This is a genomic window from Streptomyces europaeiscabiei (assembly GCF_036346855.1).
Classification (GTDB): domain Bacteria; phylum Actinomycetota; class Actinomycetes; order Streptomycetales; family Streptomycetaceae; genus Streptomyces; species Streptomyces europaeiscabiei.
In genome coordinates, this window is record NZ_CP107841.1 from 5,625,650 (window position 1) to 5,856,335 (window position 230,686).

The 230,686-nt window shown below is 69.9% G+C and carries 206 protein-coding genes, 1 tRNA gene and 6 pseudogenes (1 of these 213 only partly in view); 137 read left to right on the top strand and 76 right to left on the bottom strand.

Annotated elements, in window-relative coordinates; translation table 11 throughout:
* The 4 genes from OG858_RS24600 to OG858_RS24615 all read right to left on the bottom strand — a co-directional run.
* A protein-coding gene (locus tag OG858_RS24600; protein WP_319260722.1) for an XdhC family protein crosses the window boundary here: on the bottom strand, nucleotides 1–54 show its start. 1,101 nt of this gene lie to the left of the window's left edge; only the first 54 of its 1,155 coding nucleotides appear in the window; it begins with the start codon at nucleotides 52–54; the stop codon falls past the left edge of the window.
* Nucleotides 55–190: 136 nt separating this feature from the next.
* Nucleotides 191–2,434: a xanthine dehydrogenase family protein molybdopterin-binding subunit gene (locus OG858_RS24605; protein WP_319068800.1), complete on the bottom strand. Its 2,244-nt coding sequence runs from the start codon at nucleotides 2,432–2,434 to the stop codon at nucleotides 191–193.
* Nucleotides 2,431–3,411 (bottom strand): FAD binding domain-containing protein, encoded by a 981-nt coding sequence (locus tag OG858_RS24610; RefSeq protein WP_086753145.1) that lies wholly within the window; start codon nucleotides 3,409–3,411, stop codon nucleotides 2,431–2,433. Before OG858_RS24610 ends, OG858_RS24605 begins: the two co-directional genes overlap by 4 nt.
* A gap of 12 nt (nucleotides 3,412–3,423) precedes the next feature.
* Entirely contained in the window at nucleotides 3,424–4,065 is a 642-nt protein-coding gene (locus OG858_RS24615) for a (2Fe-2S)-binding protein (RefSeq protein WP_319068802.1), read from the bottom strand.
* Nucleotides 4,066–4,394: 329 nt separating this feature from the next.
* Here OG858_RS24615 and OG858_RS24625 point away from each other — a divergent pair, with 329 nt between their 5' ends.
* Nucleotides 4,395–4,748: a hypothetical protein gene (locus OG858_RS24625; RefSeq protein WP_328544448.1), complete on the top strand. Its 354-nt coding sequence runs from the start codon at nucleotides 4,395–4,397 to the stop codon at nucleotides 4,746–4,748.
* Nucleotides 4,749–5,101: 353 nt separating this feature from the next.
* Here OG858_RS24625 and OG858_RS24630 read toward each other — a convergent pair whose 3' ends face one another.
* Nucleotides 5,102–5,620 (bottom strand): hypothetical protein, encoded by a 519-nt coding sequence (locus OG858_RS24630; RefSeq protein ID WP_086749458.1) that lies wholly within the window; start codon nucleotides 5,618–5,620, stop codon nucleotides 5,102–5,104.
* 120 nt (nucleotides 5,621–5,740) lie between these two features.
* On the opposite strand from OG858_RS24630, the gene OG858_RS24635 reads away from it, so the two are divergent.
* A complete protein-coding gene (locus tag OG858_RS24635) occupies nucleotides 5,741–6,415 on the top strand; it encodes a TetR/AcrR family transcriptional regulator C-terminal domain-containing protein (protein ID WP_319068805.1) in 675 nt (224 codons plus the stop codon).
* 262 nt (nucleotides 6,416–6,677) lie between these two features.
* On the opposite strand, the pseudogene OG858_RS24640 reads toward OG858_RS24635, so the two are convergent.
* Together OG858_RS24640 and OG858_RS24645 are read right to left on the bottom strand one after the other, a co-directional pair.
* Nucleotides 6,678–7,313: pseudogene (locus OG858_RS24640) on the bottom strand (response regulator transcription factor); the annotation flags it as partial.
* A 288-nt stretch (nucleotides 7,314–7,601) separates the two neighbouring features.
* Complete coding sequence (locus tag OG858_RS24645; RefSeq protein ID WP_328544447.1) at nucleotides 7,602–8,117, bottom strand: hypothetical protein; 516 nt, start codon at nucleotides 8,115–8,117, stop codon at nucleotides 7,602–7,604.
* A 143-nt stretch (nucleotides 8,118–8,260) separates the two neighbouring features.
* Here OG858_RS24645 and OG858_RS24650 point away from each other — a divergent pair, with 143 nt between their 5' ends.
* On the top strand, nucleotides 8,261–9,628 hold the full coding sequence (locus tag OG858_RS24650; protein ID WP_328544446.1) for a BTAD domain-containing putative transcriptional regulator: 1,368 nt from the start codon (nucleotides 8,261–8,263) through the stop codon (nucleotides 9,626–9,628).
* Between the two features lie 510 nt (nucleotides 9,629–10,138).
* Here OG858_RS24650 and OG858_RS24655 read toward each other — a convergent pair.
* Complete coding sequence (locus OG858_RS24655) at nucleotides 10,139–11,662, bottom strand: RICIN domain-containing protein (protein ID WP_319316420.1); 1,524 nt, start codon at nucleotides 11,660–11,662, stop codon at nucleotides 10,139–10,141.
* A 640-nt stretch (nucleotides 11,663–12,302) separates the two neighbouring features.
* Here OG858_RS24655 and OG858_RS24660 point away from each other — a divergent pair.
* The 8 genes and pseudogenes from OG858_RS24660 (at nucleotide 12,303) to OG858_RS24695 (ending at nucleotide 29,225) form a co-directional block, all read left to right on the top strand.
* Nucleotides 12,303–14,300 (top strand): glycoside hydrolase family 97 protein, encoded by a 1,998-nt coding sequence (locus tag OG858_RS24660; RefSeq protein ID WP_328544445.1) that lies wholly within the window; start codon nucleotides 12,303–12,305, stop codon nucleotides 14,298–14,300.
* A gap of 261 nt (nucleotides 14,301–14,561) precedes the next feature.
* Nucleotides 14,562–17,282, top strand: a complete 2,721-nt coding sequence (locus tag OG858_RS24665; RefSeq protein ID WP_328544444.1) for a DNRLRE domain-containing protein — start codon at nucleotides 14,562–14,564, stop codon at nucleotides 17,280–17,282.
* Nucleotides 17,216–17,650, top strand: a complete 435-nt coding sequence (locus OG858_RS24670) for an amidase domain-containing protein (protein WP_327744462.1) — start codon at nucleotides 17,216–17,218, stop codon at nucleotides 17,648–17,650. The genes OG858_RS24665 and OG858_RS24670 overlap by 67 nt, the downstream gene beginning before the upstream one ends.
* On the top strand, nucleotides 17,650–17,985 hold the full coding sequence (locus OG858_RS24675) for a hypothetical protein (protein ID WP_327724580.1): 336 nt from the start codon (nucleotides 17,650–17,652) through the stop codon (nucleotides 17,983–17,985). Before OG858_RS24670 ends, OG858_RS24675 begins: the two co-directional genes overlap by 1 nt.
* 398 nt (nucleotides 17,986–18,383) lie before the next feature.
* Nucleotides 18,384–18,533, top strand: a pseudogene (locus OG858_RS24680) (integrase); the annotation flags it as partial.
* Nucleotides 18,534–19,519: 986 nt separating this feature from the next.
* A complete protein-coding gene (locus tag OG858_RS24685; RefSeq protein WP_327724581.1) occupies nucleotides 19,520–23,302 on the top strand; it encodes an AAA domain-containing protein in 3,783 nt (1,260 codons plus the stop codon).
* The gene (locus OG858_RS24690; protein ID WP_328544443.1) at nucleotides 23,302–26,655 is read left to right on the top strand and encodes a hypothetical protein; all 3,354 of its coding nucleotides are present in this window, start codon (nucleotides 23,302–23,304) and stop codon (nucleotides 26,653–26,655) included. The genes OG858_RS24685 and OG858_RS24690 overlap by 1 nt, the downstream gene beginning before the upstream one ends.
* Nucleotides 26,655–29,225, top strand: coding sequence for an ATP-binding protein (locus tag OG858_RS24695; protein WP_327744464.1), 2,571 nt, complete (start codon nucleotides 26,655–26,657; stop codon nucleotides 29,223–29,225). Before OG858_RS24690 ends, OG858_RS24695 begins: the two co-directional genes overlap by 1 nt.
* Nucleotides 29,226–29,269: 44 nt before the next feature.
* Here the strand turns inward: OG858_RS24695 and OG858_RS24700 are convergent, their stop codons facing one another.
* On the bottom strand, nucleotides 29,270–30,319 hold the full coding sequence (locus OG858_RS24700; RefSeq protein WP_327724584.1) for a hypothetical protein: 1,050 nt from the start codon (nucleotides 30,317–30,319) through the stop codon (nucleotides 29,270–29,272).
* 364 nt (nucleotides 30,320–30,683) lie between these two features.
* Between OG858_RS24700 and OG858_RS24705 the strand changes: the two genes are divergently transcribed.
* A complete protein-coding gene (locus OG858_RS24705) occupies nucleotides 30,684–31,976 on the top strand; it encodes a S1 RNA-binding domain-containing protein (RefSeq protein WP_327344428.1) in 1,293 nt (430 codons plus the stop codon).
* A 404-nt stretch (nucleotides 31,977–32,380) separates the two neighbouring features.
* Here the strand turns inward: OG858_RS24705 and OG858_RS24710 are convergent, their stop codons facing one another.
* Both OG858_RS24710 and OG858_RS24715 read right to left on the bottom strand, forming a co-directional pair.
* Nucleotides 32,381–32,659: a hypothetical protein gene (locus tag OG858_RS24710; protein ID WP_327744466.1), complete on the bottom strand. Its 279-nt coding sequence runs from the start codon at nucleotides 32,657–32,659 to the stop codon at nucleotides 32,381–32,383.
* Between the two features lie 210 nt (nucleotides 32,660–32,869).
* Nucleotides 32,870–33,148: a hypothetical protein gene (locus OG858_RS24715; RefSeq protein WP_328544442.1), complete on the bottom strand. Its 279-nt coding sequence runs from the start codon at nucleotides 33,146–33,148 to the stop codon at nucleotides 32,870–32,872.
* Nucleotides 33,149–33,979: 831 nt separating this feature from the next.
* Here OG858_RS24715 and OG858_RS24720 point away from each other — a divergent pair.
* The 10 genes and pseudogenes from OG858_RS24720 to OG858_RS24770 all read left to right on the top strand — a co-directional run bounded on the left by OG858_RS24720 (nucleotide 33,980) and on the right by OG858_RS24770 (nucleotide 44,075).
* Entirely contained in the window at nucleotides 33,980–34,624 is a 645-nt protein-coding gene (locus tag OG858_RS24720) for an RNA polymerase sigma factor (protein WP_086746438.1), read from the top strand.
* Nucleotides 34,621–35,715, top strand: a complete 1,095-nt coding sequence (locus OG858_RS24725; RefSeq protein WP_327724585.1) for a CU044_5270 family protein — start codon at nucleotides 34,621–34,623, stop codon at nucleotides 35,713–35,715. Before OG858_RS24720 ends, OG858_RS24725 begins: the two co-directional genes overlap by 4 nt.
* A gap of 121 nt (nucleotides 35,716–35,836) precedes the next feature.
* A pseudogene (locus OG858_RS48540) lies at nucleotides 35,837–36,902 on the top strand (IS630 family transposase).
* Nucleotides 36,903–36,974: 72 nt separating this feature from the next.
* Nucleotides 36,975–37,175: an FCD domain-containing protein gene (locus tag OG858_RS24740; RefSeq protein ID WP_328544441.1), complete on the top strand. Its 201-nt coding sequence runs from the start codon at nucleotides 36,975–36,977 to the stop codon at nucleotides 37,173–37,175.
* Between the two features lie 202 nt (nucleotides 37,176–37,377).
* Nucleotides 37,378–37,599, top strand: a complete 222-nt coding sequence (locus OG858_RS24745) for a type II toxin-antitoxin system VapB family antitoxin (RefSeq protein WP_179200770.1) — start codon at nucleotides 37,378–37,380, stop codon at nucleotides 37,597–37,599.
* Entirely contained in the window at nucleotides 37,596–38,006 is a 411-nt protein-coding gene (locus OG858_RS24750) for a PIN domain-containing protein (protein WP_319172468.1), read from the top strand. Before OG858_RS24745 ends, OG858_RS24750 begins: the two co-directional genes overlap by 4 nt.
* A gap of 1,354 nt (nucleotides 38,007–39,360) precedes the next feature.
* On the top strand, nucleotides 39,361–39,498 hold the full coding sequence (locus OG858_RS24755) for a hypothetical protein (RefSeq protein ID WP_319065623.1): 138 nt from the start codon (nucleotides 39,361–39,363) through the stop codon (nucleotides 39,496–39,498).
* A 96-nt stretch (nucleotides 39,499–39,594) separates the two neighbouring features.
* Nucleotides 39,595–40,251, top strand: coding sequence for a PadR family transcriptional regulator (locus tag OG858_RS24760; protein WP_328544440.1), 657 nt, complete (start codon nucleotides 39,595–39,597; stop codon nucleotides 40,249–40,251).
* Nucleotides 40,252–40,473: 222 nt separating this feature from the next.
* Nucleotides 40,474–41,211 (top strand): ABC transporter ATP-binding protein, encoded by a 738-nt coding sequence (locus OG858_RS24765; protein ID WP_086748115.1) that lies wholly within the window; start codon nucleotides 40,474–40,476, stop codon nucleotides 41,209–41,211.
* Complete coding sequence (locus tag OG858_RS24770; RefSeq protein ID WP_086748116.1) at nucleotides 41,208–44,075, top strand: FtsX-like permease family protein; 2,868 nt, start codon at nucleotides 41,208–41,210, stop codon at nucleotides 44,073–44,075. The genes OG858_RS24765 and OG858_RS24770 overlap by 4 nt, the downstream gene beginning before the upstream one ends.
* Nucleotides 44,076–44,585: 510 nt before the next feature.
* On the opposite strand, the gene OG858_RS24775 is transcribed toward OG858_RS24770, so the two are convergent.
* Entirely contained in the window at nucleotides 44,586–44,867 is a 282-nt protein-coding gene (locus OG858_RS24775; protein ID WP_408059426.1) for an AbfB domain-containing protein, read from the bottom strand.
* Between OG858_RS24775 and OG858_RS24780 the strand changes: the two genes are divergently transcribed.
* The 15 genes from OG858_RS24780 to OG858_RS24850 all read left to right on the top strand — a co-directional run bounded on the left by OG858_RS24780 (nucleotide 44,860) and on the right by OG858_RS24850 (nucleotide 62,459).
* Nucleotides 44,860–45,522 carry a discoidin domain-containing protein gene (locus tag OG858_RS24780; RefSeq protein WP_327724588.1) on the top strand — a complete coding sequence of 221 codons (663 nt, stop codon included), beginning with the start codon at nucleotides 44,860–44,862 and terminating at the stop codon, nucleotides 45,520–45,522. The two genes, OG858_RS24775 and OG858_RS24780, sit on opposite strands and share 8 nt — an antisense overlap.
* Before the next feature lie 549 nt (nucleotides 45,523–46,071).
* Nucleotides 46,072–47,280 carry an IS110 family RNA-guided transposase gene (locus OG858_RS24785; RefSeq protein WP_319068843.1) on the top strand — a complete coding sequence of 403 codons (1,209 nt, stop codon included), beginning with the start codon at nucleotides 46,072–46,074 and terminating at the stop codon, nucleotides 47,278–47,280.
* Nucleotides 47,281–47,805: 525 nt separating this feature from the next.
* Nucleotides 47,806–49,014 (top strand): ABC transporter substrate-binding protein, encoded by a 1,209-nt coding sequence (locus OG858_RS24790; protein ID WP_086748118.1) that lies wholly within the window; start codon nucleotides 47,806–47,808, stop codon nucleotides 49,012–49,014.
* An 11-nt stretch (nucleotides 49,015–49,025) separates the two neighbouring features.
* A complete protein-coding gene (locus OG858_RS24795; protein WP_086748119.1) occupies nucleotides 49,026–49,898 on the top strand; it encodes a branched-chain amino acid ABC transporter permease in 873 nt (290 codons plus the stop codon).
* Nucleotides 49,895–50,977 (top strand): branched-chain amino acid ABC transporter permease, encoded by a 1,083-nt coding sequence (locus OG858_RS24800; protein WP_086748120.1) that lies wholly within the window; start codon nucleotides 49,895–49,897, stop codon nucleotides 50,975–50,977. Before OG858_RS24795 ends, OG858_RS24800 begins: the two co-directional genes overlap by 4 nt.
* Complete coding sequence (locus tag OG858_RS24805) at nucleotides 50,974–51,753, top strand: ABC transporter ATP-binding protein (RefSeq protein ID WP_086748121.1); 780 nt, start codon at nucleotides 50,974–50,976, stop codon at nucleotides 51,751–51,753. The genes OG858_RS24800 and OG858_RS24805 overlap by 4 nt, the downstream gene beginning before the upstream one ends.
* An 8-nt stretch (nucleotides 51,754–51,761) precedes the next feature.
* Nucleotides 51,762–52,466, top strand: coding sequence for an ABC transporter ATP-binding protein (locus tag OG858_RS24810; protein WP_408059487.1), 705 nt, complete (start codon nucleotides 51,762–51,764; stop codon nucleotides 52,464–52,466).
* Between the two features lie 75 nt (nucleotides 52,467–52,541).
* On the top strand, nucleotides 52,542–54,113 hold the full coding sequence (locus OG858_RS24815; RefSeq protein WP_328544439.1) for a tannase/feruloyl esterase family alpha/beta hydrolase: 1,572 nt from the start codon (nucleotides 52,542–52,544) through the stop codon (nucleotides 54,111–54,113).
* 94 nt (nucleotides 54,114–54,207) lie between these two features.
* Nucleotides 54,208–55,938: a 2,3-epoxybenzoyl-CoA dihydrolase gene (gene boxC / locus OG858_RS24820; protein ID WP_319267638.1), complete on the top strand. Its 1,731-nt coding sequence runs from the start codon at nucleotides 54,208–54,210 to the stop codon at nucleotides 55,936–55,938.
* Between the two features lie 4 nt (nucleotides 55,939–55,942).
* Nucleotides 55,943–57,364: a benzoyl-CoA 2,3-epoxidase subunit BoxB gene (gene boxB / locus OG858_RS24825; RefSeq protein WP_086748124.1), complete on the top strand. Its 1,422-nt coding sequence runs from the start codon at nucleotides 55,943–55,945 to the stop codon at nucleotides 57,362–57,364.
* Between the two features lie 15 nt (nucleotides 57,365–57,379).
* Nucleotides 57,380–58,969 (top strand): benzoate-CoA ligase family protein, encoded by a 1,590-nt coding sequence (locus OG858_RS24830; protein WP_328544438.1) that lies wholly within the window; start codon nucleotides 57,380–57,382, stop codon nucleotides 58,967–58,969.
* Nucleotides 58,970–59,306: 337 nt separating this feature from the next.
* Complete coding sequence (locus tag OG858_RS24835; RefSeq protein WP_327744474.1) at nucleotides 59,307–60,332, top strand: NAD(P)/FAD-dependent oxidoreductase; 1,026 nt, start codon at nucleotides 59,307–59,309, stop codon at nucleotides 60,330–60,332.
* A 22-nt stretch (nucleotides 60,333–60,354) separates the two neighbouring features.
* Entirely contained in the window at nucleotides 60,355–60,696 is a 342-nt protein-coding gene (gene fdxA / locus OG858_RS24840; RefSeq protein ID WP_086747328.1) for a ferredoxin, read from the top strand.
* A gap of 22 nt (nucleotides 60,697–60,718) precedes the next feature.
* Entirely contained in the window at nucleotides 60,719–61,576 is an 858-nt protein-coding gene (locus OG858_RS24845; protein ID WP_086747329.1) for an amidohydrolase family protein, read from the top strand.
* 34 nt (nucleotides 61,577–61,610) lie between these two features.
* Complete coding sequence (locus tag OG858_RS24850) at nucleotides 61,611–62,459, top strand: 3-hydroxyacyl-CoA dehydrogenase family protein (RefSeq protein WP_086747330.1); 849 nt, start codon at nucleotides 61,611–61,613, stop codon at nucleotides 62,457–62,459.
* Between the two features lie 144 nt (nucleotides 62,460–62,603).
* Here OG858_RS24850 and OG858_RS24855 read toward each other — a convergent pair whose 3' ends face one another.
* Nucleotides 62,604–63,437: a PaaX family transcriptional regulator gene (locus OG858_RS24855; RefSeq protein WP_319318681.1), complete on the bottom strand. Its 834-nt coding sequence runs from the start codon at nucleotides 63,435–63,437 to the stop codon at nucleotides 62,604–62,606.
* A 276-nt stretch (nucleotides 63,438–63,713) separates the two neighbouring features.
* Here OG858_RS24855 and OG858_RS24860 point away from each other — a divergent pair, with 276 nt between their 5' ends.
* The 3 genes from OG858_RS24860 (at nucleotide 63,714) to OG858_RS24870 (ending at nucleotide 66,388) form a co-directional block, all read left to right on the top strand.
* The gene (locus tag OG858_RS24860) at nucleotides 63,714–64,238 is read left to right on the top strand and encodes a gamma carbonic anhydrase family protein (RefSeq protein ID WP_086747332.1); all 525 of its coding nucleotides are present in this window, start codon (nucleotides 63,714–63,716) and stop codon (nucleotides 64,236–64,238) included.
* Nucleotides 64,239–64,276: 38 nt separating this feature from the next.
* On the top strand, nucleotides 64,277–65,860 hold the full coding sequence (gene paaZ / locus OG858_RS24865) for a phenylacetic acid degradation bifunctional protein PaaZ (protein WP_256960268.1): 1,584 nt from the start codon (nucleotides 64,277–64,279) through the stop codon (nucleotides 65,858–65,860).
* A gap of 93 nt (nucleotides 65,861–65,953) precedes the next feature.
* Nucleotides 65,954–66,388, top strand: a complete 435-nt coding sequence (locus OG858_RS24870) for a transposase (RefSeq protein WP_327744477.1) — start codon at nucleotides 65,954–65,956, stop codon at nucleotides 66,386–66,388.
* A 78-nt stretch (nucleotides 66,389–66,466) separates the two neighbouring features.
* On the opposite strand, the gene OG858_RS24875 is transcribed toward OG858_RS24870, so the two are convergent.
* Nucleotides 66,467–66,540 (bottom strand) — tRNA-Gly (locus tag OG858_RS24875).
* A 593-nt stretch (nucleotides 66,541–67,133) separates the two neighbouring features.
* On the opposite strand from OG858_RS24875, the gene dcd reads away from it, so the two are divergent.
* From dcd to OG858_RS24890, 3 genes are all read left to right on the top strand, one after another.
* Nucleotides 67,134–67,709, top strand: a complete 576-nt coding sequence (gene dcd, locus OG858_RS24880) for a dCTP deaminase (RefSeq protein WP_037702868.1) — start codon at nucleotides 67,134–67,136, stop codon at nucleotides 67,707–67,709.
* Nucleotides 67,706–68,239: a phosphoribosyltransferase gene (locus OG858_RS24885; RefSeq protein ID WP_373420784.1), complete on the top strand. Its 534-nt coding sequence runs from the start codon at nucleotides 67,706–67,708 to the stop codon at nucleotides 68,237–68,239. Before dcd ends, OG858_RS24885 begins: the two co-directional genes overlap by 4 nt.
* Nucleotides 68,240–68,574: 335 nt before the next feature.
* Entirely contained in the window at nucleotides 68,575–69,129 is a 555-nt protein-coding gene (locus OG858_RS24890) for a hypothetical protein (RefSeq protein ID WP_328544437.1), read from the top strand.
* Between the two features lie 182 nt (nucleotides 69,130–69,311).
* On the opposite strand, the gene OG858_RS24895 is transcribed toward OG858_RS24890, so the two are convergent.
* Nucleotides 69,312–69,626, bottom strand: coding sequence for a S1 domain-containing protein (locus OG858_RS24895; protein ID WP_218779579.1), 315 nt, complete (start codon nucleotides 69,624–69,626; stop codon nucleotides 69,312–69,314).
* 271 nt (nucleotides 69,627–69,897) lie between these two features.
* Nucleotides 69,898–70,449 carry a YcxB family protein gene (locus OG858_RS24900; protein ID WP_319065603.1) on the bottom strand — a complete coding sequence of 184 codons (552 nt, stop codon included), beginning with the start codon at nucleotides 70,447–70,449 and terminating at the stop codon, nucleotides 69,898–69,900.
* Between the two features lie 338 nt (nucleotides 70,450–70,787).
* Here OG858_RS24900 and OG858_RS24905 point away from each other — a divergent pair, with 338 nt between their 5' ends.
* A complete protein-coding gene (locus OG858_RS24905) occupies nucleotides 70,788–71,090 on the top strand; it encodes a hypothetical protein (protein ID WP_086747251.1) in 303 nt (100 codons plus the stop codon).
* Between the two features lie 83 nt (nucleotides 71,091–71,173).
* Here the strand turns inward: OG858_RS24905 and OG858_RS24910 are convergent, their stop codons facing one another.
* A complete protein-coding gene (locus OG858_RS24910; RefSeq protein WP_319065602.1) occupies nucleotides 71,174–71,563 on the bottom strand; it encodes a hypothetical protein in 390 nt (129 codons plus the stop codon).
* A gap of 166 nt (nucleotides 71,564–71,729) precedes the next feature.
* On the opposite strand from OG858_RS24910, the gene OG858_RS24915 reads away from it, so the two are divergent.
* Nucleotides 71,730–72,020, top strand: coding sequence for a DUF6417 family protein (locus OG858_RS24915; RefSeq protein WP_328544436.1), 291 nt, complete (start codon nucleotides 71,730–71,732; stop codon nucleotides 72,018–72,020).
* A gap of 367 nt (nucleotides 72,021–72,387) precedes the next feature.
* The gene (locus tag OG858_RS24920) at nucleotides 72,388–72,933 is read left to right on the top strand and encodes a lamin tail domain-containing protein (protein WP_328544435.1); all 546 of its coding nucleotides are present in this window, start codon (nucleotides 72,388–72,390) and stop codon (nucleotides 72,931–72,933) included.
* Between the two features lie 276 nt (nucleotides 72,934–73,209).
* On the opposite strand, the gene OG858_RS24925 is transcribed toward OG858_RS24920, so the two are convergent.
* Both OG858_RS24925 and OG858_RS24930 read right to left on the bottom strand, forming a co-directional pair.
* Entirely contained in the window at nucleotides 73,210–73,551 is a 342-nt protein-coding gene (locus OG858_RS24925; protein WP_319065600.1) for a hypothetical protein, read from the bottom strand.
* A 372-nt stretch (nucleotides 73,552–73,923) separates the two neighbouring features.
* Nucleotides 73,924–74,535: a hypothetical protein gene (locus tag OG858_RS24930; protein ID WP_328544434.1), complete on the bottom strand. Its 612-nt coding sequence runs from the start codon at nucleotides 74,533–74,535 to the stop codon at nucleotides 73,924–73,926.
* A gap of 144 nt (nucleotides 74,536–74,679) precedes the next feature.
* On the opposite strand from OG858_RS24930, the gene OG858_RS24935 reads away from it, so the two are divergent.
* Nucleotides 74,680–75,375 (top strand): DNA alkylation repair protein, encoded by a 696-nt coding sequence (locus OG858_RS24935; protein ID WP_327724595.1) that lies wholly within the window; start codon nucleotides 74,680–74,682, stop codon nucleotides 75,373–75,375.
* A 241-nt stretch (nucleotides 75,376–75,616) separates the two neighbouring features.
* Here the strand turns inward: OG858_RS24935 and OG858_RS24940 are convergent, their stop codons facing one another.
* The 4 genes from OG858_RS24940 to OG858_RS24955 form a co-directional block, all read right to left on the bottom strand.
* Complete coding sequence (locus OG858_RS24940; RefSeq protein WP_319320202.1) at nucleotides 75,617–76,648, bottom strand: Yip1 family protein; 1,032 nt, start codon at nucleotides 76,646–76,648, stop codon at nucleotides 75,617–75,619.
* Between the two features lie 89 nt (nucleotides 76,649–76,737).
* Nucleotides 76,738–78,264 (bottom strand): FG-GAP-like repeat-containing protein, encoded by a 1,527-nt coding sequence (locus tag OG858_RS24945; protein WP_319267668.1) that lies wholly within the window; start codon nucleotides 78,262–78,264, stop codon nucleotides 76,738–76,740.
* A gap of 116 nt (nucleotides 78,265–78,380) precedes the next feature.
* On the bottom strand, nucleotides 78,381–78,776 hold the full coding sequence (locus OG858_RS24950; RefSeq protein WP_086753304.1) for a nuclear transport factor 2 family protein: 396 nt from the start codon (nucleotides 78,774–78,776) through the stop codon (nucleotides 78,381–78,383).
* 136 nt (nucleotides 78,777–78,912) lie between these two features.
* On the bottom strand, nucleotides 78,913–79,254 hold the full coding sequence (locus OG858_RS24955) for a DUF5713 family protein (protein WP_086753302.1): 342 nt from the start codon (nucleotides 79,252–79,254) through the stop codon (nucleotides 78,913–78,915).
* Between the two features lie 315 nt (nucleotides 79,255–79,569).
* On the opposite strand from OG858_RS24955, the gene OG858_RS24960 reads away from it, so the two are divergent.
* Nucleotides 79,570–79,683: a DUF397 domain-containing protein gene (locus OG858_RS24960; protein WP_179200971.1), complete on the top strand. Its 114-nt coding sequence runs from the start codon at nucleotides 79,570–79,572 to the stop codon at nucleotides 79,681–79,683.
* Here OG858_RS24960 and OG858_RS24965 read toward each other — a convergent pair.
* The 4 genes from OG858_RS24965 to OG858_RS24980 form a co-directional block, all read right to left on the bottom strand.
* Nucleotides 79,677–81,068, bottom strand: a complete 1,392-nt coding sequence (locus tag OG858_RS24965) for an FG-GAP and VCBS repeat-containing protein (protein WP_328544433.1) — start codon at nucleotides 81,066–81,068, stop codon at nucleotides 79,677–79,679. The genes OG858_RS24960 and OG858_RS24965 overlap by 7 nt on opposite strands.
* Before the next feature lie 43 nt (nucleotides 81,069–81,111).
* Nucleotides 81,112–82,536 (bottom strand): FG-GAP-like repeat-containing protein, encoded by a 1,425-nt coding sequence (locus OG858_RS24970; RefSeq protein ID WP_319267673.1) that lies wholly within the window; start codon nucleotides 82,534–82,536, stop codon nucleotides 81,112–81,114.
* Between the two features lie 289 nt (nucleotides 82,537–82,825).
* A complete protein-coding gene (locus OG858_RS24975; protein ID WP_328544432.1) occupies nucleotides 82,826–84,256 on the bottom strand; it encodes an FG-GAP repeat protein in 1,431 nt (476 codons plus the stop codon).
* A 231-nt stretch (nucleotides 84,257–84,487) separates the two neighbouring features.
* Complete coding sequence (locus OG858_RS24980; RefSeq protein WP_086751798.1) at nucleotides 84,488–85,966, bottom strand: FG-GAP-like repeat-containing protein; 1,479 nt, start codon at nucleotides 85,964–85,966, stop codon at nucleotides 84,488–84,490.
* Nucleotides 85,967–86,291: 325 nt separating this feature from the next.
* Here OG858_RS24980 and OG858_RS24985 point away from each other — a divergent pair, with 325 nt between their 5' ends.
* Nucleotides 86,292–87,185 (top strand): DUF6281 family protein, encoded by an 894-nt coding sequence (locus tag OG858_RS24985; protein ID WP_328544431.1) that lies wholly within the window; start codon nucleotides 86,292–86,294, stop codon nucleotides 87,183–87,185.
* Between the two features lie 126 nt (nucleotides 87,186–87,311).
* Here OG858_RS24985 and OG858_RS24990 read toward each other — a convergent pair whose 3' ends face one another.
* On the bottom strand, nucleotides 87,312–89,591 hold the full coding sequence (locus tag OG858_RS24990) for a (Fe-S)-binding protein (protein WP_328544430.1): 2,280 nt from the start codon (nucleotides 89,589–89,591) through the stop codon (nucleotides 87,312–87,314).
* Between the two features lie 267 nt (nucleotides 89,592–89,858).
* Between OG858_RS24990 and OG858_RS24995 the strand changes: the two genes are divergently transcribed.
* The 5 genes from OG858_RS24995 to OG858_RS25015 all read left to right on the top strand — a co-directional run bounded on the left by OG858_RS24995 (nucleotide 89,859) and on the right by OG858_RS25015 (nucleotide 95,792).
* Nucleotides 89,859–91,061 carry an MraY family glycosyltransferase gene (locus OG858_RS24995; RefSeq protein WP_327744564.1) on the top strand — a complete coding sequence of 401 codons (1,203 nt, stop codon included), beginning with the start codon at nucleotides 89,859–89,861 and terminating at the stop codon, nucleotides 91,059–91,061.
* Nucleotides 91,062–91,555: 494 nt separating this feature from the next.
* Complete coding sequence (dnaK, locus tag OG858_RS25000; protein WP_328544429.1) at nucleotides 91,556–93,397, top strand: molecular chaperone DnaK; 1,842 nt, start codon at nucleotides 91,556–91,558, stop codon at nucleotides 93,395–93,397.
* Nucleotides 93,394–94,083 carry a nucleotide exchange factor GrpE gene (grpE, locus tag OG858_RS25005; protein ID WP_086753086.1) on the top strand — a complete coding sequence of 230 codons (690 nt, stop codon included), beginning with the start codon at nucleotides 93,394–93,396 and terminating at the stop codon, nucleotides 94,081–94,083. Before dnaK ends, grpE begins: the two co-directional genes overlap by 4 nt.
* 78 nt (nucleotides 94,084–94,161) lie before the next feature.
* Nucleotides 94,162–95,340, top strand: a complete 1,179-nt coding sequence (gene dnaJ, locus OG858_RS25010) for a molecular chaperone DnaJ (protein ID WP_086753088.1) — start codon at nucleotides 94,162–94,164, stop codon at nucleotides 95,338–95,340.
* A gap of 5 nt (nucleotides 95,341–95,345) precedes the next feature.
* The gene (locus OG858_RS25015; protein WP_086753090.1) at nucleotides 95,346–95,792 is read left to right on the top strand and encodes a heat shock protein transcriptional repressor HspR; all 447 of its coding nucleotides are present in this window, start codon (nucleotides 95,346–95,348) and stop codon (nucleotides 95,790–95,792) included.
* A gap of 65 nt (nucleotides 95,793–95,857) precedes the next feature.
* Here the strand turns inward: OG858_RS25015 and OG858_RS25020 are convergent, their stop codons facing one another.
* The 4 genes from OG858_RS25020 to OG858_RS25035 all read right to left on the bottom strand — a co-directional run bounded on the left by OG858_RS25020 (nucleotide 95,858) and on the right by OG858_RS25035 (nucleotide 98,074).
* Nucleotides 95,858–96,628 (bottom strand): transposase, encoded by a 771-nt coding sequence (locus OG858_RS25020; RefSeq protein ID WP_086752500.1) that lies wholly within the window; start codon nucleotides 96,626–96,628, stop codon nucleotides 95,858–95,860.
* A gap of 10 nt (nucleotides 96,629–96,638) precedes the next feature.
* Complete coding sequence (locus OG858_RS25025) at nucleotides 96,639–97,073, bottom strand: hypothetical protein (RefSeq protein ID WP_328544409.1); 435 nt, start codon at nucleotides 97,071–97,073, stop codon at nucleotides 96,639–96,641.
* 184 nt (nucleotides 97,074–97,257) lie between these two features.
* Nucleotides 97,258–97,749, bottom strand: a complete 492-nt coding sequence (locus tag OG858_RS25030) for a fibronectin type III domain-containing protein (protein WP_328544428.1) — start codon at nucleotides 97,747–97,749, stop codon at nucleotides 97,258–97,260.
* 43 nt (nucleotides 97,750–97,792) lie between these two features.
* Nucleotides 97,793–98,074: a GntR family transcriptional regulator gene (locus tag OG858_RS25035; protein ID WP_060905028.1), complete on the bottom strand. Its 282-nt coding sequence runs from the start codon at nucleotides 98,072–98,074 to the stop codon at nucleotides 97,793–97,795.
* A gap of 255 nt (nucleotides 98,075–98,329) precedes the next feature.
* Between OG858_RS25035 and OG858_RS25040 the strand changes: the two genes are divergently transcribed.
* On the top strand, nucleotides 98,330–98,536 hold the full coding sequence (locus OG858_RS25040; protein WP_086750875.1) for a hypothetical protein: 207 nt from the start codon (nucleotides 98,330–98,332) through the stop codon (nucleotides 98,534–98,536).
* Entirely contained in the window at nucleotides 98,533–98,796 is a 264-nt protein-coding gene (locus OG858_RS25045) for a hypothetical protein (protein ID WP_086750874.1), read from the top strand. Before OG858_RS25040 ends, OG858_RS25045 begins: the two co-directional genes overlap by 4 nt.
* A 109-nt stretch (nucleotides 98,797–98,905) precedes the next feature.
* On the opposite strand, the gene OG858_RS25050 is transcribed toward OG858_RS25045, so the two are convergent.
* Genes OG858_RS25050 through OG858_RS25060 form a run of 3 tightly spaced genes read right to left on the bottom strand, consistent with a single transcriptional unit; the run spans nucleotide 98,906 to nucleotide 105,414 of the window.
* Nucleotides 98,906–101,842, bottom strand: coding sequence for a hypothetical protein (locus OG858_RS25050; RefSeq protein ID WP_328544427.1), 2,937 nt, complete (start codon nucleotides 101,840–101,842; stop codon nucleotides 98,906–98,908).
* A complete protein-coding gene (locus tag OG858_RS25055; RefSeq protein ID WP_328544426.1) occupies nucleotides 101,839–103,974 on the bottom strand; it encodes a hypothetical protein in 2,136 nt (711 codons plus the stop codon). Before OG858_RS25055 ends, OG858_RS25050 begins: the two co-directional genes overlap by 4 nt.
* An 18-nt stretch (nucleotides 103,975–103,992) precedes the next feature.
* Nucleotides 103,993–105,414, bottom strand: a complete 1,422-nt coding sequence (locus OG858_RS25060; RefSeq protein WP_327724602.1) for a M48 family metalloprotease — start codon at nucleotides 105,412–105,414, stop codon at nucleotides 103,993–103,995.
* 574 nt (nucleotides 105,415–105,988) lie between these two features.
* On the opposite strand from OG858_RS25060, the gene OG858_RS25065 reads away from it, so the two are divergent.
* From OG858_RS25065 to OG858_RS25105, 9 genes are all read left to right on the top strand, one after another.
* Complete coding sequence (locus OG858_RS25065) at nucleotides 105,989–108,754, top strand: ATP-binding protein (protein WP_328544425.1); 2,766 nt, start codon at nucleotides 105,989–105,991, stop codon at nucleotides 108,752–108,754.
* A 43-nt stretch (nucleotides 108,755–108,797) separates the two neighbouring features.
* Nucleotides 108,798–110,462: a calpain family cysteine peptidase gene (locus tag OG858_RS25070; protein ID WP_328544424.1), complete on the top strand. Its 1,665-nt coding sequence runs from the start codon at nucleotides 108,798–108,800 to the stop codon at nucleotides 110,460–110,462.
* A gap of 58 nt (nucleotides 110,463–110,520) precedes the next feature.
* A complete protein-coding gene (locus OG858_RS25075) occupies nucleotides 110,521–110,841 on the top strand; it encodes a DUF6406 domain-containing protein (protein WP_327724605.1) in 321 nt (106 codons plus the stop codon).
* Nucleotides 110,842–111,073: 232 nt separating this feature from the next.
* Nucleotides 111,074–111,892: an IS5 family transposase gene (locus OG858_RS25080; RefSeq protein WP_319064969.1), complete on the top strand. Its 819-nt coding sequence runs from the start codon at nucleotides 111,074–111,076 to the stop codon at nucleotides 111,890–111,892.
* 135 nt (nucleotides 111,893–112,027) lie between these two features.
* Nucleotides 112,028–112,192 (top strand): hypothetical protein, encoded by a 165-nt coding sequence (locus tag OG858_RS25085; protein ID WP_319065581.1) that lies wholly within the window; start codon nucleotides 112,028–112,030, stop codon nucleotides 112,190–112,192.
* Nucleotides 112,193–112,256: 64 nt separating this feature from the next.
* Entirely contained in the window at nucleotides 112,257–112,763 is a 507-nt protein-coding gene (locus OG858_RS25090; RefSeq protein WP_319065580.1) for a hypothetical protein, read from the top strand.
* 122 nt (nucleotides 112,764–112,885) lie between these two features.
* Nucleotides 112,886–113,233: a hypothetical protein gene (locus OG858_RS25095; protein ID WP_086753219.1), complete on the top strand. Its 348-nt coding sequence runs from the start codon at nucleotides 112,886–112,888 to the stop codon at nucleotides 113,231–113,233.
* Complete coding sequence (locus tag OG858_RS25100; RefSeq protein ID WP_330346570.1) at nucleotides 113,230–114,693, top strand: zeta toxin family protein; 1,464 nt, start codon at nucleotides 113,230–113,232, stop codon at nucleotides 114,691–114,693. The genes OG858_RS25095 and OG858_RS25100 overlap by 4 nt, the downstream gene beginning before the upstream one ends.
* 544 nt (nucleotides 114,694–115,237) lie before the next feature.
* Nucleotides 115,238–116,395 carry a sugar ABC transporter substrate-binding protein gene (locus OG858_RS25105; RefSeq protein ID WP_086750958.1) on the top strand — a complete coding sequence of 386 codons (1,158 nt, stop codon included), beginning with the start codon at nucleotides 115,238–115,240 and terminating at the stop codon, nucleotides 116,393–116,395.
* A gap of 99 nt (nucleotides 116,396–116,494) precedes the next feature.
* Here OG858_RS25105 and OG858_RS25110 read toward each other — a convergent pair whose 3' ends face one another.
* Genes OG858_RS25110 through OG858_RS25120 form a run of 3 tightly spaced genes read right to left on the bottom strand, consistent with a single transcriptional unit; the run spans nucleotide 116,495 to nucleotide 119,874 of the window.
* A complete protein-coding gene (locus tag OG858_RS25110) occupies nucleotides 116,495–117,391 on the bottom strand; it encodes a transglutaminase family protein (RefSeq protein WP_328544422.1) in 897 nt (298 codons plus the stop codon).
* Between the two features lie 9 nt (nucleotides 117,392–117,400).
* Complete coding sequence (locus tag OG858_RS25115) at nucleotides 117,401–118,336, bottom strand: alpha-E domain-containing protein (RefSeq protein WP_037702793.1); 936 nt, start codon at nucleotides 118,334–118,336, stop codon at nucleotides 117,401–117,403.
* Complete coding sequence (locus tag OG858_RS25120) at nucleotides 118,333–119,874, bottom strand: circularly permuted type 2 ATP-grasp protein (protein ID WP_319321943.1); 1,542 nt, start codon at nucleotides 119,872–119,874, stop codon at nucleotides 118,333–118,335. Before OG858_RS25120 ends, OG858_RS25115 begins: the two co-directional genes overlap by 4 nt.
* Before the next feature lie 292 nt (nucleotides 119,875–120,166).
* Between OG858_RS25120 and OG858_RS25125 the strand changes: the two genes are divergently transcribed.
* The 3 genes from OG858_RS25125 to OG858_RS25135 all read left to right on the top strand — a co-directional run bounded on the left by OG858_RS25125 (nucleotide 120,167) and on the right by OG858_RS25135 (nucleotide 123,552).
* Complete coding sequence (locus OG858_RS25125; protein ID WP_086753724.1) at nucleotides 120,167–120,553, top strand: hypothetical protein; 387 nt, start codon at nucleotides 120,167–120,169, stop codon at nucleotides 120,551–120,553.
* 150 nt (nucleotides 120,554–120,703) lie between these two features.
* Nucleotides 120,704–121,390 carry an ABC transporter ATP-binding protein gene (locus tag OG858_RS25130; protein ID WP_319065575.1) on the top strand — a complete coding sequence of 229 codons (687 nt, stop codon included), beginning with the start codon at nucleotides 120,704–120,706 and terminating at the stop codon, nucleotides 121,388–121,390.
* Nucleotides 121,387–123,552, top strand: coding sequence for a hypothetical protein (locus tag OG858_RS25135; RefSeq protein ID WP_328544421.1), 2,166 nt, complete (start codon nucleotides 121,387–121,389; stop codon nucleotides 123,550–123,552). The genes OG858_RS25130 and OG858_RS25135 overlap by 4 nt, the downstream gene beginning before the upstream one ends.
* A 58-nt stretch (nucleotides 123,553–123,610) precedes the next feature.
* On the opposite strand, the gene OG858_RS25140 is transcribed toward OG858_RS25135, so the two are convergent.
* A complete protein-coding gene (locus OG858_RS25140; protein ID WP_327724609.1) occupies nucleotides 123,611–124,345 on the bottom strand; it encodes a response regulator transcription factor in 735 nt (244 codons plus the stop codon).
* A gap of 365 nt (nucleotides 124,346–124,710) precedes the next feature.
* On the opposite strand from OG858_RS25140, the gene OG858_RS25145 reads away from it, so the two are divergent.
* Entirely contained in the window at nucleotides 124,711–125,772 is a 1,062-nt protein-coding gene (locus tag OG858_RS25145; RefSeq protein ID WP_319267392.1) for a helix-turn-helix transcriptional regulator, read from the top strand.
* Here OG858_RS25145 and OG858_RS25150 read toward each other — a convergent pair.
* The 3 genes from OG858_RS25150 to OG858_RS25160 are packed head-to-tail and all read right to left on the bottom strand — an operon-like array spanning nucleotide 125,729 to nucleotide 128,717.
* On the bottom strand, nucleotides 125,729–126,730 hold the full coding sequence (locus OG858_RS25150; protein WP_408059427.1) for a helix-turn-helix transcriptional regulator: 1,002 nt from the start codon (nucleotides 126,728–126,730) through the stop codon (nucleotides 125,729–125,731). The two genes, OG858_RS25145 and OG858_RS25150, sit on opposite strands and share 44 nt — an antisense overlap.
* Nucleotides 126,727–127,731: a helix-turn-helix transcriptional regulator gene (locus tag OG858_RS25155; protein WP_319267390.1), complete on the bottom strand. Its 1,005-nt coding sequence runs from the start codon at nucleotides 127,729–127,731 to the stop codon at nucleotides 126,727–126,729. Before OG858_RS25155 ends, OG858_RS25150 begins: the two co-directional genes overlap by 4 nt.
* 5 nt (nucleotides 127,732–127,736) lie before the next feature.
* The gene (locus OG858_RS25160; RefSeq protein ID WP_319065571.1) at nucleotides 127,737–128,717 is read right to left on the bottom strand and encodes a helix-turn-helix transcriptional regulator; all 981 of its coding nucleotides are present in this window, start codon (nucleotides 128,715–128,717) and stop codon (nucleotides 127,737–127,739) included.
* Nucleotides 128,718–128,852: 135 nt separating this feature from the next.
* Here OG858_RS25160 and OG858_RS25165 point away from each other — a divergent pair, with 135 nt between their 5' ends.
* Together OG858_RS25165 and OG858_RS25170 are read left to right on the top strand one after the other, a co-directional pair.
* Entirely contained in the window at nucleotides 128,853–129,056 is a 204-nt protein-coding gene (locus OG858_RS25165; RefSeq protein ID WP_319065570.1) for a hypothetical protein, read from the top strand.
* A gap of 1 nt (nucleotide 129,057) precedes the next feature.
* Nucleotides 129,058–129,393, top strand: a complete 336-nt coding sequence (locus OG858_RS25170) for a Rieske (2Fe-2S) protein (protein WP_037702762.1) — start codon at nucleotides 129,058–129,060, stop codon at nucleotides 129,391–129,393.
* A 185-nt stretch (nucleotides 129,394–129,578) separates the two neighbouring features.
* Here the strand turns inward: OG858_RS25170 and OG858_RS25175 are convergent, their stop codons facing one another.
* Nucleotides 129,579–129,992 (bottom strand): pyridoxamine 5'-phosphate oxidase family protein, encoded by a 414-nt coding sequence (locus tag OG858_RS25175; protein WP_037702760.1) that lies wholly within the window; start codon nucleotides 129,990–129,992, stop codon nucleotides 129,579–129,581.
* Nucleotides 129,993–130,211: 219 nt separating this feature from the next.
* Here OG858_RS25175 and clpB point away from each other — a divergent pair.
* Together clpB and OG858_RS25185 are read left to right on the top strand one after the other, a co-directional pair.
* Nucleotides 130,212–132,806 (top strand): annotated as a pseudogene (gene clpB / locus OG858_RS25180) (ATP-dependent chaperone ClpB); the annotation flags it as partial.
* Between the two features lie 260 nt (nucleotides 132,807–133,066).
* On the top strand, nucleotides 133,067–133,615 hold the full coding sequence (locus OG858_RS25185; protein WP_319065569.1) for a YbjN domain-containing protein: 549 nt from the start codon (nucleotides 133,067–133,069) through the stop codon (nucleotides 133,613–133,615).
* Between the two features lie 138 nt (nucleotides 133,616–133,753).
* Here OG858_RS25185 and OG858_RS25190 read toward each other — a convergent pair whose 3' ends face one another.
* Nucleotides 133,754–134,983 (bottom strand): pyridoxal phosphate-dependent aminotransferase, encoded by a 1,230-nt coding sequence (locus OG858_RS25190; protein ID WP_328544420.1) that lies wholly within the window; start codon nucleotides 134,981–134,983, stop codon nucleotides 133,754–133,756.
* Between the two features lie 740 nt (nucleotides 134,984–135,723).
* Between OG858_RS25190 and OG858_RS25195 the strand changes: the two genes are divergently transcribed.
* From OG858_RS25195 to OG858_RS25290, 20 genes are all read left to right on the top strand, one after another.
* Nucleotides 135,724–136,044, top strand: coding sequence for a hypothetical protein (locus OG858_RS25195; protein WP_086753296.1), 321 nt, complete (start codon nucleotides 135,724–135,726; stop codon nucleotides 136,042–136,044).
* Nucleotides 136,045–136,183: 139 nt separating this feature from the next.
* Nucleotides 136,184–136,594 (top strand): hypothetical protein, encoded by a 411-nt coding sequence (locus OG858_RS25200; RefSeq protein ID WP_179201421.1) that lies wholly within the window; start codon nucleotides 136,184–136,186, stop codon nucleotides 136,592–136,594.
* 536 nt (nucleotides 136,595–137,130) lie between these two features.
* Nucleotides 137,131–137,652 (top strand): DUF2617 family protein, encoded by a 522-nt coding sequence (locus OG858_RS25205; RefSeq protein WP_319267385.1) that lies wholly within the window; start codon nucleotides 137,131–137,133, stop codon nucleotides 137,650–137,652.
* A 396-nt stretch (nucleotides 137,653–138,048) separates the two neighbouring features.
* Nucleotides 138,049–139,683 carry a polyamine aminopropyltransferase gene (locus OG858_RS25210; RefSeq protein ID WP_319267383.1) on the top strand — a complete coding sequence of 545 codons (1,635 nt, stop codon included), beginning with the start codon at nucleotides 138,049–138,051 and terminating at the stop codon, nucleotides 139,681–139,683.
* A gap of 215 nt (nucleotides 139,684–139,898) precedes the next feature.
* A complete protein-coding gene (locus tag OG858_RS25215; RefSeq protein ID WP_328544419.1) occupies nucleotides 139,899–140,861 on the top strand; it encodes an SRPBCC family protein in 963 nt (320 codons plus the stop codon).
* A 214-nt stretch (nucleotides 140,862–141,075) separates the two neighbouring features.
* A complete protein-coding gene (locus tag OG858_RS25220) occupies nucleotides 141,076–141,900 on the top strand; it encodes an aldose epimerase family protein (protein WP_319065565.1) in 825 nt (274 codons plus the stop codon).
* Between the two features lie 32 nt (nucleotides 141,901–141,932).
* Nucleotides 141,933–142,487: an orotate phosphoribosyltransferase gene (gene pyrE / locus OG858_RS25225; protein ID WP_037702743.1), complete on the top strand. Its 555-nt coding sequence runs from the start codon at nucleotides 141,933–141,935 to the stop codon at nucleotides 142,485–142,487.
* A 186-nt stretch (nucleotides 142,488–142,673) separates the two neighbouring features.
* On the top strand, nucleotides 142,674–143,696 hold the full coding sequence (gene fbaA, locus OG858_RS25230; protein WP_328544418.1) for a class II fructose-bisphosphate aldolase: 1,023 nt from the start codon (nucleotides 142,674–142,676) through the stop codon (nucleotides 143,694–143,696).
* Between the two features lie 913 nt (nucleotides 143,697–144,609).
* Nucleotides 144,610–146,082 (top strand): MFS transporter, encoded by a 1,473-nt coding sequence (locus OG858_RS25235; protein ID WP_328544417.1) that lies wholly within the window; start codon nucleotides 144,610–144,612, stop codon nucleotides 146,080–146,082.
* A 579-nt stretch (nucleotides 146,083–146,661) separates the two neighbouring features.
* A complete protein-coding gene (locus OG858_RS25240; RefSeq protein ID WP_086750798.1) occupies nucleotides 146,662–147,075 on the top strand; it encodes a DUF3151 domain-containing protein in 414 nt (137 codons plus the stop codon).
* A 304-nt stretch (nucleotides 147,076–147,379) separates the two neighbouring features.
* Nucleotides 147,380–148,225, top strand: coding sequence for a tryptophan 2,3-dioxygenase family protein (locus tag OG858_RS25245; RefSeq protein WP_086750799.1), 846 nt, complete (start codon nucleotides 147,380–147,382; stop codon nucleotides 148,223–148,225).
* Nucleotides 148,218–149,603 carry a kynureninase gene (locus OG858_RS25250; RefSeq protein WP_328544416.1) on the top strand — a complete coding sequence of 462 codons (1,386 nt, stop codon included), beginning with the start codon at nucleotides 148,218–148,220 and terminating at the stop codon, nucleotides 149,601–149,603. The genes OG858_RS25245 and OG858_RS25250 overlap by 8 nt, the downstream gene beginning before the upstream one ends.
* A 400-nt stretch (nucleotides 149,604–150,003) precedes the next feature.
* On the top strand, nucleotides 150,004–150,966 hold the full coding sequence (locus OG858_RS25255) for an alpha/beta hydrolase (RefSeq protein ID WP_328544415.1): 963 nt from the start codon (nucleotides 150,004–150,006) through the stop codon (nucleotides 150,964–150,966).
* Nucleotides 150,967–151,329: 363 nt separating this feature from the next.
* Nucleotides 151,330–152,232 (top strand): alpha/beta hydrolase, encoded by a 903-nt coding sequence (locus OG858_RS25260; protein WP_408059428.1) that lies wholly within the window; start codon nucleotides 151,330–151,332, stop codon nucleotides 152,230–152,232.
* Nucleotides 152,233–152,572: 340 nt separating this feature from the next.
* Nucleotides 152,573–153,829: an acyltransferase family protein gene (locus OG858_RS25265; protein ID WP_319065632.1), complete on the top strand. Its 1,257-nt coding sequence runs from the start codon at nucleotides 152,573–152,575 to the stop codon at nucleotides 153,827–153,829.
* Between the two features lie 10 nt (nucleotides 153,830–153,839).
* On the top strand, nucleotides 153,840–155,204 hold the full coding sequence (locus OG858_RS25270; protein ID WP_328544414.1) for a sensor histidine kinase: 1,365 nt from the start codon (nucleotides 153,840–153,842) through the stop codon (nucleotides 155,202–155,204).
* Nucleotides 155,201–155,875 (top strand): response regulator, encoded by a 675-nt coding sequence (locus OG858_RS25275; protein ID WP_086753861.1) that lies wholly within the window; start codon nucleotides 155,201–155,203, stop codon nucleotides 155,873–155,875. The genes OG858_RS25270 and OG858_RS25275 overlap by 4 nt, the downstream gene beginning before the upstream one ends.
* Before the next feature lie 148 nt (nucleotides 155,876–156,023).
* Nucleotides 156,024–157,376: a sensor histidine kinase gene (locus tag OG858_RS25280; RefSeq protein WP_319267374.1), complete on the top strand. Its 1,353-nt coding sequence runs from the start codon at nucleotides 156,024–156,026 to the stop codon at nucleotides 157,374–157,376.
* Nucleotides 157,373–158,038, top strand: coding sequence for a response regulator transcription factor (locus OG858_RS25285; RefSeq protein WP_327344333.1), 666 nt, complete (start codon nucleotides 157,373–157,375; stop codon nucleotides 158,036–158,038). The genes OG858_RS25280 and OG858_RS25285 overlap by 4 nt, the downstream gene beginning before the upstream one ends.
* 81 nt (nucleotides 158,039–158,119) lie before the next feature.
* Nucleotides 158,120–159,337, top strand: a complete 1,218-nt coding sequence (locus tag OG858_RS25290; protein ID WP_328544413.1) for a cytochrome P450 — start codon at nucleotides 158,120–158,122, stop codon at nucleotides 159,335–159,337.
* Here the strand turns inward: OG858_RS25290 and OG858_RS25295 are convergent.
* From OG858_RS25295 to OG858_RS25305, 3 genes are all read right to left on the bottom strand, one after another.
* On the bottom strand, nucleotides 159,320–159,604 hold the full coding sequence (locus tag OG858_RS25295) for a hypothetical protein (RefSeq protein WP_327745871.1): 285 nt from the start codon (nucleotides 159,602–159,604) through the stop codon (nucleotides 159,320–159,322). The genes OG858_RS25290 and OG858_RS25295 overlap by 18 nt on opposite strands.
* 186 nt (nucleotides 159,605–159,790) lie before the next feature.
* The gene (locus OG858_RS25300; RefSeq protein WP_319065562.1) at nucleotides 159,791–161,440 is read right to left on the bottom strand and encodes an ABC transporter permease; all 1,650 of its coding nucleotides are present in this window, start codon (nucleotides 161,438–161,440) and stop codon (nucleotides 159,791–159,793) included.
* Nucleotides 161,437–162,390, bottom strand: coding sequence for an ABC transporter ATP-binding protein (locus OG858_RS25305; protein ID WP_319065561.1), 954 nt, complete (start codon nucleotides 162,388–162,390; stop codon nucleotides 161,437–161,439). Before OG858_RS25305 ends, OG858_RS25300 begins: the two co-directional genes overlap by 4 nt.
* A gap of 142 nt (nucleotides 162,391–162,532) precedes the next feature.
* On the opposite strand from OG858_RS25305, the gene OG858_RS25310 reads away from it, so the two are divergent.
* Entirely contained in the window at nucleotides 162,533–163,081 is a 549-nt protein-coding gene (locus tag OG858_RS25310) for a GbsR/MarR family transcriptional regulator (RefSeq protein ID WP_086746593.1), read from the top strand.
* 21 nt (nucleotides 163,082–163,102) lie between these two features.
* On the opposite strand, the gene OG858_RS25315 is transcribed toward OG858_RS25310, so the two are convergent.
* The 3 genes from OG858_RS25315 to OG858_RS25325 all read right to left on the bottom strand — a co-directional run bounded on the left by OG858_RS25315 (nucleotide 163,103) and on the right by OG858_RS25325 (nucleotide 165,286).
* A complete protein-coding gene (locus tag OG858_RS25315; RefSeq protein WP_319267366.1) occupies nucleotides 163,103–163,639 on the bottom strand; it encodes a DNA-binding protein in 537 nt (178 codons plus the stop codon).
* A 791-nt stretch (nucleotides 163,640–164,430) separates the two neighbouring features.
* Nucleotides 164,431–164,640 carry a hypothetical protein gene (locus tag OG858_RS25320; RefSeq protein ID WP_319065558.1) on the bottom strand — a complete coding sequence of 70 codons (210 nt, stop codon included), beginning with the start codon at nucleotides 164,638–164,640 and terminating at the stop codon, nucleotides 164,431–164,433.
* Between the two features lie 229 nt (nucleotides 164,641–164,869).
* Complete coding sequence (locus tag OG858_RS25325) at nucleotides 164,870–165,286, bottom strand: ATP-binding protein (protein ID WP_319065557.1); 417 nt, start codon at nucleotides 165,284–165,286, stop codon at nucleotides 164,870–164,872.
* A gap of 183 nt (nucleotides 165,287–165,469) precedes the next feature.
* Here OG858_RS25325 and OG858_RS25330 point away from each other — a divergent pair, with 183 nt between their 5' ends.
* Nucleotides 165,470–166,336 (top strand): helix-turn-helix domain-containing protein, encoded by an 867-nt coding sequence (locus tag OG858_RS25330; protein ID WP_319065556.1) that lies wholly within the window; start codon nucleotides 165,470–165,472, stop codon nucleotides 166,334–166,336.
* Nucleotides 166,333–166,530: a DUF397 domain-containing protein gene (locus OG858_RS25335; protein ID WP_319065555.1), complete on the top strand. Its 198-nt coding sequence runs from the start codon at nucleotides 166,333–166,335 to the stop codon at nucleotides 166,528–166,530. The genes OG858_RS25330 and OG858_RS25335 overlap by 4 nt, the downstream gene beginning before the upstream one ends.
* Before the next feature lie 159 nt (nucleotides 166,531–166,689).
* Here OG858_RS25335 and OG858_RS25340 read toward each other — a convergent pair whose 3' ends face one another.
* A complete protein-coding gene (locus tag OG858_RS25340) occupies nucleotides 166,690–167,256 on the bottom strand; it encodes a hypothetical protein (protein WP_319065554.1) in 567 nt (188 codons plus the stop codon).
* Between the two features lie 600 nt (nucleotides 167,257–167,856).
* Between OG858_RS25340 and OG858_RS25345 the strand changes: the two genes are divergently transcribed.
* The 3 genes from OG858_RS25345 to OG858_RS25355 are packed head-to-tail and all read left to right on the top strand — an operon-like array spanning nucleotide 167,857 to nucleotide 169,193.
* Complete coding sequence (locus OG858_RS25345) at nucleotides 167,857–168,240, top strand: hypothetical protein (RefSeq protein ID WP_319267353.1); 384 nt, start codon at nucleotides 167,857–167,859, stop codon at nucleotides 168,238–168,240.
* A gap of 33 nt (nucleotides 168,241–168,273) precedes the next feature.
* Nucleotides 168,274–168,825 carry a hypothetical protein gene (locus OG858_RS25350; RefSeq protein WP_319267351.1) on the top strand — a complete coding sequence of 184 codons (552 nt, stop codon included), beginning with the start codon at nucleotides 168,274–168,276 and terminating at the stop codon, nucleotides 168,823–168,825.
* Nucleotides 168,822–169,193: a peptidase inhibitor family I36 protein gene (locus OG858_RS25355; RefSeq protein ID WP_037702706.1), complete on the top strand. Its 372-nt coding sequence runs from the start codon at nucleotides 168,822–168,824 to the stop codon at nucleotides 169,191–169,193. The genes OG858_RS25350 and OG858_RS25355 overlap by 4 nt, the downstream gene beginning before the upstream one ends.
* 56 nt (nucleotides 169,194–169,249) lie before the next feature.
* On the opposite strand, the gene OG858_RS25360 is transcribed toward OG858_RS25355, so the two are convergent.
* Nucleotides 169,250–170,254, bottom strand: a complete 1,005-nt coding sequence (locus OG858_RS25360) for a diacylglycerol kinase family protein (protein ID WP_327744592.1) — start codon at nucleotides 170,252–170,254, stop codon at nucleotides 169,250–169,252.
* A 197-nt stretch (nucleotides 170,255–170,451) separates the two neighbouring features.
* Here OG858_RS25360 and OG858_RS25365 point away from each other — a divergent pair, with 197 nt between their 5' ends.
* Together OG858_RS25365 and OG858_RS25370 are read left to right on the top strand one after the other, a co-directional pair.
* The gene (locus OG858_RS25365) at nucleotides 170,452–171,735 is read left to right on the top strand and encodes an adenylosuccinate synthase (RefSeq protein WP_086746833.1); all 1,284 of its coding nucleotides are present in this window, start codon (nucleotides 170,452–170,454) and stop codon (nucleotides 171,733–171,735) included.
* A 140-nt stretch (nucleotides 171,736–171,875) separates the two neighbouring features.
* Nucleotides 171,876–172,169, top strand: coding sequence for a DUF3303 family protein (locus OG858_RS25370; protein WP_086746832.1), 294 nt, complete (start codon nucleotides 171,876–171,878; stop codon nucleotides 172,167–172,169).
* 48 nt (nucleotides 172,170–172,217) lie between these two features.
* On the opposite strand, the gene OG858_RS25375 is transcribed toward OG858_RS25370, so the two are convergent.
* The 4 genes and pseudogenes from OG858_RS25375 to OG858_RS25390 form a co-directional block, all read right to left on the bottom strand.
* Nucleotides 172,218–172,868 (bottom strand): hypothetical protein, encoded by a 651-nt coding sequence (locus OG858_RS25375; protein WP_086746831.1) that lies wholly within the window; start codon nucleotides 172,866–172,868, stop codon nucleotides 172,218–172,220.
* Nucleotides 172,869–173,202: 334 nt separating this feature from the next.
* Nucleotides 173,203–174,173 (bottom strand): annotated as a pseudogene (locus OG858_RS25380) (dolichyl-phosphate beta-glucosyltransferase); the annotation flags it as partial.
* Complete coding sequence (locus tag OG858_RS25385) at nucleotides 174,170–174,964, bottom strand: GntR family transcriptional regulator (protein WP_086746830.1); 795 nt, start codon at nucleotides 174,962–174,964, stop codon at nucleotides 174,170–174,172. The gene OG858_RS25385 and the pseudogene OG858_RS25380, both read right to left, overlap by 4 nt.
* A 176-nt stretch (nucleotides 174,965–175,140) precedes the next feature.
* Nucleotides 175,141–176,496 (bottom strand): aspartate aminotransferase family protein, encoded by a 1,356-nt coding sequence (locus tag OG858_RS25390; RefSeq protein WP_086746829.1) that lies wholly within the window; start codon nucleotides 176,494–176,496, stop codon nucleotides 175,141–175,143.
* Nucleotides 176,497–176,876: 380 nt separating this feature from the next.
* Between OG858_RS25390 and OG858_RS25395 the strand changes: the two genes are divergently transcribed.
* The 3 genes from OG858_RS25395 (at nucleotide 176,877) to OG858_RS25405 (ending at nucleotide 180,317) form a co-directional block, all read left to right on the top strand.
* Entirely contained in the window at nucleotides 176,877–177,482 is a 606-nt protein-coding gene (locus OG858_RS25395; protein WP_086753827.1) for a DJ-1/PfpI family protein, read from the top strand.
* Entirely contained in the window at nucleotides 177,479–177,964 is a 486-nt protein-coding gene (locus OG858_RS25400) for a MarR family winged helix-turn-helix transcriptional regulator (protein WP_086753825.1), read from the top strand. The genes OG858_RS25395 and OG858_RS25400 overlap by 4 nt, the downstream gene beginning before the upstream one ends.
* 115 nt (nucleotides 177,965–178,079) lie before the next feature.
* The gene (locus tag OG858_RS25405; protein ID WP_319065631.1) at nucleotides 178,080–180,317 is read left to right on the top strand and encodes a serine/threonine-protein kinase; all 2,238 of its coding nucleotides are present in this window, start codon (nucleotides 178,080–178,082) and stop codon (nucleotides 180,315–180,317) included.
* Between the two features lie 239 nt (nucleotides 180,318–180,556).
* On the opposite strand, the gene OG858_RS25410 is transcribed toward OG858_RS25405, so the two are convergent.
* Nucleotides 180,557–181,324, bottom strand: coding sequence for an SLATT domain-containing protein (locus OG858_RS25410; protein WP_319065550.1), 768 nt, complete (start codon nucleotides 181,322–181,324; stop codon nucleotides 180,557–180,559).
* A gap of 312 nt (nucleotides 181,325–181,636) precedes the next feature.
* On the opposite strand from OG858_RS25410, the gene OG858_RS25415 reads away from it, so the two are divergent.
* The 4 genes from OG858_RS25415 to OG858_RS25430 all read left to right on the top strand — a co-directional run bounded on the left by OG858_RS25415 (nucleotide 181,637) and on the right by OG858_RS25430 (nucleotide 184,545).
* On the top strand, nucleotides 181,637–181,984 hold the full coding sequence (locus OG858_RS25415; RefSeq protein ID WP_037702683.1) for a YbaB/EbfC family nucleoid-associated protein: 348 nt from the start codon (nucleotides 181,637–181,639) through the stop codon (nucleotides 181,982–181,984).
* Nucleotides 181,985–182,093: 109 nt separating this feature from the next.
* Nucleotides 182,094–182,693 (top strand): recombination mediator RecR, encoded by a 600-nt coding sequence (gene recR / locus OG858_RS25420; protein WP_037702681.1) that lies wholly within the window; start codon nucleotides 182,094–182,096, stop codon nucleotides 182,691–182,693.
* Nucleotides 182,686–183,348 (top strand): DUF5063 domain-containing protein, encoded by a 663-nt coding sequence (locus tag OG858_RS25425; RefSeq protein ID WP_037702679.1) that lies wholly within the window; start codon nucleotides 182,686–182,688, stop codon nucleotides 183,346–183,348. The genes recR and OG858_RS25425 overlap by 8 nt, the downstream gene beginning before the upstream one ends.
* A 261-nt stretch (nucleotides 183,349–183,609) precedes the next feature.
* A complete protein-coding gene (locus OG858_RS25430; protein ID WP_086749652.1) occupies nucleotides 183,610–184,545 on the top strand; it encodes a M56 family metallopeptidase in 936 nt (311 codons plus the stop codon).
* A 28-nt stretch (nucleotides 184,546–184,573) separates the two neighbouring features.
* Here OG858_RS25430 and OG858_RS25435 read toward each other — a convergent pair whose 3' ends face one another.
* Both OG858_RS25435 and OG858_RS25440 read right to left on the bottom strand, forming a co-directional pair.
* Nucleotides 184,574–185,419 carry an alpha/beta fold hydrolase gene (locus tag OG858_RS25435; protein ID WP_179201130.1) on the bottom strand — a complete coding sequence of 282 codons (846 nt, stop codon included), beginning with the start codon at nucleotides 185,417–185,419 and terminating at the stop codon, nucleotides 184,574–184,576.
* Entirely contained in the window at nucleotides 185,412–185,846 is a 435-nt protein-coding gene (locus OG858_RS25440; protein WP_086749654.1) for a hypothetical protein, read from the bottom strand. The genes OG858_RS25435 and OG858_RS25440 overlap by 8 nt, the downstream gene beginning before the upstream one ends.
* Nucleotides 185,847–185,987: 141 nt before the next feature.
* Between OG858_RS25440 and OG858_RS25445 the strand changes: the two genes are divergently transcribed.
* The 5 genes from OG858_RS25445 to OG858_RS25465 all read left to right on the top strand — a co-directional run bounded on the left by OG858_RS25445 (nucleotide 185,988) and on the right by OG858_RS25465 (nucleotide 190,113).
* A complete protein-coding gene (locus OG858_RS25445) occupies nucleotides 185,988–186,743 on the top strand; it encodes a helix-turn-helix domain-containing protein (protein ID WP_046705281.1) in 756 nt (251 codons plus the stop codon).
* Nucleotides 186,736–186,927: a DUF397 domain-containing protein gene (locus tag OG858_RS25450; RefSeq protein ID WP_319267345.1), complete on the top strand. Its 192-nt coding sequence runs from the start codon at nucleotides 186,736–186,738 to the stop codon at nucleotides 186,925–186,927. Before OG858_RS25445 ends, OG858_RS25450 begins: the two co-directional genes overlap by 8 nt.
* Nucleotides 186,928–187,224: 297 nt before the next feature.
* The gene (locus tag OG858_RS25455) at nucleotides 187,225–188,241 is read left to right on the top strand and encodes a hypothetical protein (protein ID WP_086749650.1); all 1,017 of its coding nucleotides are present in this window, start codon (nucleotides 187,225–187,227) and stop codon (nucleotides 188,239–188,241) included.
* Nucleotides 188,242–188,505: 264 nt separating this feature from the next.
* Nucleotides 188,506–189,084: a Uma2 family endonuclease gene (locus OG858_RS25460; protein WP_327744596.1), complete on the top strand. Its 579-nt coding sequence runs from the start codon at nucleotides 188,506–188,508 to the stop codon at nucleotides 189,082–189,084.
* A 528-nt stretch (nucleotides 189,085–189,612) separates the two neighbouring features.
* Nucleotides 189,613–190,113 (top strand): SgcJ/EcaC family oxidoreductase, encoded by a 501-nt coding sequence (locus OG858_RS25465; RefSeq protein ID WP_319065548.1) that lies wholly within the window; start codon nucleotides 189,613–189,615, stop codon nucleotides 190,111–190,113.
* An 86-nt stretch (nucleotides 190,114–190,199) separates the two neighbouring features.
* On the opposite strand, the gene OG858_RS25470 is transcribed toward OG858_RS25465, so the two are convergent.
* A complete protein-coding gene (locus OG858_RS25470) occupies nucleotides 190,200–191,588 on the bottom strand; it encodes a HAMP domain-containing sensor histidine kinase (RefSeq protein ID WP_319065547.1) in 1,389 nt (462 codons plus the stop codon).
* Nucleotides 191,585–192,352, bottom strand: a complete 768-nt coding sequence (locus tag OG858_RS25475; RefSeq protein ID WP_319321565.1) for a response regulator transcription factor — start codon at nucleotides 192,350–192,352, stop codon at nucleotides 191,585–191,587. Before OG858_RS25475 ends, OG858_RS25470 begins: the two co-directional genes overlap by 4 nt.
* A 331-nt stretch (nucleotides 192,353–192,683) precedes the next feature.
* On the opposite strand from OG858_RS25475, the gene OG858_RS25480 reads away from it, so the two are divergent.
* From OG858_RS25480 to OG858_RS25495, 4 genes are all read left to right on the top strand, one after another.
* Nucleotides 192,684–193,964 carry an aspartate kinase gene (locus OG858_RS25480; RefSeq protein ID WP_086753207.1) on the top strand — a complete coding sequence of 427 codons (1,281 nt, stop codon included), beginning with the start codon at nucleotides 192,684–192,686 and terminating at the stop codon, nucleotides 193,962–193,964.
* A 79-nt stretch (nucleotides 193,965–194,043) separates the two neighbouring features.
* Nucleotides 194,044–195,132: an aspartate-semialdehyde dehydrogenase gene (locus OG858_RS25485; protein ID WP_086753209.1), complete on the top strand. Its 1,089-nt coding sequence runs from the start codon at nucleotides 194,044–194,046 to the stop codon at nucleotides 195,130–195,132.
* Nucleotides 195,133–195,792: 660 nt separating this feature from the next.
* Nucleotides 195,793–196,470, top strand: coding sequence for a SigE family RNA polymerase sigma factor (locus OG858_RS25490; protein ID WP_078935469.1), 678 nt, complete (start codon nucleotides 195,793–195,795; stop codon nucleotides 196,468–196,470).
* A 518-nt stretch (nucleotides 196,471–196,988) separates the two neighbouring features.
* A complete protein-coding gene (locus OG858_RS25495; RefSeq protein WP_328544412.1) occupies nucleotides 196,989–198,305 on the top strand; it encodes a hypothetical protein in 1,317 nt (438 codons plus the stop codon).
* Nucleotides 198,306–198,402: 97 nt separating this feature from the next.
* On the opposite strand, the gene OG858_RS25500 is transcribed toward OG858_RS25495, so the two are convergent.
* Nucleotides 198,403–199,242, bottom strand: a complete 840-nt coding sequence (locus OG858_RS25500) for an SURF1 family protein (RefSeq protein WP_086750098.1) — start codon at nucleotides 199,240–199,242, stop codon at nucleotides 198,403–198,405.
* Between the two features lie 74 nt (nucleotides 199,243–199,316).
* Nucleotides 199,317–199,790, bottom strand: coding sequence for a nuclear transport factor 2 family protein (locus tag OG858_RS25505; RefSeq protein ID WP_327748571.1), 474 nt, complete (start codon nucleotides 199,788–199,790; stop codon nucleotides 199,317–199,319).
* Between the two features lie 119 nt (nucleotides 199,791–199,909).
* Between OG858_RS25505 and OG858_RS25510 the strand changes: the two genes are divergently transcribed.
* A complete protein-coding gene (locus OG858_RS25510; protein WP_086750090.1) occupies nucleotides 199,910–201,739 on the top strand; it encodes a S9 family peptidase in 1,830 nt (609 codons plus the stop codon).
* A 180-nt stretch (nucleotides 201,740–201,919) separates the two neighbouring features.
* Here OG858_RS25510 and OG858_RS25515 read toward each other — a convergent pair whose 3' ends face one another.
* Nucleotides 201,920–202,549: a sigma-70 family RNA polymerase sigma factor gene (locus tag OG858_RS25515; RefSeq protein ID WP_086750091.1), complete on the bottom strand. Its 630-nt coding sequence runs from the start codon at nucleotides 202,547–202,549 to the stop codon at nucleotides 201,920–201,922.
* A 278-nt stretch (nucleotides 202,550–202,827) separates the two neighbouring features.
* Nucleotides 202,828–203,568 (bottom strand): hypothetical protein, encoded by a 741-nt coding sequence (locus OG858_RS25520; protein WP_179201189.1) that lies wholly within the window; start codon nucleotides 203,566–203,568, stop codon nucleotides 202,828–202,830.
* A 343-nt stretch (nucleotides 203,569–203,911) separates the two neighbouring features.
* Here OG858_RS25520 and OG858_RS25525 point away from each other — a divergent pair, with 343 nt between their 5' ends.
* On the top strand, nucleotides 203,912–205,879 hold the full coding sequence (locus tag OG858_RS25525; RefSeq protein WP_319267397.1) for an NAD-binding protein: 1,968 nt from the start codon (nucleotides 203,912–203,914) through the stop codon (nucleotides 205,877–205,879).
* Between the two features lie 147 nt (nucleotides 205,880–206,026).
* Here OG858_RS25525 and OG858_RS25530 read toward each other — a convergent pair whose 3' ends face one another.
* Entirely contained in the window at nucleotides 206,027–207,172 is a 1,146-nt protein-coding gene (locus tag OG858_RS25530) for a GTP-binding protein (protein ID WP_086750094.1), read from the bottom strand.
* A 10-nt stretch (nucleotides 207,173–207,182) separates the two neighbouring features.
* A complete protein-coding gene (rpmF, locus tag OG858_RS25535) occupies nucleotides 207,183–207,353 on the bottom strand; it encodes a 50S ribosomal protein L32 (protein ID WP_046708854.1) in 171 nt (56 codons plus the stop codon).
* Nucleotides 207,354–207,522: 169 nt separating this feature from the next.
* Between rpmF and OG858_RS25540 the strand changes: the two genes are divergently transcribed.
* Nucleotides 207,523–208,506 (top strand): permease, encoded by a 984-nt coding sequence (locus OG858_RS25540; RefSeq protein WP_319267330.1) that lies wholly within the window; start codon nucleotides 207,523–207,525, stop codon nucleotides 208,504–208,506.
* Complete coding sequence (locus tag OG858_RS25545) at nucleotides 208,503–209,219, top strand: TIGR03943 family putative permease subunit (protein WP_086750096.1); 717 nt, start codon at nucleotides 208,503–208,505, stop codon at nucleotides 209,217–209,219. The genes OG858_RS25540 and OG858_RS25545 overlap by 4 nt, the downstream gene beginning before the upstream one ends.
* A 974-nt stretch (nucleotides 209,220–210,193) precedes the next feature.
* Here the strand turns inward: OG858_RS25545 and OG858_RS25550 are convergent.
* Nucleotides 210,194–210,747: pseudogene (locus tag OG858_RS25550) on the bottom strand (IS607 family transposase); the annotation flags it as partial.
* 96 nt (nucleotides 210,748–210,843) lie between these two features.
* Here OG858_RS25550 and OG858_RS25555 point away from each other — a divergent pair.
* Nucleotides 210,844–212,022: a cytochrome P450 family protein gene (locus OG858_RS25555; RefSeq protein WP_319318962.1), complete on the top strand. Its 1,179-nt coding sequence runs from the start codon at nucleotides 210,844–210,846 to the stop codon at nucleotides 212,020–212,022.
* A gap of 79 nt (nucleotides 212,023–212,101) precedes the next feature.
* On the opposite strand, the gene OG858_RS25560 is transcribed toward OG858_RS25555, so the two are convergent.
* Together OG858_RS25560 and OG858_RS25565 are read right to left on the bottom strand one after the other, a co-directional pair.
* Nucleotides 212,102–212,335: a hypothetical protein gene (locus tag OG858_RS25560; RefSeq protein ID WP_218779621.1), complete on the bottom strand. Its 234-nt coding sequence runs from the start codon at nucleotides 212,333–212,335 to the stop codon at nucleotides 212,102–212,104.
* A gap of 457 nt (nucleotides 212,336–212,792) precedes the next feature.
* The gene (locus OG858_RS25565) at nucleotides 212,793–213,212 is read right to left on the bottom strand and encodes a hypothetical protein (RefSeq protein ID WP_319267327.1); all 420 of its coding nucleotides are present in this window, start codon (nucleotides 213,210–213,212) and stop codon (nucleotides 212,793–212,795) included.
* Between the two features lie 242 nt (nucleotides 213,213–213,454).
* Here OG858_RS25565 and OG858_RS25570 point away from each other — a divergent pair, with 242 nt between their 5' ends.
* Nucleotides 213,455–213,901 carry a DUF7144 family membrane protein gene (locus tag OG858_RS25570; protein WP_408059429.1) on the top strand — a complete coding sequence of 149 codons (447 nt, stop codon included), beginning with the start codon at nucleotides 213,455–213,457 and terminating at the stop codon, nucleotides 213,899–213,901.
* A gap of 717 nt (nucleotides 213,902–214,618) precedes the next feature.
* Here OG858_RS25570 and OG858_RS25575 read toward each other — a convergent pair.
* The 5 genes from OG858_RS25575 to OG858_RS25595 form a co-directional block, all read right to left on the bottom strand.
* Nucleotides 214,619–215,326, bottom strand: a complete 708-nt coding sequence (locus OG858_RS25575; RefSeq protein WP_143677189.1) for a hypothetical protein — start codon at nucleotides 215,324–215,326, stop codon at nucleotides 214,619–214,621.
* Between the two features lie 18 nt (nucleotides 215,327–215,344).
* On the bottom strand, nucleotides 215,345–216,010 hold the full coding sequence (locus tag OG858_RS25580) for a helix-turn-helix domain-containing protein (protein WP_143677190.1): 666 nt from the start codon (nucleotides 216,008–216,010) through the stop codon (nucleotides 215,345–215,347).
* Entirely contained in the window at nucleotides 216,007–216,810 is an 804-nt protein-coding gene (locus tag OG858_RS25585; RefSeq protein WP_179200976.1) for a TIGR04255 family protein, read from the bottom strand. The genes OG858_RS25580 and OG858_RS25585 overlap by 4 nt, the downstream gene beginning before the upstream one ends.
* 457 nt (nucleotides 216,811–217,267) lie before the next feature.
* Nucleotides 217,268–218,515 carry a hypothetical protein gene (locus tag OG858_RS25590; protein ID WP_086748401.1) on the bottom strand — a complete coding sequence of 416 codons (1,248 nt, stop codon included), beginning with the start codon at nucleotides 218,513–218,515 and terminating at the stop codon, nucleotides 217,268–217,270.
* Nucleotides 218,516–218,673: 158 nt separating this feature from the next.
* On the bottom strand, nucleotides 218,674–219,054 hold the full coding sequence (locus tag OG858_RS25595) for a GntR family transcriptional regulator (RefSeq protein ID WP_143677191.1): 381 nt from the start codon (nucleotides 219,052–219,054) through the stop codon (nucleotides 218,674–218,676).
* A 426-nt stretch (nucleotides 219,055–219,480) separates the two neighbouring features.
* Here OG858_RS25595 and OG858_RS25600 point away from each other — a divergent pair, with 426 nt between their 5' ends.
* The 14 genes from OG858_RS25600 to OG858_RS25665 all read left to right on the top strand — a co-directional run bounded on the left by OG858_RS25600 (nucleotide 219,481) and on the right by OG858_RS25665 (nucleotide 229,874).
* Entirely contained in the window at nucleotides 219,481–220,095 is a 615-nt protein-coding gene (locus tag OG858_RS25600) for a hypothetical protein (RefSeq protein ID WP_256960404.1), read from the top strand.
* Nucleotides 220,044–220,247: a DUF4097 domain-containing protein gene (locus OG858_RS25605; protein ID WP_256960405.1), complete on the top strand. Its 204-nt coding sequence runs from the start codon at nucleotides 220,044–220,046 to the stop codon at nucleotides 220,245–220,247. The genes OG858_RS25600 and OG858_RS25605 overlap by 52 nt, the downstream gene beginning before the upstream one ends.
* 158 nt (nucleotides 220,248–220,405) lie before the next feature.
* A complete protein-coding gene (locus OG858_RS25610) occupies nucleotides 220,406–220,696 on the top strand; it encodes a hypothetical protein (protein WP_086748403.1) in 291 nt (96 codons plus the stop codon).
* Nucleotides 220,693–221,682 (top strand): DUF2637 domain-containing protein, encoded by a 990-nt coding sequence (locus OG858_RS25615; RefSeq protein ID WP_256960406.1) that lies wholly within the window; start codon nucleotides 220,693–220,695, stop codon nucleotides 221,680–221,682. The genes OG858_RS25610 and OG858_RS25615 overlap by 4 nt, the downstream gene beginning before the upstream one ends.
* Nucleotides 221,682–222,053 (top strand): RRQRL motif-containing zinc-binding protein, encoded by a 372-nt coding sequence (locus OG858_RS25620; RefSeq protein ID WP_086748405.1) that lies wholly within the window; start codon nucleotides 221,682–221,684, stop codon nucleotides 222,051–222,053. The genes OG858_RS25615 and OG858_RS25620 overlap by 1 nt, the downstream gene beginning before the upstream one ends.
* Before the next feature lie 252 nt (nucleotides 222,054–222,305).
* Complete coding sequence (locus tag OG858_RS25625; protein ID WP_179200977.1) at nucleotides 222,306–224,534, top strand: cell division protein FtsK; 2,229 nt, start codon at nucleotides 222,306–222,308, stop codon at nucleotides 224,532–224,534.
* 141 nt (nucleotides 224,535–224,675) lie between these two features.
* The gene (locus tag OG858_RS25630; RefSeq protein WP_086748406.1) at nucleotides 224,676–224,951 is read left to right on the top strand and encodes a hypothetical protein; all 276 of its coding nucleotides are present in this window, start codon (nucleotides 224,676–224,678) and stop codon (nucleotides 224,949–224,951) included.
* A complete protein-coding gene (locus OG858_RS25635; RefSeq protein WP_086748407.1) occupies nucleotides 224,948–225,142 on the top strand; it encodes a hypothetical protein in 195 nt (64 codons plus the stop codon). Before OG858_RS25630 ends, OG858_RS25635 begins: the two co-directional genes overlap by 4 nt.
* Nucleotides 225,143–225,156: 14 nt before the next feature.
* Nucleotides 225,157–225,621 carry a hypothetical protein gene (locus tag OG858_RS25640; RefSeq protein ID WP_086748408.1) on the top strand — a complete coding sequence of 155 codons (465 nt, stop codon included), beginning with the start codon at nucleotides 225,157–225,159 and terminating at the stop codon, nucleotides 225,619–225,621.
* Nucleotides 225,622–225,782: 161 nt separating this feature from the next.
* Entirely contained in the window at nucleotides 225,783–226,673 is an 891-nt protein-coding gene (locus OG858_RS25645) for a bifunctional DNA primase/polymerase (protein ID WP_086748409.1), read from the top strand.
* On the top strand, nucleotides 226,670–227,026 hold the full coding sequence (locus tag OG858_RS25650) for a hypothetical protein (protein ID WP_143677192.1): 357 nt from the start codon (nucleotides 226,670–226,672) through the stop codon (nucleotides 227,024–227,026). The genes OG858_RS25645 and OG858_RS25650 overlap by 4 nt, the downstream gene beginning before the upstream one ends.
* On the top strand, nucleotides 227,023–228,189 hold the full coding sequence (locus tag OG858_RS25655) for a DUF3631 domain-containing protein (RefSeq protein WP_086748411.1): 1,167 nt from the start codon (nucleotides 227,023–227,025) through the stop codon (nucleotides 228,187–228,189). The genes OG858_RS25650 and OG858_RS25655 overlap by 4 nt, the downstream gene beginning before the upstream one ends.
* Before the next feature lie 225 nt (nucleotides 228,190–228,414).
* A complete protein-coding gene (locus OG858_RS25660) occupies nucleotides 228,415–228,624 on the top strand; it encodes a helix-turn-helix domain-containing protein (protein WP_086748412.1) in 210 nt (69 codons plus the stop codon).
* A gap of 74 nt (nucleotides 228,625–228,698) precedes the next feature.
* A complete protein-coding gene (locus OG858_RS25665) occupies nucleotides 228,699–229,874 on the top strand; it encodes a site-specific integrase (protein ID WP_086748413.1) in 1,176 nt (391 codons plus the stop codon).
* Between the two features lie 68 nt (nucleotides 229,875–229,942).
* Here OG858_RS25665 and OG858_RS25670 read toward each other — a convergent pair whose 3' ends face one another.
* The gene (locus tag OG858_RS25670; RefSeq protein WP_086748414.1) at nucleotides 229,943–230,425 is read right to left on the bottom strand and encodes a hypothetical protein; all 483 of its coding nucleotides are present in this window, start codon (nucleotides 230,423–230,425) and stop codon (nucleotides 229,943–229,945) included.
* Nucleotides 230,426–230,686 lie beyond the last annotated feature (261 nt).

Consider the following 230,686-nt stretch of genomic DNA (forward strand, 5'->3'; position numbering starts at 1 on the left):
GAAGGGGCGGTCCTCGCGGCACCAGCGGTACAGCGTGTCCGCGATGTTCAGCATGAGTGGCTCTCCTGGAGCGGTGGGGAAGCCCGCCGCCGCGCCGGCACGGGGGATGGGGGCGCGGCGGCGGGCCGGTCGGTGGGACGGCTCTCGGGACCCCGCCCGGATGGGGGAGGTACCCCTTGCCGACCGGGGTTCAGAGCAGGGCTTCGGCGGTGATGGGCAGTTCGCGGACGCGGCGTCCGGTGGCGTGGAAGACCGCGTTGGCGATGGCGGGTGCCACGCCGATCTGCACGAGCTCTCCGAGGCTCTTCACGCCGATGGGATCGGCCCTGTTGTCCTCTCCGTCCAGGTAGACGGCCTTGAGGTCGGGGACGTCGGCGTTGACCGGGACCAGGTAGTCCGCGAGGTTGGCGTTGACGATGCGGCCGTCGCGGTGGTCGGTGACCGTGTGCTCGAGCAGGGCCGCGCCGATGCCGCCCACCATGCCGCCGATGGCCTGACTGTCGGCGAGCTTGGGGCTGATGATGCGCCCCGCGTCGTACACGCCGAGCATCCGCCGCACCCGGACGAGACCGAGCCGGGCGTCGACGGCGACCTCGGCGAACATCGCGGCGTAGCCGTACATCGAGAACCGGTTGTTCTCCGCCGCGGCCCAGGACCCGCGCGCCTCCAGATGGGTGCGGTTGTTGCGGGCCAGGAGCTGCCGGTAGGTCTCCCCGCGCGTGGGGTCGCCCTCGACGTGCAGCCGGCCGCCGCGTACCACGACATCGGCGGCGGCGACGCCGTGCAGCGGCGAACGCTCGTCCTCCACCGCGAGGGTGATGGCCTGCTGCCGCAGCTTGTCGCAGGTGTCCTGGACGGCGGACCCGACGGTGGCCATGGTCTGCGAGGCGCCCTGGGGCGGGGCGGGAGGCATGGCGGAGTCGCCGAGCCGGAAGGTGACATTGCGTACGGCCAGGCCGAGGGCGTCGGCGGCGACCTGGGTCATGGAGGTGTACGTGCCCGTGCCCGTGTCGTGCGTGGCGGACTGGACCACCGCGGTGCCGTCGGCGTCGAGCCGGGCGTGGGCCTGGGCCTGTCCCAGGAAGACGTCGTAGCAGCCGGTGGCCACGCCGGTGCCGATGAGCCAGTCGCCGTCACGGGTGGAGCGGGGCTTCGGGTCGCGCCGGTGCCAGCCGAAGGTGCGGGCGCCGACGCGGAAGCACTCGGCGAGACGTCGGGTGGAGAAGGGCTGCTGCGTCGACGGGTCCTCCGCGGGTTCGTTGCGCAGCCGCAGCTCGATGGGGTCGATGCCGAGCTTGTGGGCGAGTTCGTCCATCGCGGTCTCGATGGCGAAGGCCGCGCTGCCGTAGCCGGGGCCGCGCATCCACATCGGGGTGCTGACGTCGAGCGGCACCGTCCGGACGCTCTGGCTGACGTTGGGCACGGCGTAGAGCATCTGCCCGAGCGCCTGGTTGGCCTCCCAGAACTGCTCGTAGCGGGAGGTCTCGTACTTCATCTCGTGGACCATCGCGGTCAGTCGCCCGCGCCGGGTGCTGCCCAGGCTCAGCTTGTACTCGTACGCGGGCCGGTAGCCCACCGTGAAGTACATCTGCCTGCGGGTCAGCGCGAGTTTCACCGGGCGTCCCACCTCGCGTGCGGCGAGTGCCGCGATGGCGACGTGCGGCCCGGTCCGCAGGGCGTTGCCGAACGCGCCGCCGACGAACGGCGAGAGGACACGCACGTTCTCCGGCGGAATGCCGAACACGGAGGCCGCCTCGTTCTGCGCGCCGATCACCCACTGCGTCTTGTCCCACAGGGTGAGCTTGTCGCCGTCCCAGCGGGCGACGGTGGCGTGCGTCTCCATCGGGTTGTGGTGGTTGCGCGAGAGCCGGAAGGCCAGGTCCATCCGGACGTCCGCCGAACCCAGCGCTTCCTGGGCATCGCCCCGCGCGTAGGGCTGCGCGAAGGGCCTGGGCCCGTCCACGCCGGGGCTGCGGGTCAGGTCGGTCGCGGGCTCCTCGGCGTCGTAGGAGACCTCGACCAGGTCGCCGGCGTGCTGCGCGGCCTCCAGCGTGGTCGCCACCACCACGGCCACCGGCTGGCCGAAGAACTGGACGGCATCGTCCTGGAGAGCGCGCAGCCGCCGGCCCGGGAAGGGGAAGCTGACCGGGTTGTCGCGGTACGCCAGCCTGGGCGCGTTGAGGTGGGTGATCACCTTCAGGACACCGTGCTGGGCTTCGGCGGCGCGGGTGTCGATGCCGGTGATGCGTCCGCGCGCGACGGTGCTGCTGACGATGACCGCGTGGACGACTTCGACGGGGATGGGGGTCCCCCCGCGCGAGGTTGTTCCAGCGTGGGGGAAGTCGGCGGCGTATTTTGCCTGCCCGGTGACCTTGAGTCGGCCGTCGACCCGGGACAGCGGCGCTCCGACGGCTGCCTGTGGCTGCGGGCTCACTTGGTACCTCCCACGACGCGCAGTTGGCGTTCGACGGTGCGTTTGAGCAACTCGGCCTTGAAACGGTTGTGTCGGAGGGGCCGGGCCCCGTCGTCGGCGTGTTCCGCGGCCTTGGCCCACAGGGCGTCGGACGGCCGCTCCCCGATGAGCTCCCGCTCGACGGCGGGCAGCTTCCACGGCACGGTGCCGACGCCTCCGGCGGCCACCTTCGCCTCCTGGATCACCCCGCCGCGGATGTGCAGGGCGACCGCGGCGGAGGTGAGCGCGAACTCGTAGGACTGCCGGTCACGGACCTTCAGATAGCCGGACTTCAGCGGGCGCGGAAGGGCCGGAACCTCCACTGCGGTAATCAACTCGCCTTTACGGAGGGCCTGTTCGCGGTTCGGGGTGTTGCCCGGTCGCAGCAGGAAGTCGGCGAAGGAGACGGTGCGCTCGCCGTCCGGGCCGAGCAGGTGCACGCGCGCCTCCAGCGCCGCGAAGGCGACGGCGACGTCCGAGGGGTGGGTGGCCACACAGGACTCGGAGGTGCCCAGGATGGCGTGGGTGCGGTTGACGCCCTCCCGCGCCGCGCAACCCGAGCCCGGCTCGCGCTTGTTGCAGGCGGCGCTCACATCACGGAAGTACGTGCACCGGGTGCGCTGCATGATGTTGCCGCCGATGGTGGCCATGTTGCGCAGTTGGGCGGACGCGCTCAGCTCCAGCGCCTGCGATATGACGGGGTAGGTGGTGCGGACCTTGGGGTGGGCGGCGGCCTCCGCCATCCGCACCAGGGCGCCGATGCGCAGGCCCCCGCGGCCCGTGACGGATATCTCGCGCAGCGGCAGGCCACTGATGTCGACCAGTGCGCCGGGGCGTTCGACGGTCTCGCGCATCAGGTCGACCAGCGTGGTGCCACCGGCGATGTAACGGCCGCCACGGCGGCCTGCGTCGACGGCCTCGCTGGTGTTGGAGGCCCTCGTGTAGGAGAAGGGATGCATGGGGGCCGGGCCTCATTTCCCGCGGGCGGTCTGCTGGACCGCCCGCACGATCTTCACGTAGCAGCCGCAGCGGCAGATGTTCCCGCTCATGAACTCCCGGATCTCCTCCGGTGAGCCGGTGTGGCCCTCATTGATGCAGCCGACGCCGGACATGATCTGGCCGGAGGTGCAGTAGCCGCACTGGAAGGCGTCCTGGTCGATGAAGGCCTGCTGCAGCGGGTGCAGCCGTTCGCCCTTCGACAGGCCCTCGATGGTGGTGACCTCGGCGCCGTTCAGCCGAACCGCCAGCGTCAGGCAGGAGTTGACCCGATGGCCGTCGACCAGGACGGTGCACGCGCCGCAGGCGCCGGCGTTGCAGCCCTTCTTCGAGCCGGTCAGCCCCAGGTGTTCACGCAACAGGTCGAGGAGCGAGGTGCGGTTGTCGACCGTGACGGTGTGCCGCTTGCCGTTGACCGTCAGCGAGACGCGGCTGCCGGGCGGCGCTTCGGCGGCGTACGCGGGCTCGGCGCCGAACACGGACGGGCTTGCTACGAGGCCGCCTGCGACGACCGCGCCGCCGACGGCGGTGGTGGTTGCGATGAACGTGCGCCGGGACGGATCGGGCGCGGATCCCTCGGGGGGAGCAACTGATGACTCGGGGGGTTCGGCGAACATGCCCACTCTCTCGGTCGGCGGAGGACGGGTGGCGGTACCGGCCACGTCAGGTGCGCGAATCGGCATGCGTACGAGACGTCACGGCCGTCTTCGGGAGGACGTGACAGCGCACATGCGGCTGACGGCGTGACGCCGCAAGGCGGTCAGGCGGCGGCCTGGCGCGCGGGCAACTCGGTGTTCCCGTTGCTGCGGTGGCTGCCGAGGACGAGGAGGAAGCGGCGGGACAATGGGGGGATCTCCTTGGTCGGCGCGTGGACGACTGCTGTGGTGAGCAGTCCCCGCCGGGTGGCGTCGTGGTCTGCAGAGCCCCGACGGCGCCGGTAGGGCCGGTGGGTCCGGCGTCAGGGAACACGGTTCGCGCCGCGGCGGAGGAGTCGGTCGTCGGCCCAGGACGAGCGCGGCGGCCGGGAGTCGAACACGACCGGCAGCCGCCTCACCAGGCCTTCGGTGCGGCACGACATCCACTGTGCGGCACGCGGCGCGACACAACGAGCGCAGGGTTTTGGGAGGACTCGGTTACGTACCACTGCCGTTGGTACGTCTGGCAGGAGCAGCAGGAGCAGCAGGAGCGGCAGGAGCGGCAGGAGCGGCAGGAGCGGCAGGAGCGGCAGGAGCGGCAGGAGCGGCAGGAGCGGCAGGAGCGGCAGGAGCGGCAGGAGCGGCAGGAGCGGCAGGAGCAGTAGGAGCAGTAGGAGCAGCAGGAGCAGCAGGAGCAGGAGCAGCCACAGAAGCCGGAGCAGCCACAGAAGCCGCTGGGCACGGTGCCGCGGAACGGAGGGAGGAATGTGTCTCTGCCCTCGCTTGAGGTTGACGGTCGCCGTGGAGAGTGGTTCTCGACCGTCAGGTACTCGGCCGCTCGGTGCTGCCGGTAGAGCAGCTGTTGGATGCAGTTGACGAGCCGGGCAGCGGACGAGTGGGGCCGGTGTGCGGCTCGTGGGCGGCGGGTCTCCTCGTCGGCCTGGGCGCATGCGGCGGGAGAACGGCACAGGCCTTCGCTGCGACCACATCGCCGCGAAGGCCCCCTCCGTACGTGTTGTCAGATCAGGGAGACGGCGACCAGCGCGGCGGCGGAGCCGCCGAAGACCACGGTGTTGCGCAGGTAGGTCTGGGCGCGCACCCAGTGGGGGAAGGCGCTCTCGGCGGCCTGGAGGAAAGGCTCGACTTCGACGCGGGCCAGCTCCGGGTCGTCCTTGCGGCGGAAGGCGGCCTTCACGGACTTCACCGCGGTGAGGTTGCTGTAGACGATCACCGCGTTCATCACCAGCACCAGCGAGGAGAATATCCAGGTCAGCAGCTGGGCCAGGTCGGCGCCCGCGAGGTTCACGGCGGCGGTGGCGGTCATCACGGCGGCCACGGCCACCGGGGCCGCGGTCTCGTGACCGCCGGCGTCGAACCGGAGCCTGTTCTCCTCCAGCACCTCCGGACGGATGTTCTGGCGGCGGAGCTCGGCCACTGCTGCGGCCTTCGCGGCGGGGCCGAAACGGTGGCGGACCAGCGGGATGCTGATGAAGGCGGCGGCAACGAGCAGCTGCATGACGGCGGCAAGGGTGTTCACGGGGCTCTCCTTGGACTTGCACTTAGTTCAACTGGCTGGCCGAGAAGACGGTAAGCCCGGACTTGAACAGTGTGCAAGTGCCTTCTTGAACTTTGTGCAAGTGCTGCGTACGGTGAGGCCATGGCACGCGACACCCTCACCCGGGACCAGATCGTCCGCACCGCCGTCGAGCTCCTGGACGCCGAGGGCCTCGAGGGGCTCAACATGCGCGCCTTGGGCAACCGGCTCAACTCCGCCGCCACGGCCATGTACTGGCACGTCAAGAACAAGGACAACCTCGTCCTGCTCACCACCGACCAGGTGTGGAGCGAGCTCACACTGCCCGACCTTGATGCGGTCGACTGGCGCACCGCGGCCACCGCCATGGCCACCGACCTGTACGCGATGTTCACCCGGCACCCATGGCTGGTGCAGGTCTTCACCGCACACGTCGTCTACGGCGAGGGCAAGGCCCGCCACGACGACCACAGCCTCGCCGTCTACGAATCCGCCGGCTTCACCGGCCCCCGGGCCGACCAGGCCGCGGCCGCCGTCTTCACCTACGTCCTCGGCAACGCGGCCGGCGCCGCCGCGACCGCGTCGCTCACCCGGAAACTCAACGAGGCCCACAGCACCGCCGAAGAGCAGTTCCAGCACACCATGACCAAGGCGCAGGAGATCGCCATGCGCTATCCGCGCCTGCGCGTACGGCTGGACACCCGGGCTGCGGCCGACTACGCCGCCGCTCCCGACAAGACCTTCGAGTTCGGCCTCCAAGCCCTCCTCGACGGCCTGGAGCAGGAACTCGCCGCATAGACCGACCCGAATGCCATCGGCCACGTCGGTCAGCAGCAGCCCGCAGGCCCTGCCCTCGGTGAAGAGGCGTCGTACGTCATCGCACGCGACGCCCTCCGAGCATCTCCCGCCCAGGCCTCGCGGAACCGGCTGCTTCGGCCACGGACTCGCCGGCTACCGTGCACTGCACCCGCCAACTGCGGTGCACAGAAGCGCCGTGACCAGCCAGGCGCACCTGTTCAACCGCCAGCAGGGCGCAGCCGTGGCTGAGCCCATCAGATCCACCTTGCTCACGGGCGATGTGGATGACTCCGTAGCGATTTTCGGCGCCCGGTTTGATGGAGGCGGAGGAGAGATGGTTGCGCACGGTGCCGGCGGAGAGCGCGGCGCGCTCGGCGACTTCGATGATGGAAGCTCCGTCGGAGGCGAGCGTGAGGATGTCTGCCTCGCGGGGGGACAGCGAGGATGTCTGCCTCGCGCGGGGACAGCGGGGATGTCTGCCTCGCGCGGGGACAGCGGGGAGTCGCCGACGCTGATGGCATCGGCTGCCAGGACAGGATCGATGTAACGGTCTCCGGCGCGGACCGTGCGCACTATCTGAGCAAGGTCCCGGGCGGAGACGTTCTTGGGCGCGAACCCACGAACTCCCTCTTCCAAGGCCCGTTTGAGGTGACCTGGTAGGCCGTGACTGGTCACGATGAGGGACCTGCAGTTCGGCAGGGCCTCACGCAGTGACGTGGCGACGGTGATGCCGTCCCTGTGCGGCATCTGCAAGTCGAGTATGGCGATGTCCGGGCGGGTGCTTGCGGGCCTCTGCCGCAGTCTCGACGCCAGTGGATGCCTCGGCGACGATGTCCAGATCTGCCTCAAGGTCCCACGAGGCGGCGAGTGCGCACGGATGGGGGCACGGATGGGGCACGGCCTCGGCTTGTGTCGTGCGGCGGCATCATCGGTCCTGCGGGGAGCTTTTCCGGAGGACAGGCGGCGGAAGCCGTACGGACGATCCGTCAGCCGCGGTCAGCGGCTTGAATCACCGCCGCATGTGTCTGTACGCGACGTCGGTATCTCGGGCTCTGCGCACCTGCGACGTCGGTATCTCGGGCTCTGCGCACCTGCGACGTCGGTATCTCGGGCTCTGCGCACCTGCGACGTCGGTATCTCGGGCTCTGCGCACCTGCGGCGCCGGTACCGCAGGTGCGCGCAGACGTCAGTCGATGCGGGCGCAGAGGTCGTCCGTCGTCCCGTGCACCGGGTTCACGGCCTTGTACCCGACGGAGCTGATGTCCATGGCGTACACCCCGTCGATGATGTACAGGCCGCGCGGCAGGTTGCCCCTGCCCTCACCGATGCCGACCAGCACCGGGCCGTGTACGGCCCAGAACTGAGAGCCGTCGGTTCGATGCTCGACGATGGCCGAGCCGCTCGCGTCGGCGTCGTGGAAGGCACCGGTCTCGGTGTTCGTGACCCGTACGACCAGATCGCCCTTGTACGCGACACGCTTCACGGTGCCGTCGGGGTAGGTGTCCAGTACGCGCTGCATCACCTCGTCGATGACGGGCTCGCCGTGAACAGGGAAGTCGCACCGCAGCCCGGCATCGACGTCCCATGGCGCGGAGGGTGCCGGCTCCCACCCGGTGCCGGCTCCGGCGGACGCGGCCGACGCGGGCTGCACTCCCAGAAGCACGGCGACAAGCACCAGCGGGGCGAGAACGGTTCGTCGCATGACTCTCCCTGGTCAGACGGGTGAAAGGAAGGTTCCGCCGAAGAGGCGGATGCCAGTGTCCCGTCGGCCTCTGACCAAACCCTCACCACTACTGCTACCGGCACGGACCGCGGACGCTCGGCCCCGCTAGGCTGCCGAGCGCCATGGAGTTCCAGTTGCTCGGTCCTTTCGCCGCCTGCCACGAGGGACGACAGGTGCTGGTGGGCAGCCGCCGCCAGGAGCGGTGCCTGCTGTCGGTCCTCCTGCTGCACGCGGGCCGGGCCGTGACGACCGAGCGCCTCATCGACCTGCTGTGGAACGGTGATGCGCCCGCCTCGGCCCGCGGCACCGTCCACACCTACGTAGGTCGATTGCGTGCCGCTCTCAAGCCGTACGGAGTGCCGGTCGAAACCCGGCATGACGGCTACGCCGTCGAGCAGGGCCCTCATACGATCGACGCGCTGGAGTTCACCTTCCTCGTCCGGCAGGCGGCCGATTCCGGTGACCCGGCGGAGCGAGTCCGTCTCTACGACCACGCCCTCGGGCTGTGGCGGGGCCCGCTGCTCGCCGACATGGCCGACGACCGGCTGCGTACCCGCCTCGGCGGTCCCCTCGACGAACTGCGCCTGACCGCCGTGGAGCGGCGAGCGGAGGCGCAGCTCACCATAGGTCTTCACGACCGCGTCGTGGCGGATCTGACCACGCCGGCCGAGGAGCATCCAGGGCGGGAACGGCTGGTCGCTGCCCAGATGACCGCTCTCTACCGCGGCGGTCGCCAGAGCGAGGCTTTGGAGCTGTACCGCAGCACGCGCAAGGCGCTGGTGACCGAGTTCGGCATCGAACCGGGCGCGGAACTGCAGACGCTGCACGACCGCATGTTGCACGGCGACCACCGGCTGGACCGGCCTCCCGGACCCGTATACGCCGTGCGGGTCGACGACCAATGGCTGCCATGGAGCACGAGCGGACACCCCGCCCTGGAGTTCTGCAACACCTACGCGGGCTGGGGCGGGGACCGGCTGCCGGGATCGGAGTGGCTGCGCGGCTACGCCACGCTGGCCGTTTGGGCCGGCCATATGGACCTGGTCGAGCAGAGGTTGGTCACTCGGCTGCGGGAACAGGCGCTGCGGCACCCCGACGAGGCTGCCGCCACGCTCGCCGAGGCTCGGCAGTTTCGTACGAACCTGTATGCCTGTCTGACCGATCCGGAGGACGCCCGTGCCTTCAAGGTGGTGGCCGGCGCGGTGGAGGACGCTGCCAGGCACTCGGTCTTCACCCGTGGCGAGGACGGCCTCGGACGCTGGCAGCCCTCCTCCTCCGCCGGTCTGCGCCTGCCCGTGTGCGCGGTTGCCCGTAGCGCGGGCGAACTGCTCGCGGATCCAAGGCGCTTCACGGTCCGCAGATGCCCCAGTGAGGACTGCGGCTGGCTGTTCCTCGACGCGAGCGGGCGGCGCAGATGGTGCAGCCTGGCGACCTGCGGCCGCAAACCGACGTCCAGCGCGGGCACTGACGCAGGCGTCGACCAGCCCTGACCCGTCACCGCAGGGGCCGTGGCACGGAGCAGTAAAGAAGGCCCTGGCGCCGCGTTCACGGTGCCGTCGTGGTGCACGCCGATCCACTGGTCCGGCCGACAACAACAAACCCCCGGGTCCATGACCTCGGGGGCTTCTACTGGAGCGGGTGACGAGAATCGAACTCGCGCTCTCAGCTTGGGAAGCGACGGCGCTTGCTCGTCGTATGCCGCGCTGACCTGCGGTAACGCGGGACCAGGGTTCCGTGGTCGGGTCGGGATCGCACCCTTGGCTACCGCTGTTGCCCGCTCTGAAGGGCACGGATGGGGCACGCGGTTGAAACGAGGTCGGTGCGGGCGACTTCAGAGAGGTGTCGACTGGCGTCCCGCTGAAGTCGAGTTGGGCGCTGGCTCAGCGCTTTGCTCGGGTGGCGTTTCAGCTGTCCGCCGGCTGAGCGCGGCCGGGGTCATGATGCCGGCCCGCTGTCGCGGTCAGCGACAGCGGGCCGGCACTCACCTCACCACGAGGGCGTCAGCCGACGGTCCACTTCTGGGTCGCCGCACCGGTGCCGGTCAGCTGGACGACCGCCGCTCCGGCCGTCGTCGCGTTGTTCAGCACCCCGAGGTTCAGCCCGCTGTGCACGGCCACCAGCATGTACTGGCTGCCGGTGAAACTGCCGACCAGGTCGAAGAAGAACTGCTGGTTGGCGCCGCCGTTGCAGGTCCACTGGATGAGCTGGATGTTCTGCGCGGTCGACTTGTTGGGGACGTCCAGGCACAGCCCGCTGTTGACGCTCTTCAGCGTGTAGATGTTGTCCGCGACCTTGGTGACGTTCCACTGCTGGTTCGCCCCGCCCGTGCCGTTCCACTGGATGACGTTGGCGTTTGTGGCGGTGGAGGAGCCGGTGACGTCGAGCAGCTTGGAGCTGCCCGAGTTCGTCAGGGTGTGGACCGCCGCACTCGGCACGCCGCTGTTCGGCGTCCAGGTGCCCGCCTCGACATCCAGTGACCAGGTCGGGTACTGGCCGAGGTTCACCGTCGTGCCCCTGATGGTCAGGGGCAGCCAGATGAGCTCGGACTCGCCGAGGTCGGAGGGGTTCCAGCGGTCACCGGCGTAGATGTACGTCGTACCGGAGGTGCCGGCCACGGTGATGATGTTGGAGGTCTGGCTGCCGTACGTCTTGGTGCCCGGGGCCGCGAAGGTCCTCATCGGCGCCCAGGTGCCGCCGATGGAGGTGGCGGTGGAATAGACGTTGTCGTTCAGGCTCCAGCCGGTCAGGCGCGAGGCCAGCAGGTAGTAGATCCCGTTGGCCTTGATCATCGCGGGTGACTCGAAGCTGTTGGCGCCGCCACCACTGCCCAGGATGGCGACCGTCCTCACCTGGGTGAGGTAGTCGCTGGAGAGCAGGTTGATGCGTAGGCCATTGTTGCGGTCCTCCGTCATCAGGTAGGCGGTGCCGTCGGTGTCCTGGAACAGGCCGATGTCACGGCTCAGCTGGCCCAGGGGGCGGGAGCTGCCCAGGTAGTCGTAGGAGCCGCAGGGTGTGCTGCTGGTCGCGACACCGACCTTGGCCTCGGCGTAGTTGAGGCTGTCGATGTGCACGTACATCACGAACTTCTGGGTGGTGGCGTTGAAGATCACCTTCGGCCGCTCGACCACCCGGGACGGGCCCAGGTCACCGCTGCTCTGCAGGGACAGCGCGTTGCCCCGGAACGTCCAGTTCGCCAGGTCGGTCGAGCTGTAGCAGGCGATGGCCTGGAAGGACGTGTTGGTCGAGTCCACGCCCGTCTTGTTCTCGCCGAAGCCGTACCAGGTGTCACCGACCTTGATGATGCCCATGCCGTGGAGCTGAAGGGTGTTGCCGCTGGTGTCGGTCCGTGCCGCCCCGGTCGTGAAGGTCACGGTGGTGGCGGCCTGGGCGGCCGAGGCGGGTATCAGGAACGCCACCAGAGCTGCCAGCAGCGTCAGCAACGAGAGGGCGGCGGTGTGCCATGGTCTGCGGCGGTGGCTGACGCCGTGTCCGCTGCCGCGGCCGGAAGGCGTTTCTTCGGACATGCTTCTTCACCTCTTCTTTGAGGTCCCGGGCCCGCTGCTGTCCGGAGGCAGGCATGGCGATGCCGCTTGCGTGTGCACAGGGGGAGAGGGCCGGGTACGGGGGAACCCGCTGGTACGGAGGGGGCCTGCTGTGGCGGTGCCTGGTTTGTGACCGGCCGGCGGGAGGGCGGTGTATATGTCCGCTGAATGACGCGCTAATAACAACTGTCGCCAGAAGTTCTGTCAAGACACTGACCCGTTGGTTTCTGTTTCTTTTTGCCCGTTCCAGTCGGATGGTGGGGCGAGAGGGCGTGCAGGTAACGGCGGTCGCCTGTCGGCCTCTTGGGTCTCGTGAAGGCCGGGGCGATTCCCCTCTCCTCGCTTCCTCGGGTGGACGGAACTCCGCGCTATGTGCTGGTTATGGATGCTTTCGGTCATCTCTGAGGCATCTCTGAGGCATCGCTGAGGCAAAACTTCCGCACGGACCCGTTGACCGTCGGAAGATCGACGCGTAGAACAACTCTGCGAGTCGGCCGTAGTTCGTTACTGATTGGTTTTGTTGAGAGCGATTGTCCTGCGTCACAGGGACACACAACGCCCGCGCGGTGCCAGTGCCCGGACCTCATCGGCTGCTGCGGGGCCCATGAGAGGGGTACATGCCATGGAAGCCTCCGCATCCGGGGACATGTCCGGCCGCCGGCCCACGACCGAGCGCCCGCAGGGGCTGTCCCGACGCGGGCTCCTCATGGCGGCGGCGGTCACCGCGGGAGGCGCGATCCTGGACGTCGGTGACGTGTCAGTCGCGGAGGCGGCGGACACGTCGACAACATCGACAACATCGATCACGGCGACCTCGCCGAACGGCACGAACCGGATCACGATGTCCCTGGCCGACGGGGTGCTCCGTTGGTCGGTGAAGCGCGGCGGTACGACCGTCCTCAACCCCTCGGCGCTGGGTCTGCTGCTGAGCGACGGCACCGAACTGGGCACACGCGACGTGTCGGTGACCAGCTATCAGCACTGGACCAAGGACAGCGCCTGGACCCCCGTCTTCGGACGCAACGCGACGATCCGGGACCACTACCAGGAGATGCGCTGGAACCTCCGGGACGGCACCAGCGGCGTCAACTTCTCCGTCCAGCTGCGCGCCTACGACACAGGTGTCGCACTGCGCTGTGTCCTGCTCGACAGAGGCAGTGCCACCATCTCCGACGAGCTGACGACCTGGGTCTTCCCCGACAACACGACGATCTACAGCGCCCGGGACGAGGGCGCCTACAGCCCGGTCGCGCCGGACGCCATCCCGCACACCGGCACCTCCAGCACCGACAACGGCAACCTCAGCGACCTGCCGCTGCTGGTCACCCTGGACAGCGGGCTGTTCGCCACCGTGTGCGAGTCCGCCCGGGTGAACTACCCACGCTCGATGGTCAGTTCCGTCCCCGGCGCCGGCGACACGCTCAAGACGTACCTGATGAAGAAGTCCGCCCGTTCCCCGGGCACCACGCAGAACACCACGACCGTCACCACGCCGTTCGCCACGCCGTGGCGTGTCCTGGTGCTCGGCGACGAGGCCGGTGACCTGATCGACAACGCCGAGCTCGTACTCAACCTCGCCCCGGCCTGCGCCCTGCCGGACACCTCCTGGATCAAGCCGGGCAAGGTCTTCCGCTGCGAGCTGACCACCGCCGCCGGGACCCAGGGCGTGGACTTCGCCGCCGCCCGCAACCTGGAGTACATCGAGTACGACGCCGGCTGGTACGGCCCGGAGTTCACCACCCCCGACGCCACCCGCGCGATATCCGCCATCGACCTGCCCGCGGTGATCGACTACGCCACCGGCAAGGGCATAGGGGTCTTCCTCTACGTCAACCGGATCGCCGCGAACGACCCGGACACCCTGTTCGCCCTGTACAAGAGCTGGGGCGTGGCCGGTGTCAAGCTCGGCTTCATCAACGACGGCACGCAGGCCATGACCAACCAGATCGTCGCCTGGGCCAAGACCGCCGCCAAGCACGAGTTGCTGATCGACATGCACGACAACGTTCGGTCGTGGGGCTACGAGCGCACCTACCCCAACTGGATCAGCCTGGAGGGCGTCCGGGGCAACGAACAGTTCCCGACCGCCAGCAACAACGTCCTCCTGCCCTTCGCCCGCAACGTCGGCGGCCCCATGGACTACACCATCTGTTACGGCCAGTCCCGCGACCGGACCACCAACACCCACCAGATGGCGATGGCCGCGGTCTACTACCAGCCGCTGAACTTCCTCTACTGGTACTCCAAGCCCTCCGCGTACGCCAACACCGCCAACTGGCCGGGCCTCGCCTGGTTCGACGCAGTCCCCACCACCTGGGACGAGAGCACCACGGTCGTGGCTTCCCTCGGCGAGTACGTCGCCGTGGCCCGCCGTAGCGGCAGTACATGGTTCCTCGGCGCGATGAACAACGAGGCCGCGCGCACCGTGCCGGTCCCGCTGCACTTCCTCGACAGCGGCACGTCCTACACGGCCACGATCTACGCCGACGGCCCGGCGGGCACCACTCCGCACGCGACCCCCACGGTCGTCAGCACCCGGACGGTCACCTCCACCACCACTCTCGACGTGACCATGACCAGCGCGGGCGGACAGGCGATGATCCTCACACCGGTGAGCTGACCCCGCGGCCGGCGTGCTCGGCGTGGACGTAGGCGGCGAGTCCGCGAGGGTGGTGACAGCGGTGGGCGCGGGGGCCTTGGCGTGGACTTCGGTGACGACGTTCCTCGGGCAGCGGGTGCCGAACCACTCACGGCGAACTGGCCGTGCCGGGCCCGCGCATGGAAGTCTCCGGCGCCGCCGGGACCCAGGAGTGCCCGCTCCAGTGCGTGCTCATGGAGACTTCTCACGGCCCTGGCGGGATCGGCCCAGCCCCGCGACGGCTTGGGTGAGAAGCTGGCCTCGGTCGCCGCAGGCGACACTTCGCTGGCGCTGGGCTGGGAGGACGTTCTGCCCACGCCCGAGGTCAAGGGCGACACCGCTGCCTATGGCCTGGGTGATGGCCAGACCCTGACCGTCACGGCCCTGAAGCAGGGCTTTTCCCAGAACGTTGTCCTGGACTCGGCTCCCACCGGCGAACTTACCTATCGCATCCCCGTCACCCTCAAGGGTCTCACACTGTCCGAGGCTGGCTCTGGGCACCTGCTTCTGAAGAACACCGCTGGAAATTTTGTCGCCGAGGCCCCTGCCCCCATGATGTGGGACTCCTCGATGGACAAGAAGTCTGGAGAGTCTCGTTACCTCGCCCCTGTGGACACGGAGATCGAAACGGCCACTGACGGCCGTCAGACCCTCGTCCTCAAGCCAGATCCGGAATACTTCGAGCAGGATCTGACCTATCCGGTCACCGTCGACCCCACCTCGACGCTTGCCGTCACCACCGATACCTGGGTTGCCACCAATTACCCCGACTCACAAGTCCCTTCCACCGAGCTGAAGTCGGGTACGTACAACGCCGGTGACACTGTGGCCCGCTCCTACCTGAAGTTCGACGTGTCGAACTTTGCCGGCACTCACATCACCGATACCAACCTGGCGCTCTACTCCGACTGGTCCTCTTCCTGCACGACTGGAACAGGTACTGTCGTCCGCCGGGTGACCGAGTCATGGTCGTCTTCCTCGGTGACGTGGAACACCCAGCCCGCCGCAACTACCTCGGGCCAGGTGATCAACACTGCGGCCAAGGGGTACTCCTCTGCTTGTCCTGCCGGGACGGTGAACTTCGACGTCGATACCATCGTCAGGGCTTGGGCGGACGGCACCACAAACCATGGGCTGATGATCCGTGGTGTTGACGAGGCCGACTCTCTGACCTGGCGCCGTTACCGCTCCGCCAACTACGTTTCCGGAGACGGCTCGACCGAACCCCACCTGACGGTGTCGTACAACTCTTATCCGGATGCCCCAGGCACCGCGTCCTTCTCGCCGAGCACGACGAGCGGCGGCGTGCCGACCGTCACCGCACTCACACCTGTGCTGTCGAGCCTCGTCAACGACGCCGACCCGGGGGCCAGGGCGCGCGTCCAGTTTGTCATCGAGCCTGACCCGGCCTACAACGACACCACTTACAAGCTCACCGCTGACAGTGCTTACGTGGATGCCGTCGAGGCGGCTGCTTTCGCCGTCCCGGAAGAAACTCCGCTCAAGAACGGCACCCACCTGCGGTTGCGGGCCCGAACGTACGACGGCACGGACTACTCCACCTCATGGAGTGCCTGGCAGAAGTTCACGGTCGACATCTCCAAGGCTGCCGCACCCGAGCAGCCCACCGACCTCGTGGCCGGTGCGACGCAAACCGCGACGCCACTGCTCACTGGTGTCGTTGTGGCTCCTGGCCAGGGAGCGGTGACCGCCGAGTACCTGGTGTACGACGCGTCGGGTAACGCTGTGGGTAGCACTTTCACTGCCGGGGTGGAGGACGGCGACCGCGCTGTTGTGAAGCTGCCAGCCGGCTTGCTCACCGACGGTGCCTCCTACAACTGGAAGATGCGTGCCTGCGCGGCTGATGTCTGCTCGGCCTACACCGACCTCCAAGAGTTCACCCTCGATGTGACGGAGGACTCCGGGGCCTCCAGCGGCACGGGTACCGCACCCTCCGCCGTCAGCGACCTGAAAGCCATAGGCGGTGAGGGCGGCGCTCTGGTGACCTGGACCGCAGCGGAGTTCGCCGGTGACGCGGACGACGTGGTCACTTACACCGTTACCGCCGTAGCCTCTGACGGCACGACCGCAGCCACGCGGACCACCACGGGCCGATCCGCCGTCTTCACAGACCTCGACGCGGATGCCGGAGACACCACCTACACCTTCAAGGTGACTGGGCGGAACGACTACGGCACGGGCCCGGCCGCCGCGTCGGAGGCCATCGTTCCCACAACCGTGCCGGGCGGGGCGAGTGCTTATGAGACGGCTCTTGAGGCGTATCACCACGCCAGGGGCGGTCTGATCGGCGGTGGTTACGTGGACGCGAAGGACGCCGCGTCCAACAGCGGGTACGGCGCCCAGTTCGAAGAACTCCTGTCCGACGATCAGGAGATCCTGCTGCGGGAGCGCATCGCCGCTTCCGAGGACGACACGGACAACACCGGTCCAGAAACCGAGTTCGGCGGCGTGCTGGCCATCCCGTCGGGCGATGGCAAGACAGTCACCCTGCGGGCCGCTGTGAGTACCTCGGACGTCATCGTGACGGACGTGAGCGCCGCCACCGCTGATCCGACCGACGAAACCGGCGCGGTCGAGATGCGCTACACCTTCACCGCCGGTACGAAGCCTGTTCTGCTCTCTGCAGTCACCGCGGCTGCCCACGAGGTGACCGTGCGGCCCGCTGGCGCCGCGTTGCTCGATTTCGCCAACAGCATCGAAAACGAACCGACGCCGACACCGAATCCTCGACGTTCGACGGCGACTCCACGGACAACGGAAGCGACACCACCACCACCGGCACGGTCACTCCGGTGTCCTTCAACGCTGTTCAAGCCGGCTCCTACGCCCGCACCGGTGCAGCAACCTGGGCCGTGTCCAACTGGGACAGCCCGGACATGTGCGACTCAGACTGTACAAACTTTGTCTCTCGCGCTGTCCACTACGGTGGCGGCGCAAGGATGAAGGGCACCGGGGACGAGAGTCACAAGAGCAAGAACTACTGGTGGTACAAGCCGGACAACTGGGTCCACGATGAGACCTGGACATGGGTCAACGCGTCCTATTTCAAGGCTTTCGTGTACAACCACATGCTCAGCTCCAAGCGCACCACGAGCAACGCGTTCACGGGCGATGTCGTCTTCTACGACTGGACAGGCAACGGGTCGGTCGACCACGCATCGATCATCAGCAAGATCAGCAAGATCAGCAACGGGAAGATCTACGTCACCCAGCATACGAAGTCCTACAAGTACCGCAGCCTGGCCGCGCAGAAGAAGGTCATGCCCAAGATGAAGATCTGGATCTACCGAATCAAGCCGGAGTGGTACTGATGCCGTCGTCGACCGCAATGCCGAGAGGCACGTTTCATCTTTCTCGCCCAGTGCTCTGGCTGGTTTCCGCCGAGGCGGTGCTTGCCCTGGTCGTCGCCAGAACGTTGTGGACTTGGCGTGATGATCCGTACGTCTTCCTGGCGGACGTCCCGTACATGACCGCTGCCAGCGTGGGACTGGCGGTTTCTGTGGTGGTCACCCTCGGTCTGCTGACGCGCGAGCAGAGGTGGATGCGACGGCTCGGCTGGACGCTCATGGCGCTGCGGCTGTGCTTGCTACCGCTGTTCGACCTGATGTGGGTTCCGGCGATGTCGCCGTACGTCTCACTGTGGTGACGACACCGGGGTAGGGGGAGAGGTAGAGGGATGGGCCCGGAGATTTTTCCGGGCCCATCCTCATGTGTGGGTTGGAGCGGGCACGGGGTCTAGCTGCGCGCGCAGGGTAGCCAGCCGGACACGGAGGTCCGGGTCTGCGAGAAGGCCGGCGATGCGGGGGAGGCTCGGGCGGAGCGGGCGAGGTCGGTGCTGTCGCGCATCGCGGTCTCTCGGTCGAGCAGCCCGGGGTCCTTCGAGGGCGGCGGTGACTTCCTTGCGTAGCCGCTCCAAGTACGTGGCCTGCTGTGCGGCGGTGTGGGCGGTTGATCCACCCTGAGCGGGAGTTCCAGGGGCGTCGCAAGGCTTCGGTATAGTCGGATGCTGTCCGGTTCGCGGCGATTTCCCACCCCTAGCGGTGCTCCGAGAAGGCCGCGCTGATCTATCAGCACTCCGACGACGAGCGGCAGCGCGACTTGGCGGCCGGCCTTGACGAGATGGTGCGCGCCGAGCGTGCGAAGAACCACACGGGCGCCTCCGCGCACCACAAGGAGGAGGCCACCGGTACCTAGCCGACTCCTTATGGTGCGGTTGTGGTGAGCCACCCGCGCACCGGTCTAGACAACAAAGAACCCCCGGGCCTCTGGCCTGGGGGTTTCACATGGAGCGGGTGACGAGAGTCGAACTCGCGCTCTCAGCTTGGGAAGCGACGGAGCCTGGGTCGGCGTTATGGCCGTGACCTGTGCAGATGCCTTCTTCCTGGGATGGTCGTCAGGGGTGGATCGCACCCCTGTGACCGTGATTGTCCTCCCTTACGGGCACGCCGTGGGCACGGCCTGCCCGAGTGGACGGTCTGGGAGTGGCTGACGGGCCTTCGGAGTGTCCGCGGACAAGTGCTTCGTGCCTGAGCGAGATGCGCGATTGCGGATGCGTACCTGCGTCCGCTTCCCGCCGTCGGCTCCTGCGGGTCTGTACAACGGGCGGAACCAGTGTCGAAAAAGCTGGGGGCAAAGTGTGGTAGAGGGCCCCGCTCCGCACGTCGGCAGCAGACCCTGGTCGTGAGGGTCGATGCTCGTGTCCCCCGCTGCCCGGCACTGTATCCACCCCTCTGAGACTGGACCCGGCGACACGGGGATGGTGGCTCATGGCCTGGGTCTTCCTCGACCAACTTGGGGCGCGCGCAATGGGGCTGTCCGGTTCTTTGGGTGGGGCGGCGGCGCTTGCGGCACGGTCGTGATCCACCAGTTGAGCCGGGTGGCCATGACGACCTCTGGCGCCTCTGATCACGAACAACCGCTATGCGGGATTGCGCTGTTACCTGTATGTAAATGCGGATAATGGTGCACACTGGCCTTCCGGTTCAAGGAAGGGTGCGCCCTTGTCGGACGGCGTCAGTGAACTTGTGGACAAGTTTGTCAGGTACTTCTGCTGCGACCCGAAAACGGCAGTTCACGGCCCGTACGAGCCACCCAGTGGGGCGGAACCTCTCCTGGGGCGTGAGGAGCTGGTTCCCGAGCAGCTTTTCCGCTACCGGCTTGTCGACACCGAGGGTCGACCGGTGGACGTCCAGATCTATGTGGGCATCACGGGCGTGGGTGGGCTGTTGTGGGAGCAGGAAGTGCGCGTCCTACTGCGGGTCGGCGCGACGGGGCAGCCCGGTCTGCCGCGGATCCTGGACGGCGGCTTCCGCTCTCCGGAAGAGACGAGCGAGGCGATCGGCAGCGGTGCTCTGCGCGGCGTGGCGGTGGCTGTCACCCGCGGTAGCAGCAACACACTGGCCGACCCTGAGGCGGTCGCCTACATGCACCGCAATCCCAAGCTGTCGTTACGTCAATTTCTGCGGCTGGCCGAGGCATTGGCCACCCTGCACGGGCTCGGTGCCTATCACCGCAACCTGTGGCCCGGCACCATCGGTGCTACGGACCAGGACCCACCGGACATGTGGCTGGCGCGCTTCGAAATGAGCGCGCTGATGGCGAATCTGGTTCAGAACTCGATGATCGACACACATGGTGAAGGGCAGAAGCTACGCGAGCTGTACCTGTCTCAGCCGTCCCGCGCGCTGGCCTTCGCCCCGAAGGAACGGCTGGACTTTCTCTTCCCGCACGACGGGCACTCGCCCGTCGCGGAGGACGAACGCGCCGACGTCTACGCCTTGGCGGTCGTGGTCTGGGAATGGTTCTTCGGCCCGATGCCTGCCGAACTGCTCCCAGGACAAGATGAGTTGTCGCACAGTACGCCGGAGCGGATGGCGCAGATCAACGCCCATCTCATCGCCGGCCTGAGGGCTGAGAGGGAGTTGCCGCCCCAACTCACCGGCCTGCTGGAGAGGATGCTGCGCTGGGACCACCCGCGTGAGCGTCCCACCGCTTACGAGGTTGTCGAGGAACTGCACCGGGAGTACGAACGGATCGTCGTCACCTGGGACGAGCGCGTCAGCAGCCGACCGTATCTGATCGGTTACATGCCGGAGGAGTCCCGGCTCACCGTATACGAGTGGGGCTGGTTGGGGCACAGCCCCGAGACCGACACCGGCCGACTGGAGCTGGCCGGGCTGATCCAGCGGGATCTGAAGGGTGCCAAGCTGCTGCGCTCCCCGCATGGCGCGGTCCCCTTCGTAGCGGGCAGCGAACGTGACCAGCGCGCTCGCGCCGATGCGAAGCATCTGCTGGTCGGCAGCAGTGCGCTGTGGTTCTGCACCTACTACCGCCCGCGCCTGGGGTGGGGCGGACTGGGCCCGGAACTGGACGAGGTGCTGCTGATCAAATACGTGGTGCGCCGCGATCAGCATTTCGTCCGCACGCGACTGCAGCCCTTGCTGGATCAGCCGCTGCGCCGGGAACTCCCCGAACTGGAGGCGATACCGACCGACATGGACACCGGCGAGTTCGACCGGGTGCGCGCGGACCGCCCCTCATGGCGGCCGCTCGTCGAGGCGGTGGGCTCGGCGCGCCAGGTCCGCGACCACGAGCAGCAGTACGAGGCGGCGTTCGACTGGCTGCTGGAGTATCAGGGCGCGGAACTGCTTGCCCGAACCTACGCCTGCGAAGGCCCGAAGGACTCGCCGCGCACGGTTACCGTCAGCCTGGACGAGGATCGCGACCAGTCGTGGGTCACCGAGTCGGCACTGCTGACCAAGTACGCGGACATGGGCTTCCGCCCCTCGCTGGGTGACTTCTTCGGTTCTCTGGAGGGCGACCACGGCATGCCGGCCGCCGTGGAGATCGTCCCCGACGAGCGGGGACGGCCCGGACCGTCCCGGTACGCCGCCCGCGCCCTGGTGAAGGACAGGGGCGGCCCGGACCGGGTGGTCCTGGAACTCACGGAGGACTCGCCACCGGTGCCCGAAACGGGCTGGATCAGGCCGCTCGACGACCGGGGCAGCCGTATCGCCCTGGAACGCCAGGTGGACGGCCGTCTGGAGATGATGAACAACCCGGCGCTCCTCGATCAGCTGCGTTCGCCGATGTCGCTCCGGCTGCTGCCCTACCGCTGGCGCCGGGCGGGGGAGCGGCTGAGCGGGGACGACGGCAAGAAGGCGGTGCAACAGCTCCTCACCCAGGAGCCCTTCTTCGCTCTCCAGGGCCCGCCCGGTACTGGCAAGACGACGGTCGCGGCCGAGGCCATCGCGCACTATCTACGGGTCTATCCCGGCCACCGCGTGTTGGTCTCGGCCCAGTCCAACTTCGCGCTGGACAACCTGGCCGAGCGGGTTCTGCGTCGGCTGGACGCCCTCGACGACCTTGGCCAGTCCACGCACCGCTGGGAGGGGGTGGCGCTCCGGGTGGCCTCCCCCAAGGCGCCCGTGGACCCGGTGCTGGAACCCTGGCGGGAGAACCGGCTGGCGGAGGAGCGTGCCGACTGGGTCCGGCGCAACCTGCCGCGTCGGTTGACAGGGGTGGGCGGCAATGCGCGGGGCGTACTGGAGGAGTGGCGGCGGATGCTGGAGGAGGACGCGACCGACAGCGTGCTGCCGGAGCTGGGCGACCGGCTCCGACGGACGGCCAACCTCGTCTTCGCCACCTGCGCGATGGCGACCGCGGAGAACGTCACACCCGTCGGGGTGCGCAGCACCATGGACTGGGTGGTCGTCGAAGAGGCGGCCAAGGCCTGGCCGACGGAGCTCGCCATGCCGCTGTGCCGCGGACGGCGCTGGACCCTGATCGGCGACCACAAACAGCTCCCGGCGCACCGCCGCGACGACGTCCTGCGCTTCCTGGAGAGCTGCGTCGACGACCCGGACGAGGAGTTCCAACGGATCGGCGCGAACCACGACACCTACGTCCGGGCCTTCGACCTGTTCCGTTCGCTGTTCGAGCCGCCCGCTGACCTGCCCGGGCAGGGAGGGGGCGCAGCGAGTGACGCGAACAGGGCGAGGAGCGCGATCAACAAGGACACACGAGACAGACCCCTGCTGACGCTGCAGACGCAGTACCGGATGCGGGACGAGATCAGCCAGGTCGTCAGTCGGGTCTTCTACCCGGCGCCCGGCGGCAGAGTGCTGCCCGACGGCCTGCCGCCAGGACGGTTGACCACCGGCAAGGAGGTGGCCCCGGTGAACCTGACCGCGCCCGAGGCACTGGCCGGGCGCTCACTGGTATGGCTGGACACCCATGGCGAACCGGACTGCCAGGGCGTGCCCCGCTGGTTCAACCACGGTGAGGCACGGGTCGTGCAGGAACTTGTCGAGGCCATGCGCCCGGCCCCCGTACCACTAAGCGCCGGCGAGCCCGGGACCACTCTGGCGGTGCTCAGTCCCTACCGGCAGCAGAACCGCCAGCTGGCCAAGCGCGGACTGGAGCGTTACCTGTCCACTGTGCACGCCTTCCAGGGCCGGGAGGCCGACATCGTCGTGGTGTCCCTCGTACGCGACAGGCGACCGCCTGGTACCGAAACCCAGCCGTGGCTGGGGCTGGGACATCTGACCGGGTCCGACCTGATCAATGTGATGCTCTCCCGTGCCCGTCAACTCCTCGTCCTGGTAGGGGATTTCGAGCATTTCGCGTCGTTCCGTCCCCGGTCGGCGGAGGACGAGCTGGAGACGGCGCCCCCACCCGTCCCGGAGACGGCGCCCCGACCTGTCCCGCCTCCGGTACCCAAGCCGGGCCCGATGCCTGCCCGTGGTGGGACCGGAGAGCACGACCATGACGAGGCCCAGGTTCAGGAGGGGCGTCGCAGGGCCCAGCGGCCGATTACCGACGTCGGTTTCTGGCACCAGGTCTGTCGCGCGGTGGAACTGTACGGCTCCCGGATTCCGGTCGCCGATCTCACCGGCCTCAGGCGCTCCAGCCCGGAAGTCGGGCCGGCAGTCGACTCCGCAGTCGGCCCGGTGGAGCCGTGATGAGGACGACCCTCGGCAGCAGAGCGATCATCTACGTCCCCTGCGACACCTTTCTGGTCCATGTCAGCGCCGGCCTCGGGGATGTCCTCTCGCCGATCGAGATGACGGCCTTGCGGCTCATCGACGCCCTGGAGCGGGACCGGGACGGCAGGCCCGGCATCACCTCGGTGGAGCAACTCGTGGAACTTCTCGGTCTCGGGCACCGGGTCACCCTGGAGCTTCTCCACGACGTGTGGCGCAAGGGCTATGTGCGGCTGGACTTCACCAGCGGCGGAGTCCTGGTCAGCGAGGAGGTCCGCACCAGGATCGTGGAGAAGACCCTGCACGAGCTGCCCGGCGCCGAGACGCTCGACTACGACTGCGAGGTGATGATCGACCGGCTGACCGGGCTGGTCCAGCCGCGCCGGGGTAACCTCGCCCCCCGTTCGGGCCGGCTGGCCGTGGAACCGGCGCTCGACGACACCACGCCGGCCCAGGTGCCTCGGGCCGAGCTGATCCCGGCACTGGAGCGTGACCTGCACCGGCGCTTCACCGAGCGGGACGCGGACGGCCCCGACGCGGGAGCCGGGGCGTTTCACGCGCGGCAGGGCAACGGGCGTCCGCCCCGGGTGCTCTCCTACCGGACCCCCACGGACGGCGCCCAGATCACCGAACGGCGCTGGATCGCGCTGGACGTCCTCGTCCACGAGGATTCCGACACGGGTCGGCTCCAGGTCGTCGTCGCCGACCGGGCCTACCCGGTCTCCCGGCACCAGCTTGCCGGGGAACGGCTCACCCAGCTCGCCGCCGACAACGCGACCACCCCGTTCGTCCGGGCGCTGCGCTCCGTGGCCGGACAGGACCTCATCGACCCGCCTCCGCTGGAGCGGCTGCTCGTCCGGCTGCACGAACGTGCCGACCGGGCGTTTTCCGTCCCCGCCGCCACCCGGTCCGCGCGTCACCTCGAACTCGGCGACGAGGCACGGACCGTGTGCGCGGCGCTCGACAACCGGACCGCCAGCGAGGTACGCGCCGCCACCGTCGCCGAGGAGGAGCACGAGGCCCGGATCGCCGAGCTGATAGGGCAGAGCCGGACCCAACTGGTGATCGCCGCGCCGAAGATCACGGTCACCGGCTGGCGGCGCTGGGAGCCGGCCCTGCGCCGGGCGCTCGACGCGCGGGTCACGGTGGCGCTGCTGTGGGGCGAGCAGCCGACCGCCAAGTTGCCGGGCCCGGTCCACAACGCCCTGGTCAGCCTGGTACGCCGATACGGCCCCGGTCGGCTGCTGTATCCGCAGGTGGCGCCCTGTCCCGAGACGAACGTCGTGATCCAGGACGACCAGGCCGCACTGATCAGTGACCGCGACATCATGGGGTACCCCACGCGCCACACCCTGGGGCTCCTGATGACCGCCCCGGACGAGGGCTGCCACTCCGTCGTCTTCGGCCGACTGCTCTCCTGGGCGGCTGGCATCGTCCCCACGGCGAGGATGAGCCGGCTGCTCAGGACGACGGGCGATGCCTTCGGTACCGGGCAGTCAACGCTCCCTGAGGCGCTCGGCTTTCCGGAAGCGCCCCCGGAAGAGGCCGACGCCCCCGAGAGGGCCGTACGGGCATGGTCCGACGGCTGGGTCGCGTACGCCCGGGCATTGGCAGAGACGGCGGCGAGCCGCGAACTCCCGGCCGCCCGTGTCGTGGACACCGACGCGCACGTCGATCTGCTGTGGCGGGCATTGCGTTCGGCCCGGCGCCGGCTCGTCATCAGCAGCGACCGGCCCGCGTCCGTCGACGACCGGTTCATGACGCTGCTGGCAGGCAGGCTCCAGGAGGGGGTGTGGGTGACCCTCGGGCTGGCGGTGCCGCCCGGCCAGGAGCCCGCCGAACTGGTGCGGCTGGCGGCCGAGTACCCGGGCCGACTGCGACTGGTGCCCGCGCGCGGCAGGGTCCTGGTCCACGACGACGAGGTCCTGGTCGGCGGCAAGGACCTGCTGGGTGAGGGCGGACGCGGAGCCCGGCGCGGCCGCGCCAGGCCCGCGCCGGGGATCGTGCTCACCGGTGCGCGGGCCGCCGCCGAACTGGCCGCAGCGGTCGGCGAACCGTCCGAGGTCGCCACGCTCGTCCGCCGGAAGGAGACGGCACCTGACGAGTCCGGTGGCGCCGTTCCTCGCGTCGTCTACGCCCGGCAGCGCATCGTCACGAACTGGCGGCCGGACGTGGAGGGCGCGGCGCTGTTGCGGACCGAGTTCGGCCGGTCGGAGGACCCCTGGGCCGTACTGGAGGACCTCGACCGGACTGCCGAACCGGACCTGGTCACTGCGGCGGCAGCCTGCTGTCTGCTGCACCACACGGCCGTCGCACCTTCCGCGACCAGCGCACACTGGCGGCTGAGGCTGGTCCGGCTTTGCTGGGGGCGGGGCGACTACACGCGCGCCGCGCTCCTGAGGCGGTCCGTCGCCGACCCGGCGGCCCGGCCGCGGCTGCCCCTGGCCGTCGTCGCCGCCGCACGCGGCGGACGGCGGCTGGGCACGCATCTGCTGGAGGTCGTGGTCGGCACCGAATCCGACTCCGACGAGCAGGCAGCACTGCTGCTGGTCGCCGTGGAAGAGGTGCTGCGCACTGGCGACGACCTCGCACGGGACGTCGTGGTGGACCTGGCCGCCGGGCTCGGGGCGCCCTGGGAGGAACTCGGCAGCGTGGTACGCCGCTGTCACCAGGAGCTCTACGGCCTTCCCGCGGGCCCGGAGATCCGCCGGGCACTCAGTGACGAACGGCACCAGGAAGCAAGGGACGCGCAGTGGCAGGCGCTGGAACAGGCGCTGCTGGTGGCCGACCGGCCGCCAGTGATCATCAAGCCGGCCATCCGCACCCACCATGTGCTCTTCCGTGACGACCGGCTCTTCGGCCGCATACGGGCCATGGTGTTCGACCGTGACACGGACGGCCTGGGCGCCCTGCTGGCGAAGGAGACCGGCGCCGGCACCCGCCATGGTGACGGCCGGACCGTGGCGGCAAACCTGGTGGACGACGTCTGGCAGGGGGTGAGCCACGTGCGTGACCAGCCGCTGACCGGCGCCCCCAGGGAGAACTACCTGTCCAAGCTCGGCGAGGTACTGGACCGCGCATGGCGGGTCGCCGCCGCCGACACCGGCCCGGAATTCGGTGATCAGCGGGCCCGTGGCCCCCACGACCCCTTGGACGTCGTACGGGAGCTGGGGCGCGCCATGGCGGATCTGCGCGGCCGGATCCAGGCGGCTGTAGCGGAACTGGCCGAGCCGGAGCGTGGGTTGTGCCATACCGTCCTGGACGGCCTGGCCGACCTGTACCGGCTGGGAGCGGCACAGGCGGCGGCGGCGGACGAGGTGGGGCGGCGCTGATGGAACCGACCGACGGAATCCTGCTGGACATTCTCGAGGACTGGTCCGACCGATGGAGCCACACCGCGCTCGTCTCGGCGCTCGCGGGGGGCCGCACGTTGTCCTCGGCCCTTGGCGCGGACGCTCTCGACGGGTTGGCCGAGGAGGTGCTCGACGGCCTGCTGGTCCCGCGTGGCGCGGCGACTGCGGCCCGGCAACTCCTTGCCGAGGGCCGCTTCGACCTGGTGGATCTGATGCTTGACGGAGGCCGATTGCCCCTGGAGGACGCCCGGCAGCTCAAGAGCGACCTCGCTGATGCCCGCCGCGGGGCCGCGGGCCGTGCCACCCGCGCCCTGCACCTGCTGACCCGCCGAGCCGAACAACTCGATCTGGCCCGCGGCTGGCACGAGGAGGACGGCATGGGCGACGAACTGGTGGAACTGGCCACCACCGACGAGTCCGCCTTCACCGAACTGCTCGCGGGCTGGGAGACACAGGCCCGCGAGGCGGAGGAGCGACGGGGCGGCGACCTGCGCACCGAGCTGGAGCGGTCGCGGGACGGCGAGCCGGTGGACCCGGCCGCCCGGAGCCTGCTGGAGGAGTGTCTGTCCGCAGGGGAGTTCCGGCTGGCCCGCGCATTGGTGCGCAGCGACCGGGCGCAGTTCCCTGCCGACTCCGGGCCCTCGGGACTCGCCCGGTTGCCCAGACCCGTACAGCTGCGCCGGTACGCGCTTCAGGACGTACTGGAGTGGTACCAGAACGGCGAACTGGGCTTCGCCGAACTGCACGGCTGGCTGCCGGTCTTCGAGGACACTGCGGGGCGGCGGCTGACGGACGCGCTCGCCGCGCTGGTCCTGGCTGGAGCGGATCGGCCGCCCGAGCCGTCGTCCGTGCGCGAGCTGGTGGAGGCGCTGCACGAGTGCGTGGGGACCGCCGAGCCGGTGGTGGAGTGCGAGGCCCTGGCGGGCGGGGTGGTGAGCCGACTGTACTGCACCGGTGATCACCGGTTGCCCCCGTTGGGCCTCTTCGGCAGAGCCGGCATCGCCCTGTGGGTGGCACCGAGCACAGCGGAACCGCCCGAGCAGCTGGCCTCGACACCCTTCATCTGGCTGGCGCCCGAGTGGGAGGGGGAGACCCCGTCGGCCGAGGGGTGCGGCCCGCTGTACGCCGACGACCTGCTGCGACTGGCTGCTCCGACGCCCCGAGGATCGGTGCCACCCGCTGCCGAACGCCAGTTGGCGCTGCTGCGGGCGGTGGCACCGGGGCTCGGGGTGAGCGGGCTGCTGGACGCGGGCCGCTCCGGGGCCGGACGGGGCCTCGAGCTTGCGGGCCGGGGCAAGGCCGCGCTCCAGCTCTCGTGGTTCTTCGACCTGCTCGGCCTGCAGCCCGACAGCGTCACGGTGGAGGCCGTGCTCTACGAGACGGGCGGGCACCCGTCGGCCCTGCGGGAACTGCTTCGGACCCTCTGCGACCATCCGGAGCCCCGTCTCTCCGGTCGGGATCTGAGCGCCCGGCTGGAGGCGATGCGGGAGGGCAGCGACTGGCGGCGAAGGGCCGCACGCCGGGTGCAGGAGCAGCTGCCCGACGTCAACGCCGGCTTGGCGCTGCACACCGCCCTGTGGCTGCACACCGGAGGCGGCCGTGGCGAGTTCGAGGTCGGCGAGCTGACCGATGTGCTCGCTGACCTCGCGGGCAGTGACGGGGTCCCTCCTCTGGTGGAGCTGGCAGACGGGGTGGGACCACTGGTGTCCCTGGGAATCATGGAGCGCCGGAACGGGCGGCTGACCCTGGCTCCGAACGGGCTGCCCGAACTTCTGGCCCGGGGGAGTGGACGCCAGGCCGAGGAGATGGTGGCGGACCTGCTGCGGCAGGCCCGTGAGCAGGCGGATGCGGTGCTTGCCCAGGTGGTCGTCTCACTGAACCAGATCACGGTGGACACGGTCGACCATTACAACACCAACCTCCAACGCAAGCTCTCGGAGATCAACACCCAGATGGTGGAGGAGGAGGACCGCGAGCGTCGGATGACGCTCAACGAGGAGTACCTGAAGGTCTCCGAGCAACTGCGCCAGGTCGGCTCCCTGATGAGCACGGCCAAGGAGGCACCCCGGCCGCTGTCGCTTGCCGAGATCATCGTCGAACAGACCCGCGGGGCTCATGTGAGCTCGGGGGGCCGCGACAGATACGACGTCACCGGCGCCGAGCACCTGTGGGTCAGGGCCAACCCCTGGCTGCTCGGCCAGGTCTTCTGGAACCTCTTCGACAACTCGCGCAAGGCGATCGACGCGACGGCCGCCCAGCACGGCTTCGTCGAGATGACGGTGACCGCGTGGACGGCCGTCGACGGCACGCCCTGGTGCGCGATCCTCGTCGCCGACTCCGGGGACGGCATGGCGCAGGGCGTGGCCTCCCGGCTCAACCAGGGCGAATGCCTGAGCACCCGGAACGGCTCAGGTCAGGGCATCCGTCTCGCACGCGCCCTGACGCAGTTGTACGAGGGCCGGCTGCGGGTACTGCCCGAGCCCTCCCCGGAACTGTTCGGCGCTCAGGTCCGGATCGAACTCCCGCTGGTCTCCGCCGCCGGGGACTGAGCAGGTCACCGGGCCACCGAACGATCGGCTGACCGGCGGCCCACTCAGCTCCAGTCGTTGTTGCAGAACTCGCTCACCAGACGGGACGCGTTGTGGACGTCTTCGAGGTCGATCGCCTGTTTGGCACGGCGTTGCTTGTGGTTCCAGGGGGTAGGCGACGTGCGTGCGGCCCGGTTGCGTGGGTGGGCCAGCTCCTCCTCCAGCAGGAAGACGGCGTGGGCGAGTTCCGCGTCCAGCCGTAGCAGCCGGTACCGGGGGGCGTCGTCGAGCAGCTCCTTCGCCACCTCTTCGAGACGGTCGTAGAGCTCGCGTCCGTCTTTGCCCTTCGGTACGACGCGCAGCAGCCGGTGCCGCTGGAGGAAGGTGCTGTTCCACTCGCCGATGGCGGCGGGTGGGAAGGCGGAGACGAGGGTGGCGGGAATCCGTGTGTGCGCGCAGAGATACTCGATGATCTCCATGCCGTTCGCCGTGGCACGGTCGTCCAGGTGCAGGTCGATCAGCGCGCCGTCCACCTCGTGCAGCCGGGGGTCGGTGCGGAAGTCCCACCAGTCCGGCAGGCCTTTCAACGGGATGATCTCGTAACGGCCCATCAGCCGCTCGCCCAGTTCCTCGGCGTCCGTGTCGTCCACGATGAGCAGGTGCTTCCGGGGTGGGGCGGGGCTCAGCGCGCGCAGCGCGCGATCCTCCGGGAAGAGGCGCGGCAGGGTATGGGCGGAGGCGGGGCGCTCTGCCTCCGGGAGCGCGCACAGTGCCTTGGCCAGCCGGGACAGCCCGCGCCGGGCGGGCTGCCAGATTTCCGTGGGCAGCCCTTCGTGCTCACGGGCCGGGTCACCCGCCCACATCCGGGCCAGCCTGTCCAGCTCGCTCACCGGGGTGCTTGGGGACAGGGCGTCGATCCCGGCCATGAACTCGTGCAGGTCGACGCTGTATCGCCCGGGGACGAGGCGGTAGCCGCCGGGTACGTTCTCCACGGCGTAGCCGTCTTTGCAGAGTCGGCTCTTGTGCGCGTGCAAGGTGCCCCGGTTCTGCTCCAGTGCCCTGCAGAGCCGCTCGACGGGTACAGGGCCGGAGGCGACCGCGAGCCTCAGCAGCAACTTCCGTCTCTCCTGCGGGGGTAACTTCCGTGGGGCTCCGTCCTCGTCAGTGACCTGGAGCTCTCCGAGGAGCCGGATACGCAGTCTGCCGGCGTGTGGGCCGGAAGCGTGTTCTGATGCTGCCACATAGCCAAATTTACAGCCCATAAGAGGAGTTGGTGCAGGTTGCGACAGATGTTCCCGCCGCCGGCTGACAGTTGACTGACACGGTGGCTGACACCGCGCCCGGAACGGCGCCAGATGTCAGCGAAGCGGCGGATGACCGTGTCAGGACCTCAGGGGCACGCTCAAGTCGTGGTCGAACCGACCCCCCCTCCACGGACCGCGGAGGGTCCAGCGTGCACCACCCGACAGGAGCAGCATCATGGTCAGCCACCGACTCACTCGCGACGAGCGTCCCATCCCCGGCAACGTCTTCGTCGCCACACCCTTCGGCGTCAAGACGGCGCCCGACGGCGATCTCTTCGACTACGACAACTTCTTCAAGTCGGAGCTCGTGCCGCTCATCTCCAGCCTGGGGATGACGGCGGTCCGCGCCGACTCCCTGTACGGCGGCGACTCCGTCCTCACGCCGGTGTGGAAGGGAATCCAGCAGGCCGAGATCGTCCTGGTCGTCTTCTCGGACGAGTCCGTGAATGTGTCGATCGAGTTCGCCTGGGCCTACCTCCTCGGCAAGAAGATGATCTATCTGACGCAGGACCTCAAGGAGATTCCCGCGGACGTGAAGGACCTGCGGACGATCACCTACTCCTCGCACTACGCCCACATGAACCGGATGCGTGAGGAACTGCGCCTGGCGCTGGAGGCCGTACGCGAGGAGACCGTGGTCGAGATGACGCTTCTGCCGATGATCGGCGGCGGTACGGTGCCGGTGCCCGCCCGTGTCGTCTCCGCGTCCCGGGAGTTCGTCGTGGTCGAGACGGACGACGGTCGGCACGGGGTGCTGTCCCACGCGGATGTGGACTACACCCGGCTGGTGACCGACATGACCGCCAAGTACGAGGTCGGTACCCGGCTCCAGGGCGCCTTCGACGTGGACGCCCGGGGGGACATGCGGTACACGCTGCTGGCCGGCAGCCTGAACCCCTGGCCGGCGTTGAGCACGGACTACCAGGTGGGCAGGGTCTTCACCGGCACCGTCCACAACGTCCACCCCACGCTCGGCGTCTTCGTCCATATCGCGCACGGCGTCAACGGGCTGCTCGCCAAGTCGGACGTGGTGTCCGCGGCCCGACTCGAGCCCGGGGACGACGTGGAGGTCGCGGTGGTCCGTATGGACACCGAGCGGCGGCGGATCTCGCTGCGGCTCGTCAAGCCGCTGCGCCCGAGTCGGCCTCTGGCCACGGTTCCGCGGATCTCCCCGGCCGCACGGGAGGAGACCCGGCTCTCGGCCGGCGACCGGTTCGACGGCGAGGTCGTCCGGACCAGGCCGGAGGGCCAGGGCGGCTACGCGCTGCTCAAGCTGCCCGGACGCAGTCGGCCGGTCATCCTTCACTGCACCGCCATGTCGGAGGAACTGCGCCACGACCTCAACGCCGGCGAGATCGAGCCCGGCGAGATGATCTGGGTCGAGATCCTGTCGGTTGACCCGCAGCGGGATCGGGTCCTGGTCAAGGAGATGCTGGAGCCCGTCGACGATCAGGAGGTCGCCGCCTGACCGGAGTCCTCCCGGTGCCCTGCCGCCGTAGCGGTTGGCAGGGCACCGCCTTCATGACTGGGCCCGCACGACCGTGCTTCAGGCGATCACCGCGGCGCAAACCCGGCGTACGACAACCGATCACTGCCCACACATACGGCTGACGCCCGGAACCCGTGCCCTCCGTGTGCCCGATCTTCGTGCGCCTCAAGGGCCGCAACTTACTGGACAACCCTCGGTAAAACGCAAACCCCAGGTCGCCCTGGGGTTTCATCATGGAGCGGGTGACGAGAATCGAACTCGCGCTCTCAGCTTGGGAAGCTGCGATCATTTGCGGCTGGTTCGGGCGCTGGCCTGGGCGAACATCCTGGGCGTGGCGGCGTCGGGCAGGGCGGCTTCACCCTGATTCCCCGCTACTCCCCGCCCTATCTGGTGCGCTTGTGGTGCGGCGGGTTTACACCGTGGTCTGGAGTCGGCTCGATGACGTCGGCCCAGAGCAGATCGCCCCACGGGTTTCCCTCTACGCCGAGGCGTTCCGCTACGACATCATCGAGGAACTTCGCGTGAGTCACCTCAACCGCTTCGCCCGGCCACCACAACGAGTCGCACTCGGTGCACAGCGAGAAGGGTGTCCCATCGGCCCTGAAGCGGTACGGGTGGACCCAGTCCTGCCCGCAGCGCGGACAGACTTGCTTGGTTGGCATGACTGGCACGGTATCCCGGCGGGGGCGCACTCTTTCCAACTGTGGTGTTGGGCTCGGGGGCCTCGGTCGGGGCCGTTCACCTGCGTTCATGCGCGGCCGGGCGTCTGGGTGGCTAACGTCCCAGGTCTCGTCTGAACGGTCGTGAACGGCGCTGAATGAGACGGAAACCGAGACGGGCGTTGCCGTCCAGCAGGTATAGGCGCTGTCGGACTAGAGGCCGCGGAGTGCTTCGTAAAGGTCGCTGTAGGCGCTCCAGCAGGTGACGCTGCCGTCGTCGTTCAGACTGCCCATGTACCAGTCGTCGTCGTTGACGGCTTTCACCAGACAGAGTCCGTGGAATCCCAAGACGATCTCGGAGTGGAGCCGCTCGTCTTGCGCCGGCCAGCCCGTCACTACGCGATCGGTGTCGAGAGGTACGGCCTTCCGGTCACCGGAGACCTTGCGGATCTCCTCCAGGGTCCAACCTGCCGGTAGCTGACTGTCTGCCATCCAATGATGATGACAGCCACCGCACGCACCGAGTGCGGCACGGCTTTTCGGAGCACCGCTTTAGGACTTCGATCCGACGCACACCCCTTGGGCTGTCGTCGGTAGGTCCGACGGTCGTCCGAAGATGTTGCTGTATGCCGCCGTCCGGCCCTGTTGATGTCAGAGTTGGATGTCAGAGGAACAGCTCCGATGCTGGGCAGACCTCCAACGGATCGCCTGGTCGGTCCGCCTACTGCCACTACATGTGCACTGCCACGAAGTCCGGCAGGTCCGTCGGCCGTCGTCGTCCTGCCCGGCGAGCACCAGGCCGCGCGACAACAGGGGCTGTTGCACTCGGGACAGGGCGGAGCATCGTCGGGCAAGGGAGATCTATTCCGGGCGCGCCTGGATGGCTTGTGCCCGGACCGGCGCGATCGTCAGCCCGAGGCCCGGGCCCCGTCGGTTCTCGGCCGCTCCGGGCCGTAAGTGTTGCGGCCCGTGGGCGAGCAGCTCTGCCGAAGCCCGGCCTGGTTTGCGTACGACGACAACGGCGCCGTTCACCGTCGGTGAGACCGGTGACCGCCCGTGCCGGTGGGCGTTGCCGGATCAGCCTGTTCCGCGCCCGCGTTCGGCCTCGACACCTCCAACAGCTACTCGACCAGCCTGCGCACCCCCGGACCGTGTCCCGCATCAGATCGGCCCCCTTGTTCTCGAGCCTCGCAGCCTGAGCGGTGCGCGGCTGAGCGGCTGCCCTGTCCACAGAGTCCTCGTGCGGTCACCGCCCCGGTGACCTGTACGACGGCTGTGACGTGTCTCACCGGAACTCGCCCGCACCGTACGTCAGCTCAAGACGTGACCACAGATATGCGAACCCGGGTGCGAAACGGAGATCCGGACGCCTTCGCGGAACTCTTCGACGCGTGCGCCCGCGCGGTGTACAACCACGCCTTCCGGCTGACGGCCGACTGGTCGCTGGCCGAGGACGTGATGTCGACGACCTTCATGGAGGCGTGGCGGCGCCGGGCCTCGGTCGAGGCCGAAGGCGGCTCGCTGCGGCCGTGGCTGCTGGGCATCGCCACCAACGTCGCCCGCTCCCACCACCGCAGCAACCGCCGCTACCGCAACGCGGCGAGCGCCGCGGCCGCCGCGCACGCCGCCGAGGAACGGGTCGAGGACCACGCCGAGGAGACCGCCGGACGCCTGGACGACCGGCGCCGTATCAACGCCACGCTCGCCGCCCTCAGCCTGCTCAAGCGCCCCGAGCGTGAGGTCCTGACGCTGTGCCTGTGGGAGGGGCTGGAGTACGCCGAGGCGGCCCGCGCCCTGGGTATCCCGGTCGGCACCGTCCGCTCCCGCCTCTCCCGCGCCCGCGCCAAGCTACGCAAGCTCGCCGATGCGCAACTGCTCGGAGAAAAAAGGGAACCCACTCGCACGAACCAGCAGATAACAGGTGATCGCGGATACGCGGTCCGGTCCGCACAGGAAGGAAACCGATGAACGCCAGCCCCTCCCACCGGCCCCACCCGGCCGAGTGGACGGAGACGCAGAGTCTGCTGCCCTCCGCCGAGCGGGATCTGCCTGCGGGCCGCCACCAGTTCCACAAGGAGCAGATGATGGCCCGGATCCACGAAGACCTCCGCACCCCCTCCCGTACGTCCGCCACCTCTCCGGTCGCGCCCGTGAAGCGCTCCAACCCGTTCCTGCGCCGTACGATCCTCCTGCCCGCCGCGGCCTTCGCCCTGGCCGGCGCGGTCGCGGGCGGCCTCGCCCTCACCGGCGGCGGGGCCGGTGGCCACGGCGGCACGACCGCCCTGGCCACCGGCCCCGCACTGACCACCAGGATCGGCGTCGCCGACGCCAAGGGCGCCCCCCAGCTCCTCGAACGCATCTCCCTGGCCGCCGCCGACACCTCCGAGCCCACCCCGCGCACGGGCCAGTACATCTACATCGCCTCGAAGGTGGCCGACACCTACATCGCGGTCGACGGCGACAACAAGAGCGAGGCGGTCAGCACCGAGCTGCACTCCCGCCAGGTCTGGAAATCCCTCGACGGCAGGGACGGCTGGCTGATCGAGGCCGGTGAGACCAGCGACAAGGGCATCACCCTGCAGAGCGACATCCCGGACAGCAGCGCCTACAACGCCCTGGCCGAGCTGCCGACCGACCCCGACACGCTGCTGCAGCGGATCTACCGCGCTTCGGACGCCGTCCGGGACCCCGCAGTCCCCCGCGACCAGGCGGCCTTCGTCGCGATCGGCGATCTGCTGTTCGAGAGCTACCCGCCCGCCGAGGTCGGCGCCGCCCTCTACAAGGCCGCGGCCAAGATCCCCGGCGTCGTCGCGGTGAACGACGCGGTCGACGCCACGGGCAGGCACGGGATCGCGATCGCGCGGGAGAACCCCGTAGCCGGCGAGCGCACCGAGTGGATCTTCGACAAGAAGACGCTGCGGTTCCTCGGCGAGCGCGTCGTGGTGGTCAAGGCCATGGCTGACAGTCCCCTCAAGGTCGGTACCGTCGCGCACACCAGCGCGATCACCGAGCGCGCGGTCGTCGACGCCACCAAGCAGGTCCCCGGGCAGGCAAGCTGAATGCGCGACAGAACCACAAGCGCCTCGCTGGCCGCTTTGCTGGTGGCGGGGCTAGAGATCTTTAAGGGTGCGGGTTACGTGGGGTCGTGACGGCTGTCGTGGGCTGCGATATGCCGGAGGGATGAGGTATCCCGATGGCGGAGGGCTGACCGCTGAGGAGCGGATTCGGCGTGAGCGGTCCGGTTGGCGGCCGCCGATCTGATCGAGGCAGGTGCCAGTGACCGGGAGGTGGCCCGGTGGTTCAGGGTGACCCGGATGTCGGCGAATCGCTGGCGGCGTGCGTTGGCTGCGGGCGGTCGGCAGGCACTGGTCTCCAAGGGGTCCGGCGGTGCCCGCTGCAAGCTCGATACGAGTCAACTGCGTGTGCTGGAAGCGGTGTTGGATGCCGGCCCTGCCGCTGCCGGCTGGAGCGACCAGTGCTGGACTTTGGCGAGGATCGCCGAGGTCGTGCGCCGCCGGTTCGGCGTCGAGTACACCCTGGCCGGGATGGACCTGCTGCTGCACCGCATCGGCTGGAGCGTGCAGGTCCCCTCCCGCAAGGCGACCGAGCGCGACGAGGAGAAGATCGCCGTCTGGAAGGACGAGCAGTGGCCCGTCATAAAAAGACGGCGGCGGACCTGGGCGCCTGGCTCTGCTTCGAGGACGAAGCCGGCCAGGGGCTGAGGCCGCCCAAAGGCCGTACCTGGGGCCGACGCGGGCACACACCCGTCGTGCGGGTCACCGCCGCAGGCACCAAACGTGTTTCCATGGCTGCACTGCTGCACCAAGTCCGGCCACCGGTCCCGGCTGATCTACCGCATCCACCTCGACCGCGGCCCCGCCAAAGGCCGGCGCAAGGGCTTCAACGAGACCGACTACGCCCGCCTGCTCGACGCCGCACACCAGCAGCTCGGCGGCCCGATCGTCCTGGTCTGGGACAATCTGAACACGCACGTCAGCCACACCATGCGGCAGCTGATCGACGCCCGATTATGGCTGACCGTCTACCAACTGCCGCCCTACGCACCCGAGTTCAACCCGGTCGAGGGCGTCTGGTCACACCTCAAACGGTCCCTGGCCAATCTGACCAAACACAGCCTCGATCAGCTCACCGCGCTGGTGAAGAACCGGCTCAAACGGATGCAGTACCGACCGGCCTCATCGACGGCCTCATCGCCAAGACCGGCCTCGACTTCCAACCGCCGTAACCTCAGCCATTGAAGATCTCTAGCGAACTCCGATAGAGAAGCCCGGGAATGGTACTTATTTCATTCGCGTATGTGGCCGGCTGGGCCTCGCAGTTATGGCGATTCCTGGAATCCAGATATCGCCATCAGCAGGCGGTGGTCGATTCACCTCTGCCCAATCCGGTCCGCCACCAGGCCGAGGAGCACACGGCGATCGTCGCCGCGATCGAAGTACGGGATGCCGATGCAGCCGTGCGCACCCCGGCGCATTGTCCAGAGGTTCCAATCTGCTGAGCTCGCGTGAGCCCGCGTATTCAACTGGCGAGGGCGTCCCAGACGCGTACGGACAGGTACGCGGTGAGCTGCGCGGCCGCCGTGCACGATCTGCATGACGATGCGGCCGCCGCGGGCGTTGCCGGCACTCAGGCTGTGGCCTCGCGAATGTTGGTGGCGTATTCTTCTTTGTACATCACCAACATCGCGTAGGAGGTGCCGCGTGTCTGTGACCCAGATCGACATCGACGACGACGCCCTGGAACGTGCCATGGCTTTGTCCAAGGTCAGGACCAAGAAGGAGGCAGTCAACCTCGCCCTGCGCTTCTATGCCGAGCAGCAGGAGCGTGCGGCGCGCATCAGCCGCCACTTCGAGCGTGCGCGTGGATGGGGTGCCGTCGAGGACGCGGAGCGTCTGCACCGGGCGGAGAAGGACAGCCGGTGATCTACCTGCTCGACACGTCTGGCTTGGTCCGGCTGCTCCGCGATCCGAAACTGCAGTCGGCTTGGTACGACGCGATCGACGCCGGGGCCGTCGCATCCTGCTATGTGCAGCGCGCCGAGTTCCTTCACAGTGCGCGGAACGGACGCGAGTACGACGAGATCACGGAGATGTTCACCGACCTGTACCCCGATGTAGCGGTGCCGAAGAACGCGGGGCGCTGGATCGGTGCGGTGCAGCACCGTATGGCCCAGGCCGGGGAGCACCGCAGCGCTTCGGCGGTGGACCTCGTCATCGCCGCGACCGCAGCCCATCACGGACTGGCTGTCCTGCACGACGATGCCGACTACCGCGCCGTTGCCCGGCACGCATCCGACTTCACCGAGCACAACATCCACGACATCGTCTGAGGGGTTCCACCATGCCTGCGTCAGGCGAGGGTGGCGGACCACGTCGTCATCCGGAGGACACGGGGCATCGCCTGGGTGCCGCCTGGTCCGTCGGTTTCAGCAGGGGCGTGCTCGTCGAAGTCCTGCCTGCTGGGCAAGAGTTGGGCAATCGGTAGTGCGGCGGCGTCCGTAAACGTCATCTGTCTCTCCGAGGGGACGGGCAAGCCGAAGGCTCACAGACGTGGCCGATGGGGCTGACACAGCGAAATCGCAGGTCGGTGGCACCTTTCGGGGTCCGAAGCAGTGAGCCTGCCATGGCCACCGAGAACTCGTGCCCTCCACGTGCCCAATCTTCGTGCGTCTACAGACAGGTCTCCGGCGGAGAACCCCCGCCAATACACAAACCCCAGGCCGCTGGCCTGGGGTTTCATCATGGAGCGGGTGACGAGAATCGAACTCGCGCTCTCAGCTTGGGAAGCGACGGTGCTTGCGCGGCCATAGGGCAGCTGAACTGGGCAGATTCGTTGTCAGGCGGCAGGTGTGAGGGACTGGTTGCACCGTTGTTGACCGTGATTGTCCGCTCTGAAGGGCACGCTATGGGCACGACGCAGGGATGGGGGAGATCAGGGCCTCCGGTCGGCTGCCGGAGACCGGGAGTGGCTCCGACTCGAACGGCAGCCGAGTGAGGCCGTCGCGACTGCACACATGGCGTCTTTCGATGCGGTGGCGCGCATCAAGCATCCTGCTGCGAGTTGAGGACTCCTTGGGCCTCGATGCGCACGAGGCCGATGCGCACGAGGCCGATGCGCACGAGGGCGATGCGCACGAGGGCGAGGGCGCGCCCCCCGCGCCGGTCGGAGCGCCGGCGCCTTCCGGCCGGAGGCCGCCGCCGTGAGGCACCCCTCCGGGCCGCCCACCATCCCGTCCGTCCCGCGCCCGCCGGCCCCCTCGCGCCCGGCCACGGCGACGGTCTCCCCCGCACCGCCCGCTCACGCTCCCGCTAAGAACGGTTCCGCGGCCACGAACGCCGCACCCACCCACCCATCCCGCCCGATCGTCCGTCCGCCCCGTCGGCGTCGCCTTTCTCCGGACCCGCCGGACCCGCCCGTCCGGCGGCCCCCGAGCCGTCGGGGCCGCCCGACGCGCCCGCGCCCAGCGACTCCGCCTCCCTCGGGGGGCGCCGGCGGGGGAGGGCCGGGAGCGGCCCGGCCGACCGGCCGACCCCTCCGGCTCGCCGTCCTCCACGAGCCCGGTGAAGCCCGCTCGTATTAGAACGGCAACAGAGGAGGAGCCCGCCGAGGAGTCGGACGAGGGGGTCGAGGCGGTACCCAAGACGGACGCCCCGGCCGCCGAGAGCTCGACTGCGGAGCTGTCGGTGGCCGCTCGCCGGACCGGCACCGAGGCCCCCCTCGACGTCTCCGACCGGCGGATTCCCGTGTTCACACTGGGCGTGGGGCTGGCTCTGGTGGGCCTCGGCATCGGCTTCCTCGGGGTGCGGATGCGCCGCCGCTGAGCGGCTCGCGACGGCCCGGGTCCCCCTTGAGTCGGACGTCCGGCGTCCGCCTCAGGACGCTTGTCCACGCGGACTTACTCGGTATACATACTCGGTATGTCCATCCGCCACGGGCTTCTCGCCCTCCTCGAACACGGCCCGCGCTACGGCTCACAGCTCCGTACGGAGTTCGAGTCCCGCACCGGCTCCACCTGGCCGCTCAACGTGGGGCAGGTCTACACGACGCTCAGCCGGCTTGAACGCGACGGCATGGTCGTGCAGGACGGCGAGGACGAGGCCGGCCACTCGCTCTACGCGATCACCGACAGCGGTCGCGCCGAACTTCGCAGCTGGTTCGAGAACCCCGTCGACCGCACCAGCCCGGCCCGTGACGAGCTGGCCATCAAGCTGGCCATGGCCGTCGGGGCGCCCGGGGTCGACATTCGTGACGTCATCCAGTCCCAGCGCCGGCACACCGTGAAGGCCATGCAGGACTACACCCGGCTGAAGGCGCAGGCCCTCACCGCCGTGGAGAAGAACGGGGACCGGGAGCGGGACGACATCGCCTGGCTCCTCGTCCTGGAGCAGCTGATCTTCCAGACCGAGGCCGAGGCGCGCTGGCTCGACCACTGCGAGTCCCGGCTGATCCGTCTCTCGTCGACCGCCCCGGCGGCGGGGCCGGAGCCAGCCTCGCCGGGGGCGGCAGCGGGAGCGGCGGGGATGGGGGCGCGGGCGGGGGCCGGGGCAGAGGGGGCCGCACGCCACCGCCCGTGATCTCCGCCCTTCACGACCGGCCTTGAGCACCCGAACCACCGGATCCACAGGGCCGACCGGACCCACAGGACCGACCGAGTCCACCGGCTCCACCCGACCCACCCGTGCCACCTGAAGACTCCGAACCACCCGACCAGACCCATACCGTACGCACTGCGCCGCCAACGACCGTCCGTCGCAACGACGTCCGGCCGTTCGCCGGCGTACGCCCGAGGGGGAACCATGTCCACACAGCAGCAGCCCGTGCTGCGTCTGCAGAACCTGACCCGCGTCCACGGCTCCGGCGCCACCGAGGTGCACGCCCTGCGCGGCATCGACCTCGACGTCCACCCCGGTGAACTCGTCGCCGTCATGGGCCCGTCGGGCTCCGGCAAGTCCACCCTGCTCACCATTGCCGGCGGCCTCGACACCCCCACCTCCGGGCAGGTCTTCGTCGAGGGCACCGACGTCACCGCCCTCGGCATCAAGGGGCTCGCGGCCCTGCGCCGCCGCAGCATCGGCTACGTCTTCCAGGACTACAACCTCATCCCGGCCCTCACCGCCGCCGAGAACGTGGCCCTGCCCCGCGAACTTGACGGCATATCGGCCCGCAAGGCCCGCACCGAGGCCCTCGCCGCCCTCGCCGAGATGGACCTCGGCCATCTCGCCGACCGGTTCCCCGACGAGATGTCCGGCGGCCAGCAGCAGCGCGTGGCCATCGCCCGCGCCCTCGTCGGCGACCGCCGGCTCGTCCTTGCCGACGAGCCCACCGGCGCCCTCGACTCCGAGACCGGCGAGTCCGTGCTGGCCCTGCTGCGCTCCCGCTGCGACGCCGGAGCCGCCGGCGTCATGGTCACCCACGAGCCGCGGTTCGCCGCCTGGGCCGACCGGGTCGTCTTCCTGCGGGACGGCGCCGTCGTCGACCAGACCGTACGCAGCGACGCCGAGTCGCTCCTGACCGGCCGGGCGGCCCAGCGGTGACGACCTGGTTCCACTCCTGGCGGGTCGCGGTCCGCATCGCCCGCCGTGACGCCTGGCGCTCCAAGGGCCGCAGCTTCCTCGTCCTCGCCATGATCGCGCTGCCGATCCTGGGCGTGAGCGCCCTGGACCTGACCGTGCGCAGCGCCGAACTCACCCCCGCGCAGCGGATGGAGCGCACCCTGGGTGCCGCCGACGCTCGCTTCTCCGACGCCGGGGCGGCCGGCGTGGCCATCCTGCAGGACCCCGACGGCGAGCAGCACACCCCGGCCGGGGACTACGACGCGCCGGGCAAGTCCTGGCCCGACGGCCCGACCGATGTCACCAAGAGCATCCCGGCCGGTTCGACGGTGCTGACCGACAGCGGGGGCAGCGCCAAGCTGACCACCAGGCACGGTCTGCTCCAGGCAGAGGTCCGTGAGCTGGCCGCCGCCGATCCCGTCGCCCGGGGCATCATGCGGCTGCAGGAGGGCCGCTTCCCCGAGCAGAACGACGAGATCGCCGCGACCACCCGGTTCCTGGAGAGCAGCGGGCTGTCCGTCGGCTCCACCCTCACCGCCCGCGGCTTCGACCGCACCTATGTGATCAGCGGCTCGTACGAGCTGCCCAGCGACCTCACGGCACAGCAGGTCAACGCCCTGCCGGGGGCCTTCCTCGCGCCGTACGCCAAGGCGGTCGAGAAGGCCGGACTGCCGAAGCCCGACGTCTCCACCACCTACCTGGTGAAGAAGTCCGGTGGTTTCACGTGGAACACGGTCCAGGCGATCAACGTCAAGGGTGTCGTGGTCACCTCGCGCGCCGTGGCCCTCGACCCGCCCGCCGACTCCGAGGTGCCGCTCTACCAGGAGGAAGGCTGGGCCAACTACGAGAGCAGCGGGGCCGCCGACGCCGCCGATCTCGCCGCCGTGGGCACGGTCGTCGGTCTGGCGATGCTGGAGATCTGCCTGCTCGCCGGTCCCGCCTTCGCCGTCGGTGCCCGTCGTTCCCGCCGCCAGCTGGGCCTCGTCGGCGCCAACGGCGGTGCCCGCAGCCACATCCGGGCCATCATGCTGAGCGGCGGCCTCGTCATCGGTGTCGCGGCGGCCCTGGTCGGCACGGTCCTCGCCCTGATCCTGACCTTCGCCCTCCGGCCGCTCCTCGAGGACTACATGGGGCAGCGGTTCGGCGGCTTCACCGTCAAGCCGCTGGAACTGCTCGCCATCGCCGCGCTCGCCGTCCTCACCGGCCTGCTCTCCGCGATCGTCCCGGCCGTCACCGCCTCCCGGCAGACCGTCCTGGCCTCCCTCACCGGCCGTCGCGGCGTGCGCCGCAGCAACCGCGTGCTGCCGCTGATCGGCCTCGGCGCCTTCCTGCTCGGCGCGGCCATCGCCCTGTACGGCTCGGTCTTCTCCGACCAGTTCGTCCTGGTCGCGGGTGGCTCGGCCATCGCCGAGCTGGGTGTGGTCGCCATGACGCCCGCCCTGGTCGGCCTGTTCGGCCGGGCCGGCCGCTGGCTGCCGCTCTCGCCGCGCCTCGCCCTGCGGGACGCTGTCCGCAACCGGGGCCGTACGGCACCCGCTGTCGCCGCCGTCCTGGCCGCCGTCGCGGGCACCGTCGCCGTCTCGACGTATGCCGCGAGCCACGACGCCCAGAGTCTGGCCGAGTACCAGGCCAGCCTGCCGCACGGGGCCGTCGCCGCGCTCGTCACCGAGGAGGGCGGCCGGGACGTCCCCGAGGTCCGCGACGCCGTGCAGCGGACGCTGCCCGTCGACGTCCGCGCCGACGTGTTCCGGATCGCCGTCGGCAAGCCCGGCTGCGCCCCGTATGGCGAGGGCGAGGGCTGTGGCCGCTTCGAGGTCGTCACCCCGCCGGCCAACGAGTGCCCGCTGTGGGTCAGCACCCCCGACGGCTCCGACCCGGCGGAGAAGTACACCAAGGAGCAGCGGCGCGCGCTCGCCAAGGACTGGCGCTGCCTCTCGCTCGACGGCAACGGCATCTACGTCGAGGGCGGTCTCCTCATCGCCGACGCCCCGCTCCTGAAGGTCCTCGGCATCGACGACCCGGGCGCGGCCAAGGCCCTCGCCGACGGAAAGCTCCTCAGCTTCCACAAGCCCCAGGTCGACAGGAACGGCACCGTCGGCATCAAGCTGATCACCGACCTGAAGGCCGCCGACCGCGCCGCCGAGCAGAACAAGCCGGTCCCGGGCGAGCTGAAGTCCTTCCCCGCCTACCAGGTGGCCGGCTCGCCCGACTCCTACGGACTGCAGAGCGTGCTCAGCCCCGCCGCCGCCAAGGCCGCCGGGCTGACCACCGTCCCCCTCGGCGCCTACTTCAGCACCGACCGGATGCCCAGCACCGAGGAGCGGCAGAAGCTCGACGCCGAGATCGCCAAGCTCGGCAGCGACGTCGAGCTGACCGTGGAGCAGGGCTGGGTCGACGAGAACGGGCTCGTCCTGCTCGCGCTGACCGTCTTCGCGGGCCTGGTCACCATCGGTGCGGCCGGCATCGCCACCGGTCTCGCCCAGGCCGACGCGGAGGCCGATCTCAAGACGCTCGCAGCGGTCGGCGCCCCGCCCCGGGTGCGCCGCACGCTCAGCGGCTTCCAGTGCGGTGTGGTCGCCGCGATGGGTGTGGTCCTCGGCTCGGCTGCAGGTGTCCTGCCCGCGGTCGGGCTGCGGCTCACCGAGGAGCGCGAGCAGGTGCGCTTCTACCAGGAGGCTCTCGACAATGGCTGGGGCGGCGCCGGTGACGCCCCGCCGTACGTGCCGATCGTCGTCCCCTGGGAGACACTCGCCGCCCTCCTGGTGGCCGTGCCCCTCGGCGCCGCCCTGCTGGCCGCGCTGGTGACCCGCTCGCGCGGGGCGCTGGCCCGCCGCGCCGCGCACTGAGCCTCCGTTGCCGGACCGTGCCCCTGGACGAGGGTGGATCACCCTCGTCCAGGGGCACACCGTGTGGGACTCGAACTCGCGCTCTCAGCTTGGGAAGCGACGGCGCTTGGGGTGCCAGGTAGCTTCCGACCTGGGAGTATGCGCTCCGGTGAGGCGGCCGAGGGTGCAGGATCACACTGCTGTTGACCGTCATTGACCGCTCTTAAGGGCACGCCATGGGCACGCCGTTGGCTTGGGGCGCGAAGGATCCCCTTCGACCGTTGTCTGCCTGCCCGAGCGCGGGCAGAAAGCGCAAGGGGAAGGGCGCCATTGCGAGAGCACACGAGGGAGGGTTCAGCGGCGGAACAACTCGGGGCGGAGATGGGTGACCGCATCCGGAACGCCCTGACCAGCACCGACAAACCTGCACAGCGAGTTACGCGGGTTCGAATTCCGTCGCGGTCTCAGCTGCCCGAGCAGACAGAAACGGTAGAGCGGCACCCCCAGCTGGGGTGCCGCCCTTTTGTCGAGTCAGGGGAGCGGCCAGGCCCAGGGGTTGACCGCCTTGAAGGAACTGTCGGCGCGGAAGGTGGCGTTGTCCTGGAAAGTGTCGATGCGCAGCTCGTAGTTGTTGTGGCGGAGGTAGCGGCCGGGGTAGTTGAACGACTCCAGACTGACCGAGCCGGTAACGGAACCCGGCCGGGCGCAGAAGGTGGCGTCCTTGGTGAAGACGGCCGTGCCGTTGCTCGCGTCGGCGCGGACCCGGAAGTCCTTGTGGCGCAGGTAGCGGCCGGACGAGTCGGGTGTGCCCACCTACGGCGGCTCCCAGCCGGTCATCAAGGCGAACGGCACCACCGTCTTCACCGGCGGCTCCTCCACGGGCAGCGTCAGCGGTCTGAGCTATGACGGCAAGGACTCCTCGTACGTCTACTTCAAGGTCCAGCCGGGCACGTGGACGTTCACGGCGACGGGCGTCGGCCGCCTCGACGACCTGGCTCTGGGGCGGACGGTCACCAGCAACAGCAGCCTGGAGAACACCAGTTGGGGCAGGAACCGGCTCACCGACGGCAAGCTCACCAGCGTGTCCGGTGCCAGGGGCTACACCAGCAACGAGTTCGCCTCGGCCGACGTCAGCGCGAACCCCGTGTGGGTGGAGATCGACCTCGGCGCCGACACCGACCTGGACGCCGTACGCCTCTTCCCCCGCACCGACACCGGGGGAGCGGGCGGCGGTACGGAGGGCTTCCCCGTCGACTTCACGATCCAGACGCGCCCCGACGGATCCAGCACCTACACCACCGCCAGAACCGTCACCGGCCAGTCCAACCCGAGCGGAGCCGCCCAGACCTACACCCTCACCTCCACCACCGGCCGCTACCTGCGCCTGACCGCGACGAAACTCGGTACCCCGGCCTCCGACGAGAGCACCAAGTTCCGTCTGCAGCTGGCCGAGATCGGCATCAAGTAACACGCCACGCGGTCGCAGTGGCCCGCCCCGCACTCACCCGTGTGCCGGGCAGGCAGCCCGGCGAACAGCGACCACTGGATGAACGAGTTCGGCTCCGGCCGGGGTCCTGCCGCTGTGCCGTTCCGGGCTGAGCCGGCCTTCGAGCATGTCGATGACGGTCTCGCGGAAGGCGGGGCAGGGGAGTGGGGCGGAGTCGATCCGCCGGATGCTTCCGGGCCAGGTCGGAAGTCCTGGAACAACACCTTCCGCAAGCAGCAGTGGAACGTCGACGCGGACGGCACCGTCGCCCCGTTATGTTTTTCGCGGTTCCGCAATGGGACCGCTGGCCTCCGGGCCCGGCATGACTTTTGCCCCCTGTCGAACGCATGACCTGGGGGGTGGTGTCCCCGGGCCCGAGGGGTGCCGTCGGAGACGCTGATGAGAGGTCCGACCGCCGCTTGGCCGGGCGCAATGCCCGGTCGTTCGCGGGCGGCAGGTCTGCATAACGTGGATGCGCGAGAACGGCCCCGACGCCCAGGTCAGCACCGGTATCGAGCGAGTGGGGGCACGGTGATCGACATCAGCGGCGTGGGGGTCTTCCTCGGCCTGGACGTCGGCAAGAGCACGCATCACGGCCACGGGCTGACCCCGGCCGGGAAGAAGGTCTTCGACAAGCCCCTGCCCAACAGCGAGCCGAAACTGCGGGCCGTCTTCGAGAAACTGGCCGCGAAGTTCGGCACCGTCCTGGTGATCGTGGACCAGCCCGCCTCCATCGGCGCCCTGCCGCTGACCGTCGCCCGCGATGCGGGCTGCCAGGTCGCCTACCTGCCCGGACTCGCGATGCGGCGGATCGCGGATCTCTACCCGGGCGAGGCGAAGACCGACGCCAGAGACGCCGCGGTGATCGCGGACGCGGCACGGACGATGCCGCACACCCTGCGCTCCCTGGAACTGACCGACGAGATAACCGCCGAGCTCACCGTGCTCGTGGGCTTCGACCAGGACCTCGCCGCCGAGGCCACCCGCACCTCCAACCGGATACGCGGCCTGCTCACCCAGTTCCACCCCAGCCTGGAACGCGTCCTTGGTCCCCGCCTCGATCACCAAGCTGTCACCTGGCTGCTGGAGCGTTACGGATCCCCGGCCGCCCTGCGGAAAGCCGGCCGTCGCAGACTGGTCGAACTGATCCGCCCGAAGGCCCCACGCATGGCCACCCGGCTGATCGACGACGTCTTCGACGCGCTCGACGAACAAAGTGTCGTCGTTCCGGGCACTGGCACCCTCGACATCGTGATCCCGTCCCTGGCCCGCTCGCTCGCGGCCGTCCACGAACAACGCCGGGCCCTGGAAGCCCAGATCAACGAGCTGCTGGGGGCCCACCCTCTTTCCCAGGTCCTGACGTCGCTGCCCGGCGTCGGCGTCAGGACCGCCGCGGTTCTCCTGGTCACCGTCGGCGATGGCACCAGCTTCCCCACCGCCGCCCACCTCGCCTCCTACGCCGGCCTCGCCCCGACCACGAAGCAGTCAGGCACTTCCATCCACGGCGAACACGCGCCCAGAGGCGGCAACCGGCAGCTCAAACGCGCGATGTTCCTCTCCGCGTTCGCCGCCCTGCACGACCCCGCCTCCCGCGGCTACTACGACCGCTGCCGGGCCCGCGGAAAGACCCACACCCAGGCCCTCCTCCGCCTCGCCCGGCAGCGCATCAGCGTCCTGTTCGCCATGCTCCGCGACGGCACCTTCTACGAATCACGGCTCCCCGAAGCAGCAACCGCATGACCAGCCGGGCCTTGACGAAGGACATAGAGGCACCCCCCCCGTGAACGGCGGCCTCTGCCTCACTTCCGCCGGCGCGGGAACCCCCAACGGCACCCAGTTGGTCCCGTGGATCTGTGACGGCGGCAACGAACAGGAGCGGACACGGTCGTAAGTCCCCACGACGGTGTGACGCGAGGGCCCGATCCGAACGCGGATCGGGCCCTTCGCAGTCCCCGGCCCATGATCAGGGGGGACGGGGTCGCCGCGCAGCCGCCCCTCGCCGCGCCGCTGCTCGATGGTGCTCCTGACCTGGCGGTGGTCGCATCCTGCGGGGCGTAACCACCCTGGGCCGGTCCGGGAGCAGGACACGGCGGCCGGTCGTCTCCTCGTGATCGTCCGGGCCGGCGACGGCTCCGGCTGGCGAACCGCGCTGATGCCCGCGGCATACCGATGCCAACCTAATCTATTACAGAGTATTGACGTTGCGCTGAAAAATTGTAGATTCTGCCCCAACCTTTCCGCCCCGGGCCCACCTCAGGAGCTGCCATGGGTGCTGTGTCTGCTTTCTCTGCTTTCTCTCTGTCCAGAACCTTCGCCGGACTCGCCCTGGGCGCCCTGGTGCTGTCGGGCTGCGGGTCGAGCCTCGACGAGTCCACCGGGAGCGGAACCGAAGGGGACCGGTCCGGCGGCAAAGTCAAGATCGGGCTGCTGGTTCCTCTGTCGGGCGTCTACGCGCCGCTCGGCGAGGACATGAAGGCGGGCTTCGACCTCTACCTCGACCAGCACGACGGCAAGCTCGGCGGACGCGAGGTCGACCTCGTGACCGCCGACGAGGGTGAAGGCCCGCAGACCGGCGTGCCCGCCGCCCAGAAGCTCGTCACGCAGGACCAGGTCACCGCGGTCGCCGGGGTGGTCAACTCGGCCACCGCGCTCGGTCTGCGGGACTTCTTCGACGAGTCGAAGAAGCCGCTGCTGGTCGCCAACGCCGGAGCCGATGACATCACCGGGGCCCGCAAGTCCGAGTACGTGTGGCGGACGAGTTTCAGCAACGGAGGGGTGTCCGGTGCCCTGGGGCCGGCCGTCGCCGAGGAGGTCAAGGGCAGCGTCTACCTCCTCGCGGCCGACTACGCCGCCGGCAAGGAGATGGTCGCGGGGTTCCGTAAGACCTTCGAGGCGGCAGGCGGCAAGGTCGCGGGCGAGAAGTACACGCCCTTCGGCAAGACCCAGGACTTCCAGCCCTACCTCTCGGCGATCCGCAAGTCCGGCGCCGACGCCGTCTACTCCTTCTACGCGGGCGCCGAGGCGGTGAACTTCGTCAAGCAGTACAAGCAGTTCGGCCTCGCCGGCAAGACAGCGCTGTACGGCACCGGCTTCCTCACCGAGGGCGGGGCGCTCGCCGCGCAGGGCACGGCCGCGATCGGCGTGAAGACCTCCCTGCACTACTCGACGGAGCTGGACACGTCGGTCAACAAGGAGTTCGTGGCCGCGTATCGGGCGGAGGCGGGGAAGGCGCCCACGGTCTATGCCGTCCAGGGTTACGACACCGCCGCCGTGCTCGACAAGGCATTGGCCGAGGCGAGCGGCGACAGCGGTGACGCCCTGGTGAAGGCACTGGGCAAGGTCGGCTCGATCGACAGCCCCCGGGGCGCGTGGACGTTCGGCGCCGACCACAACCCGGAGCAGACCTACTACCTGCGCGAGGTCCGTGCCGACGGAGACGCCGCCGTCAACGCGGTCGTCGGCGAACTCGGCTGAGCGCGGCCGACATGGCGACGTATCTGGTGAGTGTCCTCAACGGGCTGGCGATGGGCTCCCTGCTCTTCGCGATCGCGCTGGGCCTGTCCCTGGTGTTCGGCATGATGGACGTGCTGAACCTCGCTCACGGCGCGGTCTACCTGGTCGGCGCCTATGTGGCGGTGGCGCTCGTGTCCGACGGCTCGGGCCTGGCGGCCTTCGTCCTGGCCGTGCTGGCCGCCGCGGCCGCCGGGGCACTCCTCGGAGGGCTGCTGGCCGGCCTGACACGGGCCACCTCCCACCATCTCGACCAGGCCCTTCTGACGCTCGGCGTGGCCCTCGTGGTCGCCGAGACGGTGTCGCTGGCCTTCGGCAACGACGTGCACTCCATCGCCGCGCCCGCGCCGGCCGATGGGGGCGTCACGGTGCTCGGCGAGACGTATCCGGTCTACCGGTTGCTCGTGATCGGGTTCGGCGTGGTGCTGGCGGTGGCTGTCTACTTCTTGGTGGAGCGCGGCCCGCTGGGCTCGGTGATCCGCGCCACCGTCACCGACCGCGCGATGGTGGCGGCGCTGGGCATCAACACGGGCCGGGTGCTGGTCGGGGTCTTCGCGGCAGGCGCGGCGCTGGCCGCCGTCGGCGGCGTCCTGGCCGGGCCGATCCTGGGGGCCCAGCCCGGCCTGGACGAGAAGGTGCTGCTGCTCGCCCTGGTCGTGGTGGTCATCGGCGGTCTGGGCTCGGTCCGCGGCGCGCTGCTCGGCGCCGTACTGATCGGGCAGGTGCAGGCGCTCGGGACGGCGCTGCTGCCCGAGTACGCCTCGTTCCTCGTCTTCGCGGCAATGGCCCTGGTCCTGCTGGTACGGCCGGCGGGTCTGCTCCCGGCACGGACGGCGGTGCACGCATGAACGTGAAAGCGGTGAAGGCGGTGGAGGGCGGCGCGTCCCCGCAGCACGACACGACACCTGTCCGAGAACCGCTCGGCGGTGGCGGAAGTGGAATCGGTGGCCGTGCCAGGGGGCCGGAGCGCCGAAGGGCCGTGGTCGCCGTCGTGGTGGTGGCCCTGCTGGCGGCGGCCCCGGCGGTGCTCGCGCCCTATCCGGTGTCGGCCATGACCCGGATGCTGGCGTTCGCGGTGCTGGTCCTCGGCGTCGACCTGCTGACCGGGGTCACGGGCCTGCCGACGCTGGGTCAGGCGGCGTACTTCGGTGTCGGTGCCTACACGGCGGTACTGGTCGGTGTCCATGTCACGTCGGACGCGATGGTGCAGGTGCTGGCGGCCCTGGTCATGGGGCTGCTGGCGGCGGCGGTCACCGGCTGGGTCGCCGTCCGCGCGGGCGGGCTGGTGTTCCTCATGCTCACGCTGGCGATCGGGGAGACGGTGCACCAGGTGGCCGACACCTGGTCGGCGGTGGGCGGCAGCAACGGCCTCGCCGGGATGCCCCCGATCAGCCTGTTCGGCGGATCGCCGCTGGTGGTCGCGGGGTTCGTGTACTGGTGGGCGCTGGCCGTGGCCGTCCTGGTGTTCGCGGTGGTCGCGTTGGTGGTCCGTTCGCCCTACGGCCGGACGCTGCGGGGCATCCGCGACAACGAGGCCCGGATGAGGGCGCTCGGCTACCGCCCGGCGCTCGCCCGGTACGGCGTCTTCTGCCTGGCCGGAGCCGTCGCCGGGGTGGCCGGTGCCCTTTGGGCGCAGCAGGCCCGGTTCGTCTCGCCCGGGGACATGGGGTTCGAGGTCGCCGCGCTGGCGCTGCTCAGCGTGGTCATAGGCGGCGCGGGCAGCCTGTGGGGGCCGTGTCTCGGCGCGGCGCTCGTCCTGCTCGTCCGCGACAACCTCTCCGCGTCGATCGGCGGTCATGGCCCGCTGGTGCTGGGCGCGGTGTTCGTTGCCGTCGTCTTCCTGCTGCCGCGCGGCATGGCGGGCTTCGACGGTGCCCGCCTGAGGACTCTCGGCCGCGCCCGTCGTCGGAAGGAGAACCCGTCGTGACCACACTCCTGGAACTGCGCGGACTGACCCGCTCCTACGGTTCGCTGACCGCCGTCGACCAGGTGGACCTGACCATCACCCGCGGCGAGCGGCACGCGCTGATCGGACCCAACGGCGCCGGCAAGTCCACGCTGTTCGCCACCATGGCCGGGACACTCCGGGCCTCCGCCGGCCGCATCATGCTGGCCGGGCAGGACGTCACGGCACTGCCGGAGGCGGAGCGGGCCCGGCGCGGCATGGTGCGCACCTTCCAGCACTCCAGCCTGTTCCTCGACTGCTCGGTGCTGGACAACGTAGCCCTCGCGGTACAACGGGTCCACGGGGTGGCCCACCGGTTCGACCGGGCGGCCCGGCGCTTTCGGCGCACCGAGGCCGAGGCGCGCCGCCACCTCGACTCGGTCGGGCTGGCCGGGCGGGCCCAGGACAAGGTGGCCGCCCTGTCGCACGGCGAGCGACGGCAGCTGGAGGTCGCGATGGTACTCGCCACGGAACCCGCTCTGGTGATGTTCGACGAGCCCACGGCGGGGATGTCCGCAGCCGAGACCGAACGGTTCGTGGCCCTGATGGAACGCCTCCCCGAGCACCTGACCGTCCTCGTCGTCGAGCACGACCTGGACGTGGTGTTCCGGCTGGCCGACCGGGTCACCGTGCTGCACCTGGGCAAGGTTCTCGCCTCCGGACGGCCGGAGGAGATCCGGGCCGACGAGGCGGTGCGGCGGGCCTATCTCGGCTCCGCCAGGAGCGAGGACCTGTTCGCGGAGACCGGAGGAGCATGATGACCGACCTGCTCAGTGTGCGCGGGCTGCGCGCGGGATACGCGGGCACCACCGTGCTCGACGGAGTCGACCTCACCGTCCCCGCCGGCACCGTGGTGGCGCTGCTCGGACGCAACGGCGTCGGCAAGTCCACCTTCGTCCATACGGTGATGGGGATGCTCAAGCCGACCTCCGGGAGCGTCCGCGTGGACGGTCGCGAACTCGCCGGAGCGGCCGCGCACACGATCGCCCGCAGCAGGGTGGCGATCGTGCCCCAGGGGCGCCGTGTGTTCGCCCCGCTCACCGTCGAAGAGAATTTGCGCATCGCGGCCAGGGCCGTCAGGAGCGAACGCGGCCCCTGGACCCAGGAGCGCGTCTACGAGCTGATGCCCCGCCTCGCGGAGCGGCGCGGCAACCGAGGCGACCAACTCTCCGGCGGGGAGCAGCAGATGCTGGCCATCGGCCGGGCGCTGCTGCGCAATCCCCGGTTGCTCCTCCTGGACGAACCCTCGGACGGTCTGGCGCCCGCCATCGTCGACCTGATCGCCGGCGTGCTGGAGGGCCTGCGCGGCGAAGGCATCGCGGCCGTACTGGTGGAGCAGGACCTGCATCTCGCCTTCCGCCTGGCCGACGAGGTGGCCGTGATGCAGAAGGGCCGCATCGTGCACCGGAGTTCCACCACCGACTTCCGCAAGGACCGCGAACGGGCCCACAGCCTCCTCGGCGTGGGCTGACATCGGGTGCGCGACCCTCGGAGTCCGGGGCCCAACCACCGCGACCACACTCACGAGCCCAAGGAAATTGATGCGATGAAACGCCCCGATCCCCCAGCGGGTTCGCACCGGTCCGCCCGCCGTTTCCGGCCCGCCGTACTGGGCGGCATGGTCCTCACGATGGGGCTGACGGTCCTGTCCCCGGCCAGTCACGGAGCCGCACTGCCCTCCGGTGACCGGCCCTCCGGTGATCCGGTCAGATCCTGTGCGAGCCTGACCGAGCTGACCTTCATCGACGGCACCCGCGTCACCAGCGCCGGGGAGGCCCCCGGCACCCCCGCGATCTGTCACGTGCGCCTGACCGTGCCGGAGAGCGTCAACATCGCGGTCTCCTTGCCGGCGCACGGTTGGAACGGACGGTTCCAGGGCGTCGGAGGCGGCGGTTACGCCGGTGTCCTGACGCCCCCCGACGACGCCGCGAAGGCCGGCTACGCCGCGGCGGCCACCGACACCGGCCACACCGGATCCCCCGTGTCCGGCGCCTGGGCGTGGTCGCCCACCGGGATGAAGCAGAACCTGATCACCGACTTCGCCCGCCGCTCGGTGCACGAGATGACGGTGAAGGGCAAGGCGGTGACCGGGGCCTACTACGGAAAGGCACCCCACCACTCCTACTGGAACGGCTGCTCGACCGGTGGCAGGCAGGGCCTGATGGAGGCTCAGCGCCACCCCGAGGACTACGACGGCATCCTCTCCGCGGCACCCGCCATCAACTGGGACCGGTTCATCCCGTCGGAGTTGTGGCCCCAGGTCGTGATGCGGGAGAGCGGCCATGTCGTCAGCTCCTGCACCTTCGAAGCGGTCAACAAGGCGGTTGTCGCCGCCTGTGACGGCAAGGACGGTGTCAGGGACGGGATCGTCGACCCCCGGACCTGCCGCTTCGACCCGTCGAAGCTGATCGGTAAGCAGACGTCCTGCGGCACCATCACCGCCCAGGACGCGGCCGTGGTCAAGAAGATCTGGGAGGGTCCGCGCCGCCAGAACGGCTCCTTCCTCTGGTACGGCCTGACACCGGGCACCTCGTTCGCCGGCCTGGCCGGCAGCACCCCCACCGGCCAGGCCGCGCCGTTCCCGATCACGACCGACTGGTTCGCGTACTGGCTGGCCAAGAATCCGGACTTCGACTGGCACAGTGTCACCACGGCCGACTTTGCCGACTGGTTCGACCGGTCCCGGGCCGAGTACCACGACGTGATCGGCACCGACGACCCCGATCTCGGAGCATTCCGTGACGGGGGCGGCAAGCTGATCCTGTGGCACGGATGGGCCGACCAGCTGATCTTCCCGCAGGGCACGATCGACTACTTCCAGCGCGTGGCCGCCGAGATGGGCGGAAAGGCCCGCGCCGAGCGGTTCGCACGGCTGTTCATGGCTCCGGGCGTCGAGCACTGCGCCGGCGGTCCCGGCGCCGCACCGGTCGATCCACTCGCCGCGCTGGTGAAGTGGGTCGAGCAGGGTGATGCTCCGAAGACCCTCCTGGGCCGCAACGCGGACATCACCCGGCCGCTGTGCCGCTGGCCCGCTGTTCCCCGTTACACGGGCCACGGCAGTACGTCCGACGCCGCCAACTTCCGTTGCGCCGCTGCGTACGACCCGCAGCGGCGGTAATCCCCCACATCAACGTTCTACAAAACCTTGACGTATATAGGTTATCTTGTAGAAGATTCCCCTATCGGTACCCAAGCGCGAGGAGGCGCTCGTCATGGTGGTGGCAAGCAACCCGGACGCGGCCCAAGCCGCGCAGGGCACACCGGAGGCCGCGGCCCCGGTGGTGGTGTCCTTCGACCGCAGTCCGGACGCGTACCGGCACTGGAGACTCAGCACGGACGGGCCGGTCGCGTGGCTGGAGATGGACGTCGACGAGCAGGGCGGCCTGGTCCCCGGGTACGAGCTGAAGCTCAACTCCTACGACCTCGGCGTGGACATCGAGCTCTACGACGCTCTTCAGCGGCTGCGGTTCGAGCACCCCGAGGTGCGCTCGGTGGTGCTGACCAGCGCCAAGGAGAAGGTCTTCTGCGCCGGGGCGAACATCCGGATGCTGGCCGCCTCCTCGCACCAGTGGAAGGTGAACTTCTGCAAGTTCACCAACGAGACCCGCAACAGCATGGAGGACGCCTCGGAGCACTCCGGGCTCACCTTCATCGCAGCGGTCAACGGCTCCTGCGCGGGCGGCGGTTACGAACTCGCCCTGGCCTGCGACAAGATCCTGCTGATCGACGACAACTCCTCGGCGGTGGCCCTGCCCGAGGTCCCGCTGCTCGGCGTCCTCCCCGGCACCGGCGGCCTGACCCGGGTCACCGACAAGCGACGCGTCCGCAAGGACCTGGCCGACCTCTTCGCCACCCGCAGCGACGGCGTACGCGGCAAGACGGCGGTGGACTGGCGGCTGGTGGACGAGGTCGTCCCGCGCCGCGACTTCCGCACGATCGTCGAGCAGCGCGCGGTGGAGGCCGCCGAAAGCAGCTCCCGTCCGGCGGACGCCCGGGGCGTCGCCCTGACCCCGTTGGAGCGCGAGGTCACCGAGGACGGCATCACCTACCGCCATGTGCGCGCCGAGTACGACCGCTCCCTCGGCCTGGTCAGCATCACGGTCAAGGGTCCCGGCGAGGACGCCCCCGCCGACGCCGCCGCGCTCCACGCGCAGGGCGCCGACGGCTGGCTGCTGGCCCTCACCCGGGAGCTCGACGACCTGATTCTGCTGCTGCGGACGAACGAGACCGAGCTCGGCACCTGGGTGCTGCGCACGGAGGGCGACCCCACGCTCGTCCTGGCCCATGAGCGGGCCGTACTGGACGCCGCCGACGACGGTGACTGGCTCGCGGGCGAGATCACGCACTACTACAAGCGCACCCTGAAGCGGCTCGACGTCACCAGCCGCAGCCTGATCGCGCTGATCGAGCCGGGCAGCTGCTTCGCCGGGCTGCTGCTGGAGCTGGCCGTCGCCTGCGACCTGCAGTACATGCTGGACGGCCCGCCGATCGAGGACCCCGACAGTGACGACCGGGCCCTCCTCACCCTCTCGGAGGCGAACTTCGGCGCCTTCCCGATGGGTAACGGCCTCACCCGCCTCCAGTCCCGCTTCTACCAGGAGGACGACCACATCGACTGGCTGCGCCGCGAGAGCGGGCAGCCCGTGAGCCCCGCCCAGGCCCGCGAACTCGGCCTCGTCACCGACGCGCCCGACGACATCGACTGGGAGGACGAGATCCGCATCGTCCTGGAGAGCCGGGCCGCGCTGAGCCCGGACGCGCTGACCGGGATGGAGGCGAACCACCGCTTCGTCGGCCCGGAGACCATCGAAACCAAGATCTTCGGCCGGCTCACCGCCTGGCAGAACTGGATTTTCATACGACCCAACGCCTCCGGCCCCGAGGGCGCCCTGCGCCGCTACGGCACCGGTCAGAAGGCGGTCTACGACCGGAAGCGAGTGTGACCCGATGCCCACGAACATCGACTACGACTCCAAGATCCCCAACAACGTCGCCCTCGCCGACGACCGCCGCCTCCAGCGGGCCCTGGAGGGCTGGCAGCCCAAGTTCCTCAACTGGTGGGGCGAGATGGGCCCGACGCTGGAGAACCAGGGCGTCTACCTGCGTACCGCCGTGTCGGTCGGACGCGACGGTTGGGCCCACTTCGACCACGTCAACGTGCCCGACTACCGGTGGGGCATCTTCCTGTCCGAGCCCACCCCCGACCGCCGTATCGCCTTCGGTGAGCACAAGGGACAGCCCGTCTGGCAGCAGCTGCCCGGCGAGTACCGCGCCGACCTGCAGCGCCTGATCGTCATCCAGGGCGACACCGAGCCGGCCTCGGTCGAGCAGCAGCGCCTGCTGGGCCTGACCGCGCCGAGCCTGTACGACCTGCGCAACCTCTTCCAGGTCAACGTGGAGGAGGGCCGGCACCTGTGGGCCATGGTCTACCTGCTGCACGCCTACTTCGGCCGGGAGGGCCGCGAGGAGGCCGAGGCGCTGCTCTTCCGCAACTCCGGCAGTCCCGACACGCCACGCATCCTGGGCGCGTTCAACGAGGAGACCGCCGACTGGCTGGCCTTCTACATGTTCACGTACTTCACCGACCGGGACGGCAAGTACCAGCTCGGCTCGCTCAAGGAGAGCGCCTTCGACCCGCTGTCGCGGACCTGCACCTTCATGCTGAAGGAGGAGGCGCACCACATGATGGTCGGCACCACCGGCATCGACCGTGTGGTGACCCGCAGTGCCCAGCTGATCCGCGAGCACGACACCCTGGACATCGCGGCCTGCGGCGGCATCCCGCTCGACATCATCCAGAAGTACATCAACTTCCACTACACGGTCTCCCTGGACCTCTTCGGCAGCGAGACCTCCACCAACGCGGCGAACTACTACACCGCCGGGCTCAAGGGCCGCTGGCAGGAGGAGCGCCGCAAGGACGACCACCGCCTCGCCGACGACAGCGCCTTCCTGGGCAAGCCGGAGGCCGACGGCAGCTGGTCGCAGGAGGAGGTCCCGGCGCTGCTGGCCCTCAACCTGGATCTGCGCGACGAGTACATCGCGGACTGCGAGAACGGCCTCAAGCGCTGGAACCGGATCCTGGAGGACCACGGGATCGCTTTCCGGCTGAGGCTGCCGCACCCTGGATTCAACCGGAGTGTCGGCATCGCCGCGGGTCACCACATCACCCCGGACGGCACGATCGTCGACGAGCAGACCTGGGAGGCGAGCCGTCGCCACTGGCTGCCCACCGTCGAGGACCTGGCGTTCGTGCGGTCGCTGATGCAGCCGGTGTACGAGCGGGGCAGGATCGCGAACTGGGTCGCGCCGCCGGTCAACGGCATCAACGGCCAACCGTTCGAGTACGAATACGTCCGCCTGGTGTAAGGGTGCGTGAGTCACATGACCGATGCGTTCAACACGGCGGACTACCTGGTCGACCGGCACGTGCGGGAGGGCAACGGCTCCCGCACGGCCCTCGTCACCCCAGTCCGGACTCTGACCTACGAGCATCTGGCGGCCGAGGTGCGCCGGGTAGCGGCCGGACTGCGGGCCCTCGGCGTACGCCCCGAGGAACGCGTTCTGATGTGCATGGCCGACGACGTGGAGCTCTTCACCGGCATCCTCGCCGCCTTCCACATCGGCGCCGTGGCCCTCCCCGCCTCGACCATGCTCACCGGCCCCGAACTGGGAAAACTGGTGGCCGACTCGCGCTGCCGGGTCGTGCTGGGCTCCGCCGAGTTCGAGCCGGTCGTCCGGGCGGCGCTCCAGCAGGCCCCGGAGGTAGAGCACGCCGTCCTCACCGGGCAGGACACGACCGGACTCCCGGGCCACGTCGAGGGCCACACCTGGCAGCAGCTGCTGGACGGCGGCGCAGGCACGGACGACGGGCCGTACCCGACCTGGCCGGACTCGCCCGCCCTGTGGCTCTACACCTCGGGCACCACGGGCCTGCCCAAGGCGGCCATGCACCGGCACGTCGACATCAGGTTCGCGGCCGAGAACTACGGGCAGCGGGTGCTGGGTCTCGGCCCGGACGACCGCTGCCTGTCGGTGGCCAAGCTCTTCTTCGCCTACGGCATCGGCAACTCCCTGTTCTTCCCGCTGGCGGCGGGCGGCACGGCACTGCTGGAACCCTCCAGACCGTCCCCCGCGCTGTTCGCCAAGCGGGCGGCCGGCGACCGGGCGACCGTCCTGTTCGGCACCCCCAGCTTCTTCGGGCCGCTCCTCGCTTCCGCCGACATCCCGGACGACGCCTTCACGACCGTACGGATGGGCGCCTCCGCCGGTGAGGCACTGCCCGCGCGGATGTACGACGGGATGCTGCAGCGGTTCGGAGTGGAGGTGCTCGACGGCATCGGCTCCACCGAGATGCTGCACATCTTCATCTCCAACCGGTCGGGCAGGGTCCACCCCGGATCCTCCGGCGAGCCCGTGCCCGGGTACGCGGTGGAGCTGCGTGACGTCGAGGGCCGGGTGGTCAAGGGCGACAACACGCCCGGCGAGCTCTATGTGCGCGGGGAATCCGCCGCCACCGGCTACTGGTGCCGGGCCGAGACCAGCCGCCAGGTCTTCCTCGGCGACTGGGTACGCACCGGCGACACCTACGTCCGCAACACCGACGGCACCTACACCTGCATGGGGCGCACCAACGACCTGCTCAAGGCCGGCGGCATCTGGGTCTCGCCCGCCGAGGTGGAGGAGCGGCTGCTCGCCCACCCGGACGTGGCCGAGGTCGCCGTGGTCGGCGTACCCGACGCCGACGGGCTGGACAAACCGGTCGCCTGCGTGGTGCCCAAGCCCGGCCACGAGGTCCATCCCGAGGCGCTCGTGGCGTGGTGCCGCGAGGGCCTGGCCGCCTTCAAACGCCCGCGCGGCGTGATCGGGCTGCCCGAGCTGCCCCGCACCCCCACCGGCAAGATCCGTCGCAACGTGCTGCGCGCGATGGTCCGCGACGGCTCCTGGGCGGAGGCGCCGGTGCCTCCGGGCTGAGGTGGCGGCGTCCTGTCGCCCAACCCGCCCCCGCCGCCCCAACCCGCCCCCTGGACCCCCGCTCCTCGAACGCCGGAGGGCTGGATCTTTCAGCCCGTCGGTCCCGCGTTCGAGGACAAGGCCCCTTCGGAGCCGGAAGCGGGGGTCTGGGGGCGGCAGCCCCCAGGGACGGGACGGGTAGGGGCGGCGAGGGCGAGGAAACCCTGTGCCAGGCATCCGTGCCCGCCCGCCCCGCGTGCATCCGGCCACTTGACCCCGGCGCCCCCCCCGCAACCCCGCTCCTCGACCTCGCTCCTCAACCCCGGAGGGGCTGAACCATGCGACAAGGAGGACGTACATGTCCCCGCCCCCCACCGATCACGACACGGATCTGCTCATCGTGGGAGCCGGCCCCACCGGCCTGTTCGCCGCCTACTACGCCGGCTTCCGCGGTCTGTCCGTCACCGTCGTGGACTCGCTGCCCGAGCCCGGCGGCCAGATCAACGCCATGTACCCGGAGAAGCAGATCTTCGACATTGCCGGATTCCCCGCGGTACGGGGACGGGAACTCGTCGACAGGCTCCTGGAGCAGGCGGCGCCCTACGACCCGCACCACCTGCTCGGCCACCGGGCCGACACGCTGGACCGGACCGCGGAGGGCACCTTCGTCGTGACCACGCACCAGGGTGCGCGGGTGCGGGCCGGGGCCGTGCTTGTCACCGGCGGCATCGGCACCTTCACTCCCCGCCCGCTGCCGGCCGCCGCCGCGTACGAAGGGGCCGGGCTGGCCTACTTCGTGCGCCGGCCGGACGACTACGCGGGCCGTGACGTCGTGATCGTCGGCGGCGGCGACAGCGCCTTCGACTGGGCCCTCACCCTGCACCCGATCGCCGCCTCCGTGACCCTCGTCCACCGCCGCGACGCCTTCCGCGCGCACCCGGCCACCGTGGCCGCCGTACGAGCAGCGGGCGTGGAGATCATCACCGAAGCCGAACTGTCCCGCGTGATCGGCGACGGCCGGAGCATCGAGGCGGTCGAGATCACCCGACGGGTTCCCGGCGACGGGATGACCCACCATCTGCCCTGCCAGGGGATCATCGCCGCCCTCGGCTTCACCGCCAACCTCGGCCCGCTCCTCACCTGGGGCATCGACATCGAGAACAGGCGGCACATCCCGGTCGACTCCGCGATGCGTACCTCCGTGCCGGGGATCTACGCGGCGGGCGACATCAACGACTACCCCGGCAAGGTGCGGCTGATCGCGGTCGGCTTCGGCGAGGCCGCCACCGCCGTCAACAACGCCGCGCACCACATCGACCCCGAACAGCCGGTGTTCCCCGGCCACTCCACCGACGTCCCGACGACGGCCCCGGCCGTCGCGTAACACCGAAGAGGACCGAACGCCCATGCCCTACGTCATCGCCGAGGCGTGCATCGACATCACGGACCGCTCCTGCATGGAGGAGTGTCCTGTCGACTGCATCTACGAAGGCGACCGCAAGCTCTACATCAATCCCATGGAGTGCATCGACTGCGGCAACTGCGAGCCCGTCTGCCCCGTGCAGGCGATCTCCCAGGACCGCCGGGTGCCCACGGAGCTGAAGGACTTCGTCGCCGACAACAAGCGGTTCTTCACCGAGCCCCTGCCGGGCCGGGACGCGCCGATCGGTGCACCGGGTGGCGCCGCGGGCCACGGCCCGGCCGGCACGGACACCGAACTCGTCGCCGGGTACGACCCGCGCGGCTGAGCACGCGAGCGAAGGAGGCGCCGTGATCGACGGCGAGACCGTGGTCGACGCGCACGTCCACGCCCCAAGACTCTCCACCATCAAACCGGCCTGGTTCGAGTGGGCGGACACCTTCTGCGGCGACCACCCGTGGCGCGACGCCTACGACGAGCGGGGCGACCCCGTGCCCGAGCGGCTGGACGCCTTGCTGGAGACGCAGGGCGTGGACCGGGCGCTGCTGTTCTGCGAATACAGCCCACGCGCCACCGGCATCCAGCCGATCGAGGACCTGCTGTCCATCGTCGCGTACAACCCGGTCCGCTTCCGGCTGGTGGCGAACGTCAACCCCCACCTGCACCACCCGGTGGTGGCGGAGGCCGAACGCCAGCTGGACCTGGGCGCGGTCGCCGTCAAACTGCACCCGGTGCACGGCGGATTCGACCCGGCCGACAAGGAGCTGTACCCGCTGTACGCGCTCTGCGGCGAGCGGGGCGTCCCGGTCGTCGTGCACTCCGGCACCTCCAGCTTCCCGGGCGCCCGCGCCCGGTTCGGCGATCCACAGCTCCTTCTCGACGCCGTGGAGGACTTCCCCGACGTACAGTTCGTCTTCGCCCACGGCGGGCGGGGCTGGTGGTACGACACCGCGGCGTTCCTGGCGCTCGCCAGGCCCAACGTCTGGCTGGACCTCGCCGGACTGCCGCCGCGCAAACTGCCCGAGTACTACGCCCGGTTCGACCTGCCGAGGCTGGCCACCCGGTGGATCTTCGGCACCGACTGGCCGGGCGTGCCCGGTACCTCCCGCAACGTCGACGCGCTGCGCGCGCTGGGCCTCCCGGCAGATACCGTGCGGGCCGTGCTGTCCGGCAACGCGGCCAAGGTCTTCCCCGACCTCGGGGTCTGACTCAGCGAAAGCAAAACTCCGTGAGGAAATGATGATGTGTCAGAGAGTCGGGGTCATCGGGGCCGGGACCATGGGAGTGGGCATCGCCTATGTCTTCGCCGCGGCGGGTTGCGAGGTCACGCTGGCGGAGCCCGATCCGGCCAGGGCGGACCGGGCGTTGGAGACCGTCCGGGCCCGGGCCGCCCTGGCGCGGGAGCGCGGCAAGCTCGATGCCGCAGAGGCCGACGGGCTGCCGGGCCGCATCCATACCGTCCGGCAGATCGGCCAACTGCCCGAGGAGACCGACCTGTTGGTCGAAGCGGTTCCCGAACGCCCGGAACTCAAGCGCCGGGTCCTCGCCGAAGCCGAGGAACGAAGGCCGGTGCTGCTGGCCAGCAACACCAGCGGGCTGAGCATCGACGACCTGGCCGAGCCGCTGCGCCGCCCCGGCGACTTCCTCGGCCTGCACTTCTTCAATCCGGTGTGGTCGATGCCGTTGGTCGAGATCGTCCGCGGCAGACGCACCACGGAGCCGGCGCTGAACCGGGCACACGAGGCCGCGGTGCTGATCGGCAAGGAGACCATCGTCGTCCGCGACGCGCCGGGTTTCGCCACCAGCCGCCTGGGAGTGGCGATCGGACTGGAGGCCATGCGGATGCTCCAGGACGGCGTCGCCTCGCCCGAGGACATCGACCGTGCGATGGAGCTGGGCTACCGCCACCCGATGGGGCCGCTGCGGCTGACCGACCTCGTCGGCCTCGACGTACGCCTCGACATCGCCCGGCACCTCGCCGAGGCGTACGGCCCGCGCTTCGAACCGCCGAGGATCCTTCTGGAGAAGGTCGCCGCGGGCGAGCTGGGCCGCAAGACCGGCAGAGGCTTCTACGACTGGGACGAGGCGTGAACGACCGAGGCTGAGGTGTGAACGACCAAAACCGGGGACGACTCCGGCGAACCCACCGCAGTGGTCATGTGTCCGAGTGGTGCGCCGCCGATGCGGCACATCTCCGGCTTCCATGCTCTGCGGCGCGTGCGTCGTGCGTAGGTGTCAGACGTGGCCGTGGTCCTCGGTCAACTCCCTCCACCGCTCCAGCGCCGCCGGGCCCCATTCGGCGTGCCTGCCGTGAAAGAGTTCGGCCGCCTTGGCGCCGCTCCAGCCCGCGGGCAGCAACTTCGACGGCAGGCGCGGGTCGAGGAACGGAAAGCGGCGCCACTCGTGCACCAGCATGGTCTGGGCGTGCAGGGCGGAGTCGCCGTCGGCGGGGTGCAGCCCGGTGAACTCGTCGATGAAGGCTTCGTAGCGGTCCTCGACCTCGCTGAGGTCCCAGGCGCGGGCCACCATGGCCGCCTCACTGCCCACGGCGCCGTACGCGGCGGTGAAGGACATCGCGTCGTCGGCGAGCCCGAGTTCCTTCAGGACGCCGAGGGCCTCCGTCTCGCGGTCGGCGCGGGGCGTGATCCACACGCCGGGTTCCGGGGAGCCGAAGCCGGCCCAGGTGAGCCGGGTGCGCACCCGGTGCCGCAGGTCCCGCTTCGCCTCCGGCACGGACACCAGGACCATCAGCCAGGTGCCGTCCCAGGTGCGCTCGCCGCTGCCGAAGTCGTAGATGCGCTGTGCGCCCTCGGTCAGCATCCGCCGGCCCGGCGGGGTGAGGACCCAGCGCACCCGGCGGCCCACCCGCTCCGAGGCCAGCCAGCCCTCCGCCGCGGTCCGGGCGAGCGCCTGGCGGGCCGACTTCTCCTCGACTCCGAACGTCGCCAGCGCCTCCACCAGCGCCGACGTCCACACCGGGCGGCCATGGGGGAGCACGTACTCGCCCAGCATGGTCATCAGCAGCGAGCGCGCGCTGACGTCGCCGAGCTCGCGGCGCCGGCTGACCACCGGCCGTGCGCCTGCTGCCGTGCCTTTGCTGACACGTGCCTTCCGTGCCGGTCCGCGCGCCGCGCCCTCCGCCATGGTTCTTCACTTCCCTCGCTGCCGGACATTCCGATGCGTCACGCCGTCGTGAGACACCGGCGTCACAGCGTATCCGCGCGTTCCGGTAGCGGAATGCGGAGCCCGCCCTTTCCTGAGACAATATCTTGCCGCTGCGAGAATTATCAGTAGAGTGTTGGTCGGGTCGGCGAGCCGCCGACCAGGACGAGCGAGGTGGCAAACATGCCGGTCTACGCCCTCGGGCCCTGCGAGCCGGACATTCACCCCCGTGCCTTCGTCCACCCCGACGCCGTCGTGATCGGGAGTGTGCGGATCGGCGCGGAAGCCAGTGTCTGGCCCGGTGCCGTACTGCGCGGAGACCTCGGCGGACGCATCGAGGTGGGCGCCCGCACCAGCATCCAGGACGGCACCGTGGTGCACACCACCGAGCAGTGGCCGACCGTGATCGGCCCCGAGTGCGTGGTCGGCCACAACGCCCACCTGGAGGGCTGCACCGTGGAGCGTCACTGCCTCATCGGCTCCGGTTCCGTCGTCCTCAACCGGGCCACCGTGCGCGAGGGCGCCCTGGTCGGCGCCTGCGCACTCGTCCCCGAGGACTTCGAGATCCCGCCCAGGACCATGGCCCTCGGCGTCCCGGTACGGCTGCGCGAGACAGAGGTCGACCCCTCCTGGGTGGAGTACGCCGTACGCACCTACGCCGATGCGGCCGCGCACTATCAGCGCAACCTCCGGCGCATCGACCGCTGACCGCTGGCCGCTCAGCGCAAGGAAAGGTGGGCCCTCCCGTGGCCGCGAAACTGCACAGCTACCTCGCCGGCGCCTGGTACGAGGCACCCGACGAGGGCCGACCCCTGCTGGACGCGGCGACCGGCGTCGAGGTGGCCCGGCTCTCGCGGCGCCCCGTCGACGCCGCCGCCGCGCTGCGTCACGCGCGGGAGGTGGGCGGCCCCGCCCTGCGGGAGCTGACCTTCCACCAGCGCGCCGGTCTGCTCAAGTCGCTGGGCAAGTACCTGACCGCGCACACGGACGAGTTCCACACGCTGTCGACCCGCACCGGAGCGACCCGCCGCGACTCCGCCCTCGACGTCGACGGCGGCATCGCGGTGCTGTTCGTCTACGGCGGCAAGGGCACCAAAGAACTGCCCGACGGTCATGTCCTGCCCGACGGCGACATGGAACCGCTCGGCAGGCAGGGCACCTTCGGGGTACGCCACCTCCACGTACCGAGGCTGGGCGCGGCCGTCCAGATCAACGCGTTCAACTTCCCCGTGTGGGGCATGCTGGAGAAGCTCGCGCCGGCCCTGCTGGCGGGACTGCCGTCCGTCGTGAAACCCGCGGGACAGACGGCCTACCTGACGGAACTGGTGTTCCGCCGCATCATCGAGTCGGGCATCCTTCCCGAAGGCGCCGTACAGCTGGTCTGCGCCCCGCCCGACGGCATCCTCGACGCACTCACCGGACAGGACCTGCTCAGCGTCACCGGCTCCGCAGCCACCGCCCGGACCCTGCGCAGCCACCCCGTCGTCGTCGGCAGCGCCGTCCGCTTCAACGCCGAAGCCGATTCCCTGAACTGCGCTGTCCTGGGACCCGACGCCACCCCCGGCACCCCCGAGTTCGACCTGTTCACGAAGACCCTGGTCACCGAGATGACCGTCAAGGCAGGGCAGAAGTGCACCGCGATCCGCCGCGCCCTGGTGCCGACCGGACTCGTCGACGCCGTACAGGAAGCAGTTTCTGCCGAGCTGGACGGCATCTGTGTCGGCAACCCCGCCGATCCTACGGTCGCCATGGGTCCACTGGCCGGGCTCGGGCAGCGGGAGGAGGTACTGCGCGCACTCAAGGCACTCACGGTGGCGGCCCGCGTCGTCCACGGAGACACCGACCGGTTCGACGTCCTGGACTGCGACCGCACACGCGGCGCCTTTCTCCCCCCACTGCTGCTGCGCTGCGACGACCCCGGCCGCGCCGAACCACACGAGGTCGAGGCGTTCGGCCCCGTGACCACTCTGCTGCCGTACGACGGAACCGCCGCCCACGCGGTCGCGCTGGCCGTACGCGGAGAGGGCAGCCTCGTCGCCTCGATCGTCACGCACGACCCCGACTTCGCGCGTGAGACCGTACTCGGGGCGGCCCCCTGGCACGGCCGTCTGCACCTCCTCGACCGCACCGACGCCGCGGAGTCCACCGGCCACGGCTCACCACTGCCGCACACCGTGCACGGCGGCCCCGGCCGGGCGGGCGGCGGTGAGGAGCTCGGCGGCATCCGTGGCGTGCTGCACCACATGCAGCGCACCGCTGTCCAGGGCCCACCCGACACCCTCGCGATGCTCACCGAGCACCGTCCCGAAACCCCTGCTCAAGCGGAGTGAACCCCATGGCAGACATCGAGAACCGCCCCCTCGCGGCGAGTGAAACCACCGGCTGGGTTTCCCCTCGTAGCGTGGAGTCCGTGACAGCAGGGGATGTTGGTTGTCAGGGCGGAGAAGCGTCGCAAGTTCACGACAGAGTTTCGTGAGGGGGCGGTACGGATCGTGACGGAGACCGGGAAGCCGGTCCCCGAGGTCGCGGAGGACCTGGGGATCAACGAGACGACGCCGGCGAGCTGGGTCTCGCGGGCGAAGCGGGCCGGGAAGGCGACCGCCGAGGACAGGGACGCGTTGATCGCGCGGCTGACGGCGGAGAACGCGGCGTTGAAGAAGGAGAACAAGGAGCTGGGGATGGAGTACGAACTCCGCACCCCGCAACCGGCCCTTTGCGTAAGCGACTTGGTCGCCATTTGCTCAACCCTTGGCGCGTGTCACATGAAATGCGTCTCACCATTGGAGACGAACGAGGGTCGGGTGGCGCAAAGTGATACCCGGAGGCCCTCGAGATGGCCGCTCGACCCCGACTTATAGGGCACGCGAAGGGCACGGAGCCCTCGAATTGGTCTAGACAGCAAACAAACCCCAGGCCGCTGGCCTGGGGTTTCATCATGGAGCGGGTGACGAGAATCGAACTCGCGCTCTCAGCTTGGGAAGCTGATGTTCTACCATTAAACTACACCCGCGTAAGACGCCGGTCGGTGCCGGTGTCGGAACGCGTCGTCACTTTACCTCATGTCGGGCCCCGCGCGCTGAAAGCGTGGGGCCCGGACGTGTTTCCGGGGCGGGGACGGGGCTGCGGGGCGCGGGAGTTGGGGCGTACGGTGGACGCGCGGAAGAGGGTCTGGGTGGGCCTCCGACGGGATCGGAGTGCCGCCTGGAGAGCCGTCCCAATCATCCCGTAATGTGGCGCTTCGTCGTCAGGTCGACGTAGGTCGACAGCCAGACGCGGCTCTTGGGGAAGGGACTCTTGGACTTGATGGAGCGCACCGTCGTCCGTTGTGCCGATGGGCACGTGTTCAGCACCGCTTCGTTCCCGATGCAGCAGGCCGAACGCCTCGGCCCCGGTCGGCTCATGCGCTGCCCGCGCTGTGCCCGGCTGCGCAGTGTCGTACCGGTGGTGCTGCAAAAGCGGTAGAAGCTGCAGAAGCGGCAGAAGTCGAACAAGCCGGGATGACCGGAATAAGCGGAAGTAAGTGGGAGTAGTAGTAGCAACCGAGGCGCGCGGGTTCGTCCAGCTGGTTAGGGGTGGCCCGCGCGTCTTGCGTATCCTCGGGGCGTGCTTCTCTCAGACAAGGACATCCGGGCCGAGATCGACGCCGGTCGGGTGCGGATCGATCCGTACGACGAATCCATGGTGCAGCCGTCGAGTGTCGACGTGCGTCTCGACCGCTTCTTCCGGGTGTTCGAGAACCACCGGTACCCGCACATCGACCCGTCCGTCGAACAGGCCGATCTCACGCGGCTCGTGGAGCCCGAGGGGGATGAGCCGTTCATCCTGCATCCGGGCGAGTTCGTGCTCGCGAGTACGTACGAGGTCATCAGCCTCCCCGACGATCTCGCCTCGCGGCTGGAGGGGAAGAGCTCTCTGGGGCGGCTCGGGCTCGTCACCCACTCCACCGCCGGGTTCATCGACCCCGGCTTCTCCGGGCATGTGACGCTCGAACTGTCGAATCTCGCGACGCTTCCCATCAAGCTCTGGCCGGGCATGAAGATCGGGCAGCTGTGCCTGTTCCGGCTCAGTTCGCCGGCCGAGTTCCCGTACGGCAGCGAGCGGTACGGGTCCCGCTACCAGGGGCAGCGCGGGCCGACCGCCTCCCGGTCCTTCCTCAACTTCCACCGGACCCAGGTGTGAGCGCCGAGGAGGCCGTGACGGGCGGCGACGCGATCGTCCGCGAGAACCTCACCTACGAGGCGTTCGGCACCGCCGTACGCGAACTCGCGCAGACCATCGCCGACGACGGGTACGAGCCCGACATAGTGCTGTCCATCGCCCGGGGCGGCGTGTTCGTCGCCGGCGGGCTCGCCTACGCCCTGGACTGCAAGAACATCCACCTCGTGAACGTGGAGTTCTACACCGGTGTCGGCACGACCCTCGACATGCCCGTCATGCTCGCGCCCGTCCCGAACGCGATCGACTTCTCCGACAAGAAGGTCCTGATCACGGACGACGTCGCCGACACGGGCAAGACGCTCAAGCTCGTCCACGACTTCTGCCTCGACGCCGTGGCCGAGGTCCGGTCCGCCGTGATCTATGAGAAGTCCCACTCCCTCGTGAAGTGCGAGTACGTGTGGAAGCGGACCGATGACTCGGTCTGGATTAATTTCCCATGGTCGGTTGAGCCGCCCATCACCAGGAAGCACACCACCGTTTTGGACGCGTAAGACCAGGTCACAGCCCTTGGCCCGCACCTTCGGGTGAGGGTCTCTGCGTGTGTGGAGAGACGGCAGCCCCGGCGTGGCGGTCGCGGCTTTACCCCCGGCAAGGGCCCCAACTGGGGTGGTGGGCTGTGTACAGGAGAGGTCACCTGCGTTCATGGGTGGCCGGTCGTGAGAGCGACCACCGGCTTCGGTCCCGGCTGAACGGCCGTGAACGGTGCTGAATGAGAAGGAAACCGAGACGGACATTCTCCTGGGGGAGCGGCCGGCACTCGCGTTGGATCAGGGGCCGCCAGAAAAGCGGTTCTACGTGATGCCGTACCGGTGCGAGACTGCCTGGCGTGCCTCGACCCGAACTCTCAGAGCTTGATTACCTGCGCGAGATTGAGCGGCTGGCCAAGGCGGTGACCACTGCGGCGTTCGCCGAGGGCCACCTGACCTACGAGCCGGACGCGGACGATGCCACGCCGCTGCAGCGAGCCGTCAACGCACTCGCCCGTGAGATCCGGCACTACCACTTTCCCGGCGACGGCTGTTTGCCCGAGGAGGAGGACCGGCCCACGGTGCGATTGGCGGGCGTGGTCGTACTCAGGCCTGCTTCTATGCCTTCAGGTGTGGAGGAGACCTATGAGGAGGCGTGTGTCCGACTTGATCTTGAGGCCCGTGCTGAGGGCTGGGCGTTGTGGAACACCTGGGGCAAGGGCGGGGCCCGGGTCACCATGGTGGTCTCGTCGGTCGACACAACAGTTGGGCTGGTGGCGAACTGGGCTCGCGGCAGGGTCGTGTACCCGGTGACCCCAGTGCCATCCCAGATAGCCCGGATCCAACAGGGCTGGGCCGGCCCCATGACGTTCTCACCTCTGGGAGCCGAACGGCTGGGCCTCACCGGGCAGTGACCTGCGAGCCCCTAGCGGAACGCGAGCCCTCAGCTTGGGAAGCTGCGTCCCTTTGTGCGCTGTTGGCGCGCTGAACTGGGCGAATGGCTGAGCCGGAACCTCGTCGGGCTCGGCTGCTTTTACCGCGACTCCCCGCTCGATCTGGTGCGGCTGTGGTGCAGTGGCGTGGGCCCAGGAGGTGATCAGCTGGGTACGTGCCATTCATCGAGTCTGATCTTCACCTGACGGTTGTGATCTGCGTGCCAGATCACCTCACCGGCGACAGCGGCGCCCACGGCGGGCAGTTCCATGTGGTGAGGCATAGCGGTGATCTCGGCGAGGCCGACGGCATTCGGTATGCCATCGAGCAGAAGGAAGACGCCGAACGGCTGTCGGCCGATGACTCGTCCGCTGACCTGAGATCCAAGCGGCAGTGCAGAGACGGTTGCTGGCCAGCTCCGGTCTACGGCATCCGGAGCAGGCACCTGGGAGCGGTCCGGCCAACTGAACTCGGGCATCGGCCAATCATGGCTAAACCGGCGAGGGTTGTCGACGGCCGGTCTCGAAACGCCCGACCGCTCAGGCGCGGGCCCAACCCGCTCTCCAACTGTGGTGGTGGCGTGGAGGGCTGTGTGCTGGGGCGTTCACCTGGGTTCATCCAAGGTTGATCGCCAACGTGAGTCGGCCTCGTGGTCTCCGTTGACCGGCCGTGAACGCAACTGAATGAGACGGAAACTGAGGCGGGTCCCTGGCGGGTGATGCCTCCCGTGCAGGCTCACAGACCTTCGTCTAGAGCCGCTTCAGGTTCCGGTCCAGGATCGCCCGAAGCCGGTCAACGTCACCGCGGTCCTGGGCGCCCCGCTTGGGCAGCACCGCAACTCCGGCCGCGCGGTCGCCACCCAGCAGCACGAAGAGCCCGGGCGTCTCCAGATACTCCCGGAACACCGTCCAGTCCACGGTGAAGGACACCCGCTCGCCGGTGCTGACCGCGCCGTGGTCGTCGGCCACCATGCGGCACTGCCCGTACGGCTCCACGATGCTGAACATCCGGCGGGCCATGGTGCGCAGCCCTCGCACAGTGGCCCAGAACGCAACTGGCACGGCGAGTACCAGCGAGATGATCCACACGGGCAGCGGGGCATCCTGGAGAACCGAGAAGACGCTCACGGCGATTAGCGCCACGAGCGGCGCCATGAGGGCCTGGGCCCGCCCCGACGGTGACCGTCGAGCTCGTGCACGGAGCGCCTCTTCGAAGTCCGCTGCCGTTGGCCTGTAGACGAACTCCACGGCCGTACCGGAATCCGTGTGCTGGTGTGAGGGGTCCCCGCCCTTGCTGTCCATGGGCAGGGATCGTAGCGAGGAGCTGTGAGGCGGATCCGACCAGTTGGGCCAAGGTCCACCGCGCCCTTGGCTATCGCCGGGCACGATTGGGCACGCAGCTTGGGAAGCTGCGGTCATTTGCGGCGGTTTCGGCGGTTGGCCTGGGCGAACGGCTACGGCGTGGCCTCGTCGGGCTCGGCTGCCTTCCCCGTGGTTCCCTGCTGTTTCCCGCTCGATCTGGTGCGCTTGTGGTGCGCGTTCCGCTGTGGCGCCCTGGCCGTGTCGGCGCGCTGACCGATGTCGCCGAGGTGGCTTCTCCTGCTGCGGGGCTCCCACAAGGGTTCTGCTTGAATCGGCCCATGACTTCCGTTGGGGCGCCGGGCGAGACACAAGAGACGAAGGAGCTCGCGGTCTGGTTCGGCGGGGCGTCCGTGGCGTGCTGGTTCTGCTGCCCCTTCTGGATGCTCGTCTGTTTCCTCACGCTGCCCATGGCCCTCGTCGGCGTTGTGCGGGCCTACCTCGAGTACCAGGCGTCAGCGCATGGCCGAGCGAGCAGGTCGCGAGCCGTGGTGGGTGGTGTGTTGTCCCTCCTGGGAGGAACAGCGGCGATCGCCTACATGATCTTTCTAGCCACCCACCCGGACCTTCCCGTCCAGGAGTAGTGGTACCGCCAATCATGCTGCGCTCTCTTGCCCACCCGCTTGCCGACTGTGTCGGTGGGGCCTTGGGCTGTGTGCGGGGGCGTTCACCGCTCCTCCCCAGGTGGGATGAGGCGATCGGCGCTCTCCGCGTCGTCCACGTGCCCGTGGGTGTCGACGGTGATGGGCGTGGCCCGGCCCGTGGAGGTGATCAGCCATGCAAGCACCTGCTCGGTCAACGGGTCGTTGTCGGGTCCCTCGTCCTTCCAGAACGCGCGCCAGCCCCCTCCTGGGATGGCTGCCACCACCTGGTCGGCATGCTCCAGGTGGGAGAAGTCCGGGTAGTCCGTCACCGGGCGGCGGGTGCCGCGTTTGGGATCGACCACAAGGGCAACGCCCGTCGCCTCCTCCCAGGCGTCCACGTGCACTGTCCGACCGATCATCGTCTCCGTGCCGGTGAAGATCGCGAGCCAACCTGTCCCGTTGAAGTAGCGCATGCGGTCATCGTCCATGACGGCGCCGGCCTCGACGTAGGAGTGAACCGCTCGGGGATCGGTGGAGGCTTCATGCGTTGACTCCAGCTGCCGGTCGGGGCTGGAGCCGAGCGTTCTGATCCGGGTGCGAGCCCCGGGCGGTGTCCTCCCCGGCCGGGACTGTATGCGTGTGGTGGCGCGTGCCTGGCGGGCGGCTGGATGCGTTGACCCCGTCACGGATGAAGACGAGCAAGTCGACCTTGATGGGACCGAGTTCGCCCCCATGGATCACACCGCCGAGCGGCTGGCCTTTCTGGCACTGGCCGAGGCACACGGTCTGCTCTCGCTGCTGTTGACCGTCGCCCAGGACGACGGGCCGGTCTCGTCGCAGGCGGACCGGCCGGCCTGCGCGGGAGATCGCCGCACACATCCCGTCAGAGAACTGACTTCGTCGGCGACAGCGGCCCTGAAAACCGTGTGACGGCCGCGCGATGCGTCCGAGTGCGCAGATGCAGCCAGGCTGTTACTCACTTACGGGTGACGGGCCAGATCCTGAGGGGGTGGCGTGCTGCGGCGATCAAAAGGCACGGCCCCGCTCCCGCTACGGCGGATCATCTGTCGAGGCGTCAACCTCGCACGTACGAGATATAAATGGACATTGCAGTCGACAGTCACAGAAATGTGGGCAACAGGTAACACGGTCCATGTTTTCCCCTCAATTCCTGCACGCGGTGGACAGAGTGTGGTCAGCGGCCAAACCGGCCGCCACCGCACACCGCACCGACTCCCACGGTGGCTCACAAAGGTCGCCATCGCAGGGAGGGTGCCCGCACCATGCAGGGGACTCCATGTCTGCTTCCTCTCTCATCACCGGCCGCCGCCTGGTTGCTGCTGTGCTCGCGGCCGGCGCTGCCATCGGGGTGGCGGCGCTGCCGGCACCGGCCGCCGACCACGACCGCAGCGCCCGCCCGAAGGTGGAGATCTCGGCCGTCCAGTACGACTCCCCGGGACGCGACGACCGCTCGCGCCGGTCGCTGAACAAGGAGTGGGTGGAGCTGACCAACACCACACGCCGAACCGTCAACCTCGACGGCTGGACTCTCGAAGAAGACGAGGACGGCCACACCTACACCTTCGACCACTACCGCCTGGCCGGCCGCGCCACGGTCCGCATTCACACGGGCCAGGGCCGCGACACCCGCACCGACCTCTTCCAGGACCGCCGCAACTACGTGTGGGACAACCGCTCCGACACCGCCACCCTGCGCAACGACCGCGGCCGCTTCATCGACAACGAGTCCTGGGGCCACAACCGCCACCACGGTGACAACCGCCACCACGGTGACAACCGCCACCACGGTGACAACCGCCACCACGGCGACAACCGCCACTGACCGCTCCCACACCACGCCGGTGACGTCTGAACGCCCCGCCCACGCGTGTACATAAAGCATCGGCGCGCCCGGCCCACTCCATGGGCCGGGCGCGCCGATGTCCAGCGCGTAGGGGCACGCCTGTCCGAACCGATCGCCAGTCTGCCCGTAACGAATGACCACACGGCTCCTGTGCGCCTAGACCTTGACCCGCGAAGTCCGTCAGCTGCACTGCAACGGAATCATGGAGCTGACACAGGCTGCGAAACTCTCGCCTTCCTCAGCGCCTGGGTAGCTCTACAGGTCACCACGGGACTCGGTGTCGTCCCGCCCGAGGACGACCGCTTGTGGTGTGGTGGCGGTGTCCTCGCTTGACGCCGCCGGCTCGTCGGGCTCTCCGTACATGCTGAACCGGAGGCGCTCCTGGGCGGCCTGGAGCCGCTCGGTGTAGTCGGGCATGAAGATCTCGGTCAGTGTCCCGTCCAGCGTTCCTGAGATGGTGTGGATCGGTGACCAGACGGCTCGGTCGCGAATGATCCCCTCAAGGTCGTCGGACCGGAACATCACCTGGTACAGCCAGTCCGACAGCACGAACGCCTGATCGTGCGTGAGTCTGATGGTGACCGCTTCATCGTCCACGGCCTCAACCTAGCTGCCTTCACTCGTGGATTCATGGGCTTTGGCCGCCGGTGCGGGGACGGCACAGGGCAGGACAGGACGGGGGCAGGACGGGGGCAGGACAGGGCAGGGCAGGGCAGGGCAGGGCAGGGCAGGGCAGTACGGTGCGGGGACTGAGGCGGCCTCGTGATGATGGAGGACGGGTGTGGCTCGCCCTTCGGCGGTGACGAGCCGTGCGAGTACCTCGTCGGTGAGAGCCGGTGATGGGTGCGTGCGGTTGCCGGCGTTGGTGTACGTCGTTGCTGTGCCGCAGGATCCGGACCGGCTCGTGCAGAGGTCGAAGCCCCGGTCCATGCTCGTCATGATCGGTTCGGATCCTCAACCTTCGGATCCTCAACCGCAGTCGACGTCGACCGGTCCCCCGCGGAGGACCGGATCGGTGCTCGTGCCGCTGATCTGCAGAAGACCGCCGTTCCGCCCCCACGCCAGTTCGTATGTTCCTGTGTCGATCGGCCGGTATCCATCGTCAACCGTCCAGGATCCCGACTCGCCCAGGGCCAGACCGGTACGCCCCACCGCGTACGCCTCACCACTGCCGATCACGAGAAAGGACGTCTCCCGCACCACGGCCGTGCAGCCTCCCGGCCCCGGCGGGCGCAACACGTGGTACTCCGCGTCGGAAACCAGGTCGTCCACCGCTCCCCACGCAGTGCCGAGCACTGCCGTGACGATCAGAAGACGGCTCCCCAACCGCGCCCACCCGGCTCTCTTCCGAGGAAGCCTCGAAGCGTCGGTCGGGAGGTCCACCCGGGTGAGGGCCCATCGGAGAGCGAGCGACACGACAAGGAGAGCTGCACTCACGCCCCAGCCGGGGATCACCCGCCCCCGCACGACCAGCAGGAGGCTGCCCCAGCTCGCCGCGGCGGCGAGTGCCAGGATGCCGAGGCCAGTCGCCGTGGAGACGGCGGGCGACAACCTCACCCTGTGCTGTGCTGCTTCGGTCATGGCGGGTACGACTCCCCGAGCGCGCCGACAGTTGCTCTGTTCCGCGCCGGAACTCCCGCGTCAGATACGGCGACTGCTCTCGCCGAGTTGCATCCTGCCGAGTTTCATCCCTCGGAGGAACCTCGGGCGCTAGCGTCCGAGGGCATGACGACTGGCGCCCTTCAGGAACTACGGTCCGAGCTGAGGGATCATGCGGAGCCCCGCGTTCGGGCGCAGCTGGTGCGGGTGCTCAGCCCCGCGGACGACGACGAGCTGCTCGGTGTGCGCGTTCCGGTGATGCGCGAACTGGCCCGGCAGTACCGGGAGTTGCCCCTGACGGACGTGGACGTTCTGCTGCACAGCCGGGTGCATGAGGAGCGGTTCGCAGGTCTGCTGGTCCTGGCCGAGCGGATGCGCAGTGCGCGGGGTGCCGACCGGACGGAGCTGGTCGATTTCTATCTGGCACGCACCGATTGCGTGGACAACTGGGATCTGGTGGATGGTTCCGCGCATGTCGTGCTGGGGCCGTGGCTCCTGGACGGACCGTTGGATGTGCTGGACGACCTGGCCGGCTCGGCGCGGCTGTGGGACCGCAGGATCGCTGTGCTGGCCACGTTGGCACTGATCCGGGCCGGCCGCTTCGAGCCGACCTTCCGGCTCGTCCTCAGGCTGCGCCGGGATCCGGAGCCGCTGATCCACAAGGCGTTGGGGTGGATGCTGAGGGAGATCGGCCGCCGGGACGAGCGGGTGATGGTGGACTTCCTCGACCGGAACCATGCCGAGCTGCCGCGGATCACCGTGCGGTACGCGACCGAGCGCGTGGCACCGGGCCTGCGGGCCCGGTTCGTGAGGACGCGGTAGGGCGGTAGGGCCTGTCCGGCGGGTCTGGCCGACGGAAGATCCAGGGTCCCTCGGCCCGGGGAAGCCGCGGGATTCCGATCCCGAGGACCGCAGTATGGGGCTGTGCAGGGGCCTGCGCAGGGATGCATGGGTGCCGGTGCCGGTGCCTGTGCCCATGCGTGTGCGTGTGCGGGCATGCGGCAGGGCCCCCGGCGCAGTCACTGCGCCGGGGGCCCCGTCCTGTCGTACGGAGGTGTCCCGCCTAGAACGTGCCCAGCTTGATCAGCGACAGGATCGCGACCAGCTGGATCGCCGAGGCGCCCAGGGCCTTGGGCCAGGGGAGGTCGTGGGACTTGGAGACCATCAGGGTCAGGAGCGCGCCGGCGGCGACCCAGGTGATCCAGCCGAGGATCTGGACGAAGGAGGCGTCGCCGCCCGCGAACATGGCGACGACCAGGCGGGGCGCGTCCGTGAGGGACATGATCAGCATGGAGAGGCCGACCGTGGGCTGCCAGGCGCCGTCGCCGCCGATCTGGCGGGCCAGGGTGTGGGTGACCACGCCCAGGATGAAGGTGCTCACCACCATCGTGACGGCTGTGACGAGGACGATCGGTACGGCGTTCGAGAGCGTCGCGTTGATCGCGTCCTCGCGGGCGCCGTCGAAGCCGAAGACGGCCAGCAGGCCGTACAGGAACGTCACGATCAGGGCGGGGCCCCACACCGCGTAGTCGCGCATCACCAGGAACGTCTGGTTCGGGCTGGTGACGATGCCCTTGAGGAGGGCCTTCCACGGCAGCCGCGGGCCGAGCGGCGCCGCCGGGGTGTTGCCCGCGCGGTAGGTGTCGCCCTGCTGGTACGGGTCCTCGCCGACCGAGAACATCTGCGTGTGACCCGGGTTGTTGGCGGCGTACGGGTCCGCGCCGCCACCCTGGGGGTGGGGGTGCGTGCCGTCGTCGCCGAAGTACTCCGGCTCGCCGTGGCCCCCGTGGTTGCCGCGAGTCCCGTGATTGCCGGGGTGCCCCCCGCCGTGCGTCTGCGGCCAGCCGCCCTGACCGCCGCTCCGGCCGCCGCCGTACGGCGGCCCTGGGGGCGTCTGGGGGTAGCCGTACGACGGGCCGCCGGCCTGCGGGGCCTGCTGTCCGTACGGAGGGTTTTGCGGTCGCGCTTGAGGAGCGCCGTTGTCCCGGCCGCGTCCGATCCTGAATCCAGCCACGTCATCGAACGTACCTGGTCCCGGGCTGCAGCGTGCCGGGCCGGGGCCAACCGGCCCGGCTTTGCTGCCGAGCTGTGACATCCCCTAAGGGATCGTCAGGGATTCCTGAGGGGTTCGGTCCGGGCGCGTATGGGCTGGTCCCAGGACCGTGGCCCCGATGCGGAGGCGTGTCAGTGGCTGCTCAGGTACCTGCCGTACGACAGTGCCGTCGTGGGGGACGGGAGGCCGAGGTTCTTCGGGGTGAGGGCGCGCGAGCTCGTCACGGAGGTCTTCGGGAAGACCCAGACGCCGCCGGACCTCGCGTTCTCGCCCGGAGCGCCGACGGCCGTGTCCGGAGTGCCGTCGTTGTCGTAGTCGCCGGTGGCGACGGCCGTGCCGAAGGCGTCGTTCGTCTCCGCCACGCCGGGGACGCGGGGACGGTCCTGGTGGTACTGGACGGAGGTCGCTTCGCCGAACTTGTCGACGATGCCGCCGGCGTGGCCCAGCAGCAGGGTGGCCGCGCCGGCCGCCTTGCGGGTGCCGATGGCCTCGCCGGGGGCGCCCGCGATCAGGTCGTCGCGGCCGTCGCGGTTCCAGTCCAGTACGGCGAGGGAGGCGCCGAAGCGGTCGCCGTCCTCGGCGACGCCGTAGACGCCGACGGTGTCCTGGTTGAGGGTCTGGGAGCGGTAGCCGAAGGAGCCGTTCTTGTCGCCGTACTCGATGTGGATGCCGCCGCCCTTGGCGTACGACTCCGGGCCGCACGGGTCGTCGATGTTCTCGTCAGCTATCTCGCGGCACTCGCCGAGGGCCAGGTCGTCCAGGCCGTCGCCGTCGAAGTCGCCTACGGCGAGTGCGGAGGCGGCGCCGTTGTCGGAGTTCCAGGTGTTGTCCATGCGCCGCTCGGCCTCGTTCCACGACCACAGCCGGACGTGCGACTGGGTGTAGGGGTCGTTGACCGTGTGGTAGGCGAGGGCCAGGTCGTCCGTGCCGTCGGCGGTGAAGTCGCCGGTGGCGAGGACGGGGGCGCGACCGCCCATGGGGGCGGCCACGACGGTGGTGGTGACGACGTCCTCGCCGTTGTCGACGACGGCGCGCAGGACGACCTTGTCGCGGCCGCCGACCACCAGGTCCCTCTGGTTGTCACCGGTGAGGTCGGCCGCTGCCACCGACCAGCCGTACGCCGACTTCGCCGACGGGCCGGTGAGGGCCGTGGACCCCGGGCCCGTGCCGTGCTTCGCGCCCCCTACGACGGTGACCGCGCCCGCGTCCGTGCCACGCCCGTCGACGTCCTCACCGGGCGCGCCGATGATCAGCTCCGCGTCGCCGTCGCCGTTCAGGTCCGCCAGCGCGACGGACGCGCCGAAGCGGTCGCCCTTCTCGGGGGCGCCGGGGACCTCGGCGGTGGCCTGGCTGACCCGAATGCTTCCGTCCCTGCCCAGGCCCTTCGCGCCGCCCCAGACGAGGTTCACATAGCCGGCCTTCGCCTTGCCGTTCACGGTCGCGTCGGGGACGCCGACGGCGAGGTCCGCGTAGCCGTCACCGTTGAAGTCGCTGGTCACGGGGGTGGGCTGCGGGGCGGGCTCGGTGCGAGGAGCGGCGGCCGCGGCCGGGGCGAGGGTCAGGGCGAGGGCCGCCGTGGTGGCGGTGGCGGTCGCCACGGTGGCGGCGGCCAGGGCGTACGTCCGTCTGCGCGTCCGTCTGTGCGTCTGTCCGTGCACGGGAGGGCTCCAGGTGGGTGGCCGGATGTCGGGGGTGTGGCTGGTTCACCTGTGTGACACCTGGAAGCCGTATGAGGTTGTGCGGGCGAGAACGAAAGAGCCTCGCCCCGGCCGGGCTACGACCAGAACTCGTTCTCCTTGTCCATGTCCTCCTGGCACTCGTCGATGTCCGTGATCTTGTCCCCGACGATCCGGAAGACGAGGCAGCCGTTCTGCTCGATCCGCTTGCCGGCCCGCTCGGCCGTGTAGCGGTGCACGGAGACGGCGTGGCCCCGGCCGTCCACACAGATGTGGCTGAGGTCGACGCTGAAGGTTCCGTCGGTCTCCTCGAAGAGCCGCTGGTACAGGCCGATCATCGAGTCCTGGCCCTTGTAGTCGCCCGACAGGAGGTGGCTGCCGGGGACGTGGTGCGTGCAGTCCGAGGCCATCAGACCGCGGAGGGTGTCCATGTCGCCTCGGGTGAAGGCGTCGTAGCCCTTGCGGACGAGCGCTGCGTTCGGGTGTTCGGCCATGACAATCGCCGGCTTTCCGCTGTCTGTGAGGTTTGGGGCTGTACGGGGTAATTATCCCCGCGGGTGCGGGTCTCCGCGACCGTGTCATGGTCCTCGACGCAGGGCTCCGGCCGACAGCCGACCTTCGGGTCGTCGCTCACCAGTCCCGGGTGGCGATCAGCTTCTCCACGTCCGCGTCCGTGAACCCGTAGGTGGAGGCGACGAACCAGAAGTCCTCGGCGATCTCCTCCCGTGCGACCGTCTCTATGTCACTCCCGGCTGCCTCGAAATCCGCCTGCAGCACATTGAACTCCTCCGTCGCGGCCTGGGTCAGCGCGTACAGCGACGTCAGGTCCGACGGATGCTCGGCTTCGATCCGTTCGCACAGTCGCAGCAGGATCGCCGTCCCCTTGTCGACGACGTGATCGGGGTAGTACGCGTCCGCGTAGAGCTGCCGCAGGAACGCGCGCCCTGCCACCTGCTGGTTTGTGATCGCCATGGCGTTTCCATCCCCCTCGAAGGTCCGATGCGCCGATCATGCACCACGCCACTGACATCGAGGCGGGACGGCCCGGGCGCCCGGGTGGGCGTTGAGCAGGCGCAGGCGCAGGCGCAGGCCTTGGCCGGAGGTCGCGGTGTCGGTGGGGGTGGTGTCGGTGGGGGTGGTGATCGTCGAGGGTTGCGGGGCCCGTGTCCCGGGCGCCGACGCGGGAGATGGGGCCGGACTGTCTGAGTTTCAGGGCCGCCGGGCCGTTGGTGTGGCGGAGGGAAGTCCTCGTTCTCCGAGGACGAAGACGCTCCCAACTGCCTTGAGATCGCCGCCGGCCCGGAAGCAGTGCACCTCCGCGAAAGCGAAGAGCCCGGCCAGGGGGTCGTCCACACAACCCCCGCCGGGCTCGCCGCCCTCATTCGCGCCCCGCGTTACTGAAGCATCCCCCGGACCGCGTCGCCGTCCACCGCCATCGAGTCGGCGGTCGTGACGCCCCTCGACGAACCTCGCAGGACCATCGAACCGTTCTCCCCCAGCACGTACAGGTCGGCCTTGCCGTCGCGGTTGGTGTCGCGGAGGCGGATCGTGTGGCCGAAGTAGTCGCCGGCCGCCAAGTCGCCCGGCATGCCTGCAGTGTTGCGGGTGAGGAACTGGGAACCCTTGGCCGTCAGGCCCGACTTGCCGCCGTAGAGGACGTGGATCGCGCCCGCCTCGCCCTTGCCGCTCAGGCTCTCGCCCGGCGCGGCCACCGCGAGGTCACGGTAGCCGTCGCCGTTCACGTCACCGGCGGTGATCGAGTCGCCGAAGGCGTCGTACGACTCCGGGGTGTCGGCGATGCCGGACGTGGACTGGGTGAAGCGGGCCGACTCGGACGGGCCCGCGGACGCGCCGTACCAGACCGTCACGCGGCCCTTGGTCTTGTCGTAGACCGGTGTGCCGATGGCGATGTCGCCGTAGCCGTCCTTGTCGAAGTCGTCGATGACGCCGTCGCCGCCGCGTTCGGCCTGGCCGCCGTTGGACCTGATGGATTCGAGGCGGAGGGTCTTGCCGGGGTAGAGCTTGGTCTTGCCGCCGGAGATGAACCAGGCGTCGGAGGCGAGGGTGGTGTCGGTGACGACGTCGCCGATGATGACGAGGTCGGTCCTGCCGTCCTTGTTCACCTTGCCGGAGATCAGCGCGGTGGAGTAGAAGCCCGCGCCGTCCTTGTCCAGGACCGTGACCGAGCCCTTCACCCCCGACTTGGCGATCGCGCCCCGGTAGACGTACGTCTTGCCGTCGCGGACGAGGGCCAGGTCCTGGCTGCCGTCGCCGTTGAAGTCGCCGGTGGCGAAGTCGCGGGCCTCGCCGGAGACGCCCTTCGGGCCCTTGAACGGGACGGTCGTGCCGCCGGACAGGCCCTCCTTGCCGCCCCAGAGGATGGTGACCGTGCCGTTGTCCTTGTACGTGCCGACGTTCTCGCCGTTGGCGGAGACCGCGAGGTCGCCGTAGCCGTCCTTGTTGAAGTCGGCCGCCGTGCGGACCTCGCCGAAGTAGTCGTCCGTCTCGTCGGCCCCGGGCACGCCCGCGCTCGCCTGGTCGATGAACTGGGTCTTCCTGCCCGGGCCGTTCGCGTGGCCGAACGTGACGAGGACGCCGCCGCCCTTGCTGAAGCGGGTCTCGGTGCCGTACGAGAAGACCGCGTTGTCGCGGTAGCCGTCGCCGTTGAAGTCGTCCGCGTACTTGGCGGCCGCGGCGGCGGCCGGGCCGACGGAGAGGGAGAGAGCGAGGGGGGTCACGGTCGCCGCCACGAGCGTCGCGGCCATCGTGGCGCTACGGAATCGCATGCATGTCCTTCGAAGTGAGGGGAGGGGAGGGGCGTGGGCGCGGCTACTGGGCGAGCTGCGTGCCGAAGCTGTACCCGGTCTCCTTGAGCCCGACGTTCGCCGCCGTGATGCTCTTCGCGCCCTTCGTGGTCAGGCCGGAGGCCGTGCCCTTGAGGACGAGGAGCGCGCCCCTGGCGTTCTCGCCGGGGGCCGAGGTGACCAGTTCGGCCTTGCCGTTCTTGTCGAGGTCGATCAGACGGACGGCGCTGCCGAAGCCGTCCTCGGTCTCGGCGGTGCCGGGGACGCCCGCGGTGTCCTGGCTGTAGGTCGCGGCGCCCTTGGTGGTCAGACCGGCGGCCGAGCCGTACAGGACGGTGACCGTGCCGACCCACCGCTTGCCGTTCAGGCCCTCGTACTGCGCGCCGACCGCGAGGTCGGCGTACTTGTCGCCGTTGATGTCGCCGAGGGAGAGCGAGCCGCCGAAGAAGTCGGTCTCCTCGCCCTTGCCCGGGACACCGGGGGTGTCCTGGTTGATGACCGTCGGGGTCTGGGTGAGGTCGGGGCCGCCCTTGCCGCCGTACCAGATCTCCACCTGGCCGCCCAGGTGACCGGCACCGTCCTGGAGCGCCGGGTCCCCGGGGTTGGCGAGGACGAGGTCGCCGTAGCCGTCGCCGTTGATGTCGCCGATGGTGACGCGGCGGTTGCCCTCGGCCTTCGGCATGTCGACCACGACGGTCTTCTTGCCGTTGTACGTGTGATACCTGACCTCGCCGCCGGGGTGGGCGGTCGTCGGGTACGGGTAGACGCGCTCGGCGGCCTTGTCCCCGGTGAGGTCGCCCGCGCCGACGTCGCGCGTGGCGCCGACGGTGCCGACGTAGCTCGCGCTCGCCGCGTTGCCGGTGGTCTTCTTGAACGGACCGTTGTAGATCCGGGTCTGCCACTCGCCGGTGACCGTGAGGTCGGGCGAGCCGTCGCCGTTGAAGTCGGCCGCCGCGAGGCCCTGGCTGTAAGAGTGCTCAGCGGCGATCGTGGCCGGCTGTGGCAGCGCGGTGCCGCCGGCCAGGCCCTTCTTGCCGCCCCACAGGATGGTGACCTGGCCCACGTACGAATCGACGCCGACGCCCTCACCGGTCGCACCGACGGCGAGGTCCGCGTAGCCGTCCTTGTTGAAGTCGGCGGAGGCGAGACTGGCGCCGAAATGGTCCTGCCACTCGGCCGAACCGGCGACTCCGCTCGTGTTCTGCGTGATCACGCTCCGGTTGGCGGCCGAGGCGCCCGACTTCGAGCCGTAGAGCACGACCACCGCGCCGGCCGCCGACGCGCTGCCGACGCTGGTGCCTGGCGCACCCACCGCGAGGTCGTGGTAGCCGTCGCCGTTGTAGTCGTCCGCGTACTTGGCGACCGCCGCGCCGGCGGGTGCGGCCAGGGCGAGCGGGGCCAGACCGGAGGCGAGGAGGCCTGCGGCCAGGAGGAAGGAACGAGTGCGCAAGGAGGACTCCAGGAGAGAGGAGGGCGCGCGCCGAGCGGACCGGCCCCACTGCCGTCGTAAGGGTGTGCGAGCAGAAGACCCGTGAAAGGGCAGGAGGGTTGCACGGGAGGGCGGTCAACTTTTCAGGGTCGTGGGTGCGGGGTGCGGGGTGCGGGGTGCGGGGTGCGGGGGCGGCGGGTGGCGGGTGGGGCGTGCGCCGTCGTACCCCGCCCCGCCCCGCCCTGCCACCGCCCCCATCAGCCGCGTCAGGCGTTGCCTGTCCCCGTCCCCGTCCCTGTCCTCGTGCCCGTCAGCCCCCGAGCACCTCCCCGAAGTACGCGTCGCCCGAAGGCCCGCCCAGGGTCTTGCCGTTGAAGGACTTCGCGCCGGTGCCCGTGACGCCGGACGAGCCGGACTTCAGCAGCCAGACGGCACCGTCGCTGGAGTTCTCGCCGTAGGCGCCCACGACCAGTTCCGCGAAACCGTCGAGGTTGCTGTCGGTGAGACGGACGGCCGCTCCGAAGAAGTCGTACGACTCCGCGGTGCCGGGGACTCCCGAGGTGTTCTGGGAGAAGGACTTGGCGCCGCTGCCGGTGAGGCCGGACTTCGAACCGCGCAGGACGACGACGGCACCGGCGTTCTTCGCCGAGCCGACGCTCTTCTGGGGGACGCCGACCGAGATGTCGGTGTACCCGTCGCGGTTGACGTCTCCCGCGGACAGGCTCCAGCCGAACCTGTCGTTCCTCGTCGCGGTGCCGGGCACGCCCGCGGTGTCCTGGTTGATACGGACCGGGGTGCGGGAGCTGAGGCCCGTGGCGCTGCCGTACGTGATCGTGATCGCGCCGCCGAGGCCGCCGTTCGGCTCGTCGGTCGACTTCTCCATGAAGTTGCCGGTGACGATGTCGCCCCGGCCGTCCTTGTTCACGTCGGCGATGACCGCGTCGTAACCGCCGGCGACCTTGGCGCCCGCCTTGAGGCCGGAGGCGGAGCCCTTGTAGAGGACGCTGCGGGTGCGGTAGCCGTTCTTGATCTCCTGCTGGCCCATGACCAGGAGGTCCGTCGTACCGTCGCCGGTGACGTCTCCCGCGACGATCCTGTCGGTGTTGATGCCGGTCTGCCCGTACGTGTCGACGCCGACGAGCCCCGTGGCCTTGCCGGTGCGGGAGATCGGGCCCTTGAAGACGTTCAGCTCGGGGGACGCGAGGTTGGCGGCGGCCAGGTCGGTGTCGCCGTCGCCGTCGAAGTCGCCGGTGGCCACGGACCAGCCCAGCTCGTTGCGGTTCTCGGGGAGGGGCGAGGTGATGTCGGTCGCCGTCTTGAGACCGCTCGCGCCGCCCCACAGGACGGTGAGGGCGCCGGAGTCGCCGGACGAGCCGAGCGTCCGGCCGTGTGCTCCCACGATCAGGTCCGTGTAGCCGTCGTCGTCGAGGTCGCCCGTGGTCAGACGGTCGCCGAAATAGCCGGACGACTGCGGGGCGCCGGGCACGCCGGCCGTGGCCTGGCTGATGATCTGGCGCTTGGCCGTGTCGAGGCCCTTCGCGGTGCCGTAGACGACCGCGACGTAACCGGCCCCCGTCTTGCCGGAGACCTTGGCGATGGACGCGGCGATCGCGAGGTCGCGGTGGCCGTCGCCGTTGAAGTCGCCGGAGAGGCCGGAGGGGGCTGCCGAGGCGGTGCCCGGCAGCGCGGTGAGGAGGCCGGTGGTGAGGGTGGCGGCCAGGAGGAAGGAGCGAGTACGCAAGGGGACTCCAGGAGGGAGAAGGGCGCGCGCCGAGCGCGGCGGGCCCCACTGCCGTCGTAGGGGCGTGCGAAGCCGTCGTAAGGGTGTGCGGGCAGCAGACCGGTGGAGGGCGGGAGGGCTGCCCGGGAGTTCGGTGAACTTCCGGGGTCGCGGACCGCCCTTGGTGTGTGAGGGGCCCGCACCCTTGTCGGATGCGGGCCCCCTTCACGGACCGTGTACGTCAGCCGGTGCTCAGTTGGCCGCGTTCGAGCCGAAGACCGGCTGGCCGGCGGTGGAGACGCCGACCGCGGACGGGGCGATGGAGCGGGCGCCGGTCGTGGTGATCTTCGTGCCGTTGGAGGGCAGGTAGAGCAGCGAGCCGTTGTAGTCGTTCTCGCCGTACGAGCCGACCGTCAGGTCCGCCCGGCCGTCACCGGTGACGTCGGTGAGCTTGACCTCGCCGCCGAGCAGGTCGTCCTTCTCGTCCGAGCCGGGGACGCCGGCCGTGGACTGGGCGAAGTACTGGAGGCCGGAGGTGGTGTTCACGCCGGAGGCCGAGCCGTACAGGACGGTCACCGCGCCGGTGTTGACGACACCGCCGAGGTTCTCGCCGGGCGAGCCGACGACCAGGTCGGCCTTCCCGTCACCGTTGATGTCGCCGAGCGACAGCTCGCTGCCGAAGAAGTCGCCGCGCTCGGACGAGCCGGGCACGTTGCCGCTGTTCTGCGTCACCGCGACCGTGGTGGTCGGGCCGTCGGCGGAGCCGTAGATGATGTGGACCTTGCCGCCGGTGGACGAGTCGGGCACGCTGGGCTCACTGCCGTCCTTGGACGGGTCCCAGTCCTGACCGGTGACCACGTCGCCGTAGCCGTCGCCGTTGACGTCGCCGATGCCGGTGATGACACCGCGCCTCAGCTCCCGGTCACCGCCGTCCGCGCCCAGGCCGTCGGCCGCGCCCGGCACGTACCAGTTGGTGTTGTAGCCCCAGTCGCCGTCGGTCTCGTAGCCGTCGACCACCAGGTCGGTCCGCTTGTCGCCGTTGGTGTCGCCGGCGGTCAGCATGACCGCGCCCGTGCCCTTGCCGGAGCGGATGTCCATCTTGACGCCGTACTGGTCGCCGAACGACCCGGACTTGGTGATGCCGTCGCCGACGATGTACACGAGGTTCGACGAGTTGCCGATCGCCAGGTCCTCGGTGCCGTCGCCGTCGAAGTCGCCCGAGGCGAGCGACTTGCCCCACTGGTCGTGGGACGAGGGCGCCAGGTCCTTGATGGTGGTGGCACCGGAGAGGCCCTTGGCCGAGCCCCACACGATGAGGACGGTGCCGCCGTCGGTGTCGCCGGACACGTCCTCGTCCGGGGCGGACACGGCGAGGTCGTCGAAACCGTCGCCGTTGTAGTCGCCGTACGCGGTGGACCAGCCGAACCAGTCGTCGGCCTCGGCGCTGCCGGGCACGCCGGTCGTGTTCTGGCTGATGGTCGTGCGCTTGGTTGAGGTCACGCCGTTCGCGGAGCCGTACAGGGCGACGACCTGCCCGGCGGCCGTCTTGCCGCCGACGGAGGCCCCGCCCGCCGAGTACGCGACGTCGCCGAAGCCGTCGCCGTTGAAGTCGGCCACGGGGTGGTGGACCGAGTCGGCCGCCGTCGCCGTCGCGGCCGAGAAGGTGAGCAGACCGCCGGTCAGCGCGACCGCGGAGGCCGTCGCGAGGGCGAGTCTCAGGTGCTTGCGCATGCGGGAATCTCCTGCCGCATGCGGGACGCCTGGCAGGCGTCCCGCAGTCAAATGGGGTGCCCTTCTGTCCGCGTTCGCCCGGAGTTCGCCTGGGCTTCACAGGAAAGTTGGCGAACAAGAGACCGGTGGGGTGGCGGGAGGGTTGTACGGGAGTTCGAGAAATTTTTGGGGTCAGTGGGGCGAGGAGGCCCGGTGGGCCCGGTGGGCCCGCTGGGTCGCTGGGCCTGGGGCGCCGGGCCGGCCGGTCGTCCGAACGTTCCGCGGTGGTCGTGCGTCTGCGGTGCGAGGCAACGACAGACATGCCGTCGAACCGGTAGGAGACCTGATGCTGAGCGGTACCCGTGCACGGATCGCCCTGGCCGCCCTGGCGATGACACCCCTGGCGGTCGGTTGCTCGGCACTGCAGCCGGGCGGGACGAGTTCGGCCTCGTGCGTGTTCGCCGTGGACCACGACGACCGGGTGTACGTCGAGGCGGGCAGGGTCGACTACACCCTCGGCGCCGAGGTGGGCACCGCACGGTACTCGGTCTGTGACGACCAGGGCGGTGGCGAGGAGGACCAGGTACCGGTCGAGGACCTGACCGTCTACGCGGCGTACGCCCTCAAGGGCATCGACACCGAGGACGCGATCGCGGTCCGTGAGTCACCGGGGGGCGAGGTACGCGTCGTGATCCACGCGACCGGGGACGAAGGGGTGAACGAGGCGGCCGAGCGTCTCTTCGGGAAGGACGAGCGGGAGGGCGAGGACGCCGACACCAACGTGAACGAGCCGGGGGACGGCATCGGAGACGGCGCGGGGGACGCCGACGGTGGGGACGCCGACGGTGGGGGCGACGCCGTCGCCCTCGACGAGGAGCCCGAGGACGATGCCGGTGCGGGCGGTCCCGACAGTGGCGACAGCGGCAGTGGGGAGGCTCCGGCGAAGTGCGTGCTCGTCGTGGAGTACGGGGGCGACAGCTACAGCGACCGCGGTGACGCGGCGATCGAGCTGGGGGCCAAGGTGGGGAAGGCCCGTGCGGTGCCCTGCGGCGACACGCCCGGTGAGGTCGACGACACGGCCGAGCCGGCGGCGTTCCAGGCGTACACGGTCAAGGGGCTGGACCCGGCCGACGCCATAGCGATCCGCTTCTCGGCGGACGAGGAGCCGTTCTTCATGGTGCGCATGGCCGACGACCTTCCGCCGGAGGTCGAGGAACTCCTTCCGGCCGAGGAGCGGTGAGCCGGGTGCACCGCGGTGGGCTGATTGCGCGGTGACATGGCGACGCCCCCGGTCCGAGCGGCGGAGACCGGGGGCGACGTACTGGTGGTACCGGCTGCCGTGGTACCGACTGCCGTTGTGGGAGGGCTACTTCACGGGCTGCGGTTCCGGCTCGGATTCCGTCTCCGCCGTGCCCGCCGGGGGCTCGTCGTCCGGGACGGGCGTCTTCACGGACTCCAGCAGGAGCTGGGCGACGTCGACGACCGTGATGGACTCCTTGGCCTTGCCCTCGTTCTTCTTGCCGTTGACCGAGTCGGTCAGCATGACGAGGCAGAACGGGCAGGCGGTGGAGACGATGTCGGGGTTGAGGGAGAGGGCCTCGTCGACGCGCTCGTTGTTGATGCGCTTGCCGATCCGCTCCTCCATCCACATCCGCGCGCCACCGGCGCCACAGCAGAAGCCGCGCTCCTTGTGGCGGTGCATCTCCTGCTGGCGCAGGCCCGGGACGGCGGACATGATCTCGCGCGGGGGCGTGTAGATCTTGTTGTGCCGGCCCAGGTAGCAGGGGTCGTGGTAGGTGATCAGGCCCTCGACCGGGGTCACCGGGATCAGCTTGCCCTCGTCGATGAGGTGCTGGAGCAGCTGGGTGTGGTGGATGACCTCGTAGTCGCCGCCGAGCTGCGGGTACTCGTTGCCGAGCGTGTTGAGGCAGTGCGGGCAGGTGGCGACGATCTTCTTGGCCGACTTGGGCTTCTTCGTCGACTCGTCCTCGTCGTCCTCGCCGAAGGCCATGTTCAGCGCGGCGACGTTCTCCATGCCGAGCTCCTGGAACAGGGGCTCGTTGCCGAGGCGGCGGGCGGAGTCACCGGTGCACTTCTCGTCGCCGCCCATGATGGCGAACTTCACGCCCGCCATGTGGAGCAGCTCCGCGAAGGCCTTGGTGGTCTTCTTGGCCCGGTCCTCCAGCGCGCCGGCGCAGCCGACCCAGTACAGGTACTCGACCTCGGAGAGGTCCTCGATGTCCTTGCCGACGACCGGGACCTCGAACTCGACCTCCTTGAGCCACTCCAGGCGCTGCTTCTTCGCCAGGCCCCAGGGGTTGCCCTTCTTCTCCAGGTTCTTGAGCATCGTGCCCGCCTCGGACGGGAACGCGGACTCGATCATCACCTGGTAGCGGCGCATGTCGACGATGTGGTCGACGTGCTCGATGTCGACGGGGCACTGCTCGACGCAGGCGCCGCAGGTCGTGCAGGACCACAGGACGTCGGGGTCGATGACGCCGTTCTCCTCGACGGTCCCGATCAGCGGCCGCTCGGCCTCGGCGAGAGCGGCGGCGGGCACGTCCTTGAGCTGCTCCTCGGACGCCTTCTCCTCGCCCTCCATGGTCTTGCCGCCACCGGCGAGGAGGTAGGGGGCCTTGGCGTGCGCGTGGTCCCGCAGCGACATGATCAGCAGCTTGGGGGACAGCGGCTTGCCGGTGTTCCAGGCCGGGCACTGCGACTGACAGCGACCGCACTCGGTACAGGTCGAGAAGTCGAGGATGCCCTTCCAGGAGAACTGCTCCACCTGGGAGACACCGAAGACGTCGTCGTCACCGGGGTCGGTGAAGTCGATCGCCTTGCCGCCGGACGTCATGGGCTGAAGGCCGCCGAGGGCCGTGGCGCCGTCGGCGTTGCGCTTGAACCAGATGTTCGGGAAGCCGAGGAAGCGGTGCCAGGCGACACCCATGTTGGTGTTCAGCGAGACCGTGATCATCCAGATCAGCGAGACGCCGATCTTGATCATCGCGGTGAAGTACACCAGGTTCTGCAGGGTGGAGGGGTCCAGGTCCTTGAAGGCGAGGACCAGCGGGTACGAGGCGAAGTACCCGGCCTCGTAGTGGTCCACGTGGTGGATGGCGCCCTCAAGACCGCGCAGCGTGTAGATCGCGAGGCCGATGGTGAGGATGACGTACTCGACGAAGTACGCCTGCCAGGCCTTGGAGCCCGCGAAACGCGACTTGCGGCCGGCCCGGGAGGGCAGGTTGAGCAGCCGGATGGCGATCAGCACCAGGATGCCGACGATCGTCATCACACCGATGAACTCGATGTACATCTCGAACGGCAGGAAGCCGCCGATCACCGGCAGCGTCCAGTCCGCCTGGAACAGCTGGCCGTACGCCTGGGCGAGGGTCGGCGGCAGCGTCAGGAAGCCGATCGCGACGAACCAGTGGGCGAAGCCGACGATCCCCCACCGGTTCATCCGGGTGTGGCCGAGAAACTCCTTGGCCAGGGTGATCGAGCGCGCCTTCGGGTCGTCCGTGCGGCTGCCCGCCGGTACCGGCTGACCGAGCTTCACGAACCGGTAGATCTGCGCCACGGCTCGGGCGATGAGCGCAACGCCGACCACGGTCAGGACCAGCGACACGATGATCGCGGCGAGTTGCATTGGGGGCTCCTCGGGCCTGCGAGGGTTTTCCTCCGGGTGCCTGCCGGGCTCCTCGGAGAGATCATTACTAAGCGGTAACTTATGCAGTCCGTCTGAGACTACCCAGTTCTCCTGCCGCACTGTAGCCAGGGGGGCGGTGATCTGCGTCGCTGAGGGTTGCCTGAGTGCGGCCCTGTCGAACCGAGGTCGATGCCGGCGCGATCGTGCTGTTTCAAAACGATCGTGTTATTCATCAGAAATTGTGACATTCGCGCCTAACTTGGATCCGTGCTGTACGGAATCCTTGCCGCTGCCTCCGCCCTGTTGCTGACCGCCCTGCTCTCGGCGGCCGTTCGCGTGCCCGCGCTGCGGCTGGGGATCGTGGAGCGGCGTCGGGGGCGGCGGGTGCCGTTGCTCGGTGGCGTCGCGGTGATGGCCGGGGTGGGGGTCGTGGCGTGGGTGGGGGAGAGGAGCGGGGTTGCTCCGTTGGGGGGCGAGGCGGGGTGGCTGATCGTCGTGGGGGCCGGGCTCGGGGTGCTCGGGCTGGTCGGTGATGTCTGGCGGCTTCCCGCGGTGGTGGGTGCGGCGGGGGTGGTCGTCGCCGCCGCGCTGGTCGTGCCGTACCGCGACCTGGGCGTGCTGGGCGGGGTGTCGGGGGTCCTCTGGATCGTCCTCGTGGTGCACGGGTTCAAGGGGATGACGCGTTCCGACGGGGCCCTCGGGGTGGTCGGGGCCGTCACCGCGTTCGCGTTGAGCGGGTGTGCGGCGGCCGAGGTCATGGACGGTCTGGCGACACTGTTCAGTGTGCTGGCGGCCGCGCTCACCGGGTTCCTGATGCACAACTGGCCGCCCGCGCGGGTCGTGCTCGGCACGTGTGGGGCCCTCTTCGTCGGCTTCGTGCTCGCGGGGGGCGTGCTGCATGTGTACGCCGTCGGATACGGGGCCGGGTACGGGGTCGGCGTCGGGGCGCCCTTCGCCCTCACGGCCGTGGCGACCGCCGATGTCCTTCTCGTCCTCGTGTCGCGGAAGCGGGCGGGGCGGGAGCTGTGGCGGGGTGGGCCCGACCATCTCGCGCACCGGTTGCGGCGGATCGGTCTCACGCCGCCGGGGGTGGTGGTCGTACTGGGGATCGCCGCGGCGGGCTCCGCCGGTGTCGGGTTCGCCATCCACATGCTGTGGACGGAGCCGCGCTCCGCGCTGTGGGTCGCGGGGGCGGCCGGGGTGGTCGTGCTCGGGATGCTCTTCGTGCCGGTCGGCGGTGCCCGCCCCGCCCCTGCCTCCGCCCGGCCCGCCACCCGCTCGATTCCGGCTGCCACCACCCGCAGCCCCGCGCCCACCGCCGCCCGGGCCGTCCCGGCAGGCGTCCACCGGGCCCCCGACCCCCGGCCCCGCCCCATCCCGGGAGGCCGCGCTCCCGGCCCCACGTCCCGGCCGCAGCGCATTCGCCAACAGGAGACGGCGGAGCTGGGGCGGCGGGGATGGGTGGGGTAGGGGCGCTGGGGTAGGGCCAGGGCGGCGGGGGGCCGGGGTCCGCGGCAGGGCGCTGGGGTGGCCGGGGTCCCCGGCGGGATGGCGATATGGCGGGTTGGCGGGACGGGGGTGGGGTCCGGGTGTGTGGGTACTGGCTGAGCGCGGTCGGATCGTCGCCGTCTCGGTCGTCAGCCCGATCGGATCGGTCGCCGTCTCAGGCGTCGACCTGATCGGATCGGTCACCGTCTCAGGCGTCGACCCGATCGGATCGGTCACCTTCCTGGTCGTCTGCGCGATCGCTTCGATCACCCGTCCTGGTCGCCCGCCAGTCGGAAGACGACCCCCCGCGCAGGGTTGGCGCCCGCCACTGTGCTCTTATATGCCCAGGTCAGGCCCTGGTTGCGTATAAGGAAAACATAAGAGTTGAGCCCCCTCGACTCAGCTCTGTTGACCCATCGCTGGGCGTCATGCACACTTGAGTCCGTTCCACTCAAGTCATTGCTGGAGGAATTGAAATGGCACGTGCGGTCGGCATCGACCTGGGCACGACTAACTCCGTCGTCAGCGTTCTTGAAGGCGGCGAGCCCACCGTCATCACCAACGCAGAGGGCGCCAGGACCACGCCGTCCGTCGTCGCCTTCGCCAAGAACGGCGAGGTGCTCGTCGGCGAGGTCGCCAAGCGCCAGGCGGTCACGAACGTGGACCGGACGATCCGGTCCGTCAAGCGTCACATGGGCACGGACTGGAAGATCGAGCTCGACGGGAAGCACTTCAACCCGCAGCAGATGAGCGCCTTCATCCTGCAGAAGCTGAAGCGCGACGCCGAGGCCTACCTGGGCGAGAAGGTCGCGGACGCGGTCATCACCGTCCCGGCCTACTTCAACGACTCCGAGCGTCAGGCGACGAAGGAGGCCGGCGAGATCGCGGGCCTGAACGTCCTGCGCATCGTGAACGAGCCGACGGCCGCCGCTCTCGCGTACGGCCTCGACAAGGACGACCAGACGATCCTCGTCTTCGACCTCGGCGGCGGCACCTTCGACGTGTCGCTCCTGGAGATCGGTGACGGCGTCGTCGAGGTGAAGGCCACCAACGGTGACAACCACCTCGGTGGTGACGACTGGGACCAGCGTGTCGTCGACTACCTGGTGCAGCAGTTCCGCGCCGGCCACGGTGTGGACCTCGCCAAGGACAAGATGGCGCTGCAGCGTCTGCGCGAGGCCGCCGAGAAGGCGAAGATCGAGCTGTCCTCCTCCACGGAGACCTCGATCAACCTGCCCTACATCACGGCGTCCGCCGAGGGCCCGCTGCACCTGGACGAGAAGCTCACCCGCGCCCAGTTCCAGCAGCTGACGGCCGACCTGCTGGAGCGCTGCAAGACGCCGTTCCACAACGTCATCAAGGACGCCGGGATCGCGCTCTCCGAGATCGACCACGTCGTTCTCGTCGGCGGTTCCACCCGTATGCCCGCCGTCGCCGAGCTGGTCAAGGAGCTGACCGGCGGCAACGAGGCCAACAAGGGCGTGAACCCGGACGAGGTCGTCGCCATCGGCGCCGCCCTGCAGGCCGGTGTCCTCAAGGGTGAGGTCAAGGACGTCCTGCTCCTCGACGTGACCCCGCTGTCCCTCGGTATCGAGACCAAGGGAGGGATCATGACGAAGCTCATCGAGCGGAACACGACGATCCCGACCAAGCGGTCCGAGATCTTCACCACCGCCGAGGACAACCAGCCGTCCGTGCAGATCCAGGTCTACCAGGGCGAGCGCGAGATCGCGGCGTACAACAAGAAGCTCGGGATGTTCGAGCTGACCGGTCTGCCGCCCGCCCCGCGCGGTGTCCCGCAGATCGAGGTCGCCTTCGACATCGACGCCAACGGCATCATGCACGTGACCGCGAAGGACCTCGGCACGGGCAAGGAGCAGAAGATGACCGTCACCGGCGGCTCCTCGCTGCCGAAGGACGAGGTCGACCGGATGCGCCAGGAGGCCGAGAAGTACGCGGAGGAGGACCACGCCCGCCGCGAGGCCGCCGAGTCCCGCAACCAGGGCGAGCAGCTCGTCTACCAGACCGAGAAGTTCCTCAAGGACAACGAGGACAAGGTCCCGGGCGACATCAAGACCGAGGTCGAGGCCTCCGTCGAGGAGCTCAAGGCCGCGCTCAAGGGTGAGGACACCGCCGAGATCCGTACGGCCACCGAGAAGGTCGCGGCCGTCTCGCAGAAGCTCGGCCAGGCCCTGTACGCCGACGCCCAGGCCGCGCAGGCCGCGGGCGGCGGTGCCGGTGACGCCAAGGCCGACGACGACGTCGTCGACGCCGAGATCGTCGACGAGGACCGTGAGCGCAAGGACGGTGCCGCGTGACGGAGGAGACCCCGGGCTTCGACGAGCAGCAACCGCAAGGTCAGCCGCAGCAGCCCGACGTCCCCTCCGGCTCTGACGACGCCGAGCCGAAGGCCGCCCCCCAGGAGGGGGCGGCCCCGGCCGGGGACGCGGCAGCGACGGCCCAGGTGGCCGGTCTGACGGCGCAGCTGGACCAGGTGCGTACGGCGCTCGGTGAGCGCACGACGGACCTCCAGCGGCTCCAGGCCGAGTACCAGAACTACCGCCGCCGGGTCGAGCGCGACCGGATCACGGTCAAGGAGATCGCCATCGCGAACCTCCTGACCGAACTCCTGCCCGTACTCGACGACATCGGCCGCGCGCGGGAGCACAGTGAGCTCGTCGGCGGCTTCAAGTCCGTCGCCGAGTCGCTGGAGACCGTCGCGGCGAAGATGGGCCTGCAGCAGTTCGGCAAGGAGGGCGAGCCCTTCGACCCGACGATCCACGAGGCCCTGATGCACAGTTACGCGCCCGACGTCACCGAGACGACGTGCGTGGCGATTCTCCAGCCGGGGTATCGCATCGGCGAGCGCACCATCCGCCCCGCGCGGGTGGCCGTGGCCGAGCCCCAGCCGGGGGCGCAGGCCGCCAAGGCGGACTCCGCGGAGACCGCGGAAGGTGCCTCCGGTGCCGACGACAAGGAGAGCGGTGGCCCGGAAGAGGGCTGACGCCGACGGCGTACACGGTGGCGTGCGCGGTGACGTGCACGCCGACGTGCGCGGTGAGTGGAAGGAGGGACGTCGCGGATGAGTACCAAGGACTTCATCGAGAAGGACTACTACAAGGTCCTCGGCGTTCCCAAGGACGCCACCGAGGCCGAGATCAAGAAGGCGTACCGCAAGCTCGCCCGCGAGTTCCACCCGGACGCCAACAAGGGGAACACCAAGGCCGAGGAGCGCTTCAAGGAGATCTCCGAGGCGAACGACATCCTCGGTGACCCCAAGAAGCGCAAGGAGTACGACGAGGCCCGCGCCCTCTTCGGCAACGGCGGCTTCCGCCCCGGGCCCGGCGCCGGCGGCGGCTCGTTCAACTTCGACCTGGGCGACCTCTTCGGAGGCGGCGCCCAGGGCGGGGGACAGGCGGGCGGCTTCGGCGGGGGCATCGGCGATGTCTTCGGGGGCCTGTTCAACCGCGGCAGCTCCGGCACCACGCGGGTGCAGCCCCGGCGCGGCCAGGACATCGAGTCCGAGGTCACCCTGAGCTTCACCGAGGCCATCGAGGGCGCGACCGTACCGCTGAGGATGTCCTCGCAGTCACCCTGCAAGCCCTGTTCGGGTACCGGCGACGCCAACGGCACACCCCGCGTGTGCCCGACGTGCGTCGGTACCGGCCAGGTCGCGCGGGGCTCCGGCGGCGGCTTCTCCCTGACCGACCCCTGCCCGGACTGCAAGGGCCGCGGCCTGATCGCCGAGGACCCCTGCGAGATCTGCAAGGGTTCGGGCCGCGCCAAGTCGTCCCGCACCATGCAGGTCAGGATCCCGGCGGGCGTCTCCGACGGCCAGCGGATCAGGCTGCGCGGCAAGGGCGCGCCCGGTGAACGGGGCGGACCGGCAGGCGACCTGTACGTCGCGGTGCACGTCGACCCGCACCCGGTGTTCGGCCGCAAGGAGGACAACCTTACGGTGACCGTGCCGGTGACGTTCTCCGAGGCGGCACTCGGCGGCGAGGTCCGGGTCCCGACCCTGGGCGGACCGCCGGTCACCCTGAAACTGCCTTCGGGCACCCCCAATGGCCGTACGATGCGGGCCCGGGGCAAGGGCGCCTTCCGCAAGGACGGTACCCGCGGGGACCTGCTGATCACGGTCGAGGTGAGTGTTCCGCAGGACCTGTCGGGGAAGGCTCGTGACGCGCTGGAGGCGTATCGCGAGGCGACCGCGGGCGAGGACCCGCGAGCGGAGCTGTTCCAGGCCGCGAAGGGAGCTTGAATGTGATGGACGGCCGCCGTCGAAACCCCTATGAGCTGACGGAAGAGACACCGGTGTACGTCATCTCGGTGGCCGCCCAGCTCTCCGGTCTGCACCCGCAGACCCTGCGACAGTACGACCGTCTCGGCCTGGTCTCCCCGGACCGCACCGCCGGACGCGGCCGTCGCTACTCGGCCCGCGACATCGAACTGCTGCGCACCGTCCAGCAGTTGTCGCAGGACGAGGGCATCAACCTGGCCGGCATCAAGCGCATCATCGAGCTGGAGAACCAGGTCGCGGCCCTCCAGTCGAGGGTCGCCGAGATGGAGGCCGCCCTCGACGGCGCCGCCGCGACCATGCGCCAGCGCGAGGCCGCGGTCCACGCCTCGTACCGGCGCGACCTGGTGCCGTATCAGGAGATGCAGCAGAGCAGCGCGTTGGTGGTGTGGCGGCCGAAGAAGGCCAAGGACTAAGGGCTGTCCCGTAAATGATCTTCGGGTCGCCTCGGGCGTGGTTGGCCGCCGTGCGACCCGCTTGCCTATCCGGCGAGGGCGAGGTTGTGCATCCGGGCGATGCCGAGCATGGCGTGGTGGACGCCGTCGCCCTTGAGACGGCAGTCGCGGAGGATTTTCCAGGTCTTCATGCGGGCAAAGACGTGCTCGACCCGGGCCCGGACCTGCTTGTGGGACTTGTTGTGCTCCTCTTTCCAGGCCGGGAGTTCGGTCTGGCCGCGCTTGCGGCGGTGCGGGATGACGAGTCCGGTGCCCGGGTAGCCACCGTCGGCGATCGTGACGGTGTTGCCCACGGCGGCCTTGGCACCGGACTCCTCCCACGCCTTGCAGTCGTTGCGGTTCCCGGCGAGCGGCCGGCCGACCACGACGACCAGGCGGGTGTCGGCGTCGATGACGACCTGGTGGTTGGTGGAGTACCGGTAGTTCTTCGACCGCTCGGCGATGGTGTGATCCCGGGTGGGCACCAGGGTGCCGTCCACGATGAGCACAGCGTCCTTCGCGAACCGCTTACGGGGCTGGAGCGCGAGCATCGGCCCGAGATGGTCGATGATCCGGTCCGCCGCCGACTTCGACACCCCGAACAGCGGCGCGAGCTGCCGCATGGTCAGGTTCGTGCGCCAGTAGGCCGCGACCAGCAGGGCGCGGTCCTCCAGCGGAAGGCTCCACGGCCGGCCCCTGCGGACTGTGTCCGCGCCCTCGCGCCGCAGCACCGTCACCAGCTTCCCGAACTGCCGCGGGCTCAGCCCGGTGAACGGGGCTATCCAGGACGGCTCTGACGCCGTGATCACACCAGCCACAGCAAGATCATCACATCAGGGTCAGACGGAGGTCCTCAGCCCAGCTCTCGCAGCGGACGCGACCTCTGGGGAATGAGAGCTCCAGAGCTACGCGTCCGGTGTTCGGTTCGTGCTCTTCCCGCACCGCCAGAATGCTTTCCCCGATGTGATCTGCGAACGGTGTCTCGTTGCCGATCGCTCCCACGGTGACGCGTCCCGAGTCGCCCATGTCGTAGCCGGTGTGCGGCTCTGACTCCTCGACGATCAGACACCCGTCCGATCCAGTTGTGACGTGAACGGTTGCACCCCGGTCATCGATCAGCCACACGTCCAGCGGCCCCGCAGGGGCATCGCTGCCATACACATGCTGCGATCCGACGACCTCCGCGAGCAGGCGTCCCACGAGACTCTGTGCAGCCGCCCCACCGCCATGAAGCGGGCACCCGCTCGACTTCTCAGGCTCCATCGGCCGACAGTACCGCCAGCCGACCTCCCAGCTCACAGCCTTATACGGGACAGCCCTTAGGCGGCACCGCGTCAGGCTCACGTGGGCCGGCCGAGGGAAGCGTGTGAAGGGGCCCGGTCTCGGTGCGAACCGAAACCGGGCCCCTTCGGCGTTCAGCCAGGAGTCAGGAGTCAGGAGCCAGGAGTCAGGAGGCCGGTGGTACGGCCACGCTCACCAGTACCGGCAGTGAGGTGGTTCCGTCCTCGCGGACGCCGACGACCTGGTACCACAGGGAGGTACCGGTCGGGACGTTCTCGTCGTAGAGCGGTTCGGAGTCCGGCAGCGCGTCGAACGTGGCGGTCCGCGCGTTCCAGCGGGAGGCCCGGAAGGACGCGTAGTCCTCGGTGCCGGCGGGCGACCAGCCGTGCACCTGCACATTGCCGATGGCGGAGAGCGACACGCCGGCCGCGTGCGTGGCCCCGGCCGGCGTTTCCACGGTGGGCCGCAGATCGTGCTCGGTGACCTGGACCGTGGTGCCCGCGCCGAGGTTCTCGGCGAAGTCGACCGGGCGGACGACGTAGCAGAGGTTCTCACCGTCCGCGACATCGACGTCCCGCCACGTCGTCTCGGTCACGCGGGTGTTGTCGAGCTGTTCGGTGTCCGTGCAGACGCCGTCGGCGATCGTGCCCCGCCACACCGTGTACTGGTCGACCCCAGGGAGTGACCCCGCCGCGCGTTCGCTACGCGGGGGATGCAGGCGTCTCAGGGGAGAGGGGCAGGGGATCGGTGACGAACCACCCCCGTTGGGGCACGGCATACACCCATCCTTCGTCGGCCAGCAGGCCAAGCCCTCTCCGTACGGTCGTCCGAGCGATCCCGTAGCGCTGCACGAGCTGGGCTTCACTCGGCAGCATGCGTCCGGGCTGCCAGTCACCGCGCCGAATCTGCGCGCGGAGGATCTCGGCCAGCTGCCGGTACGGGGTCAGAGGCGCGCCGTGGTCGATCTCAGCGTCAGGGTTCATGGAGTCGACGCTAGGCAAGTGGACTGGTTGGCGCTCTTTGGGATACGTATCGATACGAAGCGATACAATGCGCTACCATGAGGCTCAAAGAAGCGCCCCGGCGGGAAGGGTGAGAGCTTCCGTGCCGGGGCTTAGCCGACTGAAAAGGAGTCGACCTGTGCGCACCTACTGGCCGCGATCCTGAGCCTTTTCCTGCCTGCCCGCGGAGCGCACCGCGCTGTCGTGTCGCCCCCCGCCGCCCCCTCCCGTCCGCCCATGCCCACGTACCGGCCCGCACCCCAGTGCCCGTTCCTGGGTGACGTCATCAGGGCCGATGGGCTGCCGCTGGTCCGGCCGTACGTCGTCGTATGGGAGCGCGAGCGGGACGAACTCGATCGCAGGCGCCTTCAGCGGGCGCGGCGCCGGGCGGCCGTCCTGGCGACGCCGGGCCAGGACCACTACCCGTGGGGGGCTGCCGTATGAGCGTGCCGCGTCTTCGTAGTCTCGGCGTGGACCCGGGGACGGGCCGGGAGTCCTTCGCCGACACGCGCCCCGGCGGTCTCCTCGACGCGCTGGCCGACACGCACGCGCTGAAGGCCGCCGCCGTGCTGGTGACGGTCGTGGGTGCCGTGCTGGAGGCGGGGAAGGCGTCGGACGCCGAACTCGCCGCCTTCGTACCGGCGTTGTGCGCGGCGCTCGAAGAATGCGTCCGCATCATGACCGCGGACGCGGACAGGAAGTGACGGCGAAAGGGAGTCCGGCCGCAGGGCCGTGACGCCGGTGGGTGGTCAGGGCTCCTCCCTGGCCACCCACTGCTTGCTGGTGACGTATCTGTCGTGACGGACCGACAGCTCAACTCATCTCCGCCAGCCTCTCCTCGATGGGCCCGGCCGAACGCAGGCGAATGGCCTCTTCGTACAGCTTCCGTTCGTCCTTGTGGTCCAGCCACGGATAGCGGACACGCCAGCGGTCGACGACGTACTGCAGCAGGTCGAACCGGCCTGCGGCAGCGATCGTGGCTGCGGCGACCAGGCTCTGTCTCGTCGAGAGCTGCGTCTCAGCCGCGTCCTGGTAGTTGCGCTGTCGCACCGCCATCATGGCCTGCAGGGCCAGCACCGGCTGCGGGAAGTCCCAGAAGTGCTCTCCGCGGGTCCACGCGGGCAACTCTCTTCCGGACTCGGGAGTCCAGTCCGCGAAGTCGGCGAGCAGATCCGGATGAATGGTCACGACGTCGTCGCGTGGCCCGAACGGTGTGCCTGAGAGCACCGCTCGCATGTGGGAGCGAAGAGCGGTGGACCCGTGGAACAGCTCGCGCACCAGTCGGGCGTTGAGCCATGGATCGTCCTGTGCGAGGAGTGCCGGAACCAGCGTTTCGTCCCGCAAGTGCCCCCATCCGAGGCGACCTTCGCTGCCCGTCAGGGGCCAGAAGAGCCGCCTCGGGTTGAGGAGGATGTCCCACAGCTGACGGTCGCCGTGCCTCACCAACGCCTGGAGTGTCTCGGCACTGTAGGTGGTCCGGGCAAGGAGGAGACGGACGGGAACGTCGAGCCGGGCCACCGCGGAATCGATGACGGCGCCCGGAGCGAGGCCGAGCAGTACGGCGGCGGCATGGTGCTCCACGAGCATTGATGCAGCTTCCGCGGAGGGCGTTTGTTGTTCTTCCCGGGTGGCGGCGTCCAGGAGCGCGGCCAGCGGGCCCTCGAAGCCGTTGGCGAGCAGGCGCACCGCCTTGGCCCAGTGCGCTGGGAGGATGCTGAGGTGCTCACGCACCTTCTTTGCACTGGCGTCGTCAAGATCGGGGCCGACCAGGAAATCGGCGGCAGGCAGCACGTCGACTGTCTCCGCGCCGACGGCGAGTTCTACCGCGTGCCGCACAAGGCGCGGCAACGGTGCCATGGAGTACGGGGTGATGCGGGACAGGTGAGTCCACACGTCGGCCTCGTCCACTCCCGGCTGCGCCGCCCGCGTCTCGTCCAGGACCTGGGCCACGATCCGGCCGATGTGCTCGTTGCCGACGGCCCTGACGATGCTCCGCACAGGGCGGGCATGCCGCACCACGTCCTCGACGGTCACTCCAGGCACCCAGCCCGGCTGGGCGGAGGCCGCGTTCACGAGCGCTTGAGGCTCCATGCCTCCCGACGCGGGCGTCCACGGAACGATGCACCGGGAGGCGAGCGTGTCGATGGCGGTGTCTCGGTTGGCCAGGACATGCTGCAGGTCCAGCGGGGTGAGGTCGGCGTCGGCCAGGGACCGGGCGACATCCTCCGGGCAGTCGTCGTGAGCCAGCAGGATGCGGTACCGCGCCAGAGTGAGGTCGCGGTGATCGCTTGCTCGGGGGGAGGAAAGGCGACTGCGCACCAAGTCCCAGTCCACCTGGTACCAGGGATCGCCGGTGATGGTCCGACCCGCCGCAGCGACCTCGCTCTGTGTGAGTTGGAGGAGGTCGTGCGGCTGCGGCGGGCATGACAGCCGCAGCCACCAGGTGCGCAGAGCCTCGTCCAGGTGTTCGTCGCGATGCCGGCGGCGCTCTTCGGCGGCGGCCTGGAGCGGACGGACGGATCGGATACGCAGCGACTCGGCACACACGTCGCGAACGTCCCGGTCCCGGATGCCCGTCGTGCTCTGCGATGTCAGCGCACGCAGGTCGTGGACATGGTCCGACTCCCACAGACGTATGCCGGCGACCAACTGTTGGTACGGCGTCAGCACCTCTTCGTCGCCCTGCCAGGAGGCGTGCAGAGCGTGCGCCACGAGGCCCGGCTCGCGGGAGTCGTAGCACAGGCGCAACAGGTCGGTGTCCCACGGCTCGGACGCTGGGAAGCTGAGTCTGGCCTGTACCGCGTAGGTGCGCGGGAGAGAGGGCTCGGAGGTGGAGCCGAAGGGGCGGCCCTCCAGGAGTGCCAGACGCGTCGCGGGAGGCAGCCGGCGCTGCGCGTCGGTGGCGCCGATGAGCAGCCACTCGTTGATCCGGGGAACGTCGAGACGGAGGAAGGCGCGCTCGATGTCCGCGCCGCCGGACGATCCGTGGCTCATGGAGTCGTCACGACGTCCCAGGATGCTCTCCCACACGGCCGGGTTGCCCGACGCGATGAGCAGTGAAGCGAGCCGGGCACGTAGGTCGGAATCGGCCCCGGCCAGCATTCCCGGGCCGAGGCGAGCAAGAAGCCGCTCCGGTAGATCACCCGGTGCGATGAGACCCAGCCAGCTCACGTTCTTCGGGTCGACGTGCGTGCGTGACGCGGCCACGGAGGCATCGTGTCGTGCCGCGTGGTCGAGCAGGTCGGGGAGATCTCCGGGGAAGCCGCGAGCCAGCAGGACGAACGCGGTCTCCCAGGCCCGGACGTCCGAGCCGAGCCGGGCACGAACCCGCTCCTCCACCTCCGGCAGCGGTGAGGTGGACCAGGGTTGGCCCGGCATTCGGAAGTGTCCGGCAGGGGTAGTACGCCACTGCTGCTCCACCAGTTTGGACGACACAGCGGAACCACCGTCGCCGAGCACCTCGACGAAGTCGCTGTCCAAGCCGGCGATCAGGTCGGCCCGCGTGACGACGAGGGCCGCCTGTCGCGCGGTCAGCCCCCAGTTCTCGTACAGGGCCTCCACCTCGTCCGCATCGCCATGTTTGGCGATCCAGTCACGCAATCCCTCCGGCGGCGGGTACCGCCGCTGGTTCAGAAGGTACAGACGGCCCTGTGCTTCCATCCGGTCGGCGACCACTGCCGCCGCCGAGGGCGTGGCGTTCTGGAAGAGCCGGACGAACGTCTCGTCGAACTCCTCCTTGCCTTTCGTCACCGAGAGCCACCCGACTGCTGACCGGGCCAGTTCGGCGGCGGCCCCGGGGCCCAGCTGCCCGGATGCTGGGGCGGCTGGACCGGGGGCATCCACTGGGCCTGTGGGGCAGCCGGAGCGTAAGGCTGCTGAGGCGCCCCCGTGTGAGGCTGTGGGGGCGTCGAGGGGTGTTGCACGGGGGCGTAAGGCTGCTGCGGAGCGACATACGCCTGATCGGCGGTGATGGCGGGAGCGGGGATGTACTGCGGCGGTGTGTCGAAGCGGGGCAGCGGCTGCGTGCTCACCCGGTCCAGGAGGACGACGTTGGGGTTGCAGTCGCCGGCGTGCACCTGAACGGCACCACCGGGCTGCCGTTCCACCACCAGCAGGTTGAACTCGGCGAGCGACTGGAGCTGCGTGGGTTCGAGGGCGTACTCGTAGACGCGCTGCCGCCCGGTCGCCAGGCTCGTGCTGTCGCTGTCTCCGGTCGTGTGGGTGGTGGACTCGTTCGTGGTGTGGGTGACGCTCATGGAGGTGCCGGTCGTCTCGCTGTAGCTGCCGCCGGAGTTGGTGGAGTCCGACGTCGAGAGCGGGTTGAACCAGCCCTGGTAGGTCGTGGAACTGCTGCTGCCCCAGTTCCGGCCGTACGTCTCCGAGTGGCTGGTGGTGGTGCCGCGGCTTACGGAGGAGCCGATCGTCTTGGCGACGGAGGTGTTGACGGTCCGGCCCTCGGTGTCCGTCAGCGAGTGCAGGACGAAGGAGTGGTGGCGGCCCAGGAAGTCGGCGGCGACCGTGGCTTCCTGGTGGTTGCCGAGCCGCATGAAGGCGACCGTTCCGCCGCCGATGAGCTCCTCGCCGGCATCCCGCAGATGCGAGTGCACGAAGGTGAGTTGGGCGCCCCGGCGCTCACACACCTGGGCCAGCTGTTCGAGGTGACGACGCTGGAGGCCCTGCTCGCCCAGCATCACCACGACGCACGGGGCCTCCTCCTGGAACGAGGAGAGCCGCCGCATCACGCTCTGCAGGGCGAGGTCGGCCAGCAGCTCCGCGCTCGCCGAACCCGCGCCGAAGTCCAGTGCGACGCAGGTCAGATAGCCGGGCCCACGCCCCTCACGGGCCGTTCCCAGCTGCTCCAGCGGGTGCACGAAGGACGCCAGCCGGATGAGGCTGTCCCGCATCTGGTCCTTGTTCTTGTCGCTGAACAGATCGTCCGCGATGCGGTTGCGCTCCTCCCTGCTCAGCGCCTTCGTGTCGTCGGCCTCGCCCACCAGGATCCGCAACCCGGCACCGAGCCGCGCCAGGGTCACGTCCTCGCCCAACGCGCCGCACAGTTGGGTGAGGATCCGGGTGTAGACGGCACGGTCGGCCCGGGCCGACTCGGGGCTGTCCCCGTGGATGGCCTCGACCAGGGCCTGCACGAGTTCGTGCGGCGCGAGCCCGCTCACGATGCCGCTCTCCGCCGTACGGCTGGGCAGCAGCTGCACGTCCACGGGCACGCCGCTCGCCTCGGCGAGAACGGACAGCTCACGGCACACCAGGGCCTGGGTCAGGTCCAGCACGATCAGCGGCCGCTGGCGCAGCGTCGAAGCGCCGAAAACCGTGAGGAAGCCCTCGCGACCGCGCTGGCTGCCGCCGAAGACGTCCAGCCGCCGGGTGCCCGCTCCGAAGGGCAGCGCGCCCCAGGCGTCCAGGCCGGCGATCCACTGCGTCTGCTGGGCCTCGTGGAGTGTCCAGCGTTGGTGCCACGACTGCCAGTCGTTCTGGAAACGTTCCTCCAGCGCCTTCGCCTGGGCGGTGCGGGCACGGGTGGCGGCGGTGTACCGCAACGAGGCGTAGAGAGCCCGCACCACCAGGATGCCGACGATGACACCGCCGATGGTGAGCATCACCGTGAAGACCAGGCTCAGCAGGTAGAACACCACGGCGACGACGATGCCGATCCTCAGCGCGGAGCTGATGCGGTCCTTGCGGTCCAGCCTGGCGGCCTGCACACGGTTCTCGTAGCTGCCGTCCAGCTCCGTGCGCTGCGGCTCGGCTTCGACGAACGGCTGACGGAGCGACTCGGGGTCGCGGTAGGTCCAACCGACGCGCTGGCCGGCGTCGAACAGTCTTTGATACGGGCCGAGCTGCCCGGCCTCGGTGTTCTCGATCGTCATGGGAGGGCTCCAGGCCGGTCAGGCGACGAAGGTCTCGATCGCGCGTATGCGCTTGTGCAGCGGCGGATGTGTGGACATGAGGCGCGCCATCGTTCGCTGCTTGCGGCGGTCGTCGTCGGCTCCCGCCGCGTGCCACGCGGTGAACACGGAGACCAGGAGCGGACCGTAGCCGATCAGGCCCGCGAACCGGTCGGCCCGCAGCTCACCCTGGCGCCCGGACCAGGCGAGCAGGAACGGTACGGCGTAGAGGGCCAGCGCGGCCGGGAAGGTGAAGAGCAGGGCGATGGCCAGTACGCCGAGGAACAGCACGAAGAGCCCCGCGAGCACCTCGGAGATCGCGGCGAGGACGCGGATCACGAGCCGCAGAGCGCTCATGACGAGCCGGGCGGGCACGGCGTACCAGTGGCCGAGCAGACCGGCCCACGCGTGGCCGCCGACATGATGGCCCAGCTCGTGGGCGAGCACGGCGGCCAGTTGCTGGGGCGGGAGACTGCGCATGGCGCCGCGCGTGACCCCGACGATGTGGCCTGCGGCGGCGGAGGCGTTCAGCTCGTCGGTGTCCTCCATCCACAGGTCGTACTGGGAGCCGTCGACGCCGGCCCGTTGGGTGACCTCGTACCAGATCGGCTGGAGCACGGCGAGTTCGCTGCCCAGGGGCTCACGCATCTTGAAGTACAGCTTCGCCAGGCCGCGTTCGGTCGGCCGGTTGAACACCAGGGCACCCGATGCGAGCCACGCGACGACGAACGCCACGTCCACACCGCTCGGCATGGACAGCGAAATCAGGAACATCACCAGCAGGCTGCCCAGGAAGAGGGGGATGTTGAGCAGCAGGGTGGTCACGGAGGAGGAGTCGGCTCCGCGGCGAACCTCGGGGGTGCCCACCGGAGCGTGGGCAGCGGGGAACTCGTCACCGGGGGTGGTGGCGACGGGGGCGGGCACAGGTGGTGGGGGCGGTGCGTAGTACACGGGCTGGGGCGTCTGCGGAAGCGGTGCTTGCGGAGCCGCGTACAGCGGGTGGTGAGGTGCCTGGGGTGCCTGGGGTGACATCTGCGGGGTGCTGTACGGCTGTTGAGCCGCTTGAGGGGGCGCCGGATAGTGCTGCTGCGGGTGCTGCTGCGGGTGCGCGTGCGGGGGCGGATACGAAGGCTGATACGGCGGCGGCGCGAACTGCTGGGGTGGAACCGCCTGCTGGGGCGGAACCGCCTGGTAGGGCGGCTGCGCCGGAGGCGGGTGGGCAGGGCCCGGTGCGTACGTCTGCGAGGGCTGGGCCGGGGCACCGTACGGCGGCATGGCAGGCGGTGCGTCCGGAGCCTGGTACGCGGGCGGCACCTGGTGCGGCTGGCCGGGGGGAGGGTAGCCGTGGGGGAAGTCGCCCTGGGGAGGATGGCCGGGGCCGACCGGCCGGCCCGGTTGGTGCGGATCGACAGGATGGGTCACGTAAGAGGTCCGCCCTGGGAAGGAAGTGGGCCGAAAAGGCAGCCACATGTGGACAGTTGAGAAATGACCGTCCCGAGGGCGGCAGCACGTACGCCTCTGGTGATGTGAACTCGCCCCCGTGACCGCCGAAGCGGCAGCCAGTCATTGATTCGCAGCCGAAACATGCTGCATGAATTCGCCCCCCGAGTCCAGTTGGAACCACCGGTAACGAAGTCACAGTTGCAAGGCTTGGCCTGGGACCCGACCGGCTCTAGGGTGTAGGCGCAAGATCGACAACGGGGGAGACGTTGCGAACCGCACTGCTTGCGCACGATTCTGGTCAACTCGCTGATGACGCCCGTTTCTTCGCGCCGGCTGACAACTCCGGCAACTGGGGCGGTCCGCCCGTTTGCCGGAGTGAAGTCGACGAAGGGGCTGCTTCTTCTGCCGCCTTGGAGCGGCGCGGCAAAGGGCCTGACCGTCCGCATCATGTGAGCCCGGCCCGGTATCGCGGACGCGCGGGCCAGTCGTATCCGGTCGAGACACAGCGGCCGCGGCTGCGCGCCGATCAGCGAGCGAGAGCGGTCCGCACCCCATGAACACCACGCCGTACGGCGGCACATGGCAGCGTTTCCTCGACATGGACGCCTGCCTGCTGCGAGAGGTCCCTCGCCAACGCCTCACGGACGACCGGCCAGGCGGTCCCGGCGACGACCTGCACGCCCAGCGGCTCGCCGCCCTGGTCTCCGCGCATCACGCACGGCGCTCCGAAGACCACACGGGCGGTGCGGTGTTCGTCGGTTGGGCGCGCAGCGCGGCGGACCGGCCCATCGACGTGATGGTCGGAGGGAGCGCTCTGCTCGGCGGTCGTGCCGACGCCGACGGCGGCAGCACTCTGCTGCGACTGCCCGCAGGCGCACGCGGGCCGGCCCAGCCGAAGGGAACCGCGGCATCCCTGTTCGCCGGCTTCCCGCACTGGAGTGCCGTCGCGGGTGTCACCGACGGGCTGCTCGTCGACGCGGAGCCGAACGCCACCGGGAACGGCGCCGCACGGCAGCGGCCCAGCCTGGAGGACTGCCTCCTGGCGGTGTGGCAGGAGCCCTTCGCCTGGATGGTGTTCGCCGAACCGGTGCCCGCCGACGAACTCGACGACCTCACCGGCGACATCGCCGACGAACAGCGCCGCGCCATGTCCAAGGCGGACGGCTCGCCCGAGTACGCCATCGCGGCGACCCGGTTGGAGCGACGCCACAAGGACCTGGCCAAGGCGGCGGCCACCGGACTGTGGCGGATACGTCTGCTGGGCGGCGGACGTACGCCGGAGGAGGCAGCCCGTGTCGCCGCGCTCGTCTGCGCGTCGGCGGACCTGGAGGGGCTGCCCTACGCCCTCCGGCCGACCGGGCGGGTCGGGGACCTGCCCACGGTGCTCGGCGGAGCTCTCCCCGCCCCTGAGGAGTACCCGTTCCATGCCGGATCCGATCTGCTGGCCGCTCTGGCCCGGCCGCCCGCCCAGGAGATACCGGGCGTACGGTTCGCGCTGCGCCCGGAGTTCGACGTCACCCCCGAGACCACCGGTCGTCCGGCCACGGCCGACACCCCGTCTCCGGTCCGGCTCGGGTCGGTGCTCGACCGCAACCGCAGCCCCGTGGGTGACCTGGAACTGACCCGCTCCACCCTCAACCGCCACACCTTCGTGTGCGGGGCGACGGGCGGCGGCAAGTCGCAGACCGTGCGCGGACTGCTGGAGGCGGCCACCCATGCGGGCATCCCGTGGCTGGTGGTGGAGCCGGCCAAGGCCGAGTACCGGTTCATGTCGGCACGGCTCGGCGACACGAGCGATGTCGTCGTCATCAAACCCGGCGACCCCGACACCCTCCCGGCCGGCCTGAATCCCCTGGAGCCCTCGGCGTTCGCGAACGGCGAGCGCTTCCCGCTCCAGACGCACCTCGACATGGTGCGCGCCCTGTTCCTGGCCTCCTTCGACCCGCAGGAGCCGTTCCCACAGGTCCTGAGTGCCGCGCTGACCCGCTGCTACGAGGACCTCGGCTGGGACCTCACCCTCGGCGAACCGCTCGTGCCCGGCACCGAGCCGCGCTACCCCACCCTTGAGGACCTGGAGCACACGGCCCTCAAGGTCGTGACCGACATCGGCTACGGCAAGGAGGTCGCCGACAACGTCCAGGGTTTCATCAAGATCCGCCTGGCCAGCCTGCGGCTCGGCACGACCGGCCGCTTCCTGGAGGGCGGCCGCCCGCTCGACTTCGGTGAACTCCTGCGCCGCAACGTCGTCTTCGAGATCGAGGACGTCGGCGACGACAAGGACAAGGCGTTCCTGATGGGCACGATCCTCATCCGGCTCGTCGAGTACCTGCGCATGGAACAGCGCGTGACCCGCCGACTGTCCTTCCCCTTGCGGCACTTGAGCGTCTTCGAGGAGGCGCACCGGCTGCTCCGCCGCTCGGAGGAGGGCGGCGCGAGCGCCCACGCGGTGGAGATGTTCGCCGGTCTGCTGGCCGAGATCCGGGCGTACGGCGAGGGCCTGATCATCGCCGACCAGATCCCGAGCAAGCTGTTGCCCGACGTCATCAAGAACACGGCGGCGAAGGTCGTCCACCGTCTCCCGGCCCAGGACGACCGCGAGGCGGTCGGCGCGACCATGAACATCACGGCGGCCCAGTCCGAGTATCTGGTCACCCTGCGGCCGGGCGAGGCGGCCGTCTTCACGGACGGCATGGACTATCCGCTGCTGGTCCGGATGAAGGACGGGACGGACCGCGAGGACGCGGGGGCGATCCGGCCGGCGTCGGCGGCCGCGCTGACGGGCGAGCGCAGTCGGGCGTGCGGCCCCTGCTGCACTCCGGAGCCGTGCACTCTGCGCGACCTGCGCAGGGCGCAGCGGCTGATGGAACAGCCCGAGCTCCGGATCGTGTTGTGGGCGGAGATGGCGGTCGCGGCGCATCTGCTGGGGTGGACCACGCCGTTGCCGGGCGAGGCGATGCGGCGGGCCCTGGAGCCGCATCGGGGGCGCCTCCTGGACTGCGCGATCGGCCAGGCTGCGGACCGTGCGGTGCACAGCCGGGTCGGAGCCCCCACAGCCCCGGAGGTCCTCGCCGAGCACGTGGCCGCGATGATGCGCGCCCAACTCGACGGACAGGATCCGTGTCCGGTGGCGGAGCCGCGGTTCAAGGCGCGGAAGGGGACGAGTACGCGTTTCTACTACCACGGGGGTCGTACGACGCCGTCCGTGGTGGAGCGGATCGTCGGGTGCGCGGATCCGTCCGAGGGGTGGGCCGAGCGGTTCGCCCGGGCGCTCGTGTGCTTCGCCCGGGTGCCTCGGCGGACGAGGGACGAGCGGGGATGAACAGGGGGAACAGAGCCGCTGTGATTATTGAGGAGGACGGTACGTGAGCGAGCTTCAGGAGGCCGATCGTCCACCTGTGCCGGAACTCGAAGCCCCCAGACCGTGGGAGGCGGGAGAGACCGGCGCCCCCGCGGAGCCGAGGGCCGCCGATTCCTCCACCGCGGTGAAGGACAGCAGGACCGGCGAGGGGTTTCTGGAGCCGACCGAGCCCGAGAAACCGACGGAATCCGCAGAGCCGCAGGAGCCCGCCGAGCCAGATGAGGTGCCACTGGAACCCGAGGAGCTGGAGAGGCCAGAGGGGTCGGTGGACTCGGCCGAGGCGTGGGGCGCGGGCGAACCCGAGGAGCCGTTGGAGTCGTCGTACTGGAGTGCCGAAAGCGACACGGACAGTCCTCAGACGGCGGAGGAGCCCGAGGAGCCCGAGGGGGCGGAGGGGGCGGAGGGGGCGGAGGGGGCGGAGGGGGCGGAGGGGGCGGAGGGGGCGGAGGGGGCGCACGGTTCTTGGAGGTCAGCGGAGTCCGGCGAGCAGGATGGCGAAGGCGGCACGGACAGCCTTGAGTCGGAGGAGCCGGTCGAGCCGGAGGAATCTTCGGAGCCTGCGGAGTCCGAGGAGTCGGATGCCGAAGAGGGCGAGGCCAGTCCGCAACTGGAAGAACAGTCCGCGGACTCGGTCGAGGCCCCGGACTCCCCGCAGTCGGCGGAGGCCGCCGAGCCCACACAGCCCACTGAGGTTGCACAGCCCGTCGAGTCCGGGGAGCCGGACGAATCGGTCAAGCCCGGTGACTCCGGCGACAAGATCCAGAAGACGGTCGATCGTCCTCCCATCGAGAACATGTACTTCGATGACGGGGAGGAAATCGAAGGACTGACTTACGGTGACCCGATCAACGAGCGCCCGGAGGGCAAGGTCCCGCTCTTCGACGGGCCGCCCACGCGGGAGCAGACCGCGCAGGGCAGTCTGAACGACTGCGGTGTCATCGCGTCGCTTGGAGCTGTTGCGGGGCACCGCCCCGAGGCCATCGAGAACGCCGTTCAGGAGAACCCCGACGGCACCTACACGGTGACCCTCCACGACACGGAGCGCGGAGCGGACGGCATCTGCCGGGCCACCGACCAACGGATCGAACTCCTCGTCGAGCCGGACCTCCCCGTCGTCGAGGACGATCCCCATACGCCGGTCTTCGCACAGATGGAAGGGACGGCGTGGGCCGCAGTGCTGGAGAAGGCGATGGCCGCAGTCGACCAGACGTGGGACGACAAGCGCACGAACGACTGGGACGCGGAGTGGAAGGCGGACACGGATGTCCCCAACGGTCCCGCGCCGGTCGGCTACGAACGGCTCAACCAGGGCTCCAGTGTGTGGGAACAGACCGAAATACTCACCCAGCTCACGGGCAGGGACAGCATCGTCTATCCGTTCCCGCAGGGTGAGGGCGCCGGCCCCGCACTGGAGGGGCACCTGCAGCAGCAACTCGCGGACAACAAACCGATCTTGGCCGCATCGCGCATGCTCAACGAGGACGCCGACGAAGAAGAACTGCCCTACGAGCTGGTCCCGAACCACGCGTACGAGGTGGTCGGGGCGCAGGACGGCATGGTCCACTTGCGCAACCCTTGGGGTGTCGACGATCCGGAGGAGATGTCGACTGAGGAGTTCATCAGGAACTTCAGCGACCAAGGGTGGGGTCTCTACGGCACGCTCACCTAGAGCATGCAAACAACCGAGGAAAGCACTCCCACTCGGGGTATTTGGAGAGGAGATTCGTATGGCGCGGGACAAGTTGGTGATCCGCTCCGGGCAGCTCACGAGGACCGGAGAGGGAAAGGTCGGCGGTGTGAGCAGCACGTCGGCCACCGAGTCGAGACCGGCCCGCGTGAAGCTGGCCGTTGTCGACGCGGACGGCACGGAACGCAAGGAGCGCCTGGAGCTGAACGACACCTTCCCCGTGGGCTCGGAGACCTGGCGCTTGGTGGACATCACACACTTCACCGGCGGCCGGTGGGCGGCCGTGGCTGTTCCCGCAGACGCACCCTCCTCGGACACCGTGCGCGAGGATTCCACCTCTCCGGAGGCCCCCGACGCATGACGTGGTCATGATTGCTTTGGGTGAGCGGTGGTCGCGTGACAGCGCGCAGGGGCGCGCCGATCGGGGGAAAGCGCAAAGGGGCGCAGGCCAAGGGCTGATGGGTTCTCCTGCTGGGTTGTTTCCACACCCTCGATGCTGTCTACCGCGCTGAACCGCTAAGGAGTCCTTGCAGAAAGATCGTGTTGTGGCACGGTGGAGATGTACGTGATCCCGTCTTCTGTGGGGTGTGAGCATGGCGCGGCGGAAGCCGTGGGAGATCAGCGACGAGTTGTGGGCGGTGATCGAGCCGCTGTTGCCGAAGCATGAGCGGCGGTTCCGGTACCCGGGGCGCAAGCGGATCGATGACCGCAAGACGCTCCAGGGAGTCCTGTTCGTCCTGTACACCGGTGTCCAGTGGGAGTTCCTGCCGCAGGAGTTGGGGTTCGGTTCAGGTCCCACCTGCTGGCGGCGGCTGGCCGAGTGGCAGGAGGCCGGAGTGTGGGAGGAACTGCAGCGGGTGCTGCTGGACCGGTTGCGGGCTGCGGACCGCCTGGACTTCTCCCGCGCCACGATCGACGCCTCGCACGTGCAGGCCAAGCGGGGGCGTGGCAGCCCAAAAGTCGGTCCGAGTCCGGTTGACCGCGGGCGGCCGGGCTCGAAGCATCACGTGCTGACCGACGCGCATGGCACCCCGCTGCGGGTGTCACTGACCGGCGGTCACCGCCACGATGTCACCCAGCTTCTGCCGCTGGTCGACGGGATGCCGCCGGTGCGGGGCAAGCGGGGCCGGCCCCGGCGCAAGCCCCGGACCCTGTATGCCGACCGCGGCTACGACTACGACGTCTACCGCCACCGGCTGCGTGAACGCGGCATCACACCGAAGATCGCCCGACGCGGACAGCCGCACGGTTCTGGCCTGGGCAGGGTCAGGTGGGTTGCCGAGTCCGCCATCGCCTGGCTCCACGGCCCCCGCCGCTTACGGACCCGCTGGGAAGCCCGAGACGACATGCACGACGCCTTCCTCCAACTCGCCCACTGCATGATCCTCGCCCGCAAGAACCCAGCATTCTGAAAGGACTCCTAAGACGGTCACCCCGGTCACGGCGCGTGAAAGTCAAAGGCGGCTCGGCGTCCCTAATCCCCATCTCCTCCCCATCCCCTTCCCGCCCCCGCCGCATGGCATGACCATGGGGAGACGGTGGGCACGATGATCACCGGGCTGGTCATCATGCCGCTGTTCTGCCTGGCGGCCGTCGCCCGTTTCGTCGTCTTGCTCTGCGAGTTGCTTCCCGCCTTCCTCTCTCCCCTGTGGGAGATACGGCGTCTGCGCGTCCGGCACGGGATGACCCTGCGAACGGCCCTGGGGCGCTGAACCGTCCGGTGCGGGATGACGTCTCATCAGGGGAAACGCGTACGCAGCTGTCGGGGAGGCACTCATGGCCATGGTCGGACTGTTCTGGATCGCCGAGGACGGCGGGGTGTACGTCGGGGCACAGCCGGAGGGGTACGGGGACGGGGTACGGCTGACGCGGGACTGGGTGGAGGGGCTCGGGACCGGCCAGAGCGCGGTGTGGGGCTGGTCGGAGATCCGGTCGATCGCCGTGCGGTACGTGCGGATCCGGTCCGGCGCCCGGCTGCTCGCCACCACGGCCGTCGACCTCGTCGCCAGCGCCGTCGCGGGCGGCGGTGACGCCGCGGCCGCGTTCGAGGTGCACCTCGAGACCGTCGACAGAACCGTCGAACTGAACACACTGTCGGCCGCGGCCCTCGGCGGCTACGTCCAGTCCGAGTACGACCTCTCCGTCGCCCTGCTGGATCGCATCGTGGCCGGTACGGCGGACGTCGACACCCTCGCGAGCTGGGGCCGCGCCCACGCCACGGAGGGCACCCCACGCCGTGAGCAGCGGGAGGCCCTGCTGCGGAAGTGGGCGACCGAGGGCTGATGCGGCGGTGAACCGCGGCGGGTGCCCTTGCCGGCTCCGACCTCCGGGTTCCCGGGAACCCGGCTGCCCTCGTCCGCCGTCCCCCACAATGACCACTGGAGACCGGGACACCGGAGGGACACATGACGGCACGGGACACTCCGCAGGGCGCTCCACGGGACACCGCACGCGGCAACGGCATCTCGGTGACCCATGATCTGGAGCCGCACGACTGGTCGAACGAGGAGACCGCGGCGTACGAGGCGGCGATCGAGGCCGTCAACGGGGCGGTCGGCGCCTACAGCGCGCTGATCGCCGCGGAGGAGGACAAGGACGCCCCCGACCCCGCCGTCATCGAGGCCGCGCGCGCCGCGCAGGGGCGGCTGGCGAAGGAGCGTGAGCGGCTGCGCTCGGCCGACCGTGAGCAGATCGCCGAGGCCCGCTCACGCTACGCCCGGCTCGCCCGCGAGGTCCTGGCGAGCCTCACGTGACCGACCCGGCCGACCGCAGGCGCATGACCGATCCGGCCGAGCACCAGCGTGTGACGGATCCGGCCGAGCTCCAGCACATGGCCGCCCCGGCCGATCGCCTGCCCGATCCGCCCGCGCGTGTGATCGATCCCGCCGAGGTGGAGCGGCACCGGCTGTCCGACGCCGAGAACCGGCGGATCTTCCGTGAGCGGATCGTCCCCGACCTGCTGGCGGGGCGCACCGGGCAGGAGACACCGACCGTGGTGTTCCTGGTCGGCCAGCCCGGTGCGGGCAAGAGCAGGGTCACCGAGATGGTGGCCGGCGTACTCGACCGGCACGGTGGCTTCGCGGACGTCGACAGCGACCTCTACAAGCCCTACCACCCCGCGTACGCCCGGCTGATGGCCCAGGACGACACCCTGATGGCCGCCTACACCCGCGCCGACGGGCGGGCCTGGATGGCCTTGGCCGAGGCGTACGTCCGTGAGCACGGGCTGCACGCGATCATCCAGGAGACCTCGCAGAACGCGCGGGCCGTGGAAGAGAAGATGCGGGCCTACCGGGACTCCGGCGCGCGCGTCGAGGCCCTGTTCATGGGGGTGCCGCAGGCGATGAGCAACCAGGGCATCGTCAACCGGTACTACGAGCAGCTCGCGGACCGCGGCCAGGGGCGGCTGACCGTGCAGTCCAACGCCGACGAGTCCTACGCCGGCATCCTCGAACTCGCCGACCGTGTCGACCGGGGCGCCCTCGCCGACCTCGCGAGTGTGTACCGCCGCGGTGAGAGCAAGCCCCGCTACAGCAACTCCCTCGACGGCACCGGCGACTGGACCGGTCCGCCGGAGCTGCGCCAGGCCCTCGCCGCGGAACGCGTACGCCCCTGGACGGCGGCCGAGAGCGACTCCTTCGTCACCACCCAGCTGCGCCTGCGCGAGACCGCTCGGGCGCTGGGCCCCGAGTGGCCGGGCCGGCTCACCCGCATCGAGGACCAGGCCCGCCCCCTGCTGACCCCGGCCTCAGCGGCACAGCTGACCCCGACACCAGCCCCGGCCTCAGCGGCACAGCTGACCCCGACACCAGCCCCGGCCCCAGCGGCACAGCAGGCTCCCAAGGCAACTCCGGCCTCAGCGGCACAGCAGGCTCCCGAGGAAGCCCCGGCCTCAGCGGCACAGCAGGCCCTCACGGGAACCCTGACCGCGCCGTCGGCGACCCCGGCTGTTCCGCCGGCAGCCCCGACAGCCCCCTCGGCTGCTCCGGCTACGCCTCCGACGGCCCCCGCCGCGTCGCCGCCTCCGACGGCCCCCGCCGCGTCGCCGTCGCCCTCGGCCGCCGCCGCGCGCTCCCGCAGCACCCCACGCCCCACCAGCCCCACCAGCCCCACCACCCCGCAGTCTCCGAGTCAGGGGGCGCGCCCCGGTCCCAGCCGCGCGACACCTCCGCAGGGACCGAGCGGCCCCGAACCCAACCGACACGGCCGATAACAGCCAGGCGCCCGACCCGACCGCTTGACCGCCTGGCCGCCCGCGACCGTCCGGTAGTAGCCGCACCCGAACCCCACCCCCCGCCTCCGAAGCCGCCCGCGTGAGGGTCGCGTGAGGTCCGCCACCCGCCGTTGCCCGGCCCGCGACCGGACAGGGGCGGCGGGCCTCCGGTTACGGGGGCCGTCCCGGCCGTCGGCGGCCAGGCACCACCCGTCCAGGGGCGGCAGGCGGTCACCGCGCTGACCTGCCACCCCGCGCAAGATGCCCTCGACCACCCCCGCCGCGACCCCCCTCATTCCCAACGCCCGGTCGCGCAGGGACCATTGATCGTCGGGGGTACCCGGCGGCAGCCGTTGGCTCGTGTCACGCACAGGCCGAGCGGCGACAGCGGGGGCCCTTTGCTCTACCCTCTTCACACCGAGACCACACAAGGCTGTTGTCATCTCGTTAAGTGATTAGTTCTTGACGCTGAGGTGATCACCACGTTGGCTTTCAGCCACATGGGTCGCAGTTGCGCTGCGCCCACGCCCGGAAGGCCCTTGATGTGAACGCCCGTACCACCAGCAACACCCCCAGCACTCGTATACGTCGTCGCACCACTGCTCTGCGCCGTACCGCCACCGCCCTCGCCGCCTCTGCCGCGGCCCTCTCCCTCGCCTCCTGCGGGGTCGTGGACGTCGGCGACACCGCGGAGGCGAGCCCCACGAAGGGCGACGACATCACGGTGGGCGTGCTGTTCCCCGACAAGGACACCAAGCGGTACGAGCAGTTCGACTACCCGAACATCAAGAAGAAGATCGCCGAGCTGACCGACAACAAGGGCGTCACCAAGTACGCCAACGCGGAGAAGGACCCGGAGACCCAGAACACCCAGCTCGAACAGATGGTGCAGGACAAGGTCGACATCATCATCGTCGACGCCGTGGACTCCAAGACCATCGCGTCCGCCGTGCAGAAGGCGGACGACGCGGGCATCCCCGTCATCGCCTACGACCGGCTGGCCGAGGGCCCGATCGACGGCTATGTCTCCTTCGACAACGAGCTCGTCGGGCAGGTGCAGGGCCGCTCGCTGGTGGAGGACCTCGGCGACAGCGCCGCCAACAAGATCGTCATGATGAACGGGTCCCCCACCGACCCGAACGCCGCCATGTTCAAGGAAGGCGCCCTCTCCGAGCTCCAGGACAAGGTGACGATCTCCGCGACGTTCGACACCAAGGACTGGGACCCGGTCGTCGCCAAGGCGAACATGGAGAAGACCGTCGCCAAGCTCGGCATCAACAACATCGACGCCGTCTACGCCGCGAACGACGGTATCGCCGGTGCCGTCATCGACGTGCTGAAGACCGCCGGTGTCTCCAAGGTGCCGCCGGTCACCGGGCAGGACGCCGACCTGGACGCCGTGCAGCGGATCCTCACGGGCGACCAGTACATGACGGTGTACAAGTCGTTCCCGACGCAGGCGAGCGCCGCCGCCGAGATGGCCGTCGCCAAGGTCCAGGGCCGCTCCATCGAGTTCGACGCCCTCGCCAAGGACAGCGTCGACTCCCCGACCACCAAGAAGATCCCGGCCCAGCTCGTGCCCCCGGTCGCGCTGACCAAGTCCAACATCGAGGACACGGTCATCGCCGACGGCATCTACACGGTCAAGCAGATCTGCACCTCGGCCTTCAAGGCCGAGTGCGACGCGGCCAAGCTGGGCTAGCCTCCGGCCGTCCTACAGCCGCGGCCGTCCCACAGCCCGACGGGGCCGCACCGCGAGAGCGGCACGGCCTCGCCCTTTCTGGACCGTTTCGCCCCGCCCTCAAGCCACCCGCGTGAACTCGATCGTCACCTCCGGCGGCCCCCCGGCCACCCCCCGGTAGATGCCCTTGTGCGGGGTCACGTCGTCGTAGTCGCGGCCGCGGCCGACGACGACGTGGGACTCGTCGGCGGGGACGCGGTTGGTGGGGTCGTAGCCGGTCCAGTCGCCGGCCCAGTACTCGATCCAGGCGTGGCTCTGGCCGGCGACGGGGCGGTGCAGTTCGGCCTCGCGTTCGGGGTGGAGGTAGCCGGAGACGTAGCGGGCGGGCAGGCCGAGGCCGCGGAGCATGCCCAGGGTGAGGTGGGCGATGTCCTGGCAGACACCGGCCCCCTGCTCCCAGGCCTCGGCCGCGCTGGTGTGCACGCCGGTCGCGCCCGGCACGTACGAGACGTGGTCGGCGACCATGGACGCCACCGCGGTCGCCGTCCCGTGCACGTCGAGCCCGGCGGACGCCTCCCGGGCCCGGTCCAGCAGCCCGGCCGGGAGCGTCGTACGGCCGGTCGCGGTCAGGTACTCCAGGAGGGGCGAGTCGGCGGTCGCCCGGCGGACCTCCTCCCACTCAGGCGCCTCCGGCAGTGGCTCGGGCGGGGCCGTCTCCACCAGGCTGGTCGCGGTGATCGTGAGGTCGGAGTGGGGCTCGATGAGGTCGAAGCCGGTGACCTGGGTTCCCCAGTAGTCCCAGTACGACCAGGTGGGCGTCGAGGGATTCACCAGTACCCGGGCGTCCAGGGTGGTCTGGCCCGGGAGCGTCAGCGGGGTCATGCGGACCTCGTTGTGGGAGGAGGCCGCGGGCTGGGCGTACGCGACGCGGGTGATGTGCCGGATGCGCAGGCGCCGGGTCGCCCGGGTGGCGGGGCGGGTGGGGCCGGTGGGCGTCACGGGGGGTGGAGGTGTCATCGGGATTGCTCACGCGCCTTCCTGGGCCCACTCGACGGGGCCTTGGTACGGGAAGAACTTCTCGGCCACCGCCTCCGCGGAGGCCATGCACGCCTGCTGCAGATCCCGCAGCAGCGTCGGCAGCCCGGCTTCCAGGGACTCGGAGTCGAGGTATTCGAGGTGGGTGCGCAGGGCGCCGATCGGGCGGCGGGCCGGGTCCTGGCGGGGGCGGCCGAGCGCCGCCAGGCACTCCTCCGCCGTGGTCAGCGCGTGCAGCGCCGAGCGCGGGAAGTCCCGGTCGAGCAGCAGGAACTCGGCGACCTTGGGGCTGTCGCCGAAACCGCCGTGCACGCGCGCGTACGCCTCGTCGGCGCCGCTCGCGCTCAGCAGGGTCGGCCAGTCGGGCGCGTGCGCCGCGTCCAGCACCCGCACCGACAGCAGCCGTACGGTCATGTCGACCCGCTCCAGGCTGCGGCCCAGCACCACGAAACGCCAACTGTCGTCCCGGCTCATCGTGGAGTCGGCGAGCCCGAAGAAGAGGGCCGCACGTCGTCGTACCAGCTCCAGATACGCGTACGGGCCGCCCGTCCGGCGCGCGGCCGTCCGCTGGTCGGCGAGAGCGTGCCAGGTGGAGTTGAGGCACTCCCACATCTCGGAGGAGACGGCCTCGCGGGCACTGCGGGCGTTGAGCCGCGCGGCCCCGAGCGCGCCCTCGATGGAGCCCGTCGAGCGGGCGTCGAAGGCCAGCCGGTCCAGTACCTGCTGCATGTCGCAGTGCAGGTCGGGCGCGTCCACGCCGAGGATCGCGTACAGCGAGCGGCAGGCCACGTCCTCGTCGCGCCAAGGGTCTTCCAGCAGGCGGTGGAGGTAGGCGTCGAGGATGCGGCCCGTCGCGTCGGCCCGCTCCACGTACCGTCCCGTCCAGGTCAGGGCCTCGGCTATCCGGGAGAGGATCACGTCGTTCACTGCTGGGCCCCTTCCTGCACGACCGTGCGGGTGCCGTCGGGTCCGAGCTGGCGCGGCGCCTTCTCCAGCAGCGGTCCGCCGGTCTCCTCGCCCCGCTGCTCGGCGGGGCCCTCGGCGAGCACCCAGGTGTCCTTGGAGCCGCCGCCCTGGCTGGAGTTGACGATGAGGTTGCCCTCCTGGAGGGCGACCCGGGTCAGCCCGCCGGGCAGGACCCACACGTCGCTCCCGTCGTTCACGGCGAAGGGCCGCAGGTCGATGTGGCGCGGGGCCATGCGTTCGCCGGCGAGGGTGGGGGAGGTGGACAGCGCCACCGGCCGTTGCGCGATCCAGCCGCGCGGGTCGGCCTGCACGGCCGCCCGGGTGCGCTCCAGCGTCTCCCGGTCCGCCTTCGGTCCGATGACGATGCCCTGCCCGCCGGCCCCGTCGACCGGCTTGATCACCAGCTGGTCGATCTGGTCGAGAACGGCCTCCAACTGCCCGGGCTCGTCCGGCCGGAAGGACTCCACGTTCGGGAGAATCGGTTCCTCACGGAGGTAGTAGCGGATGAGATCCGGGACGTAGGTGTACAGCAGCTTGTCGTCCGCGACGCCGTTCCCGACCGCGTTGGCGAGCGTCACGTTCCCCGCCATCGCGGCGCCCATGATCCCCGGGCAACCGATCACCGAGTCGGGCCGGAAGTGGAGGGGATCGAGGAAGTCGTCGTCGAGGCGCCGGTATACGACATGGACGGGCATCTCCCCGCGGGTCGTCCGCATCCACACCCGGTTCCCCCGGCAGACGAGATCGTGCCCCTCCACCAGCTGCACGCCCATCAGCCGCGCCAGCAGGGCGTGTTCGAAGTAGGCGGCGTTGCTGGGGCCGGGGGTGAGGACGACGACGCGCGGGTCACCGATGCCGCCGGGCGCGGCGGCCCGCAGCGCGGCGAGCAGCCGCTGCGCGTAGCCGTCGACGGGCACGACGTGCTGCTCGGCGAAGAGGGACGGGAAGACACGGGTCATCGCACGCCGGTTCTCGATGACGTACGACACCCCGGACGGCACCCGGACGTTGTCCTCCAGCACCCGGAAGTCGCCCGCCTCGTCCCGGACCAGGTCGATGCCGGCGACATGGATACGGACCCCGCCCGGAGGCTCCACACCGTGCGCGGCCCGGTGGAAGTGGGCGGAGTTGAGGAGCAGCCGCCAGGGCACGACCCCGTCCTCGAACGCCCGGCACGGCCCGTACGCGTCCGCGAGGTACGCCTCCAGCGCTCTTACGCGCTGGGCCACTCCGCGCTGGATGAGATCCCACTCCAGGGCGTCCAGGATTCTCGGCACCAGGTCCAGCGGCCAGGGTCTCTCCTCGCCCGCGAAGGCGTACGTCACACCCCGGTCGGTGAACGCGCGGGCCATCTGGTCCGCCCTGAACCGCAGTTCGGCCGGCTCGATGGGCTGCAGCGCCGCCAGCACCGGCTCGTAGGCGGCCCTGACCTCACCCGGCCGCTCAAACATCTCGTCCCACGCGTCGGCCAACGCGTACGAGTCAAATATGTCCGCCATGGCCCGACGGTAGGCGCGCTCCGTAACACCCGGATCACCGGAACATTTCCGGCAGCTTGCGGGGGCGATCGCGACCTGCGGAAACGGAGGGGTTGAAGCACGGCCGGGCGGGGGAGCGGCGGCACGCTGCCCACCCCCCGATCAGGGGTGGGACCCCCCGCTGGGTGGATTCTCGTGGAGATCGCCGCCGGGCAGAGTGATGTTCGCAGGGACCGCACGGAACGCGCTGTGCGGACAGCCCTGTTCCGTCCACCGCGGGGACGGCTGAAGCATCCGGAGAGAGGAACACTCTGTGAAGGTCGCAATCGCAAGACGTCTGGGCGTCGGCGTCATCGCCGCCCTGGCGCTTGGAACCGCCGCGCCGGCCATGGCCTACGAGATCGGTCCGCACACGTACCCCGGCGAGCTGAGGTTCTGGACCGAGGGCACCCCTGACCGCGGGATCATGAACATCAAGGACACGGGAGAGGACCACTGGGTCAAGGCGGAGTACTACCGCGTCGCCAACCCGGACGACAAGCTGACCCTCTGGAACAAGGACGGCCCCAACGGCCCGGCCGACAACGACGGCAACAGGGGCACCGTGGAGAGCGGCGAGCACTCCGAGATCTTCAAGGCGCGCGGCACGGTGTCGCTCAACAACTCGCCCGACTGGCACACCGAGTGGTACGCGGACTGACCTCCTTGCACCGGCCTGACGGATCGTTAGCCAGATCCTGAGTTCCGGCAGCCCGACCTGACCGAGAGGCCGAACTGTGCCTCTCGGTCAGACGTGTTCGCCGTCCCCGCCGCCTTTCCCCTTCCGCCCCTCCGACCCAGGGAGCCCCGTGTGACCCCACCCCCCACCCAGCCCGTCCTGCGTCTGAGCGACGTCGTCTACGGGGTAGCCGAACGACGGCTGCTCGCGGGCGCCGATCTCATCGTGCCGGCCGGCCGCTCCGTGTCCGTGATGGGGCCGTCGGGCAGCGGGAAGTCCACGCTGTTGATGTGCCTCATGGGACTGATACGCCCGGAGTCGGGCCGGGTCGAGGTCATGGGCGAGGATCTCGCCCGGCTGTCGTCCCGCGCCCTCGCCGCACACCGGCGCCGGCACATCGGCATGGTGTTCCAGTTCGGCGAGCTGCTGCCCGAACTCACGCCGGTGGAGAACGTGATGATCGCGAGCCTGCTGGCCGGCGACCCCGCCGACTCCGCCCGGTCGCGCGCCGAGAAGCTCCTCGACGACCTCGGGGTGCCCCACCGTACGGCCACCCAGGACCTGTCCGGTGGTGAACGCCAGCGCGTCGCCGTCGCCCGGGCCCTGGTGAACACCCCCGAACTGCTGCTGGCGGACGAGCCGACCGGCTCCCTCGACGGGGAACACCGGGAGGCCGTCGCGGACCTGATGTTCAGCACGCCCCGTGACCACGGATGCGCCCTGGTCGTCGTCACGCACGACCCCGCGGTGGCGGGCCGCGCGGACGTGCGACTGCATCTGCACGAGGGTCGGCTGGTCCAGGTCGAGGAGGCGCGGTGAACGGGGACGGGCTGCGCCGACAACTGCTGCGGATGGGCCGGGCCGCCTCCTGGACCGCCGAGGCGGGCCGGATCCGCTTCTTCGCGCTGTTCGCGGCGACGACGGTCGCGGTCCTCGCCGTGTGCGGATACCTCCTCGCCTCCGCCACGTTCGACGGCCGGGCCGAGCGCAGCGGGGCCCGCTGGCCGCAGGTCACCGAGAAAGAAACGGGCGAGCTGCTGTGGAAGGCGACGGTCGCGACCGTCGCCGACCGGCAGTACGACGTGGTGTACATCGAACCCCGTACGCCCGACGCCCCGTTGCCGCCCGGTCTGAGCCGCTGGCCCGGACCGGGCGAGGCCGTCCTCTCTCCGGCGCTCACGGCCGCGCATCCCGAAGTGCGCCATGAATACGGCAAGCCCGTGGGGACGATCGGCGTGGCCGGGCTGGAGTCCCAGAGCGAGTACTTCGTCTACGCCCGGCCGTCGGCAGAGCGCCTCGATGTCACCTCGATGGCCGAGGTGACGGGCTTCGGCGTCCCCTGGTCACCACCCCTCGGCGAGCATCTGTACAACTTCGGCCCCGAGCATTTCCATTGGGCCTATCTGGCACTGTTCGGACTGCCCGCCGGGCTGTTCGTCGTGATCGCGGCCCGTGTCGGTGCCGCGGCCCGTGACCGGCGCACCGCGGTCCTGACGGCCCTGGGGGCTTCGACGGGGGCGCGTGCCTGGTTCACGGTGGGGGAGGCCGTCGTACCCGTGACCCTCGGCGGCCTGTCGGGCGTCCTGGCCGTCATCCCTGCTCTCGCCTTCGATATTCCCCTGCCCTTGGTCGACTTCGCGCTGTACCGGCCCGACGCTCGTGCCGCCGTCGGCGCCCTGGCAGTTGCCGCGCTTGCGGTCCCGGCGGCTGTCCTCGCGGCCGTGGTGCTGCTCCAGCCGCCGTACCGGCCCGGCCGTTCGACCCGGCCGGCCTCCACGCGGCGGCGCCGGGAGTGGACGCTGTGGCTGTTCCCCGTCGCCTTGTTCGGCACGGTCCAGGGCACCGGCCTGGCACCGTACGATCTGCGGCTGCCCGTGCTGGCGACCGGGTCCGTCGTCACCATGGCGCTGCTCCCCGGAGTGGTCGGGGCGGTGGTGGCGGCGGCCGGTCCGACGATGGCGCGGGCCGGGGTGGCGCGCGGCCGGATCGGCATGCTGATCTCCGGGCGACGGCTCGCGGCCGGGGCACGCCCGGTGGCGAGGCTGGTCGCCGCGGTGGTCGTCGCGATCGGGCTGGCCGCTCAGGGCCAGATCGCCATCAGCCTCTTCACGGAGATGAGCGACCGCGTCGACGTGGTGGAGAAACACCTGGGCACCAGCGTGCTGCGGGTCTCGACCACGATGGACACGACGTCGGCCGATGCGGCGGCCTTCGAGCGGGCGTTGGGCTCGGGGATCGGGGTTTTCGCCGTACGGCAGGACCCGCGCAAGGGCCGGATGGACCTCGTGGCCCCCTGCGCGGTGTGGCGCGGGCTCGATCTCCCCTGTCCGAAGACGGCCACCGAACTGCGTACCACCCGGCATCCCGGTCTCGCACAGGCCGTGGAGCTGGAGCGGTCGGTGGGAGTGAGGCTGTATGCCGCTACCGGGGACGTCTCCGAGGCGGTGCGGACGACCGAGGACCCGATCCTGATGGTGCTCGCCGACGACGGACGGGAGCTGTCGACGGCAGGGGTGCACCGCGCCGCCAACGAGCATCTGGCGATGGCGACGACGGTGACCGTCTTCGCCATGACCGGCACGCTCGGTGGAAGCGGTGAGGGCATCGCGGCACAACAGTGGCTCGAACTGCTCTCCGTCGCCGGGGTGCTGGTCATCGTGGTGGTGGCCGGTATCGGGTCCGTCGCCCAGTTCGTGCGCGCCGGGCGCGAGTTGGGGCCGGTGTCCGTACTGACGGGCGATGTCCGGGTGTACTACTCCGTCTCCGTGTGGTCCCTGCTGGTGCCTGTCGTCTTCGCGGTGTGCGCAGCGGTCGCCGTGACCTGGTTCGTGACCACCCCGCTCATGGCCAGCTCGGCGAGCCGACTGTCCGCGCTGTCGGCGGTGGGCGGCGCGGGACTGCTCTGTGCAGCGGTGATGGCGTGGTGGGGTGCCCGCACGGCGGCGGCGACGGGCTCCGTGTGGCGCCCGCGCAACGACTGAAGCCGCCCATCGGGGGCTCGGGGCGCGCCCCGAGCCCCCGATGTCGGTGCGGGTGACGTCAGCGTGGGTGGGGGATCAGTGCACCGCTCGGCCGGAAGCCGATCCCCGTACCCCTGACCGTGACCGCGCCAGTGACCGTGCCGATATGCCCGGCCCCGGTGGACCTGCCGCCGTCCGCCTGCCAAGCGATCCGCGCGGCCTGCACACGGTTGTCGACTCCGAGTTTGGCGTAGACGGCACGGACATGATCCTTGACGGTGTGTCCGCTGATGGTCAGCGCATCGGCCATGTGCGAATTCGAAAGGCCTTTCTCCAGGAATCGCAGAATTTCCTGCTCGCGCGGACTGAGTGCGTTCACCAATTTCCGCGCGGCGACTGTTTCCTCCGTCAGACGGTCGGGTCGCGCAAATTGTTCCGTCACAAATGCGGCAGCGGTGGGCGAGAGGGCGAGGCCGCCGGCCGCGGCGGCCCGTACGGCCCAGCGGAGATGGTCGAGGGAGTCGTCGCGGAGCAGGATTCCGTTGGCGCCGTGGCGCAGCAGCACCCGGGCCGCCCGCTCCGACAGACGGCTCACCAGCACGATTCTCGGCAGGCTCGGGGCGGTCGGGCCCAGGTCGCCGAGCGCGTCGTCCGGGCCGTCGTGGAGAGTGACGAGCAGGTCCGGCCGGACCGTCCGCACGAGGCGCGACGACTGACCCGCACTGCCCTCACCCACGACCCGGATCCACGCGTCCTCCTCCAGGACGCGCCGAACTCCGGCCCGTTCCAGCGGTACGCACCCGAGTATTCCCACACGTAACATTGTTGCCTCCCCGTTTCCGTGGCGAGCCGAGAGGAACTCGCCGAACGAGGAAAAGGAATTCGCTCGGCAGGCTGTTCGGCAGTGCCGTGTGTGGCGCGCGACCCCTCACGTACGGGTATGCGTGCGCGTACTCACTGAATTGAGCAATCAATCTCAACGAGTTCACTCACTCTGCACGGAACGTACACCCCGTCGCTATCTTCAGCTTGTTGCAGAGCGCACTGCCTGAGGGGTGGAGATATCGGGGTGTAATGGCATGTAGAAGGGCAGAACGATGGTGATGGCGTGTTGCGGAGCCGCTGTGGGCCGCGCATAGTTGCGCTGCGAACAGGCTGGAACCGGGGGTGAATTGGGTGATGGCCGGGCACGCGAACGAGGAGCATCCGCACGGCGCCGATCGGCTCTGCGCCGCCGGGGACCGCGTGTACTCCAGAGCCGTACGGCGGGGCCGCGTCCCGCGCGCGGACGCCGACCCCGTGCCCTGCCTGCTCGACCTCGCCCTGCTGCACCCCGACCCCGACGACATGGGCTGGCTGGTGCCCACCTCCCCGCAGGAGGTCATGACCCGGCTGCTGCGCGGTGTCCACGCGGAGGTCAGCGCCAGCCAGGCCCGGATGGGCGCGGCGGTCGACGCCGTCGAGTGGTACGCGGGCCTCGGCAGCTCCCGGGGCAGGCAGTCGTCGGAGAGCAACGCGATCCGGGTGCTCGACGGGCTGGCCCGGATCCGGGCGGCGATCGACGAGGCCACCGACCGCTGCACCTCGGAGGTGCTGACCGTGCAGCCGGGCGGCATCCGGCGCGAGGACGAGCTGCGCGAGGGGCTGCACCGGGCGCTGGCGATGTGCCGCCGGGGTGTGCGCATGCGGGACCTGTACACGCATGTGGCCCGGCACGGGCAGGGCCTGCACAACTACATGGAGCTGATGGGGGAGTCGGCGGAGGCCCGCACCCTGGACGAGGTCGTGGAACGCCTCATCGTCTTCGACCGCACTGTGGCCTTCATCCCCGCCAACGCCGACCGGACCATGGCCCTGGAGATCCGCCACCCGGCGCTGGTGGAGTACCTGGTCACCGTCTTCGAACGGCTGTGGCGTCTCGGCGTCCCGCTGGCCGCGTCCCTCCCGTCGACCGGTGTCGCGGGCATCACCCACCGGGAGCGTTCCATCGCGGCGCTGCTGGCGGAGGGCCACCAGGACGCGGTGGTCGCCGAGCGGCTCGGCATCAGCGTGCGCACCTGCCGGGCCCACATCGCCCGCCTCTCCGAACGGCTCGGCGCGGCCAGCCGTACCCAGCTCGGCGTCCGCATCGCCGAGGCCGGCCTCGACGGCCCACCCCGCTCCACCCCACCGGACGACCTCCCCGCCCTGCCCTCCCCTACGGCCCCTCTGCCTGCTCCAGAATCCCCGACCGCCCGATGAGATAGCCGAGCTGAGCCCGGCTCTCACTGCCCAGGTGGGCGGCGAGCTTGGCGATGTGGAGGCGGGCAGTGCGGACATTGAGGCCGAGACGGTCGGCGATGGCGGTGTCGGTGTGGCCCTCGACGAGGAGGCGGGCGATGGCGCGCTGGCGGGGGGTGACTCCGTCGACGACGGGGAGCTGGACGGCCTTGGGGTACATGGGCGTCGCCAGGCGCCAGAGACGGTCGAAGGTGGTGGCGAAGAAGGAGATCAGCGTCGGATGGCGGATCTCCAGGGCCATGCTTCGGTCGGCGTCGACAGGGATGAAGCCCACTCTGCGGTCGACGAGGATGAGGCGGTTGGTGACCTCGTCCAGGGTGCGGGCCTCGGCGTCTCCGCGCAGTTGTTCGTAGCGGTCGACGACGAGGGGATAGTGCCGGAGGGTGTGCGGGTAGAGGGTGCGGATGCGGGCGCCCCGGGCCAGCAGGGCCTGATCGCGGTCGAGGGCGATGACGTGCCCTTTCTGGCCGCGCCTGCCGTGGTAGTGAGTGTTCGGCTGGATGCAGAGCAGTTCCTCGGAGGCCCCGGCCATGGCCTCGGTGATGGCGGCGTTGATCTGCTCGGTGCCGCTGAGGAGAGTGATCGCCGGAGGGCCGGTGTCGGCCGGTGTCGTACGCCGCTCCGCGATCCGCAGCAGCGGCTCGAAGGCCGTCGCGAGCTTTTCCCCTCGCCGCCTCTCCTCGGCGACCCGGTCCTCGATGCCGCGCAACAGCCGGTGCAGGGCGGTCGCCGGGGCCGCCGGTTCCAACCAGGACGGTTCCCCGATCACTGGGTGCAGCAGTCCGGCATCGATCAGGCAGGGCACGGCCTCGGCTTCCTCGCCGCGTATCCGTCCCTCCCGCAGGGCGCGCGCGTACACCTCGGTGCCTGCTTCGCACGGGTCGTCCATCGTGTGGACCCAGTGTCCTCCAGTGCTCACTGGTCCGTGTCCTCCTGCTTGAGAATGCCGGACTCGGCGATGAGATAGCCGAGTTGGGCGCGGCTCTCGCTGCCGAGTTTGGCGGCGAGTCTGGCGATGTGGAGGCGGGCGGTCCGGATGTTGAGTCCGAGACGTGCCGCGATGACGGTGTCGGTGTGGCCTTCCACGAGCAGATGGGCGATGGCGCGCTGGCGTGGGGTGACGCCGTCGGTCGAGGGGACCCGCACGGCTTCGGGATACATGGGGGCGGCCAGCCTCCACAGGCGGTCGAAGACCGTGGCGAGGAAGGAGACCAGGGCGGGCAGCCGGATCTCCAGGGCGTGTGTGCGGTCCTCGCTTGCGGGGAGGAAGGCCACCGACCGGTCCACGATCAGGAGGCGCTTCGTGACCTCGTCGAGGGTGCGGACCTGGACGTCAACCGTCAGTCGCTCGAAGTGGGCGATGACCCCGAGGTCATGTCGCGTGGTGTCCTGGTAGAGCGTGCGTATGCGGCAGCCCCGGGACAGCATCCGCTGTTCTCGGTCGAGGCCCACATCACGCAGAAGCGCGGCGGAGCGTTTGCCCCCGGGCTGGATGGTGAGCAACTCGTCGCGGGCCTCGTCCATGGCCAGGCCTATGGCCTCGTTGATCCGGTCGAATCCGGCCAGCAGACCGATACCCGGAACCTCTGTGACCGACTGGGGAAGCCCGTCGAGGGCCAGCAGTGGTTCGAACGCCTCCGCCAGCCGGGCCTCGTCGTGCCGCCGCCGGGCGATGTCCCGGGCGCTCTCGTGCAGCAGTCGCGGCAGGGCCAGGGCCGGCGCCAGTGGGCGCAACCACCGTGGGTCTTTGGCGTCCGCGTGCAGGAGCCCGAAGCCGAGCAGACAGGGCACGTGATCGGAGTCCCCTGCCGGGATCCCGCCCTCGCGCAGCGCCTGCCCGTACAGGTCCAGCCCGGCCTCGCACAACTCCGCCGGTCCGTGCTCGTGCCCCTCGGCGACCCCGTATAACCCGTCTCCCACGTCGGTCAGCTCTCCTGCTCCAGCATCCCTGACTGGGCTATGAGATAGCCGAGCTGAGCCCTGCTGCCGCTGCCCAGCGCCGTCGCCAGCTTGGCTATGTGGGCGCGGCAGGTGCGGACGTTCATGCCGAGGCGGCGGGCGATGGCCTCGTCGACATGGCCCTCGATGAGCAGCTTGGCTATGGAGTGCTGGATCTCGCTGATTCCGTCGGACGCGGTCTCGTAGGGGGCGCCGGCGGTCAGTGGGACCGCTCGGCCCCACATGAACTCGAAGACCTTGACCAGGTAACGCACGAGGCCCGGATGCCTGAGTTCGAGGGCGACCTGCTGGTCGTCGCGGGTGGGGATGAAGGCGACGGTGTCGTCGCAGATGATGAGGCGCTCGACCAGCTCGTCGATGGTGCGGTACTCCACCTTGCCGTCGGACAGTCGTGCCACGTAGGCCAGCTTCTCCGGGCTGTGCCGGGCCGTGTGTTGATACAGGGTACGGATCCGCACACCACGTTCGATCAACGGTCTGTCACGTTCCAGGCCTTGGAGCAGGTTGCGCTCTGATATGCGGTTGCTCGGCTGGACCGTGAGCACCTCATTCTGGCACTCGGCGGTGGCCAGGTTCAGTGCCATCTGGATCCGCTCGCCGCCTTCCAGCACGCTGATCGCGTGCGTCGGGGCCGACACCTGTGCGCTGAGGGCCATGAAGGGTTCGAAGGCGTCGGTGAGCTCGATCGATCGCCGCCGCTGCTCGGTGATGTCGCGCTCTATCGGGTTGAGTCGCTGGGCCAGCACGACCGAAGGGGGAACGGGACGGAGCCAGTTCGCGTCATCGGGGTCGGGATGCAGGAGGGCGAACTCCATGAGACATGGGGCGGGCTCCACGTCCTCACGTGTGATGCGTCCCGTCCGCAGTGCGTGTGCGTAGAGACGTGCTCCGTCGTCACACAGATCAGCCACCGTGTGGGGATGTGTCCCTTTGGATCGATTTTCCATCAAATCTCCACCCCCCAGGGTCCTGAACATGCAGGAACATGATGCATTGATTATGTGGCCATGACGTGCCCGAATGAGCCATCGTCGTACTCGACGGGGGAAAGAGGGGACCTTCAAGTGAGGACGAAGCCGACTATGCGCAAGAGAATGCTTCGCTCGGTGCTTGTCGCCGCCTTTTCCACCGTTTTCATCTTCGGAGCGCTGGGTGGTCTCTCCGATGCGAAGGGTGATATTCGCGCGGACACCAGTTGGCCGGCGGTGGCGAAGTCGACGGCACTGGCGCAAGCCTTGGACACCAGCTGGCCGGTACCTCCGGCTGATGATGGTGCGGGGGGCTGATGTGACCACTCCGCCTGACGACCGTTCCTTCCGCCGGGAAATGGCCACCGCCTACCGCTCCGGTTGGCACTTCATCGACCTGGCCACCGCCATCCCCCACAGCGGTGACTCGTTGATGGTGACCGTGTTCGGCGAACCGGTGGTGGTGACCCGGGACGAGGACGAGGACATCCGGGCGTACCGGTGTCTGCGGCGACCGCGCGGCGCGCCGCAGCCAGTGCGGTGTGCCGTCCGGTACGGGATGGTCTTCGTCAATCTCGACCAGCGCGACCACCGGCTCGCCGAGCCGGAGACCCCGGCCTCCACGGCCGTATCAGCCACCCCCCGCAGTGCCTGAAGCGATCCCCCGTCGTTTCAAATCGCTCAGGCGCTTCCCCCCAGCAGCGGCGTCACCGTGACCTGAACACGGTGACGCCGCTGCAGGCTTGCGGGGACATTTCGGGATGTCCACCGGTATCGGGACGGTCCCGCCTGCCCGTTCATCTGTCCGAAAAAAGGTCAACCGGAAGCCGGCGGTGACCGTCAGCCGCGCCCCAGTGCCCCCGTCAGTTCGATCTCGATCACGACGCGGAGCGGGTTGGGCCGCGGCTCCCTGCCGTAGCGCTCCGCGTACCGCCGCTCCGCCTCCGCGACCCGCTCCCGGTCCTCGTGGACCCGGGCGAGCCCCTCCAGCGTGGCCCAGCGCGCGCCCTCCATCTGGCACACCGCGACCCGCGCACCCTCCGCCCCCGCGGCGCGCACGTGGCGTGCCTTCGCGCTCCCCGTGCGGGTGATCACCCGGGCGAGTCGGGCCCCTGGCTCGTAGGTGACCCCTACGGGCACCACGTGCGGGCTGCCGTCGGCGCGCAGCGTGGTCAGGGTGCAGAGATGGCGTTCCTGCCAGAAGGCGAGGTACGCGGCGTCCGGGTCACCGGGGTCCACTCGATATGTGCTCACGGTCCTGGAATCTAGCGGGGAATCGGGTTACCCGGTCCTCGGGTCTTCCGGGAACCCTCCCCGCTCCACCTTGAGTGGAATAGACTCAACTTTGTGCACGTTGCCCAAGTCAGTATGGCCGGGACCGACCGACACCGCCGCCCGTCGGCCACCGACCACCGACCGGCGTAACGGGCTGATGACCGACGCAACGGCTGACGCAAGGAGGGAAACGCGAACGTGGATGCCGAGCTGACCAACAGGAGCCGGGACGCGATCAACGCGGCCAGCAACCGGGCCGTGTCCGAGGGACACGCCGACTTCACCCCCGCCCACCTGCTGCTGGCTCTGCTGCAGGGCCAGGACAACGAGAACATCACCGACCTGCTCGCCGCCGTCGACGCCGACCAGGCGGCCGTGCGCGCGGGCGCCGAGAAGATCCTGTCCGGCCTGCCCAGCGTGACCGGCTCCACCGTGTCGCCGCCCCAGCCCAACCGCGAGCTGCTCAGCGTGGTCGCCGAGGCCCAGGCCAAGGCGAAGGAGCTGGGCGACGAGTACGTCTCCACCGAGCACCTCCTGATCGGGATCGCCGAGAAGGGCGGCCAGGCCGGGGACGTACTCTCCCGGCAGGGGGCGAACGCCAGGAAGTTGCAGGAGGCGTTCCAGAAAGCCAGGGGAGGACGCCGGGTGACCACAGCCGATCCGGAGGGGCAGTACAAGGCCCTGGAGAAGTTCGGGACCGACTTCACCGCCGCCGCGCGGGAAGGCAAGCTCGATCCCGTCATCGGCCGGGACCAGGAGATCCGTCGCGTCGTGCAGGTGCTCTCCCGCCGCACCAAGAACAACCCCGTCCTCATCGGTGAGCCCGGCGTCGGCAAGACCGCCGTCGTCGAGGGCCTCGCCCAGCGGATCGTGAAGGGCGACGTGCCCGAGTCGCTCAAGAACAAGCGGCTGGTCTCGCTCGACCTCGGCGCCATGGTCGCGGGGGCCAAGTACCGGGGTGAGTTCGAGGAGCGGCTGAAGACGGTCCTCGCCGAGATCAAGGACTCCGACGGCCAGATCATCACCTTCATCGACGAACTGCACACCGTCGTCGGCGCGGGCGCCGGCGGCGACTCCGCCATGGACGCCGGCAACATGCTGAAGCCGATGCTCGCCCGCGGCGAGCTGCGCATGGTCGGCGCGACGACCCTCGACGAGTACCGCGAGCGCATCGAGAAGGACCCGGCGCTGGAGCGCCGCTTCCAGCAGGTGCTGGTCGCCGAGCCGACCGTCGAGGACACCATCGCGATCCTGCGCGGACTCAAGGGCCGCTACGAGGCCCACCACAAGGTCGTGATCGCGGACGCGGCGCTGGTCGCCGCCGCCACCCTCTCCGACCGGTACATCACCTCCCGCTTCCTGCCCGACAAGGCCATCGACCTCGTCGACGAGTCCGCCTCCCGGCTCCGGATGGAGATCGACTCCTCGCCCGTCGAGATCGACGAGCTCCAGCGGTCCGTGGACCGGCTCCGCATGGAGGAGATGGCCCTCGACAAGGAGACCGACGCCGCCTCCCGCGACCGTCTGGAGAAGCTGCGCCGCGACCTCGCCGACAAGGAGGAGGAGCTGCGGGGCCTCACCGCCCGCTGGGAGAAGGAGAAGCAGTCCCTCAACGCCGTCGGTGAACTCAAGGAGAAGCTCGACGAGTTGCGCGGCCAGGCCGAACGCGCCCAGCGCGACGGCGACTTCGACACAGCCTCCAAGCTGCTCTACGGCGAGATCCCCACGCTGGAAAGGGCGTTGGAGGAGGCCTCCGAGGCCGAGGTGGAGGCCGCCGCGTCCAAGAACACCATGGTCAAGGACGAGGTCGGCGCCGACGACATCGCGGACGTCGTCGCCTCCTGGACCGGCATCCCGGCCGGCCGCCTGCTGGAGGGCGAGACCCAGAAGCTGCTCCGTATGGAGGACGAGCTGGGCCGCCGCCTCATCGGCCAGAGCGAGGCCGTACGGGCCGTGAGCGACGCCGTACGCCGGTCCCGCGCGGGTATCGCCGACCCCGACCGCCCCACCGGCTCCTTCGTCTTCCTCGGCCCGACCGGCGTCGGCAAGACCGAGCTGGCCAAGGCTCTCGCCGACTTCCTCTTCGACGACGAGCGGGCCATGATCCGCATCGACATGTCGGAGTACGGCGAGAAGCACAGCGTGGCCAGGCTCGTCGGCGCGCCCCCCGGGTACATCGGCTACGAGGAGGGCGGTCAGCTGACGGAGTCCGTCCGCAGGCGTCCCTACTCGGTCGTGCTGCTGGACGAGGTGGAGAAGGCGCACCCCGAGGTCTTCGACATCCTGCTGCAGGTGCTGGACGACGGCAGGCTCACGGACGGACAGGGCCGTACGGTCGATTTCCGCAACACGATCCTGATCCTCACCTCGAACCTGGGCAGCCAGTACCTGGTCGACCCGGCCACCAGCGAGGCGGTGAAGAAGCAGCAGGTCATGGACGTGGTGCGGGCCTCCTTCAAGCCGGAGTTCCTCAACCGCCTCGACGACCTCGTGGTCTTCTCCGCGCTGGACAAGGCGGAGCTGGAACGCATCGCCAGGCTCCAGATCGACCGCCTCGCCAAGCGCCTCGCCGAGCGCCGCCTCACCCTGGAGGTCACCCCCGAGGCCCTGGCCTGGCTCGCCGACGAGGGCAACGACCCGGCGTACGGCGCCCGCCCGCTCCGCCGCCTCGTCCAGACCGCCATCGGCGACCGCCTGGCCAAGGAGATCCTCTCCGGCGAGGTCAAGGACGGCGACACGGTCCGGGTGGACGCGTTCGGGGAGGGCGAGGGGCTGATCGTGGGCCCGGCGACGGACGCCCCTACGGCACCAGGAACCGCACCGGGAACGGCGCCCGGGACAGCCTCCGGGACAGCCTCCGGGACGGACGCTCCGACGGCCCCGTCGATGGAGAAGAAGCCGTGATCCGGGGTACCCGAAAGGTTCCCGCCCACGCTCGTAGCTGAATCCCCCGGCGGATCCGGCCAAGGGCGACGAACCGCGCGGGGCAGGGGTTGCCACCCCCCGCCCCGCATGGGGGAGGATGGCGGAATCCGTACGAAGGGAAAATCACGGTGAGCATCGACCCGTCCTCGATTCCGAACTTCGGGGGCCAGCCCGAGCCGCAGCCCCAAGGGCCGGCGGGCCCCGTCGTTCCGGATCAGGACCTTGTGAAGCAGCTCCTGGACCAGATGGAGCTGAAGTACGTCATCGACGACGAGGGTGACCTCGCGGCGCCGTGGGAGGAATTCCGCACGTACTTCATGTTCCGTGGCGAGGGTGATCAGCAGGTCTTCTCGGTGCGCACGTTCTACGACCGCCCGCACCAGATCGACGAGAAGCCGGGTCTGCTGGAGACGATCGACGACTGGAACCGCCGCACCCTGTGGCCCAAGGTCTACAGCCACACTCACGACGACGGCACGGTCCGTCTCATCGGCGAGGCCCAGCTGCTGATCGGCACCGGCGTCAGCCTGGAGCACTTCGTCTCGTCGACGGTCAGCTGGGTGCGGGCCGCCATCGAGTTCGACAAGTGGATCGTCGAGCAGCTCGGCCTGTCCGAGGACGTCGACGAGGCCGACAAGCCCAAGGACGGCGACGACGGCGACGACGGCGAAGCGTAGTCGGCGGCGCACGCCCCGCAGACGTACGAGAGCCCGGCCAGGGCCCCCGCCACCTCGGCGGGTGCCACGGCCGGGCTCTCGCCTTTCCCGTGCGGGGAAGGAAGGCCCGGCTTCACCCCGAACGGGGCCGGAGTGGCGTCAGAACGCCGACTTCAGCCGCTTCGCCGCCGCCTCCAGCACCTCCGTACGCTTGCAGAACGCGAACCGTACGAAGGGCGCGCCGGCCTCGCGGTGGTCGTAGAACACGGCGTTCGGGATGGCCACCACGCCCGCCCGCTCCGGCAGCGCACGGCAGAAGGCGAAGCCGTCGGTCTCGCCGAGGGGGCGGATGTCGGTGGTGATGAAGTACGTGCCGGCCGTCCGGAACACCTTGAAACCGGCGTCCGAGAGCCCCGTCGCCAGGAGGTCCCGCTTGGCCAGCATGTCCGCGCGGAACGCCTCGAAGTAGCTGTCCGGCAGCGCGAGCGCCTCGGCGACGGCGTACTGGAACGGCCCGGACGCCACATACGTGAGGTACTGCTTCGCCGAGCGCACCGCCGTGACCAGCGCGGGCGCGGCCGTCACCCAGCCCACCTTCCACCCCGTGAAGGAGAAGGTCTTGCCCGCGGACCCGATGGTGACGGTCCGCTCCCGCATACCGGGGAAGGTCGCCAGTGGAATGTGCTCGGCGTCGTCGAACACCAGGTGTTCGTACACCTCGTCCGTCACCACCAGCAGATCCCGCTCCACGGCCAGCTCAGCGATCGCCGTCAGTTCCTCACGGGTGAGGACGGTGCCGGTCGGGTTGTGCGGCGTGTTGATCAGCAGCAGCCGCGTCCGGTCGGTGACGGCGGCCCGCAGCTCGTCGAGGTCCAGCCGGAAGCGTCGATCCGCGTCGCCGCCCCCCGGCCCCTCGGACGGCCGTAGCGTCACCGGTACGCGGGTCCCGCCCGCCATCGCGATGCAGGCCGCGTACGAGTCGTAGTACGGCTCCAGGGCGACCACCTCGTCGCCGGGCTCCAGCAGCCCCAGCAGCGCGGCCGCGATGGCCTCCGTGGCGCCCGCCGTGACCAGCACCTCCGTGTCCGGGTCGAACGCCAGCCCATACCGCCGCCGCTGGTGGTCGACGATCGCGCTGCGCAGCTCGGGAACGCCCGGCCCCGGCGGGTACTGGTTGCCCCGGCCGTCGCGCAACGCCCGTACGGCGGCCTCGCGGATCTCCTCCGGGCCATCGGTGTCCGGGAAACCCTGGCCCAGGTTGATGGACCCGGTCTGCAGGGCGAGCGCCGACATCTCGGCGAAGATCGTCGTCCCGAACTCGGCGAGCCGCCGGTTGAGCGGCGGACGAGGGGTGCGGGCGGGGCTTGCGCTGGAGGTCATGGCCGTCATCCTGCGCCCAACCTCTGGACTTCCTCAACTCGGCTTTGAGCGGTGAGACCCGAGGGCATCCCCACGTCACGCACGGCCCACGGGGGGTCTGCAAGGGGGAACGAAAGGCAGGTGCCGAGATGGAGGTCTTCTTCTTCCTCTTCATGGGCGCGGTCGTTCTGGTCAGCATCGTCTCGAAGGCCGGTCGCGGTTCGCAGCGGGGCCGTCGGCGCTCGCACAGCTGGTGGGCGGACGGCGGGTCGTCCCGCCACGGGAGCGGTGGCGGCTCGTCCTGCGGCGGAGGGTCGTCCTGTGGCGGCGGTTCTTCCTCCTGCGGCGGTGGCTGCGGCGGCGGAAGCTGATCGCCACATTGCCGACAAAGCTCTGGACTTGCTCAACTCGGCTTTGAGCGGTCCGCGGCGGGGGCATCTCCGCGACACGCAAGTGCGCGAGGCGCCCACGGGGGGTCGCTTCGGGGGACACAGGAAAAGAAGAGGGGAGGGTGAGTCATCGTGGAGAACGACCTCATCCTTGTGCTCGTCGCCATGGGAGTGGTGGTCCTCATCGGCTTGGCGGTCGCCGTCCGAGCCGGCAGGACTGCCAGGCGCCGAGGGCGGCGCGGCAGCTGGTGGGCGAATGGCGGCTCGTCCGGCGGCTCGTCCAGTGGATCGTCGTGCGGAGGTGGCTCGTCCTGCGGGGGCGGTTCCTCCTGCGGCGGTGGCGGTGGCGGTGGCGGCGGCTGCGGCGGCGGAAGCTGACCGATGGTCGTGACACTCCTGCCGCTCGGCGTCCTGCTGTTCGCCGCCCTCGTGGTGGTGACGTCGCTGGTGGTGCCGATCGTCATGGTGATCGCGCGAAGCGGTGTCGGCGACGCGCCCGGCCTGGGCCCGCCCCGACCGCTCCGGCGGCACGACAGCTGGTGGGACGATGCCGCACGGTCGCCGTGGCCCGGCAGTGACGGCGACGGTGTCGGCGCCGACAACAGCCACGGTCCCGGTCACGGCGATTCGTCGTCGTGCGGCAGCGGTGGCGGCTCGTCCCGCGGGGGCGGCTCGTCCTCCTCCTGCGGCAGCGGCGGCTGACCGCACGAACAAGCTCTGGACTTGCTCAACTCGGCTTTGAGCGGTCAACAGCGGGGGCATCTCCGCGACACGCAAGTGAGCGAGGCACCCACGGGGGGTCGCTTCGGGGGACTCAGAAGAAAGAGGGGAGGGTGACGCCATGAACGCGATCGCGGTGATCGGCTTCATCCTGGTGACGGTGATCGGTCTCACGACGGTGATCGGTGTCGTCAGCAACCGCAGGACGCGCGCGGCACGAGCGGCCGCACGGCGCCGTTCGTCGAACGGACGCGGCGGCGGCAGCGCCCACCGCAGTGCCCACCGCAGCGGCAGCAGCTCGAGCAGCAGCTCCAGCAACAGTGACAACAGCTGGTGGGTGCTGGGCGCCGCGGGCGTCGGCGACAGCGGGTCGTCCCACTCCTCGTCGGGCGACGACCGCGGTTCGTCGTCCGGGGGTGGTGGGTCGTCCTGCGGCAGCGGCAGCTCGTCGTCGTGCGGTAGCAGCAGCGGCTCGTCCTGCGGTGGCGGTTCCTCCTGCGGTGGCGGGGGCGGATGCGGTGGAGGCAGCTGACACGGGGCAGCCGAGCTCCACGACACGAGCGCCCGCCGGGACGGACTTCCCGGCGGGCGCTCGCGTGTGTGATGCCGACCGGACGGGGCAGGCGCCCGAGTAGCCGTGCTCGCGTGCCCGCTGCACGTTCGGGCGGCGCACGGGTGTGACTCCTGTTCACGCCTGAGTACGCCGGGTGGGCCCGGTTGTCCGGTGGGCGCTTCCCGGGGTTCGCGCGCCCGGCCCGGCGGGCGCGCGGGGAGCGCGTTGACCGACGGAGCGTACGCCTGGTTGAACAGTTGAGCTGGGCAGCCCTCGGGGGGATGGAAACCGCGTCAAGTTGGGTAAAAACGCTGTGGCGGCGCCACAGTTCATGATTCCCTATAAATCGCCAACGCAGCCCCCGGACGTCCCTCCCGGCAGGCCTGACGCGGCTGACCGGACCGACTGGGACGTCGTCCTCACCCGACCTGGCTGACCGGGCCACGATTCCCGGTGCCGACCGGGGTGCGCCGGACCCACACCTCTTCTCTTTTGCGTCGCTGCGGAGCCGACCCATGCTCACGACCCTGAACACCGCCTACACCGACACGCGCGCGGCAGACCTCGCCTGGGCCCTGGGGCGGGAACCGCTGCCCGCGCTCGCCACGCTCGATCTCGAACTCGCCGGTGCGAAGCTGCAGTTGCGACTGCTCGGCGCGTCCCACCAGGTACTCCTTGAGGAGGAGCAGGGCAGCCACTGTTCGGAGACGGTCGCCTGCATCCCGGGGTCCAGCACGCCCCTCCCGCTCGGTGTGGCCAAACGTGTGGGCGACTGGGAGTACGAGTTCGCCGCCCGCGTCGAGGTGCTGTCACCGGGTTCCTTCGCCGGCCGCGCCCAGGAGCTTCTGGCCCTCGTCTCCGACCATCCCCACGGCCTGGCAGGCGTCTTCCCCGGCAGCCCGCACGCCTTCACGGCGATGCTCGCGCAGAGACACGAGGGTCAGGTCCACTGGCGTACGTGGCACGCGTATCCCCAGGACGGGCAACTGGTCGCGACGAGAACGAGGGTTGGGGTCAGGGTGTCGGTGACGCTGTGAGTGGGGGTGCGTCGGGGTGGGCGGGACGAGTGGTGGGGTGGCTGTGACGGGTGGTCGGGTGCGGGCCCGGTGGGGCTGGTCGCGCAGTTCCCCGCGGGCCTGAAAGACCAGGCCCCGCGGGCCTGAAAGACCAGGCCCTGCGTGCCTGAAAGGCCAAGCCCTGCGTGCCTGAAAGGCCAAGCCCTGCGAGCCTGGCAGACGACGGCCCTACGGGCCTGAAAGCACGGGGCGCAGCCCCTGCCTTTCAGGGGCGCGGGGAACTGCGCGACCAGCCCCCACGCACCCGCACCCGCCAACGCACCCGAACCCCCGAGCGATTAGGCACCCGGCGAAGCGTCGCAGACCACCCGTGTGGGTGACCCAGCGGAGCGCGACCGTGACGGTAGCGTGCCAGGAGTGATCGAGCCGCACGCCCCCGCACCCCCCGGCGCCCCTCCCCCCTGGCGCGGCCACGGAGGCCCCGGTGCCCAGGCTTGGTTACCGGTCCGCCCGGGAGTCGGCCGCTTCCTCGTTCTCGCCGGCGTCTTCGTCTGCGCCGCCTGCGGACTCGTGTACGAACTGGAACTCGTCGCCCTCGCCTCGTACTTGATCGGCGACTCCGTCACCCAGGCCTCCGTGGTCCTCTCGGTCATGGTCTTCGCCATGGGGATCGGCTCCCTCGCAGCCAAACGCCTGCGCCCCCGCGCGGCCCTCGGCTTCGGCGCCATCGAGGCCGCCCTCGCCCTCGTCGGTGGCTGCAGCGCCCTGGTGCTGTACGCGGCGTTCGCCTGGACCGGCGACTGGGGCGGCATGTGGGCGAGCGGCTCCCGCTACCTCCTCGTCGCGTTCTCCCTGGCCATCGGCCTGCTCATCGGCGCCGAGGTCCCGCTGCTGATGGAGCTGATCCAGCGCATCCGCCGCCAGGACGCGGTCGGCGCGGTCGCCGACCTGTTCGCGGCCGACTACGTGGGCGCGCTGGTCGGCGGCCTGGCCTTCCCCTTCCTCCTCCTGCCCTGGCTCGGCCAGCTCACCGGCGCCCTGCTCACCGGCACGGTCAACGTCCTGGTCGGTGGCGCCCTCGTCCTCGGCCTGTTCCGCCACGACATGACCCGCCGGGCCCGCCGGCTGCTCCTGGCCACCAACCTCGCCGTTCTCGGTCTCCTCGCCACCGCCGCCGTACACGTCGACGACTTCGAGCGCGCCGCCCGGCGGGCGGTGTACGGCAAGGACGTACGGGTCGCGTTGCAGACCGGCGTCCAGGAGGTCGTCCTCACCGGCGGCAGGGACGGCCGCCCGCTCTCCCTCTTCCTCGACGGCCGCCTGCGCATCAGCGGCCGCGACGAACACCGCTACCACCGGGCCCTCGTCCACCCCGCCATGAACGCGGGCCCCCATGCCCGCGTCCTCGTCCTCGGCGGCGGTGACGGCCTCGCCGCCCGCGAAGTGCTCCGCCACGACGACGTACGCCGGGTGGACGTCGTCGAACTCGACGCGGGCGTGGTGCGTCTGGCCCGCACGGACCCCGCCCTCTCCGCCCTCAACGACCACGCCTACGCCAACGACCGCGTCCGCGTCTTCACGGAGGACTCCTTCGCCTGGCTGCGCGGCGTCCGCCCGACGGAGCCGTACGACGTCGTGATCTCGGACCTTCCCGACCCCGGCATCACGGCGAGCACCAAGCTCTACTCGCAGGAGTTCTACGGCCTGGCCCGTGAGGTCCTGGCCCCCGACGGCCGCATGGTGGTGCACGCGGGCCCGGTGTCGTCCCGGCGGCAGGTCTTCTGGACGGTCGACGCCACCGTCCGCGCCACCGGGCTGCACACCACGCCGTACCGGGTCACCGCCGTCGCCCCCGGCTTCGTCACCCGCCCCGACCGCACGGCCCACACCTCCCGCGCCCCCCACGACTGGGGCTTCGTCCTGGCGACCCGGCCCGACGTCGGCCGACGCCCACCACCGGACCTCGGTACCGGGGCCACGCGCCTCGACGCCGCCGACCGCGTGCGGGGCCTGCAGCCGTCGACGCTGGTGCACCCGAGGTACACCGGCTGAGCCGTGCGGGGCGTGTGGGCCGCGTGGGGAGCATGGGCCGTGTGGGGAGCATGGGCCGCATGGAGCGGCATGAGTCAGATGAATCCGCGAGGTGCGTGCGATGAGTGCGATGAGTGAGGGGTGTGCGGGCCGCTTGGGGCCGCGTGGGGCGGAATACGAGCAATAACGCGTATGTACGGGTGCGGTGCGGTGCCACCTGGGTAGGCTCGGTTTCCATGGAGCATGAGGTGTTCGTTCCGGTTCCCGTCGGCCGCCTCCGGGAGGCGCTGTCCGATCCCGAGCGGGTGGCCCGAGCGGTCCCCGGGCTCCAGCAGGACGTGGGCACCCCGCCCGTCGCCGGCCGCGTGAAGGTACGCGTCGCCGGCCACACCATCACCTACCGCGGCACCCTCCGCGTCACCGCCCAGGACGACGGCTCCTACGCCGTGGAGGGCGACGCCACCGAGGCCCGCGGCAGCGGCGCCGTGAAACTCACCCTCACCCTCCGCCTCACCCCGGCCACCGAGGGCACCACCCTCATCTGCACCGGCACAGCCACCGCCGACGGCCGCATCACCGAACTCCCGGCCGACTCGGTGTCCTCGGCGGTGACGCGGCTGCTGGGGCGGTTCGCGGAGAACTTGGGGAAGGCGGCCGAGACCGAGCCGAAGCCCACGGTCGGATCCGAGGCTCCGGGATCCGAGGCTCCGGGATCCGACGCTCCCGGATCCGAGGCTCCGGGATCCGACGCCCTCGGATCCGAAGCCCCCGAAGCCGAGGGCGCCTCTGACGTCGGCGTGGCCTCCGAAAGCGCTGAATCCCCCGAAGCCGCTGAGGAGCAAGGTGAAGCCGCTGACGAGCAAGGTCGGGATGAGGGAGAGCCCCCGGCCCCCGTCGAGGACGAGCCGCCCGCCTCCGTCTTCGAGGCCGAGGTCCCGCCGTCGGCGCTGGACCCCTTCGCCGAGGAGGACTTCGTCGCCGGGGGCGAGCCGCCGGCGGAGGCCGCGCACGCCCGCCGGACGATGATCGGCCGTAGCGCGGAGGAGGTCGACCACGCACCGCCGCGCGGCCGGTACGCCCCGGTCCCGGCGCCCGAACCCGTCTCCGCGAGCGCCACCCTCCGCTGGGCGGCCCCCGCAGCCGCCCTCGCCGTCGCCTCCGCCATCATCGTGACCCGCGCCCTCCGCAAACGCCGCTGACGCACCGCCCGCGGGCGGTGCGCCGCCGTACGGACCAGGCAGGTCATCGAACTCGACGACGCCGCAGCATGGAGGAGAAGGACCCACACAGCCGTGCGGCCGGCACGCCCCGCCCCTGGCCCGCCTCCACCGACTTCGCTCTCCGCTGTGCCGTCCCCTCGCGGGAAGCGTGGTCCGGCAACTCCTCGGTGGGGTGGGCCAGTAGGGTCGAGGGGTGAGTAGCGAAGAGATCACGTTGGCCGCGGGTGACGCGGAGGTGGTGCTGGCACCGGGGAACGGTGGCCGGGTGGCGGGCCTGGCTGTCGGTGGGGTCCAACTGCTGCGGCAGGGCGAGCGGTTCGGCTGCTTCCCGATGGTGCCGTGGTGTGGACGGATCCGCGACGGACGGTTCCGCGACGGCGGCAGCGTGCAGCAGATGCCCCTCAACGCCCCGCCCCACGCCATCCACGGCACGACCCGCGAGGGAGCCTGGCGCGTCGCGAGCCACGGCGGCACCGAGGCCGTCCTCACCTACGACCTCGTCGAGCCCTGGCCCTACCCCGGCCGCGTCACCCAGGTGGTCACCCTCACCCCGGACGCCCTCACCCTCACCATGTCCGTGGAGGCACACGACTCCTCCTTCCCGGCCCAGATCGGCTGGCACCCCTGGTTCAACCGGAGCCTGGCCGACGGCGGCGAGGACGTACGGATCGACTTCACGCCCGCCTGGCAGGAGGAGCGCGGCGCGGACCACCTCCCCACCGGCAACCGCCTCGACCCCGCGCCCGGCCCCTGGGACGACTGCTTCGGCATGCCCGGTGGCGTCGACGTCACCCTCACCTGGCCGGAACGGCTGGAGCTGAAGGTCGCCTCTCGCGAGGAGTGGGTGGTGCTCTACGACGAGCAGGCGGAGGCCGTCTGCGTCGAGCCGCAGACCGGCCCGCCGAACGGCCTCAACACCCACCCCCGCCTGGTCACCCCCATCGACCCCCTCGAAGCCACGACGACCTGGACCTGGCGGCGCCTGGAGAAGGACAGCTCTCAGGAGGACAGCCGGTAAGGGGACATTAGGGGCCCTTTAAGCTGGCTGCCATGACTGACGTGGACGTACGTGGATCTTTGCTGCAGCAGATCAAGGACAAGGCCGTGGTGCACGGCAAGGTGACCCTGTCGTCGGGTCTGGAGGCGGACTACTACGTCGACCTGCGCCGCGTCACCCTCGACGGCGAGGCCGCCCCGCTGGTCGGGCAGGTGCTGCTCGACCTGACCGCCGACCTCGACTTCGACGCGGTCGGCGGTCTCACGATGGGCGCCGACCCGGTCGCCGGCGCCATGCTGCACGCCGCCGCCGCGCGAGGCCGCAGGCTGGACGCCTTCGTCGTCCGCAAGGCGGCCAAGGCGCACGGACTTCAGCGGCAGGTCGAAGGTCCGGAGATCGCGGGCCGCCGCGTACTCGTCGTCGAGGACACCTCCACCACCGGCGGCTCCCCGCTGACCGCCGTCGAGGCCGTGCGCGCGGCAGGTGCCGAGGTCGTCGCCGTCGCCACCATCGTCGACCGGGCGACCGGCGCCGCCGAGAAGATCGAGCAGGGCGCCGGGGTCCCGTACCGCTTCGCGTTCTCCAAGGACGAACTGGGCCTCGACTGAGCGCGTCGTGCCTCGATTGAGGCCCATCCGCGGATAAGAACACCAAGGTCAGGGGTTACCGAACAGTTCTGGACACCCTGGCCGGAGCATCGGGTCCCGTCTGGAAGGATGGGGCCGACGATGACGTCGCAACCCTAGGTCAGGGCTCGTAAGCACAACGCCACCCGCACATACAAGGAGCGGACCATGCCCATCGCAACCCCCGAGGTCTACAACGAGATGCTCGACCGGGCGAAGGCAGGCAAGTTCGCCTACCCGGCCATCAATGTGACCTCGACCCAGACGCTGCACGCCGCGCTGCGCGGCTTCGCGGAGGCGGAGAGCGACGGCATCGTCCAGATCTCGACCGGCGGCGCCGAGTTCCTGGGCGGTCAGTACAGCAAGGAAATGGTGACGGGTTCCGTCGCCCTGGCCGAGTTCGCGCACATCGTGGCCGAGAAGTACCCCGTCACGGTCGCGCTGCACACGGACCACTGCGCCAAGGACAAGCTGGACGGCTACGTACGTCCGCTGATCGCGGTGTCGGAGGAGCGGGTCGCGCGCGGCCAGAACCCCCTCTTCCAGTCCCACATGTGGGACGGCTCGGCGGAGACCCTCGCCGACAACCTCTCCATCGCGCAGGAACTCCTCGCCCGCGCCGCCGCCGCGAAGATCATCCTTGAGGTCGAGATCACCCCGACCGGTGGCGAGGAGGACGGCGTCTCCCACGAGATCAACGACTCCCTCTACACGACGGTCGACGACGCGATCCGCACCGCCGAGGCGCTGGGCCTGGGCGAGAAGGGCCGCTACCTGCTGGCCGCGTCCTTCGGCAACGTCCACGGCGTCTACAAGCCGGGCAACGTCGTCCTGCGCCCCGACCTCCTCAAGCAGCTGAACGAGGGCGTCGCCGCCCGCTTCGGCAAGGAGTCCCCGTTCGACTTCGTCTTCCACGGCGGCTCCGGCTCCACCGAGGAGGAGATCCGCACCGCACTGGAGAACGGCGTCGTCAAGATGAACATCGACACCGACACCCAGTACGCCTTCACGCGTCCGGTCGCGGCCCACATGTTCCAGAACTACGACGGCGTCCTGAAGGTCGACGGCGAGGTCGGCAACAAGAAGACCTACGACCCCCGCACCTGGGGCAAGCTCGCGGAGGCGTCGATGGCGGCCCGCGTCGTCGAGGCCTGCGGCAACCTGCGCTCGGCGGGCACGAAGATCAAGTAACCGACCCGGGACGGCCCCGCCGCCCGGTCCGGTGCACCCCGCCGCCCGGTCCGGTGCGCCCCGGCGACATCACCACGACTGCCCGCAGCCGCACATGCGACTGCGGGCAGTCGTGTGGAGGGGTTGGAACTGTTTGCCAAGGAGTGCGCACAAGGTCGAGTTGGCTCGGTCGTGTGATCGTCCGTTTGCGGGCTTGCGGGCTTGCGGGCTTGCGGGCTTGCGGGCTTGCGGGCTTGCGGGCTTGCGGGCTTGCGGGCTTGCGGGCTTGCGGGCTTGCGGGCCGGGCGGGCGTGCGGGCTTGCGGTGCCCTGGGCCGTTCGGGCTAACGTGATCGTGCGACCTGGTACACCGGGTGCGGCGTCAGCGTGCGGGGCCCCTGCTCCACCAGAGGATGGTTCAGGGCCTCCCCGTCGCCTCTGGCCGTATCCACTTGGCCAGGTCGCGCAGGGAACTGGCCTCCCGGGCCCGGGCCACGCACAGGATGCGTGTCGCCGCCCCGGGGTCGAGTACGCCGGGGACCGGCTCGCCCAGGACCGTTCGGGGCGCGCGGGCGCGCGGCTGAACTGACTCACCCCCGCTCAGTCCAGAGGAACGGTAGTCCTGTCGGCCGTCCCGGCTGTGGGCGGTTGTGTCGCCGGGGATAGACCCGTCGACTGTCCCTGCTGCGGGCGGCAGTCGTGCCGCCAGGGGCGGCGCGCGTGGGCGCAACGGCACCCCGTCAGCGCCTGCCGGGTCGCGCGACGACCGCGCCCTCGCCCGCGCCCCCACTGTCCGCCCGCACCCTCACTGTCCGCGTGCGCCCCCACTGTCCGCCCACGCCCCACCGTCCGGCCTCACGGCCAGGGCAACGGGCCGCTCGACGGCTCACCCGCACACCTGGCCCATTCGCCCCCGTCGCGGGATGATTCCGACCATGGCCGACGTACGCCTGGCCTCGCCCCAGGGCAAGTGGATCCTGCTGACCACGGTGCTCGGCTCCAGCATGGCCATGCTGGACTCGACGGTCGTCAACGTCGCCCTGCCCCGTATCGGCCTCGACCTGGACGCCGACCTCGCGGCTCTCCAGTGGACCGTCAACGCGTACATGCTCACCCTGGCCGGCCTGATCCTCCTGGGTGGCGCGTTGGGCGACCGTTTCGGCCGCCGCAAGGTGTTCGTCGTGGGCGTGGTGTGGTTCGCCGCGGCCTCACTCCTCTGCGGCATCGCCCCGAACGGCGGCGTACTGATCGCCGCCCGAGCCCTCCAGGGTGTCGGCGGTGCCCTCCTCACCCCCGGTTCGCTGGCCCTCATCCAGGCGTCGTTCCACCCCGACGACCGCGCGAGGGCGGTCGGCCTGTGGTCCGGCTTCGGCGGCATGGGCGCGGCCGTCGGCCCGTTCCTGGGCGGCTGGTTGGTCGACGGCCCCGGCTGGCGCTGGGTCTTCCTCCTGAACGTTCCCCTGGCCCTCCTCTGCGTCCCGATCGCCGCCCGCCACGTACCGGAATCCGCGGACGGCCGTAGCCACGACCGCGGCTTCGACGTCCTGGGTGCCGTACTCGGGGCCGCGTCCCTGGCCTTCATCACGTACGCGCTGATCGAGGCCAGAGCGGGCACGCTCGCGGTCGCGGTCACCGCACTCGCCGGCGTGGCGACGGCCGTGGCTTTCATCCACGTCGAACGCCACCGCCCCGACCCCATGATGCCGCCGGACATCTTCGCGTCCCGCCAGTTCACGGCGGTCAACATCGTCACCCTGTTCGTGTACGCGGCGTTCAGCGGCTTCTTCTTCCTCGCCGCGCTCCAGCTCCAGGTGGTCTCCGGCTACTCGGCCCTCGGCGCGGGCACGGCCCTCCTCCCCATCACCGTCCTGATGCTGCTCCTCTCCGCCCGCGCGGGCGCCCTCGGCGAACGCATCGGCCCCCGCATCCCCCTCACCGTCGGCCCGCTGCTGTGCGCGGCGGGTGTCCTGCTGATGCTCCGCGTGGGTCCCGACGCCGTGTACGTCACCGACGTCCTTCCCGCGCTCCTGGTCATGGGCCTCGGCATGGTCACCCTCGTGGCCCCCCTGACCGCCACCGTCCTCGCCTCCGTCACCACGGACCACGCCGGCCTCGCCAGTGGCATCAACAACGCCGCCGCCCGAGCGGCAGGCCTCCTGGCCGTGGCCGCGCTCCCCCTGATCGCCGGCATGGGCCCGGAGGCGTACCGCTCACCCATCCAGTTCGACAGCGCCTTCGACACCGCCATGTCCGTTTGCGCCCTCGCCCTCCTCGTCGCCTCGGCCCTGGCCTTCGCCACGGTCCGCCGCCCCGCGCCCGACTGCCAGCACCCCGAATGCCGCACACACGGCTGCGTGACGGCTCCGCCGCTGGAGGGGGAGCAACGAGGCGAGGCGGCGAAGGACTAGCCGGCCCCGAGAGCGTGCCGGACCGGGGCCGGAATTCGGGTGCGGGTCGTGCGTGGCCGGTCGCGCAGTTCCCCGCGCCCCTTGACGGAATGGGGCGAGCTCCGCGCGTCCCAGAGGCGCGGGGAACTGCGCGAGCACCCACGCACCACGCGTACCGGCCCGCTCATGGTCCGTACCGGCCTACGCACCACGCGTACCGGCCCGCTCATGGTCCGTACCGGCCTACGCACCACGCGTACCGGCCCGCCCACGGTCCGCACCGGCCTACGCACCACGCGTACCGGCCCGCTCATGGTCCGTACCGGCCTACGCACCACCCGTACCGGCCCGCCCACGGTCCGCACCGGCCTACGCCACAGTCCGTACCCGCCCGCCTACAGCCCGCCCACACCTGCCCACAGCCGCCCACAGCCCTCCCCGAGCTCTCGGGCGCCCAAGGGGGTCGAAGGGGCGCAGCCCCTGGTGGGGATGGGACGGGTAGGGGCGGCGGGGGCGAGAAAACCCGCCCCGACACCCGGCACCGAACCCCCACCCCCCACCCGGCGGACCCGACCCCACGCATGGGCCAGACTGGAACCCATGACGATTCACCAGAACCTCCTCGGCGGCCCGCCCCCGACGCACCTCCCGGACTACCCGGAACCCCGCGAACTCCTCGCGAACGGCACACCCCCGGCCGAGGTCGCCGCCAAGTACCCCACCTCCTCCCTCGCCTGGGCCCAGCTCGCCGACGACGCGTACGAGCGGGGCAGCGTCGTGGAGTCGTACGCCTACGCCCGTACGGGCTACCACCGCGGCCTGGACTCCCTGCGCCGCAACGGCTGGAAGGGCCACGGCCCCGTCCCCTGGGAGCACGAGCCGAACCGCGGCTTCCTGCGCGCCCTCCACGCCCTCGCCCGCGCCGCCGGAGACATCGGCGAGCAGGAGGAGTACGAGCGCTGCTCCCAGTTCCTGAAGGACTCCTCCCCGACGGCGGCACAGACACTCGGCTGAACGGGCCGGACACCCGGACACCCGGCTGAACGGCCGGACACCCGGCTGAACGTCCGGACTCTCGGCTGGGCGGCGCGGTCATGCGGCCGGGCGCGCACACACCGGCCGGGCGGCACACACCGGCCGGGCGGCGCGCCCATTCGGCTGATCCGAAGGCATTGTTCGTGCAGGTCCGCCTGGTGTGACCAGGCGGACCTTGCGGTGCGGGGGTGGTATCGCCGAACATGCCGGTGGGGACCGGGGCCCCCGTGTCGGAATTCGGCAGGGGCGGACCGCTACCCGGAGTACACAGCAGGAGACAGCGATGTCGCTTCCGGCTCAGCCCCACGAGGCTTCGGAGCCCGAGACCCCGCATCTCGACTTCCAGGGCACCACCCCGTACGAGGACTACGTCCAGGCGGACGTTCTCACCCACCTCCAGCACCCCCTCTCCGACGACCCCGGCGAGATGGTCTTCCTGGTGACCACCCAGGTCATGGAGCTGTGGTTCACCGTCATCGTGCACGAGTGGGAGACCGCGACCGCCGCGATCCGCAATGACGACGTGGCGACCGCGAAGGACGCGCTGAAGCGTTCCGTACGCGAACTGGAGGCCTTGAACGCCTCCTGGCGCCCGCTCGCCCAGCTCACCCCCGGCCAGTTCAACTCCTACCGCGCCGCCCTCGGCGAGGGCTCCGGCTTCCAGTCGGCGATGTACCGCCGGATGGAGTTCCTGCTCGGCGAGAAGTCCGCGTCCATGCTCGTCCCGCACCGGGGTGCCCCCCGCGTCCACGCCGAGCTGGAGAAGGCACTGCACGAGCCGAGCCTCTACGACGAGGTCCTGCGGCTGCTGGCCCGCCGCGGCCACGCGATCCCCGAGTCCGTCGTACGCCGTGACGTCTCCCAGCGCTACGAGCCCTCTCCCGAGGTCGAGGAGGTGTGGACCGAGCTGTACTCCGGCGACCCGGACCACGAACTCGCCCGCCTCGGCGAGGCGTTGACCGACGTCGCCGAACTCGTCTGGCGCTGGCGCAACGACCACCTCGTCGCCACCCGCCGCTCGATGGGCTCCAAGGCCGGCACGGGCGGCTCCGCCGGTGTGGCCTGGCTGGAGAAGCGCGCCCGGAAGAACGTCTTCCCCGAGCTGTGGACGGCGCGCTCCCATGTCTGAACTCACCGCACTCAGCACTGAACTGACCTCCCAGGCAAGGGAGTTGGACGCGGCCGACGAACTGTCCGGCCTGCGCAGCCGCTTCGTCCTCGACGACGCCGTGTACCTCGACGGCAACTCGCTCGGCGCGCTGCCGGTGTCCGTCCCCGGACGGCTCACGGATGTCGTGTACCGCGAGTGGGGCGAACTGCGCATCCGTTCCTGGGACGAGAGCGGCTGGTGGACCGCGCCCGAGCGGATCGGCGACCGCATCGCTCCGCTGGTGGGTGCCGCGCCCGGCCAGATCGTGGTCGGCGACTCCACGAGTGTCAACGTCTTCAAGGCGGTCGTGGCGGCGGTACGCATGGCGGACGGGGCCGGTGGCGGTCGCCGCGACGAGATCCTGGTCGACGCGACGACGTTCCCGACCGACGGCTACATAGCCGAGTCCGCGGCGCGCATGACCGGCCGCACACTGCGCCCGGTGACCCCGGCGGAGGTCCCGGCCGCCCTCAGCGACCGTACGGCCGCCGTCCTCCTCAACCACGTCGACTACCGCACGGGCCGCCTCCACAACCTCCCCGCCCTGACGGCGGCGATCCACGAGGCCGGCGCCTACGCCGTCTGGGACCTCTGCCACAGTGCGGGCGCCCTCCCCGTGGGCCTCGACGAACACGGGGTCGACCTCGCGGTCGGCTGCACCTACAAGTACCTCAACGGTGGCCCCGGCTCCCCGGCGTACCTCTACGTCCGCGAAGACCTCCAGCCCCGCTTCGACTCCCCTCTCCCCGGCTGGACCTCCCACGCCCAGCCCTTCGCCATGCACCCGTCGTACGAGCCGACTACGGGCGCGCCGCGGGGCCGGGTCGGCACCCCTGACATCCTGTCGATGCTGGCTCTGGAGGCGGCACTTGACGTCTGGTACGGGGGCAGGGGAGCCGGCTTCGCCGCGGACGCCGGAACTGAGGCCGCGAGTGGGGCCGGGGTCGTGAGCGGGACCGAGGCCGTGAGTGGGACCGAGGCCGTGAGTGGGACCGAGGCCGTGAGTGGGGCCGGGGTCGTGAGTGGGGCCGTGAGTGGGGCCGGGGTGACGATCGAGTCGGTCCGCGCCAAGTCCCTCGCCCTGACGGACTTCTTCCTGCGCTGCGTGTCGGCGTACGTCCCCGAAGGCCGGGTCGAGTGCCTCACGCCGACCGCCCACGCGGAACGCGGCAGCCAGATCGCCCTGCGCTGCGACGACGCCGCCGACGTCATGAAACGCCTCATCCACCAGGGCGTCATAGGCGACTTCCGCCACCCCGACGTCCTCCGCTTCGGCTTCACCCCCCTCTACGTCACCTTCGAGGACACGGAGCGAGCGGCCCGGGTGCTGGGGGAGACGGTGGGGACGCTGGGGTAGAGGCGCCGGGGGAGAGCGCGCAGGTGCTGGGGCGGTGGCGGTGCCCCAGCACCTCCGGAGGCCTCCGCGAGCCTCCGCAGGCCTCCGCCAGGCAGGGGCAGCCGCGCCTGCCCGGTCTGTGGGCAATCGTGCAGCCGGGGCGGCACGGGTGGGCGCAGGCGGCATCCGGCAAGCGCCGATGAGCGAAACCCGCCCCCGCCCGGTCGCGGCGGACGGCTCCGCTGCCACCCCGGCGCACCCTCACTCCGCTACCCCGCCCCACCTCCCTGACCCTGCGTCACATCCGCGTGTCGATGCACGTCACGGGCCTGATACCGTCCCCGCCAACGGCAGGCGCCCCTTTCCCAGGCACCCGCCCACCCAAACCCTTCCAAATCCGTTTCACCCGAGAGGTTGGCGCATGCCGGACGACGACGCCGCAGCCCGCGATGCCGCCGAAGAGGCATCCGCCTTCTCGCACCCGACCATCGCCCCGGACGCCACGGTGGCCTACGGCGACCACCCCGACCAGGTGATCGACTTCTACGCCCCCCGCACCTCCGACTCGGGAACAGGCGAAGGAACAGGCGAAGGAACAGGAACAGGAACAGGCGGGGGCAGGGGCGCGGTCGCATCCCCGGGCACCGCCCCCGTGGTCGTGGTCCTGCACGGCGGTGCCTGGCGAGCCCCCTACGACCGTCACCACATCACCCCCTTCGCCGACTTCCTCGCCCGCCACGGTTTCGCGGTGGCCAACATCGAGTACCGGCGAGGAAGCTCACTGCCCGCCCAGACCGGCCCCACCGGCACCCCCGCCCCGACCGCGGGCCGCTGGCCGGAGACGTTCGACGACATCGCCGCCGCCCTCGACGCCCTGCCGGACCTCGTACGCGCGGCCCTGCCCCAGGCGGACCCCCGCCGCATGGTCCTCACCGGCCACTCCGCCGGCGGTCACCTCGCCCTGTGGGCCGCGGCCCGCCACGTACTCCCGCCCGACGCCCCGTGGCGCACCTCCCGCCCCGCCCCGCTCCGCGGAGTCGTCGCCCTGGCCCCCATCGCCGACTTCGGCGTGGCCGAGAAGCTGGACGTCTGCGGCGGCGCGACCACCCAACTCCTCGGCGGGCAGGACAAGTTCACCGACCGGCGCCCCTACGCCGACCCCGCGCTCCTCCTCCCGACCGGCATCGCCACGGCCCTCGTCCAGGGCCGCTCCGACATCGTCGTCCCGCAGGCCGTCGCCGAGGCGTACGCCGACGCCGCGGCCAAGGCGGGCGAGGTCGTGGGCCTGACCCTGCTGGAGGACGTGGGGCACTTCCCCCTCATCGACCCGGCGGCGGACGCGTGCGCCGTGGTGGTGGAGGAGATCTCGCAACTGGCCTGGTGAACGGTGCCGTGACACGGCCCCCGCCACCGTCCAGGCTCCTCCCCGCTGATACCCGTAATACCTGAGGGCTACATCCCGAATGAGCTCCCTGGCGTGACGCCGACGACGGCTCCCGATCCATAACTTCTTTCCCAGAGCGGCCCGATGGACGGGCGGCCCGAGGGGGAAGGGGCGGGTGACATGGGGGTCGCGACATGGCCGGAGGCAGACCTTCGGCCATCCACGGAACCACGCCCGAAGGCACAACCACCCCGACCGTCCCCCACACCGGCGGACCCCCGACCCGGCGACCCCCGGCAGGCCGCGCCCCGGTTCCGCCCCTCCTGGCCGGCCCGGCTACGGCGAACGCTGCTCGCCCTCCTGGTGGCGACGGCCGTGATCGTTCCCCTCTCCGCCGCGGCCCGGCCGCAGATCCCCGCCCCGCCCCCGGCACCACTCGCCCCGCCGACGCCGACGACCCTCAGGTCGACGTACGAGGCCAACCGCGAGAACGCCGCGGTGGCGGCCCGTATGGCCGAAGCCCACGGCGACCGGAGCCGGGCCGCGACCGACCGGTGGATGGCGGCCCCCGCCAGGCAGCTCCTGACATTCGACGGCCGGGGCCCCGGCCAGGCGGTGGAAGTCCTGGGTGACCTGCTGAAGGCCGACCACATAGCGGTCCTGGTCCCGGGCTCGGACACGAGCCTGGACACCTACGACCGCTTCCACAGAGCCGCACAGGCCCTGTACGACCGCACGGGCCCGGACACGGCGGTGATCGCCTGGCTCGGCTACGAAACACCCGGAACCATCAGCACAACGGTCCTCACACCCACCCGAGCCGAACAGGCGGCCCCCCACCTCCGCGCGTTCATACGCGAACTGCGAGGCCTGGTGGGCGACTCCACCAGCGTCGCCCTCCTCTGCCACTCCTACGGCTCGGTCGTCTGCGCCCGCGCCGTCACCGATCTCGACGACGTCGACGACATGGCACTGATCGGCAGCCCCGGCACCGGCGCGGACAGTGCGGCCGCCCTGCACACCTCGGCACGCGTATGGGCGGCCCGGGGCACGGACGACTGGATCGGCATGGTCCCCCACACCCGAACCGACCTCTTCGGCACCACCCTCGGCTTCGGCTCCGACCCCACGTCCCCCTCCTTCGGTGCCCACGTCTTCACCGCAGGCCCCGCCGGCCACAGCGGCTACTTCGCCCCCGACTCCACCTCCCTGAAAAACCTCGCCCGCATAGCCCAAGGCGCCCCCGCGGAGGTAACCCATGCATGACCGCACCCCCACGCCCAGGGCTACCCAAGCTCCAGCAGGAGCAGGAGCAGGAGCAGGAGCAGGAGCAGGAGCAGGAGCAGCCGCGGGAGTCGGGGCAGCCGCGGGAGTCGGGGCTGGCGCCGGGGCGAAAGCCAGGAGTGGTGTCAATGCCCGGGGTGCGGCTGAAACGCGGGCCGCAGCCGCCGACCACGCTCAACTCCCAGAGGGGTCACCCGCACCCGACCACGGTTCCCGCACGGACGGTGCGGGTGGGAACCGCGGTCGGGTCGAAGGCCGGGAGCACCCCGAGGCACCCGCACGACCCACCCGCACCGAACGCCCCCGATCCCCTCTCGCCGCCATCCGCCGAGCCGCCCACCACGTCGACACCGCCACCCCACCCCACCGAGACCGCGCAGTGGACGCCCTCCGGGCCCTCGCCATACTCGGCATAATCCTGGGCCACTGGCTGGTCACCGCCCTCGTCGCGGACGGCAACACCCTTCACGCCGCCAGTCCCCTCCAGCACCTGCCCCAACTGGCCCCCATCTCCTGGCTCTTCCAGACCCTCGCCGTCTTCTTCCTGGTGGGCGGCCACGTAGCCACGAAGAGCTACACCTCGGCCCGAGCCCACGGCACCACGTACACCCCATGGCTCCGCACCCGCCTGACCCGTCTGTTCCTCCCGGTCGCCGCCCTCCTGACCCTCTGGACGGCGGTCACGATCACTCTCCTGGCCACAGGCGCCCGCGTCGACACGGTCCACACCCTCGCGAAACTGGCCCTGTCCCCGCTGTGGTTCCTTCTGGTCTTCGCCGCCCTGACGGCAGCGACACCCCTGCTGACCCGCCTCAACCCGCTCTGGCCCCTGGCCGTCGTCCTTCACGTGGACCTCATCCGATTCGGTCTCGGCGGCCCCCAGGGCCTCGGCTGGATCAACCTGGCCGCGGGCTGGCTGGTCCCGTACACCCTGGGCGCGGCCTGGACCCGAGGCGAACTGGAGCGCCTGCGCGCAGGCTGGACCCTGCTGGTGTCGGGTACGACGGCGACGGCGGCCCTGATCATCTGGGCCGGCTACCCGGCGTCGATGGTCGGCGTCCCCGGCGCGCAGATCTCCAACCTCAACCCACCCACCCTGGCCGCCGTCACCTTCGGCCTGGCCCAGTGCGGACTCGCCCTGCTGCTGCGCGGCCCACTCCGCCGCATGCTGCGACGCCGACCGATGGCCTGGGCGGCGGTGGCCCTCGTCAACCTCTCGGCGATGACGGTGTTCCTCTGGCACCAGACCGCGCTGATGGCGACCACCGCCACCGGCCTCGCGGCAGGCCGCCTCCCCGGCCTGCACACCCTCCCCGACGACCTCGGCTGGGTGGCCGCCCGCCTCGTCTGGCTGCCGGTGTTCGCCCTGGCGCTGCTGGTCTGCCGGGCAGCCTTCCACGGCTACGAGAACCGCCGTCCCCGTACCCGCGAGGGCTCCCGGGTGGTGCGCGTCCAGCGGCGGCAACAGCCGCAAAGGCCGCGGCGATCGGCAGGCATACGGCAGCCTCACAGCACACAGCGGCATGACAGCACGCGGCAGTCGAAGAAGACGGAGACCAAGGCGGTTCGTCATGCCTAGGGTGGTGCGGATGAGTGCGGTGGAGAAGCGGCTGACCAAGGGCCTACGGGTGCTGCGCGAGGACCTGTGGAGTGGCACGTCGCACCCGCTGCCCCCGTCGGTCTGGCTCCGCTGGCTGCCGCACGGCCTGGTCTTCCTGTTCGCGTTCGGCACCACGGTGGCCAACGCCGATTACATGGTCGACGGGTACGGCCTTGGCATGGAGTACGGCCTGCTGTGCGCGGCCGCGCAGGGAGCGGCGGTGGCGCTCGCGCTGTGGTGGCCGGTTCCGGCGTGGTGGCTGTCGACCACGGTCATGGTCGTGGCGGCCTTGGGCGCCCGCGTTCACCAGATCTCCAACCCGACTTGGGACGCTCCCTTCTGGCCGTGGAGCGGGCCCGGGATCTTCGTACAGACCATGGTGCTGTTCCTGCTCGCGCTGCGGTTGCCCACCCGCGTGGCCGTCGAGGTGCTGGCTCTCACCGCGCTGGTCACGTACGTCCTTCAGGGGCTGGTCGGCGGTCAGAACTACGTGCCGTCGGGCGCGTTGGCGCTGGCGATGTTCACGGGTGTAACCATCCTCGGTGGCGCCCTGCGCGGCCGCCGTGAGGCCCGTAGCCAACTCGTCGAGCAGACGAGCATGACCGCCGAGGAACGCTCCCGCCGCACCGTCCTGGAGGAGCGCAGCCGCATCGCGCGCGAGCTGCACGACGTGGTCGCCCACCACATGTCGGTGATCTCCATCCAGGCCCAGGTCGCCCCGCACCTGGTGGAGAACCCGTCCGAGGAACTGAAGGAGAACCTCCACGGCATCCGGCAGAACGCGCTGGAGGCCCTCACCGAACTCCGCCGCGTCCTGGGCGTCCTGCGCTCGGAGAACGACCCGGACGCCGACCCCGACGACCCGCACGGGATAGCGGCCCTCACCGAGGGCACCGCTCCGCACGCACCGCAGCCCACCCTGGACCGTCTCGACGCGCTCATCGACAACACCCGCGCGGCCGGCCTGGCGGTCGTCACCGAGATCCACGGCGAGGTGAGCCCGCTGCCGCCGGGCGTGGAGCTGTCGGCGTACCGGATAGTGCAGGAGGCGCTCAGCAACGCCCTGCGGCACGCGCCCGGGTCGACCGTTCGGGTGGAGCTCACCCACTTCCCGCGCGGTCTGCAGGTGCGGGTGATCAACTCGCGTCCCGCCCGCAAGGCCCCACCGTTCCCCGGCGCCGGCCACGGGCTCCTCGGTATGCGTGAGCGTGCCGCGATGCTCGGTGGCACCCTCATGGCGACCGAGACCTCCCACGGCGGCTTCGCCGTCGTGGCCTTCCTTCCGCGTAACGGCGAACCAGGCAGCGAGCTCTGGGAGCAGGCACCGGACACGACAGGAGAAAAGAGTCCATGACGAGCAGCACCATCCGTGTACTGATCGCCGACGACCAGCAGATGGTCCGGCAGGGCTTCTCGGTGCTGCTCAACACCCAGCCCGACATCGACGTCGTCGGCCAGGCGGTGCACGGCCTCGACGCGATCGACAAGGTCGCCGAACTCGCCCCGGACGTCGTCCTGATGGACATCCGGATGCCCGAGCTGGGCGGCATCGAGGCCACCCGGCGCATCACCACCGAGCGCCCGCACATCAGGGTCCTCGTCCTCACCACCTTCGACCTCGACGAGTACGTCTACGAGGCACTGCGCGCCGGCGCGTCCGGCTTTCTTCTCAAGGACGCCTCCGCCGACCAGCTCGCCGAGGCGGTACGGGTCGTCGCGGCGGGCGACGCCCTGCTCGCCCCCGGCATCACCCGCCGCCTCATCGCCGAGTTCTCCCGCCTCGGCACCACGCCGCGCGCCCCGTCGAAGGAACGTGTCGGCGACCTGACCGAGCGGGAGACCGAGGTGCTCACCCTGATCGCCCAGGGCCTGTCCAACGCCGAGATCGCCCAGCGCCTCGTCGTCGCCGAACAGACCGTGAAGACCCACGTGGGCCGCATCCTGGTCAAACTGGGCCTGCGTGACCGCACCCAGGCAGCGGTCTTCGCCTATGAGTCTGGCCTGGTCCGCCCCACGGGCTATTGAACGCCCGCCACCGCCCGACACGAAACGGTCCACCGGATCACGGACACGCACGCCGACCACATATGACCCGTAGTACCTGAGACGGACCCGGACAGACCCTCCTCACTGGTGACGACGCCGGCCCGGCCCTCCGCCTACCGTTTTCAACGTGACCGAGACGACCCAGACGCACACGATGCCCTTGCGCGGCGAGGGCAAGCCGAGCAACAGCCCGGAGTTCCGGGTGGCCATGGACGCGTGGCGCAGGCTACGCCAGGACCTGTTCCACGACGGGTTCGCCTACCGACCGATGCCCCCGATGAAGATGGACGGCCCGTTCACCGGCCGGCTCTCCGGCCGCCCGCGCGAATACGTGGCCTGGGCCCCGCATGCCGCCGTGGTGATGGCCGGCCTGCTCTCGATGGCCATCGCCGCCTCCGCCAGCGACGGAAGCGGGCTCACCGCGATGGTGGCTGCCGCCTTCGCCCTGATTCCGGTCCTGCTGACCATGATCAGACCCGTGGCGGCCTTCTGGGTGTCCATGATCGCGGCTCCCTTGACCGCGGTGGGCAGCGGTCTGTGGGACGACTGGCCGTGGACGGCCGGCAGCTTCGCGGCCCATCTCGTGGTGATGACGGTCGTGGCCTTGCGCACGCGACCGCGCATAGCCGCCTGGATGTGGGGCCTGACCGCGGCGTACGGGGCGTTCCTGGAGACCGCCCTCGGCGGCGACCACTACGCGGCGAACAACACGGTCCCGCTGCTCGTCGTCTCCGCCATGTCCTTGCTGGCAGCCTCCGCCCTGACCATACGCCGCACGGCCCAGCGCGAGGTGACCGCGCAGCAGACAGTGACCGAGCACGAGCGCTCCAAGCGCACTCTCCTGGAGGAGCGCACCACGATCGCCCGTGAGCTGCACGACGTGGTCGCCCATCACATGTCGGTGGTCGCCATCCAGGCCGAGGCAGCGCCCTACCGCGTGGAGAACCCGCCGCCGGAGCTGGAGCAGGCCTTCGTCACGATCCGGGAGAACGCGGTGGCGGCGCTCACCGAGCTGCGCCGTGTCCTCGGGGTGGTCCGTGCCGAGGACTACGAGGCCCCGGACGCCCCGCAGCCCACCCTCGCCGACCTCGACGGCCTGCTCGCCAACGTGCGGGAGGCCGGCCTGACGGTCGACAAGGCGGTCACCGGAGCGGTCCGTGAACTCCCGCAGGGCGTGGAGCTGTCGGCGTACCGCATAGTGCAGGAAGCCCTCAGCAACACGCTGCGGCACGCGCCGGGCGCCACGGCCCGCGTGGAGATCGGCTATGTCCTGGGCGGCCTCGGGCTGCGCATGGTCAACGGCCCGTCGCCGGAGGTGAGCCTGGTGAAGTCCACGCACGGCACCGGCCACGGCCTCACGGGCATGCGCGAACGCGTCACGATGCTGAACGGCGAGATGACGACGGGCGGTACGGAGGACGGAGGCTACGAGGTGACGGTCTTCCTGCCGGTGCCCAGCGCGAGCGAGGGCGACGCATGACGATCCGCGTGCTGATCGCCGACGACCAGATGATGGTCCGCGAGGGCTTCTCCGTGCTGCTCGGCGCGATGCCGGACATCGAGGTGGTCGGCGAGGCGGTGAACGGCCGGGACGCGGTCGAGCGGGTCCGGGAGCTGTCGCCGGACGTCGTCCTGATGGACATCCGGATGCCCGAGCTGAACGGCATCGAGGCCACCCGGGAGATCGTCGCGTCGAACGGCGGGGCGAAGGTGCTGGTCCTGACCACGTTCGACCTCGACGAGTACGTGTACCAGGCGCTGCGCGCGGGAGCCTCCGGCTTCCTCCTCAAGGACGCCTCCGCCCGCCAACTGGCCGACGGGGTCCGTGTGGTGGCCGCCGGGGAGGCGCTCCTCGCCCCGTCGGTCACCAAGCGCCTGATCACGGAGTTCTCCAAGCTGGCCCAGGCTCCCCGCCCCTCGGCGGCCACCCAGCTGGCGTACGGCGAACTCACCGACCGCGAGACCGAGGTCCTGGTCCTCATCGCCCAGGGGCTGTCCAATCTGGAGATAGCCGAGCGCCTGGTGGTCGCCGAGTCCACGATCAAGACCCATGTGAGCCGGATCCTGGTCAAGCTGGGCCTGCGCGACCGCACCCAGGCGGCGGTGTTCGCCTACGAGGCGAGGTTGGTCACTCCCGGCTGACTGGGCCCGCAAGCGGGTTCGTCGAGGTCACACGCTGGTTCCCCCTGGTCATAGGGCCCGCTCGCGGGTTAGCGTCCGGTCATGGCAGCTGCTTTTGACCTCGCTTTCGACCCGTGGGACCCCGACTTCGTGGCCGACCCGTACCCGGCGTACGCGGAGCTGCGGGCCCGGGGCCGTGTGCAGTACTTCGAGCCCACGAACCAGTGGCTGGTACCGCACCACGCGGACGTCTCGGCGCTGCTGCGGGACCGGCGGCTCGGGCGGACGTACCAGCACCGGTTCACGCACGAGGACTTCGGCCGGGGCGCGCCGCCGGCGGAGTACGAGCCGTTCCACACGCTGAACGACCACGGGATGCTCGACCTGGAGCCCCCGGACCACACGCGGATCCGGAGGCTGGTGTCGAAGGCGTTCACACCGCGCACGGTGGAGCGGCTGAAGCCTTACGTGGAGGACCTGGCCGGTGAGCTGGTGGCCGGGCTGGTGGAGGCCGGCGGGGGTGACCTTCTGACGGATGTCGCGGAGCCGCTGCCGGTGGCGGTGATCGCCGAGATGCTCGGTATCCCCGAGTCGGACCGGGCACCGCTGCGGCCCTGGTCGGCGGACATCTGCGGGATGTACGAGCTGAGCCCGTCGGAGGAGACGGCGAAGCGGGCGGTGCGGGCATCGGTGGAGTTCTCGGAGTATTTGCGGGAGCTGATCGAGCACCGTCGGGCGGAGCCGGGCGAGGACCTGATCTCGGGCCTGATCGCCGCGCACGACGAGGGCGACCGTCTCACCGAGCAGGAGATGATCTCCACCTGTGTGCTGCTGCTGAACGCGGGCCACGAGGCGACGGTCAACGCCACGGTGAACGGCTGGTGGGCGCTGTTCCGGAACCCGGCGCAGTTGGCGTCCCTGCGCGCGGACCACTCGCTGGTGCCTGCGGCGGTGGAGGAGCTGATGCGGTACGACACCCCGCTGCAGCTGTTCGAGCGGTGGGTGCTGGACGACATCGAGATCGACGGGACGACGGTTCCGCGGGGCGCGGAGATCGCGATGCTGTTCGGCTCGGCGAACCATGACCCGTCCGTGTTCGCGGACCCCGAGAAGCTGGACCTCACCCGTGAGGAGAACCCGCACATCTCCTTCAGCGCGGGTATCCACTACTGCATCGGCGCGCCCCTCGCCCGTATCGAACTGGCGGCCTCGATGACGGCCCTCCTGACCAAGGCCCCGACGCTCGCCCTGGCCACCGAGCCGACACGGAAGCCGAACTTCGTCATCCGGGGCCTGGACGGCCTATCCGTCGAGATCTGAGAAGTCCCCACCGCCCGATCCCGACCCCGATCCCGATCTCGGTCCCGACGAGGGCCCCCGCCCGGACTCCGCCCCCGGCCCCCGTCGCCGGGCGAGCAACAGCGCGATCACCAGGCAGACGGCTGCCGGGAGGGCGGCGCCGGCCAGGGCGACGAAGGGGAGTTCGGTGGCGAGGACGGTGTAGTCCATGTCCTCGCCTTCGAAGCCGCCTTGGAGATGGCGTCGCGTGCGGTCCGAGGTGCTCCAGGCGAGCGTCGCGGCCAGCATGCCCACCGCTGACAGCGCACATCCCCCACACCCCAAGCTGCTCTGCCGATTCACCCCCGGCCCCCTCGCGTCCCTCGTTCCCCTGGTCCTGCTCGTCCCGCTCGCCTCGCTGCTCCGGTTGGTCCATGACGGACATGACGGAAGGGACGCACCCCGGTCGGCCGTGGTTCTCCTGGGTGCCCGCCTTCAGCTGCTCAGATCCCGCCGCCGCAGCCCCGCCAGACCTCCCGCCACGAGCAGCACCGCGACCCCGGTCAGCACCAGCACCGGCGTCCACTCCATCTCTCCGCCGGGCAGCTTGGGGAGATGACCGAAGGGGGAGAGGTCGAGGACGGCTTGGGGGGCGTTGAGCACGGGGCCGATCCAGCCGATGAGGAGGGCGGCGCCGGCGAGCCCCCAGGCCGCCGTGACCGCTCGGGGGGTGAGCCCGTGGAGCAGGACGGCGGCGCCGCCGATGACCCACACCCCGGCGACCTGGACGAGGCACGCGCCCAGGATCGGGGCGGCCTCCTTGCCGTAGCCGAGGGCGAAGCCGAGACCGGCGAGGAGCATGATCCACGCGGTTCCGCCGAAGGCGACGAAGAGGTGCCCGGCGGCCCAGCGGAGCCGGCCCACCGAGTTCGCCAGGAGCGGTTCGGCACGCCCGGAGGTCTCTTCACCGTGCAGGCGCAGCACCGAGCCGACGATGTAGAGCGCGGCGATCAGACCGAGCATGCCGATCATGGAGGCGAGGAAGGCGTTGGTCAGACCGGACTGGCCGCCCATGCGTTCGAAGATCTCGCGGGCGCCCTCGTTGTCGCCGACGAAGTCGGCCGTGCCTTCGGTCAGCCCGCCGTAGACGGCCCCGGCGAGGAAGAAACCGATGCTCCAGCCGAGGACGCTGCCCCGCTGCAGCCGCCAGGCCAGCGCGCCGGCCGTACCCAGCCGGCCGGCCGCCGGTCCCGGCCGGGTCGGCAGAAAGCTCATGCCGACATCGCGGCGCCCGGCGAGTGCGTACGCCAGCGCGCCCTGGATCGCCGTCGCCGCCACGAACAGCAGCAGCACCCACCACCGCTCATCCGCGAACGAACGCTCGTTCTCCAGCCACCCCAGCGGCGACACCCACGTCAAGAAAGACGAACCTTCGTTCTCGGAAGCGTCGCCAGCCGCCCGCAGTACGAACGCCGCGCCCAACACCCCCGCAGCCAGCCCCCGCGCCAACCGCGCGCTCTCCGTCAGCTGCGCGACGACCGCCGCCATCGTCGCGAACACCATCCCGACGCCCGCGATCCCCAGCCCGAAGGCCGCCGCTCCCATAGCGCCCTGCCCGGCCAGCCCGAGCGTGACCAGCAACGCCAGTCCGCCGTTCGCGACGGCCGCCGTGAGCAGGGCGGCGGTCAGCGGTGCCCGGCGGCCGACCGTCCCCGACGCGACGAGTTCCTGGCGGCCGCTCTCCTCCTCGTCACGGGTGTGGCGGATGACGACGAGGAGGCTCATGACGGCGGCGAGGAGACCGGCGTAGGCGCCGACGCGCCAGGCGGTCAGGGCGCCGAGGGAGTCGTCGAAGGCGGGGCCGACCAGGGCACGCAGCGACGGGTTCGTGGTCATCTGGCGCATGAGGTCGGCGCGTTCGGCGGCGGTGCCGTACAGGCTGTTCAGGCTGTTCGGCATGGATAGGACCATCAGCCCGGTGACCGTGACCCAGACCGGGACCATCACGCGGTCGCGGCGCAGGGCGAACCTCAACAGGGTTCCCGTACCGGCCAGTTGACGGGACCCGCCGGACCGCGAGGCGAAGAGGACGGCGGTGGCGGTGCCGGCGGTGGAGGGGCCGGAGGCACTGGTGGAGGCGGTCATCGCGCGACCGCCTCTCCTGCCACGGTTTTGGCGGCGGCCCGTACGCCGTCCGTCTCGTCGTCCGTCTCGTCGTCCTGGTAGTGCCGCAGGAACAGCTCCTCCAGGGTCGGCGGCGTGGATGTCAGGGACCGTACGCCGGAGTCGGTCAGGGAGCGGAGTACGGCGTTGAGCTTGTCGGTGTCGGCCTGGAAGTGGACGCGGTTGCCCCGGACATCGAGGTCGTGGACGCCGGGGAGGCCGGTCAGGCCGACCGGCGGACCGACGAGTTCGGCGGTGACGATGGTGCGGGTCAGATGGCGCAGGTCGGCGAGGGAACCGCTCTCGACGGTGACGCCCTTGCGGATGATGCTCACCCGGTCGCACAGTTCCTCGACCTCGGTGAGGATGTGGGACGACAGCAGGACCGTACGGCCCCGGTCGCGCTCCTCCCGTACGCACCGCTGGAAGACCTCCTCCATCAGCGGGTCCAGGCCCGAGGTCGGCTCGTCCAGGATGAGGAGGTCCACGTCTGAGGCGAAGGCGGCGACGAGGGCGACCTTCTGGCGGTTGCCCTTGGAGTAGGTGCGGCCCTTCTTGGTCGGGTCCAGCTCGAACCGTTCGAGCAGCTCCGCGCGACGCCCCGCGTCCAGCCCGCCGCGCAGCCGTCCGTACAGGTCGATGACCTCGCCGCCGGACAGGTTCCGCCACAGGGTCACGTCGCCGGGGACGTACGCGATCCGGCGGTGCACCTCCACCGCGTCCGCCCACGGGTCGCGGCCCAGTACCTGCGCGGCGCCCGAGTCGGCGCGCAGCAGGCCGAGCAGGACGCGGATGGTGGTGGACTTTCCGGCGCCGTTGGGGCCGAGAAAGCCGTGGACCTCGCCGGTCTCGACGGTCAGGTCGAGGCCGTCCAGCGCGTGGGTCCGACCGAAGGACTTGTGGAGTCCGGAGACGGTGATGGCCTTCGTCATGTTCAGAACGTACGCTTACTTCAGAAATTTGTGAAGTTAAGGAAGGGTGTGAATCACGGGTAGGCTGGCCATGGTGTCTGACCAGGGCATATCGAGGGGGCACCGAGGGATACCGAGGGATACCGAGGGAGCTGATCCAGGCATGGCGGAGTCGAAGGCCGGAGCGAAGGCCGGAGTGGCTGCCGGAGCGGAAGCCGTGGGGCGCGACGCCGTGGGGCGCGACGCCGAGTCGGTCTCCCGTTTCGTCGAGCACTTCGCGGCGCAGCTCGTCGAGGCCGGGGTGCCGCGCATGCCCGCCCGGGTCTTCGCCGCGCTCCTCGCCTCCGACGCCGGCGCGCTGACCTCCGTCGAGCTGGGCGAACAGCTGCGGATCAGCCCGGCGGCCGTCTCCGGCGCGGTCCGCTATCTCGCCCAGGTGCACCTGGTGTCACGCGAGCGCGAGCCCGGCTCGCGCCGCGAGCGCTACCGCGTCCACGGCGAGCAGTGGTACGAGGCCCTCACCAATCGAGAGGCCCTCATCAAGCGTTGGGAAGAGTCGTTGCGCGAGGGTGTCGCCAGCCTGGGCGCCGACACCCCGGCGGGGCGCCGGCTCTCCGAGACCCTCGCGTTCTTCGAGTTCATCGAGACCGAGGTCGAAGCGATGATGGGCCGCTGGCGCGTCCACCGCGACGAGATGTTCGGCCGAGGCTGACCGGCACCTCGACTTGAGCCCCTACCTGTCCGTCTTCTGCGTATCCCTCTTCTCTGCGTCCGTCTCCGTGTCCGTCTTCGCGCCCGCCTCAGTGCCCGTCTCCGTACGGCTCGCCAGCCGCTCGTAACGCTGCCTCGCCGCCTGGGGCGTCTGGAGGCCGAGGCCGAAGGCGATCTCCGGCCAGGTCATGCCACGACCCCGGGCCATTTCGAGGAGCCCGACCTCCAGTTCGTCCATCTCGCCACGGGCGAGGGGGATGAGAGTCAGGGCGGCGGTGATGTCGGCGCGGTCGACCCCGTCCTCGCCGTCGGCGAGGAGGGCGGCGCCGCTGAGCAGGTACGAGACCAGTCTGATCGCCTCGTGCGCGCCGAGGACATGGGGGTGGACCTGGCGGTGACGCTGCTCGTCCGTGGCCGCGTGCCGCTCGGCGATGCGGAACAGGGACGTGTAGACGCGCTGGGCCCGCGCCCCGTCCGCGCTCGGGGGCGTGAAGGGGTCGGCGGGGGTGCCGGGAGGGATGGGATCGGAGCCATCGGCCGACGGCGAGGTAGACGACATGCGACCAGCGTCGAATACAAACAAACTGTTGTCAACGATTTATTTGCTCTGTGGATCTCGGGACTTGCCTCGCATCCGCTGAGGACCGCGGGAGCCGGCGACTCGTTCTTCCTGTGCGGACGCGAAGACTCCGCCGAAGGCCAGTGGTTCGCGAGTGAAGCGCGGGATCGGCGCCCTCGTGCAGTCGTCGGCGGCGCGTGGCCAACTCGCGGCGACTGTTGGTGGATCGGGGCGTGGGGCCCGATCGCGAATTAAGACCGGCGAGCAAGGCCAAGGTCACGGTCGACCTCCAGGTCAAGTCCGGGAGTGTCTGTGATTCCCCCCACCGTGATCGTCGGTCTGCACGGCATTCTGCGGCGGCATGCGTGGTTCGACCGGGTGGTGGAGCAGGATCCCGAGACTCCGTCGAGGAAGGTCTCCTCGCTTTTGCGATCGATCGGGCCGGTTCCTACGGCTGGCAGACCGTGAGCACTTGGCTGACCGACGTACCCGTGAGTGGTCGCCGGACATCGCGGTGTGGCTGGTGGAGATGGTCGCGGACGGATTGCGGGGGGTCGGGCGGCCGGCACGGTTGGTGATCACGGTTTCCCTGGCATCACCGGCGGCGCAGTTCCCGGACACCGGCCCGGTACGTCAGGCGCACACCGTTCCACAACGGCAGGGCCAGGCCAAGCGGAAAGAGTTGACCAAGCGCGACCAGGAGGCCGGCCCCCTGGTCGCGCAGGGCGGCCTGACCGACCAGATCGCCGACCCGGCGCCCGGCGCCCCGACTGACGGGATACGGGTCTCGCTCAATCAGAGCCGTTCCGCCGTTCCGCACCCGCCGCCTTCCTGGCCGCGCGGTGCTGTCTGGCCAGCCGCATCGAGTGAAGACACGAGACGCCGTCTCTGCGGCAGGCGTCCATGCAGGCCACGGCGTGGTCCAGCCACTCGCTGAACGTGGCCATGACCGGGTCGAGCGGCGGGGCACCGCCCTCTGGCCGCTTCGGTTCGTCGCTCACGCCGTACGCCTCTCACTCGGGTAGGTCGTGACGTACGCCCGCACGAGGTCTCGCTCGTCTCCCTTGTCTCCTTCGGCGGGATATAGGCCGTAGTCCGGTTGCGGCCGCCGCTCCCAGCAGGGTTCGCGGGGCGGCATCGGCAACCACCGGCCGTAGGTGGTCCGGTACCGTTTCGCCCGCGCGGCCCAGCGCCGCCAGCGGCCCCGGTACGGGCTCAGCGTCGCCGCCGTCACCGCGACCGCCCCGGGATCACGAAGTACGCCCACACGCACTTCGTGAACGGCCGCAGCTCATGCCCCCACCGCTCCGAGAGCCCGGCGACGAGGACGAGCCCGCGCCCGCCTTCTCCTTCCGGTGCGGGGTCGCTGTCGGTGCTCGGCACCTTTTCCTTGTCCGGGTCCGACACCTCGACCAGCACGCCGCAGCCCCGGACCGACACGACGACCTCGACCTCCGCGAGCGTCACCCGACAGTGCCGGACGGCGTTGGTGACCAGTTCCGTCGCCACGGTGGCGATGTCGTGGGCGAGTTCAGGGTCCAGGGCCCAGTCCTTGAGGATCCGCCGCACGCGGGCGCGGGCTTCGGGGACGTGTCTTGTGCGTTTGGGGATGCGGAAGGAATCGCGACGTGGGGTGAGTGCGGGCATGGCGAATGGACCCCCTGACGTGCAGTCAAGTAGCGCCGAGTAGTCGTGCGCTCACGTTGAGGCTAGATCGCGAGTATGCTGAGAAGCAACTAGACGAAGAGCATGCATGCTTAAGGGGTGGTTGCTGGGGGCTGAGGCCGTCCTAGAGTTGTCTGCCTGAGACCTTGCAGGAGAGGGGAAGCAATGCCCGCAGGGGGACGGCCGACCGTGCGCAGTAGGCGACTTGGCGCCGCACTCAAGAGGTATCGACAGGCCGCCAAGTTGGATCAGCCGCAGGCGGCGGACCTGCTCGGGGTGCACCAGACTCGGATCAGCCGGATGGAGAGCGGCCATGTGACCGCGCGCATCGTCGAGATTCGCGTGCTACTGAGCGCGTACGGTGTCGAGGACCCGGAAGTCGGCGCCAAGCTGGAGGACTTGGCGAGGCGGTCCAACCATCGGGGCTGGTGGCTCGAACATGCGGAGCATCTGAGGCCGGACTACCTCGACTTCATCGCGTTGGAGGACGACGCGACATATATCCGGGAGTGGCAGCCGGTCGTGGTGCCGGGGCTTCTGCAAACTGCGGCCTACGCGGAAGCCGCCATCGCGGTGACGCCTCACTATGTCGCTCCTGAACGGATCGCTCAGCTGGTGAAGGTGCGTGAGGCCCGGCAGGCGAAGATCCAGGAAGGCGGGGCGACGTACACCGCCATCCTCTGGGAAGCGCTCATCAGGCAGTCGCTGATCAGCGCCGATGCCCACCGGGAGCAGCTGGCTGCGATCCTTGAGGCCGGAGAGCGGCAGAACGTCACCGTGCAGGTGCTGCCCTTCAGTGCGGGGCCGGTGGCTGGTGTGACCTCCGCTTTCCAGTCCTTCAGCTTCGAATCCGAGCCGACGGTCGAAGCGGTGACCCTGGACAACATGCGGGGCGCTTCGGTCCTTGAAGCGCCCGAGGACCTGGCGGCTTACGCGAATGTGTTCGACCACCTACGATCGGTGGCACTGGCACCGGATGTCAGCACGCGACTCATTCGGAGCACACTGCTCAGCAAGGAAGACGCATCGTGACCGAGGTCATAGGCCCGTTCTGGAAATCGTCGTACACCACAGGCGAGGGACAATGCGTCGAGGTCGCCCTCACCTCCACCGGCGGCCGAGCCATCCGCGACAGCAAGAACCCCCACGGCCCCCTCCTGCACCTCTCGCCCACTGGCTGGCAGGCATTTCTCGACGCTGCCAAGAACAGCGCACGGGTGGAGTAATCACCGGCCCGAGGCCAGACCGTACGGATTAGCATGGAATGGTCATCCCCCGGGGATCAGGGATACCTCCGTGCCGGAACCCCGGCTCGATTACGGCGAGCCGGGGTTTCCGATGGTGCGGTGAGGGGATGCCTCTATCCGTTGGCAGATTCGGCCGCGTCAGTGGTGGTCGTTTTCTTTGTGGACCACGTAGAAGCTGGCTTCCAGCCTTCCGGTACCTGCCACGCTGATCCCGGGGTTGAAAGTGTGAGCGCCGACCGGGGTGTAGAGGGGGCCGGTGCAGTCGGCCCTAGGAAAGAAGCGGACGGTCTTGTCGCTTTCGTTTTGCACGGTGAAGGTGGCTGTCCCTGTGGTGACTACAGCGTCCGCGGCGACGGTGTAGCAGAACCCCGGCTCAGCGGGATACTCGCGACCGTTGATTTGGATCAGGCCCTCGTCCCGGTGGTTCCTCCGGTTCTCGCCGCGGAAGTCCTCCCGGCCCTCGCTCTTCTTGGAACCGCTCCAGCTCTCCTTCGACCCGGCGTCGGCCGGGGCGTTCGCGGCGTTCGAGCCGGCCTCGGTGCCGGTGCCGTTGCCGCCACGCGGGGCGACAGGGGCGGCGTCCTGGACGATCGAGGCGGACTGGGGGGCGGACTCCAGGGCGGAGCTGGCGTAGGTGACACCGGTGGCGGCCGCGACTGCCACGCCGACGGAGGCGGCGATCACTGTGGCTTTACGAGTGCGCAATGCACTTCCCCTTCTCTTCGTTCTCGTCGACAGGACCTGCCGACGAGAACGAACGTAATGACGGCCATTTCCGCTGTCATGTCGAGGAAGCCCGGAGCAGTGTGAAAATAGGGCTGGACGGCCGTATGAAATGTCGCCCCGGAGAGTGACGGTCGGCGTGCCTGACGCCTCATCAAAATATGGCAATGAGCTGGTATTTTGATTCGAGAGAAGCCTCTGTTCGGAACCGGCTGACACGTCGTCACCCTGATGGAGGTCCCGTAGGCGGACCTTTCCCTGAGCAGTCGTCAGGTTGGCGCTCGATCTGAATGACTGACGCCTCCTCAAGAACCGTCGGAGCGCGGCGAAAAGGCCTTGCGTCCCGTCGCGTGAATTCAATGACGAGAAGCTGTTGCGACGGCGTGTCGCGCACTCGTGCGGGCCTTGTTGTGCCTATCGTGATCGGCCCTCTGTCGAGGGTCGCGACATCGGCAACGCACGCCCCCCGCGCGCTCACCTGAAGGGGTGGAAGCGGGCATATCGGTGTGCGTGCTGGGCAGGTCGCCGTGTCAGCTGTGGCTGGCCCCTGTCGACCGACCACCATTCCCGGGAATCCACCCCATGCGCCAACTCGCCATCCTGTCCGCGGCTTTCGCCGTCCTCCTCCCCACCGCCTCCCCGGCGGTCCCGGCCACCGCGCCGGCCACCCCGGCCGCCGTACCGCCGGGGCATGTGTACTTCTGGCCCGAGCGCGGTCAGATGGGTCCGGGCGGTGCCTGGGACTACGCGCCGGGCGGCTACCGCGAGGCCGACGCCCGTGTGAAGCGCCACGCGTACTCCTTCGACTCCCACGCCCCCATCAGCGTCTTCGCCATCCACTACAAGTCCGGCGGCGGCTGCCTCTACCGCGAGATCCGCCCCGACGACTACGACGACGACTGGAGCGACTGGGCGACGAAGTTCGACGGCGTCAGCGACACCAGGATGGGCTGCGAGGCGGGCTGAGCGACGGCAACCGTCGAGCGGACCGGACCCACGATGAACCCTCGCCCCCGTACGGCCTTCGCCGCGCTCCTCGTCTGCGGCCTGTTCCTCACCGTCGGCACCGCCTGTTCGGCGGCCCCGGCCCCGCCCCGGCTCTCCCCGGACGACGTCGTCAAGGCCGCGACCCAGCGGCTGACCGACGCCTGCCTGACCCGTCGGGGGCTCACCCCGCCGCGCCCGGGACAGAGCGCGCCGCCCGACGCCGAGCGGGCGCGGGTCGCCGAGGCGATGTTCGGGGCGGGACGGACGGAGCTGTCGTTGCGGCTGCCCACCGGATACGTCGTCCGCGCACACACCGACGGCTGTCTGGCCGCGGCCCAGCGGCGGCTCTACGGCGACCAGCGCCGCTGGTTCCGTACCTCGACGATCGTCAACAACCTCAAGCCCGAGGCCGCCCACACCGACCGCACCCTCGGCGAGGTCCGCGCGGAACACCGTACGGAACTCGCCGACTGGCGGCGGCTGCGGGCCCGCGCCCTCACCGAAGCCACCTCTCTGATCGGCAGTACCAACCCCCCACCCCTGAAGGGAAAAACAGCACAGTGAAGCGCTTCACCGCCCTGTTCTCCGCCGTACTCCTCTCCGCCGGAGTGGTCCTCGCGTCGTCGGGCTCCGCTCAGGCCGCCGCCTGCGGCAGCGGCAACTTCTGCGTCTGGACGGACGCCAACTTCTCCGGCATGAAGATCGAGTGGCCGGGCGACGACCACTGGTGGGAGAGCAACATCGCCGACGAGGACTCCTCCTGGGCCAACCACGGCATCTCCGGCGCCGGCATCAAGGACCACGTCAAGGTGTACTCCAGCGGCAACCTCGGCGGCCACATGACCATCTGCCTCACGCCCGGCCAGGAGGTCGGCTACAACGGCGCCGCCAACGACGACGGAGACTCCCACACCTGGGCAGCGAGCTGCTGACCGGCGATCCAGGGGGCGCCCGGCACGCACCGGGCGCCCCCGCCCCGGCGTCGCCCTCACCCCGGCAGCGTCAGCCCCCAGGCCCCCTCCCGTACCGTCCACGTCCGCGTCCGTACCGGCCCCGCCACCAGGGAGTCCGCCCGGTAGCGGAAGTCCGCGCCGGACACCGTCACCCGGTGGCCGACCGCGTGCAGCGGGGCCGCCTCGGCGCCCACCGACACCGGCCGGATCTCGATGTCGGCGCCGCCGTCGATGCAGGGCGTGATCGACACGGCCTCTACGGGCTGGTCCAGGTCGATGAGCAGGATCCCGTCCACCTCCACCCGCAGCCGCGAGGGCCCGGCACCGCCCCCGGTGGCGACCCGTATGCGCGACGGCCGCAGCGGACGGGACAGCCGGGCGGGCCGCGTCGGCCGCGTCGACAACGTGCGGGCGAGGGACTGCGGCCAGGCGCGCTGCCAGAAGTGCGGGCCGTGCGACGGGTCACCCGTCGGCGCGCCCTCCGCCCCCGGCCCCCGGTCCGTTCCCGTACCGGCGCCCGTCCCCGGACCCGTTTCTCTGCCCGGCCCCGACCCAGGGCCCGTGTCGGTGGCCGCAGGCCCCTCCGCCCGGTCCGGAGGGGGCGCACCCGGCAGGACCGGTATGCGCAGCGTGCCCAGCACCACCCCGTCGCTGTCGTCGACGAGCAGATCGAGCCGGTGTTCGACACCGTCGAGGGCGGCACGGGCCGCCGCGACCGCGCCGGCGGGCACGCCGAGCGAGTGGGCCAGGCCCAGGGCGGAACCCACGGGGATCAGGGAGAGGGCGCACGCCGCCAGCTCCCGTCGACGGTGCAGAAGAGCCACCGCCCGCAGCAGCGCGCGGTCGTCGCCGATCACCACAGGCCGCCGCGAACCGCGTCGGGAGAGAGCCCGCGCAAATTCCTCGGGCCCCTCGGGAAGACACACTTTCGTACTCGCCGCACCCGCGCTGAGCACGTCTTTCGCGATCCGTACGGCCTCGCCGTCCGTGCGACGGGCGAGGGGGTCGATGACCACGAGGAGCTGGTCGTCAGTCGCCACCTCGGTCCTGCCTCGCTTCCTCGGGTAGCATCTTTGTGCAAGAGCCCCTTGCGCTATTGCGCCAGGGGCTTGGTCTATTCCGGGGCATCCGGGTCCGACAGGTGCGACCAACGGCGGTCGCGGTGCACGCGGCGGTAATGAGCCACCGCGTACGCCCCCGACCTTGGACATGCCCCGCCCGGAAGGGGTGTACGCGCGTGCCCGCACTTGTGCTGCTCGGTGCTCAGTGGGGTGACGAAGGCAAGGGAAAGGCGACGGACCTGCTAGGCGGTTCCGTCGACTATGTGGTGCGCTACCAGGGCGGCAACAACGCCGGCCACACGGTAGTCGTGGGCGATCAGAAGTACGCCCTGCACCTCCTCCCTTCCGGAATCCTCACACCTGAATGCACTCCCGTCATCGGCAACGGCGTCGTCGTCGACCCGTCGGTCCTGTTCTCCGAGCTGAACGGGCTGAACGAGCGAGGCGTCGACACGTCCAAGCTCCTGATCAGCGGCAACGCTCACATCATCACGCCGTACAACGTGACCCTCGACAAGGTCACCGAGCGCTTCCTCGGCAAGCGCAAGATCGGCACGACGGGGCGGGGCATCGGCCCGACCTACGCGGACAAGATCAACCGTGTCGGTATCCGCGTCCAGGACCTGTACGACGAGTCGATCCTGACGCAGAAGGTCGAGGCGGCCCTCGACGTCAAGAACCAGGTCCTCACCAAGCTCTTCAACCGCCGGGCCATCTCCACCGACCAGGTCGTCGAGGAACTGCTCGTCTACGCCGACAGGCTCGCGCCCTACGTCACCGACACGATCCTGGTCCTCAACCAGGCCCTCGACGACGGCAAGGTCGTCCTCTTCGAGGGCGGTCAGGGCACGCTCCTCGACATCGACCACGGCACGTATCCCTTCGTCACCTCCTCCAACCCCACCGCGGGCGGCGCCTGCACGGGCGCGGGCGTCGGACCGACGAAGATCAGCCGGGTCATCGGCATCCTCAAGGCCTACACGACCCGTGTGGGCGCCGGCCCGTTCCCGACCGAGCTGTTCGACGCGGACGGCGAGGCCCTGCGCCGCATCGGCCACGAGCGGGGCGTCACCACCGGCCGTGACCGCCGCTGCGGCTGGTTCGACGCGGTCATCGCCCGCTACGCGACCCGCGTGAACGGCCTGACGGACTTCTTCCTCACCAAGCTCGACGTCCTCACCGGCTGGGAGCAGATCCCCGTCTGCGTCGCGTACGAGATCGACGGCAAGCGCGTCGAGGAACTCCCGTACTCGCAGTCCGACTTCCACCACGCGAAGCCGATCTACGAGACCCTGCCGGGCTGGTCCGAGGACATCACCTCGGCGAAGTCCTTCTCCGACCTCCCGAAGAACGCCCAGGCGTACGTGAAGGCGCTGGAGGAGATGTCCGGGGCACCGATCTCCGCGATCGGCGTCGGCCCCGGCCGCGACGAGACGATCGAGATCAACTCGTTCATCTAGCAGCTCGCCTCCCAGAGGCTCACCCCGGGGCCGGGCACGCGTCGGCGTGCCCGGCCCCGGGCCGTTCCGGCCGCACCGGGCATATCCTGAAAAGGTGCGCGAATGTCGGCACATCGGACGAGCAGAGGAAGGTGAGTGCGATGCGCGTCCTCTTCAAGGCGGAATTCGACACGGAGAAGTCGAACGAGGCCATCCGCAGCGGCACCCTGGGGAAGCTGATGCAGGCCTCCATGGAGCAGGTGAAGCCGGAGGCGGCCTACTTCACGACCGACCACGGCCATCGCACCTGCTTCATGGTCTTCGACATGCAGGACAGCTCCCAGATGCCGTCGATCGCCGAACCGTTCTTCCTCGAACTGGGCGCCGATGTCACCTACAGCCCGGTCATGAACCCCGAGGATCTGCAGAAGGGCCTGGCGGCACTGGGTCGCTGAGCCGACCACCGCTGAGCCGCCCACCGCTGAGCCGCCCACCGCAGAGTCTCAGCTGAAGACGATCATCGATCCCTGCGCCAGACTTCGGGTCGCCGCCGCGTGCAGGCCCAGCCAGACGTGCCGTTCGCGAGCGAACGGGCTGGGGTCGTAGGGCGCCGGGACGGCGGGTTCCTCCAACTCCGTGGGCGCGAGCGGCGCTTCGGGCGGTGTCGGAGGGTTCGCCGGGTCGATGCCGATGGCCGGGGCCACGAACTCCAGTTCCCTCAGCAGGCCCTGGGCAGAGCCCAGAGGGCCGCCTCCGGCGAGGAGTTCGTCGCTGGACAGGGGCTGCGGGAAGTCGACCGGGACGTAGGCGCCGGCGTGGTCGTAGTGCCAGACCAGGTGCGACTGCTGGGCCGTGCCCTCGAACATCTCCAGCAACTGCTCGTAGTCGCCGCCCAGCGCGTCCACCGGGGTCACCTCCAGGCCGCACACCTGGAGCAGATAGGCGCGGCGCAGGAAGTGCAGCGCGTCGTAGTCGAAGCCGGCCACCGGAGCGACCTCGCCGGTCAGCCCCGGCATGTACTGGTACACCGGAACCGGTGGCAGCCCGGCCTCACCCAGCAGCCTGTTGTAGAGCGCGAGTTCCTCGGCGAAGGGGTTGTCGGGCGTGTGGCACAGCACGTCGACGAGCGGGACCAGCCAGAGGTCACAGGCCAAAAGAGAACTCCTCGGTCATCCGGCACGCACACGGACGGTAGGGATACGTTCGCATACGGCACACAGTGGTCAGGGAAGCGTAGTCGCTGAACGCGCCTTCGGTCCCCTTCGTGCAGGTCCCATACCCACACACCGCCCACCCATTTACCGGGTCGCCCGACGAGCTTGTCGACCTCCTCGCGCCGCTGCTCGTCGTACGGCTGCGGGCGCGGCACCAGGGCGCTCGCACGCCAGTACGCGAAGTCCTTCTCGGCCCGCGCCCGCCAGTTCACGCCGATCACCGTGGCCGGGGCGATCGGCAGCAGGGCGAGGGTGATCGGCATGGAGCCCACGTCATCAGGTTCACGCCGTCGGGAAGCCCTGGCAGGTGGTGAAGAGGGGGGTGCGGAGGTGGGCGAGGTTGTCGGCCGTGACCGCTAAGAACCACTCCCACTGGCTCTGGTCCTGGAGGGAGTCGGGGAGACAGCGGCCGTTCGGGTCGAGCCGGCGGCCGATGTGGAGGGCCACCGCCATCAGGAGGAAGACGGCGACGGCGACGGCGAAGGCGTCGGCCGGGCGGACGGAACGGACCCGCAGGACGGCGAGTTCGCCGAGGACACGGGCGTAGTCGCTCGGCCGGATCTTCGAACCGGGCTGGTGGGACCAGCGGACGGGGACCTCGACGACGGGCCAGCCGCTGCGGCGGAAGTACCGGAGGATCTCCACGTCGATGCCGAACCCGTCGAGCCGGGAGACGGCGAAGGCCTCGCGGGCGCGGTCGCCGTCGAACAGCTTGAAACCGCACTGGGTGTCGCGGATGCCGGGCACCGCGACCCCGCGTATGAGCAGGTTCCCGGCTCGCCCGAGTGTCTCGCGCAGCCGGTGCTGATGGCGCTCGATGCTCGCGCCGGGCGCCTCGCGTGAGCCGATCGCGGCCGTGTGGCCGTCGGAGAGCGCTTTGTCGAGCCGCTCCAACTCGTCGATGGGCGCGGCGAGATCGGCGTCCGTGAGCAGGACCCGGCGGCCGTGCGAGGCGAGGACACCGAGCCGCAGGGCGTGGCCCTTGCCCCGGTTGTGGGGCCCGCCGGAGACGAGCTGGACGCGGGCGTCGCGGGCGGTGACGTCGGCCACGACGTCGGCCGTGCCGTCCGTCGACCCGTCGTCGACGACGATGACCTCCCAGCGGGCGGCGGCCTCCGTCGCCGAGAGATGGCTGATGATCGAGTCGAGCGTGGGGGCGAGCCGGTCCTTCTCGTTGTAGGCGGGGACGACGACGGATAGGTCGACGCTCGCCCGGCCGCCGCCCGCCTTCGGGGTCGCGCTCATCCGTCCGCCAGGCGTTCCACCAGGGTCAGGGACTGCTCGTCGTAACCGGCGATGAGCTCCTGCGCGGTCTGCGCGTCCCGGCGGGTGAGAGCGTCGACGAGGTCGGTGTGGTCGGCCCACAGCCGGCCCTTGAGATCGTCCGGGCGGTCGTTCGCCCCGTCGTGCATCCGGTCGGCAGTGCGGTCGTTCATGCGGTCGGCGGTGCGGTCGTTCATCCGGTCGTTCGATCGGGAGCCCGTCCGGACGTCCGTCTGACGCAGGTGCTGGACCGCGCACACCCAGGCCTGCACGCGCAGCCGGTGCAGGAAGTCGGTGAGGTACGGGTTGCCGAACAGGGCGCTCAGCTCGCGCCAGAACCGCAGGTCGTAGCCGATCAGGATGTCCAGGTCCCCGGCGGTCGCGGCCCGCCGCGCCTCCTCGCCGCGCCGCCGGACCCCTGCGAGGGCGGCGGCCGTACGGGGATCGACCTTGCGGTCGCCGAGCCGCCGGAACATTCCGTCGGTGACCAGGATGCGGGCCTCGACCATGTTCCGGTAGTCGGCCACGGAGTACTCGTGGACCTCGAAACCCCGGTGCTGCACGGCGTCCAGCAGTCCCTGCGCGGACAGATCCACCAGCGCCTCGCGCACGGGCGTCGCCGACACCCCGTACTGTTCGGCGATCTCCTTGACCGTGAACTCCTGTCCCGGCTTCAGGCGGCCGGCCAGCACCTCGTCACGGAGCGCGTCCGCGAGCTGTTGCCGCAGGGTGCTTCGGGTCACGGCGCCATTGCCGCCGCCGGTGCCGGGCATCGTGGTCTGGGTCCCCCATCCGCGTACGCGTACGCGTTCTGTGCGTGCTCTCTGACTTCTCTTACGAGCACGTCACCTTACGCGTTCGGGTTCTGGGGAGGAGTTTTTGCCCTTCTGCTCGGCACCGGGGGGAAACACAGGGGAAACACGGGGGAACACAGGGGAGAGTTACGGCCTCACACCGTGTGTTCGTCCGCCACGGACAGGGCCGCGTCCAGGGCGGCGAGGCCCTCCTTGGCCTCGGTCTCCGTGATGTTGCACGGGGGGACGACGTGGGTGCGGTTCATGTTGATGAAGGGCCAGAGACCGTTCGCCTTGGCGGCGGCGCCGAAGGCGAGCATGGGGGCGTTGGCCTCGCCGGCCGCGTTGTAGGGGACGAGGGGCTCGCGGGTCTCCTTGTCCTTCACCAGCTCCAGCGCCCAGAACATGCCCGTGCCGCGCACCTCGCCCACACAGGGGTGCCGCTCGGCGAGTTCACGGAGAGCCGGTTCGATGAGCGAAGCGCCGAGGGTGGCCGCGTTGGTGACGACCCCCTCCTCCTCCATGACCTGGAGCGTCGCGACGGCGGCCGCGCAGGCCAGCGGGTGGCCGGAGTACGTGAGACCGCCGGGGTAGGGGCGCCGGGCGAAGGTCTCGGCGATGGCGGGGGAGATGGCCACGCCGCCGAGGGGGACGTAACCCGAGTTCACGCCCTTGGCGAAGGTCATCAGATCGGGTACGACGTCGAACAGGTCGGCGGCGAACCAGGTGCCCGTCCGGCCGAAGCCCGCCATGACCTCGTCCAGGACGAAGACGATCCCGTACTTGTCGCAGATCTCCCGGACCCCGGCCAGATAGCCCGGCGGCGGGACCATGATCCCGGCCGTGCCCGGAACGGTCTCCAGGATGATCGCGGCGATGGTCGACGGCCCCTCGAAGGCGATCGTCGTCTCCAGGTGCTCCAGCGCCCGCGCACACTCCTGCTCCTCCGTCTCCGCGTGGAAACGGGAGCGGTAGAGGAAGGGCGCCCAGAAGCGCACGACCCCGGCCGTGCCGGTGTCGGAGGCCCAGCGGCGCGGGTCGCCCGTGATGTTCACGGCCTGCTGGGTGCCGCCGTGGTACGAGCGGTACGCGGCCAGCACCTTGGGGCGGCCGGTGTGCAGCCGGGCCATACGGACGGCGTGCTCGACCGCGTCGGCACCGCCGTTGGTGAAGAAGATCTTGTCCAGGTCGCCGGGGGTGCGCTCGGCGATCAGCCGGGCCGCCTCCGAGCGGGCCTCGACCGCGAACGCCGGGGCGAACGTCGTCATCGTCGCCGCCTGCGCCTGGATCGCCGCGACGACCTTCGGGTGCTGGTAGCCGATGTTCGTGTAGACGAGGCCGCTGGAGAAGTCGAGGTAGCGCCTGCCGTCGTAGTCCCAGAAGTACGAGCCCTCCGCTCCGGCGACGGCGAGCGGGTCGATGAGTTCCTGCGCGGACCAGGAGTGGAACACGTGCGCTCGGTCCGCGGCCTTCACCGCGGCGCCTGCCTGGGGGTTGGGGTGAGGGGTCATGGGGCGAGGTTAGGGGGCGGGGGTGGGGAGAGGGCACGGGCGACTTGTATGCGTGCGGCCGTCCGAGCACGACAGTGTGTCGCCCCCGTGAGGGGCTGCGTCGCTGGGCCGGGTGCCTGATGGCCAGGGGGTTCGGGTGCGCCGACGGGTGCGGGTGGTGTGTGGTAACTCGCGCAGTTCCCCGCGCCCCTCGAAAAGCAGGGGCTGCGCCCCGTGCTTTTTGCTTCCAGGGGCGCGGGGAACTGCGCGGCCGGCCCTCACCTGCCCGCACCGGCCCCACCCCCGTAGCTGATTGACAGCAGGCTGCCTTATTGACAGCAAGCTGCCCGAATGGCAGCATGCTGTCATAGAGCGATCCGCCGGAGTGCCCAGGAGGAGCCATGAGCGACCGCAAGCCTGTTCATCTCGCCGTGTACGACACCTACGCCGACTGGGAGACCGGGCACACGACCGCGTGGCTGGCCAGGGGCGGATATGAGATCCGTACGGTCGGGCCGAGTGCCGACGCCGTGCGGACCATCGCGGGGGTGCGTATTCAGCCGGACGGGGTTCTGGGGGAGCTGCGGCCGGAGGAGAGCTCACTGCTCGTCCTCACCGGCGCGGACCTGTGGGACACGAGTGACGAACTCGCGCCGTTCGCCCGGAAGGCGAGGGAGTTCCTGGCCGCCGGGGTGCCCGTCGCCGCGATCTGCGGGGCGACCGCCGGGCTCGCGAGGGAAGGGCTGCTGGACGACCGGGACCACACCAGCGCGGCTCCCTTCTATCTGGCCGCCACCGGGTACAAGGGCGGCGAGCGGTACGTGGACGCGGACGCCGTCACCGACGGAATCCTGGTCACCGCCGGACCCACCGAACCCGTGGCCCTGGCCCGCGAGGTCTTCCGCCTCCTCGGTGTCTACGAGGGCGAGGTCCTCGACGCCTGGTACCGCCTCTTCCACGACTCGGACCCGGAGGCGTACGCCGTGCTGGAGGCGGCGGGACAGTGAGCCGCGAGCAGCAGGACCTCCTCAGCCGTGCCGCCCTCGGGATCTTCCGGCTGAACGGGCAGTTCCTTTCCGTGGCCGACGAGTTGGCGCGCCCGGCGGGGCTGACGGCCGCCTGGTGGCAGGTGCTGGGTGCGGTGCTGCCCGAGCCGCTGTCCGTCGCCGGGGTCGCCCGGGTCATGGGCATCACCCGGCAGAGCGTCCAGCGGGTCGCCGATCTCCTCGTCGACCGGGGGCTCGCCGAGTACGTCCCGAATCCGGCCCACCGCCGTGCCAAGCTCCTCGCCCCGACCCCCGCCGGCCGCACCGCGATCGCGCGGATCGAGCCCGGCCACGCGACCCTGGCCGCGCGCCTGGCGGAGGCGCTGGGGGAGGAGGAGTTCGCGGAAACCGTACGGGTGCTCGAACAGCTGTCGGGTGCCCTGGACCGCATCGCGGCGGCATCGGAGACCCGCACACCACCGGCCGCTGTTACGGAACCGTAGACACCGCTCCATCCGCCTCCCCCTACCGCCGCACTACGATCGGTCCGTTGCGCACGTACGCGACGTACCCGTACGTACGCATACACATCTGCAGGGGGAGACGGGGGACGTGGCCATGGAGAAGCTCGGGCCGGGGGATCCGCAGCGAATCGGGGCGTACCGGCTGCTCGCGCGGCTGGGGTCGGGCGGCATGGGGAACGTGTACCTGGCCCGGTCCGAGCGCGGCCGTACCGTCGCCGTGAAGCTCGTCCGGCAGGAACTGGCGGAGCAGGAGGAGTTCCGGGCGCGGTTCCGGCAGGAGGTGCAGGCCGCGCGGCAGGTGGGCGGGTACTGGACCGCGCCGGTCCTGGACGCGGACACCGAGGCGGGCATCCCGTGGGTCGCCACCGGGTACGTCGCCGGACCGTCCCTGCAGGCCGTGGTCGGGCGGGATCACGGGGCGCTGCCCGAGCGGTCCGTACGGATCCTCGCGGCGGGGCTCGCGCACGCGCTGGAGGACATCCACGCGGCCGGGCTCATCCACCGGGACCTCAAGCCGTCCAACGTGCTGGTGACCATCGACGGGCCGCGCGTCATCGACTTCGGCATCGCGCGGGCGCTGGAGACCGTCACGGACGGCGGGCTCACGCGCACCGGCGCGCTCGTCGGTTCGCCGGGCTTCATGGCCCCCGAGCAGGTGCGCGGCGACCGCATCACCCCCGCCTGCGACGTCTTCTGCCTCGGCTCCGTCCTCTCCTACGCCGCCACCGGCAACCTCCCCTTCGGCGCCGCCAACTCCGGGGTCCACGCCCTGATGTTCCGCATCGCCGAGGAGGAACCGGATCTGGAGGGGCTGCCGGAGGGTCTGTACGACATCGTCCGCGACTGTCTGCGAAAGGACCCCGCCGCCCGCCCGACCCTGGCCCAGATCCTCCAGCGCACCGGCGCCGAGGACACGGTCTTCGCCGGCCGCTCCCGCGACCCCTGGCTGCCGAGCGCCCTGGTGGCCCAACTGGGGCGGCACGCCGTGCAGTTGCTGGACGCCGAGGATCCGGAGGATGCGGAGGGCGCGGGCGGTGCGGGAGCGCCGGGGGCGGCGGCTGCCGCGGGTGCCGCAGGGGGCTCGGCGGCTGCGGGTGATTCGGGTGCGCCGGGAGGCTTCGGTGTGTCGGGAGGGCCGGGGGCGGCGTCGGCGGCGGCTTCCTCTGCTCCGGCCGGGTCGGCCGGCGCGTCGCCGTCCGGCCCCGCGGGCCGGCCCTCCGCTCCGCCCGCCCCCGCTCCCGCGACCCCGCCCGCTCCCGCGGGCCCGCCGTCGGCTCCGCCCGTGTACCCGCTGGGCGCCCCCGATTCTCCGTACGGCGGCTCGGGGGGCCCGTCCGGCGCCCCCGCTTCCCCGCCCGAGCACCCGGCCGCCGCGCCCCTGGACCGGATGCCGACGCAGATCGCCGGGACGGGCTCGCAGCCGCCTCCGCCGAGCGCCCCGCCCGGGCACGCACCAGGGGCGGCGCCCGCCGGGTACGGCTTCCCCCAGCAGTACACCCAGCAACCCGCCGGCGGGTACGGGCAGCAGCAGCCCGGCGCCGCCTCCGGCTACGGCTACCCGCAGAGCGCGGCGCAGGCGCCGTACGGGCCGTACGGGGCCTACGGACAGGGGCCGTACGGCGGTGGGCAGGGGGCCGGAGTCGCTCCCGCTCCCGGGCCCGGTCCCGGCTCGACCCCGCCCTACGGGCCGAACCCCCTCTACGCGCCCGGGCCGGCTACGGTCCCCGGCGGGCAGCCCGAGCCCGCACGGGGCAACCGGCGCTCCTCCGCGCTCCTCGTCGTCGTCGCGCTGGTCGTCGCGCTCGGTGCAGGCGGCTCGGTGTACGCGTTGATGAAGAAGGGTGACGACGGCGGCAAGGAGGACGACGCCAAGAGTGGCCCGGCGACGAGTGCGCCAAAGACACCGGGGTCCGCGACCGACCAGCCGACGGAACCGGAGACCTCCCCGGACGACACCACCGAGTCGCCCGACTCCGGCACGGTCCCGGAGGGCTTCCTCGGCACCTGGAGCGCCTCCATCGCCGGTTCCGGCGGCGCGGACACCCGCCGGCTCGTCATCCAGCAGGGCGAGGTCGGCGAGACCGTGCTCTCCCTCACGGCGGACGGCCCGCTCGAAGGCGGAGGCACGTACCACTGCGTGTTCGAGGCGCCGCTGACGGACGAACCGGCCGACGACGGCCCCCTCCGGATCGGCCCCTCCACCGTCACCACCGGCGAACCGGCCACCTCCTGCTCCCCGGGCGCCGCCACCACGGTCACCCTCCTGCCCGACGGACAACTACAGCGCGTCGACACGGCGGGCAAGTCGGTGACGTACACGAAGACGGACTGAGAATCGGTCTGCGGGCCTGAAAGCGGGCCTGAAAGCGGGTATGAAGGCGGGCCTGAAAGCGGGTATGAAGGCGGGCCTGAAAAGCAAGGGGCGCAGCCCCTGCTTTTCAGGGGCGCGGGGAACTGCGCGACCAGCCCCCACCGGACCCGCAGACGAAATCCGGGGGGCCTGGGGGCACAGCCCCCAGCTTGCGGAAGGGACGGGTAGGGGCGGCGGGGGCGAAGAAACCACCCCACAGCTCACCGCGCCTCCGGCGGCCGCTGCCGGGGCATGTTCGGCCGGGCCCCCGGCGGCATCGGCGCCCGCCCGTTGGCGCTCCCCTCCGGCCGCGAACCGGCACCCCCCGCCTGCACACCCAGCGGCGAACCCCCCGCCCGGAACTCCACCATCCAGTCCGCCGTCTCGGCCCGCACCAGCTCCGTGACGTCCTCGGAGAACCGCCGAAGCACCCCGAGACACCGCTCGGCGGCCTCCCCGGCCGTCCCCTCCGCCGGTCCCAGCACCTCCCGCGCACTCTCGGACGCCCAGTCGAACCGCAGCACCTGGAGCCGCCGCTGCACCGCCTGGGCCGTGGCGACGTCCCGCATCCACCCGGAGGTGACACCGAAGAACCGATCCACCGCGACGCACGCCACGCAGGACAGGAGTGCGAGATACCCCCAGGGGGCCGCCCCGCTCACCGCCCCGGTGAGGTCGAGCAACGGCAGCGCGGCCCCGGCGAGCGCCCCCGTCGCCGCGCCGATCCGCAGCACACGCGCCGCCATCCGTTTCCACACCCGGTCCGTGAGGTACCACGAGGCGGTCTCCAGGGCCGCGCGCTCGACCCAGTGGTACAACTCCTCCAGCCGCTCCGCCGGCGCCCCCCAGTCCCCCTGCGGGAAGGGCCGCCCGGCCAGGTCCCCCACCCACGGCCCGGTCGCCGACGCCCACGGCTCCGCCCACAGCCCGGACCCCTCACCCCGCCCGTCCTGGGGTCCCCCCTCGGGCTGCATCTCCGGCTGGCTCACCCGGCACTCCCTACTGACGACGCTGCTGACGACAGTGCGAGACACGCGTACGGGCAGATGAAGGCACCCTGACGCGGCCGGACCCTTCCTACCTCCCAATGGGTGGCGAAGACCCCGTTTTCACCGCTTTTCCCCCTGGAAGAGGCGCTTGATCAGGTATACGAATCCCCGTCGGCTCACTCGAAAGAGTGGCGCGGCACAGGCCGTGCCGACCACGTAGGCTCGTGACGACCGCAAGAACGTCCGCGGGGACGTTCGTAGGACGACTGCCGTGCGTGGTCGTTCGTGAGTACTCGTGCGAGGGAGCTGAACGTGATCCCCGGTGGTGGCCAGCCCAACATGCAGCAGCTGCTCCAGCAGGCCCAGAAGATGCAGCAGGACCTGGCGAAGGCGCAGGAGGAGCTCGCACGGACGGAGGTCGACGGTCAGGCGGGCGGCGGGCTGGTGCGGGCCACCGTCACCGGCTCCGGTGAACTGCGCGGCCTGAAGATCGACCCCAAGGCGGTGGACCCGGAGGACACCGAGACCCTCGCCGACCTGATCGTCGCGGCCGTCCAGGCGGCCAACGAGAACGCCCAGACCCTCCAGCAGCAGAAGCTGGGCCCCCTCGCCCAGGGCCTCGGCGGCGGTGGCGCGGGCATTCCCGGCCTGCCCTTCTGAACACCTACGCGACCCCCCTCCGACCCCATCCGTGCCGCGTACCGCCTTCCTCGGAGCGGCGGCGGCCGACTACGGTACGTACTGAAGACACCAGGAAGGACGGCAGTCCGTGTACGAAGGCGTGGTCCAGGACCTCATCGACGAGTTGGGGCGGCTGCCCGGCGTCGGTCCCAAGAGCGCGCAGCGGATCGCCTTCCACATCCTCCAGGCGGAGCCGACGGACGTACGGCGGCTGGCGCACACCCTCCTCGAAGTGAAGGCGAAGGTCCGCTTCTGCGCGACCTGCGGCAACGTCGCCCAGGAGGAGCTGTGCGGCATCTGCCGCGACTCCCGCCGCGACATCACGGTCATCTGCGTGGTGGAGGAGCCGAAGGACGTCGTAGCGATCGAACGCACTCGCGAATTCCGAGGGAAGTACCACGTCCTCGGCGGCGCGATCAGCCCGATCGAGGGCGTCGGCCCCGACGACCTGCGCATACGGGAGCTGCTGACCCGCCTGGCCGACGGGACGGTCACCGAGCTGATCCTGGCCACGGACCCGAATCTCGAAGGCGAGGCCACGGCCACGTACCTCGCCCGCATGATCAAACCCATGGGCCTCAAGGTCACCCGCCTGGCCAGCGGCCTCCCGGTGGGCGGCGACCTGGAATACGCGGACGAGGTGACCCTCGGCCGCGCCTTCGAGGGGAGACGATTGCTGGATGTCTGACGCCACGCTGCACGCGACGGACCTGAACCCGGACGACTTCGCGGTCCAGATCGCGGACCAGATCGAGAGCTTCCTGGTCGCGGTCACCGAGGTGGCCAAGGGCGACGAGCCGGACTCGGCCGTCCCCTTCCTCCTCCTGGAGGTGTCCCAGCTGCTCCTGGCCGGAGGCCGTCTCGGCGCGCACGAGGACATCGTTCCGGACGAGCGCTACGAGCCCGACCCGGGCCCCGAGACGGACGTCGACGAGCTGCGCGAACGCCTGGCTCTGATGCTTGAGCCGGTCGACGTCTACTCCGAGGTCTTCGACCCCTACGAGCCCCGCAAGGCGCCGGTTCCGGCCCGGATCTCCGACGACCTCGCCGACGTCATCGCCGACCTCCGCCACGGCATGGCCCACTACCGCGCGGGCCGCACCTCCGAGGCCCTGTGGTGGTGGCAGTTCTCCTACTTCTCCAACTGGGGCTCCACGGCCTCGGCGACACTCAGGGCCCTGCAGTCCCTCGTCGCCCACGTCCGTCTCAACCAGCCCCTGGCCGAGCTCGACGGCCTCGACACCGACCAGGAACTGATGGGCGACGAAACCCTGGAGTTCGAGGCGGGCCAGGTCATGGTGGAGGAGATCGCGGAACCGCTGGGACTGCGGAAGGTGAAGTAGCCCTTCGCGCCGCCCGCGCCCAGCCTCAGCTCAGGGAATCGGGTCCCGTCCGACGCCGGGCGGGACCTTTCCACGTCATGGGGCGGGACCTTTCGACGTCATCGGGCAACTGGGATGAGCAGCGGCAGGTGACGGAAAGTGCTCCCGCAGAGGGTCCTGCAAGTGGGGGCACCGGCGGTAGCGTAGGCACCGTCGTCGTACGACGCCCCGTACCTCCTCGCGCGATCCCCTCGCACCCCGACAGGAACCGGACCCAGTGACGTGACCGTTCTCCTGCTCCTTCTCGCCGCCGTGGCCGTGACCGCCGCAGTGCTGGGCCCCCGCGCCCTGGTGAAGGCGATGTGGCCCGAGCGGGAACCCGTGGTCGCGCTGTGGGCGTGGCAGTGCCTGGTGGCGGCGGCTCTGCTGAGCTGCCTCGCGGCGCTCGTGCTCGGGGCAGCGGCGGTGTTCGAGACGGTCCGCACGCAGGCCTTCGCGCCCGCGCCCCCGGCCGTGACCGCCGCGTACGACCTCACGGCCGCGCCGCCCTGGACGGCCGTACTGACGCTGGCGCTGGCCTGCGGGGCGGCGTGGAGCGGCGCGATGCTGGCCCGGGAGCTGGTCGAGGCCCGGCGCAGCCGGCACCTCCGCCGCGCGCACCTGCGCGAGCGCGCCCCCGACCTCCCGGCGGGGCTGCCGCAGACGAAGGGGCCGCTGCTGGTCCTGGAGGACGAGTACCCGGACGCGTGGCTGATGCCGGGCACCCCGCCCCAACTGGTCGTCACCACGGGTGCGTTGGGCAAGCTGAGCGACCGCCAGCTCGACGCCGTGCTCGCTCACGAACTCGGCCACGCCCGCGCCCGCCACGACTGGCTGCTCCACCTCTCCACCGCCCTCGCCACGGGCTTCCCGCACATCCCCCTCTTCGCCCACTTCGCCGACCAGACCCACCGCCTGGTCGAACTCGCCGCCGACGACACGGCGTCGCGCCGCTGCGGCCACCTGACCACGGCCCTCGCCCTCATCGAACTCAACCAACACCGGGGCGTGTTGAGCTGCTCCAACACCCGCCGCCTGCTGGGCGACCGGGTGGAGCGCCTGCTGGAACCCCCGCCCCGCCTGGACCGCATCCGCCGCGCGGCCACCACCACGGCCGCCGGGCTCCTGGCCCTCCTCCCGCTCCTCATCGCGTTCGCACCGGCGCTGGGGACGCTGTAGGGCCGGTCCTCGGGTTTTTCAGCCGCCCTTATCCGGCCGTCTGTTGCCGGAGGAAGTCCAGGAGTACGGCGGTGAGTTCGACGGGAGCGTCCTCCTGGACAAGGTGCCCCGCGCCGGAGATCGACTCGAATCGCGCGCCGGGGACGAGGCCGGCCAGCTCCCGCCCCTTCGCCAGGGGAATCCACCCGTCCTCCTCGCCCCAGCACACCAGCGCCGGGATGCCGATCTCTCCGTACCGGTCCTGGATCTCGTCGGTGTGGGTCTGGTCCGCCTGGGCGATCTGCCGGTAGAAGGCGGGCTGACCGTGTTCGCCGAGCCACGGCTGGACGAGCCGGTCGAGGACCGTCGGATACAGCCCGGGGCTGCTGGCGGAACTCACGTACTCACGCACCAGGGCCCGGTGCAGGGCGGGCGGCAGTTGTTCGAAGACCTCGGCGTGGCGGCCGAGCAGACGGAAGGCCGGGGAGCCCCACGGCGCCAGCGCGACCGGGTCGACGAGGGCGAGTGCGCGGTAGCGGGCCCCGTGCAGCAGATGCGCCCGCAGCGACACGGCGCCACCGAAGTCGTGGGCCACCACGAAGGGCTCCTCCAGCCCCCAGTGCGCCAGCAGCTCGGCGAAGACCCGGCCCTGGGCGGCGAGGGACACGTCCTGACCGGCGTGCTGGTCGGACTCCCCGTAGCCGGGCATGTCCCACACGAACACCTGGTACCGGCCGGTCCCGGCCAGCGCACGGGCCACGCCCCGCCAGACGTACGACGAGAAGGGCGTTCCGTGGAGGAGCACGACAGGATCCCCGCCGGGCTCCCCGAGACTGCCCCACCGCACGTCCCCGGAGCCACTACGGAAGGTCTCGGTCAGTCGCACGTCACTCACGGTCGGCTTCCTCTCGGTCGGCTTGAACTGTGCGCACTGCGGTGAGCAGCAACTCTGCTTCCACGTAAGGGGTTTCGGAGGTCGGCTCGGAGTACCAGCGCAGTGGGAAGGTGTTGCCGTCGAGGGCCGGAATCCCGACGTACGTCACCGTTCGCATGTCCCTCGCGGCCAAGCCGAAACGCTGCACGCCCGGCAGCCAGGCGTGTCCGTGCACCGTCCCCGGCCGCAGCAGGAAGTACATCCACCGGAACCCGGCCTGTTCGAGAACGACCGGTCCCGCGTCCCCGCCGGTCATCTCGATCAGCTTGCCCGCGACGGTCTCGCCGCGACCGCCCTCGATCCGTACGGCGTCGAAGTGCACGCCGATCACGCGAAGCCGGTGTCCCGACACGGGTACCCACGGGGGCCGGTGAATTGCGTTCGTCATGGTCACACGGTGGCGATGTCAAGGCTACGCTCGGTAGTGACTGAGGTGATACACGCCGGTGTGTATCGGTCGGAGGTGCGCGTGGTGTCGGCCCGGTACAACTCCCAGCCACCGGTTGCCTGGCGGTACGGCGGCAACCAGATGAAGCGCTGGCGCACGAAGGCGAACGTGAGCCGTGAGGAACTGGCGGTGGCCGCGAACTACTCGCCGGACACCATCAAGTCCATGGAACAGGGGGTGCGGATGCCGACCCCGAGGGTGCTGGACGTGGCGGACGAGCTGTGCAGGGCGGAGGGGTTGCTGAGCGCGGCCAAGGAGTACTTGCAGAGGGAGAAGTTTCCGGCGAGGGCTCAGGACTTCATGCTGCGGGAGAGGGAAGCGATCAGTCGGTGGTCGTACGAGGTCGCTCTGGTCCCTGGGCTGTTGCAGACCGAGGGGTACGCGCGGACGCTGATCGAGAATCGCTACCCACCTCTGGACGAGGAGACGGTGGAGGAACGGATCGCCGCCCGGCTGGAGAGGCAGACGATCCTCACGGAGCGAAAGCCCCCGGTGGCTTTGAGCTTTGTGCTGTACGAGGCCGTACTGCGCAGCTCTCAGGTGGACACCGATCAGCTCCGCCGATTGCTGGAGGCGTCCTGCCTTCGGAACGTCCTGTTGCAGGTGCTCCCCTTCGAACGGGCCGTCAGTGCTGCCCTCCTGGGGCCCATGGTGCTGCTGGAGACGCGTGATCACGAGCGGTTCGTCTTCACGGAGGGACCACTTGCCAGCGAGCTTTCGGCCGATCCAGAGGTTGTCAACCGCGTGACCGAGCGGCTTAGCATGATCCGCGCGCAGGCTCTCAGCCCCGCTGAATCGACCCGTTTCATCGAGCGGATGGTGAACCGTGATGAGTGACCAGCTGGCGTGGTTCAAGTCGAGCTACAGCGACGACGAGGGCGGCGACTGCGTCGAAGTCGCGCTGCCCGACGCACGGTTGACGGTCCACGTACGAGACTCGAAGAACCCCACCGGGCCCACCCTCACCCTGACCGCACCCGCCTGGGTCGCCTTCATCTCCGCAGGTCAGCCCGGAGCTTGAGCCCCGGGACCCGAGCTCTTCCCATGGGTTTCCAAGATCTCTGGGCTGGGTGAAAAACCAACCCAACCAACCAAGCTTGTACGTGAGTTGAAGGGGCGTAACTCGAAAGGGTGACGTTCCGTGATCAGCTTGCTTCGGAACGTAAAGTCGCTCTAGGTTCGCGGCAAACGACCAAATAGATCGGCCCCGGCCGGTGCGCCAACACCAGTGCCAGGGCCTAGACCTACTCATCGAACGGAACCTTCGATGGTGGCTTACGCCAACCCTAGTGCTGCCCTGCCCTCCCCGTCGCACCCGATGGCCAAAACGGGTTACGGAAAACGCTCCGTGGGTGACGAAGACCCGCACGCGGACCCGGACTTCGCACACCTGAGCCGCCGTGATGCCGAAATCGCCGTCTTCATCGACCACCTCGAAGACGGCCACGCCATGGGCCACAAGGTGATCGCGGCGGAACACCCCCGCTATGGCCAGCAAGCCGTACGCACGTCGTCGGGCCGCCTCGTCCACGCCGGTCATCTGCGCTGGATCAAGGAACACATCACCATCGAGGACAGCTCGATGCGGTGGGTGACACGCACGTACTGGTCGCGTCCCCCCAGGTCGGTGGAGTGGTGGGCGAACTTCGCGCGGGAGCGCGACGGCAGGGACGTGACGGAGCACTACCAGTCGGGACTGGCCCGGGTCGAGGAGAGCGAGCCCGCAGAGCCGACCGACCGGGTGGAGCCTGAGCCCGCCGAGTCCGAGGGGCCCGCCGAGCCCGACAGGGCGGAAGCCCCCGTCCCGGAGCCCAGCACCGCCTACCAGACCCTTGCCGAAGTCCGCTCCGCAGATTCTCGAATGCCGCTGTCCGCCGCCGACTGCCACTCCCTCGAATCCCTCGTCACACAGTGGCTGTCGCGTGGCGCGACTCCGCAGGACGTCACCAAGGCGCTGACGGACGGACTGCCGTCGGACGTCACCAACCCGGGCGGCCTCGCCCGCAAGCGATTGGAGAACAAGATGCCTCCGATGAAGCCCAAGAAGGCGAAGATCCGGCAGAAGGCCGGTCTCCGTGCGCGTATCGACCGCGTGATCATGGCCTGCGGTCTGTGCGACGCGGACGAGCGGACCGTCGAGATCGTGAACGGGCTGTGCCGTGAGTGCCTGGCGGAGTGCGAGCTGGACGGGCCGATGCCGGTGTATGTGCCCGTCCCGGACACCTTCCTCCCCGCCCCGCGCGCCGGTGGCCTCCCGGGCGCCGACGAGGTCGTGGACGTGACGGCCCGTGTGGAGGAACTGCGCCGGGCGGCCGGTCTGGGTCGCTGGAAATGACCCGGTCCACGGAGTTCCCGGAGAGCGAGCGGTTCTCCCTCGACCTCGGTGACGACCTCACGGTCCGCCTGCGAGCACGAGCGACGGTCAGCCGGCGGTCTGCTGACGCCGTGGTCGCGGCGGCCGATGCCCGGATCGACCGGTCATGGGTCCGGCTGACGACGAGCAGGGCGGGCCTCCCGCTGGAGACCCGCCGGACGGGAGGGGCGTATGAGCGTGCAGGACGTGCCGGTCAGGGCACCATGGAGTCGAGGAGGCGACGCCATGACCCCCAGGACCGAGCACCGGCCGCAGATGTCCGTCGAGGAGTTCGAGGAACTGGAACGCCATGCCCCGGAGACCGTCTGGCTGGAGTTCATCAACGGAAAGGTCGTGGTCAAGCCCATGGCGGACGGCAACCATCGCGAGATGATCGCGTGGCTGCAACGGGTGTGCATGCAGCATCGCCCCGATCTCTGGCTGCACTCGGCAAGCGGTTTGAAGACGGAGCGTTACCGCAAGGGGCGCGCCCGCGCGGATGGCGTTCTGGTGCGCGTGGGCGGTCTCAAGGGGCATGGAGAATGGTCGGAGGCCGAGGCCGCCCTGATGGCGGTGGAGGTTACGTCCTACGACTCCGACACGAATCGACGGGACCGAGTTGAGAAGCCCGACGGTTATGCGGCTGCCGGCATCCCTGTCTACCTCCTTATCGACCGCGACGACTGCTCGGTTGTCGTGTTCAACCAGCCGGAGAACGGTCGCTACCGCCATGAGGAAAAGTTGGCGTTCGGGGCCACCATCAAGCTCCCGGAGCCGGTGAACATCACACTCGACACCGAGCCCCTCAAGGAGTACGTGGACTGACGCCCCCCGTCCCCCCATTCGCCCCCGAGGCGGACGGGGGTGGACGGTGAATGGTGCATCGGCGGGGGAGTCCGGCGGGCCGTCGATGGAGGCGTCGGGGGAGCGGTCAGTGGCCGCTGGGCGGGACATGGGGGCAGGTCGCCTCGCCACCGGGGCGCGGTTACCGGGCCGGTGCGGTAGCTGCTCCGGCGGACCGCGCAGTTCGTCGGCGGGAACGTGAACCAGCCCTACTGGGCGAGGCGTTCGAGGCGTCCGGTGGGCTCCTGGTGCATGCCGCGCACGGGCTCGGTGGGGTAGGCGCGTGGACGTCGGCGGTGCCGTGGGCTGCCGGACGGGGTGTCGCCGGACCGACTCCGGACGAGTCCGGCCGACCCCGTCCCAGCCCTCCCCCGAACACCTTGTACGAACGTTGCCCCGGGCCTGTACGTCCACTGCATAACCCCTAACCGGCGTCACGCGAATCTTGAGTCACTTCCACCGCACAAGAAGCGGAGGGAGTAACACCCCCACCTCGCACGGGAGATCGCGATGACCCGCAAGAACCGCATACGCGCCGCCATCGTCACGGCAGCCGCACTCGTCACCGCAGGCACGGTCACCGCCGGAGTCAGCACGGCCGGTGCCGAGTCCGCGCCGAAGAAGCCCTCCAAGAAGGAGATCGCGGCGCTCTTCGACGGCTGGAACAAGACGCTGCGGACCGGCGACTCCAAGAAGGTGGCGGACCGCTACGCGAAGGACGCGGTGCTCCTGCCGACGGTCTCCAACAAGATCCGCACCGACCGCGCCGGCATCGTCGACTACTTCAACCACTTCCTGGAGAACAAGCCGGTCGGCAAGAAGACCAAGACGATCATCAACGTCCTGGACAGCAACTCCGCCATCGACACCGGCTCGTACTACTTCATCCTCACCGACCCGAAGACCGGCGAGAAGAAGAGGGTCGACGCCCGCTACACGTACGAGTACGAGAAGCGGAACGGCGTGTGGAAGATCGTGAACCACCACTCGTCGATGATGCCCGAGGGCTGAGCGGCAGCAGACCCCCAGTCGTGGCTGGGCCATACCCCCCGGCCCAGCCACCCCACCCCGAGGCCGGCCGAGCCACCTCCCCCGGCTCAGCCACCCCCGTGCCGCGCCGCCCGCAACGTGAGCGCGACGCACAACCCGCCCCCGGGGGCGTCCTTGAGGGCCACGGTCCCGTTGTCGTCGGTGACGAGTTGCTTGACGACGGCGAGGCCGAGGCCCGAACCGGACTTCCCGGTGAGGCCCTGACCGCGCCAGAAGCGGTCGAAGGCGCGGGACTTCTCGGCGTCCGACATGCCGGGCCCCTCGTCCAGCACCGAGAGCACCACCTCGTCGCCCCGGGTCTCCGTCGAGACCGTGATGGTCGCACCGTCCGGTGAGACCTCCAGGGCGTTGGACAGCACGTTGTCCAGGACCTGGTCCAGATGACCGGGACTGGCCAGCACAAGCAGCCGGCCGTCGGCACTCCCCCTGAGCGTGATGGTGACTCCGCGCTCGTCGGCGGCCGGCCTCCACACGTCGAGACGTTCCCCGATGACCTCCCGCAGGGACAGCGGTTCCGCCGCCGTCACCTTTGCCTCGGCCCGCGCCAGCACCAGCAGACCGTTGACCAGGCGGCTCATCCGGACCACCTCGGCGGTGGCCTGCTCCACGTCCTCCCGAACGAATTCGTCGTCCGTGCCGTCCGCGATGTTGTCCAGGGACAGGCGCAACGCCGTCAGGGGGGTGCGCAGTTGGTGCGAGGCGTCGGCGACGAAGATGCGCTGCGACGCGATCAGCGTGTCCAGGCGTTCGCCCGCCTGGTTCAGCGTGCGCGCCAGGGTCTGCGTCTCCTGGGGTCCCGTCACGGGGGAGCGGGCCGTCAGGTCGCCATCGCTCATCTTGCTCGCCATCTCGTTGAGCTGGCGGAGGGGGGCGGTCAGACGGCGGGCGGCGAACACGCCGATGATCGCGGCCGCCAGCAGGACGAGGGCGGCCAGCGCCGCCCGGAAACCCCAGATCTTCCAGAGCCGGACCGTGAGGTGATCGGTGGAGAACATGATGCGGACGGCGCCGACGGCCTCCGTCGCCTCGCTTCTCCCGTCCGGCGAGTGCTCGAAGGCGGGAACGGTGACCACCAGGTTCTCGCCCCAGATGAAGTCGGAACCCCAGTCGACGGTGTTCTCGCCGTGCTCCAGAGCCTTGGCCAGCGCCGCGTCCGCGGTGGGTTCCCGCAGGCCCTCCCGCGCACACCTGTTGGTCGCGGTGACCTCGACCTTCTCCTCGTCGGGCGGATACGCCCCGGCCATCTGCGCCAGGGCTGCGCAGGATGCGGTGTCACCGGTGCCGAGCAGCCGGGCCATGGTCTCGGCCTCGCGCTGGACGGCGTCGCTGGTGTCCTCCCGAAGCTGATCGGTGAGCGTGAACGCCACCGGCACCGTGAACAGGGCGATGGCCACCGCCACGAGGAGCACGTAGCTGCGGATGAGCTGACGGATCATGACGTGCCGTTGCCCTCACGCGTGCCGCCGGTCGGCGCGGTCTCTTCGTTCCCGACCGCGTTCCCGACCGCGTTCTCGGGCGCGTTCACGTTTGCGTTCACGATCAGCCGGAACCCCACCCCCCGCACCGCCTCGATCGTGATCGCCCCGGCCAGCTTGCGCCGCAGCGCCGCCACATGGACGTCCAGTGTCTTCGTCGGGCCGAACCAGTTCGCGTCCCAGACCGCTTCCATGATCTGTTCGCGCGACATCAGGGCGCCCGGCTCCTCGGTGAGGAAGGAGAGGAGGTCGTACTCCTTGGGGGCCAGCCCCACCTCCGTACCGTCGAGGTGGACGCGCGCGGCCTTGCGGTCGATGGTGAGGCGAGGGCCGTAGCGGTCGGGGCCGGCGGCGGGCGCGTCGGCGGCGCGCGGCTGCACGCGGCGCATCACCGCCCTTATCCGGGCGATCACCTCGCGGACGCCGAACGGCTTCGAGACGTAGTCGTCGGCGCCCAGCTCCAGGCCGACCACGCGGTCCGTCTCGTCGCTGCGGGCGCTGATCACGATGATCGGCACCTGGCTGCGGTCCCTGAGGGCCTTGCAGACGTCGAGGCCGTCGGTGTCGGGCAGGCCCAGATCGAGGAGGACGACGTCGTACGGACCCCCGTACGACAGCGCCGCCCCGCCCGTGTTGACCCACTCCACCTCGAAGCCGTACCGCAGGAGTCCACGGCGCAGGGACTCGGCGACCGGTTCGTCGTCTTCCACCAGAAGTACGCGCACGGCCATGACCTTAATGCTTGAAAGTTGGCGTTCCGTCGCCGCAGGGGCCTCAGGTGTGACTCCAGGCACTTTTCCCCGTCCGCGTCGACTGTTCCACGACGACCTGGGCAGAGACGTTCCCGGAGCGGTCGAAGGTCCGGGCGAGAAGCCGGGGTGAAATCGGTGGATGGTCCGGAGAAAACCCAGGTGATCAAAAGGTGAGCGGGACATCTCACCATGCGGTACCAGGGAAGGGAATTTCGGCCGCTCGATAGACTGAGCCGACCGCCGCAGCACGTATGAGTACGTGTGTATGTGCGGATAAGGGACTGAAACGGAGCGAGGAGCGCACGTGGGCCTTGTCGTGCAGAAGTACGGAGGCTCCTCCGTAGCCGATGCCGAGGGCATCAAGCGCGTCGCCAAGCGGATCGTGGAAGCGAAGAAGAACGGCCACCAAGTGGTCGTCGTCGTTTCCGCGATGGGCGACACGACGGACGAGCTGATCGATCTCGCCGAGCAGGTGTCACCGATGCCTGCCGGGCGTGAGTTCGACATGCTGCTGACCGCCGGAGAGCGTATCTCCATGGCCCTGCTGGCCATGGCGATCAAAAACCTGGGCCACGAGGCCCAGTCGTTCACCGGCAGCCAGGCAGGTGTCATCACCGACTCGGTCCACAACAAAGCCCGGATCATCGACGTCACGCCCGGCCGGATCCGTACGGCGCTGGACGAGGGCAACATCGCCATCGTCGCCGGGTTCCAGGGCGTCAGCGCGGACAAGAAGGACATCACCACCCTCGGCCGCGGCGGGTCGGACACGACCGCCGTCGCGCTGGCCGCCGCGCTGGAGGCCGAGGTCTGTGAGATCTACACCGACGTCGACGGCGTCTTCACCGCCGACCCGCGGGTCGTGAAGAAGGCGAAGAAGATCGACTGGATCTCCTCCGAGGACATGCTCGAACTGGCGGCGTCCGGTTCGAAGGTGCTGCTCCACCGCTGTGTCGAGTACGCCCGCCGCTACAACATCCCGATCCACGTCCGCTCGTCCTTCTCCGGACTGCCGGGCACCTGGGTCAGCAACGAGAAGCCAGAGTCGCAAGGGGACCACAAGGTGGAGCACGCCATCATCTCCGGAGTCGCCCACGACGTCTCCGAGGCCAAGGTCACGGTCGTCGGCGTCCCGGACAAGCCGGGCGAGGCCGCCGCGATCTTCCGCGCCATCGCGGACGCCGAGGTCAACATCGACATGGTCGTGCAGAACGTCTCGGCCGTGACGACCGGTCTGACGGACATCTCCTTCACCCTTCCCAAGACCGAGGGCCGCAAGGCCATCGACGCCCTGGAGAAGAACAAGGCGGGCATCGGCTTCGACTCGCTGCGCTACGACGACCAGATCGGCAAGATCTCCCTGGTCGGCGCGGGTATGAAGACCAACCCGGGCGTCACCGCCTCCTTCTTCGAGGCGCTGTCCGACGCCGGCGTGAACATCGAGCTGATCTCGACCTCCGAGATCCGCATCTCGGTCGTCACCCGCGCCGACGACGTGCCGGAGGCCGTGCGCGCCGTGCACTCCGCCTTCGGCCTCGACTCCGACAGCGACGAGGCCGTCGTCTACGGGGGTACCGGACGATGACGGTCCGCTCGTACGCCTCGTCGTACGGCTCGTACGGCTCGTACGGTGCGCGCTGCTGGTGCGACGGCGGCTTGGGTCGTTGAGGGCCGTCGATGCCGGGCGTGCCGGCAGGCCGACGCTCGCGGTCGTGGGCGCGACCGGTGCCGTCGGCACGGTCATGCTCCAGATCCTGTCCCACCGGGCGGACATCTGGGGCGAGATCCGTCTGATCGCCTCTCCGCGCTCGGCCGGCCGCAAGCTGGCCGTGCGCGGGGAGCAGGTCGAGGTGACGGCCCTGTCGGAGGAGGCCTTCGACGGGGTCGACGTCGCCATGTTCGACGTACCGGACGAGGTGGCGGCGCACTGGGCGCCGATCGCCGCTTCCAAGGGCGCGGTCGTGGTGGACAACTCGGGCGCCTTCCGGCTGGACCCGGAGGTGCCCCTCGTCGTCCCCGAGGTCAATCCGCACGCCGCCCGCGTCCGGCCGCGCGGGATCATCGCCAACCCCAACTGCACGACCCTCTCCATGATCGTGGCGCTCGGCGCGCTGCACGCCGAGTTCGGGCTGCGCGAGCTGGTGGCCTCCTCGTACCAGGCGGTCAGCGGCGCGGGACGGGCCGGCGTGGAGACCCTGCGGCAGCAGATCGCCCTCGTCGCCGGTACGCAACTGGGGACCACCCCCGGTGACGTACGGCGGGCCGTGGGCGACAACACCGGGCCGTTCCCGGAGCCGGTGGCGCTGAACGTGGTGCCGTGGGCCGGGTCGCTCCGCGCGGACGGCTGGTCGTCGGAGGAGATGAAGGTCCGGGACGAGTCCCGCAAGATCCTCGGGCTGCCCAAGCTGCCGGTCGCGGTGACCTGTGTACGGGTGCCGGTCGTCACCGCGCACTCCCTCACCCTGCACGCCCGCTTCGAGAGCGAGGTCACGGTCGCCAAGGCGCGCGAGATCCTCGCCACGGCCCCGGGCGTCGTCCTTTGCGACGACCCGGGCGCGGGGGAGTTCCCCACTCCCGCGGACGTGGTCGGCACCGACCCGACGTGGGTGGGGCGCGTACGCCGGGCCCTGGACGATCCGACGGCCCTGGAGCTTTTCGTCTGCGGGGACAACCTGCGGAAGGGCTCCGCCCTGAACACGGCGCAGATCGCGGAGCTGGTGGCGGCGGAGGGTGTGGGGTCGGGCGCCCGGTAGCCCGGTAGCCCGTTAGCCCAGGGGTTCGGGTGCGTGGGCGGGTGCGGGTGATTCGTGGTTGCTCGCGCAGTTCCCCGCGCCCCTAAAGCCGAGGCCCCTGCGGGCCTGGCAGGCGACGGGCTGGTGGGCCGAAAAGCAAGGGGCGCAGCCCCTGCTTTTCAGGGGCGCGGGAAACTGCGCGACCAGCCCCCACCGGACCCGCACCCGCCGACGAACCCTGTCCCCCAACCCCCTGGGCACCCGGCGAAAGCGGCGCAGTCACTCGTGGCGTGTAAGTTCTTCGAGTCGACGGTTCGGCGGACGGAGAATTTCCGGCCGTGCCGTCGTCGGGTCTCCGGGTTGATTCAGGCCTCCCGGTGATCGAGGATTTTTCTCCCCGTCAGCCGCAACCGCGCGGCTGACGGGGAGCGTCTTTCACGGGCGCCCTTCGGCGGGGCTGGGCGCCAACACTTGGGGCATAGGGGAAGAGCTGGTACGCATGAGGGCGTTCGACGCGCTGTCCGGTGTTCGGTGGGCCGTACCGACAGCTGAGCGCAGCGTGCCGCAGGGCGCGTCTGCCGCACCGACCCACGCATGTGTCATGCGGACACGTGTGCGGTCCGACGCAAAAGAGATGCCTGTCGCGTACAACCCCCACGGGGGGATACGGGTCCAACAGGCGTGGCAGAGGTACTCGAATTCACCGCGGTACAGACGAGGGGCACCACCCTTCGTCCACCCCGCCGTCCCCGCTTGCCCGGTTCGGCCGGCGGCATGCCGGTGATCGCGCCGATGCCCGCGGCGCGGCCGACCCGCATACCCAACCAGCGCGACGGCGCGGACGACACGTCGACGGTGCCGGCCTCCGGCACGACGGTCGACCATCTCACCGAGACCTATCGCGCCCACTACCGCTCGCTTCTCGGGCTCGCGGCGCTCCTCCTCGACGACACCGCCTCCTGCGAGGACGTCGTCCAGGAGGCGTTCATCCGCGTGCACTCGGCGCGCAAGCGCGTCCGTGAACCGGAGAAGACGCTCGCCTACCTGCGTCAGACGGTCGTGAACCTCTCGCGCTCCGCCCTGCGCCGCCGCATCCTCGGTCTGAAGCTGCTGTCGAAGCCGATGCCCGACATGGCGAGCGCGGAGGAGGGCGCGTACGACCTGCTGGAGCGCGACTCCCTCATCAAGGCGATGAAGGGGCTGCAGCGCCGCCAGCGCGAGGTCCTCGTGCTGCGCTACTTCGCCGACATGACCGAGGCCCAGGTCGCCGAGACCCTCGGCATATCGCTGGGCTCGGTCAAGGCGTACGGCTCCCGGGGCATCGCGGCGCTGCGTGTCGCCATGGAGGCGTCGGCATGAGCACGCACGGCAAGAACGACGGATCCGACAGGCGCGACGGGCGGGATGAGCTCCACGCCCAAAGGCGTGCCTCCTGGGGACGCCGGGACGACGACGAACGCGCCGAGGAGCGCGGGGACGAACGCGGGGACGAACCCGCGGAACAGCGCGAGCCGGACGAGTGCGTCGGGGGACGCGGGCTCGAAAGGCACGAAGAGCGCGAACAGCACGCAGAGCACGAAGAAACGCAATCGCACGCTGGGAACGGAACTGTGAATCACGGCCCCGAAGAACACGGCCCCCACCCCAAGGGCCGGCATCTCGAAGGCCGCACTCCGGACGACTCGCGGCCGGACGGCCCGCGTTCGGAGGACTCGCCTTCGGAAGACCTGCTTTCGGACGATTCGAGCTCGGAGGACTCGCCTTCGGGTGACCTGCCGTTGGACGACTCGGCGTTGGATGACTCGCCGTCGGGTGAGTCGCGGCCGGGTGAGTCGCGATCAGGTGAGTCGCGGTCGGCCGACCTGAATTCGGCTGATGTGGATCCGGATGCGGACGCCTCGGGTGAAGACGCCTCGGGTGCGGACGCCTCGTCTTCGGGCTCCTCGTCTTCGGGCTCCTCGGGTGCGGACGCCTCGTCTCCGGGCTCCTCGTCTTCGGGCTCCTCGGGTGCGGACGCCTCGTCTCCGGGCTCCTCGTCTCCGGACTCCTCGGGTACGGCCGAGCCGGATGTCGACGAGCCGCGCTTCGGCGCGCTGCGCTCGGCGGACCTGTGGTCGGGCGGTGTGGGCTCCGGCGGCTCGGGTTCGAACGGCTCAGGGCCGGACGGCTCGGGGCCGAAGGGGACCGGTGGGTTCGAGCCGGACGACGAGCTGGTGCTGCGCAATCTGCTGCAGCACGCGGTGTCGGAGATAGAGCCCAGGGACGGCACGCTGGAGCACCTGCGGCGGGCGGTACCGGCGAGGCGGGCTCGCAAGCGGCAGGCCGTCGTCGGCATGGCCGCCGCCGCGCTCTTCATCGGCACGGCGATCCCCGCCCTCGTCCACGTCTCCAACTCCACCGGCTCCGACCTCAACACCTCCAACATGGGCAATGGCTCGCAGACACAGGGGAGCGGCGGCCAGTCCAAGGGACAGACCGGCGGGCACAGTTCCTCGGGCGGCTCCACCGGAGGCTCCAAGGACACCGGCAAGGACAGCACCAAGGACAAGGGCGACAAGGGCAAGGGCGAGAACAAGGGCTCCACGGGCGGCGCCCAGCCGACGCCCACGACCGATGTCTCCACCCTGTGTACGTCGGTCCAGCTCGGCGGCGCCGCCAGTGTGGGTGCACCGGACTCCAGCGGCGCCGTCTACGGCACGTTCCGCGTCTCCAACATCTCCGGCACGAGTTGTACGGTCAGCGGCGCGGGCGGCGTGGTCACCACCCCGCAGGGTGCCGCGGACCAGGCGAAGATCACCGTGGCGAACCATGTCGCGGGCGACGTGGCGGCCGGACTGCCCGATCCGTCGCTGTCGGTGACCCAGCTGATGCTGGCACCGGGAGCCGCGTACGAGGTGAAGTTCGCCTGGGTGCCCTCCGAGCCCTGCCCCACCACCAGCGGCGGTACGACCGATGGCGGCACCGGCGGCACGGACCCCTCCACGGACCCGACGCCCACGGGGGAGGCGACCCCCGGCACCACCACCGAAGGCTCCAACTCCATCTCCACCCAGCTCTTCACCGAGGACGGCGTCGTCGACGGCAGTGTCCTCGTCTCCCACACCGCCGAGGGCGGCATCGCCACCTTCACGACAGCCGTCAGCAACGCCTGCGCGGGCGTGGTCTACCGCACGGGCCTGCTGACAGCCGTCTGACCCGACGCCTCCCGGAGGAGCACCGCCGGCCCGCGCGGTGCTCGCCGGGGTACGGCGGCGCGTGGTGGTTCGGGTGGCGCGTGGTGGTTCGCCGGTCCTACTTGGCCGGCTCGGCTTCCCGGGAGAGGGCCTCGTCCGGGCGGCCTTCGTTCGGCCCGTTCTCACCCGGCCGGTCGTCGTCCTGGTCCAGGCCCAGTTCCGCGTCCCGGATGAACTCGACCTCGCGGCGGACCAGGCGGAACCACATGAAGACGACGAAGCCGGCGAAGACGAACCACTCGCCGGTGTAGCCGAGGTTCTGGAAGGCCTTGAGGTCGAGCCCCGTGTCCTGCGGCGTGGTCGCGGGTACGGCCTTCATGCCCGAGTCGGCCTTGTCGAGCGTGATCCAGGCGTCGTACAGGTCGTCCGGCACGAGGTTCACCAGCGTCGCCGCGCTGATCGCCGAGGTCTGCCCGGCCGGGAGCCCGCCCTGGACGGGCACGCCGTTCGACCCCGGCAACTCGGCCGCCTGCAGCGAACCGGTGACGGTGACCTCGCCGGAGGGTGCGGCCGGGGCGCGGTCGGAGTCAGCGGCGCCGGGCAGCCAGCCCCGTACGACGGGCAGGGACTTGCCCTCGTCCGTGCGCAGCAGCGTCAGCACGTAGAAGCCGTTCCTGCCGTCCACCTCGCGGTTCGGCACGAGGAGCTGCTCGCCGTACCGTCCGGTCACGGTGGCCGCCTCGCCCGAGGTCTCCTTGTCCACCGGCAGCAGCTCATCCAGCGGGCGGGCCGGCGCCCGGTCCGCCGGGTCGATCCGCTCGGTCGCCTCGCGATGGTCCTGCATCCGGTCCTCGAACCGGCTCAGCTGCCACGACCCCATGAACACGCAGAAAGGGATGGCGAGCAGCACGAAGACGTTGATCCCCCACCATCGGGGCGTCAGCAGAAACCGGTACACGCCGTCCACCGTACGGTGCCCGCGTCGGGCGTACGGCTGCGGGGTCGGCCCCCGCGGCCCGCGTGGCCCGCCGCTCAGTACCGCTCGACGAGGTGCTCACGCCCGGCCGGCGGCTCGTACGGTTCGGGCCAGAAGTCGGTGACGGTGGCTATCCGGCCGTCCGAGTCCCCCGTGAAGAAGGAGATCGCGTACATCTCCTCCAGCCCCACGGTGACGTACGTCCAGCTGACGACCTGCCCCGGCTGATCCGGCTGATCCGGCCGATCCGGCTGCTCGGTGTCCCTCACAGGCCCCGGTTCCGCGACGATGCGCTCGATCCGGGCGTGCCAGTCGCCCGGATACTCCCGGTTGAACTGCACATACCGCTCCCTGCCGCGTATCCGCTCCCGCGTCTGCGGCAGCTCGTACCGGACGTCCTCCGCCAGCGTCTCGGCGAACGCGGCCCAGTCCCGCTCCTCGGCCGCGGCCCAGAATCGCTCGACGGTGCGGCGCAGATCGGGCGTGGAGGGCGCAGATGGCGTTGAGGGCGAGGAGGGCGTCGAGGTCATGCGGTGAGTCTGCACACGGCCACTGACAATCGGCCCGGACGAACCCGTCGCGAGCGAAGTTATCCACAGGCTGGGGACCTCGGCGGCACATTGTCGTGCGGGCGGGGCAGTATGGGGCCATGACTGAGAGCAACGGGTCCACCCCGCAGCAGCAGAGCGGGTCCATGCCCGACTGGGAGAAGAGGTTCCGGGCGCCGAGGGTGTCCCTGCCGGACTGGGCGGAGGACGCACCGCACCGCTCGCTGTTCGTCTCCAACGCCACGGGCACGTACGAGTTGTACGCGTGGGACCGTGCCACCGGCGAGCAGCGCCAGGCCACGAACCGGGCCAACGGCACGACGGACGGCGTGCTCTCGCCCGACGGCGAGTGGATCTGGTGGTTCGACGACAAGGACGGCGACGAGTTCGGTGTCTGGCGCCGCCAGCCGTTCCACGGCGGCCCGGACGAGGAGGGGGCCCCGGGCCTGGACGCGTCGTACCCGGCGGGCCTGGCCCTCGGCCGCGACGGCCGTACGGCGATCGTCGGCCGCTCCACGGACGAGGACGGCTCCACGATCCATCTGTACCGGCAGGGCGAGGCCCCCGTCGAGATCTACCGCCACCGTGAGTCGGCGGGCGTCGGCGACCTCTCGCACGACGGCTCGCTGATCGCGATCGAGCACACCGAGCACGGCGACGCGATGCACTCGGCGCTGCGCGTGGTCCGGGCGGACGGTACGACGGTCGCCGAGCTCGACGACACCAAGGGCGGCACGATCGAACTGGGCCTGGAGGTGATGGGCTTCGCCCCTGTCGACGGCGACACCCGGCTGCTCATCGGCCATCAGCGGGGCGGTCGCTGGGAGCCGCTCGTCTGGGACGTGGCCTCCGGCGAGGAGACCGACCTCGGACTCTCCGGCCGACTGCAGGGCGACCTGAGCGCCGAGTGGTATCCGGACGGCTCCGCCCTGCTCGTCGCCCACAGCTTCGAGGCCCGCAGCGAGCTGTTCCGCTACGACCTGGCGTCCCGCGGCCTGGAGCGCGTGGACACCCCGCGAGGCACCGTCTCCGGGGCCACGGCGCGCCCCGACGGCAGCATCGAGTACCTGTGGTCCTCGGCCGCCGAACCGCCGGTCGTCCGTTCCACGACGGGCGAGGTGGTCCTTGACCCGCCGGGTCTGAAGTCGCCCGGCTCGGTGGCGGTGGAGGACGTGTGGGTGGACACACCCGGCGGCCGCGTCCACGCCCTCGTCCAGCGCCCGGCGGGAGCCTTGGGCCCGTACCCGACCGTCTTCGACATCCACGGCGGCCCGACCTGGCACGACAGCGACGCCTTCGCCGCGGGACCGGCCGCCTGGCTGGACCACGGGTACGCGGTGATCCGTATCAACTACCGGGGCTCCACCGGTTACGGCCGCGCCTGGACCGACGCCCTCAAGCACCGGGTCGGCCTCATCGAGCTGGAGGACATCGCGGCGGTGCGGGAGTGGGCGGTGACCTCCGGCTTCGCCGACCCGGACCGGCTCGTCCTCACCGGTGGCTCCTGGGGCGGGTACCTCACTCTCCTCGGCCTCGGCACCGAGCCGGACGCCTGGGCCCTCGGCATCGCCGCCGTCCCCGTCGCCGACTACGTCACCGCGTACCACGACGAGATGGAGGCCCTCAAGGCCATGGACCGCACCCTCCTGGGCGGTACGCCCGAGGAGGTCCCCGAGCGTTTCGAGGCCTCGTCGCCCCTGACGTACGTCGACGCGGTGAAAGCCCCCGTCTACATCTCCGCGGGCGTCAACGACCCCCGTTGTCCCATCCGCCAGATCGACAACTACGTCGACCGGCTCGCCGCCCGCTCCGCCCTGCACGAGGTCTACCGCTACGACGCCGGCCACGGCTCCCTGGTCGTCGACGAGCGCATCAGACAGCTCCGCCTGGAACTGGACTTCGCCGAGCGCCACCTGGGGACACGCGCCTGACGCCCCAACACCCCGCGCCCCAAAGGGGGCGCGGGGAACTGCGCGAGCAACCACACACAACCCGCACTCGCCCGCCTCGACTCATTCCCGAGCCATGAGATCCCCAGGGGAGCGAAGGAGCACAGCCCCTGGGGATGGGAACGGGTAGGGCGGCGGGGGCGAAGAAGATCAAGGGCACCCTCACGCGGCCACCAGAACCTCCTCCGCAGCCGCCAACAACCCCACCAGCGTGGCTCGAGCCCGGGCCACCCGTGACCGGACCGTCCCGATCGGGCATCCGGTCAGCTCCGCCGCGTCCTCGTAGGACAGTCCCAGCATCTGGGTGAGGACGAACGCCTCCCGCCGCTCCTCGGGCAGCGCCCCCAGCAGATCGGTGAGCGCGACGCCGTCGTCGAAGCCGGGCAGCCCGCGCGGCTGGGCGTGCTCGACGGCCAGTCGCCAGTCCGCCACGTCGGACAGCCGGGGCCGGGCCGCCGCGTACCGGAAGCTGTCGGTCACCGCCCGCCGGGCGATGGACAGCAGCCACGTACGGGCGGAGCAGCGCCCCTCGAACCGGTGCAGGCTGCCGAGCGCCCGCAGGAACGTGTCCTGGGTGAGGTCGTTCACCGCCTGGGGGTCCGCGCAGAGGTGGGCGACGAACCGTTGGACGTCACGGTGCAGTGCGCCGACGAACCGTTCGACGGCCTCCGGGTCCCCGCCGCGGGCGGCGAGCGCCCAGGCGGTTATGGACTCGTCGGTCGTGGACCGGGCCTGCGGGATCGACGCGGGCGGGGGAGTAAGGGTGATCACCTGGTGTCCTTCGCGGGTCATCCGGGATCCGGGCCACCGACACGGGCACGTGGGCGCACACAGCGACACAACGACGCAGCGACACAAACAGCCGTACGGACAGGCAGATGTAGAGACAGCCGTACGGGCGGGCGGGCGTGTGCGTACGTGCTACGTGAGGACGTGAGGACGTGGGAACGCGGGAACGTGTCCGGTGGTCCGGTGAGGAAGGGAAGCGGCCGTACGGCACGCGTGGCGGCGGCGTACGGCCGAGGCCCGAAGCACGAGCCGTGTCGGCTGCCTCGGGTCACCGGCTGTCGTCAGATGACAGCGGTCCCGGCGGGCGGACCCCGAGAGGTGATCGCATGGACGAGCAGGAGCCGGCGCGGCGAACGGTCCGCGCGGCCGCTCCGCACCCGGGGGCGCGGCCGCTCCGCGGCGACGGGCAGCGCGAGCGACAGCCGCAGCGGTGCGGCCAGCCACCCGGCCACGGCCCGCAGCAGCCCGAAGGCGGCGCGTTCGCCGTACGCCAGCCACAGACCGCACAGCAGCGCGGCCAGCAGATGCGCGGCGAACATGCCGGACGAGGACGCGTACATGGACGCGAGCGAGGACATGAGCGACGAGGAGGACGCGGACGAGCCGTCCAGGAGGTACCCGGTGTGGTCCACATGGCCCATGTGACCGGCCGCGCCCGTGGGGACCGTGTGAATCATGTGGGCGGAACCCATGTGCATGAGATCCGTCGAGCCCGAGGGGCCCGTCGAACTCATCGCGCCCACAGGGTTGTTGGCGGCCGTCGGGGTCGACGACTGGGCCAGCTCGAAGCCCCAGTGAAGGGCAGTCTGGGCGGCGACCACCACGGACGTGATGAGCGGGAGCCCGCGCTCACGTCCGGCCAGGCACCAGCCGACGGCACCGGTGGCGGCGGCCCCGGCGACCAGGGTCCACCAGGGGACATGGCTGCCGGACATCATCACGTGGCCCAGGGCAGCGAGCAGCACACAGACGGCCGCGAACATCGCGGCGCGTGTCGTGCGCGAACCCCACCCTGCGGTCATGGCGCCCCATCCTCGCATCCGGACACCGCCGTCGCCCCGTCCCTCTTGAGTACGGATTTCCACCCGCCGTCGCACTCACACCGCCGACTGTGATCCGGATCACCGGGGAACCGGCCGTGTCGATGGGGCAGTCTTCTGCTTCGTGGGGACCCCTTCGCAGCAGAACAGCCGTACAGGTCCGGGCAGACAGGCGGGTCCGGCCGACCCGGTGACGACCGGTCCGGCCGGAACGACCGGTCCGGCCGGAACGACCGGTCCGGGCAGGTCGTCCGGTCCGCTCGGCGCGGGCCGCCAACTCGCCCCGGGCGGGCGGAGCAGGTCGGCCGCCGACTCCGGCGCGCACATGGTCGTCTGCGGGGACGACGGGCTGGCGCATCGGCTCGCCGCCGAACTGCGGACCGTGTACCGGGAACAGGTGACGCTCGTCGTGCCGCCCACCGCGCGGATCGCGCAGCGGCCGGTCGTCGGGCGCGCCCGGACCGCCGCCGCGTTCCTCGACCGGATGACGGCGGCGGTCAACCGGGCCACGGGTGTCGGCGATCCGACGGCGGGCGACCGGGCCGGCGACCGAGGTGACCGAGGTGACCGAGGAGCGGACCGAACTCCCCGGGACGGCGGCGAGCGGGTTCTGGAGGCCGGGGAGGCCACCGAGGCGGTGCTCGCCGAGGCCGGGGTGGAGCGGGCGGCCGCGCTGGCACTCGTGTACGACGACGACGAGACCAACATCCGCGCGGCTCTCACCGCCCGGCGCCTCAACCCGCGCCTGCGGCTCGTCCTGCGGCTCTACAACCGCCGCTTGGGCCAGTACATCGAGGAACTCCTCGACCAGGCATCGGCGTTGGCGGCGGGCGACGCCGAGGCCGACGGGGTCGACGGCTTCGGAGCCTCGACGACCGTCCTCTCCGACGCCGACACCGCCGCGCCCGCGCTGGCCGCGACCGCCGTCGCCGGGACCAGCAAGGTCGTCCAGACGGACGGGCTGATGCTGCGGGCCGTGGAACGCCCACCGGGCCGCAGCGGCCAGAGCCCGGGAGGCCTGTGCACGCTCGCGCTCCTGTCGGCCACGACCAACGACCCCGCCGGGAGCGAGGGTTCCGAGGGCAGCGGGGAACGCGGCCCCCAACTCCTGCCCGACGAAAGGGCGGTGGCCGAGGCCACCGGGCGCGGCACCGTCGTCCTCGACACCGTGCGCTACGCGGGACCCGCGCTGCCGCCCGGCCGGGCGGGCGGCGGATCGCTCGGGGCGTTCGGAGCGTTCGGATCGCTGCTCTCGCGCCGGCTGCGGTGGTCCCTCGCCGGAATGATCGGGTGCGTGTTCGCCCTCGCCGTCGCCCAGATGGTGATCACCGGGGAGCACCCGCTCCAGGCGACGTACGCGACCCTCCTCGACCTCTTCGGGACCGCCGACCCGGCGACCGACCAGAGCGACTCCCGCCAGATCCTGCAACTCCTGTCGGGCCTGATGGGCTTACTCCTCCTGCCCGTGCTCCTGGCCGCCGTCCTGGAGGCCCTCGGCACCTTCCGCAGCGGCACCGCCCTGCGCAAGCCGCCGCGCGGCCTGTCCGGACACGTCGTCCTCCTCGGCCTCGGCAAGATCGGCACCCGCGTGCTCGCCCGCCTGCGCGAGCTTCACATCCCGGTCGTCTGTGTGGAGGAGGATCCGGAGGCGCGCGGCCTCGCCGAGGCCCGACGCCTGCGGGTACCGGTCATCCTCGGCGACGTGACCCAGGAGGGTGTCCTGGAGGCCGCCAAGATCCACCGCGCCCACGCCCTCCTCGCCGTCACCAGCTCCGACACGACGAACCTCGAAGCGGGCCTGTACGCCCGTTCCGTACGCCCCGACCTGCGTGTCGTCCTCCGCCTCTACGACGACGACTTCGCCACCGCCGTCTACCGCACCCTCCGCGCCGCCCACCCGGGTGCCCTCACCCGCAGCCGCAGCGTCACCCATCTCGCCGCCCCCGCCTTCGCCGGCGCGATGATGGGCCGCCAGATCCTGGGCGCGATCCCCGTCGAACGCCGCGTCCTCCTCTTCGCCGCCGTCGAGGTCCGGGGCCACCCCCGCCTGGAGGGCCGAACCGTGGCGGAGGCCTTCCGCGCGGGCGCCTGGCGGGTCCTGGCCCTGGACACGGCAGCCCCCGGAGAGCCGGACGCCGAACGGGCGACGGGGGCGGGTTCGGGGGCGGGTTCGGGCCTGGTCTGGGACCTGCCGCCCACGTACGTGCTCCGCGCCGAGGACCGCGTGGTGCTGGCGGCGACGCGACGGGGGCTGGCGGAACTGTTGGGGAGACGGGCGAGGACGGGGGCGTAGCGCTGGAACGTGGTTGTCCGCGGGTGGGGCGTGGTTGCTCGCGCGGTTCCCCGCGCCCCTGAAGAGCAAGGGCTGCGCCCCGTGCTTCTCGGCCCGGAAGGGCCGTAGGCCCTCAGGGGCGCGGGGAACCGCGCGACCCGCCCTCACTCACTCGCAGGCAACCCCGTACGTGTCCCACGCAGGGAACGGATCGCCGAGGTCCGATGCGGAAAGAACCTCCCCGGAGCCCACCAGACACCCGGCCAGGGCCGAACGCAGCGCATCCGCCCGCAACCCCGTCCCGATGAACACCAACTCCTGCGCGTACGGGGCCTCGTCGTCCCGCGCGGCGGACGGCTCGAAACGGGCGACGGCCCCGGCCTGCGACCACAGCCCGATGACACGCGGTCGACTGGCGAGCGTGAAGAACCCCTTGGAGCGCAGGACCTGCCCGAATGTGCCGCTGTCGAGCGCCTCGGTCACGAAGGTCCACAACCGCTCGGGGTGGAAGGGCAGTTCGGACCGGAAGACGGTCGAGGAGATGCCGTACTCCTCGGTCTCCGGCACATGGTCCCCGTTCAGCTCCCGCACCCACCCCGGCGCCTGCTGGGCCCGTTCGAGGTCGAACACCCCCGTGCCGAGCACCTCCGCGACCCGCACCCGGCCATGGCTGACCGGCACGATCCGCGCGGCCGGGTTGAGCCGGGCCAGCGTCGCCGCGAGCCGCTCGGCGGTCGCCGCGTCGACCAGGTCGAGCTTGTTCAGGACGATCACATCGGCGAACTCCACCTGGTCCATCAGCAGATCGCTCACGGTGCGCTCGTCGTCCTCGTACTGGTCGAGCCCCCGCTCCACGAGCTCGTCCCCACCCGCCAGCTCCGGCAGGAAGTTCACCGCGTCGACCACCGTGACCATGGTGTCGAGCCGGGCGAGATCCCCGAGCGTGGCCCCGTCGTCGCGCGCGAAGGCGAAGGTCGCGGCGACGGGCATCGGCTCGGAGATCCCCGAACTCTCGATGAGGAGGTAGTCGAAACGCCCCTCCCGCGCCAGCCGGTCCACCTCCTCCAGCAGATCGTCGCGCAGGGTGCAGCAGATGCACCCGTTGGTCATCTCGACCAGCCGCTCCTCCGTGCGCGACAGCGCGGCCTCGCCGCCGCGCACGAGGGCGGCATCGATGTTGACCTCGCTCATGTCGTTGACGATGACCGCCACGCGGAGTCCCTCGCGGTTGGCGAGAACATGGTTGAGCAGGGTGGTCTTGCCCGCGCCGAGGAACCCGGAGAGGACGGTGACGGGCAGCCGTTCGTACGTCATGGCCGTGCCCTCAGCCCTCGGGGTGGAGCAGCCCGCGCTCGTACGCCTTCAGCAGCCGCTGCGGTACGAGGTGGGTGACGCCGTCGACCGTGAACGGCACCAGCTGCGGCGTGCTCGCCTTCCACTGGGCGCGACGGTGACGGGTGTTGCTGCGGGACATCTTCCGCTTGGGTACGGCCATGGGGTCCTCCTCCACAGGTGATGGACCGGAACGCTACATGAAAATGGATCCCATTACTAAAAGGGCTTCTCGGTGGACGTGAGCAACCCGGCCTCCAGCGCCGTATGGGAGGAAAGGGTCGAACGGGGCCCGCTCAGCACAGCCGTTCCTTACGGAGGTACCGTCCCCCGTGGCCACAACCAAGGAAGAAGTGCCCCAGCGCGGTCGGCACCTCGACCCACCCCTCCTTCTCACCATGCTGCTGGTCCTGGCGGTCGTGGCGCAGGGCCCCCTGCGTGGTCTGCTGTCCGCCCCCGTGACGCAGAGCTGGATGACGGTGTTCGTGGCGGTGGTCGTGCAGGCCCTGCCGTTCCTGGTCATCGGGGTGCTGCTGTCGGCGGCCATCGCGGTGTTCGTGCCGGCGTCGTTCTTCGTCCGCGCACTGCCGAAGCGGCCCGCGCTGGCGGTACCCGCTGCGGGCATGGCCGGTGTGGTGCTGCCGGGGTGCGAGTGCGCCTCGGTGCCGGTGGCGGGCGCCCTCGTACGCCGGGGCGTGACACCCGCGGCGGCGCTCGCCTTCCTCCTCTCCGCCCCCGCGATCAACCCGATCGTCCTGACGGCGACCGCCGTGGCCTTCCCCGGCAACCCCGAGATGGTGCTGGCCAGGCTCGTGGCGAGCCTGCTGGTGGCCTGTGCGATGGGCTGGCTGTGGCAGTGGCTGGGGCGCGGCGACTGGATGCGCCCGCCGGAGCGGCCGTCCTACGAAGGTCAGACCAAGGGTGCGGCCTTCTGGGGCTCGGTACGCCACGACGTGATGCACGCGGGCGGGTTCCTGGTCGTCGGCGCGATGGCGGCGGCCACGCTCAAGGCGGTCGTCCCCGCGAGCTGGCTGAACGCCGCCGCAGACAACCCTGTCATCGCCATCCTCGCCCTCGCGGTCCTGGCCGTGCTGCTGTCGATCTGCTCGGAGGCGGACGCGTTCGTGGCAGCCTCCCTGACCCAGTTCTCCCTGACCTCCCGGCTGGCCTTCCTGGTCGTCGGCCCGATGATCGACCTGAAACTCTTCGCCATGCAGACAGCCACCTTCGGCCGCGCCTTCGCGCTCCGCTTCGCCCCCGCCACCTTCGCTCTCGCGATCCTGGTGTCGGCCCTCGTCGGGGCGGTGCTCCTGTGAACCGCCAGGCCCAGACCGTCATCCTCTTCCTGACCGGCGGCGCCCTCCTGCACGCGGGCTTCACCGACCTCTACCTCCGCTACGTCAAGGCCGGCCTGCGCCCCCTCCTCATCGGCGCGGGCATCGTCCTCATATCCGCCGCCGTCGCCACGGTCCTGTACGAGCGCCGGGCGCGGCGACAGGGCGACGAGCAGCACACCCATCACGAACCCCGGGTCTCCTGGCTCCTCGTCCTGCCCCTGCTCGCCCTCGTCCTGGTCGCCCCGCCCGCCGCCGGTTCCTACACCGCGATGCGCACCGGCACGGCACTCCAGCAGCAGCCCTGGGGCTACCCCACCCTCCCCGCCGACGGCACCCTCCGGCTGAGCGTCGCCGACTACGCCGGGCGCGCGGTCTACGACAAGGGCCGCGCCCTCTCCGGCCGCCCGCTCAAGGTCACCGGGTTCCTCGCCCTCGACGGCTCCGGGAACCCGTACCTCGTCCGCATGGCGCTCAACTGCTGCGCCGCCGACGCCCAGCCCGTCAAGATCGCCCTCACCGGCGAACTCCCGGCCGTCCTGCGGCCCGACACCTGGATCGAGGTCACCGGCACCTACACCCCGAAACGGACCAAGGACCCCCTCAACGGCACCGCCGTCCCGTACCTCCACGTCACCGCCACCAAGCCGGTCGAGGCGCCCCAGGACCCGTACGACGAGGCCTGGAACGGCTGAGGACGGGCGCGCCCCAGCGTCGAGCGCCCCCGGGACGCGGGCGACTCGCCGTGACGGTCCTGGGAGGCGGGCGACTCGCCGTGACGGTCCTGTGGGCTGATGGTCCGTCAGCCATGGGCGCCCGCAACGCCGTACCCGAGGGGATGAACGCCTCACGGACACGCCTCACGGACATGTCTCAGGGACACGCCTCACGGACACGTCTCGTCTCGCAGGCACGGCTCGACGGTCCCCGGTCGTCCGGCACGCCGCCTCGGCCGTCGCCGCACCGCGCCCCCCGGTCCGGAGGTGGCAAAGCCCCCGGCGGCGACCCGGCCGGCGCGAAGAGCGCCGACCGGCCGGCGGCAGCAGGTCCTGATGGCCGGGGCTGAGCAAGGTGGGCCTCTACGGCCTCGCAGCGGACGACCTGGCCGCCGTACGGACCGTCGTGCACGAACTCGACGAGAGGATCGTCCGCGGGATCGCCCACCGGCTCACCGCGGCGGGTGGCGATCGGGTGGCGATCGGGCGGCGGTGCCCCAGGCATGAAAGGGCCCGGTCGCTGGCGACGGGGGATGCACCAGCGACCGGGCTATGGCCAAGGTTAACAAGGCTGCTCGCAGGACGGGAGCCGACTGCTCGACTGCGTTGACAAGTTGTGATCGGTATCACGTGCGCGGCATCGTTCGGTCAAACGTTTGGTAGGCGGTCCGACGCAGCGCCGGCCAAGCGTCCGGCAGGTCTGGCCGCGTCCCACCCGGACGCTTGTCAGACCTTGATAACCGCCGCCCAGGGGCCTGTCAGGCACCCTCGCACGGCGGCTCGTACGACAGTCGAGGCAGGTACTCGTCCCACTTCTCCCGCGTGAGCACCCCGTGGGTCGTCGAACAGATGTGCCGTTAGGGCGTCGTCCACGTCCAGGTTCCACAGCCGTACGGTGTCGGCGCCGCTGGACACCCCGAGCGGTGGGCGGCGTCCTCGGCGGTCGCCACGGCCACCGCGCGGGCGGCCCGGTTCTTCGCCGCCCGACGGCCGTACAAGCGGGCGCACATCGAGGTCAGCACCTCGGTGATGTCGCGCACCAGGTCATCGGTGGTCTCGGTGGGGTCGAGGACGACCAGGCGCCGCCCGGACGCAGAGAGGACGGCCTCCAGATGCTCGACGCCGAACCGGGCCAGCCGGTCACGGTGCTCGACCACGATCACAGCTGCCTGCGGGTCGGACAGCAGGCGGTGCAGCTTGCGGCGCCGCCCGTTCAGTCCCGACCCGACCTCGGTGACGACCTCGGCGACCGGCAGGCCAAGTCCGTTCGCCCCGTCCACCACCCGTGACGCCTGCCGATCCAAGTCGGCTTTCTGATCGGCTGACGAGACACGGCAGTACGCCACCACCCGCCCCGATGCCGCAGAGACGGCCGGCGCGGGCTCAGCGACCAGCCACGTTCCGGACGGCGCCTGGCGGACCGGAACGGGCATCTTCTCGTCCTTCACCCACCGCCAGCGTTTTGGTAGCTCACGCCCTGCTGACGCGCCCACTCCGAAAGCTTCACATCGCCAAGATATTCAAGAAGTACGACTAGAGACGACTATGAATGACTAGAAAAATCTGTAGCAGCTTTCACCCCATCGGGAACGGACCCGCAAGCGTGACCGACCCCTTGAAGGACCCGCGGTTCTTCGCCGATCCCTACCCGACCTACGCTCGGCTGCGAGACGCGGCGCCGGTGCAGAAGGTGCCCACCGGCTCGGGAGGGCGCCACAGCTACCTGGTCACGGGCTATGCGGAGGCGCGGGAGGCGTTCACCGACCCCCGGCTCTCGAAGAACACCACGCGGTTCTTCGCCGACCGCCCGTCGCAGCGCGACCTCCATCCGGCCGTCTCCCGGAACATGCTCGCCACCGACCCTCCGGAGCACGCCCGGTTACGGGCTCTGGTGGCAAAGGCGTTCACCACGGGTGCCGTCGCGCGGTTGCGCCCCTACATCGCCGCCCTGGTCGACGACCTGCTCGGAACCTGGCCCGACCGCGGAGCCGTGGACCTGGTCGAGAGCCTCGCGGTACCGCTCCCGGTCACTGTCATCTGCGAGATGCTGGGCGTTCCCGAGTCCGACCGCCCACTCGTGCGCACGTGGTCGAGCGATCTGTTCGCCGCCGGAGACCCGGGCCGGATGGACGCCGCCTCGCACGCCGTCGCCGACTACATGACCGACCTCGTCGCAGCCACGCGCAGCTCACCCGGCGAGAGCCTGCTGGACGCCCTCATCGCCGCACGCGACGGCCAGGACCGGCTGGCCGAGGACGAACTCGTCTCACTGGCCGTCCTCCTCCTCGTGGCAGGCCACGAGACCACCACCAACTTCATCGGCAACGCGGCCCTTGCCCTGCTCCAACACCCGGAGTCGCTCGCTCGCTTGAGGGCCGAGCCACACCTCCTCGCAAGCGCGCTGGACGAACTGCTGCGCTTCGACCCGCCCGTCGGAATCGCCACGTTCCGCTACAGCACCGATGAGCTCACCCTCGGCGGCACCCCGATCCCCAAAGGCGTCCCGGTCCTCATCGCCCCCGGTGCCGCCAACCGCGACCCCGACCGCTTCCCCGCCCCGGACCACCTCGACCTCACCCGCAGCACCACCGGCCACCTGGCCTTCGGCCATGGCATCCACCGATGCCTGGGCGCCCCCCTGGCCCGAGCCGAAGCCGAACTCGCCCTCCGCGCGGTCATCTCCCGCTACCCCGAGATCCAGCTGGCCGCCCCCACCGAGTCCCTGAACTGGCGCCACACCCGCCTGATGCGCGGCCTCGCATCCCTGCCAGTCACCGTGTGACGCCGAGGCCCCCATCCTCCGTGTGGGGGGTGCGCGGCTTTCCACAGCCGTGCGTTGGCGTCATCACGCGGTGGGATGCTCACCCCGGCTCACTGGGCGGGATCACCAACTGGCCCTTCAACGCCGCGTAAGCACGCTCGATCTCGCCCAGGTACTGCTCCAAGCCGAAGCGAACCTCCTCGACGGGCCTGCCGTCGAAGCCCGGATAGGCCAGGTCGGACCAGATGACGGTCTCGCCCCGGAGCCGGACCCGGATGGTCAGCCTGTCCCGCTCCGGCTCTGGCTCCGGCTGCTTCTGGGTTGCTACATCCACCGTGCACGGCAGGTCCGTCGGATAGAGCGGTCCGCCTGGGCGGAGCATTCGCCTCGGACCGAGGCCCACCATTCTGCTGTCGTTGCGCGTGATCACGTCGAGGCCATCGACGAAGAGGTACGTGTGAACGGCAATACACGCCGGCGACCCAGGACACGCGCTGACGAGCAGCGAACTCACCGCACCATCGCACTGCCCATCGGGACCGGTGGCCCTCACCTCGCGCGGCGACCTACGCGGCATCCGCCTGTGACGTCATGGGCCGATGCTAGCGGCTATGCCGCGGTGCGGAAGATCGTGTAATCGCATCAGTATGAAGCCGCGATCATTCGAGCCTGTCACATCCTGACCTGCGTGAATGGCTGGGGGTACGGCCTCGTCGTGTCCGGCCGATTTCCCCGCCGTTCCCCGCTGCCCTGAGCGGGCCACCTGGGCCTGGAGCCGGTCTGGAGCCGGCCTAGAGCTGGTCTCGCCACCACGGCTCGTCGACGCTACCGACCTGGATGGCCTTGCCCCTCGCCAAGATCTTGTCATCGAGAGCCTGTACGAGGGCACGCAGCTCCCGAGCGCTCTTCTTGGGCAGGGCGTGCAGCACGGCTTCGAGATGATCGCGGAAGTAGCCCGGGTCGCAACAGCCAGGGATGCCGCAGCGCTGCGCTGTCGCCGGGGCCGCGATACGTCTGAGCGGGCCGTGGGCCAGGGCCTTCCAGTGCCAGAACGCTTCTGCCGTGTCCTCGGGCCAGCGGCGGGCCCGTTCGAGTCGACGGAGATCGGCTGTGCAGGATCCTGACAGGTGATCGATGGACGGGTACCGTCGCCGCCCCGAGCCGCGAACAGGGAACTCGCCCCGCAGGACTGATGGGCGCCTACGCGGCATTGCCCCTTCGGTAGTCGGTCATTGGGGCAACGTACACAACCTGTTGTCAGGTGGCCACTGTGTATCTGTGGGTGGCAGTTGGTGATTGCGCTGATTCGACAGCTCACCCACCGGGCGTCAGGCAAATCGCCGCCACGGCTCCGGAATGCCGACGGGGTGGCGGCGTGCCACGCTGAGATCAGGGAACGAGCCAGTCCGGGATGCCTGGCTGACCGGACGGCTCTGCGATCCAAGGAGCCGACATGGCCAGTGACGCCACCCGACCGCAAACGGCCCACGCCGACCCCCGTCCCTGGCATGGGCCCACATCCGGAACCACCGTCCTCGCAGCAACGCTGATGATCCTCGGTGGAGCGATGGCGATCTTCGAGGGGATCGCGGCGATCGCCAAGGACGACCTGTTCGTCGCGACACGTCACTACGTGTTCGAGTTCAGCCTGGCGGGATGGGGCTGGGTTCACCTCATTCTGGGAATCGTCCTCGTCCTCGCCGGGTGCGCCGTGCTCAGCGGCGCGCTGTGGGCGCGCTTCTTCGGTGTGGCCGTGGCCGGGCTCGGCGCGCTCGCCAACTTCCTCTGGATTCCGTACTACCCTCTGTGGGCCCTGGCGCTGGTCGCCCTCAACATCTTCATTGTCTGGGCGCTGTGCACGGGTATGCACAAAGAGGCCCACGACGGCCACATGCCGTGACATAAACCTGCCGTGGCCTCAGGACGGGTCCAGAGCCCGAAGCGGGGCGGTGACGGAGGGGCCCGGGTTTCAGAAGAGCCCCGGAGCAGACGTGGTGACGTGTGAAGCACGCAACTCGCCTCTTCCTCACCTGTTGCGGCAAGCCGCTCGACGCGGCCGACGTCCACCTCGCCCTCCGCAAGCGCTCAGGGATGTCCACGGGGATCGAACACCGACGAGGCACTCCGGGACCGCCATGGCCGAGCAGGTCTACCGGAAGCAGATCCGGCCCGCGATCCGAATCGGCACCGTCGTCATGGGACGGCAACCCAGGCCCGCCAGGCAGCAGCCGCAATCACGCAGCACACACTCAGGAATCGATGGTCACGCAGTCAGACCCGCAGCAACGCCAAAGGGCCCTCACCAGATCGGTGAGGGCCCTCTGACCTGCTATCCAGCTGTCGGGGTGGCGGGATTTGAACCCACGACCTCTTCGTCCCGAACGCGGTCAAGGGCCCTCGTGACGTGGCAACCACGCTATCAGCGCTGCTCGTTCGGCTCCGGGACTGTCCACTACTGTCCGGGATGGTCCTCGCGCGGCTGCACTGTTTGGCCCCCTGTTTGGCCCCCCGATCCCCATCGGTCAAGCGGGGATCGGGCATGCCAGCACCTGGTCAAGAAGTCGCTCGCCGTCGGCTTTACGACGGCTTCCCTTGAAGTGTCCTGCTTTTCCGCAGGCTACTTGTCGTTGTAGCGAGCTTCGCACGCTGCCCTAGCATCCCTGCGTAGCCGGCTGTGTTGGATCGTGTCGTTCAGGCTTTTGCGCCTTGCCTTGTCGTCTTCGTCCAGCCAATTCTGGAAGTCACCGGCAGCACTTGTAGCCAATTGATCACTCTCGATGGCGTTGAGGTCGCCGGCGGCGTCAAGGGCTTCCTCGACCCAGTCCTCTTGCAGCTCCAACTCGGTGAAAGTTGGGGCCATCTGTTCATGGAACTTCTCAAGTTGGATCAGTAGGCGTGTGGCTGTATACACGAGGCGTTGCTGGAGTATCAGTACTCCCTCGTTACTCAACGCGGCCACTCGCGAAGTGAGCGGTAGATCTGCTGATGCAACTGAGCTGAATTCTAGAAAATCTGCCTTATAGCTGTCACTGTCGGGACCATTTAGTTCAGGCAGAGGCATGATGCGTACAGATTTTCGCCAATCGGCAGGTGTAAAGCCATGCCTTTTGACGGGAACTACTGTCAGTCGGGGGCGAAGCTTGGCGCCGGCACGCATGTTGCAGGCATGCATTACGATCTGGGCGGCTTGAGGTTGGTCTCCAAGTCCAGGAAGTATTACCTGATCGAACACGTCGCCTTGCATGATGGGGCGTGCAATGGAGGGCTGCTCGCCCCATGAGGCGTACAATTGTTCTAGAGATTTAGGAGCGGACAGCTCTCCCACGTATCCCCCTCGCCCTCCCTAGTGACCAGCCTGGCGCTCCTGAATAGCCAACTGGCCATCATCTGCCATGAACACCTCGAAGTTGGAGCGCTGGGTGGTGCGCCACTCCGGGGCGATGTCATCCATGACACGCTCGGGGTCCCGCCGCAACCCTGCGATCTCCAGCAGGGCAATCATATGTCCATCCAGATACAGTTGCGTGGGACGAACCGTATATCCTTCAGGCAGTGCCAAGTTGATCTCCATCCACTGGGCGGGGTCTTCGATCGCCGACTCGGACAAGAGATCTAGGAAAGCTGCCAGCTCTGCCAGTTGTAGGCGCTTCTCTGGTGACGCATCGCCCCCCTTCCTCCACTTCCGCACCGCTGACACGCTGACCCCGACCAGTCGAGCGATGTCGGACCACGCCATGCCGCGCTCAACGGCCAGCTCATGTAGGAGTGTTGACACGCCCTTCCTGGCCTTGACGGCGGCTCGTGCTTTGAGGTTGCTGGCAGTCAGTCCGTTGTGGAGCTCCGCTGTGGCCTCTTCGAGGCCCTCCGCTCGCGTGCGTAGGACCCCGGCTTCGGACTTGAAGTACCCCGTGCTTTGGATGGCCGCTGAAGACGTGCTGGACCCTGGGCCGTAGCGTCGAATCATCGACGAGTTCTCGTCAGAGTGGCGTACTTCCGGACTGATGCTCATGAGACCCCCCTGAAAACATCACGCAAGCGATCGGTAAGGGCAGATTGGAAAACCTGCCCCATTGGCGCATGGAGACGTGAAAGCGTGGACCGAAGGAAATCGATACTGAAATCTGTAGATTTCTCCGGCGTAGCAGCTTTCCAGAAGCTGTCCAGGTCTAGCACAAAGAACGGACCGGGCTCGAAATCTGCCAGTCGGCGCAAAGGGGAGTTGTTGACTACTGGCGTTCCGTTCACTGCCGCGAACTGGAACTGTAGCTGCGCGGAATCCCCAAGGTCGAACAAGGCGATCCCTTGACTCGTTTTAAGGGGGCCAGGGGGGTTGTCGATACTTGGGAGCAGTCTGGGGTTCACCCAGTCGACCCATTGTGCAGCGCTTTCGATTGCCTCAGGAACTCGAATCTCGTCAATGTAGCGCAGGCCAACGCGCTCGACTGCCGGGATTGCCTTTTCTCGAATGAGTACTTCGCTGACTTTCGTTACGACGGTCAGAAAAGAATCAAACTCGTCATAGCTTGTCGTCTCCACGGTGAAAGCTTCTGGTGACGTTACAAGAGACAATCTATGGGGGCGATCAAGGAAGCGTTGAACGTCAATTGAAGAGGCCTGGCTTTCCTTTCCAGCGCTGATTTGGAGGGTGAATCGCTTCTCTGTTCGGCGTACCGGGAGGAGTTCCTCTAGCGCGAGCTGGATGCGGTCGAGAGTGTCCTCTTGTCGCAGCCTTGGCGAGTACGGGAACTGAACCTCTGCTGTCACCAGAGCCAGAGGCGCATGCTTGTAGATCTCCCTACGGTCGTACACGGCCCCACCACCATCCTCGGTCGATCTTGACGCAGTCTGTCGGACTAGTCGTACCTGGACACGTACCGAGACTGTAACCGTATCGCGTACCGAAGGGTTTGCGAATACCTGGGATGTCCACACCTTGGGATGCATTGCCAAGCGTGTGGGTGTACGTGTGGGCGTTCGTAAGCTTGCGCACCACTACCCCCCCGTTCGTGGTCTTGATGCTGCTTAGACGCTAGTGCTGGCACCTTGGCAGAGCCTGTGTAGTCGCCTGAGGGCAAGTAGAGGTGGGGCTCGATGGCGGGGTGGCATGAGGCTTCGAGCCCCTCGCAGGGCGTTGCTCCAAACGCGTCAGACTCGCCGAATGAAGTCTGGGCCGCTCATTTGAGCTGGTTGTTCTGGGTAGGTCTGCTTCGCGCTTTGGGCCGGGGACTACAGCATGATTCGGGCGGGGTCGCACACACTGTGACGGCTACTGTGGCAGGAATCCGGGCTTCTCTTGTCCAAGTACTTGCAGCCGTGAGAGATAGTCCTGTGCCGCGGGCTCTGAGGAGTATCGGCGCTTCATCTCGGCAGCGAGTTCACGACTGGTCATGATGAGCGAGGGTACGGATTGGCGGTCCCCTTCGAGGGCGCGTTCCCCCATCATGAGCGCCTGCTCCAGGTCGCCCTCGCGCGCTGCTGTGACCCCCAACGTGACGCGGGCTTCCGCGTTGCGCATCGGTGAGCGCTCGCGTCCGTCGAAGTCCGTGCCTGCCCTGAGTACTTCCTCTGCCAGCGTGCGAGCGAGCTTGTCCTCACCGACCAGGCGATAACAGTCCATCGAGTAGAAGTCGAACTTGGCGGGGTCCACTACGAAGTGGTTGTCCAGGTTGTCGGGATGCGGCATCCCTTCGAGCAGGCGCCGCCCCTTGTCGAGAGCGACCTCGACTTGCCGACGGTCGCCGAGCCGCGCCCACGCCTTGGCTTCCTGGCCTGCGAGCTGCACCGCCACGCTGTGGTGCGGCGCCACCTCACCTCCGGCCTGCGCTGCCGAGATCACGCCGCGGTAGTCGCCGGTCGTGAGGGCGAACCATGCCCGCATCTCGTGCGCCCATCCGGCGACTTCTGGATGGTCGGCTTCCGTCGCGAGTGAGAGAGCCGCGCGCCGTGTCGACTCGGCAGCGTGACGGTCTCCCATGTCGTACTCGACGCAGCCGACCAGGAGCGCGAGCCATCCGGACAGGGCGAGCACCTCGCGGTGCTGGGCAAGGGTGAGGCTCTTCGTGTGGAGTTCGACGACGCGGCGCAGCCACTGGCGCCCCTCGATGATGAGCTGCCCGCTCGGCATGTACGGGTACTCCGAGCACAGCCGATCGGTGGTGATACGCAGAGCATCGAGCGTCGCGCTGTCGACATCGGACCGGTTCAGCCGGCTCACGATCTCCAACGTCTCCATGCCGCTCGCCGCCAAGATCTCCCTGTCTCCGTCTCGCCGCGATGGCGCCGGGAAGAGCGCATGGGTCACGGTGCCGAACACGGCCGCGATGATCGGTTGGTAGAAGTCGTTCGGTGTCTGGCCGGACTCCCAGCGCTTCCACTGGCGGATCATGCTGTCTTCAGCCGGCAGCTCCGTCGGAGCGTGCGCCCGTAGAGCCCTGACTGCGTCACGTTGCGACCAGTCGCGCGCCGCGCGTTCAGCCGCGATGCGTCGCGCCCATGCGGGCCTGTCATCGGTCATGCGCCCTCCTCCGAGTACCTGCTCCGAGTCTCGCGCGCGTGCCGGGGGGACAGGGAAGGTGACAGGGGGGTGTCACCGGGCATGTCCCCTCCCCTGTTCTGCCGTCCCCGGGCTGTCACTTACCTCACAACTCCCGTTCCACGCATGCTGGTTGCAGATCACGCACCACCCGGTTCGGAGCGACTTTCGAGCGCTTCGACCCTGCCGCGAAGTTCCGAGACTTGGGAGGTGAGATGTTCGAGCCGGCGCAGCACTTCGGGAACGTCGACAACCGCGTCGGTTCCGCTGCCTTCGCCGGCCTGCTCCGGGTCGCGGGCATAGCTGCCCCGCGACGTCGTCATGATGAGCCCATCCTCACGGAGGATCGCAAGGGCCCGCTGCACTGTCATTCCCGAGATCTTGAACCGTTCGGTCAAGTCTCGCACGGAGCCCACATGCCCTCCGGGCTTGATGTCGCCACGCAGGATCTCTTGCCGCAGGATGTCGGCCGCCTGCTCGGACTCTGGCCTTGGGTCGTCTTTCGAGATTTCAGCGCTCATCACGCCATCGAGCGTACCCACCCCTAGTACGACCTAGCACGAATCTGTGGCGACCTCTTGCGCCATGGTGCGTGCTAGTACATGCTGTTACAAGTTAGTACGGCAAGCCCGGAAGGGCTTAGCCGACTGCACCCGTAAGCGCTTGACCTGCAAGACCGCACGACCAGGAGCCCCGCATCGGACGGGGGGAGGCGACCCGGCGCCTTGGCATTCACCGGAGGGCTTAGACCGAAAGGTCACGTCTCCATACGCCTACTTCGAGGCCGGACAGCTCTACCTGACACGGGAGCGCGGTCGCGATGAAGGAGACACGCACCACCTCAACTTCCGCGCGGGCCGGCCGCGTCTCACCACTTCACTGCCGCGGCCGTTCCGCCTGTTCGCGCACGTCGTGTCCCACTCCAACAAGCCTTTGGGGGCTTACCCATGACCGAGCGCATTTTCGACTCCGAGACCTCCGGCCCGATCGTGCTGGGACTGTCGCTGCCGGTCGGCAGCGTTCGTGTCCAGGTGATCGAGAACCTGATCACCGCCCGCGTGGTGCTGCGCACCGACGACAACACGGGGCCCTCGGCCGACGCGATCAACCGTGCTCGCAGTCAGCAGAACGGGCAGGCATTCGGCATCGAGGTACCGGAGATGCCGAACGGCGTGACTGTGCAGGGTCGCCGCGGCACCGTCATTCAGAGTGTCCGCAGCATGAACGTCGTTGGCGGCACGGTCCGGATCAACGGTCGTGTGGTCTCCGGCGGCATGGTCGACATGCCGACCGTCAGTCCGATCGAAGTCACGGTCTGCCTGCCTGCTCAGTCCTCCCTGGCGGTCGTCTCGCAGTCTGCGGATACCGAGGTCTACGGCTACGTCGACCGTATGGAGTTCCGCTCCATCTCCGGTGACCTCGGAGTTGATGGCGTCCGTGAGCTGCGCGCAACACCACCTCGGGGGATATCCGCGTCGGTCGGGCCACCGAGCAGATCAACGCGCACTCGGTGTCCGGCGACATCAAGGTCCGGCTGTACGACGGTCGCAGCGCCGCCCTGAACACCACCTCTGGGGATGTCGAGGTTCAGGCCACAAGCGGAGCCGCCGGGCACGTCAGCGCTCACAGCATATCCGGCGATATCGATGTATCAGGAGCCCGCCACCTGAACGTGTCCGCCGACAGTGTCTCCGGCCGCGTCCGCAACCGCTGATCGCTCTACCGCCCCGATGGTCGCACGGACCGTTCGACTCGGTCCGGGGGCTCTTTCCCCTGCCGTGCTGCGGCTCGGGTTCTTCCGGAAAAGCCGCCGTCTCACCAAACGCCTGCGGCTGTTCCGGCTCTTTGTCCCTCCCACTTCAGGAGCCTTCCATGCGTACGTACATCGGCCGTCAACAGGCCGTATCCGCTGAGGACTTCGCGGAACTCGCGCTCGGTACCCCGGTTGAGCTGTGGCTCGGGGTCGAGGGCGAGAGCAACGAAGAGCGCGCGGCCCGTCTGGACGCGGCGCGCGACATCCTCGCTGAGCACCCCGAGATGCCCGACGACCTGATCCGCATCGCGGCCGAGACTGTCGAGGCGCACCCCGAGTTGTTCGACGTCATCCCCATGGCCCGGTTCGCCGGCCGCCGCCGCTCCGTACGGAAGGGAGCGGCGGCATGAGCGCCACAACGACCGCCCTTACGGCGCCCCCGTCCGGGGTGCCGCCGCTGACCAGGCCGGAGATGGGTCTCGCCGGAATCGCCGCGCTTGCCGCGGCCGGAGTCGGTGCGCTCGGTCTCATCTCCTCCTTCGACGCCGTGTCGGCTGCTGCGGCCCGCTGGGGATTCGGCGAGCCGTGGATGCTGCCGGTCGGTATCGACGTAGCCATTCCGGTGTTCACCGTGGCCAACCTGTTGTTGATCCGGATGGACATGGCGCTTGCGTGGGTCCGGTTCGTGCCTTGGGTGCTCACGCTCATCACGTGCGGGCTGAACGTTGCGGCCGGACAGGGCATGTGGGCCAAGGTCGCGCACGGCACCATGCCGCTGCTGTGGGTGGTCTTCTCCGAGATCGGCGCGCACATCTACGCCGCACGAATCGGCGCGGCCACCGGGCGGCGCATGGAAAAGATCCGGTTCTCTCGGTGGCTGCTCGCGTTCCCGTCGACGTTCGCTCTGTGGCGCCGCATGACGCTGTGGGAGGTCACCTCCTACTCGGAGGCACTTACGCGGGAGAAGGAACGGCAGTTGGCCCGTGCGGACCTGCGCGAGCGCTACGGCCGCAAGTGGCGCTCGAAGACCCCGCGGCGCGAGCGCGTGATGCTGCGCATGGGCGAGCTGGCCCCCGCCTCCGAGCAGGAGACGCCGGCCGTGCCCCCGCCGGTACCTCTGGCCGATCCCAAGCCGCGCCCGCGCCGGCAGACGAACTCCAAGGCCAAGGGCAAGCCGCAGCGCACCTTCGAGGAACTGCTCACCGAAGCGCGCACGGCCACCGCAGAGTGGGCCGACTCGGAGCTGACCGCGGATCGCATCCGTACTGCCGTGCACGTCTCGCAGGCCAACGCTCGCAAGCTGCGCGACCTGTTGCAGACCGAGCGTGGCGCCGGCCGTCCGCTGCACTCCGTGGACGACTCGGAGGGCGACGGCACAGCGGTTGAGGCTGCGTGATGTACGGCAAGTGCTTCGACCCGACCGGCGCGACGTACGGACTGCCCACCTACCCGTGGCGCTACGCCCCCGACGGACTCGCCACCAAGCGGCAGTTACGGGCCCGTGGCTTACGGCCCGGCGGGCAGTCGATCGCGGCTCAGGTCCTGCGCCCGCGCTACCGGCGCGGCCCGCTGGTCGCCTACCTCTACCGCGTCGACCGCGCCAAGCCCGTCCGGCCGATGACGCCGGGCAAACGGGCCGCGCTCGCCAAGGCGATGCGCGCCCGCCGAACCTGTCCGGCCTGCCGTCAGGACGCCGGATACGTCATCCCCTCCTCGCTCGGCATGTGCGTGCCCTGCGCCTATCCCGAGGAACAGCGCGCCGCGTGACCTACCAGAAGTCCAGGAACTCCCAGAGAGCATCCGCAATTCGGTTCCTGCGGCGGTGTGCCTTGCTGCAATAACGCCGCTTGCGCCACCGGCTTTCTGGTTGCTGCACCGGCTTGCCGCACCACTCGCACGGCCGCGTCTTGGACTCCGATTTCCCCATGCCACCCCCGTAGCACCGCCGTGCGGGGTCCGTCCGCCCACCTCCTACAGCGACGGCCGGACCCCGCCCTTTTCCCTTGGAAGGGACATTCAGTGAAGCACCCCGACGACGAGAACGAACTCTTCCACCGACTCGAAGCCGACATGGCGGCCGACTCCGGGGGAGAGGTAGTCGACTTGGACAAGGCACGGTCGGCCCGCACCGGGTCGGCCGACTCGACGGCCCGACCCGATGCCGACCCGTCGGCCGACTCCGACCCGAGTCGGTCGGGTGCCGAGTCGGCCGACCCGACCGCGCGCGTCACGGTCGACCTTCCGACCGCCAAGGCGGTCGGTCCGGGCTACCTCGGTCGGCTGCTCGCTGCGCAGCGCCGTCCGGTCGTTCCCCTGTGGCTGAAGTCCGTGGCGGAACTGAAGACCGCTACAGCGTGGGTGGCTCGGCACTATGCCCACTCGGTCGGCTACCACGCACTTCGCTCCCCGGTCTACGCCGCGCGCCTCACCCTCCAAGCCCCGTCCGGTGCCGCAAAGTTCGTCGGCGGCACGATGCGGTGGGCGGCCGACCGTGAGGGCGAGCCGGTCCGACTCGCCGCGGTCCGGCGCGAGGACGCTGCCGAGTACCTGAAGCTGTCTCGGCAGCGCGACGGACGGGTCCGAATGCGCGCCCTCGTGACCGTGCTCGCCATGTTCACTGGGCTCGGTTCTGCGCTCGCCATCTACGTGCTCGCCCCTGACTGGCTTCAGGCGGTGTCGGTGGGCGCGGTAGTCATGGCGCTCGGGGTCGCCGGCCGCAAGGCGGACACCCCGGTCATCCACCGCGCGGTGGAACTGCCCAAGGCGGTCAAGCTCACCTCAGACATCGTGCTGCGGTCGCTCGGCTCGCTCGGCATTCCCGCCATCAACCAGGCGCAGGGCAAGGGTCGCGACGGGTTCGAGTTCACCGCCCCGATCACTCGCGACGGTCCGGGATGGCGTGCGGAGGGCAACCTCCCGTACGGCGTCACAGTCACGGACATCATCGAGCGGCGCGAGCGGCTCGCTTCCGGCCTGCGCCGCCCGCTGGGCTGCGTGTGGCCGGAGGCAGTGCCCGACCAGCACACCGGGCACTTGGTGCTGTGGGTCGGGGATCAGGACATGTCCAAGGCCAAGAAGCCTGCGTGGCCGCTGCTGAAGTCGGGCAGCACGGACCTGTTCAAGCCCGTTGCGTTCGGCACTGACCAGCGCGGACGCTGGGTCGAGATCACGCTCATGTACATCGCGGCCGTCATCGGCGCGATTCCGCGCATGGGCAAGACCTTCCTGCTCCGTCTGCTGCTGCTCATCGCTGCGTTGGACCCGCGGGCGGAACTGCACACGTACGACCTCAAGGGCACTGGCGACCTGGACCCGGTTGGCGAGCGCGTCGCTCACCGCCACCGCGCCGGCGACGAAGAGGAGGACATCGAGTACGCGTTGCGCGACCTGCGAGCGCTGCGCGAGGAACTGCGACGCAGGGCAAAGGTGATCCGCTCGCTGCCGCGGGACATCTGCCCCGAGTCCAAGGTGACGTCCGAACTCGCCAACAAGAAGTCGTTGGGGCTGCACCCGATCGTGATCGGGGTGGATGAGTGCCAGGTCTGGTTCGAGCACGAGAAGTACGGCAAGGAACTCGAAGAGATCTGCACCGACCTGGTCAAACGCGGTCCCGCTACCGGGATCGTGCTGCTGCTCGCCACGCAGCGGCCGGACGCGAAAGCGCTGCCCACGGGCATTTCCGCGAACGCGTCGGCTCGGTTCTGCCTCAAGGTCATGGGGCAGTTGGAGAACGACATGGTGCTGGGCACGTCCGCGTACAAGCGGGGCGTGCGCGCCACCATGTTCTCTTGGGGAGACAAGGGCATCCACTACTTCGTGGGCGAAGGCTCGGATGCCCGGATCGTCGGCTCGGTGTACGTGGACGCGCCCAACGCGGAGAGCATCGCTGCGCGGGCCCGCAAGCTGCGCGAAGCCGCCGGCACCCTGTCCGGGCACGCGCTCGGGGAAGAGCCGGAGACGGACGCGAGCACGTCGTACGACCTGCTCGCCGACATCCTCGCGGTCATCCCTGCCGATGAACCCAAGGTGTGGTCCGAGACCGTCGTGTCCCGGCTCGCCGAACTGCGGAACAACGTCTACGACGGATGGACGCCGGAGGCACTGGCGTCAGCGCTGAAGCCCCACGGTGTCTCCACTGTCCAGGTGGGCCGCCGTGTGGACGGCAAGGTCGTCAACCGGCGCGGCGTCGACCGCTCCCACATTGTGGCTTCGATTGCGGATCGTGACGAAAACCGCGACGCGGGATGACCGTCCGGAGCCGCTAGCGCTAGCGGCACACACCGCTAACGTTAGCGGCTCCGCTAGCGCCCCAAACCTGCTCTGATCAGGCCGCTAGCGGATAGCGGCCCACCTGCGGAAACCCCTGAAACCCGCCTGGAAGGGCCCGTGATGACCCCTGCCCTGCTCGCTATCACTCTCATGCTTGGCGTGACACTGTGTTACGTCGCTGTGTGTGCCGCCTCCCCGTTTGGTAACTGCCGCAAGTGCAGCGGATGGGGCTTCCGGATGAAGACCGACCGCAAGGGCCGCATGAAGCGCGGGAAGGACTGCCGGCGCTGCAAGGCGACCGGCAAGCGCATACGCGTCGGCCGCTGGCTCTACAACCGCTGGGCCCGCGTCTACCGCGCCGGCAGCGACGCGCCCCGCACGGGGGCCTCCCGATGATCCTCACCTTCTCGGCGGTGCTGCTGTTCGGCATCGCCGCCTTCGTCGCCGTCAAGACCAAGGCGACCGGCGCTGGCGCCGCGGTGGTCCTGTTCCTCTTCGGATTCTTCACCGCCGGGACCGGCGCTGACGGCCCGGTCCGTGACTTGGTCCGGGCGTTCGCTCGCTTCCTTGCATCGCTCGGCACCTGACAGGAGGACCTGTCGTGAACGAACCCTTCAAGCCCCTCGTACCCGGCCACCGTGAGGCGACCGTGGAAGTCCACCGGCCCATCCCGCTCGCCCCGGTGCCGTCCGCACCGATCGTGCCCATGCACCCGGGCACGATCCCGTCGGTGACGAGCATCGTCCTTCCGGACGGCCGCGTCGTCACCGGCTACTCCCTCGAACCCGCCAAGCCCGAACCCGTCGCGAGCAAGCCGCCCGTCTCTCGCGCGGCGGTGAACATCGCCCTCGGAGGTATCGGGTTCGGTGCCGTCTGCGGTGGTCTGTTCCTGCTCACCGCGTTCATCACCGCGCTGACAGCGCTCATCACCCAGCTCATCACTCTCGCCGCCGTCATCTTCGGTGGCTGGGTCGCCGTGCAGGTCTTCAGCGCGAGCGGCCACAGCGGCGGCAACACGTTCCACATCCGCAAGGCCGTCTTCAAGCGCAACCACTTCCGCGGCTAGCTACGCCCGAGGCGGGCGCCGTCTCACCACAAGCCTGCGCCCGCCCCGGTTCTCCTGTCCCTCCAACAGAACAAGGAGACCTCAAGCATGACCCAACGACCGGCATTCGGCGAGAGCCGTCCGGCCCTTGCCACTCCATCGAGCGGATTGGCGGTGGCCGCATGAATCGCCACCTCCTGTACGCCGCACTGGACGCTGCCGAGCGAGGATGGGCCGTCCTCCCTCTGCGCCCCGGTGACAAGCGTCCTGCCCTACACGGTGAGGACGTTTGCCCCGCCATCGGAGACTGCGCCGGCGGTCACCGGAAGTGGGAAGAGCGCGCCACGATCGACCCGGACCGCCTCCGCCGGGCGTGGGGCGACCTCCCGTTCAACGTCGGCATTGCGACCGGCCCGTCCGGGCTGCTCGTTGTCGACCTCGACATGCCCAAGCGCAAGTGCAGTACGGACACGCCTAACGGCGTGACGACCTTTACGGCGCTCTGCGAGCGCGCCGGGCATGCCGTCCCCACCACGCGCACGGTGCGGACCGCGGGCGGCGGGGTCCACCTGTACTTCGCGGCGCCGCCCGGTGTCCGGCTAGGCAACACGGCTGGACGGCTCGGTAAGCGCATCGACACCCGGGCATGGGGCGGTTACGTCGTTGCGCCTGGCAGCATCACCAGCGGCGGCGCCTACGCGATCGTCAGCGACGTGCCGCCCGCACCCCTGCCGGATTGGCTGTGCGCCCGCCTGACGGTCCGTCGGTCATCGCGGGCACTAACGGCCGCACCATCGGCCGTACGAGCCTCTCGCTACGCGGCAGCGGGCTTGAACGCGGAAACCGCGAGCGTTCGAACGGCACCGGAGGGCGAGCGCAACGCCACGTTGCTCCGGGCGGCGCGAGCCTTGGGACGGTTCATCGCGTCCGGCGACCTTCCCAGGGAGCAGGTTGAGGAGGCTCTTCAGTGGGCGGGGGAGCAGGCCGGTCTCTCGCCGCGGTCGTGTGAGGCGACCATTCGGAGCGGTCTGAACTGGTCGATTGCCCGAAACCAGCACGGGAGGGCGGCATGAGCGCCCCTTCTCGCCCCCTCCTGAAGAGCCTCCCTGTTCCTCCCTTCGACCCGCGCGCCGCCGCACAAGCCGCGCTCGGTCCGGCCGTGGGCGAGCCGACAGGCGCCGCCCGCAAGGGCGTCCGCACTGCTGTTGGCCCTGACTCGCAGCAGGGAGACGGGCGTTACGCGGTCGCATGGCTGCGCATCTCCGCACCCGGCAGCGCCGTACCGACCGCCACCTCGAAGTGCCTGTGCGGCAGGGACCGCAGCGCCGTCGGTCACACGAAGGTGCTCGCCCTGATCGACGACCACAGCGCACACCGCGACGTATGCCTGCTCCGCACCAACCAGGAAGGGAGGCAGGCGGCATGAGCGCCAACTCGCCGGCACCCGTCATGGACGGCTCCGCACTGCTCGATGAGGTGGAAGCCTTCCACCGACGCTTCAACATCTTCCCGCTCGAAGCCGCGTACGTCGCCGTGACGCTGTGGGACGCGCACGCGCACCTGCTCGACTGCTTCGACTCCACACCGCGGCTCGCGTTCCTGTCGCCGGAGCCGGGGTCGGGCAAGTCCCGCGCTCTGGAGATCGTGGAAACCCTCGTGCCGCAACCGATGGTCGCGGTCAACGCATCCGCATCCGCACTGTTCCGCGCGGTGTCCGGGATGGAGGGAAGGCCGACGATCCTGTTCGACGAAATCGATACGGTCTTCGGGCCCAAGGCCGGAGAGAACGAACAGCTCCGGGGCTTCCTGAACGCCGGCCACCGACGCTCCGGCGTCATGTGGCGCTGCGTGGGCGACGGCTCCAACCAACAGGTACAGGAGTTCCCGTCGTTCTGCGGAGTCGCGGTCGCCGGGCTCGGCTCGCTGCCCGACACGATCCTGACTCGCTCGGTCATCGTCCGCATGCGGCGCCGCGCACCGAACGAGCAGGTCGAACCCTTCCGGCAGCGCATCCACGAGAAGGAAGGACACAAACTGCGCGACCGGCTCGCCAATTGGGCACAGTCCATCCGCCACCTGGTCGACGGAGTGTTCCCGGAGCTTCCGGAGGGCGTCAGCGACCGGCCCGCGGACGTATGGGAGCCCCTGCTCGCCGTGGCCGATGCGGCGGGCGGCACGTGGCCGAAGCGGGCCCGCGCTGCGTGCATCGAGCTGGTGAACGCGGCCAAGACCAGCGACAAGGGCAGCGTCGGCATTCGCCTGTTGATCGACCTGCGCGACTACGTGTTCAACGGCATCGACCGTCTGCCTACCGTCGCCATCCTCGACAGGCTGCACAGCCTCGAAGAGGCGCCGTGGGCGGACATGAGCGGCAAGCCGCTCGATGCCCGCGGCCTCTCACGGATGCTGCGCGAGTACATGACCGCGGACAACGCACCGATTGCGGCCCGCAACATCAAGGCCGGCGGAAGCGTCATGAAGGGCTATTACGCGTCCGATCTTCACGACGCGTGGCAACGCTACTGCCCTCCCCCTGCGGAAAGTGCGCTACTTCCGCTACCTCCGCTACCGGGCAGGTCAGAAGCCTAAAACCGGTAGCGGATCGGCACTCCGTATCCGCTACCGCGCCGCCCGTCCGCTACCCATCCCGTGGCCACGATCCCGGGGCCGGTAGCGGCTCCATCCGCTACCGCTACCCCTATCCGCTACCACGATCATGCCCTTGACCAGGGCGGTAGCGGAGGTAGCGGAAGTAGCGGACCTGACAGGAAGGGGGCCACCGCCCCCGACTCCCTGCCGAGGAGGCACCGCAGCATGAGCACCGCCGTTGCACCTGCTGAACAAATCCTCTACAGGCCCGAAGAGGCGGCCGTCGTTCTCAGGATCGGCCGCTCGATGGTCTACGAGGAGATACGGCTCGGACGACTTCAGACCGTTCGTATCGGTCGTCGTCGACTCGTGCCGCCTGACTACATCGCGGAGTACGTCGAACTTCTCAAGCGCGAGGCAAGAGCCACCGCCTGAACTCCCAACCACCCACCGCAACAGGGCCGCGTCCTTCCGGGGCGCGGCCCTGTCCTATGGAGGCACAACACAGCATGACCGAGACCCCGAAACGCGCCACAAGGGCTGGCCACGGTGCGGACACGATCTATTGGGACCCCAAAAAGAAGAGCTTTGTGGGTGCCGTTTCCCTGGGTCACGCCCCGAACGGCAAGCGCCGCCGACCGAAGGTGTACGGCAAGACGAAGACCGAAGTCCGCAACAAGATCCGGGACTTGAAGAAGGAGGTGCAGACCGGAGTCAAGGCGCCGGCCAACTACACCGTGGCGGACGCGGTGAACGACTGGTTGGAGCGCGGACTCAAGGGGCGAGACGAGAAGGGCACCATCGGTAAGAACCGCTCGATGGCGAACAAGCACCTGATTCCGTTCATCGGCAAGGCCAAGCTGAAAGAACTCAGCGCGGACGATGTCGACGACTGGTTGGACGACAGGGCCGAGTTTCTCGCGACGCGAAGCCTGCGCGACCTGCTCGCCATCCTGCGCCGCTCCATCGTGCAAGCTCAGCGGCGGGACAAGGCAGCGCGGAACGTGGCGCTACTCGTCACCGTGCCGGAAGGGCGCCCCGGGCGACCGAGTAAGGCGCTGAACTTGGAAGAGGCGAAAGCCGTGCTCATTGCCGCTCGCCCGTCACGGCTGTACGCGTACCTCGTGCTCTCGTTGCTCAGCGGCGTTCGTACGGAAGAGGCGCGGCCTCTCACCTGGGATCACGTGTTCCTGGAGACGAAGGGCGAAGTTCCGCCGCATGTCGCGGTGTGGCGCTCGGTGCGCAAGCACGGGGAGACGAAGACCAGGAGGAGCCGGCGGACCATCGCGCTTCCGAAGCAGGTGGTCGACGTGCTCGAAGAGCACCTGAGGTTGCAGAAGAAGGAACGCACGTCGAAGGGGAAGGAGTGGGACCCGGCCGGCCGTGTCTTCACGACCCGGAGCGGCGAGCCGCTCGATGCGGCCAACGTCCGGCGCGACTTCAAGGCCATCGTGAAGAAAGCGGGATTGAAGCCGGAGTGGACACCGAGGGAGCTGCGGCACAGCTTCGTGTCCCTTCTCTCGGATCACGGCATCCCGTTGGAGCGGATCGCGCTGTTGGTCGGGCACAGCAGCCAGGCGACGACAGAAGCGGTCTACCGCAAGCAGCTCCGTCCGGTGATCACGCAAGGGGCTGAAGCGATGGACGAGATTTTCTCTGACGCGGGAGGAGGCTCGGTGGCCTGAGGCGCGGCGGTCAATAGCGTGCTCAGGTCCTGACCCTCCCGCAGTCAGCGTGTGGAGAGCCCCGTGACCTACGCGGTGCGTTCGCGCTGCACGATCGCCAAGGCGTCCTCGAAGGCGATGCCGGAGAAATACTCCTTGTGGGTCCGTTGCACGCCAGGCACTGCCGCGATGGCGTCGCGGGCCCGCGTCTCCCACAGGCGGGTGGACGGCCGTGCCTTTGACACCCAGCCGTCGAAAATGACGACCATACCCAGCTCCGCCGCGTGTTCGTACTCGCTGAGTCGTGCGGGGAAAAGGCGCTTCGAGACGCGGCCGACCTTGATGTATGACTGGATGCCCTCGAAGGAAAGCAAGTACAGGCGCTCGCCGGGAGCATCGAGCGGGTTGCCTGAGTGGGTCATTGCGTCGTACGCGGCCTGCATGACGCGCGTCGAGTCTTCGATGTGGGGCACGATGCCCTTCTCGAAGCAGTACCGGAGGTGCTGGCGCGACACCCGCAGCGAGATCGCCTCCAAGCGGGGGTCGGTCGGGTGGTCGTCGTAGATGGTCACGGACGGCTCCTCCCCTGGGCGCAGGACTGATGCGCTGCGCTTGGACAGTACAGGGCGTCAGGTGGCCATTGCAGGCAGTCGGGGGAAGTTTGACCTCGCAGCCTTAGCAGTGGGGGTTCTGTTCCTTTGGCCCCCTGTTTGGCCCCCCGGGCATGAAAGAGGCCCATTCGCGATCAAGCGAATGGGCCTCTGACCTGCTGTCGGGGTGGCGGGATTTGAACCCACGACCTCTTCGTCCCGAATTAGGCTCTGGAAGATCGC

Coding starts and splice junctions, on each gene's coding strand:
- OG858_RS25055 (WP_328544426.1), bottom strand. CDS start 103,974: ATGACGATCGAGAACACCGAGGCCGGGCAGCTCGGCCCGTATCAAAGA.
- OG858_RS25205 (WP_319267385.1), top strand. CDS start 137,131: ATGCTCACGACCCTGAACACCGCCTACACCGACACGCGCGCGGCAGAC.
- OG858_RS25235 (WP_328544417.1), top strand. CDS start 144,610: ATGGCCGACGTACGCCTGGCCTCGCCCCAGGGCAAGTGGATCCTGCTG.
- OG858_RS25285 (WP_327344333.1), top strand. CDS start 157,373: ATGACGATCCGCGTGCTGATCGCCGACGACCAGATGATGGTCCGCGAG.
- OG858_RS25645 (WP_086748409.1), top strand. CDS start 225,783: ATGAATCGCCACCTCCTGTACGCCGCACTGGACGCTGCCGAGCGAGGA.
- OG858_RS24690 (WP_328544443.1), top strand. CDS start 23,302: ATGAGGACGACCCTCGGCAGCAGAGCGATCATCTACGTCCCCTGCGAC.
- OG858_RS25290 (WP_328544413.1), top strand. CDS start 158,120: ATGGCAGCTGCTTTTGACCTCGCTTTCGACCCGTGGGACCCCGACTTC.
- OG858_RS24795 (WP_086748119.1), top strand. CDS start 49,026: ATGGCGACGTATCTGGTGAGTGTCCTCAACGGGCTGGCGATGGGCTCC.
- OG858_RS25315 (WP_319267366.1), bottom strand. CDS start 163,639: ATGTCGTCTACCTCGCCGTCGGCCGATGGCTCCGATCCCATCCCTCCC.
- OG858_RS24715 (WP_328544442.1), bottom strand. CDS start 33,148: ATGGCAGACAGTCAGCTACCGGCAGGTTGGACCCTGGAGGAGATCCGC.
- OG858_RS25455 (WP_086749650.1), top strand. CDS start 187,225: ATGGCCAAAACGGGTTACGGAAAACGCTCCGTGGGTGACGAAGACCCG.
- OG858_RS24675 (WP_327724580.1), top strand. CDS start 17,650: ATGCCGTCGTCGACCGCAATGCCGAGAGGCACGTTTCATCTTTCTCGC.
- OG858_RS24695 (WP_327744464.1), top strand. CDS start 26,655: ATGGAACCGACCGACGGAATCCTGCTGGACATTCTCGAGGACTGGTCC.
- OG858_RS25345 (WP_319267353.1), top strand. CDS start 167,857: ATGCGCCAACTCGCCATCCTGTCCGCGGCTTTCGCCGTCCTCCTCCCC.
- OG858_RS25120 (WP_319321943.1), bottom strand. CDS start 119,874: ATGGCGGACATATTTGACTCGTACGCGTTGGCCGACGCGTGGGACGAG.
- OG858_RS24990 (WP_328544430.1), bottom strand. CDS start 89,591: ATGCAACTCGCCGCGATCATCGTGTCGCTGGTCCTGACCGTGGTCGGC.
- OG858_RS24760 (WP_328544440.1), top strand. CDS start 39,595: ATGTCCATCCGCCACGGGCTTCTCGCCCTCCTCGAACACGGCCCGCGC.
- OG858_RS25195 (WP_086753296.1), top strand. CDS start 135,724: ATGGTCGTGACACTCCTGCCGCTCGGCGTCCTGCTGTTCGCCGCCCTC.
- OG858_RS24765 (WP_086748115.1), top strand. CDS start 40,474: ATGTCCACACAGCAGCAGCCCGTGCTGCGTCTGCAGAACCTGACCCGC.
- OG858_RS25520 (WP_179201189.1), bottom strand. CDS start 203,568: ATGACCGCAGGGTGGGGTTCGCGCACGACACGCGCCGCGATGTTCGCG.
- dnaK (WP_328544429.1), top strand. CDS start 91,556: ATGGCACGTGCGGTCGGCATCGACCTGGGCACGACTAACTCCGTCGTC.
- OG858_RS25085 (WP_319065581.1), top strand. CDS start 112,028: ATGATCACCGGGCTGGTCATCATGCCGCTGTTCTGCCTGGCGGCCGTC.
- OG858_RS25330 (WP_319065556.1), top strand. CDS start 165,470: ATGCCCGCAGGGGGACGGCCGACCGTGCGCAGTAGGCGACTTGGCGCC.
- OG858_RS25025 (WP_328544409.1), bottom strand. CDS start 97,073: ATGGAGCCTGAGAAGTCGAGCGGGTGCCCGCTTCATGGCGGTGGGGCG.
- OG858_RS24905 (WP_086747251.1), top strand. CDS start 70,788: ATGACTTCCGTTGGGGCGCCGGGCGAGACACAAGAGACGAAGGAGCTC.
- OG858_RS25655 (WP_086748411.1), top strand. CDS start 227,023: ATGAGCGCCAACTCGCCGGCACCCGTCATGGACGGCTCCGCACTGCTC.
- OG858_RS25665 (WP_086748413.1), top strand. CDS start 228,699: ATGACCGAGACCCCGAAACGCGCCACAAGGGCTGGCCACGGTGCGGAC.
- rpmF (WP_046708854.1), bottom strand. CDS start 207,353: ATGGCCGTACCCAAGCGGAAGATGTCCCGCAGCAACACCCGTCACCGT.
- OG858_RS25610 (WP_086748403.1), top strand. CDS start 220,406: ATGCGTACGTACATCGGCCGTCAACAGGCCGTATCCGCTGAGGACTTC.
- OG858_RS24910 (WP_319065602.1), bottom strand. CDS start 71,563: ATGCGCTACTTCAACGGGACAGGTTGGCTCGCGATCTTCACCGGCACG.
- OG858_RS25215 (WP_328544419.1), top strand. CDS start 139,899: ATGGAGCATGAGGTGTTCGTTCCGGTTCCCGTCGGCCGCCTCCGGGAG.
- OG858_RS25310 (WP_086746593.1), top strand. CDS start 162,533: ATGGCGGAGTCGAAGGCCGGAGCGAAGGCCGGAGTGGCTGCCGGAGCG.
- OG858_RS24965 (WP_328544433.1), bottom strand. CDS start 81,068: ATGCGATTCCGTAGCGCCACGATGGCCGCGACGCTCGTGGCGGCGACC.
- OG858_RS25245 (WP_086750799.1), top strand. CDS start 147,380: ATGTCGCTTCCGGCTCAGCCCCACGAGGCTTCGGAGCCCGAGACCCCG.
- OG858_RS24850 (WP_086747330.1), top strand. CDS start 61,611: ATGTGTCAGAGAGTCGGGGTCATCGGGGCCGGGACCATGGGAGTGGGC.
- OG858_RS25015 (WP_086753090.1), top strand. CDS start 95,346: ATGGACGGCCGCCGTCGAAACCCCTATGAGCTGACGGAAGAGACACCG.
- OG858_RS25460 (WP_327744596.1), top strand. CDS start 188,506: ATGACCCCCAGGACCGAGCACCGGCCGCAGATGTCCGTCGAGGAGTTC.
- OG858_RS25590 (WP_086748401.1), bottom strand. CDS start 218,515: ATGACCGATGACAGGCCCGCATGGGCGCGACGCATCGCGGCTGAACGC.
- OG858_RS24920 (WP_328544435.1), top strand. CDS start 72,388: ATGTCTGCTTCCTCTCTCATCACCGGCCGCCGCCTGGTTGCTGCTGTG.
- OG858_RS25530 (WP_086750094.1), bottom strand. CDS start 207,172: ATGACGTACGAACGGCTGCCCGTCACCGTCCTCTCCGGGTTCCTCGGC.
- OG858_RS25350 (WP_319267351.1), top strand. CDS start 168,274: ATGAACCCTCGCCCCCGTACGGCCTTCGCCGCGCTCCTCGTCTGCGGC.
- OG858_RS25255 (WP_328544415.1), top strand. CDS start 150,004: ATGCCGGACGACGACGCCGCAGCCCGCGATGCCGCCGAAGAGGCATCC.
- OG858_RS25395 (WP_086753827.1), top strand. CDS start 176,877: ATGAGCGACCGCAAGCCTGTTCATCTCGCCGTGTACGACACCTACGCC.
- OG858_RS24950 (WP_086753304.1), bottom strand. CDS start 78,776: ATGGCCGAACACCCGAACGCAGCGCTCGTCCGCAAGGGCTACGACGCC.
- dnaJ (WP_086753088.1), top strand. CDS start 94,162: ATGAGTACCAAGGACTTCATCGAGAAGGACTACTACAAGGTCCTCGGC.
- fdxA (WP_086747328.1), top strand. CDS start 60,355: ATGCCCTACGTCATCGCCGAGGCGTGCATCGACATCACGGACCGCTCC.
- OG858_RS25635 (WP_086748407.1), top strand. CDS start 224,948: ATGATCCTCACCTTCTCGGCGGTGCTGCTGTTCGGCATCGCCGCCTTC.
- OG858_RS25450 (WP_319267345.1), top strand. CDS start 186,736: ATGAGTGACCAGCTGGCGTGGTTCAAGTCGAGCTACAGCGACGACGAG.
- OG858_RS25565 (WP_319267327.1), bottom strand. CDS start 213,212: ATGCCGCGTAGGCGCCCATCAGTCCTGCGGGGCGAGTTCCCTGTTCGC.
- boxB (WP_086748124.1), top strand. CDS start 55,943: ATGCCCACGAACATCGACTACGACTCCAAGATCCCCAACAACGTCGCC.
- OG858_RS24610 (WP_086753145.1), bottom strand. CDS start 3,411: ATGCATCCCTTCTCCTACACGAGGGCCTCCAACACCAGCGAGGCCGTC.
- OG858_RS25630 (WP_086748406.1), top strand. CDS start 224,676: ATGACCCCTGCCCTGCTCGCTATCACTCTCATGCTTGGCGTGACACTG.
- OG858_RS25595 (WP_143677191.1), bottom strand. CDS start 219,054: ATGAGCGCTGAAATCTCGAAAGACGACCCAAGGCCAGAGTCCGAGCAG.
- OG858_RS25525 (WP_319267397.1), top strand. CDS start 203,912: ATGGTCGTCTGCGGGGACGACGGGCTGGCGCATCGGCTCGCCGCCGAA.
- OG858_RS25275 (WP_086753861.1), top strand. CDS start 155,201: ATGACGAGCAGCACCATCCGTGTACTGATCGCCGACGACCAGCAGATG.
- OG858_RS24830 (WP_328544438.1), top strand. CDS start 57,380: ATGACCGATGCGTTCAACACGGCGGACTACCTGGTCGACCGGCACGTG.
- OG858_RS25040 (WP_086750875.1), top strand. CDS start 98,330: ATGCCCACGTACCGGCCCGCACCCCAGTGCCCGTTCCTGGGTGACGTC.
- OG858_RS25270 (WP_328544414.1), top strand. CDS start 153,840: ATGAGTGCGGTGGAGAAGCGGCTGACCAAGGGCCTACGGGTGCTGCGC.
- OG858_RS24645 (WP_328544447.1), bottom strand. CDS start 8,117: ATGCGACGAACCGTTCTCGCCCCGCTGGTGCTTGTCGCCGTGCTTCTG.
- OG858_RS24655 (WP_319316420.1), bottom strand. CDS start 11,662: ATGTCCGAAGAAACGCCTTCCGGCCGCGGCAGCGGACACGGCGTCAGC.
- OG858_RS24725 (WP_327724585.1), top strand. CDS start 34,621: ATGAACGCCAGCCCCTCCCACCGGCCCCACCCGGCCGAGTGGACGGAG.
- OG858_RS25425 (WP_037702679.1), top strand. CDS start 182,686: ATGTCTGACGCCACGCTGCACGCGACGGACCTGAACCCGGACGACTTC.
- OG858_RS24955 (WP_086753302.1), bottom strand. CDS start 79,254: ATGGCGATCACAAACCAGCAGGTGGCAGGGCGCGCGTTCCTGCGGCAG.
- OG858_RS24615 (WP_319068802.1), bottom strand. CDS start 4,065: ATGTTCGCCGAACCCCCCGAGTCATCAGTTGCTCCCCCCGAGGGATCC.
- OG858_RS24705 (WP_327344428.1), top strand. CDS start 30,684: ATGGTCAGCCACCGACTCACTCGCGACGAGCGTCCCATCCCCGGCAAC.
- OG858_RS25295 (WP_327745871.1), bottom strand. CDS start 159,604: ATGCTGGCCGCGACGCTCGCCTGGAGCACCTCGGACCGCACGCGACGC.
- OG858_RS25620 (WP_086748405.1), top strand. CDS start 221,682: ATGTACGGCAAGTGCTTCGACCCGACCGGCGCGACGTACGGACTGCCC.
- OG858_RS25570 (WP_408059429.1), top strand. CDS start 213,455: ATGGCCAGTGACGCCACCCGACCGCAAACGGCCCACGCCGACCCCCGT.
- OG858_RS25080 (WP_319064969.1), top strand. CDS start 111,074: ATGGCGCGGCGGAAGCCGTGGGAGATCAGCGACGAGTTGTGGGCGGTG.
- OG858_RS25300 (WP_319065562.1), bottom strand. CDS start 161,440: ATGACCGCCTCCACCAGTGCCTCCGGCCCCTCCACCGCCGGCACCGCC.
- OG858_RS24870 (WP_327744477.1), top strand. CDS start 65,954: ATGTTGGTTGTCAGGGCGGAGAAGCGTCGCAAGTTCACGACAGAGTTT.
- OG858_RS24895 (WP_218779579.1), bottom strand. CDS start 69,626: ATGCCCGAGTTCAGTTGGCCGGACCGCTCCCAGGTGCCTGCTCCGGAT.
- OG858_RS25190 (WP_328544420.1), bottom strand. CDS start 134,983: ATGACGGCCATGACCTCCAGCGCAAGCCCCGCCCGCACCCCTCGTCCG.
- OG858_RS25250 (WP_328544416.1), top strand. CDS start 148,218: ATGTCTGAACTCACCGCACTCAGCACTGAACTGACCTCCCAGGCAAGG.
- OG858_RS25515 (WP_086750091.1), bottom strand. CDS start 202,549: ATGACCCGCGAAGGACACCAGGTGATCACCCTTACTCCCCCGCCCGCG.
- OG858_RS25110 (WP_328544422.1), bottom strand. CDS start 117,391: ATGACACCTCCACCCCCCGTGACGCCCACCGGCCCCACCCGCCCCGCC.
- OG858_RS25470 (WP_319065547.1), bottom strand. CDS start 191,588: ATGATCCGTCAGCTCATCCGCAGCTACGTGCTCCTCGTGGCGGTGGCC.
- OG858_RS25305 (WP_319065561.1), bottom strand. CDS start 162,390: ATGACGAAGGCCATCACCGTCTCCGGACTCCACAAGTCCTTCGGTCGG.
- OG858_RS24860 (WP_086747332.1), top strand. CDS start 63,714: ATGCCGGTCTACGCCCTCGGGCCCTGCGAGCCGGACATTCACCCCCGT.
- OG858_RS24940 (WP_319320202.1), bottom strand. CDS start 76,648: ATGTCACAGCTCGGCAGCAAAGCCGGGCCGGTTGGCCCCGGCCCGGCA.
- OG858_RS24935 (WP_327724595.1), top strand. CDS start 74,680: ATGACGACTGGCGCCCTTCAGGAACTACGGTCCGAGCTGAGGGATCAT.
- OG858_RS25465 (WP_319065548.1), top strand. CDS start 189,613: ATGACCCGCAAGAACCGCATACGCGCCGCCATCGTCACGGCAGCCGCA.
- OG858_RS24985 (WP_328544431.1), top strand. CDS start 86,292: ATGCTGAGCGGTACCCGTGCACGGATCGCCCTGGCCGCCCTGGCGATG.
- OG858_RS25045 (WP_086750874.1), top strand. CDS start 98,533: ATGAGCGTGCCGCGTCTTCGTAGTCTCGGCGTGGACCCGGGGACGGGC.
- pyrE (WP_037702743.1), top strand. CDS start 141,933: ATGACTGACGTGGACGTACGTGGATCTTTGCTGCAGCAGATCAAGGAC.
- OG858_RS25505 (WP_327748571.1), bottom strand. CDS start 199,790: ATGACCTCGACGCCCTCCTCGCCCTCAACGCCATCTGCGCCCTCCACG.
- OG858_RS24900 (WP_319065603.1), bottom strand. CDS start 70,449: ATGGACAGCAAGGGCGGGGACCCCTCACACCAGCACACGGATTCCGGT.
- OG858_RS24800 (WP_086748120.1), top strand. CDS start 49,895: ATGAACGTGAAAGCGGTGAAGGCGGTGGAGGGCGGCGCGTCCCCGCAG.
- OG858_RS25200 (WP_179201421.1), top strand. CDS start 136,184: ATGAACGCGATCGCGGTGATCGGCTTCATCCTGGTGACGGTGATCGGT.
- OG858_RS25445 (WP_046705281.1), top strand. CDS start 185,988: ATGAAGCGCTGGCGCACGAAGGCGAACGTGAGCCGTGAGGAACTGGCG.
- OG858_RS25165 (WP_319065570.1), top strand. CDS start 128,853: ATGCGCAAGAGAATGCTTCGCTCGGTGCTTGTCGCCGCCTTTTCCACC.
- OG858_RS25075 (WP_327724605.1), top strand. CDS start 110,521: ATGGCGCGGGACAAGTTGGTGATCCGCTCCGGGCAGCTCACGAGGACC.
- OG858_RS25600 (WP_256960404.1), top strand. CDS start 219,481: ATGACCGAGCGCATTTTCGACTCCGAGACCTCCGGCCCGATCGTGCTG.
- OG858_RS25405 (WP_319065631.1), top strand. CDS start 178,080: ATGGAGAAGCTCGGGCCGGGGGATCCGCAGCGAATCGGGGCGTACCGG.
- OG858_RS25615 (WP_256960406.1), top strand. CDS start 220,693: ATGAGCGCCACAACGACCGCCCTTACGGCGCCCCCGTCCGGGGTGCCG.
- OG858_RS24635 (WP_319068805.1), top strand. CDS start 5,741: ATGGCACGCGACACCCTCACCCGGGACCAGATCGTCCGCACCGCCGTC.
- boxC (WP_319267638.1), top strand. CDS start 54,208: ATGGTGGTGGCAAGCAACCCGGACGCGGCCCAAGCCGCGCAGGGCACA.
- OG858_RS24815 (WP_328544439.1), top strand. CDS start 52,542: ATGAAACGCCCCGATCCCCCAGCGGGTTCGCACCGGTCCGCCCGCCGT.
- OG858_RS25035 (WP_060905028.1), bottom strand. CDS start 98,074: ATGAACCCTGACGCTGAGATCGACCACGGCGCGCCTCTGACCCCGTAC.
- OG858_RS25160 (WP_319065571.1), bottom strand. CDS start 128,717: ATGGAAAATCGATCCAAAGGGACACATCCCCACACGGTGGCTGATCTG.
- OG858_RS24670 (WP_327744462.1), top strand. CDS start 17,216: ATGTGCGACTCAGACTGTACAAACTTTGTCTCTCGCGCTGTCCACTAC.
- OG858_RS25510 (WP_086750090.1), top strand. CDS start 199,910: ATGACTGAGAGCAACGGGTCCACCCCGCAGCAGCAGAGCGGGTCCATG.
- OG858_RS24650 (WP_328544446.1), top strand. CDS start 8,261: ATGGAGTTCCAGTTGCTCGGTCCTTTCGCCGCCTGCCACGAGGGACGA.
- OG858_RS25145 (WP_319267392.1), top strand. CDS start 124,711: ATGGCCGGGCACGCGAACGAGGAGCATCCGCACGGCGCCGATCGGCTC.
- OG858_RS24980 (WP_086751798.1), bottom strand. CDS start 85,966: ATGCGCAAGCACCTGAGACTCGCCCTCGCGACGGCCTCCGCGGTCGCG.
- OG858_RS25325 (WP_319065557.1), bottom strand. CDS start 165,286: ATGCCCGCACTCACCCCACGTCGCGATTCCTTCCGCATCCCCAAACGC.
- OG858_RS25580 (WP_143677190.1), bottom strand. CDS start 216,010: ATGAGCATCAGTCCGGAAGTACGCCACTCTGACGAGAACTCGTCGATG.
- OG858_RS25390 (WP_086746829.1), bottom strand. CDS start 176,496: ATGACCCCTCACCCCAACCCCCAGGCAGGCGCCGCGGTGAAGGCCGCG.
- OG858_RS25660 (WP_086748412.1), top strand. CDS start 228,415: ATGAGCACCGCCGTTGCACCTGCTGAACAAATCCTCTACAGGCCCGAA.
- OG858_RS24790 (WP_086748118.1), top strand. CDS start 47,806: ATGGGTGCTGTGTCTGCTTTCTCTGCTTTCTCTCTGTCCAGAACCTTC.
- OG858_RS25090 (WP_319065580.1), top strand. CDS start 112,257: ATGGCCATGGTCGGACTGTTCTGGATCGCCGAGGACGGCGGGGTGTAC.
- OG858_RS24660 (WP_328544445.1), top strand. CDS start 12,303: ATGGAAGCCTCCGCATCCGGGGACATGTCCGGCCGCCGGCCCACGACC.
- fbaA (WP_328544418.1), top strand. CDS start 142,674: ATGCCCATCGCAACCCCCGAGGTCTACAACGAGATGCTCGACCGGGCG.
- OG858_RS25385 (WP_086746830.1), bottom strand. CDS start 174,964: ATGCCCGGCACCGGCGGCGGCAATGGCGCCGTGACCCGAAGCACCCTG.
- OG858_RS25095 (WP_086753219.1), top strand. CDS start 112,886: ATGACGGCACGGGACACTCCGCAGGGCGCTCCACGGGACACCGCACGC.
- OG858_RS24930 (WP_328544434.1), bottom strand. CDS start 74,535: ATGACCGAAGCAGCACAGCACAGGGTGAGGTTGTCGCCCGCCGTCTCC.
- OG858_RS25650 (WP_143677192.1), top strand. CDS start 226,670: ATGAGCGCCCCTTCTCGCCCCCTCCTGAAGAGCCTCCCTGTTCCTCCC.
- OG858_RS25065 (WP_328544425.1), top strand. CDS start 105,989: ATGAACACCACGCCGTACGGCGGCACATGGCAGCGTTTCCTCGACATG.
- OG858_RS24835 (WP_327744474.1), top strand. CDS start 59,307: ATGTCCCCGCCCCCCACCGATCACGACACGGATCTGCTCATCGTGGGA.
- OG858_RS25240 (WP_086750798.1), top strand. CDS start 146,662: ATGACGATTCACCAGAACCTCCTCGGCGGCCCGCCCCCGACGCACCTC.
- OG858_RS25370 (WP_086746832.1), top strand. CDS start 171,876: ATGCGCGTCCTCTTCAAGGCGGAATTCGACACGGAGAAGTCGAACGAG.
- OG858_RS24710 (WP_327744466.1), bottom strand. CDS start 32,659: ATGCCAACCAAGCAAGTCTGTCCGCGCTGCGGGCAGGACTGGGTCCAC.
- OG858_RS25440 (WP_086749654.1), bottom strand. CDS start 185,846: ATGACGAACGCAATTCACCGGCCCCCGTGGGTACCCGTGTCGGGACAC.